The organism is Haloprofundus sp. MHR1 (assembly GCF_005155585.1).
In the GTDB taxonomy this organism is placed as follows: Archaea; Halobacteriota; Halobacteria; order Halobacteriales; family Haloferacaceae; genus Haloprofundus; species Haloprofundus halophilus.
Genome location: NZ_CP039833.1, coordinates 1,225,994 through 1,451,695, shown reverse-complemented (window position 1 = coordinate 1,451,695; position 225,702 = coordinate 1,225,994). Strand labels below are relative to the sequence as shown.

At 66.5% G+C, this 225,702-nt stretch carries 211 protein-coding genes, 2 tRNA genes, 3 rRNA genes and 7 pseudogenes (2 of these 223 only partly in view); 117 read left to right on the top strand and 106 right to left on the bottom strand.

Annotated elements, in window-relative coordinates; genetic code table 11:
* Together FCF25_RS07220 and FCF25_RS07215 are read left to right on the top strand one after the other, a co-directional pair.
* Positions 1-229 carry the 3' end of a tetratricopeptide repeat protein gene (locus tag FCF25_RS07220; RefSeq protein WP_117593623.1) on the top strand. The gene continues 512 nt to the left of window position 1, outside the view, so only the last 229 of its 741 coding nucleotides appear in the window; the start codon falls outside the window, past its left edge; its stop codon occupies positions 227-229.
* A complete protein-coding gene (locus tag FCF25_RS07215; protein WP_117593625.1) occupies positions 230-532 on the top strand; it encodes a DUF424 domain-containing protein in 303 nt (100 codons plus the stop codon). It abuts the gene before it with no gap.
* A gap of 30 nt (positions 533-562) precedes the next feature.
* On the opposite strand, the gene FCF25_RS07210 is transcribed toward FCF25_RS07215, so the two are convergent.
* Positions 563-964 (bottom strand): CBS domain-containing protein, encoded by a 402-nt coding sequence (locus FCF25_RS07210; RefSeq protein ID WP_117593626.1) that lies wholly within the window; start codon positions 962-964, stop codon positions 563-565.
* 178 nt (positions 965-1,142) lie between these two features.
* On the opposite strand from FCF25_RS07210, the gene FCF25_RS07205 reads away from it, so the two are divergent.
* From FCF25_RS07205 to FCF25_RS07190, 4 genes are all read left to right on the top strand, one after another.
* A complete protein-coding gene (locus FCF25_RS07205; RefSeq protein ID WP_117593628.1) occupies positions 1,143-2,420 on the top strand; it encodes an aminotransferase class V-fold PLP-dependent enzyme in 1,278 nt (425 codons plus the stop codon).
* A gap of 59 nt (positions 2,421-2,479) precedes the next feature.
* Positions 2,480-3,661 carry a threonine synthase gene (gene thrC / locus FCF25_RS07200; RefSeq protein WP_137047952.1) on the top strand — a complete coding sequence of 394 codons (1,182 nt, stop codon included), beginning with the start codon at positions 2,480-2,482 and terminating at the stop codon, positions 3,659-3,661.
* Positions 3,662-3,729: 68 nt separating this feature from the next.
* A complete protein-coding gene (locus tag FCF25_RS07195; RefSeq protein ID WP_137047950.1) occupies positions 3,730-4,152 on the top strand; it encodes an iron-sulfur cluster assembly scaffold protein in 423 nt (140 codons plus the stop codon).
* Between the two features lie 124 nt (positions 4,153-4,276).
* Positions 4,277-4,408 (top strand): rubrerythrin-like domain-containing protein, encoded by a 132-nt coding sequence (locus tag FCF25_RS07190; protein ID WP_117593633.1) that lies wholly within the window; start codon positions 4,277-4,279, stop codon positions 4,406-4,408.
* Positions 4,409-4,424: 16 nt separating this feature from the next.
* On the opposite strand, the gene radA is transcribed toward FCF25_RS07190, so the two are convergent.
* The 3 genes from radA to htpX all read right to left on the bottom strand — a co-directional run bounded on the left by radA (position 4,425) and on the right by htpX (position 7,292).
* On the bottom strand, positions 4,425-5,456 hold the full coding sequence (gene radA, locus FCF25_RS07185) for a DNA repair and recombination protein RadA (protein ID WP_117593635.1): 1,032 nt from the start codon (positions 5,454-5,456) through the stop codon (positions 4,425-4,427).
* A gap of 137 nt (positions 5,457-5,593) precedes the next feature.
* Positions 5,594-6,205 (bottom strand): hypothetical protein, encoded by a 612-nt coding sequence (locus FCF25_RS07180; protein ID WP_137047948.1) that lies wholly within the window; start codon positions 6,203-6,205, stop codon positions 5,594-5,596.
* A gap of 217 nt (positions 6,206-6,422) precedes the next feature.
* Entirely contained in the window at positions 6,423-7,292 is an 870-nt protein-coding gene (gene htpX, locus FCF25_RS07175; protein WP_117593637.1) for a zinc metalloprotease HtpX, read from the bottom strand.
* Between the two features lie 211 nt (positions 7,293-7,503).
* On the opposite strand from htpX, the gene FCF25_RS07170 reads away from it, so the two are divergent.
* The 3 genes from FCF25_RS07170 (at position 7,504) to FCF25_RS07160 (ending at position 10,305) form a co-directional block, all read left to right on the top strand.
* Entirely contained in the window at positions 7,504-8,421 is a 918-nt protein-coding gene (locus tag FCF25_RS07170) for an NAD(P)-dependent oxidoreductase (RefSeq protein ID WP_137047946.1), read from the top strand.
* A 44-nt stretch (positions 8,422-8,465) separates the two neighbouring features.
* Entirely contained in the window at positions 8,466-9,104 is a 639-nt protein-coding gene (locus tag FCF25_RS07165) for a phosphoribosyltransferase (RefSeq protein ID WP_137049373.1), read from the top strand.
* Between the two features lie 79 nt (positions 9,105-9,183).
* Entirely contained in the window at positions 9,184-10,305 is a 1,122-nt protein-coding gene (locus FCF25_RS07160; protein ID WP_117593641.1) for a 60S ribosomal export protein NMD3, read from the top strand.
* A gap of 70 nt (positions 10,306-10,375) precedes the next feature.
* Here the strand turns inward: FCF25_RS07160 and FCF25_RS07155 are convergent, their stop codons facing one another.
* Positions 10,376-10,564, bottom strand: a complete 189-nt coding sequence (locus FCF25_RS07155; protein ID WP_117593642.1) for a UPF0175 family protein — start codon at positions 10,562-10,564, stop codon at positions 10,376-10,378.
* Positions 10,565-10,710: 146 nt separating this feature from the next.
* Between FCF25_RS07155 and FCF25_RS15555 the strand changes: the two genes are divergently transcribed.
* Positions 10,711-10,872 carry a hypothetical protein gene (locus FCF25_RS15555; RefSeq protein WP_157972691.1) on the top strand — a complete coding sequence of 54 codons (162 nt, stop codon included), beginning with the start codon at positions 10,711-10,713 and terminating at the stop codon, positions 10,870-10,872.
* A 115-nt stretch (positions 10,873-10,987) separates the two neighbouring features.
* Here FCF25_RS15555 and FCF25_RS07150 read toward each other — a convergent pair whose 3' ends face one another.
* The 4 genes from FCF25_RS07150 to FCF25_RS07135 all read right to left on the bottom strand — a co-directional run bounded on the left by FCF25_RS07150 (position 10,988) and on the right by FCF25_RS07135 (position 15,548).
* The gene (locus FCF25_RS07150; RefSeq protein WP_137049372.1) at positions 10,988-12,817 is read right to left on the bottom strand and encodes a helicase C-terminal domain-containing protein; all 1,830 of its coding nucleotides are present in this window, start codon (positions 12,815-12,817) and stop codon (positions 10,988-10,990) included.
* 69 nt (positions 12,818-12,886) lie between these two features.
* Entirely contained in the window at positions 12,887-13,090 is a 204-nt protein-coding gene (locus FCF25_RS07145; protein ID WP_117593646.1) for a hypothetical protein, read from the bottom strand.
* Between the two features lie 52 nt (positions 13,091-13,142).
* Entirely contained in the window at positions 13,143-14,024 is an 882-nt protein-coding gene (locus tag FCF25_RS07140; RefSeq protein ID WP_137047945.1) for a hypothetical protein, read from the bottom strand.
* A 192-nt stretch (positions 14,025-14,216) separates the two neighbouring features.
* The gene (locus FCF25_RS07135) at positions 14,217-15,548 is read right to left on the bottom strand and encodes a TasA family protein (protein WP_137047943.1); all 1,332 of its coding nucleotides are present in this window, start codon (positions 15,546-15,548) and stop codon (positions 14,217-14,219) included.
* Positions 15,549-15,904: 356 nt separating this feature from the next.
* Between FCF25_RS07135 and FCF25_RS07130 the strand changes: the two genes are divergently transcribed.
* The 3 genes from FCF25_RS07130 to FCF25_RS07120 all read left to right on the top strand — a co-directional run bounded on the left by FCF25_RS07130 (position 15,905) and on the right by FCF25_RS07120 (position 18,600).
* Entirely contained in the window at positions 15,905-16,771 is an 867-nt protein-coding gene (locus FCF25_RS07130; RefSeq protein ID WP_137047941.1) for a YkgJ family cysteine cluster protein, read from the top strand.
* A gap of 61 nt (positions 16,772-16,832) precedes the next feature.
* Positions 16,833-17,819 (top strand): NAD(P)H-binding protein, encoded by a 987-nt coding sequence (locus FCF25_RS07125; protein ID WP_117593652.1) that lies wholly within the window; start codon positions 16,833-16,835, stop codon positions 17,817-17,819.
* Between the two features lie 28 nt (positions 17,820-17,847).
* The gene (locus tag FCF25_RS07120; RefSeq protein WP_137047940.1) at positions 17,848-18,600 is read left to right on the top strand and encodes a hypothetical protein; all 753 of its coding nucleotides are present in this window, start codon (positions 17,848-17,850) and stop codon (positions 18,598-18,600) included.
* Here FCF25_RS07120 and FCF25_RS15550 read toward each other — a convergent pair.
* Entirely contained in the window at positions 18,597-18,773 is a 177-nt protein-coding gene (locus FCF25_RS15550) for a DUF5786 family protein (RefSeq protein WP_168191217.1), read from the bottom strand. The two genes, FCF25_RS07120 and FCF25_RS15550, sit on opposite strands and share 4 nt — an antisense overlap.
* Positions 18,774-18,889: 116 nt before the next feature.
* Here FCF25_RS15550 and FCF25_RS07115 point away from each other — a divergent pair, with 116 nt between their 5' ends.
* Positions 18,890-19,894, top strand: a complete 1,005-nt coding sequence (locus FCF25_RS07115) for a DUF5784 family protein (RefSeq protein WP_117593655.1) — start codon at positions 18,890-18,892, stop codon at positions 19,892-19,894.
* Between the two features lie 77 nt (positions 19,895-19,971).
* On the opposite strand, the gene FCF25_RS07110 is transcribed toward FCF25_RS07115, so the two are convergent.
* On the bottom strand, positions 19,972-20,256 hold the full coding sequence (locus FCF25_RS07110) for a DUF2795 domain-containing protein (RefSeq protein WP_117593657.1): 285 nt from the start codon (positions 20,254-20,256) through the stop codon (positions 19,972-19,974).
* A 159-nt stretch (positions 20,257-20,415) separates the two neighbouring features.
* Between FCF25_RS07110 and FCF25_RS07105 the strand changes: the two genes are divergently transcribed.
* Complete coding sequence (locus FCF25_RS07105) at positions 20,416-21,246, top strand: PHP domain-containing protein (protein ID WP_137047938.1); 831 nt, start codon at positions 20,416-20,418, stop codon at positions 21,244-21,246.
* A 26-nt stretch (positions 21,247-21,272) separates the two neighbouring features.
* On the top strand, positions 21,273-21,437 hold the full coding sequence (locus FCF25_RS15545) for a DUF6757 family protein (protein ID WP_168191216.1): 165 nt from the start codon (positions 21,273-21,275) through the stop codon (positions 21,435-21,437).
* Positions 21,438-21,620: 183 nt separating this feature from the next.
* On the opposite strand, the gene FCF25_RS07100 is transcribed toward FCF25_RS15545, so the two are convergent.
* Positions 21,621-22,151: a GNAT family N-acetyltransferase gene (locus FCF25_RS07100; protein ID WP_137047936.1), complete on the bottom strand. Its 531-nt coding sequence runs from the start codon at positions 22,149-22,151 to the stop codon at positions 21,621-21,623.
* 66 nt (positions 22,152-22,217) lie between these two features.
* Positions 22,218-22,745, bottom strand: coding sequence for a DedA family protein (locus FCF25_RS07095; protein WP_117593662.1), 528 nt, complete (start codon positions 22,743-22,745; stop codon positions 22,218-22,220).
* Positions 22,746-22,850: 105 nt separating this feature from the next.
* Here FCF25_RS07095 and hemB point away from each other — a divergent pair, with 105 nt between their 5' ends.
* From hemB to FCF25_RS07070, 5 genes are all read left to right on the top strand, one after another.
* Positions 22,851-23,831, top strand: coding sequence for a porphobilinogen synthase (hemB, locus tag FCF25_RS07090; protein WP_137047934.1), 981 nt, complete (start codon positions 22,851-22,853; stop codon positions 23,829-23,831).
* A gap of 320 nt (positions 23,832-24,151) precedes the next feature.
* A complete protein-coding gene (locus FCF25_RS07085) occupies positions 24,152-25,483 on the top strand; it encodes an ammonium transporter (RefSeq protein ID WP_137047932.1) in 1,332 nt (443 codons plus the stop codon).
* A complete protein-coding gene (locus FCF25_RS07080; protein WP_137047930.1) occupies positions 25,480-25,848 on the top strand; it encodes a P-II family nitrogen regulator in 369 nt (122 codons plus the stop codon). The genes FCF25_RS07085 and FCF25_RS07080 overlap by 4 nt, the downstream gene beginning before the upstream one ends.
* 169 nt (positions 25,849-26,017) lie before the next feature.
* Positions 26,018-26,200: a hypothetical protein gene (locus tag FCF25_RS07075; RefSeq protein WP_117593669.1), complete on the top strand. Its 183-nt coding sequence runs from the start codon at positions 26,018-26,020 to the stop codon at positions 26,198-26,200.
* 169 nt (positions 26,201-26,369) lie between these two features.
* A complete protein-coding gene (locus FCF25_RS07070; RefSeq protein ID WP_137047929.1) occupies positions 26,370-27,707 on the top strand; it encodes a glutamate-1-semialdehyde 2,1-aminomutase in 1,338 nt (445 codons plus the stop codon).
* A 9-nt stretch (positions 27,708-27,716) separates the two neighbouring features.
* On the opposite strand, the gene FCF25_RS07065 is transcribed toward FCF25_RS07070, so the two are convergent.
* Complete coding sequence (locus FCF25_RS07065; protein WP_137047928.1) at positions 27,717-28,736, bottom strand: NAD-dependent epimerase/dehydratase family protein; 1,020 nt, start codon at positions 28,734-28,736, stop codon at positions 27,717-27,719.
* 131 nt (positions 28,737-28,867) lie between these two features.
* On the opposite strand from FCF25_RS07065, the gene FCF25_RS07060 reads away from it, so the two are divergent.
* From FCF25_RS07060 to FCF25_RS07010, 11 genes are all read left to right on the top strand, one after another.
* Complete coding sequence (locus FCF25_RS07060) at positions 28,868-29,404, top strand: hypothetical protein (RefSeq protein WP_137047926.1); 537 nt, start codon at positions 28,868-28,870, stop codon at positions 29,402-29,404.
* A 148-nt stretch (positions 29,405-29,552) separates the two neighbouring features.
* Entirely contained in the window at positions 29,553-30,758 is a 1,206-nt protein-coding gene (hemC, locus tag FCF25_RS07055) for a hydroxymethylbilane synthase (RefSeq protein WP_137047924.1), read from the top strand.
* Complete coding sequence (gene cobA / locus FCF25_RS07050) at positions 30,755-31,603, top strand: uroporphyrinogen-III C-methyltransferase (protein WP_137047921.1); 849 nt, start codon at positions 30,755-30,757, stop codon at positions 31,601-31,603. The genes hemC and cobA overlap by 4 nt, the downstream gene beginning before the upstream one ends.
* Positions 31,600-32,346: a uroporphyrinogen-III synthase gene (locus tag FCF25_RS07045; RefSeq protein WP_137047919.1), complete on the top strand. Its 747-nt coding sequence runs from the start codon at positions 31,600-31,602 to the stop codon at positions 32,344-32,346. The genes cobA and FCF25_RS07045 overlap by 4 nt, the downstream gene beginning before the upstream one ends.
* Before the next feature lie 117 nt (positions 32,347-32,463).
* Complete coding sequence (locus FCF25_RS07040; RefSeq protein WP_137047917.1) at positions 32,464-33,879, top strand: DHH family phosphoesterase; 1,416 nt, start codon at positions 32,464-32,466, stop codon at positions 33,877-33,879.
* Positions 33,880-34,762: 883 nt separating this feature from the next.
* Positions 34,763-35,002, top strand: coding sequence for a hypothetical protein (locus tag FCF25_RS07035; protein ID WP_137047915.1), 240 nt, complete (start codon positions 34,763-34,765; stop codon positions 35,000-35,002).
* A 157-nt stretch (positions 35,003-35,159) separates the two neighbouring features.
* A complete protein-coding gene (locus tag FCF25_RS07030; RefSeq protein WP_137049371.1) occupies positions 35,160-36,968 on the top strand; it encodes an SLC13 family permease in 1,809 nt (602 codons plus the stop codon).
* Positions 36,969-37,075: 107 nt separating this feature from the next.
* Positions 37,076-37,504: a hypothetical protein gene (locus FCF25_RS07025; RefSeq protein WP_137047914.1), complete on the top strand. Its 429-nt coding sequence runs from the start codon at positions 37,076-37,078 to the stop codon at positions 37,502-37,504.
* Positions 37,505-37,678: 174 nt separating this feature from the next.
* Positions 37,679-38,002, top strand: a complete 324-nt coding sequence (locus tag FCF25_RS07020; RefSeq protein WP_137047912.1) for a DUF5783 family protein — start codon at positions 37,679-37,681, stop codon at positions 38,000-38,002.
* A gap of 89 nt (positions 38,003-38,091) precedes the next feature.
* The gene (locus tag FCF25_RS07015) at positions 38,092-38,460 is read left to right on the top strand and encodes a NifU family protein (protein WP_117593687.1); all 369 of its coding nucleotides are present in this window, start codon (positions 38,092-38,094) and stop codon (positions 38,458-38,460) included.
* Between the two features lie 93 nt (positions 38,461-38,553).
* Positions 38,554-40,101 (top strand): sulfatase, encoded by a 1,548-nt coding sequence (locus FCF25_RS07010; RefSeq protein WP_137047910.1) that lies wholly within the window; start codon positions 38,554-38,556, stop codon positions 40,099-40,101.
* A gap of 27 nt (positions 40,102-40,128) precedes the next feature.
* Here the strand turns inward: FCF25_RS07010 and FCF25_RS07005 are convergent, their stop codons facing one another.
* From FCF25_RS07005 to FCF25_RS06985, 5 genes are all read right to left on the bottom strand, one after another.
* A complete protein-coding gene (locus FCF25_RS07005; protein ID WP_137047908.1) occupies positions 40,129-41,025 on the bottom strand; it encodes a ketopantoate reductase family protein in 897 nt (298 codons plus the stop codon).
* A gap of 166 nt (positions 41,026-41,191) precedes the next feature.
* Positions 41,192-41,521, bottom strand: coding sequence for a rubredoxin-like domain-containing protein (locus FCF25_RS07000; RefSeq protein WP_117593693.1), 330 nt, complete (start codon positions 41,519-41,521; stop codon positions 41,192-41,194).
* 81 nt (positions 41,522-41,602) lie between these two features.
* Positions 41,603-42,445, bottom strand: a complete 843-nt coding sequence (locus FCF25_RS06995; RefSeq protein WP_137047906.1) for an NAD(P)-dependent oxidoreductase — start codon at positions 42,443-42,445, stop codon at positions 41,603-41,605.
* Positions 42,446-42,659: 214 nt separating this feature from the next.
* A complete protein-coding gene (locus FCF25_RS06990; RefSeq protein ID WP_137047904.1) occupies positions 42,660-46,214 on the bottom strand; it encodes a DNA polymerase II large subunit in 3,555 nt (1,184 codons plus the stop codon).
* 1 nt (position 46,215) lies between these two features.
* Positions 46,216-46,635, bottom strand: coding sequence for a PPC domain-containing DNA-binding protein (locus FCF25_RS06985; RefSeq protein WP_117593703.1), 420 nt, complete (start codon positions 46,633-46,635; stop codon positions 46,216-46,218).
* 291 nt (positions 46,636-46,926) lie between these two features.
* On the opposite strand from FCF25_RS06985, the gene FCF25_RS06980 reads away from it, so the two are divergent.
* Positions 46,927-48,858, top strand: a complete 1,932-nt coding sequence (locus tag FCF25_RS06980) for a bifunctional UDP-sugar hydrolase/5'-nucleotidase (RefSeq protein WP_137047902.1) — start codon at positions 46,927-46,929, stop codon at positions 48,856-48,858.
* A 136-nt stretch (positions 48,859-48,994) separates the two neighbouring features.
* Here FCF25_RS06980 and FCF25_RS15540 read toward each other — a convergent pair whose 3' ends face one another.
* On the bottom strand, positions 48,995-49,165 hold the full coding sequence (locus FCF25_RS15540; protein WP_168191215.1) for a hypothetical protein: 171 nt from the start codon (positions 49,163-49,165) through the stop codon (positions 48,995-48,997).
* 261 nt (positions 49,166-49,426) lie between these two features.
* On the opposite strand from FCF25_RS15540, the gene FCF25_RS06975 reads away from it, so the two are divergent.
* The 5 genes from FCF25_RS06975 to FCF25_RS06955 all read left to right on the top strand — a co-directional run bounded on the left by FCF25_RS06975 (position 49,427) and on the right by FCF25_RS06955 (position 54,514).
* Positions 49,427-50,284: a CBS domain-containing protein gene (locus FCF25_RS06975; RefSeq protein WP_117593707.1), complete on the top strand. Its 858-nt coding sequence runs from the start codon at positions 49,427-49,429 to the stop codon at positions 50,282-50,284.
* Between the two features lies 1 nt (position 50,285).
* Positions 50,286-52,076: a glycine--tRNA ligase gene (gene glyS / locus FCF25_RS06970; protein ID WP_137047900.1), complete on the top strand. Its 1,791-nt coding sequence runs from the start codon at positions 50,286-50,288 to the stop codon at positions 52,074-52,076.
* Positions 52,073-52,663 carry a dolichol kinase gene (locus FCF25_RS06965; RefSeq protein ID WP_117593711.1) on the top strand — a complete coding sequence of 197 codons (591 nt, stop codon included), beginning with the start codon at positions 52,073-52,075 and terminating at the stop codon, positions 52,661-52,663. The genes glyS and FCF25_RS06965 overlap by 4 nt, the downstream gene beginning before the upstream one ends.
* An 85-nt stretch (positions 52,664-52,748) precedes the next feature.
* On the top strand, positions 52,749-53,249 hold the full coding sequence (locus FCF25_RS06960; RefSeq protein ID WP_117593713.1) for a cation:proton antiporter regulatory subunit: 501 nt from the start codon (positions 52,749-52,751) through the stop codon (positions 53,247-53,249).
* A gap of 65 nt (positions 53,250-53,314) precedes the next feature.
* The gene (locus FCF25_RS06955) at positions 53,315-54,514 is read left to right on the top strand and encodes a cation:proton antiporter (protein ID WP_137047899.1); all 1,200 of its coding nucleotides are present in this window, start codon (positions 53,315-53,317) and stop codon (positions 54,512-54,514) included.
* 22 nt (positions 54,515-54,536) lie between these two features.
* Here the strand turns inward: FCF25_RS06955 and argF are convergent, their stop codons facing one another.
* The 9 genes from argF to FCF25_RS06910 form a co-directional block, all read right to left on the bottom strand.
* A complete protein-coding gene (argF, locus tag FCF25_RS06950) occupies positions 54,537-55,445 on the bottom strand; it encodes an ornithine carbamoyltransferase (RefSeq protein ID WP_137047897.1) in 909 nt (302 codons plus the stop codon).
* Positions 55,445-56,539 (bottom strand): [LysW]-lysine hydrolase, encoded by a 1,095-nt coding sequence (locus FCF25_RS06945; RefSeq protein WP_137047895.1) that lies wholly within the window; start codon positions 56,537-56,539, stop codon positions 55,445-55,447. The genes argF and FCF25_RS06945 overlap by 1 nt, the downstream gene beginning before the upstream one ends.
* Positions 56,536-57,672, bottom strand: coding sequence for an aspartate aminotransferase family protein (locus tag FCF25_RS06940; RefSeq protein WP_137047894.1), 1,137 nt, complete (start codon positions 57,670-57,672; stop codon positions 56,536-56,538). Before FCF25_RS06940 ends, FCF25_RS06945 begins: the two co-directional genes overlap by 4 nt.
* Entirely contained in the window at positions 57,669-58,709 is a 1,041-nt protein-coding gene (locus tag FCF25_RS06935; RefSeq protein ID WP_137047892.1) for an acetylglutamate/acetylaminoadipate kinase, read from the bottom strand. Before FCF25_RS06935 ends, FCF25_RS06940 begins: the two co-directional genes overlap by 4 nt.
* Before the next feature lie 36 nt (positions 58,710-58,745).
* Positions 58,746-59,783: an N-acetyl-gamma-glutamyl-phosphate reductase gene (gene argC, locus FCF25_RS06930; RefSeq protein WP_137047890.1), complete on the bottom strand. Its 1,038-nt coding sequence runs from the start codon at positions 59,781-59,783 to the stop codon at positions 58,746-58,748.
* Positions 59,780-60,652 carry a lysine biosynthesis protein LysX gene (gene lysX / locus FCF25_RS06925; RefSeq protein WP_137049370.1) on the bottom strand — a complete coding sequence of 291 codons (873 nt, stop codon included), beginning with the start codon at positions 60,650-60,652 and terminating at the stop codon, positions 59,780-59,782. The genes argC and lysX overlap by 4 nt, the downstream gene beginning before the upstream one ends.
* Positions 60,653-60,654: 2 nt before the next feature.
* The gene (lysW, locus tag FCF25_RS06920; RefSeq protein ID WP_058583370.1) at positions 60,655-60,825 is read right to left on the bottom strand and encodes a lysine biosynthesis protein LysW; all 171 of its coding nucleotides are present in this window, start codon (positions 60,823-60,825) and stop codon (positions 60,655-60,657) included.
* A gap of 377 nt (positions 60,826-61,202) precedes the next feature.
* A complete protein-coding gene (gene argH, locus FCF25_RS06915; protein ID WP_137047888.1) occupies positions 61,203-62,675 on the bottom strand; it encodes an argininosuccinate lyase in 1,473 nt (490 codons plus the stop codon).
* Between the two features lie 3 nt (positions 62,676-62,678).
* The gene (locus tag FCF25_RS06910) at positions 62,679-63,932 is read right to left on the bottom strand and encodes an argininosuccinate synthase (RefSeq protein ID WP_137047886.1); all 1,254 of its coding nucleotides are present in this window, start codon (positions 63,930-63,932) and stop codon (positions 62,679-62,681) included.
* An 817-nt stretch (positions 63,933-64,749) separates the two neighbouring features.
* Between FCF25_RS06910 and FCF25_RS06905 the strand changes: the two genes are divergently transcribed.
* Both FCF25_RS06905 and FCF25_RS06900 read left to right on the top strand, forming a co-directional pair.
* Positions 64,750-66,918 carry an ATP-dependent DNA helicase gene (locus tag FCF25_RS06905; RefSeq protein WP_117594203.1) on the top strand — a complete coding sequence of 723 codons (2,169 nt, stop codon included), beginning with the start codon at positions 64,750-64,752 and terminating at the stop codon, positions 66,916-66,918.
* Between the two features lie 78 nt (positions 66,919-66,996).
* Positions 66,997-68,337, top strand: coding sequence for a cytochrome P450 (locus FCF25_RS06900; RefSeq protein ID WP_137047884.1), 1,341 nt, complete (start codon positions 66,997-66,999; stop codon positions 68,335-68,337).
* 3 nt (positions 68,338-68,340) lie between these two features.
* On the opposite strand, the gene FCF25_RS06895 is transcribed toward FCF25_RS06900, so the two are convergent.
* The 3 genes from FCF25_RS06895 to FCF25_RS06885 form a co-directional block, all read right to left on the bottom strand.
* Positions 68,341-68,841: a 2'-5' RNA ligase family protein gene (locus FCF25_RS06895; protein ID WP_137047882.1), complete on the bottom strand. Its 501-nt coding sequence runs from the start codon at positions 68,839-68,841 to the stop codon at positions 68,341-68,343.
* A gap of 1 nt (position 68,842) precedes the next feature.
* Positions 68,843-69,655 carry a hypothetical protein gene (locus tag FCF25_RS06890; protein ID WP_117593736.1) on the bottom strand — a complete coding sequence of 271 codons (813 nt, stop codon included), beginning with the start codon at positions 69,653-69,655 and terminating at the stop codon, positions 68,843-68,845.
* A gap of 107 nt (positions 69,656-69,762) precedes the next feature.
* Positions 69,763-69,957 carry a hypothetical protein gene (locus FCF25_RS06885; RefSeq protein ID WP_117593738.1) on the bottom strand — a complete coding sequence of 65 codons (195 nt, stop codon included), beginning with the start codon at positions 69,955-69,957 and terminating at the stop codon, positions 69,763-69,765.
* 165 nt (positions 69,958-70,122) lie between these two features.
* On the opposite strand from FCF25_RS06885, the gene FCF25_RS06880 reads away from it, so the two are divergent.
* Complete coding sequence (locus FCF25_RS06880; RefSeq protein WP_137047880.1) at positions 70,123-71,265, top strand: SPFH domain-containing protein; 1,143 nt, start codon at positions 70,123-70,125, stop codon at positions 71,263-71,265.
* Position 71,266: 1 nt separating this feature from the next.
* Here FCF25_RS06880 and FCF25_RS06875 read toward each other — a convergent pair whose 3' ends face one another.
* Together FCF25_RS06875 and FCF25_RS06870 are read right to left on the bottom strand one after the other, a co-directional pair.
* Positions 71,267-72,259, bottom strand: a complete 993-nt coding sequence (locus FCF25_RS06875) for a ribonucleotide-diphosphate reductase subunit beta (protein WP_137047878.1) — start codon at positions 72,257-72,259, stop codon at positions 71,267-71,269.
* 33 nt (positions 72,260-72,292) lie between these two features.
* Positions 72,293-74,752 carry a ribonucleoside-diphosphate reductase subunit alpha gene (locus FCF25_RS06870; RefSeq protein WP_137047876.1) on the bottom strand — a complete coding sequence of 820 codons (2,460 nt, stop codon included), beginning with the start codon at positions 74,750-74,752 and terminating at the stop codon, positions 72,293-72,295.
* 258 nt (positions 74,753-75,010) lie between these two features.
* On the opposite strand from FCF25_RS06870, the gene FCF25_RS06865 reads away from it, so the two are divergent.
* Positions 75,011-75,505: a GNAT family N-acetyltransferase gene (locus tag FCF25_RS06865; protein WP_137047874.1), complete on the top strand. Its 495-nt coding sequence runs from the start codon at positions 75,011-75,013 to the stop codon at positions 75,503-75,505.
* Positions 75,506-75,544: 39 nt separating this feature from the next.
* Here FCF25_RS06865 and uvrB read toward each other — a convergent pair whose 3' ends face one another.
* Entirely contained in the window at positions 75,545-77,605 is a 2,061-nt protein-coding gene (gene uvrB / locus FCF25_RS06860; RefSeq protein ID WP_137047872.1) for an excinuclease ABC subunit UvrB, read from the bottom strand.
* Positions 77,606-77,703: 98 nt separating this feature from the next.
* A complete protein-coding gene (locus FCF25_RS06855) occupies positions 77,704-79,035 on the bottom strand; it encodes a GNAT family N-acetyltransferase (RefSeq protein ID WP_137047870.1) in 1,332 nt (443 codons plus the stop codon).
* Between the two features lie 91 nt (positions 79,036-79,126).
* Here FCF25_RS06855 and FCF25_RS06850 point away from each other — a divergent pair, with 91 nt between their 5' ends.
* Complete coding sequence (locus FCF25_RS06850; RefSeq protein WP_137047868.1) at positions 79,127-79,396, top strand: hypothetical protein; 270 nt, start codon at positions 79,127-79,129, stop codon at positions 79,394-79,396.
* Positions 79,397-79,576: 180 nt separating this feature from the next.
* On the opposite strand, the gene FCF25_RS06845 is transcribed toward FCF25_RS06850, so the two are convergent.
* The gene (locus tag FCF25_RS06845; RefSeq protein ID WP_117593754.1) at positions 79,577-80,197 is read right to left on the bottom strand and encodes a transcription antitermination protein; all 621 of its coding nucleotides are present in this window, start codon (positions 80,195-80,197) and stop codon (positions 79,577-79,579) included.
* 134 nt (positions 80,198-80,331) lie between these two features.
* Here FCF25_RS06845 and FCF25_RS06840 point away from each other — a divergent pair, with 134 nt between their 5' ends.
* On the top strand, positions 80,332-81,837 hold the full coding sequence (locus FCF25_RS06840; RefSeq protein ID WP_137047866.1) for a stage II sporulation protein M: 1,506 nt from the start codon (positions 80,332-80,334) through the stop codon (positions 81,835-81,837).
* Between the two features lie 986 nt (positions 81,838-82,823).
* Here FCF25_RS06840 and FCF25_RS06835 read toward each other — a convergent pair.
* A complete protein-coding gene (locus tag FCF25_RS06835; protein ID WP_137047864.1) occupies positions 82,824-83,687 on the bottom strand; it encodes a sulfurtransferase in 864 nt (287 codons plus the stop codon).
* Positions 83,688-83,918: 231 nt separating this feature from the next.
* Between FCF25_RS06835 and FCF25_RS06830 the strand changes: the two genes are divergently transcribed.
* Complete coding sequence (locus tag FCF25_RS06830; RefSeq protein ID WP_137047862.1) at positions 83,919-84,803, top strand: sulfurtransferase; 885 nt, start codon at positions 83,919-83,921, stop codon at positions 84,801-84,803.
* A 21-nt stretch (positions 84,804-84,824) separates the two neighbouring features.
* Here FCF25_RS06830 and FCF25_RS06825 read toward each other — a convergent pair whose 3' ends face one another.
* From FCF25_RS06825 to FCF25_RS06815, 3 genes are all read right to left on the bottom strand, one after another.
* On the bottom strand, positions 84,825-85,118 hold the full coding sequence (locus FCF25_RS06825) for a HalOD1 output domain-containing protein (RefSeq protein ID WP_217353103.1): 294 nt from the start codon (positions 85,116-85,118) through the stop codon (positions 84,825-84,827).
* 73 nt (positions 85,119-85,191) lie between these two features.
* Positions 85,192-85,833 (bottom strand): helix-turn-helix domain-containing protein, encoded by a 642-nt coding sequence (locus FCF25_RS06820; RefSeq protein ID WP_137047860.1) that lies wholly within the window; start codon positions 85,831-85,833, stop codon positions 85,192-85,194.
* 52 nt (positions 85,834-85,885) lie between these two features.
* Positions 85,886-86,890: an AI-2E family transporter gene (locus tag FCF25_RS06815; RefSeq protein WP_137047858.1), complete on the bottom strand. Its 1,005-nt coding sequence runs from the start codon at positions 86,888-86,890 to the stop codon at positions 85,886-85,888.
* A 136-nt stretch (positions 86,891-87,026) separates the two neighbouring features.
* On the opposite strand from FCF25_RS06815, the gene FCF25_RS06810 reads away from it, so the two are divergent.
* The 4 genes from FCF25_RS06810 to FCF25_RS06795 all read left to right on the top strand — a co-directional run bounded on the left by FCF25_RS06810 (position 87,027) and on the right by FCF25_RS06795 (position 92,790).
* Positions 87,027-88,160 (top strand): thiamine ABC transporter substrate binding subunit, encoded by a 1,134-nt coding sequence (locus FCF25_RS06810; RefSeq protein ID WP_137047856.1) that lies wholly within the window; start codon positions 87,027-87,029, stop codon positions 88,158-88,160.
* A gap of 118 nt (positions 88,161-88,278) precedes the next feature.
* Positions 88,279-89,958, top strand: a complete 1,680-nt coding sequence (locus FCF25_RS06805) for an iron ABC transporter permease (protein WP_232819719.1) — start codon at positions 88,279-88,281, stop codon at positions 89,956-89,958.
* Positions 89,951-91,090: an ABC transporter ATP-binding protein gene (locus tag FCF25_RS06800; protein ID WP_217353102.1), complete on the top strand. Its 1,140-nt coding sequence runs from the start codon at positions 89,951-89,953 to the stop codon at positions 91,088-91,090. Before FCF25_RS06805 ends, FCF25_RS06800 begins: the two co-directional genes overlap by 8 nt.
* A gap of 128 nt (positions 91,091-91,218) precedes the next feature.
* Positions 91,219-92,790: an FAD-dependent oxidoreductase gene (locus FCF25_RS06795; RefSeq protein ID WP_137047850.1), complete on the top strand. Its 1,572-nt coding sequence runs from the start codon at positions 91,219-91,221 to the stop codon at positions 92,788-92,790.
* A gap of 216 nt (positions 92,791-93,006) precedes the next feature.
* Here the strand turns inward: FCF25_RS06795 and FCF25_RS06790 are convergent, their stop codons facing one another.
* Positions 93,007-93,687 carry a class I SAM-dependent methyltransferase gene (locus tag FCF25_RS06790; RefSeq protein ID WP_137047848.1) on the bottom strand — a complete coding sequence of 227 codons (681 nt, stop codon included), beginning with the start codon at positions 93,685-93,687 and terminating at the stop codon, positions 93,007-93,009.
* A gap of 111 nt (positions 93,688-93,798) precedes the next feature.
* Between FCF25_RS06790 and FCF25_RS06785 the strand changes: the two genes are divergently transcribed.
* The gene (locus FCF25_RS06785) at positions 93,799-94,248 is read left to right on the top strand and encodes a DUF2391 family protein (protein WP_117593772.1); all 450 of its coding nucleotides are present in this window, start codon (positions 93,799-93,801) and stop codon (positions 94,246-94,248) included.
* Between the two features lie 90 nt (positions 94,249-94,338).
* Entirely contained in the window at positions 94,339-94,920 is a 582-nt protein-coding gene (locus FCF25_RS06780; RefSeq protein ID WP_137047846.1) for a hypothetical protein, read from the top strand.
* A gap of 148 nt (positions 94,921-95,068) precedes the next feature.
* On the opposite strand, the gene FCF25_RS06775 is transcribed toward FCF25_RS06780, so the two are convergent.
* The 5 genes and pseudogenes from FCF25_RS06775 to FCF25_RS06760 form a co-directional block, all read right to left on the bottom strand.
* The gene (locus FCF25_RS06775; protein WP_137047844.1) at positions 95,069-95,851 is read right to left on the bottom strand and encodes a hypothetical protein; all 783 of its coding nucleotides are present in this window, start codon (positions 95,849-95,851) and stop codon (positions 95,069-95,071) included.
* Positions 95,852-96,273: 422 nt separating this feature from the next.
* Complete coding sequence (locus tag FCF25_RS16050; RefSeq protein WP_394338688.1) at positions 96,274-96,540, bottom strand: Zn-ribbon containing protein; 267 nt, start codon at positions 96,538-96,540, stop codon at positions 96,274-96,276.
* A gap of 423 nt (positions 96,541-96,963) precedes the next feature.
* Positions 96,964-97,056 (bottom strand): annotated as a pseudogene (locus FCF25_RS16045) (Zn-ribbon containing protein); the annotation flags it as partial.
* Positions 97,057-97,115: 59 nt separating this feature from the next.
* Positions 97,116-97,499 (bottom strand): DUF2073 domain-containing protein, encoded by a 384-nt coding sequence (locus FCF25_RS06765; RefSeq protein WP_117593780.1) that lies wholly within the window; start codon positions 97,497-97,499, stop codon positions 97,116-97,118.
* Positions 97,500-97,503: 4 nt separating this feature from the next.
* The gene (locus FCF25_RS06760) at positions 97,504-98,145 is read right to left on the bottom strand and encodes an Era-like GTP-binding protein (protein WP_117593782.1); all 642 of its coding nucleotides are present in this window, start codon (positions 98,143-98,145) and stop codon (positions 97,504-97,506) included.
* Between the two features lie 1,197 nt (positions 98,146-99,342).
* On the opposite strand from FCF25_RS06760, the gene FCF25_RS06755 reads away from it, so the two are divergent.
* Positions 99,343-101,016, top strand: a complete 1,674-nt coding sequence (locus FCF25_RS06755) for an ORC1-type DNA replication protein (RefSeq protein WP_137047840.1) — start codon at positions 99,343-99,345, stop codon at positions 101,014-101,016.
* Between the two features lie 125 nt (positions 101,017-101,141).
* Here FCF25_RS06755 and FCF25_RS06750 read toward each other — a convergent pair whose 3' ends face one another.
* Positions 101,142-101,831: a S26 family signal peptidase gene (locus FCF25_RS06750; RefSeq protein WP_174786370.1), complete on the bottom strand. Its 690-nt coding sequence runs from the start codon at positions 101,829-101,831 to the stop codon at positions 101,142-101,144.
* A 335-nt stretch (positions 101,832-102,166) separates the two neighbouring features.
* Here FCF25_RS06750 and FCF25_RS06745 point away from each other — a divergent pair, with 335 nt between their 5' ends.
* The 3 genes from FCF25_RS06745 (at position 102,167) to FCF25_RS06735 (ending at position 105,567) form a co-directional block, all read left to right on the top strand.
* A complete protein-coding gene (locus FCF25_RS06745; protein ID WP_137047838.1) occupies positions 102,167-103,825 on the top strand; it encodes a DNA-directed DNA polymerase II small subunit in 1,659 nt (552 codons plus the stop codon).
* A 57-nt stretch (positions 103,826-103,882) separates the two neighbouring features.
* Positions 103,883-104,338, top strand: coding sequence for a hypothetical protein (locus FCF25_RS06740; protein ID WP_137047836.1), 456 nt, complete (start codon positions 103,883-103,885; stop codon positions 104,336-104,338).
* 98 nt (positions 104,339-104,436) lie between these two features.
* Positions 104,437-105,567 carry an NADH:flavin oxidoreductase gene (locus tag FCF25_RS06735; RefSeq protein ID WP_137047835.1) on the top strand — a complete coding sequence of 377 codons (1,131 nt, stop codon included), beginning with the start codon at positions 104,437-104,439 and terminating at the stop codon, positions 105,565-105,567.
* A gap of 21 nt (positions 105,568-105,588) precedes the next feature.
* Here the strand turns inward: FCF25_RS06735 and FCF25_RS06730 are convergent, their stop codons facing one another.
* On the bottom strand, positions 105,589-106,050 hold the full coding sequence (locus FCF25_RS06730; RefSeq protein WP_117593790.1) for a hypothetical protein: 462 nt from the start codon (positions 106,048-106,050) through the stop codon (positions 105,589-105,591).
* Positions 106,051-106,248: 198 nt separating this feature from the next.
* Here FCF25_RS06730 and FCF25_RS06725 point away from each other — a divergent pair, with 198 nt between their 5' ends.
* On the top strand, positions 106,249-107,427 hold the full coding sequence (locus tag FCF25_RS06725) for an aspartate kinase (protein WP_117593792.1): 1,179 nt from the start codon (positions 106,249-106,251) through the stop codon (positions 107,425-107,427).
* Between the two features lie 215 nt (positions 107,428-107,642).
* The gene (locus FCF25_RS06720) at positions 107,643-108,989 is read left to right on the top strand and encodes a tryptophanase (RefSeq protein WP_137047833.1); all 1,347 of its coding nucleotides are present in this window, start codon (positions 107,643-107,645) and stop codon (positions 108,987-108,989) included.
* A gap of 4 nt (positions 108,990-108,993) precedes the next feature.
* Here the strand turns inward: FCF25_RS06720 and FCF25_RS06715 are convergent, their stop codons facing one another.
* The 4 genes from FCF25_RS06715 to FCF25_RS06700 form a co-directional block, all read right to left on the bottom strand.
* Positions 108,994-109,653, bottom strand: a complete 660-nt coding sequence (locus FCF25_RS06715; protein WP_137047831.1) for a metallophosphoesterase — start codon at positions 109,651-109,653, stop codon at positions 108,994-108,996.
* 96 nt (positions 109,654-109,749) lie between these two features.
* The gene (locus tag FCF25_RS06710; RefSeq protein WP_137047829.1) at positions 109,750-110,328 is read right to left on the bottom strand and encodes an IMP cyclohydrolase; all 579 of its coding nucleotides are present in this window, start codon (positions 110,326-110,328) and stop codon (positions 109,750-109,752) included.
* A 968-nt stretch (positions 110,329-111,296) separates the two neighbouring features.
* A complete protein-coding gene (locus tag FCF25_RS06705; RefSeq protein ID WP_137047827.1) occupies positions 111,297-111,545 on the bottom strand; it encodes a HalOD1 output domain-containing protein in 249 nt (82 codons plus the stop codon).
* Positions 111,532-111,927, bottom strand: a complete 396-nt coding sequence (locus FCF25_RS06700) for a hypothetical protein (RefSeq protein WP_137047826.1) — start codon at positions 111,925-111,927, stop codon at positions 111,532-111,534. The genes FCF25_RS06705 and FCF25_RS06700 overlap by 14 nt, the downstream gene beginning before the upstream one ends.
* 313 nt (positions 111,928-112,240) lie before the next feature.
* Between FCF25_RS06700 and FCF25_RS15765 the strand changes: the two genes are divergently transcribed.
* On the top strand, positions 112,241-113,074 hold the full coding sequence (locus FCF25_RS15765; RefSeq protein ID WP_174786369.1) for a homing endonuclease associated repeat-containing protein: 834 nt from the start codon (positions 112,241-112,243) through the stop codon (positions 113,072-113,074).
* 208 nt (positions 113,075-113,282) lie between these two features.
* A tRNA-Gln gene (locus tag FCF25_RS06690) sits at positions 113,283-113,355 on the top strand.
* A 120-nt stretch (positions 113,356-113,475) separates the two neighbouring features.
* On the opposite strand, the gene FCF25_RS06685 is transcribed toward FCF25_RS06690, so the two are convergent.
* From FCF25_RS06685 to FCF25_RS06670, 4 genes are all read right to left on the bottom strand, one after another.
* Complete coding sequence (locus FCF25_RS06685; protein ID WP_117593804.1) at positions 113,476-114,267, bottom strand: TrmB family transcriptional regulator; 792 nt, start codon at positions 114,265-114,267, stop codon at positions 113,476-113,478.
* Positions 114,268-114,337: 70 nt separating this feature from the next.
* Complete coding sequence (locus tag FCF25_RS06680; RefSeq protein WP_117593805.1) at positions 114,338-115,543, bottom strand: MFS transporter; 1,206 nt, start codon at positions 115,541-115,543, stop codon at positions 114,338-114,340.
* Between the two features lie 254 nt (positions 115,544-115,797).
* Complete coding sequence (gene cgi121, locus FCF25_RS06675) at positions 115,798-116,292, bottom strand: KEOPS complex subunit Cgi121 (RefSeq protein WP_137047824.1); 495 nt, start codon at positions 116,290-116,292, stop codon at positions 115,798-115,800.
* On the bottom strand, positions 116,289-118,700 hold the full coding sequence (locus FCF25_RS06670; RefSeq protein ID WP_137047822.1) for an ATP-dependent DNA helicase: 2,412 nt from the start codon (positions 118,698-118,700) through the stop codon (positions 116,289-116,291). The genes cgi121 and FCF25_RS06670 overlap by 4 nt, the downstream gene beginning before the upstream one ends.
* 123 nt (positions 118,701-118,823) lie before the next feature.
* Between FCF25_RS06670 and FCF25_RS06665 the strand changes: the two genes are divergently transcribed.
* From FCF25_RS06665 to FCF25_RS06655, 3 genes are all read left to right on the top strand, one after another.
* Positions 118,824-119,069 (top strand): ferredoxin, encoded by a 246-nt coding sequence (locus tag FCF25_RS06665; RefSeq protein WP_137047820.1) that lies wholly within the window; start codon positions 118,824-118,826, stop codon positions 119,067-119,069.
* A gap of 97 nt (positions 119,070-119,166) precedes the next feature.
* The gene (locus FCF25_RS06660; RefSeq protein WP_137047818.1) at positions 119,167-121,611 is read left to right on the top strand and encodes a DEAD/DEAH box helicase; all 2,445 of its coding nucleotides are present in this window, start codon (positions 119,167-119,169) and stop codon (positions 121,609-121,611) included.
* 309 nt (positions 121,612-121,920) lie between these two features.
* The gene (locus FCF25_RS06655) at positions 121,921-122,178 is read left to right on the top strand and encodes a hypothetical protein (protein ID WP_137047816.1); all 258 of its coding nucleotides are present in this window, start codon (positions 121,921-121,923) and stop codon (positions 122,176-122,178) included.
* 85 nt (positions 122,179-122,263) lie between these two features.
* Here the strand turns inward: FCF25_RS06655 and FCF25_RS06650 are convergent, their stop codons facing one another.
* The gene (locus tag FCF25_RS06650; protein WP_137047814.1) at positions 122,264-122,899 is read right to left on the bottom strand and encodes an Sjogren's syndrome/scleroderma autoantigen 1 family protein; all 636 of its coding nucleotides are present in this window, start codon (positions 122,897-122,899) and stop codon (positions 122,264-122,266) included.
* Positions 122,900-123,093: 194 nt separating this feature from the next.
* Here FCF25_RS06650 and mdh point away from each other — a divergent pair, with 194 nt between their 5' ends.
* Positions 123,094-124,008 carry a malate dehydrogenase gene (gene mdh, locus FCF25_RS06645; protein WP_117593818.1) on the top strand — a complete coding sequence of 305 codons (915 nt, stop codon included), beginning with the start codon at positions 123,094-123,096 and terminating at the stop codon, positions 124,006-124,008.
* Between the two features lie 83 nt (positions 124,009-124,091).
* Here the strand turns inward: mdh and FCF25_RS06640 are convergent, their stop codons facing one another.
* Positions 124,092-124,328 carry a hypothetical protein gene (locus FCF25_RS06640; RefSeq protein ID WP_137047812.1) on the bottom strand — a complete coding sequence of 79 codons (237 nt, stop codon included), beginning with the start codon at positions 124,326-124,328 and terminating at the stop codon, positions 124,092-124,094.
* A 231-nt stretch (positions 124,329-124,559) separates the two neighbouring features.
* On the bottom strand, positions 124,560-126,305 hold the full coding sequence (locus tag FCF25_RS06635; protein ID WP_137047810.1) for an excinuclease ABC subunit C: 1,746 nt from the start codon (positions 126,303-126,305) through the stop codon (positions 124,560-124,562).
* 150 nt (positions 126,306-126,455) lie between these two features.
* On the opposite strand from FCF25_RS06635, the gene FCF25_RS06630 reads away from it, so the two are divergent.
* The 3 genes from FCF25_RS06630 to FCF25_RS06620 all read left to right on the top strand — a co-directional run bounded on the left by FCF25_RS06630 (position 126,456) and on the right by FCF25_RS06620 (position 128,585).
* Positions 126,456-126,719, top strand: coding sequence for a hypothetical protein (locus FCF25_RS06630; RefSeq protein WP_117594211.1), 264 nt, complete (start codon positions 126,456-126,458; stop codon positions 126,717-126,719).
* Between the two features lie 127 nt (positions 126,720-126,846).
* Positions 126,847-127,773 (top strand): ABC transporter ATP-binding protein, encoded by a 927-nt coding sequence (locus tag FCF25_RS06625; protein WP_117593824.1) that lies wholly within the window; start codon positions 126,847-126,849, stop codon positions 127,771-127,773.
* Positions 127,770-128,585: an ABC transporter permease subunit gene (locus tag FCF25_RS06620; RefSeq protein ID WP_137047808.1), complete on the top strand. Its 816-nt coding sequence runs from the start codon at positions 127,770-127,772 to the stop codon at positions 128,583-128,585. The genes FCF25_RS06625 and FCF25_RS06620 overlap by 4 nt, the downstream gene beginning before the upstream one ends.
* Before the next feature lie 32 nt (positions 128,586-128,617).
* Here the strand turns inward: FCF25_RS06620 and FCF25_RS06615 are convergent, their stop codons facing one another.
* Positions 128,618-128,833, bottom strand: a complete 216-nt coding sequence (locus FCF25_RS06615) for a hypothetical protein (protein ID WP_117593828.1) — start codon at positions 128,831-128,833, stop codon at positions 128,618-128,620.
* Positions 128,834-128,891: 58 nt separating this feature from the next.
* The gene (gene ligA, locus FCF25_RS06610) at positions 128,892-130,955 is read right to left on the bottom strand and encodes an NAD-dependent DNA ligase LigA (protein WP_137047806.1); all 2,064 of its coding nucleotides are present in this window, start codon (positions 130,953-130,955) and stop codon (positions 128,892-128,894) included.
* A 94-nt stretch (positions 130,956-131,049) separates the two neighbouring features.
* Between ligA and FCF25_RS06605 the strand changes: the two genes are divergently transcribed.
* The 5 genes from FCF25_RS06605 to FCF25_RS06585 all read left to right on the top strand — a co-directional run bounded on the left by FCF25_RS06605 (position 131,050) and on the right by FCF25_RS06585 (position 137,324).
* On the top strand, positions 131,050-131,856 hold the full coding sequence (locus FCF25_RS06605) for a hypothetical protein (RefSeq protein ID WP_137047804.1): 807 nt from the start codon (positions 131,050-131,052) through the stop codon (positions 131,854-131,856).
* 73 nt (positions 131,857-131,929) lie between these two features.
* Positions 131,930-133,129: an alanine--glyoxylate aminotransferase family protein gene (locus FCF25_RS06600; RefSeq protein ID WP_137047802.1), complete on the top strand. Its 1,200-nt coding sequence runs from the start codon at positions 131,930-131,932 to the stop codon at positions 133,127-133,129.
* Positions 133,130-133,239: 110 nt separating this feature from the next.
* A complete protein-coding gene (locus tag FCF25_RS06595) occupies positions 133,240-134,532 on the top strand; it encodes an O-acetylhomoserine aminocarboxypropyltransferase/cysteine synthase family protein (protein WP_137047801.1) in 1,293 nt (430 codons plus the stop codon).
* A complete protein-coding gene (gene metX, locus FCF25_RS06590) occupies positions 134,529-135,809 on the top strand; it encodes a homoserine O-acetyltransferase (RefSeq protein ID WP_137047799.1) in 1,281 nt (426 codons plus the stop codon). Before FCF25_RS06595 ends, metX begins: the two co-directional genes overlap by 4 nt.
* A 195-nt stretch (positions 135,810-136,004) precedes the next feature.
* Positions 136,005-137,324 carry an O-acetylhomoserine aminocarboxypropyltransferase/cysteine synthase family protein gene (locus FCF25_RS06585; RefSeq protein ID WP_137047798.1) on the top strand — a complete coding sequence of 440 codons (1,320 nt, stop codon included), beginning with the start codon at positions 136,005-136,007 and terminating at the stop codon, positions 137,322-137,324.
* A gap of 2 nt (positions 137,325-137,326) precedes the next feature.
* On the opposite strand, the gene serB is transcribed toward FCF25_RS06585, so the two are convergent.
* Entirely contained in the window at positions 137,327-137,974 is a 648-nt protein-coding gene (gene serB / locus FCF25_RS06580) for a phosphoserine phosphatase SerB (RefSeq protein WP_137047796.1), read from the bottom strand.
* A 299-nt stretch (positions 137,975-138,273) separates the two neighbouring features.
* On the opposite strand from serB, the gene serA reads away from it, so the two are divergent.
* Positions 138,274-139,893, top strand: a complete 1,620-nt coding sequence (gene serA / locus FCF25_RS06575; RefSeq protein WP_137047794.1) for a phosphoglycerate dehydrogenase — start codon at positions 138,274-138,276, stop codon at positions 139,891-139,893.
* 85 nt (positions 139,894-139,978) lie between these two features.
* On the opposite strand, the gene FCF25_RS06570 is transcribed toward serA, so the two are convergent.
* The 7 genes from FCF25_RS06570 to FCF25_RS06540 form a co-directional block, all read right to left on the bottom strand.
* On the bottom strand, positions 139,979-140,365 hold the full coding sequence (locus FCF25_RS06570) for a hypothetical protein (protein ID WP_137047793.1): 387 nt from the start codon (positions 140,363-140,365) through the stop codon (positions 139,979-139,981).
* Positions 140,366-140,477: 112 nt separating this feature from the next.
* Entirely contained in the window at positions 140,478-141,092 is a 615-nt protein-coding gene (locus tag FCF25_RS06565; protein WP_137047791.1) for a hypothetical protein, read from the bottom strand.
* Positions 141,093-141,214: 122 nt separating this feature from the next.
* Positions 141,215-142,525: a threonine synthase gene (gene thrC / locus FCF25_RS06560; protein ID WP_137047789.1), complete on the bottom strand. Its 1,311-nt coding sequence runs from the start codon at positions 142,523-142,525 to the stop codon at positions 141,215-141,217.
* 124 nt (positions 142,526-142,649) lie between these two features.
* Positions 142,650-143,021 carry a helix-turn-helix domain-containing protein gene (locus FCF25_RS06555; protein WP_117593852.1) on the bottom strand — a complete coding sequence of 124 codons (372 nt, stop codon included), beginning with the start codon at positions 143,019-143,021 and terminating at the stop codon, positions 142,650-142,652.
* A 43-nt stretch (positions 143,022-143,064) separates the two neighbouring features.
* On the bottom strand, positions 143,065-143,310 hold the full coding sequence (locus FCF25_RS06550) for a hypothetical protein (RefSeq protein WP_117593854.1): 246 nt from the start codon (positions 143,308-143,310) through the stop codon (positions 143,065-143,067).
* 115 nt (positions 143,311-143,425) lie between these two features.
* The gene (locus tag FCF25_RS06545) at positions 143,426-144,109 is read right to left on the bottom strand and encodes a DUF5828 family protein (RefSeq protein ID WP_117593856.1); all 684 of its coding nucleotides are present in this window, start codon (positions 144,107-144,109) and stop codon (positions 143,426-143,428) included.
* Between the two features lie 83 nt (positions 144,110-144,192).
* Entirely contained in the window at positions 144,193-144,423 is a 231-nt protein-coding gene (locus FCF25_RS06540; protein WP_137047787.1) for a hypothetical protein, read from the bottom strand.
* A gap of 93 nt (positions 144,424-144,516) precedes the next feature.
* Between FCF25_RS06540 and FCF25_RS06535 the strand changes: the two genes are divergently transcribed.
* Positions 144,517-144,888: a cupin domain-containing protein gene (locus FCF25_RS06535; protein ID WP_137047785.1), complete on the top strand. Its 372-nt coding sequence runs from the start codon at positions 144,517-144,519 to the stop codon at positions 144,886-144,888.
* The gene (locus FCF25_RS06530; RefSeq protein WP_137047784.1) at positions 144,885-145,505 is read left to right on the top strand and encodes a hypothetical protein; all 621 of its coding nucleotides are present in this window, start codon (positions 144,885-144,887) and stop codon (positions 145,503-145,505) included. The genes FCF25_RS06535 and FCF25_RS06530 overlap by 4 nt, the downstream gene beginning before the upstream one ends.
* Before the next feature lie 83 nt (positions 145,506-145,588).
* On the opposite strand, the gene FCF25_RS06525 is transcribed toward FCF25_RS06530, so the two are convergent.
* The 3 genes from FCF25_RS06525 to FCF25_RS06515 form a co-directional block, all read right to left on the bottom strand.
* On the bottom strand, positions 145,589-147,391 hold the full coding sequence (locus FCF25_RS06525; RefSeq protein ID WP_117593864.1) for a carbon starvation protein A: 1,803 nt from the start codon (positions 147,389-147,391) through the stop codon (positions 145,589-145,591).
* A gap of 167 nt (positions 147,392-147,558) precedes the next feature.
* Positions 147,559-148,527: an ArsA family ATPase gene (locus tag FCF25_RS06520; protein ID WP_137047782.1), complete on the bottom strand. Its 969-nt coding sequence runs from the start codon at positions 148,525-148,527 to the stop codon at positions 147,559-147,561.
* A 2-nt stretch (positions 148,528-148,529) separates the two neighbouring features.
* Entirely contained in the window at positions 148,530-148,826 is a 297-nt protein-coding gene (locus tag FCF25_RS06515; RefSeq protein WP_117593868.1) for a hypothetical protein, read from the bottom strand.
* A gap of 163 nt (positions 148,827-148,989) precedes the next feature.
* Between FCF25_RS06515 and FCF25_RS06510 the strand changes: the two genes are divergently transcribed.
* A complete protein-coding gene (locus FCF25_RS06510; protein WP_137047780.1) occupies positions 148,990-150,231 on the top strand; it encodes a GTP-binding protein in 1,242 nt (413 codons plus the stop codon).
* Between the two features lie 42 nt (positions 150,232-150,273).
* Here the strand turns inward: FCF25_RS06510 and FCF25_RS06505 are convergent, their stop codons facing one another.
* Genes FCF25_RS06505 through FCF25_RS15935 form a run of 3 tightly spaced genes read right to left on the bottom strand, consistent with a single transcriptional unit; the run spans position 150,274 to position 151,054 of the window.
* Positions 150,274-150,684, bottom strand: coding sequence for an SRPBCC family protein (locus tag FCF25_RS06505; RefSeq protein ID WP_137047778.1), 411 nt, complete (start codon positions 150,682-150,684; stop codon positions 150,274-150,276).
* Between the two features lie 56 nt (positions 150,685-150,740).
* Entirely contained in the window at positions 150,741-150,932 is a 192-nt protein-coding gene (locus tag FCF25_RS15800; RefSeq protein WP_217353101.1) for a hypothetical protein, read from the bottom strand.
* Positions 150,929-151,054: a hypothetical protein gene (locus FCF25_RS15935; protein WP_256360031.1), complete on the bottom strand. Its 126-nt coding sequence runs from the start codon at positions 151,052-151,054 to the stop codon at positions 150,929-150,931. The genes FCF25_RS15800 and FCF25_RS15935 overlap by 4 nt, the downstream gene beginning before the upstream one ends.
* Before the next feature lie 59 nt (positions 151,055-151,113).
* Here FCF25_RS15935 and FCF25_RS15535 point away from each other — a divergent pair, with 59 nt between their 5' ends.
* Complete coding sequence (locus tag FCF25_RS15535) at positions 151,114-151,290, top strand: hypothetical protein (RefSeq protein ID WP_168191214.1); 177 nt, start codon at positions 151,114-151,116, stop codon at positions 151,288-151,290.
* Between the two features lie 42 nt (positions 151,291-151,332).
* On the opposite strand, the gene FCF25_RS06495 is transcribed toward FCF25_RS15535, so the two are convergent.
* Positions 151,333-152,232, bottom strand: coding sequence for a TylF/MycF/NovP-related O-methyltransferase (locus tag FCF25_RS06495; RefSeq protein WP_137047777.1), 900 nt, complete (start codon positions 152,230-152,232; stop codon positions 151,333-151,335).
* Between the two features lie 329 nt (positions 152,233-152,561).
* The gene (locus FCF25_RS06490) at positions 152,562-153,719 is read right to left on the bottom strand and encodes a GNAT family N-acetyltransferase (protein ID WP_117593879.1); all 1,158 of its coding nucleotides are present in this window, start codon (positions 153,717-153,719) and stop codon (positions 152,562-152,564) included.
* A gap of 184 nt (positions 153,720-153,903) precedes the next feature.
* Here FCF25_RS06490 and upp point away from each other — a divergent pair, with 184 nt between their 5' ends.
* Positions 153,904-154,581, top strand: coding sequence for a uracil phosphoribosyltransferase (gene upp, locus FCF25_RS06485; protein ID WP_117593881.1), 678 nt, complete (start codon positions 153,904-153,906; stop codon positions 154,579-154,581).
* Between the two features lie 161 nt (positions 154,582-154,742).
* On the opposite strand, the gene FCF25_RS06480 is transcribed toward upp, so the two are convergent.
* A complete protein-coding gene (locus FCF25_RS06480) occupies positions 154,743-156,806 on the bottom strand; it encodes a S9 family peptidase (RefSeq protein WP_137047775.1) in 2,064 nt (687 codons plus the stop codon).
* A gap of 172 nt (positions 156,807-156,978) precedes the next feature.
* On the opposite strand from FCF25_RS06480, the gene FCF25_RS06475 reads away from it, so the two are divergent.
* From FCF25_RS06475 to FCF25_RS06465, 3 genes are all read left to right on the top strand, one after another.
* On the top strand, positions 156,979-158,094 hold the full coding sequence (locus FCF25_RS06475; RefSeq protein WP_117593885.1) for a TAXI family TRAP transporter solute-binding subunit: 1,116 nt from the start codon (positions 156,979-156,981) through the stop codon (positions 158,092-158,094).
* A 102-nt stretch (positions 158,095-158,196) separates the two neighbouring features.
* A complete protein-coding gene (locus tag FCF25_RS06470; protein ID WP_137047773.1) occupies positions 158,197-158,700 on the top strand; it encodes a DUF1850 domain-containing protein in 504 nt (167 codons plus the stop codon).
* Complete coding sequence (locus FCF25_RS06465; protein WP_137047771.1) at positions 158,697-161,405, top strand: TRAP transporter permease; 2,709 nt, start codon at positions 158,697-158,699, stop codon at positions 161,403-161,405. Before FCF25_RS06470 ends, FCF25_RS06465 begins: the two co-directional genes overlap by 4 nt.
* 22 nt (positions 161,406-161,427) lie before the next feature.
* Here the strand turns inward: FCF25_RS06465 and FCF25_RS06460 are convergent, their stop codons facing one another.
* The 5 genes from FCF25_RS06460 to FCF25_RS06440 all read right to left on the bottom strand — a co-directional run bounded on the left by FCF25_RS06460 (position 161,428) and on the right by FCF25_RS06440 (position 164,796).
* Positions 161,428-161,781 carry a hypothetical protein gene (locus FCF25_RS06460; RefSeq protein ID WP_137047769.1) on the bottom strand — a complete coding sequence of 118 codons (354 nt, stop codon included), beginning with the start codon at positions 161,779-161,781 and terminating at the stop codon, positions 161,428-161,430.
* 68 nt (positions 161,782-161,849) lie between these two features.
* On the bottom strand, positions 161,850-163,004 hold the full coding sequence (locus tag FCF25_RS06455; protein ID WP_137047767.1) for an FAD-binding oxidoreductase: 1,155 nt from the start codon (positions 163,002-163,004) through the stop codon (positions 161,850-161,852).
* Positions 163,005-163,062: 58 nt separating this feature from the next.
* Positions 163,063-163,692 carry a YigZ family protein gene (locus tag FCF25_RS06450; RefSeq protein ID WP_137047765.1) on the bottom strand — a complete coding sequence of 210 codons (630 nt, stop codon included), beginning with the start codon at positions 163,690-163,692 and terminating at the stop codon, positions 163,063-163,065.
* A 58-nt stretch (positions 163,693-163,750) separates the two neighbouring features.
* Positions 163,751-164,224: a hypothetical protein gene (locus FCF25_RS06445; RefSeq protein ID WP_117593894.1), complete on the bottom strand. Its 474-nt coding sequence runs from the start codon at positions 164,222-164,224 to the stop codon at positions 163,751-163,753.
* A gap of 68 nt (positions 164,225-164,292) precedes the next feature.
* The gene (locus FCF25_RS06440; protein ID WP_117593896.1) at positions 164,293-164,796 is read right to left on the bottom strand and encodes an ACT domain-containing protein; all 504 of its coding nucleotides are present in this window, start codon (positions 164,794-164,796) and stop codon (positions 164,293-164,295) included.
* 96 nt (positions 164,797-164,892) lie between these two features.
* Between FCF25_RS06440 and FCF25_RS15530 the strand changes: the two genes are divergently transcribed.
* The gene (locus tag FCF25_RS15530) at positions 164,893-165,789 is read left to right on the top strand and encodes a hypothetical protein (RefSeq protein WP_168191213.1); all 897 of its coding nucleotides are present in this window, start codon (positions 164,893-164,895) and stop codon (positions 165,787-165,789) included.
* A gap of 63 nt (positions 165,790-165,852) precedes the next feature.
* Positions 165,853-166,407, top strand: coding sequence for a putative glycolipid-binding domain-containing protein (locus FCF25_RS06430; RefSeq protein WP_137047762.1), 555 nt, complete (start codon positions 165,853-165,855; stop codon positions 166,405-166,407).
* 22 nt (positions 166,408-166,429) lie between these two features.
* Here FCF25_RS06430 and hisB read toward each other — a convergent pair whose 3' ends face one another.
* Positions 166,430-167,023 carry an imidazoleglycerol-phosphate dehydratase HisB gene (gene hisB, locus FCF25_RS06425; RefSeq protein ID WP_117593903.1) on the bottom strand — a complete coding sequence of 198 codons (594 nt, stop codon included), beginning with the start codon at positions 167,021-167,023 and terminating at the stop codon, positions 166,430-166,432.
* 167 nt (positions 167,024-167,190) lie between these two features.
* Between hisB and FCF25_RS15525 the strand changes: the two genes are divergently transcribed.
* Positions 167,191-167,355, top strand: coding sequence for a hypothetical protein (locus FCF25_RS15525; protein WP_157972697.1), 165 nt, complete (start codon positions 167,191-167,193; stop codon positions 167,353-167,355).
* 108 nt (positions 167,356-167,463) lie between these two features.
* Here FCF25_RS15525 and hisA read toward each other — a convergent pair whose 3' ends face one another.
* Positions 167,464-168,186, bottom strand: a complete 723-nt coding sequence (hisA, locus tag FCF25_RS06420; RefSeq protein WP_117593905.1) for a 1-(5-phosphoribosyl)-5-[(5-phosphoribosylamino)methylideneamino]imidazole-4-carboxamide isomerase — start codon at positions 168,184-168,186, stop codon at positions 167,464-167,466.
* A gap of 155 nt (positions 168,187-168,341) precedes the next feature.
* On the opposite strand from hisA, the gene FCF25_RS06415 reads away from it, so the two are divergent.
* The 6 genes from FCF25_RS06415 to FCF25_RS06390 all read left to right on the top strand — a co-directional run bounded on the left by FCF25_RS06415 (position 168,342) and on the right by FCF25_RS06390 (position 174,016).
* Positions 168,342-169,532, top strand: coding sequence for an inorganic phosphate transporter (locus FCF25_RS06415; protein ID WP_137047760.1), 1,191 nt, complete (start codon positions 168,342-168,344; stop codon positions 169,530-169,532).
* A 67-nt stretch (positions 169,533-169,599) separates the two neighbouring features.
* Positions 169,600-170,739: an inorganic phosphate transporter gene (locus FCF25_RS06410; protein ID WP_117593909.1), complete on the top strand. Its 1,140-nt coding sequence runs from the start codon at positions 169,600-169,602 to the stop codon at positions 170,737-170,739.
* Positions 170,740-170,840: 101 nt separating this feature from the next.
* Positions 170,841-171,230: a ferredoxin Fer gene (gene fer / locus FCF25_RS06405; protein WP_117593911.1), complete on the top strand. Its 390-nt coding sequence runs from the start codon at positions 170,841-170,843 to the stop codon at positions 171,228-171,230.
* Between the two features lie 139 nt (positions 171,231-171,369).
* Positions 171,370-172,374, top strand: a complete 1,005-nt coding sequence (locus FCF25_RS06400) for an A24 family peptidase (RefSeq protein ID WP_137047758.1) — start codon at positions 171,370-171,372, stop codon at positions 172,372-172,374.
* A 49-nt stretch (positions 172,375-172,423) separates the two neighbouring features.
* Positions 172,424-172,783 (top strand): phosphoribosyl-AMP cyclohydrolase, encoded by a 360-nt coding sequence (hisI, locus tag FCF25_RS06395; protein WP_137047756.1) that lies wholly within the window; start codon positions 172,424-172,426, stop codon positions 172,781-172,783.
* 3 nt (positions 172,784-172,786) lie between these two features.
* The gene (locus FCF25_RS06390) at positions 172,787-174,016 is read left to right on the top strand and encodes a hypothetical protein (protein WP_137047755.1); all 1,230 of its coding nucleotides are present in this window, start codon (positions 172,787-172,789) and stop codon (positions 174,014-174,016) included.
* 58 nt (positions 174,017-174,074) lie between these two features.
* Here the strand turns inward: FCF25_RS06390 and glmM are convergent, their stop codons facing one another.
* From glmM to FCF25_RS06330, 12 genes are all read right to left on the bottom strand, one after another.
* Complete coding sequence (glmM, locus tag FCF25_RS06385; protein ID WP_117593921.1) at positions 174,075-175,439, bottom strand: phosphoglucosamine mutase; 1,365 nt, start codon at positions 175,437-175,439, stop codon at positions 174,075-174,077.
* Between the two features lie 94 nt (positions 175,440-175,533).
* Positions 175,534-175,827, bottom strand: a complete 294-nt coding sequence (locus tag FCF25_RS06380; RefSeq protein ID WP_117593923.1) for a hypothetical protein — start codon at positions 175,825-175,827, stop codon at positions 175,534-175,536.
* 43 nt (positions 175,828-175,870) lie between these two features.
* Positions 175,871-177,298: a dihydrolipoyl dehydrogenase gene (lpdA, locus tag FCF25_RS06375; protein WP_137047753.1), complete on the bottom strand. Its 1,428-nt coding sequence runs from the start codon at positions 177,296-177,298 to the stop codon at positions 175,871-175,873.
* Between the two features lie 4 nt (positions 177,299-177,302).
* Positions 177,303-178,910, bottom strand: coding sequence for a dihydrolipoamide acetyltransferase family protein (locus FCF25_RS06370; RefSeq protein ID WP_137047752.1), 1,608 nt, complete (start codon positions 178,908-178,910; stop codon positions 177,303-177,305).
* Between the two features lie 3 nt (positions 178,911-178,913).
* Complete coding sequence (locus FCF25_RS06365; RefSeq protein WP_137047750.1) at positions 178,914-179,906, bottom strand: alpha-ketoacid dehydrogenase subunit beta; 993 nt, start codon at positions 179,904-179,906, stop codon at positions 178,914-178,916.
* Positions 179,906-181,009 carry a pyruvate dehydrogenase (acetyl-transferring) E1 component subunit alpha gene (gene pdhA / locus FCF25_RS06360; RefSeq protein WP_137047748.1) on the bottom strand — a complete coding sequence of 368 codons (1,104 nt, stop codon included), beginning with the start codon at positions 181,007-181,009 and terminating at the stop codon, positions 179,906-179,908. Before pdhA ends, FCF25_RS06365 begins: the two co-directional genes overlap by 1 nt.
* Positions 181,010-181,387: 378 nt before the next feature.
* Entirely contained in the window at positions 181,388-182,755 is a 1,368-nt protein-coding gene (locus FCF25_RS06355; protein WP_137047746.1) for a M20/M25/M40 family metallo-hydrolase, read from the bottom strand.
* 68 nt (positions 182,756-182,823) lie between these two features.
* Positions 182,824-183,009 carry a hypothetical protein gene (locus FCF25_RS06350; protein ID WP_137047745.1) on the bottom strand — a complete coding sequence of 62 codons (186 nt, stop codon included), beginning with the start codon at positions 183,007-183,009 and terminating at the stop codon, positions 182,824-182,826.
* Positions 183,010-183,072: 63 nt separating this feature from the next.
* Positions 183,073-184,008: a lipoyl synthase gene (lipA, locus tag FCF25_RS06345; protein WP_137047743.1), complete on the bottom strand. Its 936-nt coding sequence runs from the start codon at positions 184,006-184,008 to the stop codon at positions 183,073-183,075.
* A 77-nt stretch (positions 184,009-184,085) separates the two neighbouring features.
* Positions 184,086-184,934: a trehalose-phosphatase gene (gene otsB / locus FCF25_RS06340; RefSeq protein ID WP_217353100.1), complete on the bottom strand. Its 849-nt coding sequence runs from the start codon at positions 184,932-184,934 to the stop codon at positions 184,086-184,088.
* A complete protein-coding gene (locus FCF25_RS06335; RefSeq protein ID WP_117593941.1) occupies positions 184,931-186,469 on the bottom strand; it encodes a trehalose-6-phosphate synthase in 1,539 nt (512 codons plus the stop codon). The genes otsB and FCF25_RS06335 overlap by 4 nt, the downstream gene beginning before the upstream one ends.
* Positions 186,466-186,897: a hypothetical protein gene (locus FCF25_RS06330; protein WP_137047741.1), complete on the bottom strand. Its 432-nt coding sequence runs from the start codon at positions 186,895-186,897 to the stop codon at positions 186,466-186,468. The genes FCF25_RS06335 and FCF25_RS06330 overlap by 4 nt, the downstream gene beginning before the upstream one ends.
* Before the next feature lie 178 nt (positions 186,898-187,075).
* On the opposite strand from FCF25_RS06330, the gene FCF25_RS06325 reads away from it, so the two are divergent.
* From FCF25_RS06325 to FCF25_RS06315, 3 genes are all read left to right on the top strand, one after another.
* Positions 187,076-187,747: a helix-turn-helix domain-containing protein gene (locus FCF25_RS06325; protein WP_137047739.1), complete on the top strand. Its 672-nt coding sequence runs from the start codon at positions 187,076-187,078 to the stop codon at positions 187,745-187,747.
* 110 nt (positions 187,748-187,857) lie between these two features.
* Positions 187,858-189,264 (top strand): MATE family efflux transporter, encoded by a 1,407-nt coding sequence (locus FCF25_RS06320; protein WP_117593947.1) that lies wholly within the window; start codon positions 187,858-187,860, stop codon positions 189,262-189,264.
* 119 nt (positions 189,265-189,383) lie between these two features.
* Positions 189,384-191,720, top strand: coding sequence for a DEAD/DEAH box helicase (locus tag FCF25_RS06315; RefSeq protein ID WP_137047737.1), 2,337 nt, complete (start codon positions 189,384-189,386; stop codon positions 191,718-191,720).
* A gap of 23 nt (positions 191,721-191,743) precedes the next feature.
* Here FCF25_RS06315 and FCF25_RS06310 read toward each other — a convergent pair whose 3' ends face one another.
* The gene (locus FCF25_RS06310) at positions 191,744-192,400 is read right to left on the bottom strand and encodes an HAD family phosphatase (protein ID WP_137047735.1); all 657 of its coding nucleotides are present in this window, start codon (positions 192,398-192,400) and stop codon (positions 191,744-191,746) included.
* Between the two features lie 262 nt (positions 192,401-192,662).
* Here FCF25_RS06310 and FCF25_RS15965 point away from each other — a divergent pair, with 262 nt between their 5' ends.
* Entirely contained in the window at positions 192,663-193,823 is a 1,161-nt protein-coding gene (locus FCF25_RS15965; RefSeq protein ID WP_305794153.1) for a PGF-CTERM sorting domain-containing protein, read from the top strand.
* 52 nt (positions 193,824-193,875) lie between these two features.
* Here the strand turns inward: FCF25_RS15965 and FCF25_RS06290 are convergent, their stop codons facing one another.
* From FCF25_RS06290 to FCF25_RS06280, 3 genes are all read right to left on the bottom strand, one after another.
* Positions 193,876-194,472, bottom strand: coding sequence for a TetR/AcrR family transcriptional regulator (locus tag FCF25_RS06290; RefSeq protein WP_137047734.1), 597 nt, complete (start codon positions 194,470-194,472; stop codon positions 193,876-193,878).
* Between the two features lie 73 nt (positions 194,473-194,545).
* The gene (locus tag FCF25_RS06285; RefSeq protein ID WP_137047732.1) at positions 194,546-195,409 is read right to left on the bottom strand and encodes an ABC transporter permease subunit; all 864 of its coding nucleotides are present in this window, start codon (positions 195,407-195,409) and stop codon (positions 194,546-194,548) included.
* On the bottom strand, positions 195,402-196,487 hold the full coding sequence (locus FCF25_RS06280) for an ABC transporter ATP-binding protein (RefSeq protein WP_217353099.1): 1,086 nt from the start codon (positions 196,485-196,487) through the stop codon (positions 195,402-195,404). Before FCF25_RS06280 ends, FCF25_RS06285 begins: the two co-directional genes overlap by 8 nt.
* A 146-nt stretch (positions 196,488-196,633) precedes the next feature.
* Here FCF25_RS06280 and FCF25_RS06275 point away from each other — a divergent pair, with 146 nt between their 5' ends.
* From FCF25_RS06275 to FCF25_RS06260, 4 genes are all read left to right on the top strand, one after another.
* The gene (locus FCF25_RS06275; protein ID WP_117593959.1) at positions 196,634-197,383 is read left to right on the top strand and encodes a topoisomerase DNA-binding C4 zinc finger domain-containing protein; all 750 of its coding nucleotides are present in this window, start codon (positions 196,634-196,636) and stop codon (positions 197,381-197,383) included.
* A gap of 66 nt (positions 197,384-197,449) precedes the next feature.
* Entirely contained in the window at positions 197,450-198,505 is a 1,056-nt protein-coding gene (endA, locus tag FCF25_RS06270; protein WP_117593960.1) for a tRNA-intron lyase, read from the top strand.
* Between the two features lie 62 nt (positions 198,506-198,567).
* Positions 198,568-200,229, top strand: coding sequence for a tryptophan--tRNA ligase (locus FCF25_RS06265; RefSeq protein ID WP_137047730.1), 1,662 nt, complete (start codon positions 198,568-198,570; stop codon positions 200,227-200,229).
* Between the two features lie 85 nt (positions 200,230-200,314).
* The gene (locus FCF25_RS06260; protein ID WP_117593965.1) at positions 200,315-200,680 is read left to right on the top strand and encodes a hypothetical protein; all 366 of its coding nucleotides are present in this window, start codon (positions 200,315-200,317) and stop codon (positions 200,678-200,680) included.
* A 27-nt stretch (positions 200,681-200,707) separates the two neighbouring features.
* Here FCF25_RS06260 and FCF25_RS06255 read toward each other — a convergent pair whose 3' ends face one another.
* On the bottom strand, positions 200,708-201,709 hold the full coding sequence (locus FCF25_RS06255; protein WP_137047728.1) for an ornithine cyclodeaminase family protein: 1,002 nt from the start codon (positions 201,707-201,709) through the stop codon (positions 200,708-200,710).
* 96 nt (positions 201,710-201,805) lie between these two features.
* Between FCF25_RS06255 and FCF25_RS06250 the strand changes: the two genes are divergently transcribed.
* The 12 genes and pseudogenes from FCF25_RS06250 (at position 201,806) to FCF25_RS16025 (ending at position 213,564) form a co-directional block, all read left to right on the top strand.
* Complete coding sequence (locus FCF25_RS06250; protein ID WP_137047727.1) at positions 201,806-202,984, top strand: FAD-binding oxidoreductase; 1,179 nt, start codon at positions 201,806-201,808, stop codon at positions 202,982-202,984.
* Between the two features lie 331 nt (positions 202,985-203,315).
* A complete protein-coding gene (locus tag FCF25_RS06245; protein WP_117593970.1) occupies positions 203,316-204,623 on the top strand; it encodes an ABC transporter substrate-binding protein in 1,308 nt (435 codons plus the stop codon).
* Positions 204,624-204,626: 3 nt separating this feature from the next.
* On the top strand, positions 204,627-205,541 hold the full coding sequence (locus FCF25_RS06240) for a branched-chain amino acid ABC transporter permease (protein WP_117593972.1): 915 nt from the start codon (positions 204,627-204,629) through the stop codon (positions 205,539-205,541).
* Positions 205,538-206,581, top strand: coding sequence for a branched-chain amino acid ABC transporter permease (locus FCF25_RS06235; RefSeq protein ID WP_137047725.1), 1,044 nt, complete (start codon positions 205,538-205,540; stop codon positions 206,579-206,581). Before FCF25_RS06240 ends, FCF25_RS06235 begins: the two co-directional genes overlap by 4 nt.
* Positions 206,578-207,333, top strand: a complete 756-nt coding sequence (locus tag FCF25_RS06230; protein WP_137047723.1) for an ABC transporter ATP-binding protein — start codon at positions 206,578-206,580, stop codon at positions 207,331-207,333. The genes FCF25_RS06235 and FCF25_RS06230 overlap by 4 nt, the downstream gene beginning before the upstream one ends.
* A 187-nt stretch (positions 207,334-207,520) precedes the next feature.
* Positions 207,521-208,225, top strand: coding sequence for an ABC transporter ATP-binding protein (locus FCF25_RS06225; RefSeq protein WP_137047721.1), 705 nt, complete (start codon positions 207,521-207,523; stop codon positions 208,223-208,225).
* 420 nt (positions 208,226-208,645) lie between these two features.
* A pseudogene (locus FCF25_RS06220) lies at positions 208,646-210,145 on the top strand (phenylalanine--tRNA ligase subunit alpha).
* Positions 210,145-211,938, top strand: a pseudogene (gene pheT / locus FCF25_RS06215) (phenylalanine--tRNA ligase subunit beta). The pseudogenes FCF25_RS06220 and pheT overlap by 1 nt, the downstream one beginning before the upstream one ends.
* 170 nt (positions 211,939-212,108) lie before the next feature.
* Positions 212,109-212,402, top strand: a pseudogene (locus FCF25_RS16040) (PLP-dependent transferase); the annotation flags it as partial.
* A 61-nt stretch (positions 212,403-212,463) separates the two neighbouring features.
* A pseudogene (locus FCF25_RS16035) lies at positions 212,464-212,742 on the top strand (PLP-dependent transferase); the annotation flags it as partial.
* 164 nt (positions 212,743-212,906) lie between these two features.
* Positions 212,907-213,200, top strand: a complete 294-nt coding sequence (locus FCF25_RS16030) for a PLP-dependent transferase (protein ID WP_394347885.1) — start codon at positions 212,907-212,909, stop codon at positions 213,198-213,200.
* Complete coding sequence (locus tag FCF25_RS16025; protein ID WP_394347884.1) at positions 213,085-213,564, top strand: PLP-dependent transferase; 480 nt, start codon at positions 213,085-213,087, stop codon at positions 213,562-213,564. The genes FCF25_RS16030 and FCF25_RS16025 overlap by 116 nt, the downstream gene beginning before the upstream one ends.
* On the opposite strand, the pseudogene FCF25_RS16020 reads toward FCF25_RS16025, so the two are convergent.
* Positions 213,551-213,980, bottom strand: a pseudogene (locus FCF25_RS16020) (pyridoxamine 5'-phosphate oxidase family protein); the annotation flags it as partial. The gene FCF25_RS16025 and the pseudogene FCF25_RS16020 sit on opposite strands and share 14 nt — an antisense overlap.
* Before the next feature lie 124 nt (positions 213,981-214,104).
* Between FCF25_RS16020 and FCF25_RS06200 the strand changes: the two are divergent.
* Positions 214,105-216,697 (top strand): annotated as a pseudogene (locus tag FCF25_RS06200) (valine--tRNA ligase).
* Positions 216,698-216,831: 134 nt separating this feature from the next.
* Complete coding sequence (locus FCF25_RS06195; RefSeq protein ID WP_137047719.1) at positions 216,832-217,611, top strand: formate/nitrite transporter family protein; 780 nt, start codon at positions 216,832-216,834, stop codon at positions 217,609-217,611.
* A gap of 26 nt (positions 217,612-217,637) precedes the next feature.
* Here the strand turns inward: FCF25_RS06195 and FCF25_RS06190 are convergent, their stop codons facing one another.
* Both FCF25_RS06190 and FCF25_RS06185 read right to left on the bottom strand, forming a co-directional pair.
* Positions 217,638-218,693: a quinone-dependent dihydroorotate dehydrogenase gene (locus tag FCF25_RS06190; protein ID WP_137047717.1), complete on the bottom strand. Its 1,056-nt coding sequence runs from the start codon at positions 218,691-218,693 to the stop codon at positions 217,638-217,640.
* A gap of 81 nt (positions 218,694-218,774) precedes the next feature.
* Positions 218,775-218,972 carry an AbrB/MazE/SpoVT family DNA-binding domain-containing protein gene (locus tag FCF25_RS06185; protein ID WP_117593990.1) on the bottom strand — a complete coding sequence of 66 codons (198 nt, stop codon included), beginning with the start codon at positions 218,970-218,972 and terminating at the stop codon, positions 218,775-218,777.
* Between the two features lie 241 nt (positions 218,973-219,213).
* On the opposite strand from FCF25_RS06185, the gene FCF25_RS06180 reads away from it, so the two are divergent.
* The 6 genes from FCF25_RS06180 to FCF25_RS06155 form a co-directional block, all read left to right on the top strand.
* Positions 219,214-219,522 (top strand): non-histone chromosomal MC1 family protein, encoded by a 309-nt coding sequence (locus tag FCF25_RS06180; protein ID WP_117593992.1) that lies wholly within the window; start codon positions 219,214-219,216, stop codon positions 219,520-219,522.
* Positions 219,523-220,296: 774 nt separating this feature from the next.
* Positions 220,297-221,769: ribosomal RNA gene (locus tag FCF25_RS06175) — 16S ribosomal RNA — on the top strand.
* Between the two features lie 154 nt (positions 221,770-221,923).
* Positions 221,924-221,995 (top strand) — tRNA-Ala (locus FCF25_RS06170).
* A 224-nt stretch (positions 221,996-222,219) separates the two neighbouring features.
* Positions 222,220-225,135: ribosomal RNA gene (locus tag FCF25_RS06165) — 23S ribosomal RNA — on the top strand.
* Positions 225,136-225,298: 163 nt separating this feature from the next.
* A 5S ribosomal RNA gene (rrf, locus tag FCF25_RS06160) occupies positions 225,299-225,420 on the top strand.
* Together the 16S, 23S and 5S rRNA genes with 1 tRNA gene alongside form the textbook arrangement of a ribosomal RNA operon.
* Before the next feature lie 159 nt (positions 225,421-225,579).
* Positions 225,580-225,702, top strand: partial view of a hypothetical protein gene (locus FCF25_RS06155; RefSeq protein ID WP_137047715.1) — the start only. 735 nt of this gene lie beyond the right edge of the window; the window shows 123 of its 858 coding nt (coding positions 1-123); its start codon is at positions 225,580-225,582; its stop codon lies beyond the right edge, outside the window.

The window sequence follows — 225,702 nt, the reverse complement described above, 5'->3', positions numbered from 1 at the left end:
GCAGGCGTGGTACAACCGCGGTTTCTTCCTCTCGGAGCGCGGCCTCCACGAGGAGGCCGTCAACGCCTACGACAACGCGCTCCGACTCGGCATGCGCAACGCCGACATCTTAGAGGAGAAAGCGAGGGCGCTCGAAGAACTCGGCGAGTTAGAGGAAGCCGAAGAGGTGCAGGCGGAGGCGGACGAACTCCGCGAGCAGGCCGAGCAGGAGATGGTCGAGGAGTTCTGAATGCTGGTTCGTGAACGCCAGACGCCGGAAGGACTGCTCGTCTCCGTCTGCGACCCCGACTGTATCGGCGAGACGTACGAGAACGGCACGGTCTCGCTGACCGTCACCGAGGAGTTCTACGGCGGCGACGACGCCGAGGAGACCGACGCCGAGGGCGTCGTCGACAGTCTCACCCGCGCGACGGTGGCGAACATCGTCGGCGAGGAAGCCGTCGGCGTCGCCGTCGACGCCGGGCTCATCGACGAGGAGACTGTGTTAGACGTCGGCGAGACGCGACACGCGCAGTTGCTCTGGATGCGGTAGCTGGGGACGGTCGCCGACCGCGCGGCTCGGTTACGTCGGGCTCGGCGTCCGAACCTGCGAGAGGTACGCCGCGAGGTCCGTCGTCGTCACGATACCGATGAGGTCGTCGCCGTCGACGACCGGCAGGTGGTGAAAGCCGTGTTCGATCATGCTGTCGGCGACGTCGCGGATGGGCGTCTGTGCGCTCGTCGTGATGGGGTCGGGCGACATGTACGCCGACACCGGCGTCTCGTCTTTCGGTCGTCGCTCGGCGACGATCTGGACGAAGTCGGTGGAGGTGAGGATGCCTTCGAGGCGGTTCTCCTCGTCGACGACGAGCACCGAGCCGATGTCGTTGTCCATCATCGTCTTGGCCGCCTCCTCGACGAGCGTGTCGGGCGCGACCGTGTGCAGCGACGTGGACATCAGCTGAGCGACGAAGATATCGTCCATGATTTTTCATCGAGTGTGCCGGTGATAAGAGTTGTCGTGGCGGAAGCGCCCGACCGCCAGCACGTCGACCGAGTCGCCGCGGCGGGGCCGCGGTACCGGGTCGGAACGTAACGTCGAACGGTTACGCCTCCCCGTCAGACCGAAGGGATGTTAGTGCTCGGTCCCCTGCAGTTCGACAATGAGCACGCAGGAGTCGTACCCCATCGACGTCGACGCCATCCGCGAGGAGTTCCCTATCCTCCAGCGGAACGTCGGCGGCGACGTGACCGTACCCGGCCCGGACGAGGGTGACGACACGCCGTTAGTCTACCTCGACAACGGCGCGACGAGTCAGAAACCCGACCGGGTCGTCGACGCCATCGCCGACTACTACCGCACCTACAACTCGAACGTCCACCGCGGCATCCACCACCTCAGCCAGGAAGCGTCGGTGGCGTACGAGGAGGCGCACGACCGCGTCGCGGAGTTCGTCGGCGCGGAGGGCCGCGAGGAGATCGTCTTCACGAAGAACACCACCGAAGCCGAGAACCTCGTCGCCTACGCGTGGGGACTGAACGAACTCGGCCCGGAGGACAGCGTCGTCCTCACGCAGATGGAACACCACGCCTCGCTCGTCACGTGGCAGCAGATCGGTAAGAAGACCGGCGCCGACGTCCGCTTCATCCGCGTCGACGACGAGGGCCGCCTCGACATGGACCACGCGCGCGAACTCGTCGACGACTCGACGGAGATGGTGAGCGTCGTCCACGTCTCGAACACCCTCGGGACCGTCAACCCGGTCTCTGAACTCGCCGACCTCGCCCACGACCACGGCGCGTACGTCTTCGTCGACGGCGCGCAGTCGGTGCCGAACCGCCCGGTCGACGTGCAGGCTATCGACGCCGACTTCTTCGCCTTCTCGGGACACAAGATGTGCGGCCCGACCGGCATCGGCGTCCTCTACGGCAAAGAGGAGATTCTCGAGGAGATGGAGCCGTATCTGTACGGCGGCGACATGATTCGACGCGTCAGCTACGACGACGCGACGTGGGAGGACCTCCCGTGGAAGTTCGAGGCGGGGACGCCGCCCATCGCGCAGGGAGTCGGCCTGCACGCCGCCATCGACTACCTCGACGACATCGGGATGGAGAACATCCGGGCCCACGAGGAGCAGCTCGTCGAGTACGCCTACGACGAACTGACCGCGTTCGACGACGTCGAAATCTACGGCCCGCCGGGCGACGACCGCGGCGGCCTCGTCGCGTTCAACCTCGACGGCGTCCACGCCCACGACCTCTCCAGCATCGTCAACGACTACGGCGTCGCCATCCGCGCGGGCGACCACTGTACGCAACCGCTGCACCAGACGCTCGGCATCGCGGCCTCGGCGCGCGCGTCGTTCTACCTGTACAACACGCGCGACGAAATCGACGTGCTCGTCGACGCGGTGGACGAAGCGCGGCAGCTGTTCGGATAACTCGTCCTCCTTTTCCGCCGACGCGTCGTTTATCCCACCTCGCCCGACACCCACAACCCATGACCGAGCGTACCTGCTACGCCTGCGGCGAAACGACCGCCGCCCCTGCGACGCGCTGTGACTGCGGCGAACCGCTGTGGCTTGACACCGGCCCTCTCGACTTCGACTGGAACGCCGTCGCCGACGAACCGGGGATGTGGCGCTACGCCGAGTTGCTCCCCTTCGAATCGCCCGGCGGCGTCGCCGACGCGGCCGGTGGGACATCACTACTTCGACTCCCCCGACTCGACGAGTTCGCCGGCGTGCGCCTCCACCTGAAAGACGAGGGGTCGAACCCGACGGGGAGTTTCAAGGATAGAGGAAGCGCGCTCGGCGTCGCCGCCGCGCTCGAATCGGGTGCCGATACCGTCGGCACCGTCTCGCACGGCAACATGGCGATGAGCACCGCCGCCAACGCCGCGAGCGCGGGCCTCGACTGCGTCGTGCTGGTCCCCGACGACATCCCCGAGTCGCGCATCGACCTCATCTCGCAGTACGGGCCGACGCTCCTCCGCGTGGTAGGCGACTACGCCGACCTCTACGACCGGTCGCTCGAACTCGGTGCGGAACTCGGGATTCCGTTTCTGAACTCCGACGTGCCGCTGCGCGTCGAGGGACAGAAGACGACGGCGCTGGAGATTTGCGAGGCGTTCGCGCCCGAGGTGCCGGACGCCATCGTCCTCCCGGTGAGCAGCGGCGGCCACGCCAGCAGCGTCTGGAAAGCGCTTCGAGAACTGGAGGCGGCGGATGTCGTCGACCGCGTTCCTCGCTTGTACTTCGCGCAAGCCGCCGCGTGCGCACCTATCGCCGATGCGTTCGCCGCGGGTGACGAATCGGTTTCGCCCGTCGAGGGCGGCGAGACCGTCGCCTACTCCATCGCCAACCGCGACCCGCCGAGCGGGACGCGCGCGCTCACGGCAGCGAGAGAAACCGACGGGGCCGTCGTCGCGGTTTCGGACGACGAGATACGCGCCGCGCGAGGGGCGATAGCCGAATCCGGGGGGCTGAGCGTCGAATCCGCGTCGGCGACGTCGCTCGCGGCGATTCGGCGACTCGCAGCCGACGGCGAACTCGACGCCGAGGACAACGTCGTCGCGGTGGCGACGGGGAGAGGCATCTCGGAGTCGCCGCCCGCCTCGGAGGAGGCGAGCGTCGGCCAGGTCGGCATCGGCGAACTCGGCGAGAGACTCGCGTCCCGCTGAGTCGCCGGAGACGCCCTGCGAGCGCCCCGGAACCCTTTTGCGTCGCACTGGCCTATCCAGAGGTAACTATGGGTATGGGCTCGGACATGTACCGGCAGCAGATTCTCGACCACTACAAGAACCCGCGCAACTACGGCGAGATGGAGAATCCGACGTTCTCGCACGTGGGCGAGAACCCCTCCTGCGGCGACACCATCAAGGTCGACGTGCGCCTCGAAGACGACGGCGAGACCATCGAGTACGTCTCCTTCACCGGCGACGGCTGCGCCATCTCGCAGGCCAGCGCGAGTCTGCTCTCGGAGAGGTTGCAGGGAACGACGCTCGACGAACTCGAAGCGATGGACACCGACGACGTGACCGAGATGCTCGGCGTCGACATCAGTCCGATGCGGATCAAATGCGCGGTGCTCGCGCGGCAGGTCGCTCAGGACGGCGCGAAGCTCCACGAAGGCGAACTCGACGACCTCGACCGAACCGTCACCGAGGAGTGAATCGAGAGGCGGTAGCGAACTCGGTTCCCGCGGATCGCCGTCAGAGCCGTTCTTCTTCCGTTTCCGTCCCTCGGGCTGGGACGACGATGCAAAGGGCTACGCTATCGCATCGCGTATCAGTATCATGTCACAGCACCCCACACAGACGTACGAGTGCGACAACTGCGGCCACCGCGCGCGAACGAACGCGCCGCCGGGACACTGCTCGGTCTGCGGCGGCGAGATGATAAATATCAGCGTCGCCCGAAACAGTTAGAAGAGATTTCCCGGAGTTATTCGGGCTTCAGCCCTTCGTTCTTGACGCGCATGACGGCTTCGCCGTCGGGGAGGTTCGGCGCGTCGACGAGGCGGACGATCCGCTTGTCACCCTTCGATTTGCGGAGGTACATCCGGAACGTCGACTTGTGGCCGAGGATGTTCCCACCGATAGGCTGTGTCGGGTCGCCGAAGAACGCGTCGGGGTTCGCGGACACCTGGTTCGTGACGATGATCACGCAGTTGTGGAGGTTGCCGACGCGGTCGATGTCGTGGAGGTGACGGTTGAGCTTCTGCTGGCGGTCGGCGAGGTTGCCGCGGCCGACGTACTCGGCGCGGAAGTGCGCCGTCAGCGAGTCCACGCAGAGGAGACGGACCGGCCACTCGGTGTCGGTGTGCTCGCTGGCGAGTTCCTCGGCCTTCTCGGCCAGGAGCATCTGGTGGTTGGAGTTGAACGCTTTGGCGACGTGAATCTTGTCGAGGAAGTCGTCGATGAGCTCGTCCATCGCGTCGTCGTCGCCGGGAGTGCCTTCGATCTCGCGGTCGTCCATCGTCGCCTGAATCACCTCGTCGTCGAGGCCGCGGACCATGTCGTCGATACGCTCGGGGCGGAACGTGTCCTCGGAGTCGACGAAGATGCAGGAACCGCGGAGACCGCCCACTTCTTTCGGGAGCTGGACGTTGACCGCCATCTGGTGGGTGATCTGGGACTTACCCGCGCCGAACTCACCGTACACTTCGGTGATGGACTGGGTTTCGAGGCCGCCGCCGAGCAGGTCGTCGGCCTCGGGAATCTGCCAGCTGAGCTTGCCGATCGTTTCGCGGCGTTCGAGCACCGTCGAACCGGTCTCGAAGCCGCCGATATCGGCGGCGTCGCGGGCGGCGAGAACTACGTCGTTGGCCGTGCTCTCGCCGATGTCCGCCTTCGAGCCGAGGTCGCTCGGGCTCGCGACGGCGATGCTCTCGTACGTTCGGTAACCGGCTTCCATGAGTTTGTCCGCGGTCGCGGGACCGACACCCGGGAGGTTTTCGAGGTCGTCATCTGCCATTGTACATCCGGCTTGCGCCCCACCGGACATAAAGCCTCGTTAACAGGGGAGTGAAAGTGAAACTGGACGCCTGCACGGGGGTGGGAAGTTCGAAGTCGCGAACGTTCAAAACAGAAGAGCGAACGACGAGAGCCGACTCAGTCCCAGGGGTGGCCGCCGCGCTGGTCGGGCCACAGCGGATACCAGTACCGCTCGTCGTCTTCGATGCCGAGTTCGCCGTTGAGGACGGACTGGAGTTTGAACTCGACGCGCTGGTTTCGCTCGTGGCCCGTCCGGGGGGCGAACGGGTAGTACGCGCCGCGGCGGAACGAGTACACCCAGTACGCGCGGACGTTCTCGTCGGATTTCTCGAAGCCGAAGACGGCGGCCAAGAGCCGGGAGCCGTAGCCGCGTTCGATGAACTCGTCGGCGGCGAAGTGGATGCTCGTCACGAGGTCCTCGGGGTCGCTGTCCTCCAGCACCACCCACTGGTAGCCGTGGCTGTCCTCGTGGCGGCGGAACGTCGTCCCCGTCTCCTCGCTGCCGGCGTGGAGGATGGCCTCGACTTCGTCGAGCGTCTCGGCGAAGTCGGTGCTGTCGACCGACGAGAAGCAGAGCGCCGCCGCGCCGACGTGGTCGTAGCCGAGGTCCGCCTGCATCGTGAGATACGCGGTCGACATCCCGAAGAGGTCCTCGGGGTCGGCTTTGCGAGTCGCGTCCGCCTCCGCGCGGAGACCCAGCACGGAGCGGATAGAGTCGAACAGTCCCATACCCGTCGTTGGATTCCCGGGGATTAGGTCGTTTCCACTCGGACGACCGAACGGTTCCCGTCGAAGGGAGAGCCGCTGCCACGGTTCCGAAAGCGTGAACCGGTCGAGGGAGGCGAGTCCGCCGATGTACGCCGCGAGATTCAGATTTCGCCGGGTGAGTACGACAAGTTCCACCGCTCGGACGAGAAAGTCGAACGCGCGGCGGGGTCGAAGCGTCTCAGCGTCCTTCCATCTCGCGCTCCAACTGGCGGAGACGCTCGACGCGGTTCTCGGTGGAGGGGTGGGTGCTGGCGATTTTACCGATGAAGCCGCTGCGGATGGGGATGATGAAGAACGCGTTCATCTCCGACTGCTCGCGCAGGTCCTCCTTCGGGACGTTGTCCATCCGGCCGTCGATGGTCAGCAGCGCGGAGGCGAGCGCCGAGGGGTTACCCGTGATGGTCGCCCCGCCGCGGTCGGCGGCGTACTCGCGGTAGCGCGAGAGCGCGCGGATGAGCAGGAACGAGACGACCCACACCACGAGCGAGACGAGGATGGCGACGATGACGGGTGCGCCGCCCTCGCGGCGGCTGCCGCCCCCGAACCAGAAGCCCCAGCGGACGATCATGAACGCGACCGTCGAGAGGAACGAGGCGATGGTCATCACCATCACGTCGCGGTTCTTCACGTGCGCGAGTTCGTGCGCCATCACGCCCTCTAACTCCTCCTGATCGAGTGTCTGTAAGAGGCCCGTAGTCACGGCGACGGTCGAACTCTTCTGACTCCGACCGGTCGCGAACGCGTTCGGGACGCGCGACTGCGCGACGGCGACGTCGGGTTTCGGGAGGTCAGCCTGCTGGGAGAGCCGGCCGACCATCGCGTGCAACTGCGGGTACTCGTCCTCGCTGACCTTCTTCGCGCCCATGCTGTACAGCGCGAGCTTGTCGCTGAAGAGGAACTGGGCGAGGAAGAAGATGCCCACGAATATCAGCATGTACGAGTAGCCGATTTGGGAGAGTACTCCCACGAATACGATGTAGAGGGCGAACAGGAGGAACATCGTGAGCGCCATGCGCCCGCGAAGCCCCCAGTCGGGTTTCCATTCCATGCCCAAACATACCGTCCGCGAAGCATAAACCCTGTCGGAAATCGCGGTCGGATAGTGCGATACTCGAAAATCGGGGGTCGAAATCCGACCGTTCGTCGGCCGTCGAAGCTCGGTGGCGAGAAGGGCGTCGACACGGCGAGCCCCCGAACCGACTCCGGCAACACGGACGGGACGGGCGAGGCTACTTGCGGCCGTCGTCCCTTCGAACGGTATGGACACTGTACTCGTCACCGGTGGCCTCGGCCGCTCGGGTCGTTGGATCGTCGACCGACTCGCCGACGACTACGACGTGATTTGCGCCGACCTCTCGCAACCGGGCTTCGAGGTACCGGAACGCCCGCGAATCGATTTCCGGGCAGTCGACCTCACCGACCGCGGCGAGGCGTTCGACCTCGTCTCCGAACTCGACCCCGACGCCGTCGTCCACTGGGCGGCGCTTCCGTCGCCGACGCGCCACGCCGGCGGTCGGGTGTTCGAGACGAACACGATGGCGACGTACAACGTGCTCGTCGCCGCCGCGCGCCGGAACGCGAAAGTCGTCTGGGCGTCGAGCGAGAGCGCCTACGGCTTCCCGTTCGCCCGCGAGACGCCGCTGCCGGACGAACTCCCGATTACCGAGAACCACCCGCTTCGCCCGGAGGACCCCTACGGCACCTCGAAAGTCGTCGGCGAGGAACTCGCGAAGATGGTCGTCCGACGGTACGACGTCCCGGTCGCCTCGATTCGGCCGTCGTGGATTCAGTACCCCGGCGAGTACGGCTGTCGCGACCGAGACGACCTCCGAGAGGGTCGACCGCTCTCGGAACTCGACCTCGACGCGGGCGTCGGTAACTTCTGGTCCTACGTCGACGTGCGCGACGTGGCGTCGCTCGTCGCGGCGACGCTCGACGCCGGGTTCCGGGGCCACGAGGCGTTCCACGCCGCCGCGGCGGAGAACTACCTCGACGTTGCGACGCTCGACGCGGTCGAAGAACAGTTCGGCGCGCTCCCCGACGACTGCGACCTCGACGGCGACGCGTCGGCGCTGTCGACGGCGAAAGCCGACCGCCTGCTCGACTGGCGACCCGCTCACTCCTGGCGCGAGGCGGCGGACGAATCGGTCACGGAACCGAACCTCCTCGCGGACTGACCCGCGGTGGCTTTTTGCGAGCGAGTAGCACACCATAGCGTATGGTGTTCGACGACAGAACCGACGCGGGCGAGCGGTTAGCCGACCTGCTCGAACGGCGGGGTGTCGAAGCCGACCTCGTGCTCGCGATTCCGCGCGGCGGGCTTCCGGTCGGCCGCGCCGTCGCCGACCGACTCGGCGTCCCGCTCGACGTCGTCGTCGCGGAGAAACTCGGCGCGCCGGGGAATCCGGAACTCGCCATCGGAGCCGTCGCGGGCGACGGGAGCGTCTGGGTGAACGACGAGTTGGTCGACCACCTCGGCGTCTCCTCGGCGTACGTCGAGCGGGTCCGCGAGAGCGAAGCCGAGAACGCCCGCGAGAAGGTCGCGTCGTACCGTGGCGGGGAGGCCGTCCCGGAACTGGCGGGCAGGCGAGTCGTCCTCGTCGACGACGGCATCGCGACGGGCGCGACGGCCATCGCCTGCCTCCGACAGATACGGAGCGCCGGAGCGGCGCACCTCACGCTCGCGGTTCCGGTCGCGCCCCGAGACGCCGAGTCGCGGCTCGGGGGCGAGTTCGACGCGTTCGTCTGCGTCGAGTCGCCGAGGTGGTTCGGCGCGGTCGGCCAGTACTACCGGTCGTTCGGGCAGGTGTCGAACGAGGAGGCGCGGGCGATACTGGAGTCGTACGAACCGAACGGGTGAGAGACCGCGACGGACGGTAACGGGCGCGACGGCGCGCACAGTCGTCGGTCTTAAACATCCGAGCGGCTTACCGGAGACAATGAGTCAAACGCGCGAGTTCTGTCCGCGCTGCGGGAATCCGGTCGAGGAGCGGTCCGAGCCGCTTCCGGGTGCGCCGCGCGAGCGCGACGAGGTACTCTGCAACGCGTGCTACTTCGAGGATTTCGACCTCGTGGACGCGCCCGACCGGGTGACGGTCCGCGTCTGTGCGAACTGCGGGGCGGTCCACCGCGGCAACCGCTGGGTCGACGTCGGCGCGCGCGACTACACCGACGTCGCCGTCGACGCCGTCAGCGAGTCGCTCGGCGTCCACCTCAAAGCCCGGGACGTGGCGTGGGCCGTCGAACCCGAGCAGGTCGACCAGAACACGATTCGGATGCACTGTCAGTTCTCCGGCGTCGTCCGGGGGACGTACGTCGAAGAGGAGGTCGTCGTCCCCGTCTACATCTCCCGAGAGACCTGTCAGCGCTGCGGGCGCATCGCCGGCGGTTACTACGCCAGCGAGATTCAGATTCGAGCCGAAGGTCGCGAACCGACGCCCGACGAGCAGGCGCGGGCGGTCGACATCGCCGAGGAGTTCGTCGCCGACCGCGAGGAGTCGGGCGACCGGAACGCGTTCATCACCGAGTCGAAGGAGGTCGCCGACGGCACCGACATCAAACTCTCGACGAACCAGCTCGGGCAGGCGGTCGCCACCCGCATCACCCGCGAACTCGGCGGCAGCGTCGAGAGCTACCCGACGCTCGTCACCGAGGACAGCGACGGCAACGAGGTGTACCGCGTCACCTACGCGGTTCGCCTCCCGCGTTACACGCCCGGGACGGTCATCGACCCCGACGACGGCGAGGGACCGGTGCTGGTCCGCAGCGTCAAGGGGAACTTGAAGGGGACGCGCCTGACGACGGGCGACCGCTACGAGGCGCGCTTCGAGGAGGGCGAGACGCCCGAGGCCCGCGAACTCGGGTCGGTCGACGACGCCGACGAGACCACCGTCGTCGCCGTCGAGGACGACCACGCGGTGCAGGTGCTCGACCCCGAGACGTACCAGTCGAAGACTATCGCCCGGCCGTCGTATTTCGACGTCGACGCCGAGACGGTTCCGGTACTGAAGAGTCGGGCGGGACTGCACATCCTCCCCGAAGACGCCGTCGACGAGGAGTGAGAGCGAGGCGGAGAGGTGGGGCGGACGCGTCGCTACGCGGTTTTGCAGACGAATCAGCGGTGAGAGAAACTCAGTCGGCGCGCGCGGGAGTCACCGACTCGGACGACGACGGCGCGGCATCGTGGAGCGCGATACCGTGAGCGGCGAGCACCTTCCGGAACTCCGCTTGCGACTTCCCGGCGCGGGAGGCGGCCTGCGCGAGCGTCAGGGTTCCGCTGCGATACAGCGTCAGCGCCGTCGTGAGGGAGTGAGTGTGCATCTGCGTTCGAGAACTGCTACAGAATACGTTCATGTAAAGCTATCGTGAGAATACGTGCCACTACTCGCGAGTAGGACGCACTTAGATTGTCTATTGTCCAAGTTCACGGAGTCAAACAGAACATAATGGTAATATTGTGAATAATCGTGTCGTACGTGTCCGGCGAACTCTGCCGGGCGACGAGGAACAGCTACAAATGGGGGTGCGCCGAAACGGGAGCCATGGACCGACAGCAGTGGATTGCGATCTTCTTCGTCGTGCTCATGATCGGGTCGTCCGTCGTCTACGCGGGCGCGAGTCTGTTCTGAGACGGCCACTCCGTTCTGAGACTTCTGAGACGGCCACTCCGGCGTCGCCACGGGAGACCGTGACGAGCGGTGACGGCGTCCGGACAGCCGCGTTCGTCCGACCGTCGTTCGTCTCTCAACCGTCGCCCCACACGTCCGACAGCGGGTGGTTCTTTCGCTCCTCCTCGCTGGAGCGGACGCCGCTGTTGCCGCGTCGGCGACGGCGTCCGAACCCGCGGTTCTCGCTGTCGGACTGTTCGTTCTGACCGTTCGCCGACGATCCGCCGAGCGTGCCGGTGCCGCCGCCGTCGAGGCCGGAGAGCGCCGCTCGCGGGTCGAACTCGGGCAGGTTCGGCGTCGTCATTCGGTCGACCTGCTCGGCGAACCAGTCGGGCGTGTCACTCCGTGCGCGGTCGAACAGGTCTAACAGACTGGAGTCGGCGAGATACGTCGCGCCGTGGTCGTCCGGCGCGCGGATGACGCGTCCGCACCCCTGAATCACGGTTCTGAGGGCGGCGCGGTGGTACCAACTCCACTGTCCCTCTTCGAGACGGCGGGCGACGCGCGAGTCGCTCGTGTTGAGGTACGGCGCTTTACACAGGACTTGCCACCGACAGAGGTCACCCTTGAGGTCGAGCGCCTCCTCCATCTTCACCGAGAGAAACAGTTCGGGGTCCGAACTCGCCTTCCAGGCGTCCAACTCGGCGTCGCGGTTTTCTCTACTATGAGTCCGAACGCGCTCGCCGACGCCGAAATTCACGAGATGTTCGGCGAGTCGCTCCTGAATACTGTACGAGTGCGCGTGAATCAGCCCCTTCTCGTCGGGGTGTCTCGCCATCAGACGGACGACGAGACGAGCGATTTTCGGGATGGTCTCGTCGCGATGTTCGAAGGTCATCCGCCCCTGCGTCACGTCGTACAGCGGGCGGTTCTCGACGGGGAACGTGTGCGGCACGTCGACGAGTGCGACGTCTTTCGGGTCGAGGCCGACCTGCCGGCAGAAAGCCTCTTTGTTGAGAATCGTCGCCGACAGCAGCGCAAACTTGTTGCCGCGGTCCCAGACGGTGTGGTGCAGATACTTCTCGGGGTTGAGCGGTTTGATGACGATCTGTGTACCTTCGCCGCCGGGTTGGTCGACGACCCACGTGGTCGCGCTCGTCGGGTCGCGGTAGTCCTTGACGAACCAGTCCAGTTCCGAGCGCAGTTCCTGGAGCCTGTCTCGTCGGGCGGCCTCCTCGGGCGTGAGCTCCGGTTTCGTCAGGAGTTCGTCCTTCGCGCGTTCGCAGACGCCCGAGAGCGTCTCCGCGAAGCGGGACGCGCGTTCGACCGGGTCGTCCGCCCCCGCGACGTCGGGAACGCCCACGTCGTCCCAGACGGGGACGCTGTGCGGGCTCAGTTCGATGGTAGCGTACATCTCGGCCCACTCGGCGAGGCCGTGGGCCTCGTCGACGACGACGACGTCGCGTTTGCGGAACACGTCGCTGCCGGCCGTCTGCATGAAGTACGCCAGCGTCATCGCCGCGATGGATTTCGAGGAGGCGATGGCGCGGTCCGAGAAGTACGGACAGCGATGGCGCACCGTGCAGTCGAACCCTTTCTGACGGACGCAGGGCGCGCGATTGACCGGCGTGTCGTGCTCGCCCGGGAGGATGCAGGTGTAGTTACGCTTGCCGCGGATGATGCTCAGGTCGTCGAGGAGCGCCTCGCTCTCGACGTCGTCGAGTTGTGAGACCTGCGGCGTCGTGTAGTAGGCGTCGGTGGCGTGTTTCGGTTCGGACTCTTCGACCGTGCGAGCGCAGCCGGCGATGGCACGCGCCAGGAGGGACTTACCGCTGCCGGTCGGCGCGCGCACGAGCACCACGTCGTTGCCAGCGGCGAACGCGTCGCGGATGTCCCGGAGCGCCTGTTCCTGATTGCCGCGGTAACTCGGCGCGGGGAAGGCGTCGAAGATGCGCTCGGGGTTCACGCGCAGAGCCACCGCGGGCAGCGGCCTAAAGCCACCGACTCCGCGCGGACTCCCGAACTCGCCGCCGCGTTACAGTGCTTTCACGTCGGCCGCCGTCACGTCGCGGTCCTCGGGCAACTGCTCGATGCAGTCGAAACAGAGCAGACAGTCGGTGCCGTCGGCGAGTTCGAGCGCCATCCCCCCGGAGGGCCCGTAGTCGAAACTCCAGAAGTCGCCGATACCGCCGCTGATGCGGATTTTGAGATCACAGCCGTCACAGCGTGCCTTCGCCATGTCCGGGCACTAGCGAGGACGACACAAGACCCCTTCGGGGCAGCGAGCGCCGCTAGCGTCGGAGCAGACGGTCCGGACACGCCTCGGCGGAGACGGTGACGCCGAACGACGCCGAATCCGACTGGACGACGTTGCCGACGGTGTCCGGGAGCGCCCACTCGACGCCGAGTCGGTGAGTACCGGGGCCGACGCAGCGCCCGCCCGCCAGCGCCGCGCCGTCGAGGTCCGAGAGACCGGCAAGCGACCCCTCGTAGACCACCGGGTCGCGGGAGGTTCGCTCGCCTCGACCGGCGGTGTCGTGCCAGAGCGTGACGCGGAGATACTCCTGTAACTCGCCCACGGAAGCGGTGTCGTCGCCGTCGGCCCGCTCGGATTCCGTCCGGTCGTTCTCGTCGGTGTCGGACACCTCGCCGTCGACGGTGAGCGTCGCTTCGCTCCCCCGTAGTTTGACGACGAAGGAGGCGGTGCCGCTGTCGCCGGGGAGGAGGTTGCCGACCCGGACCGGCTCCGAGGAGACGCGACGGAGCGAGAGGTGCGCTCTGTCGGTGGTCTCGTCGGTGCCGCCGTCGCCGGACGACTCCTCGGTTCGGCCGTCGCGGTCCCGGGAGGACCGGTCGGAGTCTCGACCGTCGGAGGAACGGTCGCCGTCGGACGGCTCGACGGTGTCGCTGCCCGCCTCGGCGTCGCCGTCTCCGGGGTCGTCCCCGTCGCTATCGGGGCCATCGGCACCATCGGCACCGCTCGGTGTCGGTGTCGGCGTCCGACCGCCGTCTCGGGTCTCGACGTCCAAATCGAGTCCGGTCCCCGAGTCGTCGGTGGGGTCGCCGAACAGCCGCTGTGCGCCGATACCGCCGCCGAGTCCGCCGAGGACGAGCGCGCCGACGCCCAGGAGCGTACGACGCCGCGACACCGACGACCTACTATCGTCCGTCATAAACGGCTCTCGGCGGGGTCGAACCGCCGGTCGCGCCGTCGCAGCGGGGTACGCTGCGGTCGCAGAGAGCCGACGGGTGCGACCGCGTCGCACCCGAGGCAGCCGGTCGCGGTCGGCTACGACCGCGACGGAAGGGAGCAGAACGGAAACCGCAGACGGAGGAGCCGTTTCCGCGTGCGGTCGCGGACCCGCTCAGTCGTCGTCCTCGTACTCGACGAACGCGTTGAGCCCGTAGTTACCGTCCGCGGGCACCGAGCCGCTGCCGCCGAAGAACGTCATCGTCCCGCTGACGGCGAACTCGTCGGCGGCGAGGTTTTCGAGCAGGAGACCAGATTTCGCGCCGTCCTCGGCGAGCGCGCTGGTCGGGCCGTCGATGCTGCGGCCGGCGACTTCGACGTCGGAGAGTTCGACGTCGAAGCTCCCGTCGCTCGACTTGCCGAGCAGTCCCACCGTCCCGGTGTGGTCGGTCGAGTCGAAGTCGTCGAAGGAGAGCGTCTCTCCGGCGACCTCGAACGTCGCACCGTCGTCGTCGAAGCTGAGCGTGAACTCGTACGGCGTATCGAACCGCCAGCCGGCGGTTCCGGTGTCGCCGTCGGCGGGTTCGTTGCCGAGGAACAGGTTCCAGGTGTCGCCGCTGTTGCCGACGACCGCCTGCGCGTTCCACTTGTTGCCGTCGTAGGCGAACTCGGGGAAGTCGGTGATGGCGGAGCTGTCGACGGGACACGGGTTGGTCGTGCCGTCGCTGTGGCGCGCCTGCAGCGCGTGGAACGCCACGTCGAACTCGATGGAGTCGCTCTGAATCTCGTTGCCGACCGCTTCGAAGTCGATGTGCCACTCGAGGCAGAGACACGGGCCGGTGACGTTGCCGGCTCTGTTCTCCATCGCGTACGGACGCTGCCGGCCGGCTTTCGCGTCGCCGTCCATCCCGGCGTCGAGCGGAACACCGGTGCTGAGCGTCCGGAGCACCTCGCCGAGCGTGCCGGTCACGATGACGTTCGAACCGTCGGTATCGTCGTCGTGGTCGTGCTCGCCACCCTGCGCCTCGACCTCGCCGGGAGCCTCGCAGTAGTACAGTTTCGCGTCGATAGCGTCGGCGAGTTCGCCGTTGCCCTTCTGTCCACCGGTGTCGTCGACGAGCGCCTCGGGGTCGTTGCGGCCGTTCTCGTCGTTGGCGAGGAGGTCACCGCAGGCCCACATGTACGCGGGGTTGTCCTCGATTTCGAAGCAGAACTCCAGGCAGCCGGAGTCGCCGGGCTTCACGTCGCCGAGCGCGTACGTCCCGACCGCGGGTGCGCCGTCGACGTGACCGCGGACGTTACCCGAGTCGTCGTTCTCCGCGCCGTCGTACTTGGTCTTGTAGTCGACCGTGAGGTCGAGCTTTCCGGCGGTGAACGTGTTTCCGGTGAGCGATTCTTCGTCGCTGAAGTACGCCGTCGTGCCGACACCGGCGCCCGCGGACGCGAGTCCGACGGTTCCGATTCCCAGCAGTACGTTGCGGCGCGAGAGTTCGAGTTTCTCTTTCATTGGTTTCCACGTCGTCCGGCGGAGCCCGACGACCTACCGCCGCCCACGAACTGTCGGGTGATAGGTACGAGCCGCGTGCCGGTTCGCTAATCGGTGGTGAGGCCCGTCTAAGGTCACCTGAGACGGGTGTAACGACGACATCGACGCGCCTAACCGACGGTTAGCTCCGTCCGTCAGAAAGATACGGATCTCGTACTCGATCTGAAGGGTTCGCTGCTCGTACTCGGTCGGAAAGGTGCGGTGCTCGTACTCGGTCGGGAGAGTACGGTGTCCGTACCCGGTCGGGAGGGCGACGCTCGGGACGACATCTCTGCAGCACACGACAGTTTATGCGCCGTCGAACCGACCGACGATATATGAAGGTGAACTGCGAGGGGTGCGCCGGTTGCTGTGTCGACTGGCGACCGGTGGCCCCCGAGGCGCTCGACCACGAGCGCCGGGGGCGGCGCGACCCGCTCGACGACACCTACAATCTCGTGCCGCTGACGCGCGACGAAGTGAAGGCGTTCCTCGATGAGGGGCTCGGCGACGTGACGACGCCGCGGCTGTTCCGCGCCGACGGGGGGACCAACTCGGTCACCGTCGACGGCTACGAACTCGCCGCCGTCGACGGCGGCCCCGTGTTCTACGTCGGCCTCCGCAAACCGCCGAAACCGGTCGGCCCGTTCGGTCTCGACCCGACGTGGCTCGACGCCTGCGTCTTTCTCGACCCCGAGACGCTCCGCTGTCGTATCCACGACTCGGAGCTGTACCCCGCGACCTGCGGCGACTACCCCGGACAGAATCTCAAGCTGGGCCAGGAGACCGAGTGCCAGCGCGTCGAGCGCAGCTACGGGGGCGAACGACTCCTCGACGACGACCCGCCGGAGAAGCTCCGGGGGCTCGCGCTCGGCCCGCAAGCGCTGGGGGCGAAACTGTTCGTCTACCCCGACCCCGAGGAACTGACGGGCGTCGTCGACCGTCTCGCGGACGGGGAGACGACGGCGGCGGACCGCGCGCTGTTCGTCGGTGCCGCCGCCGGGTCGCGGCCGGGGACGACGGCCGTCGACGACGAGAAGGCCGCGTCGGCCCGCGAGCGCGCACTGGAAGCGGACTCGTGGGCCGGCGCGGTCATCGAAACGTGGACGGCGCGAGCGGGGCGACCCGGCGACGACGCGAGCGAGGTTCCGGAGCGGTCGGCGCTCGAAGAGCGGCGCGGCGCGCCGCCGACCGCCGAGTGGTGACGGGCCGCCGCCGCACGGACAGCGAGAACAGTTAACCGACTCACGCCCGTTGGGAGACACGATGAAAGTCCTCGTGACGGGTGCGACGGGGTTCGTCGGTGGGCGACTCGTTCCGGCGCTCCGGAGCGCCGGACACGACGTGACGGCGCTGGTCCGCGACGCGCAGACGTTCGACGCGCCGGACGGCGTCGACGTCATCGAAGGCGACCTGCTCGAACCCGACGACTGCGAACTCGTCGTCGGTGAGGGGCCGACCGGCGAGCAGTCGCTGTCGACGCTTCTCGACTCGCAGGGGATAACGGCGGCGTACTATCTCGTCCACTCGATGCAGGCCGGAAAAGACTTCGAAGAACGCGACCGACGCATCGCCCGACGATTCGTCCGCGTCGTGAACCGGACGAACGTCGAGCGCGTGCTCTACCTCGGCGGCCTCGGCGAGGAGCGCGACCAACTGTCGAAACATCTCCGCTCGCGGCGAGAGGTCGAGTACATCCTCTCGCAGGGCGAGTTCCAACTGACGACGCTCCGGGCGGCCATCATCATCGGCGACGGCAGCGCGAGTTTCGACCTCGTCGAGCAACTGGCGCGTCGGTTGCCGGTGATGGTGACCCCCCAGTGGGTGCAGACGAGGTGCCAACCCATCGCCATCGACGACGTCGTCGCGTACCTCGTCGGCGTGCTCGACCACCCCGAGACGGCGGGCGAGATGTACGAAATCGGCGGCCCGGACGTGTTGACGTACGACGAAATCATCCGCGAGACGGCTCGGCAGTTGGGTCGACCCCTCCACATCGTCCCCGTGCCGGTGCTGACGCCGCGGCTGTCGGCGTACTGGGTCGGGTTGGTGACCGACGTGCCGGCGAGCATCGCTCGCCCGCTCATCGACGGGCTGAAAAACCCCGTCGTCGTCGACGACAACCGGATAGAGGAGATCGTCACCTTCGAGTTGACGCCGTTCGAGGCGGCCGTCGAGGCGGCGCTCGGGACCGGCGAGGGGAGCGAGACGACGGCGGTGACGGACGCGACGAGTGCGCCGAAGACCAACTGAGCGAGGACGGGACGGAGACGAAGACGGAATGCAGCAACAGCAGTGCGACGAGGCGGCGGGACCCGACCCCGTGTACGGCGAGACGTGGGTGTACGAGAGCATCGTCGGGGCGCTCCCCGGCATCGACCTGACCGACTGGCAGGCGGTACTCCTGCAGATAGCGATTTTCGAGGTCGCGCTGCTGTTTCTGGCGTGGGCGTACGACCTCTGGAACGCCGCGCTCGCCGGGACGGCGGCGGTGTTCGTCGCCGCCGTCGGAAGCCTCGCGATGGTCCGTCTCGGCGAGGAAACGCGCTCGCTGGCGCTGCCGGAGTCGTACCTGCGACTGCTGTTCGGGTCGAGCATCGAAGTCGTCCTCGCGGTGCTGGCGTTCATCGCGCTGGTCACCCACCTGTTCGTCTTCGACCCCGAACGGGCGGCGAACCCGCTGGTCGAGACGCTGTTCGGCGAGCAACCGGACGTGATTCCGGTGTATCTGATGCTTCTGGTCCTCTGGGACCTCTGTTACCGCATCGGTACCTCGTGGTGGGCGTCGGTCGTCGCGCTCTGGCGCTCCTACCGCTTTACGTTCGACGGGGAGACGGCCGCCGAACTGCGCCGCATCGACCTGACGAACGTGGCGTTCGGACTCGCGCAGTTGGTACTCGTCCCCTTTATCCTCGACCGGCCGGTGCTGCTGTTCGCCGTCGGCGGCCACGTCGTCGCCGTGACGGTCGTCTCGACGTTGGCGGTGCTGGCGCTCACCGTCGAGACGGGCGGCGAAAAACAGGTAGTCGACTAACGGTCGTCCTTCAGTTTGCGGAACTGGTCGAGCAGGTCCTCGGTGGAGTCACCGGAGTCGTACTCGAGACGCCCGCGGAACTCCGTGCGCGCCTCGTCGAAGTCCGCGTCGACCTGGCCCGTTTTCTGCGCACGACGCTCGTGTTCGTCTTCGTCATAGGCACCCATTGACATGCTATGTCAATACTTAACAATTCCTCCATAAATACATAACGGTTTTTCAGAGTTCCGACAGGGAAAGACCGACCACGCACGGAACACGTAAGGTGCCCCACGGGCAACTCCGCGTCGTGGCACGACCTCTGCGGTTCCGGCACGCGCCCGGTCGATGGACCGAACAGCGCGTCCGGCACGACGTATACTCTCATCTAGATTCGAATCTCGGCGCGGCGATGGAGCGACCGTGGTTCAAGCCGCCCTCCGGGTACGAGGCTCGGCGCTTCGAGATGGACAACGGCGACACGGCGCTGTTCTGCTGGAACGACGACGGCGCGTACTGGCTCGGCAACACCGAGACGCCGAGCACGCTCTGGCGTACGGACAAGTTCGGGTTCACGGAGGTTCCGTATCCGGTCCGTCGGTGGGCCGAACGCGAGCTGCTCGCGCAGCTGTACGAGGAGACGCCGTGGCTCGAACCGTTTCCGCACCTCTCGTGGTTCTTTCTCCCGGTGTTTCTCTCGAAAGACGGTCGGGAGACGACGCGACGGTTCTTCGACGAACACGCCGCCGGCTTCCCGGACGCGACGCGCGACGAAGCGCTCTCCTTCTACGAGTCGTTCCTGAAGACCGGCGTTCTCGACGAGTACCGCGAGCTGATGGCCGGCAAACTCGGCACCTCGAAACAGCTCGACCTGGTCCGGATGAGCGCCTCGATGGGCGAGTTCAACGCCGCCGCGCTGCTCACCGAAGCCGGGTACGACATCACGCCCGAGATCGAGGTGACGACCGGGCACTCGCTGGACTACCGCGCCGAACGCGACGGCGAGGGAACGCTCGTCGAGGTGACCCGTCCGCTGCCGACGGACCGCCGCAGCGCCGGGACGCCCGTCGCCGCCGTCCGCGACACGGCGGAGACCAAAACGTCGGGGCAGTTGGAGCGACACGGCGGCGGCGTCACGCTGTTCGTCGACTGCTCGTCGTTCCCCGACGACGACTGGAACGCCGTCCGCGGCGAGAAACCGGAGGTCAGACACCGTCCCGCCGTCGTCTTCCGGACGCGACCGTCCGGACGCGTCGAAGCCTACAAGAAGGGAAGCGTTCCGCTGGACCTCGACGACGCCGTCGAGTGGGTGTGAGTCGACTCGAAGAGAACGGTAGCGCGGGCGGGTCGGCGTACTGGCGGCCCGACGCGCCCGGAAGTCGGTTTACGGCGTCAGAAGGAGACCTGTCCGGAGTTCCCCTCCCCGAGCGTCGGCGCGTCCCGGTCGCTGTAGAATCGGCGTCCGATGGCTTCGTGGCCGACGCCGGTGAGCAGTGCCTCGTACACCTCTTCCGCGTCGGCGTACGTCTGCGTGCCGAGACGTTCGAGCACGGTCCCGATCGTTTCCGTGCCGTTCTGTAGGTGAATCGTCTCTGTGCCGTAGGCGCTGACGAGTTCGTCGGTGGTCGCGGGGTACTCGTGGTTGGCGACGAGGTCGCCGGTTCTGTTCAGGCGCATCGATTACGACGACGCCGCGATAGTTTATAACGATTTTCCATGTACATCATTAGTCGGCATGGGACACCAATAGTTCCTTAATGGTCCTTAATGACGCTGCGAGGGAACCGCGCCGACGGGCAGCGCGGCGCTTTTGGGAACGGACGGCGAGCGATAGGCATGGACATCGCCGCCGACCTCCACGTTCACACCGTCGCCTCCGACGGGCGACTGACGCTCGACGAGTTGCCGGCGGCCGCGCGGGCGGGCGACGTCGACGTCGTCGCCGTCACCGACCACGACACGTTCCATCCGCGGCTCGACGCGCCCGTGAGCGTTCGCGAGGGTCTCACGGTGATTCACGGCCTCGAACTCCGCGTCGACGTTTCGGAGCCGAATCTGGCAGACGACCGGACCGGCTCCGCCGCCGGGATGCAGGTCGACCTTCTGGGGTACGGCGTCCGCCGAACCACCGCGCTGACCGACGAACTCGACCGGCTCCAACGGAACCGCGTCGAGCGCGGTGCGGAGCTGATCGAACGGGTCGAGTCGTACCTGGGAATCGACCTCGATGTCGAGCCGCGACCCGGAATCGGTCGGCCGCACGTCGCCCGCGCCGTCGACGACAGCGAGGCCGACTACGACTACCAGGGCGCGTTCGACCACCTCATCGGCGACGACGGACCCTGTTTCGTCGCCCGCGAGGTTCCGACGTTCGAGACGGGAGTGGAGTTGCTCTCGGAGGCGTGTTCGGTCGTCTCGCTGGCGCACCCGTTCCGGTACGACGACCCCGAGGCGGCGCTGTCGTTGACGCGCCACCTCGACGCCGTCGAGCGCTACTACCCGTACGGGTTCGAAGTCGAGGAGGCGCTCGTCGACGAAGTCGTCGAACGTGAGGGACTGCTGACCACCGGCGGCAGCGACGCGCACGGGACGGAGCTCGGCGTCTGCGGCGTCCCCCCGAAAGCGTTTGCGGAGATTCGCAGCCGACTACCCGAAGCGGTGGCTTAAACCCGTTCGGGAACGAAGGGTCGTGTATGCAGTGCCACTACTGCGACCGCGATGCCGCCTTCGCCGCCGGGAAAGACGGCGTTCGAGTCGGCCTCTGCGAGGAGCATTTCCGCGAGCGAATGGAGGAACTCGCCGAGTCCGACGAGCTCGAAGCCCTCCGAGAGCGGATCGATGTGGACCGAGCGGAGTGAGTATTTTACGAGCGACTGACGGTTCGCATCGAGGAGTTGTGGACCGAGCGGAGTGAGTGTTTTACGAGCGACTGACGGTCCGCATCGAGGAGTTGTGGACCGAGCGGAGTGAGTTTCTGACGACCTCGAACTGTTTTTGCGGAGCGTACGCGAGCCGTCTTCGGCTCCGTCGTCGGCGACGGGTCATCGTTCGAGCTCCGACGCCAGGAGTCCGAACAGTCGCAAGTCGACGCGTCGTCCGTCCACGAACTCCTGTTCGCGGAGGACGCCCTCCTCGCGGAAGCCGAGTTTTTCGAGCACTCGGATCGACGCCTCGTTCGGTTCGCGCACGCGGGCGGTGAGTTTGACGAGGCGTCGCTCGTCGAACGCGTAGCGTGCGAGCGTCCGTGCGGCGTCGGTTGCGTAGCCGTTTCCCTGTGCTTCCGGCGTAATCCAGTAGCCGACCTCGGCGCTGCCGTTCGTCTCGTCGAGGTCGTAGAAGAAGCAGAGGCCGACCGCCCGGTCGTCGGCGCAGATCAGAAACGTCTCGCCGTCGTCACCGACGACGACCGACTCGAAGTAGTCGGTCGCCGCCGAGAGGTTCATCGGTCGAGCGTCGCCGAGGACGCGACGGAACGCGGGGTTGTTGCGGTGGCGAGCGATGAACTCGCGGTCCTCGCGTTCGACGGTCCGGAGCTCGACTCGGTCGCCGGTGAGGAAGACGGGGCCGGGCATACGCCTCACGTCCACGCGACGACAGAAAGTAACGTCGACCGTCCGAGGCGAGCGGTAGCGGCGTTCTCAGAGGTAGGGCAGGACGACGAAGTACAGCAGCGCCAGAAGCGTCTCGAACGAGAGCGTGCCGACCGCCGACAGCGCGACGAACTTCCGGGCGGGCATCTCCGAGAAACCCGCCGGAACGGTGAGCATCCCGCGCGTGAACGGCAGCGTGTTGCTCACCGGGACGACGATGGGACCCCAGCGGTCGAACCAGCCGTCGAACTTGTCGAGGCGTTCCTCGCTGATTCGGAACCAGCGCTTCTGGAGCAGGTACTCGCGGCCGCCGCGCTTGGCCACCATGAACAGCGCGAGCTGACCGACAGTCGCGCCGAGCACGGCGATACCGATGATGAGGATAGCCGTCTCAACGGTCGCGCCGAAGACGAATATCGCCCCGGGGACGACGAGTTCGCTCGGCATGAAGTACATCAGCATCGCTCCTTCGAGGACGAAGATACCCAGGAGTAGGAGGAACGCGAACTCGGAGTCGAGCAGGTCGCGCAACATCGAGGGAACCTCGAAGTTGGCCTGGAGCAGCAGGCTCAGCATACAGTGAACGTCCGTCGTTACGGCATTTAGCGTTTTGGCCCTGGCAGAGAGACGCACGCAAGGAGAGAGCGACGCGACTTTGCGTCCGCCCGTCGTAGGCAGGCCATGAACCTCACCGACCGCCCGCGTCGGCTCCGACGCGACGGCGTTCGCGGCCTCGTGAGCGAGAATCGAGTCGACGCCTCGGACCTCATCGCCCCGGTGTTCGTCGACGCGACGACCGACGAACGCATCCCCATCGAGTCGATGCCGGGTCACGAACGCGTCCCCGTCGACGACGCGGTCGACCGCGTCGAAGAGGTGCTCGAAACAGGCGTCGAAGCCGTGATGCTGTTCGGCATCCCCGAGTCGAAGGACGAGCGCGGCACGCGCGCGTGGGCCGAAGACGGCGTCGTCCAGCGGGCGACCCGCGATATCGTCGCCGAGACCGACGCGTACGTCATCACCGACGTCTGTCTCTGTGAGTACACCGACCACGGCCACTGCGGTGTTCTGGAGGACCGCGCCGCGGACGACCCGAACCTCACGGTGAAGAACGACGAAACGCTGGAGTTGCTCGGCAAAATCGCGGTCTCGCACGCCGATGCGGGCGCACAGATGGTCGCTCCCTCGTCGATGACCGACGGGATGGTCGGCGCGATTCGGGAGGCGCTCGACGCCGAGGGGTACGAAGGACTGCCCATCATGAGCTACGCCGCGAAGTACCAGAGTGCGTTTTACGGTCCGTTCCGCGACGCCGCGGACGGTGCGCCCGCGTTCGGCGACAGACGACACTACCAGATGGACCCCGCAAATGGCAGAGAAGCGTTGCGCGAAGTCCGACTCGACGTCGAGCAGGGCGCGGACGTGCTGATGGTCAAACCCGGACTCCCGTACTTGGACGTCGTCAGCGCGATTCGCCGCGAGTTCGACCACCCGGTCGCCGCCTACAACGTCTCCGGCGAGTACGCGATGCTGCACGCCGCCGCCGAGAAGGGGTGGCTGGAGTTGGACGAGGTAGCGATGGAGTCGCTCGTCTCGATGAAACGCGCCGGTGCGGACCTCATCCTCACGTACTTCGCAGAGCAGGTCGCCGACCGTCTGTAGCGTCATTCGACCGTCACCGACTCGGTGCGCGCGAGGGGTTTCGACCGAAACGCTCGATTTTCGACCGCACGATCGTCCACACCTGCGGCAACATTTGTCGAATTAGTGCGGAGAATACGACCTTATACAACATATATCCGATATTAAATCGACCGCCCGACCATTTAGGACCTTGAAAATTGGATTTCTTGACGCTAACGCTTATACCATAGCGTTCCGTGACCTTCTGACGTGATTGAGAGCACTAATCGACACGTAATCGGTATAATCGTGAACGAATGTCCACTCGAACCGGTGACGACGACGGAGGCGTGTGATTGATGAGCGCGTTGCTGCAGACCGACCTCTCGGCGGTCGTCGAGGGCGTCAACATGCTGTGGGTTCTCACCGTCACGTTCCTCATCTTCTTCATGCACGCCGGGTTCGCGATGCTGGAGGCCGGGCAGGTGCGCTCGAAGAACGTCGCCAACCAGCTGACGAAGAACCTGCTGACGTGGAGCGTCGGCGTCATCGTCTTCTTCCTCGTCGGTGCCGGGGTGTCGAGCGTCGTCGGTGGAACCGGCTTCGGCGAGTCGTTCGCCTACGTCAACGGCGGGTCGGCCGCGTGGGTCGACTGGCTGTTCGGCGCGGTGTTCGCGATGACCGCCGCGACCATCGTCTCGGGCGCGGTGGCGGGTCGTGCGAAACTCCGCGCGTACGTCACCTACACCGTTCTACTGGCGGGCGTCATCTACCCCGTCGTCGTCGGCTTCACGTGGGCGGGCGGCTTCCTCGACGCGATGGGCTTTCACGACTTCGCGGGCGGCATGATCGTCCACGGGATGGGCGGCGTCGCCGGCCTCACCGCGGCGTGGGTCATCGGCCCGCGTATGGACCGGTTCAACGACGACGGCACCGCCAACGTCATCCCCGGTCACTCGTTGCCGTTCGCCGTCCTCGGCACGCTCATCCTCGCGTTCGGCTGGTACGGTTTCAACGTCGGCACCGCCGCCGCGCCGCTTGCCGAGGGTGGCACCGAACTCGCCGACTTCGCCTACGTCGGTCGCGTCGCACTCGTCACGACGCTCGGCATGGCCGCCGGCGCGATCGGCGCTGCGGGCGTCGCGCTGCTGAAGACGGGCAAAGTCGACACGCTGTACGTCGCCAACGGCCTGCTCGCCGGTCTCGTCGGCATCACCGGCGTCGCCGATGCCATCGTCTGGCCCGGCGCGCTGGCGCTCGGTCTACTCGCCGGCGCGCAACTGCCGCTCGTCTTCGAGTTCGTCGAGAAGCGCCTCAGAATCGACGACGTCTGCGCGGTGTTCCCCGTTCACGGCTCCGCGGGCATCATGGGAATCGTGCTGTTCCCGTTCGTCGCCGTCGACGGCTTTTCGGTCGGCCAACTGGTGACTCAGGTCGTCGGTGCGGGCGTCATCACCGTCTGGACCGTCGCCGCGACGGTGCTGGTGTTCGGCGTGATTCGCGCGCTCGGTGAAGCGCGCGTCACACCCGAACACGAGCGCGAGGGCCTCGACACCTCCGAACACGGCGTCGATACCTACCCCGAGTTCGGAAAGCCCGACGGTGCCGTCGCCGACGGGTCGGGCGTTCGCACCGACGGCGGAGTTGTCGGTACGGGCGTCGTGAGCGACGTGGAAGGTGAGAACGAATGAGTTCGGAGCTCCCGAACGGCGGCGGAATCAAGATGGTCGTCGCTATCGTCCGCCCGGACAAGCTCGGCGAGGTGAAGAAAGGGCTCGCCGCCGCCGGCGCGCCCTCGCTGACGGTCACGAACGTCTCCGGTCGCGGGAGCCAACCCGCGAAGAAGGGACAGTGGCGCGGCGAGGAGTACACCGTCGACCTGCACCAGAAGGTGAAAGTCGAGTGCGTCGTCGCCGACACCCCCGCGGAGGACGTCGTCGCCGCGATTCGGGACGCGGCCAACACCGGCGAGCCCGGCGACGGGAAGATATTCGTCCTCCCGGTCGAGAACGCGGTACAGGTCCGGACCGGAAAAGAAGGTCCCGACGCGGTCTGAGCGGGCAGCGCTCAGCGTTTTCGGCCCTCCATTTCGACGCTCGACCACAGGACGCCGACGTCCGTCGTCCCGCAGCCGAGCGCTCGCCGTCGGTATCGGTTTTTGCGGGTTGTTTCGCGCAGAGAGAACTCCCGAAGGGCTCTTGCGTTCGGTACTCGTACACGCTGATATGCCTTCGAAAGTGAAGAAAGCCCTGTTCGGTCTGGTCGCACTGTTCGTCGTCGCCTCCGTCGTCCACTACGCGCTGTTCGGGTCGTTCCCGTTCGGCAAACCGCAGCTGATGGACGACGAGGAACTCGACGCCGAGGAAGACGAGAGCGAGGCGGACGCCGAAGCCGACGCCGCGCAGTAGTCGACGCGCCGACGCCGCACAGTAATCGACGCGCCGACTCCGACGACTCAGTAACTACTTTTTCGTCCGCGTCCGAACCGCGAGATATGACCACGTCGAGACGGACCAGTTCCGCTGCGTCGCCCGCCCGGCGGACGACCCGCTCTGTGTCTCGCGGAGGCGACTTCGCGTGAACCACGACCGCTCCCGCGACCTGTACGACCGAGCGCTGTCGGTGCTCTCGGGCGGCGTCAACTCCTCGGTGCGTGCCACTCGTCCCTACCCCTTCTTCGTCGAGCGCGGCGACGGCGGCCACGTCGTCGACGCCGACGGGAACCGCTACGTCGACTACGTGATGGGTTACGGCCCGCTCTTGTACGGCCACAACCCACCCGAACCGATACAGGCGGCGATTCAGAAGTACGCCAGCGCCGGGCCGATGTACGGCGCGCCCACCGAGATAGAGGTCGAACACGCCGAGTTCGTCGCCCGGCACGTCCCGTCGGTCGAGAAGATTCGGTTCGTCAATTCGGGAACCGAGGCGACCGTCTCGGCGGTCCGCCTCGCCCGCGGGACCACTGGGCGGGACAAAATCGTCGTCATGCAGGGCGGCTACCACGGTGCCCAGGAGTCGACGCTCGTCGAAGGCGGCCCCGACAACCCACGTCCCTCGACGAGCGGCATCCCCGAGTCGTTCGCCGAGCACACGCTTCCGGTGCCGTTCAACGACCCCGAAGCCGTCGCCGAGGTGTTCGAAGAGCACGGCGACGACATCTCGGCGGTACTCGTCGAGCCCATTCTGGCGAACATGGGCATCGTCGCGCCCGTCGACGGCTACCACGAAACCCTGCGAGACCTCTGCGACGAGCACGGGTCGCTGCTGATATTCGACGAGGTCATCACGGGCTTCCGCGTCGGCGGCCTCCAGTGCGCGCAGGGGAAGTTCGGCGTCACGCCCGACCTCACGACGTTCGGCAAGATCATCGGCGGCGGCTTCCCCGTCGGCGCTGTCGGCGGCCGCGCCGAGCTGGTCGAACAGTTCACCCCCGCCGGCGACGTGTTCCAGTCGGGGACGTTCTCGGGTCATCCCGTGACGATGGCCGCCGGCCACGAGTACCTGAAGTACGCCGCCGAGAACGACGTGTACGAACACGTGAACCGACTGGGCGAGAAACTCCGGCGCGGCATCACCGATATCTGCGCCGACCAGGCGCCCGAGTACACCGTCGTCGGTACCGACAGCATGTTCAAGACGGTGTTCACGCGCGACGCCCCGCAGACCCTCGACGGTCAGTGCGAGGCCGGCTGTCGGCAGCGCGTCGACTGCCCGCGGTTCGACTCCTGTCCGAAGACCGGCGCGGACGTCGCCGCCGCCGAGACCGAGCGCTGGGAGCGCATCTTCTGGCAGGAGATGAAAGACCGGGGCGTGTTCCTCACCGCCAACCAGTTCGAGTCGCAGTTCGTCTGCTACGCGCACACCGACGAGGACGTCGAAGAGACGCTGGAAGCGTACAAGGAAGCGCTGTAGCGGAACCCGCTACCGCTCGAAGTTCGAGACGAGCGACTCCCTCGCCTCGCGCCACGCGGCGACGATTCGGTCCGGCAAGGGGTCCGACTTCCACGGTTCTATCCCGTCGTTCTCGTCCAGCCAGTCGACGGTCCGCTTCACGCCTTCTTCCCACCCGACGGTCTGCTCGTGACCCAACTCGCGTTTCGCCTTCGAGTTGTCGAACACCGTGCTGTACTGGAAGTGGTCGCGTAGCCCCTCCGTGCGCTCGGGTGCGAGTTCGAAGAGCACGTCCGACGGAACGTGGACCAACTCGGGCGCGGGTGCGTCGAGGGCGGCGGCGACACCCCGATGGTACTCGTTCCACGTCAGGTGCTCTTCGGCGGTGACGTGGTACGCCTCACCGTCGACGACCGACCCCTTCGCTTCCACTGCAGCGACGAAACTCCGCGCCACGTCGTCGCGGTGACACGGTGCCCAGACGGAGGTGCCGTCGCCGTGGACGACGACGGGTTCGCCCGCGCGAACGCGGTCGACGTACGTCGTTTCCGATCCGAGCGAGTGGATGAGCGTTCCGCCCTCGCCGTAGGTGTGCCACGGGCGGAGGACGACCGCGGGGAATCCGGTCTCTTCGTAGGCGTCGAAGAACACGTCCTCGGCGGCGGCTTTTTCCTTCCCGTACTCGCTCGTCGGCGGGTGTCGCGGCGTCTCCTCGGTTAGTGGCATCCGAGAGACGGGGCGGGAGTAGACGTCGATAGTCGAACAGAAGACGTAGCGGTCGACCGACCCCGCGAAGGTGCGGACCGCGCTCTCGGCGTCTTCCGGCGTGAAACAGACCATGTCGACGACGGCGTCGAACTCGCGGCCGCCGAGTCGGTCCTCGAAGCGCTCGTACTCGGTTCGGTCGCCGCGGATCAGGGAGACTGAGTCGGGAATCTCGGCGTCGGTCTCGCCGCGGTTGTACAGCGTCACGTCGTGGCCGGCGGCGACGAGTTGGCGGGTGATTCCGGTGCTGATGAGCCCGGTTCCGCCGACGATGAGCACGTCCATAGACGGTCGTCTCCGCGCACGAGGAAGAGTCCGAGGGCGAAGGCAAACGGGATACGATGCACAGAGCTGTTCACCGATGTCCGGACGTGGTGGACGAGATTTATCTTCCGGGCCGCGCTATCTTCGCCTGTATGAGCCCTCCTACCGACGAACCGACGACGAACAGCGACACCCGAATCGACGGTCCGACGCCGACGAACGGTCGAACCGATTCGACCGGGTCCACCTCCGAGAGCGTCCGCCGCATCCTCGACGAGTACCTCCCGACCGCATCGGTCGAGTCGAACTGGTGGTACTGGATCGCCGCCGTCCCGGCTCTCTTGGTCGTCTCGCTCGGCTTCGGCGTGAGCGCGTTCTTCCTCGCGCTCCTGGGCGTCGGGTTGGACATCGCGGGGTTCATGGGCCTCGCGTCGGCGGGGTTCGGCCTGCTGTTCTTCGCCGTAGCCTCGCTGTTGGCGCTCGCGAGCTTCGTCGTCGCCGTGTTGTTCCCGGTGGCGATGTACGTCGACGCCCGCGCCGTCGAGGCGGCCGATTTGGGCTGGAACCCCGACCCCGTACTGTACTTCCTCGGCGCGGTGTTCGCCGTCGTCGCCACGAACTTCGTGTTGAGCGTGCCGCTGGCGGTGTACTACCTGTACAAGCGTCACGGGGCTATCGGGCGACCGTGACCTGACGACTCCGTTTCAGCGACCGTCCCGCAGTCAGTCGAACACGTCACGTCGATTAGAAGACTCGCACGCGATACGGCGAGACGACCACGAATCCGTCGAAGGCGGAACTGAAGCCCTTTTCAGGGTTCGACGCCCACCGACGCACATGAGTACTCACGGGACACTCCGCCTCGCGACGCGAGGGTCGGACCTCGCGCTTCGACAGGCCGCGAGCGTACAGGAGGCGCTCGCCGGGCGACGCCGCGACGTGGAACTGGTCGAAGTCGAGACCCGCGGCGACCAGATTCAGGACGAACTCATCCACCGCCTCGGCAAGACCGGGGCGTTCGTCCGCGCGCTCGACGAGAAGATTCTCGCCGGCGAAGTCGACGCCGCCGTCCACTCGATGAAGGACATGCCGACCGAACAGCCGAAGGAACTCCTCGTCGCCGGCATCCCCGAGCGCGCACCCGCCGGCGACGTGCTGGTGACGCCCGACGGCCGCGAACTCGACCAGTTGCCCGAGGGCGCGACGGTCGGCACCTCCTCGCTTCGCCGGCAGGCGCAGCTGCTCAACGCCCGCCCCGACCTGACGGTCGAACCGCTGCGCGGGAACGTCGACACCCGCGTCGAGAAACTGCTCGCCCCGTCGCTGCAGGAGGAACACGAAGACCGCGTCGAGGCCGACAAGGACCGGAAGGGCAACGTCGGCAGCGAGGCGCAGAGCGCCTCGGGCCGTTCGAGCGGGCGGAGCCCGCGAGAAGAAAACGACGACTACGAACCCGAGTACGACGAGCGACCCGAGGAGTGGTTCGAGGGCCTCAGCGAACTCCAGCGCAACGCGCTCGGCCGCGAGGTCGACACCGAGTACGACGCCATCGTGCTCGCCGAGGCGGGTCTCAAACGCAGCGGCCTCGACCACCACGTGAACTACGTCCGCCTCCCGCGCGACCGATTCGTCCCGTCGCCCGGCCAGGGCGCAATCGCCGTGACCAGCGTCGACGGCGAGGCCGCCGACGCCATCCACAAAGTCATCGACCACCCGCGGACGCGCGTCGAGACGACCGTCGAGCGGACGATTCTCTCGGAACTCGGTGGGGGTTGCGTCGCGCCCATCGGCGTCTTCGCGCTCGTGCAGGGTCGGCACGTCCACACGCGCGTGCAGGTGCTCGGCCGCGACGGCGAGGAGACGGTCGAAGCGACGCGCGACCTGCCGGTCGAGACCCACGCCGTCGCCGCCGCGGAGTTCGCCGCCGACCTCAGAGACCGCGGCGCGGCCACCCTTATCGAGGAGGCGAAACGCGACACCGACGAGGCGGCCGCGAGCGAGCGACGCGGTGCGCGAGAGGAACCGGAGGAAGCGGACGAATGAGCGAGACGGACGACGGCTCCGAGACGGCGTCGGAATCGGCCGTCGGTACGGTCTACCTCGTCGGTAGCGGGCCGGGCGACCCCGACCTCATGACCGTGAAAGCGAGCCGACTGCTCGACGAGGCGGACGTCGTGCTCCACGACAAACTCCCGGGGCCCGAGATTCTCGGCCGGATTCCCGAGGCGAAGCGCGAGGACGTGGGCAAGCGCGCCGGCGGCGAGTGGACGCCCCAGGAGTACACGAACAAGCGCCTCGTCGAACTCGCCCGCGAGGGCAAGAGCGTCGTGCGCCTGAAAGGTGGCGACCCGTTCGTCTTCGGCCGCGGCGGCGAGGAGGCGGAACATCTGGCGAACGAGGAGATTCCCTTCGAGGTCGTTCCGGGCGTCACGTCGGCCATCGGCGGCCCCGCCGTCGCCGGGATTCCGGTGACCCACCGCGACCACGCGTCCTCCGTCTCGTTCGTGACGGGTCACGAAGACCCCACGAAGGAGGAGTCGGCGGTGAACTGGGAGGCGCTCGCCGAGACCGGCGGCACCATCGTTGTCCTCATGGGCGTCGGCAAACTGCCCGACTACACGAAGGCGCTCCGCGACGCCGGAATGAACCCCGGAACGCCGGTTGCGCTCGTCGAGCGGGCGACGTGGCCCGACATGCGCGTCGCTACCGGAACGCTCGGCACCGTCGTCGACGTCCGCGACGAACACGAAATCGAACCGCCCGCGATCACCGTCGTCGGCGACGTGGCCGGGACCCGAGAACGGGTGCGGAAGTTCCTGCGGAGCGAATCGGGGGCAGGGACGGAAGCGAGGGGTGAAGCGAGCTCCGAGACGGGGGCGGGACGATGAGCCGGGAGGTCCGCGTCGCCGTCTTCCGGCCTGACGACGAGCGACTCCGAGACGCGGTCGAACTGCTCGACTCGCTCGGCGCGACGCCCGTTCCCGACCCGATGCTGGAGGTTGAACCGACCGGGAGGACTCCGAGAACGGACGCCGACTACGCCGTCCTGACGAGCAAAACCGGCGTCGAACTCGTCGCCGACGCGGGGTGGGACCCCGGCGAGGCGACGCTCTGCGCCATCGGCGACAGCACCGCCGCGGTGATGCGCGAACACGGGTACGCGGTCGACGTCGTACCCGACGAGTTCACCTCGACCGGACTGGTCGAGACGCTCCGCGGCCGGGTGCCGGGTGCGCGGGTCGAAGTCGCCCGCAGCGACCACGGTTCGCCCGTCCTGACCGACGGTCTCGAAGCCGCCGGCGGCTACGTGCACGAGACGGTTCTCTACGAACTCGTTCGGCCGCCGGGGTCCGGGGACTCCGCGGAGATGGCCGCCGCCGGGGAACTGGAGGCGGCGCTTTTCTCCTCGTCGCTGACGGTCGACCACTTCCTCGACGCGGCCGCCGAGCGCGGCCTCCGAGACGAGGCCGTCGCGGGACTCGACGACGCCGTCGTCGGCGCTATCGGCGAACCGACGCGCGAGACGGCCGAGAGCCGCGGCATCGACGTCGACGTGGTTCCCGACGCGGCCGATTTCGAGGAACTGGCGTGCGCCGCCGTCGAAGTCGCAGCGCCGACGTACCGCGAGTAGCGGGAGACGACGCGACGAAATCAGCGCCGGGCCATCGTCGAACGCGGCCGAACCGAAGGACGCTCGTCCCGCGGCGGAGGCGAGCGTTTAAACCCGAAGCCGACCCATCCTCCGTCGATGTCCACCGGTCCCGTCCCCGAACTCCGCGCGCGCGCCGAGGCCTGTGCAGAGCGACTCCGAAGCACCGACTCCGTGCTTCTCGCCTCCCACATCGACGCCGACGGGTTGACGAGCGCCGCCGTCGCCGCGAGCGCGCTCGAACGCGCGGAGATTCCGTTCGACACCGTCTTCTCGAAACAGCTCGACGCCGACGAGATCGCCGCCATCGCCGCGACGGACCACGAGACGGTGCTTTTCACCGACTTCGGGAGCGGCCAACTCGACATCATCGCCGACCACGAGGCGGCGGGCGAGTTCACGCCCGTCGTCGCCGACCACCACCAACCCGCCGATGCCGACACCGAGTACCACCTCAATCCGCTGTTGTTCGGCATCGACGGTGCGTCGGAGCTCTCCGGCGCGGGCGCGAGCTACGTGCTCGCCCGTGCGCTCGAAGGGAGCGAGAGCGACAACCGCGATCTGGCGGCGCTCGCCGTCGTCGGTGCGGTCGGTGACATGCAGGACTCCGACGGCGCGCTTCGCGGCGCGAACGAGGGAATCGTCGAAGAGGGCGTCGAGGCGGGCGTGCTGGAAGCCAACACCGACCTCACGCTGTACGGCAAGCAGACGCGACCGCTCCCCAAACTGCTCGAGTACGCCAGCGACGTACGAATCCCGGGCATCTCGAACGACCACGCCGGTTCTATCACCTTCCTCGACGGACTGGATCTGGACCTGAAAGCCGACGGCGAGTGGCGGCGCTGGGCCGACCTCTCGGCGGACGAGCGACAGACCGTCGCCAGTGCCCTCGTTCGCCGCGCCGTCGCCAGCGGCGTACCCGCGGACCGCATCAACTCGCTCGTCGGGACGGCGTACACGCTCGTCGACGAGGAGTCCGGGACCGAACTCCGCGACGTGAGCGAGTTCTCGACGCTCCTGAACGCGACGGCGCGCTACGACCGCGCCGACGTGGGTCTGGCGGTCTGTCTGGGCGACCGAGACGGCGCGCTCGACCGAGCGCAGAAACTGCTGCGGAACCACCGCCGGAACCTCTCGGAGGGGCTGCAGTGGGTGAAGAACGAGGGCGTGACCGTCGAAGAGCACGTCCAGTGGTTCGACGCCGGAACGCGAATCCGCGAAACCATCGTCGGCATCGTCGCCGGGATGGCCGTCGGCGCCAGCGGCATCAGCCGCAGTAAACCCATCGTCGCGTTCGCCGAGAAGAACGACGAGGAGGTGAAAGTCTCCGCACGCGGGTCGCACTTCCTCACGCGGAAGGGCCTCGACCTCTCGCTTGCGATGCGCGACGCCTCGCGCGCCGTCGGCGGCGACGGCGGCGGGCACAACGTCGCCGCGGGGGCGACGATTCCGACCGGCGAACGCGAGGCGTTCGTCGCCGAAGTCGACCGTATCGTCGGCGAACAGCTGGGGTAGACGCGTCGGCTCGAATCGAGGACGGTTCGGTGTTATCCGCTGTACTCGACTAGCTGAGAGTCTCGAACGGGGTGGTTCGTAGCTGTGAGATAGCTCACGGAGATCCGCAGTATTGGTATATCGATATAGGGTTTATCTTGGACTATTCGTAAAAACAGGGAGGTTCGAGAAACGAGCGCTGTCGGGAAGGGACGGGCCAGTTCGGCCCATTCTCGCTGTCCTGCCGGACGTGGGCACCGGAAACAGTGTAAACAGACGCCCGTCGTTCGGGGCCGTCGACTCGGCCCCTCGCTCTCGCGGGTGTCGCGTCGTCACTCGGACCCTCCGAAGGCAGTTCGAGTCGATTTACCGGATAGAGTCGACAAGATTCGGTCGTGTCGGCCGGAGTAGCGATGCGAACGATACGAGGCGTCCGAAGTCTGGGGACAGGAAGTGGCGGGGTAGCACAGAAGCGAACCGGGGAGGTAGCGCCCGCCCGATCTCGGACGGTCGATGTCAACTCTTCGCAGAGCGAGCAGTAGTTCGCTCGTCGAGCCGCCGGATTCCACTTGTCGCGAAAACGGCTCTCGAATAGACTCGCTGGTGGCTGCGAGCGGGAGCGAAATCGACGGTACGCCGACTGATTACGCACGGTATCACAACTTCCCCAGTCGACGAAGGGTAGCGGCGGTTTCGCGCCGTTCTGTGACCCGGTTTCCGAGTATTCGGTCGTATCAGGGCAAAAAAGGCCAGAAGTCGACAGAAAACAGTCCGAGACTGGCAGGCGGGAACTCGAAGCGACGGCCGTCATAAATCAAATACCGTGATACGAAATACACGCTCGCCTCCCAAACGGCGCTTCGGTGCAGGCGACTGTTAACACAGTGGGGAACAAACGACGGGTATGTCACGACACGAGGCCACCTTCGAGATAGAGTCGAAAACAGATTCGTACGCCGCTCGGCGCATCGTAGAGCGGGCGTACGACACGATTCGAGAAGAGTCGCGGAGCGTCCGCGAGGGGACGGACGACGCGCAGGCGCTCTTGAGGGAGTTCGAGACGCTTCGAGACGCGGCGAGGCGTCCGACGCCCGGGAAACTGACGATTATCTACGAACAGGACGACGACGAGTTCGAGGACTGAGAGTCCGGCGGTCGAGTCGAGAGACTGTGAGAGAGCGAGCGATGGTCGGCGTGCGGATACCAGTCCTTTTCCCTCGTAACCGTCTCGTTTCGGTATGTCCTTCTCCTCGGCCACCCCCTTAGTCCAGGGTGTGGCTTCGTCTCCGTTGACGGTCGACATGCTCGTCGTCTTCGCGCTCATCCTCCTCGCGTTCGTGTTGTTTGCGACCGAGCGGTTCCCCATCGACGTCACCGCCATCCTGCTGATGGTTCTGTTGATGGTGCTCGAACCGTGGACGCAGATAACCCCCCGGGAGGGAATCTCCGGGTTCGCTAACCCCGCCACCATCACCGTGTTGGCGATGCTCATCTTGAGCACCGGCATCAACCGAACGGGTATCGTCCAACTGTTCGGTCGGAAGATGGCAGCGTTCGCGGGCGACGACCGACGCAAACAGCTCGCCGCGACCATCGGCGTCACCGGACCGGTGTCGGGAATCATCAACAACACGCCGGTCGTCGCCATCCTGGTTCCTGTCATCGCCGACCTCGCCCACGAGGGGAAGACGTCTCCGTCGAAACTGCTCATGCCGCTGTCGTTCGCCTCGATGCTCGGCGGGACACTGACGCTCATCGGGACGTCGACGAACATCCTCGCCAGCGACATCGCGGCGCAAATCGGCGCGGAGTCGCCCGAACTCGGGCTACAGGCGTTCGGGATGTTCGAGTTCACGAAACTCGGTGTCGTCGTCTTCGCGGTCGGAGCCCTCTATCTCATGACGGTCGGCGTCAGGTTGCTCCCCGAACGCGTGCCGGTCGACGAGGACCTCGTCGAGGAGTACGCTCTCCAGGAGTATCTCGCGGACGTCGTCGTCCCGGCGAACTCCTCGTTGCTCGGTCAGACCGTCGAAGAGGCGCTCGGCGACGACGAACTCGACATCGACGTTCTCCAACTGATTCGGAACGGAGAGCGATTCTCCGAACCGCTCGCCCGCAAGGAGATTTACCGGAGCGACACGCTCCGCCTCAGGACGAACCGGGAGACGCTCGAACGCATCATGGACGCGGAAGGACTCGCGCTCGCCGGGCGTCCGCAGACCGAGGGCGAGTTGCATCCGGACGAGGAGGAGCCCGTCCTGGTCGAAGTGGTCATCCCGTCGGGGTCGTTTCTCGTCGGCGAGACGCTGTCGAGTTCGGCGTTCCGACAGCGTTACGACGCGAACGTGCTCGCCTTCCGGACCCGCGGCGACGTGGTCCGCGACCGGTTCGAGGAGATCAAGGTCCGGGTGGGGGACACGCTGCTCGTCCAGGCACCGCCCGACAGTCTCACCCGGCTCGTCCAGAACGAGGACTTCATCGTCGCCCACGAGTTCGACGAGGTGACCTACCGGAGCGAGAAGATACCGTTCGCGGTCCTCATCATCGCTGGCGTCGTCGCGCTGCCCGCGCTGAACGTGTTCCCGATAGTCGTCTCGGCGCTCGCGGGAGTCGTGGCAATGGTGTTCACCGGAGTGCTCAAGCCGAACGAACTGTACTCGTCCGTCGAGTGGAACGTCATCTTCCTGCTCGCCGGGGTCATCCCGCTCGGAATCGCCCTCCAACAGACCGGAGCCGCCGGCGTGCTCGGGAACGCTGTCGCCTCGACTGCGGCGTTCTTGCCCGCAATCGGCGTCCTCTGGGTGTTCTACCTCGCGACCGGGCTGTTGACGAGCGTCATCAGCAACAACGCGAGCGTCGTGCTGATGATTCCCGTGGCGGCCAGCGCCGCGCAGTCGATCGGCGCGAACGCGTTCGCGTTCGTGCTCGCCGTGACGTTCGCGGCGTCGACGGCGTTCATGACGCCCGTCGGCTACCAGACGAACCTCTTCGTCTACGGCCCCGGCGGCTACACGTTCTCGGATTACATCCGCGTCGGCGCGCCGCTGCAGTTGCTGCTGTCGGTCGTGACCGTGCTCGGAATCGCGTTCTTCTGGGGCGTCGGCGCGTGAACCCGAGAGTCGGACGAGCGGTCTGACTCGGGCCGTGCGACGCTATCGCGGCCTCACCAACCTTGCATCGTGCTAACGTTGATTGGACCAGGCGACGTCTTCACCGTATGGCCGAGTTTCCAGACGAACGTCAACTCGTAGTGGAGGTACGCTCCCAGTTGGGACAGTGGACGAACAGCGCTCGGAGGGAGGCGTACACCGAACTGTTCGAGGGCGACGACCCGCTTCTCACCGCCGAAGAGCTCCAGTCGCTCGACGCACTCGATTCCGCGATGGAACGGGCGGGCGGCGACGGTATCTGGGGGACCGACCAGTACGGAATCCACACGGCCGGTACCGGGAGTTCAGACGCCTCGCTCGGCGTCGTCTGCGTCTACCACCCGCAGATAACCGACGACTCCGTCCTCCGGGGGCGCGAGGGTCTCGACGACGAGACGGAGGAGCGGCTCAACGCGGCGCTCTGGACGTACAGTGAACGCGTCGCGGAACTCGTCGGCCGAGAGCTCGACGCGTACGTCGAGCGAAAGGGGAGATAGTGCCGTCTGAGATGGCGTCTGTTCGGGAGAAAGGAAAAGAGAGGCCAGACGGGATTCGGCCCGCCTACCGTCCGACTGCTCGAATACGGACTGCCCGACTGCTCGAACACGGACCGTCCAACTGCTCGAACACGGACCGTCCGACTTTTGCGCACCCCCGACCGACTCCCGTGTATGACCGACTTCGACCCCGAGAAGTTCGAAGAGAAGTACGTCCACTACTTCCCGCAACTGCAGCGCGCGTACAAGAGCGCGTTCGAGACGATGAACGAGAAGTACGACTCGACGCTCATCCACGGCATCGACCAGCAGATTCTCAACGAGTCCGAGCCGGTGTACGAGGACGGTCGCTTCCGAATCCGGTTGCCCGAGAACCCCCACGACCGCCTCACGAGCGTCGTCGTCGACGACGAGAAACTGGACGCGACGCTGGAGCGGTACGTCGAGGAGTTGGAGGCCGAACACCACCGCGTGTTCGGCGTCGAGCGGCCGGAATAGGCGAGCGCCGACGCCGACGTGCGCGGTTTCGACTACCGGGGGTCGTTCCGAACCAAAGGCATAAGACGCCACACCGCCAACCCGCGCACATGAGTACGGAGCCACAGGACGCCGACGACGACCTCAAAGAGCGCGTCACTAACTTCCTGCGCCGCAACTTCCCGCAGATTCAGATGCACGGCGGCAGCGCCGCCATCCAGCATCTCGACCGCGAGAACGGCGAGGTGAGCATCGCTCTCGGTGGGGCGTGTTCCGGGTGCGGTATCTCGCCGATGACCATCCAGGCCATCAAGAGCCGGATGGTCAAAGAGATCCCCGAGATCAACAAGGTCAACGCCGACACCGGTATGGGTGGCGGTGGGATGGGCGGCGACGGCGGCATGAGTCCGTCGTTCCCCGGCGAGACGACCAGCGACGACGACGGCGGCAGCGACGAAGGCCCGCAGGCCCCGTTCTAACTCCGTTTTAGGGGTCGTCTGTCCCGCAGTAGCGTCGGCTTAGCGGCCGGAACATACCCGTGTTTTATTCCCGTTACGGACGGAGAGGGAGGTATGAGCGACGAGTCTCCCGCGAACGTGTTGTTCGTGGTGATGGACACGGTTCGGAAGGACCACCTGACGCCGTACGGTTACGACAAACCCACGACGCCCGGCCTCGAATCGTTCGCCGAGGAGGCGATGGTGTTCGACCAGGCGGTCGCGCCCGCGCCGTGGACGCTTCCCGTCCACGCGTCGATGTTCACCGGGATGTACCCGAGTCGTCACGGTGCCGACCAGGAGACGCCGTACCTCGACAACGCGACGACGCTCGCAGAGACGCTGTCGGCGGCGGGCTACGACACGGCCTGCTACTCCTCGAACGCGTGGATTACGCCGTACACCCACCTCACCGACGGCTTCGACGACCAGAACAACTTCTTCGAGGTGATGCCCGGCGACCTGCTGTCGGGACCGCTGGCGAAGGCGTGGAAGACGCTCAACGACAACGAACGCCTGCGCACGGTCGCCGACAAACTCGTGAGTCTGGGTAACACCGCCCACGAGTATCTCGCCGACGGCGAGGGCGCGGACTCGAAGACGCCCGCCGTCATCGACCAGACGATGGAGTTCATCGAGGAGAGCGACCGGTCGTTCGCCTTCATCAACCTGATGGACGCCCACCTGCCGTACCACCCCCCGAAGGAGTACAGAGAGCGGTTCGCCCCCGGCGTCGATTCGACGGAGGTGTGCCAGAACTCCAAGGAGTACAACTCCGGCGCGCGCGACATCACCGACGGCGAGTGGGAAGACATTCGCGGCCTGTACGACGCCGAAATCGCCCACATCGACGACCAACTCACGCGCCTGTTCGACTGGCTGAAGGAGACCGACCGCTGGGACGACACGATGGTCGTCGTCTGCGCCGACCACGGCGAGCTCCACGGCGAGCACGACCTGTACGGTCACGAGTTCTGCCTGTACGACCCGCTCATCAACGTTCCGCTGATGGTCAAACACCCGGAGCTCGGCACCGGTCGCCGCGACGACCAGGTCGAGTTGGTCGACCTCTATCACACTGTCCTCGACGCCCTCGACGTCGAGGGCGGCACGCCGGCCTCGCCCGGCGAGGACGTGGTCGCGCTCGACAGAACTCGCTCGCTGCTCTCGGCGTCGTACCGCGAGTTCGCCGACGCCGACTCCCCGGACCCCGGCCAGCGGGGGTCGCCCGACGGCGAGTACGCGTTCGTCGAGTACTCCCGCCCTATCGTCGAACTCAAACAACTGGAGGAGAAGGCGAAAGCCGGCGGCGTCACGCTCCCGAAGGACTCCCGCTTCTACTCGCGGATGCGCGCCGTTCGGCGGCCCGACGCGAAGTACGTCCGCATCGACCGCATCCCCAACGAGGCGTACCGCCTCGACGAGGACCCCGGTGAGTTGACGAATCTCGCCGGCAAGGGCGACGAGAGAATCGAGGCCGCGGAGCAGGCGCTCGCCCGCTTCGAGGAGGCCGCCGGCGGCGCGTGGACCGGCGCGGACGACGTGGAAGTGACCGACGACGCGCTGGACGACATGGACGACACGACCCAAGAACGGCTCCGGGACCTCGGCTACATGGAGTAACCGCGTCTCGGCCCCGAGCGTCGGAAGTTACCGCAGCCCTCGACCCGCTTCCCACGCCCGCAACAGCGCCGCGAGCGTCCGGTTCGTCGGCACGTCGAGTCGGTGCCGCTCGGCGCGGGCGACGACCTCGCCCGAGATGGCGTCGACCTCGGTTCGCCGGTCGGCGTCGACGTCTTGGAGCATCGACGACCGGTTCTCGGCGGTCGCGTCGACGACTCTGCCGAGCGCCGCCAGCGCGCGGCGGTTCGGGACCGAGACACCTTCGGCGCGGGCGAGACGCGCTGTCTCGCGGGCGGCGGCGCGTGCCACGTCGGCCGCGTCGCCGTCGGCGAGCGCTCCGTTCTCGACTCGCGCGAGCGCCGTCACCGCGTTGATGCCCGCGTTGACCGCGAGTTTCGTCCAGCGACGCCGCGGCATATCCGTCGCGACGAGCGTCTCGATATCGGCGGCGCGAAACGCCCGCCCGACTCGTTCGGCCAGCGGGTCGGGCCCGCCGTCGAGCGACCCGAGGACGAGTCGGCCGACGCCGGTACACTCGACGTGGCCGGGTTCGCGCAGTCGCGCGCCGTAGGTCGCGGTTCCCGCGAGCACGGGCGCGTCGAGGCGCTTCCGGAGCGTCTCCTCCGTGAGGCCGTTCTGCAGCGAGAGCACGGCGTCGAACTTGCCGGTCGCGAGCGCCGCTGCCGCGTCGGCGGTGTCGAACGCCTTCACGGTCACGAGCGCGAGGTCGGCGGAGAGACCCGTGCCGTCGGTCGTCGCGTGAGGTTCGGTACGTGTCTCGACGGCACCGGAGATACGAAGTCCGGACTCGCGGACGCGACTCGCGTGCGGGTCGCGGGCGACGAGCGTCACGTCGTGAGCGCGCGCGAGCAACCCGCCGACGAGACTGCCGAGGCTCCCCGCACCGAAGACGACGACGTCCATACCACCCCTCTCGAAGCAGTCGATAAAAAGGCGTTCAGTTCGGGGGACGACCGCGGTTCGGCGCGGTTCGGGCACGATTCGGGCGCGATTCGGCGCGGTTCGGTCTTGATTCAGGCGCAGTTCGGTCGTGATTCGGCTGTTGTTCGACTGCGGGTCGTCGCCGAACTCAGTCCTCGGTCCAGTAGTAGAGGTCCTCTTTCGGCGACCCGCAGTTGGGACACTCGTCGGGGAGGCCGTCGTCGATCTCTCCCATCTCGCCGCACTCGGTGCAGCGCCACATGAGGTAGCCCTCGCCGAACTCCTGGCCGACGCGGGCGTGTTCGACGCTCAGCGCCTCCACTCCCTCGCGCATCGTCACGTAGAAGCCGCCCTCGTCGAAGCCGCGGATCGTCCCGAGTTCGTTGCCGTCGCCGTCGTAGACGGCCTCGCCCAGGTCGAGTCGTTCGAGTTCCGATTCGGACACGTCGTCGGGGGTCTCGCCACCATCTCCAACCATATTCGAACGTTCAGCGTCGACGGGGATAAAATTCTGTGACGGTACCAGCGAGAGTCCGCTCGGCGACGGGCCACCCCGCGTTCACTCCGGCGGCGCGTCCCACTCCTCGCCGTCGTCTCGTGGCTCGTAGCCGACCGTCTCGCGGGCGTGGTCGAGGTCGTCGAGCCACCGTCGTTCGTTGCCGCTCACGCCGTAGAAGTGGTCCCACTCGACGGAGTCGTCGCGGAGACAGCAGTCGACCAACTGCGCGAGGTCGCGGCGCGACTGCCACAACCCCTTGAGTCGGGCGACCTGCTCCTCGTAGGCGTCGCTGCCGCGTTCCCACCGGCCGTCCTCGACGCCGCGCTCGGCGTCGCCGTAGGGATGGTCGTACTCGGGTGCGCGGACGGAGCCGATCCGGAGCGCGTAGAACCGGATGCCGTGGGCCTCCGCGGCGAGGCGACCGAGGTCCTCGCCGTAGCTCTTGGTCAGCCCGTAGCGCGAGTCCGGGCGGTGCGGTTCGGTGTGGTCGGTCCTCACCCCTCGGTCGTGGTAAATCTCGGGCGCGTTCCGTACCTCGACCATCCCGACGGCGTGGTTCGAGGAGGCGAAGACGATGCTGTCGAGGTCGGCGTCGACGGCCGCCTCGTAGACGTTGTGGAGCGCTTCGAGGTTGTCGGCGAGCGGTTCCGACCAGCCGAGTTCGCGCGAACCGGGACCGCCCGTCCCCGGGACGAGCGCCAGGTGAACGACCGCGTCTCGGCCCTCGAAGTGGGGTCGGATCGCGTCGTAGTCGCGCACGTCGGCGACGACGCTGTCGTGCGGGCTCTCGTCGTCTCCGGGTTCGACGTCGAGCAGCGTGAACTCGTACTCGTCGCTGTCGCCGAGGTGGTCCGTTATCGCCGTCCCGACGACGCCGTGGCCGCCGGTGATGAGCACGTCCATGCGCTATCACTGACGCGGCCGGTGATAGTCTCTCGGGCGGCGGGGAGCGGGTCCGAGAGGAGTCGAGCAGGGTACCGCGCGCTCAGTCGTCGGTGACGCCGAGTTCGGTGGCGAGGCGAGCCGAGTGCGCCCTCCGTCGCAAAAATCTGTCTTTGCGAACGGAGCGAGCGAAGGCTCGTCAGAGCTTCGCTCTGACGGTGGACCAAAAAGAGACTCACATGAAGTCCGCGATACCGCTCTGCTTGTTCTTGTCATTTTCGAAGACGCTCTCCAGACTCTTCTTGAGCACTTCGAGGCGCTGTTTCGTGTAGTCGCGGCAGCCGAACTCCTCGGCTACCTCGATGGCAGTGTCCATGTACTTGTTCACCGAGCCCTGGTGGACCGTGAGGTTGACGCGCCCGCCGCACTCGCGGCAGTCGCCGGTGAGGGGCATCCGCCGATACTTCTCGCCGCAGTCGAGACAGCGCGTCTTCTGTCGGGAGAAGGCGCGGAGGTTGCCGATGAGGTCCGGCAGGAAGTGGTACTCGATGACCCGCTCGGCGACGTCCGTCTCGTCGACCGCCCGGAGTTTCCGCGCGAGATGTAGCTGCGCGTCCATCTTCTCGGTCATCGAGCCGAGCGTCTTGTACGCCGACAGCGCCGGGCCGAGGTGGATGTTCGACGTGTCGTGGGTGTGGTAGAACTCGGAGTATTCGAGGTCGGTGCCCAGGTTGTCCTCGGCGATGGTGATGAGCTCCTCCACCTCGCCGGGGTCGGCCATCTCGCGGGTCGCCTCGTAGAACTCCCTGGGGTACTGCCGGACGATATCCATGTTGTGCGCCTCGTCGTCGATCTCGGAGGGGTCGATGCGCGAGGACATGACCAACGGTGCGTCCATCTGCCCGCCGCGCTTGTCGGGGAGGAACTCCTTCGAGAAGTTCAGCAGGCCGTCCATGAGGAGCATGACGCAGTCCTCGTCGCCGTCGCAGTTCCGCCGCTTCGCTGCATGAAAGTACGGATGTGCGTACCCCACCGCCGCCGACGTGAATCCGACGACCCGTCCGACGACCGCCGCCGACGTGTGCGGTGCCATCCCGAACACGAGTTCGCCGATGAGGTCGTCGCGCTCGTTCACCTCGTAGAACGCCGGAAGCCCGTAGTAGCTCTCCAGGAGGTCGTCGACGAAGTTCGCCGTCTTCAGCATGTGCTCGGCCGCGCCGTCCGAGAGGACGATGTCCTGCACTCTGAGTTCGAGCAGTTGGTCGTCGTGGCGCAGCGGTTCGCCGTCGATGTCGCGCTCGTAGCCGAGTTCGCGGAAGTGCTCGGCCGTCACGTCCAGTTCTTCGGGCCTGACCGCGGTGACCGGTAAGTCGGTCATGTCGTAGCGGACCGTGCCGTCCTTGAACGCGGTGACGCCGTGTTTCGCGCGGAGAACTCCCTTCTCCATCGCCTCCGGCGTCTTGTGCGCCGAGGTGAGCCCCTTCACGCCTTTCAGAATCTTGTACGAGGCTTTGCGTTCCCCGACGGCGTCCAAGGCCTCGGTGAGTTCGCGACCGATATCGACGTCGTGCCAGTCGGGGCTCTCGACCTCGCGCTCGCAGCGCGGGCACTCGACGCGGCCCGCCTCGTCGGGTTCGACCTCGATCTCGCAGTCGGTACACTCGTAGTACGGTTCGGTGTGGCCGCCGCACGCGGGGCAGTTCGGCTTGTAGGTGTGCTCGCCGCAGGCGGCGCACTCGCGGCGGCCGACGCGCACGCCGACGACACCGCGGCGACCCCGGTCGTCCATCTTCCGGGCCGCCTCGCCGACGTCGCGCTGGCTCCCGCCGGCCTCACCGATGGGGAACAAGGTGTGGACTGCGGGAGAGAGGTCGCGGCTCATGGACTTCTCGGGGCGACCCATTCGGTTGCCGATTCGGGTCGGTGCGCGCTCCTGGACGGTGAACGGCGCGACCTCGTTCACGGCTTTCACCGCGTTGTCGCCGCCGTCCCAGTTCCGGGCTTCGGCCGAGAGCTCCTCGGCGTCCCACGTCTTCCGCAGGCCGTCGTCGACGCCGAGCGTCCGCGCGAGCAGCCGCCACTCCGGAATCCGGAGGGCGTCCTCGGTCTGGGAGTGTTCGACGAGCAGATGTTCGAGCGTTCTCCTCGTGGCCTCGGTGCGCTCGATAACGAGCAGGCCGTCGACGAGTTCGCCGTCGGAGACGGCGTCGGCGAGCGTCTCGAACGCCGAGACGGAGATATCGTGCCAGAGGTAGGTGAACTTCGGGTGCAGCGGGGCGTCGTACTCGGTCGCCCACTCCAGCGCCTGTTCGGCCGTCGGCGATTCGAGGTCGACGCGCGGCGAGTCGCGCAGCGCCTGCACGTCCGCACCGGCGTGGTCGAGGTCCTGTATCCACCACTCGGGCGTGTAGGAGGCGGGCGCGAGCGGGTGGTTGTTCTCGACGAACTCGCCGTAGTTGACGAGATACTCGCCGAGGTCGAGAATCTTCTCGACGCCGTTTCTGAGTTCGAGCGCCTCCTCGGGGTCGTCGATGCGCCGGACGTCGCCGTTGGCGAGGCGCACCGTCGGCCCCTCGATGGAGTCGACGGGGACGACGCCGCCCGCTTTCCCGGGGCGCTCGGTCTTTATCTGGGTCCCCGTGGCGACGAAGTCGTCGACGACGTGCATCGTCGCCGGGTGGACGCCGGCCGTGGCGAACCCGTGGTTTCGCGCGCGGCCGTATCGGAGTCGGAACCCCCCTTCTTCGGACGGGTGACCGAACACGGGGCGGCCCGCGATGAGGTCGCGCAGGAACTTGGTCGCCGGTTCGACGCGCGGCGGACCGTCGGGGTCGGCCGGGTCGGCCTCGGAGTCGTCGTCCCCGTCTTCGGCGGCTTCGTCCTCGGCGTCCGCCGCGTCGTCGCCGTCGGCGGCCTCCTCGTCTTTCGTCTCCGCCTCCCCGTCGTCTTCGCCGATGGTACCGTCGATGAGGTCCTGGAGCCACGGCCAGTCGACTTCGTCGAGTTGGCGGGTGTAGCGCTGAATCTTCGGCGCTTTCAGCGCGATACCCTCGGCCATGACGAGACACATCCCGCCGCGGGCGGAGTTGGTGTCGACGCGGTCGAGGTCCCGGTAGCCGGAGACCTCCTCGTCGCCGGTCGCCTCGCCGTCGAGCATGATGGGCATGTTCCGCGAGATGAAGCGCGTCTCCTTGTCCTTCGGCGAGTACTGCAGGCCGGTCTCCTTGTCGTAGAGGTCGACCTCCTCGACGTAGCGTTCGACCTCGTCGTCGCGGGCCTTGTACTCGTCGAGGCCGATGAGCGTCCGCGTGTAGTCGGCGACGAGCACCGAGAGCGCCTGCGCCGTGCCGCCCGCGGAGCGAATCGGCCCGGCGTAGTAGACGTTGACGAACTCGGTTCCGTCGTCGTTCGAGAGGATTTCGACGCGGTCGATACCCTCGATGGGCGCGGCGACGACGCCCTCGGTGAGGAGGGCGACGGCCGTCCGAACCGCGCCTTCGACCTTTCCGGCGCGGGTGTCGTAGTCGCCGACGCGACCCTCCGCGAAGTCCTCCGCGAGGGCGAGCGCCGCCTCCTCGCGGGACATCTGTTCTTCGAGTTCGCGGACGCGTTCGGCGACGCCCTCGATTTCGAGGATGTTCTCGACGCGGTCGGCCATGTCCTTGGCGACCGGAATCTCGACCTCGGTGCCGGGGTCCATGCCTTGCTCGCGGGCGGCGTCGGCGAGCTCGAAGGCCTCGTCGAGTCGGTTCTCGATGCGCGCGAAGTAGCGCTCGTCGTCCGGTCTCACGTTAGAGCCACAGGTCCAGGTCGGTCACGTCGTCGTGGTCGCGTTCGAGCGACTCGTCGAACGCGCGGAGGTACACCTCGCCGGCGAACACCGTCGCGGCGTTGAGGTGGCCCGCCAGCGCCTGCCCGCTGGGCCGCGAGAGCACGGCGTGGGTGTGCGCGAACGGTTCGCCGTCGAGCAGCGCGACGTTGCCGACGCAGGCGGCGACCTCCAGCGGTTCGTCGAACTGCACGGAGCGGTACTCCATCTCCTCCTGGTCGTAGAACCAGACGTCGGCGTCCTGCACCGCGCCCATCGCGTTGAACCACGCCGAGTCGATTCCCTCGCGCTCGGCGAACTCCTCTATCTCCTCGCGCCAGTCCGCACCGGTTTCGAGTCTCGCCAGAAACTCCCGACTCGCGTTGACCTCCCGGTAGTTCATGGACCACTGGTTGCGGGGGACCATCAAAAAAGTTCAGTGTTCGCGGGGCGACGCCGAGCGAAGCGACGCGCCGAACTCGGGGCGACGCCGAGCGAAGCGACGCGCCGAACTCGGGGCGACGCCGAGCGAGGAGCGACGCCGAGCGAGGAGCGAACACCGTAGAGAGGCGGACGAACGGGAACGACTCCGTATCGGAACGTACGAGAGTGGAGCGTTCGGGAGACGGAGTGATATTTACAGATAGATAATAGCATGTTTTTTCAACCACCTCGACAAGTTTCCGCCAGACACATGCCATCAAAACCCCGGTTCGAGCGACGTGAGTTCCTGAAAACGACCGGCGCGCTACTCGGCGGCGCAGCCCTGTCGACGGGCGTCGCCGCCGCGGAGACAGAGACGCTGACCATCCTCTCGTACAACGACGTCCAGAACGCGGCGGCGGAGGACACGACGCTGCCGCGGCTGGCGACGCTCGTCGAGCAGCGGCGAGCGGCGGCCGACGGGCCGGTCGTCGTCCTCGGCGCGGGCGACCAGATCGGTCCGCACGCGCTGACGCCGGTGTCGGAGTGGCGCGCGCCCGTCGACGCGCTCGCCGTCGTCGACCCGGACGCGGACACCGTCGGCAACCACGAGTTCGACTACGGCGTCGACGGGTTCACCGAGGCCGCCGAGGCCTCCTCGTTCCCGTGGGTCGCCACGAACCTCGTCTACGAGGGCACCGAGGAACCGATAGCGGGCGCCGAGCGGTACGTCGTCGTCGAGCGCGACGGCGTCCGCGTCGGCGTCCTCGGCACCATCTATCAGGGGCTCGACGGCTCGGTCAGCGACGACCTCGGCGCGGAAGGGCTGACCGTCCTCGACCCCGTCGAGACCGTCTCGGAGTACGAGACGAGGCTCCGCGAGGAGGAGGACGTCGACGTCGTCGTCGTCCTCAACCACATCGGCGTCAGGTCCGCCGAGGAACTCGCCGAGGCGACCGACGTGGACGTCGTACTCGCGGGTCACGACGAACAGGCGTACGAGCCGAGCGTCGTCTCCGGCACGGTCGTCAGCGAGGCCGAGGCGAACGCGAACTACCTCAGCGAGATCCGTCTCACGGTCGAGGAGGACGGCGTCACCGCCGCAGAGGGCGAACTGCTCGAAACTGCGGAAGTCCCGAAGAACGAGCGAGTGTCGGAGATCATCAACGAGTACCGCGCGGAGGTCAACCTCGACGAGGTGATCGCCACCACCGAGACGGAACTCGACGCGAGCGCGAACCTGAACTACCACGAGGAGACGGCGATAGGGAACCTCGTCACCGACGCGATGCGGGAGAAAGCCGACGCAGACGTCGCCATCACGAACGCCGGGGGTATCCGTTCGAACGCCTCGTACGGACCGGGCGAACTCACCGGCGGCGACGTGTTCAACGTGCTCCCGTTCGACAACACGCTCACGACGCTCGAACTCACGGGCGCGGACCTCGTCGAGACGCTCGCCAGCCAGGTCGTGACGCTGGAGAGCGAGACCGGACAGCAGTACGGCGCGGAGGTCAGCCAGCAGGTCAGCGGCGTCCGCTTCGAGTGGATCGGCCACGAGGGGAGCGAACTCGTCCGCGACGTGTACGTCGGCGGCAAACCGCTCGACCTCGAGGAGACGTACGCGGTCGCCGTCAACTCCTACATGGCCGGCGGCGGCAGCGGCTTCCCGCTCGAAGACAAGCCGGTGCTCGACGACACGGGCGAACTGCTCGCCACGACGACAATCGAGTATCTGGAGGAGCGGGGCACCGTCGCGCCGACCGTCGAGGGGCGGATGCAGCGCGTCGACTCGACGTTCGGAAACGAGCCCGAGATTACGGTCGACGGTCGCGGCCGAACCGTCGTCCGCCTCGACAAACCCGACGAGTTCGACGCGCTCGGCGACGACGTCGAACTGTGGACGAAGACGGGCGAGACCGTCGAGCCCGAGGCGGCCGTCGACGGCGACGACGAACTGGTCGTCCGCTTCGACGACGCGGCCGTGGTGGAAGCGGCCGACGGCGAGGGGGAGGGCGAGGTCCCGCTCGACCTCTACGTCGACTACGACACCGAGGAGTACGAGCGCGTCTACTTCGACGCCTCGCGGGCGAACGCCGACGTCACCGCGACGGTGAGCGAACGCGGCCGCGGCGACGGACGCGGTCGCAGCGACGGACGCGGACGCGGACGCGGTCGTCAGCGCAGCGCCCCGGCGCGGTAACCGCGCGCAGACGCCGTTTTTCGGCGGAGCTACGACGGATGTTTGGAGAGTTCGGGGACCCGAACCGAGAGCGGGACGCTCGGCTCACACGGCGGGAGTTACGCAAAAAAAGCGGTCGCGGTCGGCGTCGAGACGTTCAGCACCACTCGGCAAGTACCGGGGCGTCGGCCGCTCGCATCGAAAGCCACGCGTCGTCTCGCGTAATATCCGCGATGATAAGCTCCGAGCTGCGAGGAGAAGATGAATCCACCGAGGCCATGACCTCGGCGTCCGGGACATCGACGGCTGCCGTCGCTTCCGGTGTCATGTATGAGATGTTATCGCATGGGATAATAAACACACCGAAACGACAGGCCGGTTGTCCCGTTCCACGGGCGTACTGTTTACGGAGCCGTGTGCCGCCGAGACCGCCTGAGAACACCGATTACTGGAAATTAGTCGGTGGGCCCTAGAATGGAAAACGAGTTTACAGGAAGCGAAACGGTATTAACGGGGGTCTGACGGGCCGACCGGGAGCGACCACCACACCTTCGCAGAGTACAAGGTGTGCGAGGGAGTACGCCACGCTATGCAAGTCGCCGACGCTATGACGCCCCGCGAGGAGGTCGTGACGGTCGAACTCCCAGGCACGCGGGACGACGTACTCGAGTATCTCCAAGAGCGCGGTTTCTCCTCCGTTCCGGTCGTCAAGCAGACCGACGACGGCGAGGAGTACCGCGGTCTCGTCTCCCGCGACGACCTCATCGAACACCCCGACGAGGACCAGCTCGCCATCCTGATGCGGGAGGTCCCGACGACGACGCCGGACACCGACCTGACCGACGCCGCGCGACTGATGCTCCGCGAGGGCGCACGCCGCGTCCCCGTCGTCGAGGTCGACGGCGCGACGACGCTCGTCGGCATCGTCACCGTCACCGACGTGATTCGCGCCATCGCCCGCGGTGACGTCGACGGCGAGACCGAGGTCGGCGAACTCGCCGCGACGGACATCAACACGGCGTACCAAGGGACGCCGCTGACGGTCGCCGAGCGCGAAATCTACTACGCGAACGTCCCGTACGCCGTCGTCCTCGACGACGAGGGGAGCATGTCCGGCATCCTCACCGAGGTCGACATCATCGAAGTCGCCCGCGTCGTCGAAGGCGAGGACGAGACCGGCGACTCCGTCGCCAACCAGGACGACGAGTGGATGTGGGAGGGCATCAAAGCCGTCGGCAACCGCTACATTCCGACCCGAAACGTCGAGATTCCGACAGAGCCCGTCTCCGAGTTCATGACGAGCGACGTCGTCACCCTGCCGCGCCGGAAGACGGCGAAGAAAGCCGCCCAGCAGATGATTACGAACGACATCGAACAGATTCCGATGGTGAGCGGCGACGAACTCGTCGGCGTCGTCCGCGACGTGAACCTCCTGGAGGCGCTTTGAGATGCCCGACACGGAAGCCATCACGGAGCTCTCGAAACGCCGCGGGTTCTTCTTTCTCTCCAGCGCCGCGTACGGCGGCGTCGCCGGCTTCTACACGTTCGGCCCGCAGGGCGCGGCGCTGAAGGCGAACGTCGAGTCGGCGTGGCGCGACCGCTTCACCGTCAAGGAGGGCAACCGCGAGATCGAAGCGCCGACCATCATGCCCGAGCCCGTATTCGAGGCGTCGGGGCATCTCGACGGCTTCAACGACATGCTCGTCGAGTGCGCGTCCTGCGGCGAGAGCCACCGCGCCGACCACCTCGTCGAGGACGCCACCGGCATCGAGGACGCCGAGGCGCTCCCGAACTCGGAGGTCGCCGACCTCATCGCCGAGCACGACATCCACTGTCCGAACTGCGGCGAACCGCTGGCGGGCCAACCCGTCGAGAACTTCAACCTGATGTTCAAGACGGACATCGGTCCCGGCGGCGACCAGCCCGGCTACCTCCGCCCGGAGACCGCACAGGGTATCTTCGTCGAGTTCCCGCGGCTGAAGGAGTACGCGCGCAACCAACTGCCGTTCGGCGTCACGCAGATCGGCCGCGCGTACCGCAACGAGATCAGCCCCCGGAAGGGTCTCGTCCGGGTTCGGGAGTTCACGCAAGCGGAGTTGGAGCAGTTCATCGACCCCGAGGAGGACGAACCGAACCTCGACGCCGTCGCCGACGTGGAGGTCCGTCTCTACCCCGCGACCGAACAGGAGAAAGACGACGGTGACTACCTGGAGACGACCATCGGCGACGCCGTCGACGCGGGCATCATCGCCAACGACTGGGTGGCCTACTACCTCGGCATCTCCCAGGAGTGGTACGAGCGCATCGGCGTCGACATGGACCGCTTCCGCTTCCGCCAGCACCTCTCGGGCGAGCGCGCCCACTACGCCAGCGACTGCTGGGACGCCGAGTCCGAACTCGGCGGCGACTGGGTCGAGATCGCCGGTTTCGCCTACCGCGGCGACTACGACCTCTCGAAGCACGACGAGTACGGCGACGACGACTTCACCCTCTTCAAGCAGTACGACGAGCCGAAGACGGTCGAGCGCGCGGTCGTCGACCCCGACATGAGCACGCTCGGTCCGGAGTTCGGCGGCGCGGCCGCCGACATCGCCGACGCGCTGCGGGACCTCGCGGCGCGCGACCCCGACGCCTTCGACGGCGACGAGGTGACCGTCGAGGCCGACGGCGAGGAGTACACCGTCTCGACCGAGGTCGCCGACTTCCGCGTCGAAGAACAGACCGAGTCCGGCGAGCACATCACCCCGCACGTGGTCGAACCGTCGTTCGGCGTCGGCCGGACGGTGTACACGGTGCTCGAACACGCCTACCGCGAGGACGAGGTGGCGGGCGAGGAGCGCACCTACCTCGCGCTCGAACCCGAGGTCGCGCCGACGTACGTCGGTATCTTCCCGCTGGTCGGTAACGACGAGCGCCTGACGGAGTTGGCTCGGGAACTCGTCCGCGACGTGCGCGAGGCGGGCCTCTCGGCTGAGTACGACGACTCGGGCAACATCGGTCGTCGCTACCGCCGCAAGGACGAGATCGGCACGCCGTTCTGCGTCACCGTGGACCGCGACGGCGTCGAAGGCGACGGCGAGACGACGGTGACGGTGCGCGAACGCGACACGACCGCCCAGATTCGCCTGCCGGTCGACGCGCTCGTCGACGAGCTGACGGCGATGCGGTCGGGTCGCCGGACGTTCGACGAGTTGCTGGACGCGTACGAGCGCGTCGACGCCGACACCGCGGAGGCGTGAGCGAACTCGCGCGCCGGGGCGTCCACGCGAGCGGCACCGCCGTCCCGGGGCTCTACCTGGTCGGGGCGCTCACGTGGCAGGAGTTGGGTTACGTCCTGCTCGGCCTCTCGGCGCTCGTCTCGGTGCTCGAACTCGTCCGCCTCGGCGTGGGTCTCGACTGGTGGGTGTACCGAAACCTGACACGCGAGTACGAACAGGAGAACGTCGCGGGCTACGCGCTGTACATGTACAGCATGACCGCCGTCGCCTGGCTGTTCCCGTGGTTCGTCGCGGTGCCGGGGATGTTGATGCTCACGGTCGGCGACCCGATAAGCGGGATTCTCGGGAGCAACGAGGCCGGGCGTGCGAAGGAACTCGGCGTGCTCGGCGTCATGTTCCTCGTCTGCTTCGCGCTGGCGGTGCCCTTCACCACCGGGCCGGCGGGGGTTTCCCGAGCGGTCGGCGTCGCGGCGGCGGCGGCGGGTGCGGCGGGGGCGACGTTCGCCGACGGCGTCAAACCCGTCGTCGCGGGCTACGTCGTCGACGACAACCTCTCGATTCCGCCGACGGCCTGCGTCGGAATCGCGGCGGTGCTGGTGGCGGTCTGAGTCCCCACCGGGCGGCGGTCGGGGCCGGCGTTCGAGGGGAGCGACGACGGTAGAATCTTGGTGCCCGCGTCCAACTCTTCACGGTATGACCGTCTACGAGAGCGACCTTCCGGGCGTCGGCAAGAAGTTCGAGGTGGAGCTGAACGACGAGAGTCAGCTCGTCATCGTCATCCACAACACCGGTAAACGCGAGCTGTTTCTCCGTGAGTCCCCGGATGCGGACTCCGACAAGCTGTTCGAGCTCTCCGACCGCTTGGCCCGACAGGTCGGCACCATCATGGAAGGGGCGTACTTCCAGCCGATTCGCACCGAGACCATCGACACGGTGCTGTCGGACGAGACGCTCATCGAGTGGGTGAAACTCACGGCCGACTCGCCGCTCACCGGCAAGACGCTCGCGGAGTCGCAGGTCCGCCAGCGAATCGGCGTCTCCGTCGTCGCCGTCCAGCGAGGCGACGAGACCATCTCGAACCCCGGCGCGGAGTTCGCGGTCGAGGAGGGCGACACCCTCGTCGTCATCGGGGGGAAGGACGCCTGTCGGGAGTTCCAGGAGTACGCGACTGCCGGGTCGCCGGACGACGAATGAGCCGCGAACTACGAGGTAAACGGCCCGAGCAGGAAGCGGCGGCTCTCGGCGGAGGTGGCGGCTAGATGGCGGCGATGGAACTGTGGCAGGTCGGCGGGCTGTTCGTCGGCATCGCGGTGGCGGGCGCAGTAGCCACCCGCGTCGGCCTCTCGGTGATTCCGCTGTACGTCGTCGTCGGGATGCTCGTCGGCCCGAACGTGCTCGGGCGGTACGCCCCCGAGTTCGCCATCCCGAGCGGCGACATCGTGACGATACTCGCCGAGATCGGCATCGTCCTCCTCCTGTTTTTCCTCGGACTGGAGTTCAGCCTCGACCGCCTCATGGAGGCGAGGCGACGAATCACCGGTGCGGGACTGCTGGACCTCGCCATCAACTTCCCCGTCGGCGTCGGCCTCGGTCTGCTGTTCGGGTGGAACCTACTCGAATCGGTGCTTCTGGGCGGCGTCGTCTACATCTCCTCCAGCGCCGTCATCACGAAGTCGCTCATCGACCTCGGCTGGATCGCCAACCGCGAGAGCGAGCCGATGTTGGGGACGCTCGTGTTCGAGGACCTGTTCATCGCCGTCTACCTCGCCGTCGTCGCCGCGCTCGTCGGCGGCAGCGGCGGCCTCGAAACGGCCGCCGTCGACGTCGCCGTCGCCGTCGCGTTCCTCGGTGTCCTCCTCGCGGGCGTCTGGTTCGGCGGGCCGCTGTTCGAGCGCGTCTTCGACGCGGATTCGAGCGAGCTGTTCGTGCTCCGCGTGCTGGCGATGGCGGTGTTCGTCGCCGGCGTCGCGCTCGCAATCGGCGTGAGCGAAGCCGTGGCGGCGTTCTTCGTCGGGATGGGCTTCTCCAGCACCGACCACGTCGAGCGCATCGAACGGCTGTTGACGCCGGTCCGCGACATCTTCGCGGCCGTCTTCTTCTTCTACATCGGCCTCGGCACCGACCCGCTGCTCGTGGCGACGACGGTCGGACTGCTCGCCGTCGCCGTCGTCGCGACGACGCCGACGAAAGTCGTCTCGGGCTTCTACAGCGGCCGCATCTACGGCCTCGACGACCGGCGTTCGCTCCGCGTCGGGCTCGGGATGGTGACGCGCGGGGAGTTCTCGCTCATCATCGCCACCGTCGCCGCGACGGGGAGCGGGCCGGTGATGACGCAGGTGATTCCGGCGTTCGCCGTCGGCTACGTGCTGGTGATGAGCATCCTCGGAACGGTGCTGATGCAGTACTCGGGAGTGCTCGAGGGGGTACTGGCGCGTCGTCGGTCGGAGGCGGCGGGCTAAAAAACGAAGCGGAGGCGGAGCGCTACGACAGTAGTTCCGCCAGCAACCCGTTCTGGGCGTGGAGACGGTTTTCGGCCTGCTGCCAGACGAGCGAGCGCTCCGACTCCAGCACCTCGTCGGTGACTTCTTCGCCGCGGTGGGCCGGCAGACAGTGCATCACCTTCGCGTCGGTGTCCGCGAGCAGGGTAGCGCCGAGTTGGAACCCGTCGAACGCCGCCAGTTTCTCCTCGCGCTGGTCTTCCTGTCCCATGCTCACCCACACGTCCGTGTAGACGACGTCCGCGTCGGCGACGGCGGCTTCGGGGTCGGTCGTCGTCTCCGGTTCGCCGCCGAGTTCGGCCGCGCGCGAGAGCACCGAGTCGTCGATGCCGTAGCCCGCCGGCGTCGCCACCGTGAGGTCGACGCCCGCGAGCGCACAGCCGAGCACGAACGACTGCGCGACGTTGTTGCCGTCGCCGACCCAGGCGACGTCGACGTCGAAGCCGCCGAACGTCTCGCGGATGGTCAGCAGGTCCGCGAGCGTCTGGCAGGGGTGGGCGTCGTCGGTGAGGCCGTTGACGACCGGAACGGTGGCGTACTCCGCCAGCTCCTCGAGGTCCGCGTGGTCGAACAGCCGCGCCATGATGACGTCGACGTAGCCCGACAGCGCGCGGGCGGTGTCCTTGACGGGTTCGCCGTGGCCGAGGTGGACGTCGTCGGGACCGAGGAAGATGGCGTGGCCGCCGAGCTTCGTCATCCCCGTCTCGAACGACACCCTCGTTCTCGTGCTCGGCTTCTCGAACAGCATCGCCAGCGTCGCCTGCGGGAACTGCACGTCGTCGTCTCCCGCTTTGAGCGCCGCCGCCCGGTCGAGGACGGTCTCGACCTCCGCCGCCGAGAGGTCGTCGATGTCGAGGACGTTCGCCGTCTCCAGTTCGCTCGCGGCGGCCATCACGCGTCGCCTCCGAGTCTCTCGGCGACGGCCGTGAGAACCGACACCGAGTTGTCGAACTCCGAGAGCGAGAGGTGCTCGTTCGGGGCGTGGTCGAGGTCCGAGTCGCCGGGGCCGTAGGTGACCATCGGGCAGTTCCAGACGCCCGCGTAGAGGTTCATGTCGCTCGTCCCGGTCTTCCGGAGCAGACGGGGGTCGCCGCCGGCCTGTCGGATAGCGACGCGGAACGCCCGCGCCACGTCGGTGCGGGGGCTCTCCATCACGGGCGGGATGGGCTCCTGCCAGTGGACGCTCCCGTCGGTGAGCTCCCCCTCCGCGACTTCGCGCACGTCCTCGATGGTGAGCCTCGGGGGCACGCGGAACTGGACGTCGACGGTCGCCTCGACGGCGAAGCCGTCCGCCGTGGGGCCGCCGTCGAAGGCGATGGGTTTCGTCGTCACCGTGTCGAAGACGCCCTCCGAGTCCTCGGCCGCGAAGAACTCCGCGACCCGCGACCACCAGTCGACGGCCGACTGGATGGCGTTGTTCTCCGGGCGCGAGGAGTGGCCGAGTTCGCTCGTGGCGACGTACGTCCCCGCGAGGAAGCCGCGGTAGCCGAGGGTGATGCCGTCCCAGCCGCTGGGTTCGCCGTTGACGACGGCGTCGGGTTCCTCGCGCGTCTCGGCGAGGTGGCGCGCGCCGCGGGAGTCGGTCTCCTCGCAGACGACGCCGACGAAGCTCACGCCGGTCTCGACCGCTGCGACGGCCATCGCCGCCAGCGGTCCCGTCGCGTCGACGCTGCCGCGGCCCCACAGTTGGGGGCCGTCCTCGTCCCCGTCGCCCTCGCGTATCTCCACGGGCACCTCGCCGGGGACGGTGTCGACGTGCGACGTGAGGAGTACCGAGTCGTCGGCGGGCGCGCGGACGTTACCCACCTCGTCGACCCAGACTTCGCGGTCGTGCGCCTCGAAGAAGTCGACGAGCACCGCGGCCGCGTCGGCCTCGTCGCCCGAGACCGAGGGCGTCGAGACGAGGTCGTACAGCAGTCGCTTGCCCTCGGTGTCGAGCGCGTCGTGATACGCTCCGTCGCTCTCGGCGGCGCTGACGGTGTTCATCCGAGCACCTCCGCGAAGGCCTCGACGAAGCGGTCGGCGTGTTCCTGTTCGGCGACGAGCGGCGGCAGCAGGCGGACGACCGACCGGCCCGCGGGCAGCGCGAGTATCTGCTCGGAGAGCGCGAGGTCGCGAAGAATGCGGTTCGCGCCGCGTTTGACCTCGATACCGAGCAGCAGGCCCTGCCCGCGCACGTCGCGGACGGGCAGGTCGTGCTCCTCGGTCGCCGCTTCGAGCGACTCGGCGAGGTACGCGCCCACGTCGCCGGCGTGCGTCGGGAGGTCCTCCTCGACGACCACGTCGAGCGTGGCGTTGGCGGCGGCGCAGACGACCGGGCCGCCAGAGAACGTCGACCCGTGGTCGCCGCACGCCTCGGCTATCCAGTCGGCACAGAGCGTCGCCCCGAGCGGGAGGCCCGAGGCGATGCCTTTCGCCGTGGTGAGGACGTCGGGCGTGACGCCCGCGGCCTCGCAGGCCCACAGCGACCCGGTGCGACCGACGCCGGTCTGAATCTCGTCGAAGACGAGCGCCGACCCCGCGTCCTCGGTTATCTCGCGGGCCGACCGCAGGTACTCCGTGTCGGCGGGGTGGACGCCGCCCTCGCCCTGGACGGGTTCGAGGAAGACAGCGGCCGTCTCGTCGTCGACCGCTTCGGCCAGTTCCTCGGCGTCGCCGTAGGAGACGAACTCAACGCCGCCGGCGAGCGGTTCGAACGGCTTCTTGTACTTCTGCTTCCACGTCATCGCCAGCGCGCCGAGAGTGCGGCCGTGGAAGCCGCGCTTCGTGGCGACGATTTTCGAGCGCCCGGTCGCGCTGCGAGCGAACTTCATCGCCGCCTCGTTGGCTTCGGTACCGGAGTTGCAGAGCCAGACGTTCGAGATATCGCCGGGCGCGAGCGTCGCCAACTTGTCGTACAGTTCGGTGCGCGCGGCGACGGGGTACGACCCTTGGACGTAGAGCAACTCGCCGGCCTGTTTCTGGACCGCGTCGACGACGTTCGGGTGGCAGTGCCCCGTCGCGGCGACGGCGTAGCTCGCGCCGAAATCGAGGTACTCGGTGCCGTCGGCGGCGTACAGCGACATCCCCTCGCCCGATTCGATCCGGATGGGCTTCTCCGAGAAGACGAAGCCGCTCACGCGGAGTCACCTCCGAGCGCCGAGGCGTCGACAGAGTCGGCGGTGGTTTCGGGTGCGTCCTCGCCGAGTGCGCCGGGCGTGATGCGCGTTCCCGCGCCGTTGAGCGCCGCGACGATGGGGTCGTTGACGTTCGCGTCGGAAACGACAACGGCCGATGCGCCGCCGGTCAGCGCCTCCTTCGCCGCCATCACTTTCTTCGTCATGAACCCCTCGGCCGCCGAGTCGAGCGCCGCGAACTCCTCGGGCGTCTTCGCCGAGTCGATGCGCGTCGTCTCGTCGTCGGGGTCCTCGTACACGCCCGAAACGTCGGTCAGGACGACGAGTTCCGCACCGAGCGCGCCAGCGACAGCGGCCGCGGCGCGGTCGGCGTCGGCGTTGACGGGCGTGACGGAGCCATCCTTCTCCTTGCCGAGCATCGGCACCGTGACGACCGGCGTGTAACCGTCCGCGAGCAGCGTCTCCAGCAGTTGGGAGTTGACCGATTCGATTTTGCCGGAGTGGTCGCCGCGTTTGATCTTCTTTTTCCCGCCCTCGACGACGCGGACGGCGGATTTGCGCTTGCCCGTCAGGAGGCCGCCGTCGACGCCCGAGAGGCCGACCGCGTCGACGCCCGCGTCGCGGAGCGTCGCCGTCAGGTCGGTGTTGAGCTTACCGGGCATCACCATCGAGAACACCTCCATCGCGCGCTCGTCGGTGAAGCGGCCGACGACGCCCGACGGCGTCTCGACGTACGTCGGCTCCTCGCCGAGTTCTTCGAGCGTGTCGTCGACGGCCGTCGACCCGCCGTGGACGACGACGACGTCTCTCCCGTTTGCGACGAGGTGCGCCACGTCGCTCACCGTGCCCGCGGGGTCGACGGCTTTCGCGCCGCCGACTTTGACGACGACCGGCGGCTGTCGGTTTGCGGAGCCACCGTCGGTTCGGGTCGACGTGCCACCGTCGGTGTACAGTTGGTCGTCGTCTGTGCCGCAGTCGTTGTCGACGAGTTGCTCGTGGGCCGCGAGCAGTTCGTCGCGCGTGTAGGTGCTCTGTGTCATCGGCGTGTCTCTCGTAGTTCTGTTCCAATCCGGTTCTCAGGGCGAGCCGACGGGGTGCAGGCCGGTGAATTCGAGTCCGGCGGTCTCGTCGAGTCCGAGCGCGACGTTCGCCGCGTGGACCGCCTGCCCGGCGGAGCCTTTCATCATGTTGTCGATAGCCGAGAAGACGACGAGGCGCTCGTTCGCGGGGTCGACCTCGAAGCCGACCTCCCCGAAGTTCGTCCCGGCGACGGCTTTCGGCTCGGGGTAGCGGTAGACGCCCCCGCCGCCGGCGACCGTGCGCATGAACGGTTCGTCCTCGTAGCTCTCGCGGTACGCGCCCCAGAGGTCGCCCTTCGTGACGGGCGAGTCGGGGAAGACGTGACACGTCGCCGACGCCCCGCGCACCATGTCCACCGCGTGGACGGTGAACGACACCGAGAGACCGAGGAACTGCTCGATTTCGGCCTCGTGGCGGTGTCCAGTCGGCGCGTACGGGCGGACGACGCCCGAGCGCTCGGCGTGCGAGGAGGCTTTGCCAGCCGACGCGCCACCTTCCGACGAGCCGACTTTCACGTCGACGACGACCTGCTCGTCGCCGTCCAGAACGTCGGCGTCGAACAGCGGTTTGAGTCCGAGAATCGTCGCCGTCGCGTTGCAGCCACCGGCGGCGATGAGGTCCGCGCCGGGCAACTCGTCGCGCGTCAGTTCGGGCAGCGCGTAGACCGACTTGTCGAGGTACTCGGGCGCAACGTGGCCGTCGTACCACTCGTCGTACTGCTCTTCCGTCTGGAGACGGAAGTCAGCCGAGAGGTCGACGACGGTGTCGGCCGCGTCCCGAAAGGTGTCGATGTGCTCCATCGAGACGCCGTGGGGCGTCGCCGCGAACAGCACGTCGACCGATTCGAGGTCTTCCGGGGAACTGAAGCGGAGGTCGAGTTCGCGGAGGTTGGGATGGACCGAACCGACGGTCTTGCGGTCGTACTGGCGGCTCGTCGCCTGCGCGACCTCGAACTCGGGGTGGCCCGCGAGCAGGCGAAGGAGTTCGCCGCCCGTGAAACCGGAGCCGCCGACGACGGTCGCCGAGAGGCTCACGCGAGCGCCTCCGTGGCCGTCTTCTCGGCCGCTTTCGATTCGAGCCAGTCGACGACGGCGGCGGGAACGTCGACGTCGGTCGTCCCGTTCAGCGCCTTGAACTCGACGGTGTGGTTCACCTCGTGGACCGTGTAGCTGTCGCCCGTCTCCATCAGGTCGACGCCGAGCAGGCCGCCGCCGACGGCGTCGCTGGCCTTCTCGACGAGTTCGAGCGCCTCGTCGTCCAGCTCGAACTCCTTCGTTTCGCCGCCCTTCGCGGCGTTCGTGAGCCAGTGTTCGGAGGAGCGCGTCATCGCGGCGACGGGTTCGCCGTCGGTCGCCACGACGCGGATGTCGCGGCCGGGTTTCTCGACGAACTCCTGGACGTAGAACACCTTGTGCTCGTAGTGGCCCAGCGTCGCCTTGTGCTCCAGAATCGCTTCGGCGGCGCTCCTGGAATCGATCTTCGCCATCAGACGGCCCCACGAACCGACGACGGGTTTCAGGACGCACGGGTAGCCGAACGACTCGATGGCGTCCATCGCGCTCTCCTTCGTGAACGCCACCTTCGTCTCGGGCGTGGGCACGCCCGCCTCCGCGAGCGCGAGGCTGTTCTTCGCCTTGTCGGCGCAGATTTCGGCCGTTTCGGGGCTGTTGACGACGGGCACGCCGTAGCTCTCGATGAAGCGCGTCGCGTACAGCGAGCGCGACGTGGCGAGACAGCGGTCGACGACGATGTCGAGGTCGTCGACGGGCGCGGTCGTGTCGTGCAGCCCGAACTGGTGCTTGCGGACGTCGACCTTGGTGACGTCGTGGCCGCGCTCACGGAGCTCCGTGAGGAGGAGCTTCTCGTCCTTGCGGATGCGCGAGTAGAGGATACCTATCTGCAACTTCACTCCCCCCAGTCCTCTTCGAGCTCGGGGGCTCGGTCGAGGACCGGCGGGTTGACGTCGATGACTTCGAGTTCCGCACCGCAGGTGCCGCAGTCGATTATCTCTCCGGTTTCGAGGTCGTCGGCGAGGTCCAGCGTGGCCCCGCACTCGGCGCATTCTGCTTCGGTCATGGTGTACTCACCGCTTGTGGGTTAGCAACCTTAAATGCAGCGAATTTGTTTGTGAAAATTAATAACGGAGTCGCCGCTAAGCGAGTCGAGAGCGTTCGTAGCCGCCGTTTTGGAATTTGGTGTCGGAATTCCGAGTGATGTTGTCCCCCGAAGGGGACGGCGGCGGGAGCGGAACTCCCGCGAGCCCTCGGGTTCCGACCGCCTCACCCGAGGACGGCGGCGGGAGCGGCGCGCCGACGACCGTTCGGACCGGTTTTGGCAGCGGTCGCGGTTCCGGTCGCGGTCGTCGGCCCCCCGCTCGCGGTCGTCGCGGGAGGCGCCGGAGTCGCGGAGCCGAGGCTCGCGGTCGTCGGAGTCCTCGGGGTCGTCGCAGTCGCTCAGACATAGTTCGCTACCTCCGCCTGCAGTTTCTCGTCGGCTTCGGCCAGCGCGTCGCACCGTGCGGCGACCGAGTGAGCGTCCGCGTCGAAGCGCGTCCCCGCCTCGTCGAGTTGCGTCTCGACCGCCGACGCCGCGGGGCCGCCGAGCGAGTCGCGAGTGGCGACGCTCTCGGCGGGGTCGAGCGCGGCTTCGACGGTCTCGCGGTTCACGCGCGTCCAGAGGGACTCCCCTAAAACGTCATCTGCGGCCGCGTCAAGTTTTGCAGCAGTAGTTGCCGGGTCGTCCCCGTCGTCGATTCCTTCGGCCGCGGCGGCGACGATTTCGTGCGCCGTGCGGAACGGCATCCCCGTCGCCGCCAGCGCGTCGGCCACGCCCGTCGCCGTCGAGAAACCGTCGCCCGCGTCCGCGGCCAGTTCGTCGGCGTTCCACGCCGCAGTAGCGACCGCGCCCGCCGCGACGTCGGTCGCGTTGACGACGGCGTCGACGGCGCGGAACGCGTGCGGGTGCGCCAGTTGCAGGTCGCGGTTGTACGCGCGGGGGAGGCCTTTGAGATTCGTCAGGAGGCCCGTGAGGCCGCCGACGGCGTCGCCCGCGGTGCCGCGGACGAGTTCGAGCGTGTCGGGGTTCTTCTTCTGCGGCATGATGGAGGACGTCGAGGAGTAGTCGTCCGAGAGGTCGACGTACCCCTTGTTCGCGAAGATGACGAGGTCCTCCGCGAGCCCCGAGATGGTCGTCGCGTGCGTCGCGAGCGCGCCGAGCGTCTCCGCGAGGAAATCCCGAGAAGAGGAGGCGTCCATCGAGTTGCCGAGCACGGAATCGAAGCCGAGCAGGTCGGCGGTGCGCTCGCGGTCGATGTCGAACGGCGTGCCCGCGAACGCCGCACCGCCCAGGGGCGATTGGTTGATGCGTCCGTAGGCGTCCAGAAGACGGGCCGTGTCGCGGGCGACGGCCGCCTCGTACGACAGCAGGTAGTGGGCGACGGTGACGGGTTGGGCGGGTTGCAGGTGCGTGTAGCCGGGCATCACCGTCTCGGTGTGCTCGGCCGCGGTTTCGCGGAGCGCCTCGCGGAGCGCGAGCGTTCCTTCTATCGCGTCGAGGACGTCCTCGCGCAGGCGGTAGCGGATGCAGGTCGCCACCTCGTCGTTGCGACTGCGGGCGGTGTGCATCTTCCCGCCGTCTTCGCCGACGCGCTGGATGACCGCCGCTTCGATGGCCTCGTGGACGTCCTCGCCGTCGGGGAGTTCGGCGTGTCCCGCGTCCTCGACCGATTCGAGCGCGACGAGGATGTCGGCGGCGTCGCCGTCGTCGACGATTCCCTGCTCGGCGAGCATCACGACGTGCGCGCGGTCGACGGCGAGGTCGGCCTCGAAGATGCGTTCGTCGGCCGCGAGGCTGGAGAGGAAGTCGCGGGCGGGACCGCCGCTGAAACGGTCGCGGCGGATGACGTCGCCGGCGGACTCCTCCGTCATGGATTACTCGTCCTCTTCGCTCTCGGTGTTCGTCTCGTCGCCCGTCGCCCCGCCGTCGGCGGCGAGTTCGGGTTTCTCGACGTTGTTCGCCACCTCGTTGGCGAGACGCGACTGGAAGCCGTGGTACTTGGCGACGCCCGTCGCGTCGGCCTGCTCGATGCCGTCGACCGTCTCGGTGTTGAACGAGGCGGCCGACTCGGAGTAGACGGCGTATTCGCTCTCGCGGGCGACCGGGCGGGCCTGTCCGCCCTGTAGCTTGACCGTCACGGTGCCGGTCACCGTCTGCTGGCTGTCGTCGACGTAGGCGTTCAGCGAGTCCATCAGCGGCGCGTCGACGAGGCCCTCGTAGCCCTTCTGGGCCCACTCGTTGTCGACGGTCGTCTTGAAGTCGCGCTCCTCTTTCGTGAGGACGAGTCCTTCGAGCGCCTCGTGGGCGGTGAGGAGGACGGTGGCGGCCGGGTGCTCGTAGTTCTCGCGCACCTTCAGACCGAGCATGCGGTCCTCCATCATGTCGGTGCGGCCGACGCCGTACGCGCCCGCGAGGTCGTTGAGGTGCTCGATGAGCGCGAGCGGCTCCATCTCCTCGCCGTCGACGGCGACGGGGTAGCCGTTCTCGAACTCGATTTCGACGAGTTCCGTCTCGCTACCGGGCGCGTCGGTCCACTCGTAGATTTCTTCGGGAGGAACGTAGCCCGGGTCTTCCAGTTGACCGCCCTCGATGGAGCGACTCCAGAGGTTGGTGTCGATGGACCAGACGCCCTCGTTGCCGCCTTCGACGGGCAGTTCCTTCTCGGCGGCGTACTCCATCTCCCACTCGCGGGTGAGACCGAGTTCGCGCACGGGGGCGATGACTTCGAGGTCGGAGGCGCGCCAGACCGCCTCGAAGCGGAGCTGGTCGTTGCCTTTGCCGGTGCAGCCGTGGGCGATGCCCTCGCAGCCGTGTTCCGTCGCCACGTCGAGGATGGCCTCGGCGATGACCGGACGCGCGAGCGCCGTCCCGAGGGGATATCCCTGGTAGGTCGCGTTCGCGCGGACGGAGTCGAGGCACTGGTCGGCGAACTCGGCTCGCGCGTCGACGACGTAGTGTTCGAGGTCCAACGCCTCGGCCGTCTCTTCGGCCTCCTCGAACTCTTCCTCGGGTTGGCCGACGTCGACCGTGACGCCGATTACTTCGTCGTACCCGTACTCCTCCTCGAGGAGCGGGACGCAGACTGTCGTGTCGAGTCCGCCGCTAAACGCGAGTGCCACGCGTGTCATTACTCCATGGTGGAACACTCGGGGTATTAAATTCTGCGCTTTGGTGTTCGGAATAAAATTGAATACTGGAGGCTACGCGGCCGAAAAGGTGGAAATCTGCACTTGGCAGTTCGAGCAAAGTGCGACGACGATGGGGGTGAGATAGAGTAGGGCCTAGAGGCCCGGTCGCGGCGCTCGCACGGCTCGGACGGGGGCGGCCGGTCCGGCGCGGCGAGTGCGCGTCATTACTGGATTGGTAATATGGGGACGCTATTAAACGCTTTCGGGGCGGCAAGCGTTGCTGTTCGAATTCGGGGTCGTGAGGGGTTGCGAGTGAAACGGTCCTGTGATGGCTCCGTAGTCGACAAACGAGAGAGGGAACGGCGAGTCGAAGACCGCTGCCGGGCGCAGCGAGAGGCCGCACCCTCAGACCACCGGCGAGCTTTGCTCGCCGAGCTGCCAGAACGCAACGCGTTCCGGCAACTCCCCAGCCTCGCAGTCGACACGAGAGTCGACCGCTCCCTCGCGTATCTATCGGGCGGACGGAGCCGCCCTCCGGCGCGCGCCGGAGCGCCGTCTCGTCGGCGCGAGAAATGCGCGAGGGGCGACTGAGCGAGCGCGAAGCGCGAGCGAAGGAGTCGGCTGGGGAGGGTGAGGTATCTCGGTGCGCCCGGCAGTCGGAGTCGACCGCCGAACTCCGTATCGGGCGTCCCCCCGACTCAGTCTCTCCGCTCACCGTACCGACTCCCACGAAAACGACACCGAACGAACACACACGTCCGAGACTTTTAACCCCGTGACGCGCAAGCGGGGAGTAGTGGCTGAGACGAACGGACACATGCGGTTCTTCCCGTACGAGGAGCCCTACCCCAACCAGCGGGCGGCGATGGACGGCATCGCCAACGCGTTCGCGCGCGAGCAGGACGTGCTCATCGAGGGCGCACCCGGTACGGGCAAGACGCTCTCGGCGCTCGTCCCCGCGCTGGAGTTCGCCCGCGAGAACGACAAGACGGTCGTCATCACGACGAACGTCCACCAGCAGATGCGCCAGTTCGTCGAGGACGCCCGCGCCATCACGCGCACCGAGCCGATTCGGGCCGTGGTGTTCCGCGGGAAGGCGTCGATGTGCCACATCGACGTGGGGTACGAGGAGTGTCAGAGCCTCCGCGACACGACGCGCTCCGTGGCCGAGAAGGAAGAGGACAAACAACAGCTCGAACGCCGCCAGGAGCAACTGCTCGAACGGAGCCGCGACGGCGACTCGGGTGCCGCGGAAGCCCGCAGCGCCGTCATGGACGAACTCGACCAGCTAGACGACGAACTGGAGGACCTCCGCGAGACGAACGTCTGCGAGCACTACTACAACAACCTCGTCCGAGACAACACGGAGTTCTTCTCGTGGCTGTTCGAGGACGTGCGCACGCCCGACGACGTCTACGAGTACGCCGACGAGCACCACCTCTGCGGGTACGAACTCCTCAAGGAGGGGATGGAGGGCGTCGACCTCGTCGTCTGCAACTACCACCACCTGCTCGACCCGATGATCCGCGAGCAGTTCTTCCGGTGGCTGGACCGCGACCCCGGCGACGTCATCACCGTCTTCGACGAGGCGCACAACATCGAGGGCGCGGCCCGCGACCACGCCAGCCGAACGCTCACCGAGAACACCATCGAGAGCGCGCTCCACGAACTGGAGGAGGCCGACGACTCCCGAAGCGAACCGGCCGCAAACGTGCTCGAAGCGTTCCTCGGCGCGCTCCGTCGAACGTACGACGAGAGCTTCGGGTTCGGCGAACGCGAACAGGTCGGCGAGAACTGGTCCGACGTCGGCATCGCCAATCCGGACCGCCGCGACGACCTGACGCTCGAATTTCTGCAGAGCTACGAGGGCCGCGGCATCGACGCGGAGGTGGAGCTGGCGCTCCAACTCGGAAAGTCGCTCGACGAGCAGTACGAACAGGCGTACAAGGACGGCGAGACGACCAGTCGGAAGGAGTGCCAGACGCTACAGGCGGCGGCGTTTCTCTCGTCGTGGATGGAGGACGGCACCAAACTCGGCCAACATCCGATGGTCTCGGTCCGACGTGACAGCGGCACCGAGGAGATATACGGCCGCGCCGAACTGTACACCTGCATCCCGCGGCAGGTGACCGAGTCGCTGTTCGAGGAGGTCCACGCGAGCGTCCTCATGAGCGCGACGCTCCGCCCCTTCGACGTGACCGAGGACGTTCTCGGCATCGAGAACGCGGTCACCCTCGCCTACGGGATGGAGTACCCCGAGGAGAACCGGCGGACGTTCGCGGTGCAGACGCCCGCGCTGTTCGCCAAGGAGCGAAACGACGAGTCGACGCAGGAGACCATCGCGAGCGTGCTCTCGGACGCAATTCGGTTCACTCCCGGAAACACGCTCGTCTTCTTCCCCTCCTACGCGGAGGCGCAACGCTACTACGAGATGCTGGGCGGGAGCGGCCTCGGCGGCGCGTCCCTGGGTTCGCTCATGCTCGACGAGGCGGGTACGCGCACCGAGGACCTCCGCCAGCGGTTCGTGTCGAGCGAGAACGCGACACTCTTCACCTCGCTGTGGGGGACGCTCGCCGAGGGCGTGAGCTTCGACGGCGACGACGCCCGGACCGTCCTCGTCGTCGGCGTCCCCTACCCGCACCTCTCGGAGCGGATGGAGGCGGTACAGGACGCCTACGACCGGGCGTACGCCGACCGAGGCCGGGACCCCGGGTGGCGCTACGCCGTCGAGATTCCGACGATTCGAAAGACCCGGCAGGCGCTCGGACGGGTTATCCGCTCGCCCGAGGACTTCGGGGTTCGCGCGCTCGTCGACAAGCGCTACACCTCGGCGAGCGACACGATGGGCAAGTACGGCGTCCGCGACACGTTCCCGCCGGAGGAGCGGCGGGAACTCATCGACGTCGGCCCCGAGAAGCTGAAGTTCGCCATGCTCAACTTCTACGCCGGCCACGACGCGTACGACGGCGAGCCGCCCAGTCCCTAAGTCGCCGATTCCGCCGACAGAGCGTGTCAGAAGCCGTTTCGGGCGAACGCTTATCCGCACACCATCCTAAGCCGGGATATGCGAGCGCGACCCCCGGGTCCCCGCGGTGTGCCGCTGTTCGGGAGCAGCCGGCAGTACGCGAGGGACCCCTTCGGTTTCCTCACCGCCTGCGCCGACGCCTACGGCGACGTGGTCCACTTCGACCTCGGGCCGCTGGAGACGTACATGCTCACAAACCCCGAGGACATCGAGACGGTGCTGGTGAGCGAAGCCGAGAGATACCGAAAACCGCGGTTTCAGGACGACGCCATCGGCGACCTGCTCGGCGAGGGGTTGCTCCTGAGCGAGGGCGAAACGTGGCGCGAGCAGCGCGAGTTGGCGCAACCGGCGTTCAACATGCAGCGCATCGCCTCGCTCGACGGGACGATGACCGACTACACCGAGGCGATGCTCGACGAGTGGCGCGACGGCGGGACGCTGAACGTCCAGATCGAGATGGCGCGGCTGACGGTCAAAATCATCGTCGAGGCGATGTTCGGGTCGACGGCTGGCGACGACCGCGTCCAGCGGGTACAGGAACACCTCGAACCGCTCGGGGCGCGATTCGAACCGGACCCGCGGCGCTTCCTCGTCCCCGACTGGGCGCCGACGCGCGAGAACCGCGAGTACCGCGAGGCCATCGAAGTGCTCGAGGGAATCATCGACGAGATCGTCGACGAACGCAGGGGAACCGAGAACAACCCCCAGCGAATGGACCTCCTCTCGATTCTCATGCGTGCGCAGGCGCGCGGCGAACAGACCGACCAGCAACTGCGCGACGAGATGATGACGATGCTGTTGGCGGGCCACGACACCACCGCGCTGACGCTCACGTACACGTGGTATCTGCTCTCGCAGCATCCCGACGTAGAGCAGAAGGTTCACGCCGAACTCGACGAGGTGCTCGGCGACGACCCACCCACGGCGCGGGATACGCGAAAGATGCGGTACACAGAACAGGTGCTACAGGAGACGATGCGCCTGTACCCGCCGGTGTACACGCTGTTCCGCGAACCGCTCGTCGACGTGAAACTCGGCGGGTACCGGGTACCAGAGGGAGCGGCGGTGATGCTCCCGCAGTGGGCAGTCCACCGCTCTTCGAGATACTACGACGACCCTCTCGAATTCGACCCGGACCGCTGGACGCCCGCCGAGCGCTCGAAGCGTCCGCGGCTCTCGTACTTCCCGTTCGGGGCCGGCCCGCGCCACTGCATCGGCAAGCAGTTCTCGATGCTCGAAGCCAAGTTGATTCTCGGCACCGTCGCCCGGAAGTACTCGCTGGAGTACGTCGGTGAGGACGACCCGCTCACGCTTCGTGGGTCGCTGACGATGCATCCGCGGAATCCGATGGAGATGCGGCTGCACGCACGTGAACGATAGCCGCTACCCCCGAAGCGGAACCGTCCCGACGACTTCTCTGTACTCCGCGCTCCAGACGTCGAGTTCGGAGACGGTCCACGTCACCGGGTCGAATTCGGCGTTTCGGAGCGCGTCGACCGCGGACGGAGAACCGCCGCGGGCGAGCGTCACGTGCGGGACGTAGTCGTCGCCCTCCAGCCCCGCTATCGCGTCGAACCGGTCGACGAGTCTGTCGTGAAGCGCGAGGAGGCCGGGGCTGTCGACGACGAGGTAGACGACGGGGCCGTCGCCGCGGGTCGGTCGCTCGAACGCGTCGATGCCCGTAACTCGCGCCTCGAACGTCGGTTCGTTCGCCAGCGGCAGACGAAGCGTCTCGCGGAGACGGTCGTACGACTGGCTCTCGAAGCGTTTGACGACGAGCGTGTGGCGGTCCCGTATCGTCTCGAACGCGGTCAACCGCGGGTAGAGTTCGTCGGCCAACCGCTGGACTGACCCCGGCACGGGGACGTTGAGGCTGTAGCTCACGTCAGATCCACCCCGCCGCCGAGAGCGACGCGTGCCAGTCGGTGGCGTAGTCGGGTGAGGTCGCCGACTCGCCGACGAGACAGAGCCCGTTCACCGACTGGACGCCGTCGAACCGGCCGCGCCACCCGATTCGGTAGCTGTCGCGCCCGCCTTCGTCCGCGCCGTCGGCGACGCGGGGGCGGAGCCGACCGTCACGGAGTGGGAAGTCGACGCCGAACGTCGCGCCGCCACCGCCCTCGCCCGTCGCCGCGACCGATACCGCCCGCGGGCCGCTCACCCGCGCGGTCGGCGCGGAGTCGAGCAGTTCGGTGGCGGAATCGAGGTCGAGTCCCACCTCGAAGCTCGTGAGCGCGACACCGATGGAGCGGCCGACCGCGTCGAGCCACACCGAGTCGTTCAGCGGTCTGGCCGCACACCAGAGCCAGTAGGCGACGTGGCGGCGGCCGTCGGTGTCGAAGCGACGGAGCCCGTAGCGGGCGATGGCGGCGTCGGCGACGGCGTACGCGTCGCCGTCGAGGGTGGCCCGAAGCGAGAGCCGCGTCCCGTTCTCGAAGTCGACCTCCGTCGGTGCGGGGGCCTCGCCGGTTCCCCAGACGCCGCCGTCGCCGTACCGACGGTCCATCCGGGAGACGTAGCCGGCGAACGTGCGTTCGTCGAGTCGGTCCGAGTCGGCCGTGAGCGACATCGACTCGCTCGCAGTGGCGACGACGACCGGTGGCGCACGACCGAGACAGCCGACCGTCGCGACGCCGAGCGTACTCGCCGCGGCGACGCGGCGGAGAAACGTCCGGCGGGAACTGGTCGGTGTCGTCATCGGCACCGACTACGCACGGAAGTACAAAAATCCGTCAGGTGCGCGCATGGGAGAGACGGGACCACGCGCGCGGCGCGGGGCGACGGGTTCAGAGCCGGTCGACGAGTTCAGAGCCGGTCGAAGAACCAGAGCACGATGAGCGCCACGACGGCGAGACCCAGCAACGGCTGCAGCGGGCCGAGCAGTCCGCCGACGATGCCGAGTGCGGTCCCGACGATTTCGAGCACGAGCCAGACGACGACGAGAACCAACACGACCTTCAGGAGGTCCTCGACGTCGAGTTCCGCGCGACTTCGACTCATACACTGACGTGACTGTTCGGTACGCAAAAATGCTCCGGCTACCTCTCGACCCGTCGACAGTTGGATGGGAGTTCGTCACACTCTGCAGTGGAAGCGAAGGGGTCGGCGACGCGAAAGCGGTGAATCGCGAGTGACACTTATCTTCGGTCGGTCGCTAGGCACTGTATGGCAAGCCTCTTTCGCGAACTCGGGCGGACAACGGCGAGAGGCGTCCCCAAACAACTGTGGACTGCCCTCTTTCTCGTCGTCGCCGCGTCGGTCGCGCTCACGCTCGTCCCTATCACGCCGGCGAGTATCGTCGGCCTGCTGGTGCTCGGTCTCGTCGTCGCCACGTTGGTCAGCGCCGTCGAAATCGTCCAGGCGTACGAGAAGCGCGCGCTGACGGTGTTCGGCGAGTACCGCAAACTGCTCGAACCCGGCCTCAACCTCGTGCCGCCGTTCGTCTCACAGGCGCACCGCTTCGACATGCGAACGCGGACGCTCGACGTTCCCCGGCAGGAGGCCATCACGGAGGACAACTCGCCGGTGACCGCCGACGCCATCGTCTACATCCGCGTGGTGGACGCCAAGAAGGCGTTCCTCGAAGTGGAGGACTACGTCACCGCGACGTCGAACCTCGCGCAGACGACGCTCCGCGCCGTCCTCGGCGACATGCAACTCGACGAGACGCTGTCGCGGCGCGCCGAGATCAACGCGCGAATCCGCGAGGAACTCGACGAACCCACCGACGAGTGGGGCATCCGCGTCGAATCGGTCGAAGTCCGGGAGGTGAAACCCAGCAGGGACGTCGAGGCCGCGATGGAGCAGCAGACCTCCGCCGAGCGTCGCCGCCGCGCGATGATCCTCGAAGCCCAAGGCGAACGGCGCAGCGCCGTCGAGCGGGCGGAGGGCGAGAAGCAGTCGAACATCATCCGCGCGCAGGGTGAGAAGCAGAGCCAGATTCTCGAAGCGCAGGGTGACGCCATCTCGACGGTGTTGCGGGCCCGCGCCGCCGAATCGATGGGCGAACGCGCTATCATCGACAAAGGCATGGAGACGCTCGGCGAAATCGGCTCCAGCGAGTCGACGACGTTCATCCTCCCGCAGGAACTCACGTCGCTCGTCGGCCGCTACGGCAAGCAGCTATCGGGGAGCGACGTGAGCGAGTCGACGCCGAGACTCGACTCACAGTCGTTCGACGAGGAGACCCGCGAGATGCTCGGCCTCGACGACGTCGAAGAGATTCTCGACGGGATGGGTGACGGGGAACGAGAGCAGATAGTCGACGTCGTTCCGGAAGGTACCGAGCTCGAAACCGAGCGGAACTGAGCTACCAGTCGAGCGAGCCGCCGGACTGGTACTCGGTCACCTGCGTCTCGAAGAAGTTCTTCTCCTTGTTGAGGTCGACCTGCTCGGACATCCACGGGAACGGGTTCCCCGTCTCGAACTCCGCTTCCATCCGGAGTTGACCGAGGCGACGGTCGGCGACGTACTCGACGTACTCGGCGAACTGCTCGGCGCTCATGCCGAACAGGTCGGGCGGGCAGGCCTCCTCGGCGTAGATCTGTTCGAGTTCGACCGCCTCGACGACGAGCTCTCGAATCTCGGCGTCGAAGTCGTCGGTCCAGACGCCGGGGTTCTCGTCGCGGATGGTGTTGACGAGGTCGACGCCGAAGTTCAGGTGCAGCGATTCGTCGCGCATGATGTACTCGAACTGCTCGCCGACGCCGACCATCTTCCCCTGCCGCTTGAGCGCGAGCATCATCGCGAAGCCCGCGTAGAAGAAGATTCCCTCCATGATGACGTAGAAGCCGACGAGGTCCCGCAGGAACGCCCGGAGGTCGTCGTCGGTGTCGATAGTGAACGCCGGGTCGTCGACGGCGCGGGTCAGGTCGACGACGAACGCGTCCTTCTCCTCGATGCTCGGGACGCGGTCGTACATCCCGTAGAGGTACTCGGGGTCGAAGCCGAGGCTGTCGCAGCAGTAGATGAACGTGTCCGTGTGGATGGCCTCCTCGTAGGCCTGCCGCAGGAGGTACTGACGGCACTCGGGGGCCGTCACGTAGTCGTAGACGGCGAGGACGATGTTGTTCGCCGTCAGCGACTCCGCCGTCGAGAAGAAGCCGAGGTTCCACTCGACGAGTCGGCGCTCCGCGTCGGTGAGTTCGTCGCCGGACCACTGGGAGACGTCGTCCTGCATCGGCACCTCCTCGGGCACCCAGTTGTTGGCGACGCCCGTCTTGTAGTACTCGCGGGCCCAGTCGTACTCGATGGGCAGTATCTTGTTCGGGTCGTGCTGGCTGTCGTCGTTGAGTATGGGCATCGGTGGCTGGTGGTGAAGGATGGTCGGCGGGCGTTACTGGCAGGCGTCGCAGGTCGGGTCCTCGACGCTCGGGAGGTCGCAGGACTCGTCGGACTCCCACTCGTCGGCGGCGGTGCTGTCGGCGTCAGCTCCGTCGCCTTCGTCGCTGTTCTCGCCGTCGTCGCCGCGCAACTGCGTGTCGTCGTACTCGGCCATATCGAGCGTCGACTTCTCTATCTGGCTCGCGCCGAGCGTCCGCAGGTAGTAGGTCGTCTTCAGGCCGAGTTCCCACGCCGTCCGGTAGACATCGTCGAGCAGCGTCCCGTCCGTCGAGGGGAAGAACACGTTGTGCGACTGGCTCTGGTCGACCCAGACGGCGCGCTGCGCCGACAGCCGGAGCTGGTGTCGCGGGTCGATTTCGAAGGCGCTGCGGTGGAGTTCGCGCAGCGACTCCGGGATGGCGTCTATCTCTTGAATCGACCCGTCGTGGTACTTGACGCGGTCGAGCAGTTCGGGACCCCACAGGTCGCGCTCCTTCAACTGCTCGACGAGCGTCTCGTTGACGACGGTGAAATCGCCGGACATGTTCGACTTCACGTAGAGGTTCGAGTAGCGCGGTTCGATGGAGGGCGTCGTCCCGGCGATGGTGGAGATGGTCGCCGTCGGCGCGACGGCCATCGTGTTCGAGTTGCGCATCCCGTGCGCTTCGACGTGCTCTCTGACGCGTTCCCAGTCGAGCGTCTCCGTCACGTCGACGGGAATCTCGCGGCCCCGTTCTTCTTCGAGGAGTTCGACCGTGTCCTGCGGGAACAGTCCGCGGTCCCACTTCGAACCCTCATAGCTGTCGTACGCCCCGCGCTCGCGGGCGAGGCGCGAGGAGCCGAGGATGGCGTGGTACGAGACGAACTCCATCGCCTCGTCGGCGAACTCGATGGCGTCTTCGGAGGCCATCGGAACGCCGCAGTCGACGAGCGCCTCGTGGAAACCCATCACGCCGAGGCCGACGGGTCGGTGTCGCATGTTCGAGCGCTCGGCGGCGTCGGTCGGGTAGAAGTTCAGGTCGACGACGTTGTCGAGCATCCGCATCGCCGTGTCGACGGTGTCGGCGAGGCGCTCGCGGTCGATGCTCCCCGAATCGACGTGCCGCGCGAGATTCACGGAGCCGAGGTTACAGACGGCCGTCTCGTCGTCGGACGTGTTGAGCGTGATTTCGGTACAGAGGTTCGAGGAGTTGACGACGCCCGCGTGGTCCTGCGGCGACCGGACGTTACAGGGGTCCTTGAACGTCAGCCACGGGTGGCCCGTCTCGAAGAGGCGAGTGAGCATCGTTCGCCAGAGGTCGGCGGCGTCGACGCGCTCGTACTGGCGCAGTTCGCCCGCGTCGGCCTTCCTCTCGTACTCGCGGTACAACTCCTCGAACTCCTGGCCGTAGGTGCCGTGTAGTTCCGGCACCTCGTCGGGCGAAAAGAGCGTCCACTCCTCCTCCGCTTCGACGCGTTTCACGAACAGGTCCGGAATCCACGCCGCGGTGTTCATGTCGTGGGTGCGGCGACGCTCGTCGCCGGTGTTGCGCCGCAGGTCGACGAACGCGGGGAAGTCCATGTGCCAACACTCGAGGTAGGCGCAGGCCGCGCCGCGACGCTTCCCCGAGCGGTTGATGGCCGCGGTCACGTCGTTCGATATCTTGAGGAACGGGACGACGCCCGTCGACTCGACGCCCGTCGACTCGATGAGCGCGCCCGTCGCGCGGACGTCCGTCCAGTCGTTGCCGAGGCCGCCGGACCACTTCGAGAGCTTCGCGTGCTCGCCGTACGCGTCGAAGATGTCCTCCAAGTCGTCGTCGACCGTCGTGAGGTAGCACGACGAGAGCTGCGGGTGCGTGGTGCCCGCGTGAAACAGCGTCGGCGTCGAGTGGACGAACCGCAGCGTCGACAGCAGTTCGTAGAACTCCTTGGCGCGCTCGGTGCGCTCCTCGGGGAGTTCGCGGAGCGCGACGCCCATCGCGACGCGCATCCAGAACGACTGCGGCAGTTCGAGGCGCTCGCCGTCGTTCGTCCGGAGGAAGTAGCGCTTCTCGAGCGTCTCCATCGCCATGTAGCCGAACTGCTCGTCGCGGTCGAGCGAGAGCGTCTCCGCGAGCTCGTCGAGGTCGTAGGCGAGCATGCGCTCGTCGAGCAGGTCTTCGGCGACGCCGCGCTCGATGCCCTCGCGGAACGACTCGCGGTAGGCGGCGTCGAGGTCGTCGCCGCGCAGGTCGTCGCCGAGCAGGTTCCGGTAGTAGCGGCGGCGGAACGCGTCGGCGGCCGCGGCGTCGAACGCCGGGTCGCGCTCGACGCGCGCGGTGAGCACGTCGATGACGGCCTCGTACACCTCGTCGACTGACGCCCCGTCGTACAGTTTTCGCTCGGCGGCGTCGGCGAGACGGTCGGTGTCGCCGATGGCGTCGCGGCCGCGACAGGCGTCCGCGAGCACCGAACGAGCGGTCTCGATGTGGGTATCGGTGGTCTGGCTCATGTCTGAGGGTAGTGTGGGTTCGGCCCCGACGGCCGCGTCGCTGGACGGCGTCGTAACTCGCCGGAGAACGGCCGAGAGCGTCCATAGCGACGCGTCGGCGCGGTCGAACCGTGTATCGCGTGATGACCGACGGGAGCGCCATAAGTGTTTCCAACGTAGCTTTCAGTAGTACAATTTCGTTTGTTTTCGCCGAGCGCACGGCAGTCGTATCAACGACCCCGAATAACGGATTTCTGCACTGACGTGCTACAGTATCACATGCGAGTGAGACCGGCGAAGACGGACGATATTCCCGCGATACAGCGCGTCGCCCGGCGGTCCTGGGAGGCGACGTACGACGAGATACTCGGCAGAGAGACGGTGGAGGAGACGGTCTCGGAGTGGTACTCCGACGAGACGCTCGCCGAGGCGCTCGACAGGCCGGGGACGGCGTTTCTGGTCGCCGAGAGAGCGAACGAGGTAGTCGGGTTCTGTCACGGCGTGGTCGAAGCCGAGCAGGGCGACATCGTTCGCCTCTACGTCGACCCCGACCACTGGCGCGACGGCGTCGGCTCGGCGCTGTACGAGCGACTCCGCTCGGACCTCGAAGATTTCAACATGCACCGACTGGAGGCTATCGTCCTCGCGGACAACGAGATGGGAAACGAGTTCTACCGTACCCTCGGCTTCGAGAAGAGGGGCGAAGGAGAGGTGACGATGGGCGGCGAAAACTACAGAGAAACCGTCTATCGGAAGGAGCTCTCGGCGGCGTAGTCGCCGAACTCGAATCCGGGCCGCGAAACCGAGACCGGCTCAGAACTCGGGGTCGAGTTCGGGGGCGACGCCGTCGTCGGGGCTGTCGAGGTCGAACTCCCGGCGGAGTTCCCGAATCCGGTCGCGGATGTCCGCGGCGAGTTCGAACTCGAGGTTGCTCGCCGCCTCGTCCATCCGCTCTTCGAGCAGTTCGACCTTCCGGGCGGCGTCGTCGGCGTCCTCGACGTCGTCGACGGAGGTGTCCGAGGTATCGGTGTCGCTTCCGGGGAGGCTGGTCTCGCCGACCTCCTTCTGGATGGTCTCGGGCGTGTAGCCGTGTTCTTCGTTGAACTCGGTCTGAATCTCGCGGCGGCGCTGGGTCTCCTCTATCGCGGCTTCCATCGAGTTCGTCATCTCGTCGGCGTAGAGGACGACCTCGCCGTTGACGTTGCGGGCGGCGCGGCCCATCGTCTGGACGAGCGTCGTTTCGGAGCGGAGGAACCCCTCCTGGTCGGCGTCGAGGATGGCGACAAGTGAGACTTCAGGGATGTCCAGCCCCTCCCGGAGGAGGTTGATGCCGACGAGCACGTCGATGTTTCCGAGTCGCAGGTCGCGGATGAGTTCGTGGCGTTCGAGCGTGTCGGTCTCGTCGTGCATGTACGCCACCTCGACGCCCGCTTCTTCGAGGTACTCGGTGAGGTCCTCGGCCATCCGCTTGGTGAGCGTCGTGACCAGCACGCGCTCGTCGCGCTCGATGCGGTCGTCGATGCGGTCCATCAGGTCGTCGACCTGCCCCGTCGCCTCCGTCACTTCGACTTTCGGGTCGACGAGGTGGGTCGGGCGGACGATCTGTTCGACGATCCGCTCGGAGTGCTCGCGCTCGTAGTCGCCGGGCGTCGCCGAGACGAAGAGGAGGTTCGAGGTCTTCTCCTCGAACTCCTCGAACGTCAGCGGGCGGTTGTCGTAGGCGGTCGGGAGTCGGAAGCCGTTACCGACGAGCGAGTCCTTTCTGGATTTGTCGCCCGCGAACTGCCCCTTGATTTGGGGGAGGGTGACGTGGCTCTCGTCGACGACGCAGAGGAAGTCGTCGGGGAAGTAGTCGAGAAGGGTGTACGGCGCTTCACCCGACTCGCGGTCGGACATGTGGACCGAGTAGTTCTCGATGCCCGAGCAGTAGCCCGTCTCCCGGAGCATCTCCAGGTCGAACGTCGTGCGCTCTTCGATGCGCTGGGCGGCGACCAGATCGCCGTTTCGCTCGAAGTACCGAACCCGCTGTTCCATCAGTTCCTCTATCTCCTCGGTGGCGCGCCGGAGGCGCTCCTCGGGGATGGAGTAGTGCTCCGCCGGGTGGAAGAGGACGGCCGGTTCCTGGGAGACGACCTCGCCCTGCAAAGTGTCTATCTTCATCATCCGGTCGACCTCGTCGCCCCAGAACTCCACGCGGACGGCGTAGCGGCCGTACATCGGGAACACCTCGACGGTGTCGCCGCGCACGCGGAACGTGCCCTGCGAGAAGTCGACGTCGTTTCGCTCGTAGTTGAGGTCGACGAGTCGCTTCAGCAGTTCGTCGCGGTTTATCTCCTCGCCGACCTCCAGCTCCAAGGCCATGTCCTTGTAGTTACGCGGGTCACCGAGGCCGTAGATGGCCGAGACGGAGGCGACGACGATGACGTCGTCGCGGGTGAGAAGCGACCGCGTCGCGCTGTGGCGCAGGCGGTCTATCTCCTCGTTGATGGACATGTCCTTGTCGATGTACGTGTCGGTCTGTTCGAGGTACGCCTCCGGCTGATAGTAGTCGTAGTAGGAGACGAAGTACTCGACGGCGTTGTCGGGGAAGAGATTGCGGAACTCCTCGTACAACTGGGCGGCGAGCGTCTTGTTGTGTGCGAGGACGAGCGTCGGTTTCTGGACCTCCTCGATGGTCCACGAGACGGTGTTGGTCTTCCCGCTGCCGGTCACGCCGAGCAGCGTCTGGTTCTTCATGCCGCTGGCGTAGCCGTCCGCCAACCGCTCGATGGCCTCCGGTTGGTCGCCTGCGGGGTCGAACGGCGCGTCGACGCGGAACCGTCGGTCGGCCCCCGGCCGGTCGGGCGACAGCGGTCCGGAGTCGGTGTCACTCATCGACTGTCGTACGTGGTGGAGCTACTTTACGGGCACGACAGGCATCGGTTCGGGTCGCTCGTGGCCGAAAGAGGGGCCGAAAACGGAAGCCGGTTCGACTAGAACAGGTGGTCGGCCATCGTCGCCGACCAGACGGTTCCGTCGGTGAGCATCTCGCCGCCGCAGCGCCAGGAGTCGGCGTTGCTCACGTCGTCGACGTACGGGTACGCGACGAGCGTCGCCTGCGACGTCAGAGTCGACAACGGGTAGTCGCTGTCGCAGACGAATCCGGCCGCGCGCATCGCACCCTCGGGAAACGCCGACCCGAACGCCGTCAGGAGGTCCGCGTCGGCGTGCTGTTCGGCGACGGCGACGAGCAGCGTCCGTACCGCATCGCGGGCGGGAGACGGGGTCGAGTCGTCCGCCGCCTCGGTCGAGGAGGCCCGGTCGGTCGGGAGTACGTCGACTAAACTGACGCGCCCGTTCTCCTCGGTTCGGTCGGCGACGACGACAGCAGCGACCGCTTCGCCGTCGCGGGCGGCGAAGTACGTCCGGTACGTTCCGCCGTCGCCGAACCGCCAGCCGTAGAACTCGGCGTCGCGGACGGCGCGGGCGCCGTCGGCGTCGACCCGCTCGGCCAGCGCTGCGAGTCGGTCGGCGGGGACGCCGTCGACGCGGGAGACGGCGACGTCGCGGTCTACGCCGATTCGGCGACGTTTCGCACCGAGGTAGCCGCGAGCGACGACGACGCCGAGTCGACCGAGCGCACCGGCGGTGCGACCCCGCCGGGCTGCGAGCGCCGCCGGGTTCTGAATCCGATAGTACGTCGGCATCTCGTCGACGGCGCGGTAACCGAAGTCGAGCGCGTCGCCGACGGCGTCCTCGCCGGGGAAGTCGAACGCGAAAGCGACCGGTGAGTCGGCGTATCGCTCCTCGGCGGCCGTCGAGAGTCGCTCCGAGAGGTCCGTCTCCTCGTAGTCGGGGTGAACGAGGCGGTCGATAGTGTGGAGGGCGGTCACGACATCGGTACCGACCCGCACGCGGACGGCCGCCGACAGCTGTGCAGCGACGAGTTCGCCGTCGTCTTCGGCGACGTGTATCGGAATCGTACCGAGACCGAACGGGTTGTCGACGAACAGCCGGCGGAACCACGCCGGGTCCAGTGGCTCCCCGGTGGCCGTCTCGTACAACGAACCGAGTGCATCGCGGTCGTCGGACTCGAACGGTCGTAGCACGGGGGCGACGGCGTCGGCAGCTGTCTCGTTGTCTGGCGAGTCGTTGGCATCGCGGTCGTCGATGGTCGTCTCGGGAGATGGCGCTTCGGCGGTGGTCGTCTCGCTTCCGTCGGCGGGGCGGTCGGTCGCCCCGGACCGGGACTCGTCACGGTCGTTCGGGTCGTGACTCTCTTCGGTCGACGCGGTCATCGGTAGCCGTTTCGAGAGAATCGACATTGTTACTCACTCCATACCCGGCGGTAAGTGCGTCCAAACGGCGACAGCGCGTTTCCGAACCGCTTTGCCGGTTCCCGAGGTATGTAGCGGCATGGAACGAGAACCGCTCCGGCGAGCGAGCGACGAACTCCGTGAGGCGAGCGAACTGGCCGACGGCACGCTCGGAGAACGACTGCTGAAGCAGTCCGAAACGTTCGCCGACCTCGCGGGTCGGGACCGAGGACCCGACCACGGTCGCCTCGACAGACATCTGAACGCGCTGCGAGAGATCGCAGCACAGCTCGACGGGGAGGCGAAAGCGCACGTCGAGGCAGCGAGCGAGGCCATCACGGAGTATCGCTCCGGCGTCTCCGGCGTCTGAACGCGACCGGTCAGACGGGCGACGGGCTCGGCGGCTCTCGACGACGGGCTCGGCGGCTCTCGACGACAGGCTCGGCGGCTCTCGACGACAGGCTCGGCGGCTCTCGGCGACCGGTACGACCCCTTCGGTTCGCGTGGAGAATCGAGAGCGTCAACCGTAGAGAACGGTCAGTTTCGGCGGTCAGCAGACGTTTTTCGGCTCGACGCCCATCGATTCGAGCGTTTCGACGTAGTGGTCGTACGCGGCGTCGACGACGGCGTCGGCAGCGGCGCGGGCGCGTTCCCAGTCGGCGTCGTCCTCGCAGACGCCGTCGAGCGTTTCGGCGGCGCGGTCCAGTTGGTCGTCGTAGTCGTCGCGGATGCCGCGGAACGCGTCCGCCGAGGAGGTGTCGGCGCTGCCGACGAAGAACCCGACCATCTGCCCGGCGAGACGACCGGCGACTATCGAGCGCGCGAGGAGGCCGCCGACCCGTTCTTCGGTGGTTTCGAACCCGTCGAGCGTCTCGTACAGCCGACGGTCGGTGTCCGGGTCGGCCTCGTCGCTCTCGACGGCGTCGCGGTGGTCGACTTCCGCGTCGGCGACGGCCGAGAAGAGGTCGGCGGCGTCGCCGTCGCCTTCGCTCTCGGCCCACTCCTCGAAGATGCGGGCGGCCGTCTCTGCCTCGTCGCGGGCGGCCGCGCGCACCGCCGGTGCGTCCATCTCGCCGCCGGTGAGCGCGTACAGTGCCTTGGAGGAACCGAGCCGGGAGAGAGCGGTTTCGTGGTCGTCGCGCAGCGTCTCGATGAGTCGACTACCGTTCATGTGACGACGTACGCGAGTCGGGTGTTTGTAACCTCCGTCGTCGACCCGTTCGCTACAGCGACACACCGGGTGCTGACGGCGGCCGAACGCTCACCGAGAGGTACAGTTAGGGGGATGGATGTCAACCGTCGAACGTGCGAATCTCCACAGCCCTCCACACCGGATTCCGCCTTCCGGACCGCTACCCCGTCGCCGTCCTGCCGTTTTACCTCCTGACGGCGGGCGCCGGCGTCGTCGCTCGCGTACCGCTGTTCGTCGGTGTCGCCGTCGTCCTCGCCGTTCTCTCGTCGAGCGGCAGGCTCGATACCTTCGCCGAGCGCATCCAGCAAGTCGACTTCAGTGCGCTCAACGCCGCCGAACCGACCGAACCGACCGGGCTCGCCGAGGCGCTGGCCGTCGTCGTGACGCCGCTGACGGTCACCGTTTTCGCGCTCGCCGTGTTGGCGTCGGTCGCGGTCAGCCTCCTCGTCACGGCCGCCGTCCGTGCCGGCACGCTGTCGGCGGTGCTCGCCGCAATCGACGGTGGGGACCCGACGCTCGAAGGCGTCCGCGGCGCGAGTCGGCTCTGGCTGTCGTTCGTCGGCTTCTCCCTCCTCAGAGTGGTGCTGTTCGGGGGTCTCCTCTCCGTGACCGTCGCCCTCGCCGCCGTGCTGCTCACGCTCGGCCCCGCGGGTGCGCTCGCGGCCGCCCTCGTGTCGCTCGTCGGCGTAGCGCTCGCGCTCGTCGTCGGTCTGTTGTTAGCGTTCACCGAGCAGTCGCTCGTCGTCGACGACGACGGACTGGCCGGCGCCCTCGGTGCGAGCGCCCGGTTCCCGGTTCGGCGACCCGTCGACTTCCTGTTCTACGTGCTCGTCGCCGCGGCGGCGCTCGTCGGCAACAGCGTCGTCGTCGGAACGGCCGGCTTTTTGGGCGCGACACAGGCGGGAGCGCTGCTGTCGATACTGCTCGTCTCGCCGATTTTCGACGGATTCAAAACGTCGCTGTACGCCGAGCGCGGCATCGGTGAGCGCGACGGCGCGGGGAGCGGCGACCGACCCACGCGGCGGCGGCGCGTCGCCGCGAGTACGCGAGACGGTGTCGGCGCGCTCGGACGGTTCGTCGTCGACCACCCGGGGTGGAACCTCGTCTCGACGCTCGTGCTGGCCGGCAGCATCCTCGCGGGCTACGCCGCGACGTCGGGGTACGGCGTCCGGATCGGCGCGTCGGGCGACGTCGCCGGCGTCTTCGGCGTCTTCCCGGTGGGCACGTTCGTCAACATCGCCGCGAACAACTGGCTCGTCGCCGCCGGCAGCGCGTACGGCGGTCTCGCACTCGGCGTCCCGGCGGCGGTCAGTCTGGCGTTCAACGGCGTGCTCATCGGTGCGCTCGCCGGAATCTTCGAGCTAGTGCCGTTTCTGGCGCTCGTCGCCCCGCACGGCGTCGTCGAACTACCCGGGTTGGTCGTCGCGGGCGCACTCGGACTGCATCTCGGTGTCGTCGGTTGGCGCGCGTACCGGGGCCGCGACGGCGCGGCGACGGTGGCCGAGGCGCTCCGGTACGCGTTCCGCGTGCTCGTCGGACTGGCGGTCGTCTTCGTCGTCGCGTCGTTCGTCGAAGCGTTTCTGACCCCGCGAATCGCCGCGTTCGTGCTCGGAGGATGACGCGCTGACTGCGGCATCCGACCGCCGAACGACTAGCTCCGAAACACAGTTTGGCTGGTTTCCCATTCGTCGTCCAGTGGTTTTCGTTTTCTCCAGTACGATTGCCTAATTCGTTAGGGGAGAGAGTTTAATGGACAGAGATACTACCGAGAGACGCACGACGCGGACGCGCCGGACCTCACACAGTTCGCGTGCCAACGAACTAGCCAAGCCATGCAGTCCCGGTGCGCCGCGTTACGGGGCACTCGCCTCGTTCTTCTCTCGAACGTTCGTCTCCGAGCGACGCGTCTCGGTATCGGACGACGTCTGTCCTCCGCCGCGACCGCAGCGTCGGCCGCGAGGGTGTGGCTTCGGGAGCGCCGGCCGCGGGAGTGCCGGCAGCGAGAGCGCCGACCGTGAGAGTGTCGACTGCAACGACGTTACCCTCCGAAACGACCAATCGACCCGGAACCTCATTTGTATGGTACAGTCGTTTAGTGGACAGGGTCGCTACAGTAGTACGCGAACACGGACGCCCCGGACCCATCACAGTTCGCGTGCCAACGAACTTGCCAAAGCCATGCACTCCGGACGTACCGTGTTTTGACGGGGCAGCGGCCTCGTTCTCCCCCATCCTCGAACCAACGCCCGACGAGCGGTGCGTCTCGCGCCACCGCGACCGGCGGTCGCTCAACACCCGTGCCGTCGCGTCGTCGGTTCTCTCGAACCGCACCCGCCGCGGACGATGACCTAATATATTTGGCGTCGTCGTTTAGTGAGTGGAGAAACAAGTCGTAGATGCGAAACGCGGGCGCACCCGACCCACCACAGTTCGCGTGCCAACGAACTAGCCAAGCCATGCAGTCCCGGTGCGCCGCGTTCGACGAGGCACCTGCCTCGTATCCCCCCATCCTCACAGACGCCGACCGCCGAGCGCGTCGCTCGGCGGTCGAAGAAAGAAGAATCGCGACGAGTAGTCGCCGAGTCGGTGTCGAGTCGGCAGTCGTTCAATCGTCGTTGCTGCCGGTCTCGACGGGTGCGCCGACGAGGTTGCCCCACTCGGTCCACGACCCGTCGTAGTTGGTGACGTTGTCGTAGCCGAGCAGTTCGTGGAGCGCGAACCACGCGATGGAAGAGCGCTCGCCGATTCGGCAGTACGCGATGACGTCCTGGTTGTCGTCGACGCCCTCGGACTCGTAGAGTTCGCGGAGTTCGTCGGCGGACTTGAACGTGCCGTCGTCGTTGACGGTGGCCGCCCACGAGATGTTGCGCGCGCCGGGGACGTGGCCGCCGCGCTGTGCGGTCTCCTGCAGTCCCGGCGGGGCGAGAATCTCGCCGGAGAACTCCTCGGGCGAGCGAACGTCGACGAGTGGCAGACCGCGGCCGATGGCTTTCTCGACGTCGTCGCGGTAGGCGCGGATGGACTCGAACGGGCCGCGAGCGGCGTACTCCCGCTCGGGGAACTCCGGGACCTCGTCGGTCGTCGGGTAGTCGTTGTCGACCCAGTAGTCGCGGCCGCCGTTCATCAGGCGGACGTCCTCGTGGCCGTAGTACTTGAACTGCCAGTAGGTGTAGGCGGCGAACCAGTTCGAGTTGTCGCCGTAGAGCACGACCGTGGAGTCCTCGCTGATGCCGTGAGAGCCGAGGAGCTCCTCGAAGTCCTCCTTGTCGAGGATGTCGCGGGTCGTCTGGTCCTGCAACTGCGTCTCCCAGTTGAAGCCGATCGCGCCCGGAGCATGACTCTCGTCGTACGCCTCGGTGTCGACGTCGACTTCCACGAGTCGGTACTCGGGGTCGTCGCTCCCGAATTCGTCGAGATGGTCTTCGACCCAGTCCGCCGAAACGAGAACGTCTTTTGCGTAATCTGCCATCGCGTGCGTGGCTACGTACTCCGGGAGCATAACCCTCACACCCCCGGCATGTACGGCCGTTCGAGCGAAGTACCGGAGATTTTTGCAGAAATCACCCCGTCGAGCGATTTATTCCGATGTTGCGCGGCTGACGAATCGGCGAGTCCCAGCGTTTTTTGCTGGTAAATGGGACGAGGGTCAGTCGTGGCCGCGACGAGGGGAGCTAAATCCCGTCCGTTCGTAACCCGTTACATGTACGAGAACGCCGTCGTCGCTCCGACGTGGCTCGCCGACCGACTGGACGAGGTCCGCGTTGTTGACGTGCGCGACGGGTGGGAGTTCGACGGTATCGGTCACCTCCCGGGAGCGGTGAGCGTCCCGTTCGACGATTTCCGCAGCTCCGCAGGTGATGAAGGAATGTTACCTGGTGCGGAGACGTGGGAGGCGCTCTTGGGCGAGGCCGGCATCGCGACCGACGACCGCCTCGTCGCCTACGACGACACCCACGGCGTCTTCGCCGCCCGCTTTCTCGTGACCGCCGAACTGTACGGCCACGACACCGACCGCCTCCACCTGCTCGACGGCGACTACAGTTCGTGGAGCCGCGAGTACGAGACGACGACCGAGACGCCCGACCCGGAGCCGGCGACCTACGAGGTTCGACGCCCCGACTCGTCGCCGCTCGTCGACTACGAGACGGTGCTCGACAGCCTCGACGACGACGGCGTGGTCGTCGTGGACACGCGCGAATCGTGGGAGTACGACGAAGCACACGTCCCCGGCGCGGTGCAACTCGACTGGCGCGAGTTCGTCGACGACGAGACGCGAGGGTTGAAATCGACCGACGAACTGGAGTCGATTCTGGCCGACCACGGCGTCTCCGCGGACCGACGAGTGCTTCTGTACTGCAACACCGCCCGCCGCATCAGCCACACCTACCTCGTGCTCCGACACCTCGGCTACGAGGACATCGCGTTCTACGAGGGGAGTCTCACCGAGTGGAAAGAACGCGGTGGTCCGCTCGAAGGCGGCGGGGAGAGCAACGAAAGCGGCGGAGAGAGCGACGAAAGCGGCGGGGAGAACGACGAAGGCGACGGAGAGAGCAACGAAGGCGACGAGAGAGCGGAGGAAAGCTAAGGAGACAAGGGGGGTGGACAGTTAGTGCGATTGGACGAGCACCCGACCGTCGTCGAAGGCGGAGACGTGGACGCCCGCGTAGTGAAACTCGACGACGCGACTGCCGGTACTTCGAAACCCGCCGAGGGGGTCGCAGAGGAGGTCGTCCAGCGCGTCCGGGTCGACGGCGTGGAACAGCGGCGGTAACGAGAGCGGGTCCGTCCTCACGGCGTCGGCGACAGCCCTGATGACGGTATCGCTCGGACGTTCGCCGTCGTCGGAGTGGTAGGTTTTCGCGTGCGGCCCGGGGGTGACGAGTGGTGAGGTGATGGTCACGACCGGGTGTAGACGCGCAGCCTAGAGAACGTGTCCTGTGATTATGCAACGGCCTTTATTACGGCGTCGGAGATCACTGTTCGACGAGTGTCCGCCGCACGAGATTACGGCAGCCGCGACGGAGACGGTCGGCGACCGCCTGTCGGCTGATGTCGAACTCGTCGGCCAGCGAGTCGAGCGACGCGCGCCGCGGAATGTCGAAGTAACCGCGGTGGAACGCGAGCAGCAACGTCTCCCGCTGGGCTTCGGTGAGCCCCTCCGGACGCGGCTCCGTGCCGTCGAGTCGCCGGAGCTGGCGGAGAGTCAGCGGCACGTCGTGGTCTCCGCAGTACGCCTGAAACGCCGAGAGTCCCTCGCGCGTCGGCGCTCGGCATTTGAACGTCCACCCGTCGGGTGTGCCGGTCGCGCTGAGGAGCGCCACGTCGAGGCGAGCGAACCCGGTGAGTAGTTCGTCACCCGCCGCGGACCAACGACTCCGAAAGAGCGTCCCGTCGCCGTCGGGGCCGAGAACGTCGACGCCCTCGAAAGCGTCGTGCGTCGCGAGGACGTCGACGACGGCGTCTTCGTCGGCGCCGGTGACCCGAAAGTACGGGAACACGTCGGGTTTCGTCGGGATGACGCGGACGAGTTCGATTCGCACCTCCGGCGCCGCCGCGAGAACCGAACCGAAGGGGAGGATGTCGGGTGGAAGAGCGAACTCGGCGTAGAGAGTCATTCGGTGAACACGGCACAACTACCACTCGACCGCACAAAAGACCAGTGACGGGTTAGCTTAATTCATCTGTCTGATGGGATTTGAGCTCCGAGGAGAACAGCGCCGCGCTCTCCAGGACGAGTGCGACGGCGAGCGGTCCGACGATGACACCGAGAGCGCCGAGGCTCAACAGTCCGCCGACGAAGCCGACGAAGTAGACACTCCCGGGGAGGTTCGCCGTCCGTTGAGCCAGTCGCGGACGGATGACGACGTCCGGAAGAAACGCCACGAAGAACCCGCCGACGACGAGAACGAGGAGTGCAGCGACGGTCTGCCCGAGCGTGAGGTGGTACAGCGCGAGGAGTAACAGGAGGAGACTCGGACCCAAAACCGGGACGAACTGCAGCACCGCCGCGACGGTCGCGAGCGCGAACGGGAAGTCGTAGCCGAGGAGCGCGAAAACGACGACGCTGACGAGAAACGTCCCGACGGCCGTCGCCGCCTGCAGGACGTAGATAGCGAACAGCGTGTCGCGGGCGCGCCTGTCGAGCGCCGACGCCACGTCTCGGTACGCGGGGGGAACGACCGTCAGCACGGCCGCGCGCGTCGTCCCCGCCCGAAACAGCAACGCGAAAACCACGAGCGCGAACACCGAGAGTTTGACGAGCAGCACCGGCGCAGCGACGACGACGTCCTGTGCGAGCGACCGCAGAAGCGACAGCGCCACCGTCGTCGCCTGGTCGAGCGTCACCGTGTAGGCGTAGCCGGCGAGTTCGAGCGTCACCGCGTCGGGGACGATGGCGAGCAACCCGCGGAGCGCGTCGAACCGAAGGACGAGCACACCGACGAGCGGTGCCGCGACGGCGACGACGCCGAGGAACGCGGCCGCGGTGGCGACGGCGCTCGACATCCACGCCGATAGCCCGCGCCGAGTCAGTTCCCGACGCAACGGCGAGAGGAGATACGCCACCGTCAGGGCGAAAAACACCGTTCCCAACACGTCGACGAGTATCAGCGCCGTCAGCGCCGCTGTGGTGGCGAACAACGCCCCGAGAACGTACCGTCGGTCGAAAGTCACGTCTGAGGTTCCGAAGACACCGTAATAGCCGTTGGGTCTCGCTTCCGAACCGCCGACGCCGCCGGCGAGTGTCGATAGTCGCTCCGACGCGTCCAGACCACGACCGTTAAATATCACCCGGTGTAATCACCGCGTAATGAGACGGCGAAACTTCCTCAAAGCGGCGGGTGCTGCGGGCGTGTCGGCGCTCGTCGCCGGCTGTAGCGCCGAGCCCGTCGACGACGGAAGCGACGGCTCCGGGTCGAACGAGACAGGAAGCGGAGACTCGGCGGGCACGACCACCGGGACGCCCAAGGGTCCCGCGACGCTCCGCGTCGCGACGTACTCCGCGTTCGTCGACGCCCCGAGTTCGAGCCCCGGACCGTGGCTCAAAGAGCGGTTCGAGTCGGAGTTCGACGCCACGCTGGAGTGGCAGACCCCCGACGGCGAGATAAACTACTTCATCGAGCGCGCCGCGCAGGGCGTCGACGTCGACGCCGACGCCTACGTCGGCCTCGACACGAACATGCTCATCCGCGTCGACGAGAACCTCGACCGAGAGCTGTTCGTACCGGTCGACGGGGACGAAATCGAGGGCCGAGACGCCGTCAAGTCGGGACTGGAGTTCGACCCGCAGGAGCGGGCGATACCGTACGACACGGGGTACATCAGCCTCGTGTACGACGAGAACGAGGCGACCGCGCCGGAGACGTTCGACGGCCTGCTGGACCCCGAATTCGAAGGTGACCTCATCGCGCAGGACCCCCAGTCGAGCGCGACCGGCCAGGCGTTTCTGCTCCACACCATCCACGCGAAGGGCGAGGACGGCTACCTCGACTACTGGAAGCAGTTGCAGCAAAACGGCGTGCGCGTGCTCGGGACGTGGGAGGACTCCTACGCCGCGTACTCGAACGGCGAGGCGCCGATGGTCGTCTCCTACTCGACCGACCAGGTGTTCGCGAACGAGGAGGGAGAGGACCTCAGCGAGCACCAGATTCGGTTCCTGAACGGCGAGGCGTACGCCAACCCGGAGGGGATGGCCCGCTTCGCCGACACCGCGAACGTGGACCTCGCGAACCGGTTCCTCTCGTTCATGCTCCGCCCGGAGGTGCAGGCCGAAATCGCCGTCAGAAACGTCGCGTTCCCGGCGATTTCCGACGCACCGCTGCCGGAGGATTTCGCCCAGTACGCCAAGGAACCCGAGACGCCGGTCACCTTCACTTACGAGGAACTCCAAGGAAACCTCAGTGAGTGGACCGACGCGTGGGCCCGGCAGTTCGCCAGCAACTGACGTGAGCGACGCGACCAGCGGCGACGAGAGGAGCGCGAACGCGGGCGACGGTGGCGGGTCGGAGAGACGGACCGGTCGACGACACGACAGTGTCTCGGACTGGCTCGAAACCCGCGCGCTGACGCTCGTCGCGCTCGCCACCGGCGTTGTCCTGCTGGTCCTCTTTTACTACCCCGTCGCGACCGTGTTCGTCGAAGCCGTCGTCGACGACGGCGAGCTGACGTTCGCGCCGCTTTCGGGCGTCCTCACGTCGCGCTTCTACCTCGTCGAGATTATCGGCTTCACGGCGTACCAGGCCGCGCTGTCGACCGTCGCCAGCGTCGCGCTCGGGCTACCGGGCGCGTGGGTGCTGTCGCGCTTCGAGTTCCGCGGCCGCGAGACGCTTCGCTCGCTGACGATTCTACCGTTCGTGCTCCCCTCCATCATGGTCGCTATCGGGTTCGTCGCCACCTTCGGCGCGAACGGCACCCTCAACCGCTTGCTCTCCTCGCTCGGACTCGGTTCGGTGAATCTGTTGTACACTCTTCCCGCGATCATCGTCGCCCACGCGTTCTACAACGCGCCGCTCGTGACCCGAATGACGACGGCGGCGTGGGAGAGCGTCGACGCCCGAACGGTGGAAACGGCGCGGAGCCTCGGCGCGTCGCCGACGCGGGCGTTCCTCGACGTGGTCGCGCCGCAACTGCTGCCCGCGGTTCTCGTCTCCGCGACGCTGACGTTCGTCTTCACCTTCGCGTCGTTTCCCATCGTACTGGCGCTCGGCGGCCTCCAGTACGCGACCATCGAGGTGTTCGTCTACTACCGCGTCCAGCAGTTGGCGTACGCCGACGCCGCCGCCCTCGCGGTGGTCGAGACGGCCGTCTCGCTCGCTCTCACCTACGCGTACCTCCGCTACGAGGCCCGCCAGCAGACGGCCGCCTTCGGCGCGGGCGCGCGCCCGGCGCCTCGAAAGCAGTTGCTTCCACGTTCACTCGACGGGTTCTCGGCCCGCGAGGCGCTCTCGCGCGTCGCCGTCTTCGGCTACGGCGTCGTCGTCCTGCTCGTCTTCGTCGCGCCCATCGTCAGCATGCTGCTCTCGAGCGTCACCGCACCCGACGGGTCGCTGACGACGCGCTACTACGAGTTTCTCGTCCAGCGACAGGCGACGGCGGCCGAGTTCCAGGTGAAGCCGCTCCCCGCGGTCCTCAATTCGCTGCTGTTCGGCGTCGGAACGCTGCTTTTGGCGCTGCCGATGGGTGTCGTGATGGCGGTACTGACGACGCGTCGCTACCGCGGCCGGAAGGTCGTCGACGCGCTGGCGATGGCCCCGCTCGCGGTGAGCGGCATCGTCGTCGGCCTCGGCCTGCTCCGGGGGCTTGTGTTCGGCTTCGAGGCGTTCGGCTACCGGTTCACCGTCGCGGGCGCTATCGCCATCGTCGCGGCGCACGCGGTGAGCGCCTACCCGTTCGTCACGCGCAACGTCGCGCCGCTGCTCGGGAATCTGGACCCGCGGCTGATCGAGTCCGCGCGGAGCCTCGGCGCGTCGCGGGCGCGGACACTGTGGGATATCGAACTCCCGCTCGTCGCCGCGGGCGTCGTCGCCGGCGCGGCGTTCGCCTTCGCCATCAGCGTCGGCGAGTTCGACGCGACGGTGATTTTGGCCACCGGGTCGAACAGCTACACGATGCCGGTCGCCGTCGAACGCTATCTCGGTCGCCGCCTCGGACCAGCGACCGCGATGGGCTGTATCCTCCTCGTCGTCACGAGCCTCAGTTTCGTCGTCATCGAACGCTTCGGCGGGGGGTCCCGCGGTGTCTGAAATCTCCCTGGAGGGCGTCGGAAAGTCGTACGCCGGGACGACGGCGCTCGACGACGTGAGCCTCCGCGTCCGCGACGGCGAGTTCTTCACGCTCGTCGGCCCGTCCGGCTGCGGGAAGACGACGACACTGCGGCTGATTGCGGGGTTCGAGTCGCCGACAGAGGGTGAGATTCGGTTCGACGGTGACGACGTCTCGGGCGTGCCCCCCGAGGACCGGAACGTCGGCGTCGTTTTCCAGAACTACGCGCTGTTCCCCCACATGAGCGTCGCCGAGAACGTCGGCTACGGGCTTCGCTTCGCGGACGAGAAGCGACGCCGCGGGCGCGGCGAACGGGTCTCGGAGCTACTGGAACTCGTCGACCTCGCGGGGATGGGAGAACGCGACCCGACGGAGCTCTCCGGCGGCCAACAGCAGCGCGTCGCCCTCGCCCGCGCGCTCGCGCCGGGACCTCGCTTACTGTTGCTGGACGAACCGATGAGTGCGCTCGACGCCCGCCTGCGCGAACGCCTCCGGTTGCAGGTGAAGCGAATCCAGTCGGAGTTGGGCATCACGACGGTGTACGTCACTCACGACCAGGAGGAGGCGCTGGCCGTCTCGGACCGCGTCGCGGTGATGAACGAGGGGAACGTCGAGCAGGTCGGCCCGCCGCGCGAGGTGTACCAACGCCCGGCGACGCGGTTCGTCGCCTCGTTCGTCGGCGACAACAACCTGTTCGAGGGTGAACTGGTCGGCACACACGAAAAGTCGGGGATTGCACGCGAAACGAAGGGGTCGCGGCGGTTCCGCGTGCGCGTCGGCGAGACGGTGTTCGAGGTCGACGCGACCGCGGACAGTTCGACCGGTGAGAGCGGGTCGACGCCGGTCGGAACCGGGTCGTCTTCCGGGCGATCGCCGCGGTTCGACGGCGGGAGCGTCGGCTTCTGCGTCCGTCCCGAGAAACTGGAAGTCGGGGAACGCAAGAATCGGTTCGAGGCGACGGTCCGAGAGACGGAGTTCCTCGGCGAAGCGACGCGCGTCCACCTCGACTGGGACGGGCGCGAGGTGATCGTCCGCGCGCCGGAGTCGCCGCCGACGGGCGAGACGGTCGAACTGGGGTTCGACCCCGCGGACGTGTACGTGTTCGAGTGGTGAACAGTCCGGCAGCGGTGACGGCGGGTCCTGGCTTTATTCGGTCCGGCGTGGTTCGTTCGCAAGACCGGTTGGTGTCGGTTTCCGCGCTCGCACGGCGCTCGGCCGCACCCCGACGACGGAGTTCTCCGATGAAAGACAACGACCACGACGACACCGACGCCGCAGCATCGAGTACCGACCAGTTTGCGACGGGCGAGCGGACGTCCGTCTGGCTCGGCACCTCGCCGACGACGGAGTACGAACCGCTCGACGGCGGTATCGACGTCGACACCGCCGTCGTCGGCGGCGGTATCGTCGGAGTGACGACCGCGCTCCAGTTAGCCGAGGCGGGACAGGACGTCGCGCTCGTCGAGCGCGACCACATCCTCACCGGCGTCACCGGGAAGACGACGGCGAAGCTCACCTCCCAGCACGGGATTCTCTACGACACGCTCGCGTCGACCGTCGGCGAGCGGAAGACCCGGCAGTACGCCGAGGCCAACGAGGCTGCCATCGACCACGTCGAATCCCGCGTCGAGAGCCTCGGCGTCGACTGCGCCTTCCGGAGGCTACCGTCGTACGCTTACGTTCGGTCACCGGGGCGTCGCTCGGAGGTTCGACAGGAAGTGAACGCCGCTCGTCGGTTCGGCCTGCCGGCCGAGTACGAGGAGTCGGTCGCCGTCGACGACGGAGCGGTCGCCGCCGTCCGATTCGACGACCAGGCGATGTTCCACCCTCGGAGCTACCTGCTGGCGCTGGCGGAGGCGTTTCTCGACGAGGGCGGGCGCATCTACGAGGAGACGCGGGCGCTCGACGTCGACGGCGGCGCGCGTCCGATGGTCGACACCGACCGCGGCGAGATTCACGCCGACGACGTCGTGCTCGCGACGCACTTTCCGATTCGTGACACGGGCGCGTACTTCGCCCGGATGCACCCGAAACGGTCGTACGTCGTCGCCGCGCGCGTCGCCGACCCGCCGACCGAGGCGATGTACTACTACACCGGCGAGCAGTACTTCTCGGTTCGGACCCACGACACCGGCGACGAGGTGCTGACCCTCGTCGGCGGACAGAACCACAAGACCGGACAGGGCGGCGATACGCGCGAGCGCTACCGGAAGGTCGAGGAAGCCGCCCGCCGCCACTTCGACGTCGACTCTATCGAGTACCGTTGGTCGACGCAGGACTACGCCTCGGTCGACAAAGTACCGTACGTCGGCGAGTTACCGCTCTCGGAGCGCGTCTACATGGCCAGCGGCTTCGGCGGGTGGGGGATGACGAACGGGACGGCGGCGGGACTGTTGCTCGCGGACCTGGTGTGCGGCGAGGAGAACCCGTACACGGAGGTGTACGACCCGAGCCGGGTGACCGTCGACCGAACGTCGGCGACGGAGTTTGCCACGCAGAACGCGAACGTCGCGAAGGAGTTCGTGCGCGACTGGCTGTCGAAACCGCACCGCGACGACCTCGCGCGACTGCGGCCGGGCGAGGCGATAGTGCTCCGCGAGCGGACGAAACCGATAGCTGCGTACCGCGACGACGACGGGGAGCTACACACTCACTCGGCCGTCTGTCCGCACTTGGACTGCATCGTCCGCTGGAACGACGCCGAACGGTCGTGGGACTGCCCGTGTCACGGCTCGCGCTTCGAGTACGACGGTCACGTCGTCGACGGACCGGCCGTCTCCGACCTGTCGACGCGAAATCTGGACGTCGAGTGAGTAAACGAGTGAGTGAGAACGCGAGAGTGTAGGGGCGAACAGGCGACCGGGCGGATTCAGGAGCGTCGCACGGCGACTGGTCGCACAACCGCGAACCGCCGCGCGCCGAGGGTCAGATCACGAGGCGGGGTGGTCCCGTCTCCGTTTATAAAAATTCGCGGAGCGGCGTTTCGAGTCGTGGTCTCGGGTTCCAGTACGCCGGCGAGGAGCGACGGGCTACGGCACGACGCCGACCGTCAACAGCGTTCCGTAGGTTCGATAGCGCTCGACCATCGCCTCGCGCGTCTCCCAGCTATCGGTCGGGAACGCTTCGGCCGGGGGGATGTCGATGTCGAGGTCCGGGACGTTGTCCTGTTCGGCGACGTGGAATCCGGCATTCCGGAACGCTCGGCGGTACTCGCTGCGGTCCCAGCGAGTCATCTCGACGCCGATGTTCTCCTGCCACTCGTGGCTGTGGACGTTCTCTTCGTAGTAGTTGACTGCGCAGTAGAACGTCCCGCCGGGGCGGAGGACGCGCGCGAGCTCTTCGAGCGTGTGTTCGGGGTCGGCCGCGTAGTAGAACGCCTCCATCGAGAACGCGTGGTCGACCGAGTCGTCGGCGAACGGCAGTTCGTCGAAGTCGGCGACGACGAAACCGACGTTCGGGTCGTCGGTGTAGTTTCGGGCGTTCCGAGCCATCTCCGGGGAGCCGTCGATACCGTAGGCGCGGCCCGCGTGCTTCGTCTCGCGGAGCGCTCGGAGCGCGTAGCCGCTTCCAGTCCCCAGGTCGAGTACCGTGTCGCCCGCTTCGACGGGCATCCGCGCGAGCACGTGCTTTGCGGTGTGCCAGTGTCGCTCTTCCATTCCCTTGTCGCGGCCGTCGGCCGCCCACGCGTCGAACTCCTCGCGGACACTCATGGTGGTTTCTCGGTCTGGCGAGTCAAAATCGGTTCGGAGTGCGGACGCGAGCGGGAGTCGCCGGTCGGCCGAACGCGTGACGTTTACGTTCGGTCGCCGCAACGGGTCGCCATGGTTCGGGTCGGACGCCACCGGCGGTTCAAGCTAACGGACATCGCACAGCAGGTCGTCGGCGGATTCCTCCTCGCGGGGCCGTTCGTCGTCACCGACGAGGTGTGGGCCCTCGCGGTCGGGATGGAGTGGTACCAAGCGCTGTTGACCGTCGGTATGGTGTTCACCATCGGCTACGGGACGCTGTACAAAGCCGACGACGACCGAGACCCCGACCGCGAGGCGGAGGTGGGCGGAGTTCCGCTGCGGTTCGTCTCGCTCATCCTCGTCTCGTATCTGTCGGTGTTCATCCTCGCGCTCTCGTTCGACGCGCCCGCGACGCTCATTCCGAACCACATGGACGCCGCCGAAATCACGTTCCGAACGCAGGTGTTCGTCACGGCGAAAGCGACGAGCATCGGTGCGGTGTTCAGCGTCATCGGTGCGGCGACCGCCGACAGCGTGTTCTGAGCGGTCAGGCGTCTCGCCCACTGATGTCCGCGAATCGAGCGAGAGGCTGCCAGCCCGCATTGTTAAGTCAGTTCGGTTGGTCTCTCCGATATGGATTACAGCCTCGCCATCGAAAACGCTCCAGACACCATCCCTGCGGGGACTGGCCTGCTTCTTCTGCATCCGAGCATCGGCGAGACCGACCGAATCGACACCGACTTTCTGAAAACCGACACCGACTACTTCCTCGTCATCTCGACGCGGACGACCGCCCGCGAGGTCGAACAGAAGCTCGAACACTACGACGTCGACGAGTCCCGAGCGGTCATCCTCGACACCCTCTCGGTCGAGCGCGGCTACTCGCGACGGAAGTCCGAGCACGTCCACTACGTCTCCTCGCCCGACGACCTCGACGGCATCGTCGCCCAGACCCGCAAGTTCCTCGAATCGCATCCCGGAAAGCTCCGCGTCAGCGTCGACTCGCTCACCGAGATGGCGTACTACGCCGACGAAGAAGGCGTCTACGAGGCGACCGAGCGACTGCTCGACCTCCTGGTGGAGAACGACGCCGTCGGCATCTTCCACCTCTCGAAGGAGGTCCACGACGAGGACGTCATCGAACGCTTCAGCGGCCTTTTCACCGGAATCGTCGACCTCGCGGAGGACGGCGGCGTCACCTACGAAGAACGGTGAACCGCCCCGGAGTCGAGCGCTGAGCCGCGAGGGTGCGGCCTGCCCCACCTGTAGACCCGACCGTAGGCGTTCGAGATGTAGACCCGGCCGCAGACGTTCGAGACGGTCACCGTTCTCCGGTTACCGCTCATCGGTCACCGTTCTCCGGTCACTCGTGGAGCTTCTCGAACGTCTTCTCGGCCCACCGAACCGCGTAGGCCGCACCGTGGTCGTGGTACGCCGTCGTATCCAGCGCCGCGAACGGTGCGGGAGGCTCGATAGCGTGTTTCAGCCCCGAGCACGCCAGTTCCGTGGCGTCGACGAACGACGTCTCCCCGCGGGCGACTTCGCCGGGGAGTCCCTCGATTCGGCCTTCGAGTCGCGTTCCGGCGTCGAGCCACGCCTCGTACAGCCCCGGGTAGTCGTCGCTCCACTCCGCGAACACCTCGCGGCTCTGGACGCCGACCCAGGCCTCGAACAGCGCGGCCGCGAGCTGGTAGAGTTCCGCGGGCGACAGCGACACCGCCGCGTCGAGGTCACGGTATCGCTCGCCGAAGAACGGGAGGAAGTGCTCGGGGACGCCGAGGTGAATCTGGACGAGTGCCTCCGCGAAGAGAAAGTCGAGAAAGGCTTCCGGCGTTCCCTCGGCGCGCTTCTTGGCGACGACGGTCGGCGGGTTCGTCTGCCGCGTCCAGACGATGGTTCCGTCGCCCGGCATCCCGACGGTGAACGTGCCGCCCGCGTACCGCCGGAGCAGTGCCGGGGCGTCGTCGGGCAGCCACTCGTCGGGGTACGTCGCCGGGTCGAGCGAGTCGACGAGCAGTCCGAGGTCTTCGGCGGCCGCGGGCGGAATCGTTTCGAAGTCCGCGTCGGCGTCGACGACGACCGTCTCCGCGGCGTAGCTATCTCTAACCGCGCGAAGCTCACCGCTGAGCTGCCGTTTCTGGAACATCGTCGGGCGCCTCCGTCAGCCGAAGACGGTGACTGCGAGGATACTCACGCCGAGGATGACCGAGATGCCAACGGTACCGAGGACGATTTTCGTCGCCGTGCTCATGGCGATAGCGTGTCGCCGCGGGCGCTTAAAACGTGCTGAAAAGGCGCGGCTCGCCGGGGCGACGGACGCGCGACGGTTCGAGAGGGGAATCAGCCGTTAGGACAGGTCGCCAACGCGGACGAGTTCGTGCGGCGCCGGGTTCGAGACTGTCGAACGACAGATCCCCGCGTGGACGGAGAGTAGAGAGTTGAGAGACGAGTCGGAGAGTTGAGAGACGAGTCGGAGAGTTGAGAGACGAGTCGGAGAGCAGAGAGCTAGAAGATGGGTAGGAAGCAGAGAGAGCTAGAAGACGAGTCGGAGAGCAGAGAGAGCCGGGTTCAGTCGTCGTCTCGGTTCCACGTCTCGGGGACCTCGATGACGTAGTGGCCGTCTTCCTGCAGCGAGATGATGTAGGAGTCGCGGTCGTACAGTTCCATCAGGTTCAGTTCGTACTGCCCGGGACTGACGATTTTGATGCTCTCGAACTGCTCGTTGAGTTCTTCGCGGAGCGTCGAGAGATCCGGTTTGTCGTCGATCTCGGCACCGTCGTCCACGCCCTGTGACGCGTCGGCGGGTGCAGCGCGCGAGATTTCGTCCGGACTCACGGTGCCGCTTCGAGCGTCGGCCTGCGCGCGGTCCTCCCGCGTTTCGGCCGCAGATTCGTCGTCGCTCGGCGGTGTCCCCGTCGATTGGGACTGGCCGCGTCGAGTCGACGTCTCCGCGGAACGCTGCGGGTCGACCGTTACGTCCGACTCGGCGGCCGCGGTCGACCGACTGCGACTCGCCGGTTCGCGGGCCGTCGACGGCCACGGTTTCGGCGAACTCGACTCGGTGTCTTCGGACGCCTCCTGGCCGGGCCACGCTCGTTTCGAACCCGCGTCCGAACTCTCGGCCGAATCGGCCGACCGATTCCGACCGGCGGCGTCGGGAGAACCGTTACCGCCGGTGTCCGCGGACGCCGACGAGTTCGTTGAACTTGCCGGTTCCGCGGAGGTCGCCGACTTCGCGGATTTCGTGGACTTCGACGACGCCGAAGTCGTCGACTCCGAGGTGCCCGACGAGGACGACGCGGGGCGGAACTGGAACTTGTTGCCGCCGCAACTCGGACAGCCCGAGAGCATCTCCTTGGAGCCGTCTGCGAACGTCTCGCCGCAGTTCGTACACTCGTGCGGCATACGAACTACTTCCGGGAGATGAGCGCGCTGATGAGCGTCTCGTCCTTGTGGAGCGTCTCGATCTGGTTGGCCGGGCCGATGACGGTGAGCTTCTTCGTCGAGTCGCGTCCCATCAGTTTGCCGAGGAACCCGCTGTCGCTGCTCTTGTGCGGGTACGTCTCGATTTCGATGCCGCTGAAGTTGTCGGGGCTGATCTCGGTCATCGTCACCTCGATGAGTTTCGACTCCTCGTCGGGCGAGAGTCCGTCCTCGAGGATGACGATCTTCCCGTCACGGACGCTGTCGAGGATGAGGCGGATCTTCTCCATGCTCCGCATGTTCTCCATCCGCGCGCCGCTGATGAGGTCGATCTGGATGCCGTCGTGGTCGCCGCGTCTTACTTCGGGCATGGTGTCACCCGAAGTACTCCGCGATCTTGTCGTACACTTCGTCCATGTTCTCACCTTCGAGCGCCGACAGCGGCACCGTCTCGTGCTGCGGGAAGGCGTTGGCGATCTGTTTGACGTTCGAACCTTCGAGGTCCGTCTTGTTCGCGAAGATGAGCACCGGCAGTTCGCGGCTCTCGATGATGCCGATGAGCATGGTGTTCACCTGCGTGAACGGGTCTTCTGCGCTGTCGAGTACGTAGATGACGCCGTCGACGTCCTCACGGAGCCAGTGCATGGCCTCGGCGACACCTTCGGTCGCTTCCCGGGAGCGACGGACCGCGTCGTCTTTGTCGATGTCGTGGTCGAGGAACTCCTTGTAGTCGACTTTCGTCGTCACGCCGGGCGTGTCGACGATGTCGATGGTGACGGCGCGACCGTTGCGCTCTATTTCGACGTTCTCTTTCCGCCGAGCGCGACGCGTCTCGTGCGGGATGTGACTCTCCGGACCGATGGCGTCACCTGTCCAGTCGCGGGCGATGCGGTTTGCGAGGGTCGTCTTTCCGGCGTTCGGCGGTCCGTAGATACCGATTCGCTTCGGTTCGGAGGCCGAGAACAGCCGGTCGGTGACCCGTGATATGCTGTCTCTGAGTTCTGTGAGCAGTCCCATCCTAAACTCCTGCACCTCCCAATACCGCTCGTGGAGGGGCGTATGCCGGTAGAACATCCCCGGGGTAACTTAAGTACTGCGTCAGACAACGGTCACATTACCCGACAGATAGTTGTAAGCGACGTGCGAATCGAGTTCTGTAACGACGTGCGAGCCGGGTTCTGTATTGTGTGTTTCCCCGCGCAGGCGTGCGCGACTATAGGAAAAAGTGGAGGGGTGAAAATGAGAAGATGCGGAGAGACGAAGTTAGTCGGGTCACGAGACTGGCTTCGACTCTTTCCGTTCGTGCTCGGTCTCGTCGTTCCCCCTCCTCGTGTCTCCACCCCCCACCCCTTCGTTTCGGGTGGAGACGCTTCGTGGGAGACCCGGCCGGCGAGCCGAGAAAATACTGGGGCAGAGATCCATAACGCATCGACAAACCGGAGTAAATGAATTCCACTCAACAACAACAAATAACTTTTTGCCGAGGCTACGGACCAATAGAGTTTACTACAAAATAAAACCTCCCTTTCTAAGGTCCCTCGAAAACACCGTCCCACCCGAGAGCGGTTCCACCGGAAACGATGGGGTGGGGGGGTTCGTCTCTCACTGACCGTTCCTCTCCATCGGTTCGACTGCAGTCTTACGGGCCGAGAGCGGGAGAAAGACCACTCTTGTCCGACTCGTCGGGGGATGTCGATCGTTTCCAGTCGAAACGGAGGGGTCGTTCGCTGAACGAGTGGTGGCGGACGGAAGCGTGTCCGTGGCCCCATAGAGAGTTCGCACGTAGTTCGAGACCGAAGCCCGCGACTGAGTTCCTGGGTGACTGACAAGAGACTACTCCCGAATGTGGTGCGACTGGGACCGTGTCGACCCGGCTCCGTACGTACCTGCCGACGACTACCGACGTTGCTGGGACCGCCGAGGTTGCTGGGACTACCAGTGGTGTGATTTACTCCGCCACTTCACCCGAAACGTAGAGTTTCTGGTCGAATCGCTCGACTCGTTCGAATCGTCCGAATCGGTTAGTCCGAGTTTTCTAGACGCGAAACTCGTCACGAAGCGGTAACTTTTTTGTCCCTCCTCTTCATTCGTTTCTTCTGCATCACCTGGACGCGTCTCGGCGGCCGACGAGCTCGATATTGGCTTCTCGTCGGTTCTACACCCGAATTTACACCGTCGCCGGCGCGGTTCCAATCGAAACAGAGGGGCTCAACGATGACCGAAGACGACTCACACTCCGACGACGGCGAACCCGCGGATACGGCGTCGGAGCAACGAAGACAGGCTGGCGACGAAGAGACGAGCAGAGCGGGGACCGACACGTCGTCGGGTCGAACTCCGCCCGACCGGACCGCCGAGGAGAGACCGGCAGGCTCCGCGACCGACGGCTCCGCCGGCACCGAGGGGGACGACGCCGACGAATCCGAGGGCCCGACCGCCCAACGGTCCGGTGCACCGAACCCCTCGCGCGCGCTGAGCGACGTCGGCCTCGGCGACGACGGTGATAGTCGCGGTCTGTTCGACGACCTGCTCTCGGGCGAGCCGATCTTCGAGAACAAGGAGGTGCTTCGACCCTCCTACACCCCGCACGAACTCCCCCACAGAACCGACCAGATCAATCAGATGGCGACGATTCTCGTCTCCGCGCTTCGCGGCGAGACCCCCTCGAACATCCTCATATACGGAAAGACGGGAACCGGCAAGACCGCGAGTGCGAAGTTCGTCAGCCAGGAACTAGAACGTACCTCCCAGAAGTACGACGTTCCCTGCGAAGTCGAGTACATCAACTGCGAAGTGACCGACACCCAGTATCGCGTGCTCGCACAGCTCGCCAACAAGTTCATCGAGAAGAACCACACGGTCATCGACGACCGTCTCCGGTCGCTCGAAACGCTGGCCGGAGAGGCACGCGAAGACGAAACTGCCCTCGCCGACACCGAGTTCGACGCCGTCGCCGACGTCGACGCCCGCATCTCCGAACTCGAACGCGACCGCGAGGAGATGGAGGCGGTTCCGATGACGGGGTGGCCGACCGACCGGGTCTACTCGACCTTCTTCGACGCCGTCGACTACAACGAGCGCGTCGTCGTCATCATGCTCGACGAGATCGACAAACTCGTCGAGAAGTCCGGCGACGACACGCTATACAACCTCTCGCGGATGAACTCCGAGTTGGACAACTCGCGCATCTCTATCATGGGCATCTCTAACGACCTGAAGTTCACCGACTTCCTCGACCCCCGCGTCAAATCCTCGCTCGGCGAGGAGGAGATCGTCTTCCCGCCGTACGACGCCAACCAACTCCGCGATATCCTTCAGCACCGCGCGGACGTGGCGTTCAAAGGACACGCGCTCTCCGAACACGTCATCCCGCTCTGCGCTGCGTTCGCCGCGCAGGAACACGGTGACGCCCGTCGCGCGCTCGACCTCCTCCGGACCGCGGGCGAACTCGCCGAGCGGAGTCAGGCCGACGGCGTCGCCGAAACGCACGTCCGCCAAGCTCAGGACAAGATCGAACTCGACCGCGTCGTCGAGGTTGTTCGGACGCTCCCGACGCAGAGCAAGATCGTCCTGTTCTCCATCATCCTCCTCGAGAAGAACGGCGTCCACAACATCAACACCGGCGAGGTGTTCAACATCTACAAACGGCTCTGCGAGGAGATAGACGCCGACATCCTCACGCAGCGCCGCGTCACCGACCTCATCAGCGAGCTCGACATGCTCGGCATCGTCAACGCCGTCGTCGTCTCGAAGGGTCGCTACGGCCGCACGAAGGAGATCAGCCTCTCAGTTCCCATCGACGAAACCGAGGCTGTCCTGCTAACGGACTCGCGTCTCGGCGACATAGAGAACGCCCAACCCTTCGTCCAGGCGCGGTTCGACAACTGATTCGCAGACTCCTCCGCCCCCGATTCAACACCCCTCTGTTTCGACTCCAGACGTAGATTCCAGACGTAGAAACTGTTCTTTTGGACGTAACACTCCGCACCCGAAATAGTGGTGTTCTGGCCCGGCTACGGTGAACCGGACGCCGTCGTCGGAGGCAACTCGGCGGTCACGCTCGGTTTCGAGAGACGGTCGGCGGTCGTCGACTCCCCCACCGGTGAGAGGACGACCATCGGTCCGGCGTCGGTCGTCGCGGGTGCGGTGCTCGAAAAGGCGAGTCGGACCCATCCGAGGTACGGGATACGAACCCGCGCGACGCCGGTCACCCACTCCTCTTTGACGGGCGCGCTGATGGAACTCGTCTGGTCGTACGTCGGGTTGTTGTCGCCTTTCGTGATGTAGGCGTCGTACGGCGCGGGACAGAACTCCAGTTCCTCGCAGTTGTCCGCGGTGATGTACTCCTGGTTGGCCTTCTCGTACCAGTTTTCGCCCGCTTCGACCCGAAACATCGCCCGGTGGATGACCGGCGGTCCGGCGCTGTTGGGGTTGTCGTAGACGACGACGGAACCGTACGACCCGAGCGACCGGTAGTCCGCTCGCTGACCCTCGGCGTACGTGACGACTCCCGACCCGTCGCCGGCGTCCGGTGCGAACCGACCGGGTTCCGTGATGAATATGAGGTCGCCTCGCTCCATGTGTGGTTCCATGCTTCCGCTCTCGACGGCGACCATCGGCGGCCAAACACCGGCGACGGCGAACAGGAGCGCCCCGACAGCGAGAACGATGGCGGCGCTGCTGAGCACTTCCCGGAGAAACATGAACGGTCCGTCCTGGTCGTGAAGAAATCTGCCGACGGGACCGTCGGCCGGTTCGTCGGCGTCGGTTCCATCGGAAGAAGTAGAGGTTTCGCCCCCTCCCGGTGGTCCGGAACTATCGGAGGGCGGGCGGCTATCTCCTGCACTCATTGCACTTCGATTCGGACCGTCCGCGTTTCAACTTTCTGGACCGCCCACCGCCGACATCGGCCCCCGATCGTCTTCGGTGGTCCTCGGTCGTCTCCGGTAGTCATCGTCGTCCCCAGTCGTCTCCGGTAGTCATCGTCGTCCCCGGTCGTCTCCGGCACGCTTTTCTTTCGACCTGTGTATCTCTGCCTGTGCCGCTGGAGACGCCCTCACGCATCGTGAAAGCGCTCGCCAGCCGCGGCTACAACGCCGAGCGCGAGGCCGTGACCCTACTCGCCAGCGCAGCGAACCCGCCCGAGGCGTTGGAACGGGCCATCGAGACGGCTCCCGACGACGCGCTTCGACTCACCGTCGACCACGTCAGAGCGGTTCTCGACGGCGGAGCCAACGCGGCGGACGCGCCGACGAAGACGACTCCGGATTCGTCCGGTTCGCCCGACTCGCCTGACTCGACTAACTCGGTCGATTCGTCCTCCGCCGACCCGTCTGTTTCCACTGCACCCTCGACACAGAACCCGTCGACTCCGGCGGGTTCTCCAGTGGAAACGGGGGGGTCCGACTCGCCTTCTGCGGAGTCGATTACCGCATCGGCGGTCCGTTCGCCGGACGCGAACGCCGACTCTGAACACGTCCGCGACCCCGCAAAACGCTCGCTAGACATCGCCAACGACATGACCGGCGCGAGCACCGGAACCGGCGAGTACAAGCAGTTCGTCGCGACGTTCCGGGACCGGTACGACCGCCTGTCGAAACTCCTTCGCGGACGCGTCAACCACCGACCGGCGAAGGCCATCGGCGACATGGTCGGCGGCAGCGAAGTCGACCTCATCGGCCTCGTCAACGACGTCCGCTCGACGGCGAGCGGCCACTGGCTCGTCGAACTGGAGGACACCACGGGGACGTTTCCCTGTCTGGTGATGAAGGACAAGGCGATCGCCGAGAACGTCGCCGAACTCCTGATGGACGAGTGTATCGCCATCCAGGGGACGCTGTCGGACGACTCCGGTATCGTCTTCGTCGACACGCTTCACTTCCCCGACGTGCCGCGGACGTTCAAGCCGAAGACGGCCGACAGACACGTCCAAGCCGCACTGATATCGGACGTCCACGTCGGCAGTCAGGAGTTCATGGCCGACGCGTGGCACTCCTTCACCGACTGGCTCCACACGCCCGAGGCCGACCCCGTCGAGTACCTGCTCATCGCCGGCGACATGGTCGAGGGCGTCGGCGTCTACCCGAATCAGGACGAGGAACTCGACGTCGTCGACATCTACGACCAGTACGAGGAGTTCTCGGAGTATCTCAAGGAAGTACCGGGCGACACGGAGATCGTCATGATTCCGGGCAACCACGACGCGGTCCGTCTCGCCGAACCGCAGCCCGGATTCGACGAGGAACTCCGCGACATCATGACCGCCCACGACGCCCGCATCACCTCGAATCCCTCCACCGTCACTATCGAGAACGTCTCCGTTCTCATGTACCACGGCGTTTCGCTCGACGAGGTCATCGCCGAACTCCCATCGGAGAAAGCGAGCTACGACGAACCGCACAAGGCGATGTACCAACTCCTGAAGAAGCGCCACGTCGCCCCGCAGTACGGCGGTCACATGCGCCTCGCACCCGAGGAACGCGACTACCTCGTCATCGACGACGTTCCCGAGGTGTTCCACACCGGCCACGTCCACAAACTCGGCTGGGGGAAGTACCACAACGTCCTCGCCGTAAATTCGGGTTGCTGGCAGGAACAGACCGACTTCCAGAAGAGCGTCAATATCGATCCTGATTCCGGCTACGCGCCGATTCTCGACCTCGACACGCTGGACATGACGGTCCGGAAGTTCGCGTAACGAATTTCGTCTAATCTCTCCGATACGTATTTCGGTATTCGGTGATAGTCACCACCAGTGTCCTCCATCGCTACCGTCGTCGACGATGTCTCGACGTGGCCGCCGGAGTTCGTGGTGGCTGTCGTTGTCTTCTGCGGCCTCGCTATCGCTTCACAGCTCTGCTTCGCGTACGCGCTCTACCACGACGCGGTCGCTCGTGACCGAAGCGACCCGGATCGACAGGCCGTACTCGCGTTTCTCTCGCCGTTTCTCGGCCCCTTTGGACTTTTCTACTTCTTCCGCCTCTTGCGAATTCCCGGCCGTGACCCCTCCCCGACGAAGCGAGAACTCAGTGCAACTGCGATGCCGCTCGGCGTCGTCGCCGCGTTCGTCTTCGGGGCGTTCGTCGCTCCGCCGGACCCGATTACTCAGGTGATGTACGCCGTTCCGACGATGCTCGTCTCGATTCCGCTCGCGTATCTGCTCGTTTCCAAGCGAAGTGGAGAGGGTTCGCGGCCCGAGGCGACCTCCTGACTATCCGACGACTCAGTGCGCCCCGATACCACCCATCGCGTGTACTCCGCGTGCACCACCGCCGTCTCCCTTTCACCGAGGCGTCCCTCGGAACGAGTATGTCCGAATCTGACGCGCTGTTCGAGACGTTCGAGTTCGAGGGAGTGTCGCTCGACAACCGAGTCGGTCTCGCACCGATGACCCGAACCAGTGCGACCGACGACGGCCGCGCCACCGAACGGATGGCGCGGTACTACGCCAAGTTCGCCCGCGGCGGGTTCGGCTTCCTCGTCTCCGAGGGCGTCTACCCCGACACCGAGTACAGCCAGGGTTACTTGAACCAACCCGGCCTCGCCACCGAGGAGCAGACCGACGCGTGGGAGAAGGTGACCGAGGCGGTCCACGAGGAGGGCAAACCCATCTTCGCGCAGTTGATGCACGCGGGGGCGATTTCGCAGGGTAACCCGCACGCCGACGAGACGGTCGCTCCCTCCGCGATTCAGCCGGAGGGCGAGAAATCCGAGCTGTACGGCGGCAGCGGCGCGTTCGACACGCCGCGCGAACTGACCATCGAAGAACTCGGCGACATCGAAGCCTCGTTCGTCGAAGCCGCGAAAAATGCCAAGGAAGCCGGATTCGACGGTGTCGAACTCCACGCGGCGAACGGCTACCTGCTCAACGAGTTCCTCGCGCCCGACGCGAACCAGCGCGAGGACCGCTACGGCGGCGACGCCGAGAACCGCGCGCGCTTCCCCGCCGAAGTCGTCGAAGCCGTCTCCGAGGCGCTGCCCGACGAGTTCGTCGTCGGCATCCGCGTCTCCCAGACCAAGGTCAACGACGAGACGTACGAGTGGCCCGGCGAGGAGTACGCCGCGACGGTGTTCGAGGCGCTCTCGGATGCGGGCGCGGACTACATCCACACCACCGAGGGCGACGGCCTCGCCCCGGCGTTCGGCGACGACGGTCCGACACTCGCGGAGGTCGCCGTCGAACACGCCGACGCGCCGGTCGTCGCCAACGGCGGACTCGGCGACCCCGACTCGGCCCGCGCCGCGCTCGACGCCGGAGCCGACCTCCTGACGCTCGGAACGAGCGCGCTCGCCAACGCCGACTGGCCCGAACGCGTCCGAAACGACGAGGAACTCGCCGAGTTCGACCCCGGCGCGATTCTCGTCCCCGAGGCGACCATCGGCGACGAGGAACTGCCCGACGCTGACGCCGACGCAGTCGCTGAGACGGCCGACGACTGAGAGCGGAACTCGAAGCTCGCGTTACGGCTGAAGTCGATATCGCACGGTCTGCTGGCCGTCGAACTGCGGTCCCGACCCCTGTTTCTCGAAGCCGACCCGCTCTGCGGCCCCGCGGAGTTCGTCGTCGTCGGCCCCGACGAGCAGTTCGGCAGCCATCCGCTCGGCCCGAGCGAACCGAAGCGGTTCTTCGAGGAGTCGTTCGACTGCGTCGCCCTGTCCGCCGAACTGCGTGACGTGGACCGTCCGGTCTCTGGCGTCGTAGCTGACGAAGCCGACGATTGGCTCGTCGGTTCTCGCGTCGGGTCGGTCGGCGTCGGCCGTCTCTGCTCCGTCCGCGTCCTCGTTCGGACCGGTGACGGTGTTCGCTTCGGTGGCGACGTGGACGGTCCGGTCGTGGACGAGATTTCGCATCACGTCGGTCGGCGCGTCGGCGATACCGGCGATGGCCTCGGCGTCGGCTTCGACCGCATCGCGTATCTCCATACCGCAGGTTCCTCGGCGTCGCGCTTAAGCCCGTGGGTAACCGTCGCACACCGCGTCGTCGACCGCCGCCCCGCCTACGCCTTCGGGACCGGCAACCGTTGGGAGAGTGAACACAGTTATGGGTTCTCCACCGCTATCGCACCCCATGTCTGAGCACCACGGTCCCGTCCGGCGTCGAGAGGTAGAGGTGACGCTCGGATGCGCGTAGTCGCGAAGTTCGGTGGGACGAGTCTCGGTAGCGGCGACCGAATCAATCGCGCCGCCGACTCCGTCGCCGCGGCGGTCGAGGAGGGTCACGAGATCGCCGTCGTCGCCAGTGCGATGGGGAACACGACCGACGACCTGCTGGACGAGATTCAGTTCGAAGCCGACGACCGCGACCGCGCCGAAATCGTCAGCATGGGCGAACGGACGAGCGTCCGGATGCTGAAAGCCGCCCTCGCGGCCCGCGGGGTCGACGCGCTGTTCGTCGAACCCGGCAGCGAGGAGTGGCCCATCATCACGAACGACCTCGGCGAGGTCGACGTCGAGGAGACGCAGCGCCGCGCCGCCGCACTCGCGAAGCGACTCGACGGCGTCGTCCCGGTCATCACCGGTTTCCTCGCCCAGAACGCCGACGGCGAGATAACGACGCTCGGCCGCGGCGGCAGCGACACCAGCGCCGTCATGCTCGGCAAGTACATGAACGCCGACGAGGTCGTCATCGTCACCGACGTCGAGGGCGTCATGACCGGCGACCCCCGCGTCGTCGAGGGCGCGCGAAACGTCGGCCGCATCACCGTCGACGAACTCCGAAACCTCTCGTTCCGCGGCGCCGAGGTCGTCGCGCCGAGCGCGTTGAGTTACAAAGACGACCACCTCGCGGTCCGCGTCGTCCACTACCAGCACGGCGACCTGCTGACCGGCGGCACGCAGATAGAGGGGCAGTTCCGCAACCTCATCGACCTCCAGGAGACCGAACTGGCCTGTCTCACCGTCGCCGGACGTGCGATTCGAAATCGTCCGGGCATCCTCGCGGACCTCTCGGAGTCGCTTCGAGAGTCCAACATCAACATCGAAGCCGTCGCCAGCGGGATGGACTCGGTCACCTTCTACGTCGCCACCGAAGAGGCAGAGGAGGCCGAGAGCCTGCTGCACGACGCCGTCGTCGCCGACCAGTCGCTCTCCAGCGTCACCGTCGACGAATCCGTCGCTGTCATCCGAATCACGGGCGGCGAACTGCCGAATCAGCCGGGCATCATCCGCGGCATCGTCTCGCCGCTTGCGGAGGCGGGCATCAACATCCACGACCTCATCACCAGCGCGACCTCCGTCGCCATCTTCGTCGACTGGGCCGACCGCGAGAAGACGCTCGACATCGTCCAACAGCGGATGTAACACCGGCGGGGCCGATTTTCGCTCGTTTCGGAGCACGCTACACAGTGATCTGTCTCTCCTTCGCTCTCCTCGGCTGTCTGTCTCGTCACGCTCCCGCTGGCGATGCACAGATTCCGGTGTCGGCGACCAGAGTCGGAGCCTCCTCCGCACAGTTAGGCAGAAACGAACGGACGCTCTCGTGGCGGTATTAAGACATCCGAGCGACGACGCCGACCATGCGCTCCTACAAGGCGAAGATGGTCGAACCCATCTCGCTTCCCTCCCGCGAGAAGCGGGACGAAATCCTCGACGACGCGGGCTACAACGCGTTCAACATCCCCGCCGAGCACGTCTACGTCGACCTGCTGACCGACAGCGGCACCGGGACGATGAGCGACGAGCAGTGGGCCGCGCTGTTCCGCGGCGACGAGTCCTACGCCGGCAGCACGAGTTTCGCGAACCTCCGCGACGCCGTGGAAGACGTGATGGGCTTTCCGCACGTCGTCCCGACCCATCAGGGCCGCGGCGCGGAGAACGTCCTCTACGGCTGCCTCGTCGACGAGGGCGACGTCGTGCTCAACAACGCGCACTTCGACACGACCCGCGCGCACGTCGCCAACCAGGGTGCCGACCCGGTCGACTGTCCCGTCGAGGGCGCGAAGGACCCGAGCGTCGACGGTCCGTTCAAGGGGAACTTCTCGGTCGACCGCGCTCGCGACATCGTCGCCGACGTCGGGGCTGACGCGGTTCCGGTCGTCGTGCTCACCATCACGAACAACTCGACGGCGGGCCAGCCGGTCAGCGTCGAGAACACCCGCGAAGTGGCCGACTTTGCCGCCGAAATCGATGCGACGCTCGTCGTCGACGCCTGCCGCTTCGCCGAGAACGCCTACTTCGTCCAGCAGCGCGAGGCCGAGTTCGAGGGGAGTTCGGTCGCCGATATCGCCCGCGAACAGCTGTCGTACGCCGACGCGGTGACGATGAGCGGCAAGAAGGAGGCGCTCGTCAACATCGGCGGCTTCGCCGCGATGCGCGACCCCGGGATCTTCGAGGCCGCCAAACAGCGCGCCATCCTCTACGAGGGCTTTCCCACCTACGGCGGGATGGCCGGCCGCGACATCGAAGCGATGGCCGTCGGCCTCCGCGAGGCCGTCGAACCGCCGTACGTCGAAGAACGCGTCCGACAGGTACGGGTACTCGGCGAGCTGCTCGAAGCCGAGGGCGTCCCCGTCTACAAACCCGTGGGTGGACACGCGGTGTATCTCGACGCGGGTCGACTGTTCTCGCACCTCCCGAGCGACCAGTTCCCCGGACAGGCGCTCGTCTGCGAACTCTACCGCGAGGGCGGCGTCCGCGCCGTCGAACTCGGCAGTTTCGCGTTCCCCGGCGCGAACCGACTCGAACTCGTCCGCCTCGCGGTTCCGCGCCGCACCTACTCGCGCGAACACCTCGAACACGTCGCGGAGACGGCGGGTTCGGTCGCCGCGCGCCGCGAGAGCGTGAGCGGCCTCGAAATCACCGGCGAACCGCCGGTACCGGAACTGCGACACTTCTCGGCCACGCTCCGACCCGTCTCGGAGTAACGCCCTACTTCCCTTCGTACAGTCGCGTTCCGATGCGTTCGGGGAGGCACTCGGCCTCGACGGCGCGGACGACTTCGTCGATGTCGTAGGTGACGCGACGTTCCTCGACGGTCATCGCGTCCAGATCGACGATGGCGTACGCCGCCCGCGAGTCGCCGTCGCGGGGTTGGCCGACGCTGCCCGGGTTCATCACGATTCCCTCGTCGTACAGTTCGTGCGCTTGGACGTGGGTGTGGCCCATCACGAGCACGTCCTCGTCGTCGAGCAGTTCGGGCATGAACTCGTCGGGGTAGGTGTAGTGGTCCGGGTTGTCCGGATGACCGTGGACCAGACGGACGCGGCGGTCGGCGACGAGTCGCTGCTGCGGTAGACTCGCCAACCAGTCGAGCTGCTCGCCGTCGAGCCGTTCGCGGGCGAACTCCACGCCCGCGCGGGCCATCTCGTTGAACCGGAACGCGACATCCTCGGCGACGGCGCGGTCGTGGTTGCCCTGGACGGTCGGGACCCCGCGCTCGCGGAGTCGCTCGACGCACTCGGCGGGACACGGGTTGTAGCCGACGACGTCGCCCGCGCACACGATGCCGTCGACGGAGGGCATATCTGACAGAACCGCATCGAGCGCGACCAAATTACCGTGAATATCGGAGAGGACACCCAGCCGCATACACTTCGATACGACACGAGGGCATTAGTGTTCGACGGCCACGTTCACGCTCTCTGACCGGTCGTCACCGGCGCTCGATGCGAGGGCCTGCGGCGCTCAGTCGTTGACGACGGCCGTCTCGACGCCATCGCCGCCGGAGATGGCGATGCCTGCCGCGCAGACGGCGTGTTCGAAGTCGAGGTCGTACGCCTCGCGGGCGGCGTCCTCGGCCGTCGTCGACGCGAACTCGAACGCCCGTGGACTGTCTTCCTCGTAGGTGGCGACGAGCGTCGCCTCCTCGACGGCCTCCACGAGTACCGCGTCCCTGCGGACGATGCCGATAGTCGCCTCGTCGTCGCCGACGACGCCCGCGATTCGCGGCGTGTCGTAGTCGTCCTTCTCGTAGTCGAGCGCGAGTAAGCTCTCGACGAGCGCGTCGCGGGCGGGGTAGCCGAGGTCCAGTTTCTCCGTTATCGGGTCGACCTGCGAGCCGTTGCCGACGACGACTTCTCCGCTGCCGGTCTCGCGCACGCAGTTGTACGAGATGTAGGGGTTGTCCGTCTCCGGGGCGTCCGCCGTCGGCGCGACGGTGAGCGCGCCGTCGCGTTCGACTATCTGTCTGTCGGGGAACGACCGCGAGGAGACTCGGTAGGCACCGATGCCCGGTCCGACGACGATGAAGCGTCCGACGTACATGCACGAAAGTGGGCATCTAACGGTAAAATAGGTGGCGATGTATACACGGGTGTACGTAACATCGGCTCTCTCGACCGAACTGCCGTTCATGAGATGCACGTAGGTCACCACGAATCGGAAACGCCGCTGTCGACGTCTGCTCGTGGATTAATCGAAAGAAGGCCAGCGAGAGACGCGCATTTGTCTCAGACGGCACATAAGCAACGTTTGAGATACCTCCTATCCGTCTCTGTTCTACCATTTTTGTCAGATACGGGTTACCGACTCTCCCGACGCCGAGAGCACCCCTACGTCCGTGAGCATGCTCCATCCGATGTTCATAATCGGCTCGAACCTCCGCAAGAGCGGTTAGCAGCAGCGCTGACGGGTCGATACTGAAGAGCGAAACACCGCACAGAAATTTCGCGCTTTCGTGGCGATTGTGGACGACAGTCGACGAAAACCGCGAGAATAGCACGTAGAGAGATGATAGTCGACCCTAACCGATACTGGCGAGTCGAACCGGTGAACGCCAGCGCGACGTTAACACTGCCAGAATCCAAAGTCAAATCTTCATAATCGGTTCTCGTCGTGCGGTTTCACTCTGATGCTCTCAGTGCGAAGGAGGTGGGGACCGACGAAACGATAGCGATTCGTGCTCAAAAGCCAGCTGACGGGTGTTTCAGCGCGTTTCGTGGAATCGACCGTGGCCGTCACAGGCCGTTCATACTCGGTTCGATTTTGCCTAGAGACGTCTTCTTGCGGAGGTTTGAGCCGATTATGACTCGAAACGAACCAACGACAGGCGTCGAAACCCACTCACGCGCTCGTTGGACCGACAGCTACGAGTATGGAGTCGCAGACGACAGCCGACGGGGAGTCGCATATCTCTGACCTCTTCGCGTCGAAAACGTCGGTGGTTACGGTGTCGTCAACAGACTCCGTCGGAACCCTTTCAGGGCGGAGTTTTTCAACACTCTACGGACGGTCTACTCTCTGACCGCTACCTCCGATGACTGCAAGATGCCATCTACAAAGATTCGTTCGTCGTGGGTCACAGTAATCTGGTGATCAGAATATTGGAACGTAAAGCGCCACTCGCCTCTCTCTTGCGCATATAATTTGTTCAGTATTTCCGGGTCAATGTACTCGTAAAGCGAATCGAGTTTCGCCGGGTCCACCCTATCTACGGCGGCCACCGCTTTGACAACGCTGGTGACGATTTCAGGCCGGGTCATTGTCCACCATCTCTTGGATAACCCTACAGTTGGTGACCAAGGACTCGGGAATCTCGTCCGTCGACTCTAACACGTTCTCGATGATGAATGCCGGTTCCGCGAAGTTGGGGCCACGCTGGACACAGAACGTCTCGCGTTCCCAGCGAACGTACCCCCCTTCAGCCAGCTTGGGGAGGTGATGATGGCGCAATTCAATTACGAACGTCTCGGAGTCTATCGATTGGTTGGGGGACTCTGCAGCCTCTGGCAACCTGAGCCGTCGCTCTTGTGGCACATCCAGTAGCGACTTAATAATCTCTCGCCGCGGCTCGGCGGAGATCGCGTCGAACAACTGATCCCACCGCTCGGCCCATTCCAAGTCCTCAGACGGGCTGGTAGACATACTCTCGATGAATTGCCCATCTTACTTTACCATTGTCAAACTGTGTGATATACTACATCTATTCAAACAGTCATTTTCGGTAGCATACTTTCGATTCCAGCCAATCCAGTGTGAGGATGCAACGAACTGTACTGTGATCCTCCTACGACGTCGGCCTTCACGCGCATGGACCATCATATCGAGCTTCCTCGTCCGGACAGATATCTTTAAAACACCACCGTCTCCCTCCCTCGACCCTCCTATCGACCGACGCCCATTTTATCGGCCCCCACAGGGTGCGGGGCACCCACTGACGGCTGTCCCACGTGAGTGAATGAACGAACACCGAAACTCGAATCTACCCACTGAGACGACCGTATCGACCACTTCCGTGGTCACTGACTTACCCACCGACAGTAGGCAGACGAACGAAGTCAGTACGACGGACGAAACAAACACGACCACAGACGCCTGTCTCTCCGCGCTCCGTACTGCCGCACGCCAACTCGGTCACTCCCCCTCCAAAGCCGATTACGAAGCCCTCGGCCTCACTCCCGCATCTGCGACGATTATCCGTACGCTCGGCGGCTGGAACGCCGCTAAAGAAGAAGCGGGATTAAAGACGCATTCTTCGACTGGCTCACGCGTCACTCCCCCACCCGACGACATCGATATCGACGACTCCATTCGCGCTGAGTGGGCGACTCTCTCCGTCGACCAACGCTGGCACTACCGCAACCGTGAGCAGAACGCCACCCGCACACTACGTCGTCGCGACTACATCCGTGCGTGGGTCTTCGAATACAAAGCAGCCTCTGACGGCTGTTCGGACTGCTCTGAACACCATCCTGCCTGTCTCGACTTCCACCATCTCGATCCCGAGACGAAGGAGAAATCGATTAGTAAAATGATCACCTACGGCTACGGAAAGGCCCGTCTTCGCGAAGAAATCGAAAAATGCGAACTTCTCTGTGCGAACTGCCATCGGAAACTCCACCACCGTAACCGAACTGGTAACTGGAAACGAGGTCGAAGTAAGAACGAACTAACGGGTGACAGTGAGAACGAATCGCTCGATAAGTGTGAACCCGAAAACACCACTGGGTACGTAAGCCAACCTGGAACTCGAAGTCTGACTCCCACCCACGCTCCCGCTGACGACGATTAAGTCACACAGATTCGAGGCGGAAGCCCACAACTTCAGTCGTGGGTAGCTGACGACCTTTCTTCTGAGCTGACTTTCCAGGCTCCATTGGCCCGTGTGTGTCTGTCTCTATGCCCATTACGTGACTTCGCAACACTCATATGCGTCAGCGCGCAACGAAGGAATGCTGACTGAGTCACCGACGAACGTGTCGAGTTGACGAATGTCCAAAAGTCCCATGGGGTAGTGGCCAATCCTGTTGCCTTCTGGGGGCAACGACCGCGGTTCGAATCCGTGTGGGACTATTTTCCTTACTTTCGCAAATTCGAGTCGAGACTGTCTCAACTCTCTCAACGATACGATTTCTCAGGCGTAGACGCGTGTATGTGTCGACGCTCTGCTCACGGATTCACCCGGGGTGTATGTCAAGACGACTGGTTCCCGTCGAGTCGCCAAGTAAAAATCGCCCGTAGGACGACGACGAGACTGTTTCGATTGCCGGCCCCCCAAATAGCCGTCTCCTCGATATCTTCGGTTGTGGAGGCACCGTCCACGAGCGCGCTCACGAGCGCCGTCTCTTCATCCGTAATCAGTAGGCTCCCAGCGGGCGTCTCCCTCCATTCCCAGAGGGTCTCGAATAGCTCGGCCGCCGGCACCGTTTCCTGGATGCGTTTCTGGACCTCTTCGGAAATCCCCGCCAAGTAGATATCGACACCACGATCTGCGGCAGCCCGAAGCCTGTCGAGGTGTTCGTCAGTAAGCAGTTCGTCGATAGTCATGTAAACTATCTGCTCGTCAGCGTCGGCGATGAACTCACTAATGCGGGATGACACCGCCTCACGTCCGGTGACCGTCCAGACGCCGAACTGTTCGCGCTGTGGTTGAGCGGGGCCGATCTCTTCTAGACACTCCGCGAGTTCGGTAATCGTGTTCTCGCGTTTGACGTTGAGCATTCGGATGATCGTCTCCTCGGAGATTACGGTGAACTTTCGCGGCGTCGTGTGCTGGATGTCGATGAATCCCAATTCGTGGAGTCGCTCCGCGGATTCGTACACGCGAGTCCGCGGAACACCGTTGATTCGCGTGATATCTTGTGCGGTTCCCGTCCCGAGTCGGACGAGATTGATGAGAGTTTGAGATTCGTACTTGGACAGCCCAAGGTCTTGCAATCGGTCGAGCGCTTCGGCTACAGCCTGCTCCTCCTCGAAACTGACCATGGTAACAATTGACTTGGTAGGGGTAAAAAGGCCACACAGCGTCGAGAACACGGCCGCACCGGGTTGCCACTCACTCCGTCTGCGGATTCACGCTTCCCGTCTTCGCGTACACCCCGCCCAGAAGCACAAACCCGGCGAGGAGCGGAATCACCGCACAGGCCGCGTACACCGGCTCAAACCCGACCGTCTCGACCAGCGGCAGCGACACCATCGGCCCGATACCACCGCCCAGATCGCCCAACACGTTGTTCGTCCCCGTCGCTCGGCCCATCCGCTCGGTCGGCGTGAGGTCCGCCAGCAGCGCCATGAGCGGGCCGCTCGTCCCGCCCTGTCCCGCGCCGATGCAGACACAGGAGACGACGAGCGTCGGGAGCGAGGAGGCCCGCGAGAGGAGGAGAAAGCCGACGAAGGAGACGACGAGAAACACCATCAGCACGGGAACGCGAGCGCCGTAGTCGTCGCTGACTTTCCCCCCAGCGAGCATGAACACCGACGCGGAGACGACGGTCACCGCCATCAGCACCCCCGAGACACCTTGCGGCCCGTAACCGAGGAGGCTGATCTCGTTCGCTTCGATGAACAGTACGAGCGTCGCGAACAGCGCGCCGAGGTACGCGAAGAAGAGGCCGAAGTTGACGAAGCCGACGGTGAGTGCGGGGGTGCTCGTGTCGATCTCCCACGGCGCGCTCGCCGACGACCCGGTCGTGATGTGCGTCTCCGGCACCTGCCAGTAGGCGATGACGCCCGCGAACATGGCGAACGCGGCGGCGACGACGAACGCCGCGCCGACGCCGTACACATCGCTCACGATGCCGCCGAGGATGAGTCCGGCGGGGAACCCGAGCGTGATGCCGCCGCGGACGACACCCATGTTCGTCCCGCGGGAACTACCGTCGCTCACGTCGGCGGCGATAGTGTAGGCGGTGGCGAAGACGGCGGCGCTGCCGAGTCCCCAGAGAACTCGCGCAAGGAGGAACCAGAACTCCGGCAGCGACGACTCGACGGCGACGACGTAGCCGAGCGTGGCGAACCCCTCCACGAATAGGCCGGCGACGAAGGGTTTTCGGGTGCCGATACGGTCGACGAGCGCCCCTGCGGGGGCGTTGGCCACGATACGGGCGAAACGGTTGGCGCTCAGGATCAACCCGACCAGAAACGGCGAGATGCCGAGAACCGCCCCGAGATTCGGGAGGATGGGGAAGATGACGCCGCCGCCGAACCCGACGAAGAACGTGCTGGCGATGACCGCGAGAACGACTGTCTGCGGGCGCTTCACCGCGGACGCTGACCTCCGGGCGAAGACGGGTTCGTCGGATACATAACTGACTGTCCGGTCAGTACATCGGCGACGGAAATACGACTATCGCTTCTCGCGTCGGTCCCCGGTAGTTCACCGACGGTGCGCTCGAAGACGAGTTTCCGTGCAGTCGGCGCCCGTCGCCCCGTTTCACTTCCACGAGATTACCACGACGCAGTCTCTCGGTTTCCAGTCGAAACGAAGGGGTTGTTCGAAATCGAAATCCTTTACAATCACTTCTCGACGTCGAGCAACGCGACCCGCTCGCGGACGGCTTCCGAGACCGTTCCGTCGGTCGCTTCCAACTCCCGTTCCGTAATCTCGAAGAACTCGAAGAGGCGGTTTCTGTCGTACTCGCCGAGCGTCGTCGTCCCGTCGAGACGTAGTTCGTCGACGACCGAATCGACGGCCGCCGATTCCGCCCCGCCGTCGACCACGACCACGAGCGGCAGTCGGCCTTCTCGGAGCCCCATCTCGAACGCCCGATCTATCTGGCGTCGTCCAGCCGCGTAGAGCAGAATTTCGACGGCGCGGTCGTGCGCGACGTTCTCGCCGCGTTCGATTGCGCGGTCGGCGAGTTCGACCGCTCGTTCGAGGTGCGCGCGGTCGGCGACGTAGCGAGCGTCGAACGCCTGAACGGTCGTCCCGTACTCCTCGGCGATGTCGCCGAGTGCGGCGACGACGGCGTCGACGTCTCCGACGTCGGCGACGCCCTCGACGAGTCTCATCCGAAATCACCCAGACTCGACTGGTCGTCGTTACCGTCGCCGCCACTCGCACCGCTCGACGCGGAGGCAGTTCCGCCCGCGGACGTGAACTCGACGGGCGTTGCCGACTCGTCGGCTTCCACGCCGTCCATCGACGGGTCGCGTCGACCGACGTTCTCCAGTACTGTTTCGGCCGTCTTTCGACGCCCACGAAGTGCCGCGAGGACGACGGACTTGTCGGCCTCGCGGAGGTCGGCGCGACTCTCGACGCCCGCCTCGAACAGTCGACGGGCGCGTTTTCGACCGATACCGCGGACGCCCGCCAGGTCGAGTAGTTCCTCTCGAACGCCGTACTCGATGCGCTTTTTCGCCTCGCGGACGGCGACGTTCGAGCCCAAGTCCAGTTCGCCCGCGAGCTGTTCGGCCGCGCCCAGCAGCCACTCGGCGGTGTCGACCTTCCCTCTGATGTCGCCGGGACCGACGCCGTAACGCTCGGTGATGCGGTCCTCGTCGACTTCTTTGGACCAGTCTTCGAGTAGCTTCGCCGTCTTCAGCGCCGACAGCCAGTCCTCGAAGGCGACGTCGTCGTACTCCGAGGGGACGTTCCCGAGGAACTCGCTCTCGCGCTCGTAGCAGAGTTCGGTGTACGTCGACCGGTCGCCGGATTTGAGGTACAACTGGTACATATCCGGCGTTCGGGAGACGAGGTGGTAGAGACCGAGCGCGGTCGGTTGGGGGGCGTCGCCCGTCGACTCGGACGCCGCTTCGTCGGCCCGCAGGTCGCTCGCGGAGACGAATCCGGCGTCGGCCGCGTCGCCCGTCTCGGCCGCGTCGCCCGCCTCGCTCGCTTTCTTCCCGCCCTTGCGCTCCCACTCCCGCAGGCCGTCGATGATCTCGGCGGCGCTCATCGGGTCGAGGTAGAGCCGCGAGACGGTGTGGCCGACGCCGGTCGCCCGCAGCGTGTCGCCGTCGCGCTCGACGAACTCGTTGACCTCCAGATACCGGAGCACCGAATCGGTCACCGCTTCGAGTCGGCTCTCGTCGTCGGTCTGCGTCGCGTACAGCGTCCGGTCGAGGAATTCGAGCAGTCCCTCTCTGCTGTTGGCGAATCCGGAGGCGACGGTGGCGAGTACGTGGGTCCGCAGGGCGGGTTCGGCCGCGAGTTTCGAGCGCACGGGTTCGGGGTCGGCCCACAGGTAGCGCTCGAACAGTTCGTCCATCTCGTCGGCGTTCTTCGCCAAGAGGACGGCCTCGCCGTAGGGGTCGCGGCCGGGTCGGCCCGCGCGGCCCATCATCTGGTGGACTTCGAGGACGTTCAGCGGCTTCATGCCGCCGAACTCGCCGTCGTAGCGCCGCCAGTCGCGGACGACGACGCGGCGACTCGGCGTGTTGACGCCGGCGGCGAGCGTCGGCGTCGCGCTCACGACTTTGATGAGTCGGTCGCGGAACGCCGACTCGACGATGCTGCGGTGGTCGGGCGCGAGCCCGGCGTGGTGAAACGCCGCGCCCTTGGCGACGGTTCGGGCCAGGTCCGCGCTCGTCTCGGCGTCGGAGACGTCCCGAATCTCGGCGGCCAGCTCGGAGAGTTCGTCGCGTTCCTCGGGGGTGAGCGCGGCGTCCGAGACGTCGGCGAGGCGTTTCGCGGCGGCTTCGGCGTTGCGCCGCGAGTTGACGAACACGAGCGACGAACCGCCCTCCTCCAGGGTGTCTGCGACGAGCGCGGCCTCCTGCTTCTCGCTGCCCTCGACGCTCACCTCCCGTTGGCTGCCGTCGTCGAAGTTGATGGCGTTGCCGTAGTGGACGCCCGTCTTCAGGTCGATCGGCCGCCAGTCCGAGCGGACGAGCGTCGCGTCGAGCCAGTCGGCGACTTCTCCGGCGTTGCCGACGGTCGCCGAGAGCGCGACGACCTGTAGCCCGGGGTTGATCTTCTGGAGTTTCGCCAAGGTGACTTCGAGCGTCGGTCCGCGGTGGCGGTCGTCGACGAGGTGAACTTCGTCGGAGACCACGCAGGTCAGGTCCGAAATCCACGACGCGTTGTTGCGGACGAGCGAGTCGACTTTCTCGCTAGTCGCGACGATAATGTCCCGAGTCGCGAGCCACTCGCTCGTCGAGTCGTAGTTACCCGTGGAGACGCCGACGTCGACGCCGAACTGCTCGAATCGCTCGAACTCGGCCTTCTTCTCGGAGGCGAGCGCTCGAAGCGGGACGATGTAGAGGGCTTTCCCGCCGCGCTGGACGCTCGACAGCATCGCGAGCTCGGCGATGAACGTCTTCCCCGAGGCGGTGGGGATGGAGGCGACGAGGCTCTCGCCGTCGGTGACGCCCGCCTCGACGGCTTCGGCCTGCGGCGGATAGAGCTCCTCGATTCCTCCGTCGTGGAAGAACTCCGGAACGCCCGCCGGCAGACCCGTGAGGTCCGCGGTCTTCATTGGACGGAGTTGGCGCGTCCTCCGGTTTAAACTGTCGGGAGCGAGGCGAAAGTGGAGACCAACGTCGGTCTTCGAGCGTGGGCGCGTCGTCATTGCTATGTAACCGACTATCGAACTCTCCCTATGCGAATCGAGTTCGACCGCGACACCTGCATCGGGATGTACCAGTGCGTCGACGAGTGGGAGGCGTTCCAGAAGAACATGGACGAGGGGAAAGCCGACCTCGAAGACAGCGAGGAGGTCGACGACCAGCTGTTCGTCCGAGACGTGCCCGAAGACGCGGAGTTCGATGCGGAGTTCGCCGCCCGCGTCTGCCCCGTCGACGCCATCAGAGTGTACGACGACGACGGCGAGCAGCTCGTCCCGTAGACGCCGCAGACGGGGTCAGGCGGCGTCGCCACCCGCTCGCTCTACTTTCACCGCGGTTCACGAACGCTTATCCGAGAGAACGACGAAGCGGGCCCCGATGGCCGCCTCCGACGAGGTCGCGTACGTCGACCACCCGCTTCTCGCCCCCAGTTTCATCGAGCGCCGGCTCTACCAGATACAACTCGCCGGCACTGCACGCGACGCTCACACGCTCGTCTGCCTCCCCACGGGGCTCGGGAAGACGACGGTCAGCCTCCTCGTCACGGCCGAACGCCTCGCCGAAGTCGGCGGCAAATCGCTCCTCCTCGCGCCGACGAAACCGCTCGTCCAGCAGCACGCCGACTTCTACCGCGAAGCCCTGTCGATACCCGACGACGACATCGTCGTCTTCACCGGCGACGTCCGCCCCGACGACCGGGCGGCGCTGTGGGACGAGGCTCAAATCGTCATCGCTACCCCTCAGGTCGTCGAGAACGACCTCGTCGGCGGCAGAGTGAGCCTCGCCGACGTCACGCATCTCACCTTCGACGAGTGCCACCGCGGCACCGGCGACTACGCGTACGTCTACATCGCCGAGCGCTACCACCAAGATGCGGAGAACGCGCTCGTCACCGGCATGAGCGCGTCACCCGGCGGCGACAAGGAGGATATCCTCACCGTCTGTGAGAACCTCGGCCTCGTCGACGTGACGGTGATGACCGAAGACGACGCCGACGTGGCCGAGTACACCTACGACACGGAGGTGGAGTGGGAGCGAATCAGCCTCCCCGAGGAGATTCTGACTATCCGCGACGCGCTCAACGAGGTCATCAAAGACCGGTTGAGCAAACTCAAGTCGCTCGGCGTGACGCGGGCGACGAGCCCCGACATCTCCCAGAAGCAGCTGAACGGCATCCGCGCCGAGTTGCAGAAGATGATCAACGCCGACGACGGCGACGGCTACAAGGGGATGTCCGTCCACGCGGAGGTGATGAAACTCCGGCGGGCGGTCGAACTCGTCGAGACGCAGAGCGTCGAATCCGTCCGGAGATACTTCGAGCGCCAGCGAAACGCCGCTCGCTCGTCGGGCGCGTCGAAGGCGAGCCAGCGCCTCGTCGCCGAACCCAAGGTCCGAGAGGCGATGCGACTGGCCGAGTCGTTCGACGAACTCCATCCGAAGTTCTCGAAAACGCGCATCCTCCTCGCCGAGACGCTGGGTCTCGGCGGCGGCGAGCGCGTCATCGTCTTCACCGAGTCCCGGGACACCGCCGAAGCTCTGACCGACTTCCTCTCGGGGAGCTTCGACACGCGGCGCTTCGTCGGCCAGGGCGACAAGGAGGGCTCCGACGGGATGACCCAGAAGGAACAGCAGGAGACGCTCGACGCGTTCCGAGCCGGCGAGTTCGAGGTGCTCGTCTCGACCTCCGTCGCCGAGGAGGGTCTCGACGTGCCCGAGGTCGACCTCGTACTGTTCTACGAACCCGTCCCGACGGCGATTCGCTCCATCCAGCGGAAGGGCCGAACCGGTCGCCAGACCGAAGGTCGAGTCGTCGTCCTCATGGCCGAAGACACCCGCGACGAGGCGTACTTCTGGATCTCCCGACGCAAAGAGAGCCAGATGGAAGACGAGTTGAAGAAACTGAAGGGCGTCGCCGACGAGGTCGAAGACGAACTCGACGACTCCCAGCAGAGTCTCGACGCTTTCGAGGGAAGTGCGGGCGGAGAGAGCGGCTCGGCCGCCCGCGAGAAACGGTTGCAACCCGGCCTGACGGAGTTCTCCGCGTCCGACGGGGACGGCTCGACGGTCGACAGTGCGACGGTCGACGGCGCGGACGACGAGGGAGTGACCGCCGACGAGGACGACACCGACGACTCGGACGGCGTCGTCGCCACCGCCGACAGCGGCGACGACGAGGACGTCGTCGAGATCGTCGCCGACCAGCGCGAACTCGACTCGACCATCGCCCGCGACCTCTCGACGCGCGAGGGAGTCAGGACCCGACTGGAGACGCTCGCCGTCGGCGACTACGTGCTCTCGGACCGCGTCGCCGTCGAGCGCAAGTCGGTGTCGGACTTCCTCGACACGCTCACCGGCGGCGACCGCTCGCTGTTCGAGCAGGTCGCCGACATGTCGAGACACTACTCGCGGCCCATCGTCGTCATCGAGGGCGACCGCCTCTACGAGGAGCGAAACGTCCATCCGAACGCGATTCGCGGCGCGCTCTCCAGTCTCGCCGTCGACTTCGGGGTGAGCGTCCTCCGGACCGAGGACGAGAAGGACACCGCCGACCTGCTGGAGGTCGTCGCCACCCGCGAGCAGGTGAGCGCCGAGCGGTCGGTCAACGTCCACGGCGAGAAGAGCGCGAAGACGCTCGACGAACAGCAGGAGTACGTCGTCAGCTCCATCGCCGACATCGGTCCGGTGTCGGCGCGGGCGCTGTTGGAACACTTCGGCTCCGTCGAAGCCGTGATGATCGCCTCGAAAGACGAACTGCTGGAGGTCCACGGCGTCGGCGAGGTGACGGCCGACCGCATCCGCGAAGTCGTCGGAAGCGACTACTAGGCGTATTAGGTCCCCTAGGGGCTACACGGCGTTCCGGAGTAAGGCTCAAATAGCTCGGTCTGGGACTCAGTAGCATGGTGTGGTCGGACGACGCTTCGCGGTACGGACCTCCGCAACACGAACGCTACTGGTCGGAAGAGAGACTACTCTACGGCGGCAGCGAGCGGACACGTCCGACCGAACGGAGTCGATACACCTTCACGCCACACTATCGAGACGCGGAATCTCACCCCACCTGAACGCACCGTTTGTTCGAATACCAAGACTTGCAGCAGTTCACGGGCTGCAACTCGCCCACGACTCAGGAAGATGGCATCTCACGACTCGTTCGATTCGAGCGAAGAGATGGCGCTGTACGGTCCCGCACAGCACGAGACGGAATCGAACACCTCGGAACCGTTGTACGGGCCACCGCAACACGAGACGGTGACAGTCCCGAACCCCTGTTCCGGAAGCGAACTCGCGCGGCCGACCGTCGTCGCCGACTTCGACGGCGCCGACTTCGACGGAACCGACCCCGTCGACCGGCGGAATCGGTCGGCACGAAACGCGTCGACGACCGACTGAGGGCGTTTCGGCGCGATGTTCGCCCCGTGGTCCGTCGAGAGAGTAGGGTTTCGAAACCCGCCCTCGGCTCGGTTCGACCGTCGCGCTATCGGTTCAACGCCGAGAGCGTCTCCGCCGCCTCTCTGGCCGCCGACAACAGCTCTTTTGCCCGTCGTGGGTCCTCGGCGGACTCGGCGGCGGTGGCGTAGCGCGTCACCGTTCGGACCAGCGCGGCGCGTGCGTCGCTCAAGTCACCCGACGTCGACTGCGACGCCGGCTCCGTCGTCGTGGTTCGAGCGTCCACCGACGCGGCGGACGGCGAGAGAGACTGTCGGGTGGGTGAAGCGGCCTCACTCTCGTCGGCCGACGCGCGCCGAGTCGTCGACGGTTCTCCCGGCTGCGGCGGTTCCGGTGTGACTTCGACTTCGTCGCTTTCGTCGGTGTCGCCTCTGGCTTCCTGCTCCGGCTGCGTTCCGTCGGCGGTCGCTTCGGACTGTGCCGATTCGGTCGAACCGGCCGCCCCGCCCGACTCCGCGACTCGAGCGTTCTGACACGTCGGACAGAACTCCTGACCCTGATAGCGGAAGATGGGGTCGCCGCAGGTGTCGCAGTGTCTGTTCGTCATCGTCGCGCCCTTGAGGAGGAGTTCGCTCATCCGCTGGGTGGATTTGCGCTTCTCCTCGTCGCGGGCGAACTTCTCTCGGAGTTTCTCTCGCTCCGCTTCCTTGTCGAACTCGCTCATATCGCGGCACAAGGTCTCCTGTGCCGAAAAAGTCACCGGGGAACAGTCCCGCGGCGACGACGGGACCAGCGTCCGTCCCCCGCCGGCAACCGTCGTCGAATTTCGACGATCGACGAACCACGAATTCGGGTCAGTCGGGTTTTGTGGGGGGTTCCGAAGCGTTTAATCGCGTTCCGCGGTCAGATTTACGTGGTATGACGAAAGTGAGCGTGGTCGGTGCCGCCGGGACGGTGGGCGCCGCCGCTGGATACAACATCGCGCTGCGGGACATCGCCGACGAACTCGTCTTCGTCGACATCCCGGACATGGAGGACAAGACGGTCGGCCAGGCCGCCGACACGAACCACGGCGTCGCCTACGACTCGAACACCGTCGTCCGACAGGGCGGCTACGAGGACACCGAGGGCTCCGACGTCGTCGTCATCACGGCGGGCATCCCGCGCAAGGAGGGCCAGACTCGCATCGACCTCGCGGGCGACAACGCGCCCATCATGGAGGATATCGGCTCCTCGCTCGCGGAGTACAACGACGACTTCGTCTCTATCACCACCTCGAACCCGGTCGACCTGCTGAACCGCCACCTCTACGAGGCCGGCGACCGCGACCGCCACAAGGTCATCGGCTTCGGCGGCCGCCTCGACTCGGCGCGCTTCCGCTACGTGCTCTCGGAGCGGTTCGGTGCCCCCGTGAAGAACGTCGAGGCGACGATTCTCGGCGAACACGGCGACGCGCAGGTGCCCGTCTTCTCGAAAGTCCGCGTCGACGGCCGCGACCCCGAGTTCACCGACGACGAGAAGGAGGAGATTCTCTCCGACCTCCAGGAGTCGGCGATGGACGTCATCAGCCGAAAGGGCGCGACCCAGTGGGGTCCGGCGACGGGCGTCGCTCACATGGTCGAAGCGGTCCTCCGCGACACCGGCGAGGTTCTGCCGGCCAGTCTCGTCCTCAACGGCGAGTACGGCTACGAGGACACCGCCTTCGGCGTCCCGGTCAAACTCGGCTCGGAGGGAGTCGTCGAAGTCGTCGACTGGGACCTCGACGAGTACGAGCGGGATCTCATGGACGACGCCGCCGAGAAACTCCGCGACCAGTACGACAAAATCGCGTAACTGCGACTCGACGGCGGTCGATTCTCCCGCGTTTTTTGCGCCTCGCCGCTACCGACGCCGAGTGTCGGTCGAGTGGGCCGCTGCTACCGTATCAGTTGTTCCAACAGACGCGCCTGTCGACGCCGGGCGCGGACGTAGCCGACGGCGGTGTGACCGCACATCAGCAGACAGAAGACGAGAACGCCCGTCCCGACGGCCAACTCGAACCCGGTCTGGTTCAACTGGTCGAGGCCCGCGACGACTCCGGAGAGCGGGACGGTCGCTGCGGCGTGGAGCATCGGAATCACACCCGTCGCTACGCCGACCGGGTATAACGACATACGCCGACTACTCGACGGTAAGCAGACCCGACTCGCTCGAAACCAATGCCTATTCTCGCGTTCTCGGCGACTAAACGGCCGAAACGGCGGGAGAGTCACCGGCGGGGTGAGCGTCCGGAGCGAGTGGCGCCTCAGCGCCGTCGGAACCGACCGACTGGAAAACCGGTCCGTTCGCCCACTATCGGTCCGTTCGCCCACTATCGGTCCGTTCGTCCACTATCGGTCCGTTTGCTACTGCCCGCCCGAGAGCCGCCGTTTGAGCGCCGTCGCCGTCTTCTCGCCGACGCCCGGCACGTCGCGGAGGTCGTCCGCCGACGCCGTGCGAATGTTGTCGACACTCCCGAAACGTCTGAGCAGATTCCGTCGCGTCGCCGGTCCGACGCCGGGAACGTCGTCGAGGACGGTCTTCACGTCGTCGCGAAGCGTCTGGTGATAGGAGACGGCGAATCGGTGGGCTTCGTCGCGGACGCGCTGGAGCACGTGGAGGTGCGGGGCGTCGCTCGGCCAGTTGTACACCCCCGAGTCGGTGATGACCAACTCCTCGTCCTTCGCCAGCGCGATGGCGGGAACGTCCCAGCCGACCTCCCGAAGCGCGTCCCGCGCCGCGCCCAACTGGCCGTCGCCGCCGTCGACGAGCAGCAGGTCGGGGTCAGGTCTGTCGTCGCGGCCCTCGACGGCGCGTTCGGCCCGCCAGCGAATCAACTCCCGCATGTTCGCGTAGTCGTCGTTTCTGTCGGGGAGCTTCTTCCGCCGGTAGTCGGATTTCTCCGCACTACCTTCCACGAAACAGACGTCGCTGCCGACGACGGCTTTCCCTTGCGCGTGGCTCACGTCGAACCCCTCGATGCGCGTCGGCCGCGGAATGCCGAGCGCGTCCGCCAGTGCGCCGAGTTCGTCGCCGCGGGCGGGGCCGCGTCGGGCGTTCTTCAGCGCGAGTTCGACGAGTTTCGCCTCCCGGCCCGCGCCCGGGACGCGGACGCCGACGCCCTCGGCTTCGAGCCACGCCAGCAGTTCGCCGTCTTCGGGTCGCTCCGAGAGCAACAGCGCGTCGGGAAGCCGGCGCTCGGCGTAGTACTGGGGGATAAACGCCGAGAGAACCTCGGCGACTCTGTCCTCGCCCTCGGGCGCTTGCAGACGGTGCCGAGACCGGTCGACCAACTGTCCGCGTTCGCTGTGCAGGCGGGCGACGGTCGCCGTGTCGCCCTCGATGGCCGCGCCGAGAACGTCGACTTCGCGCTCACGACTCCGCCCGGAGACGGCCTCGCCGCCGCCGCCGTGGAACGACTCGACGGCGTCGAGTTTGTCGCGGAGGTTCGCGGCGCGCTCGAACTCCCGATTCTGCGCGGCTTCCTCCATCGCCCGCCGGAGCGGGTCGGCGAGTACGCCCGTCTCGCCCTCGAAGAACCGTACGACCGAGTCCGCGTCCTCCCGATACGCCTCCTCCGATATCTCGCCGGTACAGGGGGCCGTACAGAGACCCATCTCGTAGTCGAGACAGGGTCGGTCGCGTCCGCTGTACTTGTGGTCCGAACAGCCGCGGACGCCGTAGGTCTCGCGGAGCGCCTTCACGACCACGTCCACCCTCCCCTTGTCGGTGTACGGTCCGAACACCGTCGCTCCCTCCTCGGGGTCGCGCGTCACGTCGATCCGCGGGACGGGGTGGTCGGTCAACTGGACCAGCGGGTAGGACTTGTCGTCCTTGAGGCGGACGTTGTACTTGGGCTGGTGGCGCTTGATGAGGTTCGCCTCCAGCAGCAGCGCCTGCGTCTCGGTGTCGGTGACGGCGAAGTCGACTCCGTCGGCCCGCCGGACCATCCGCCGGATGCGGTCGCTTCGGGGGTCGGCGTACGACCGGACGCGGCTTCTCAGGTCGACGGCCTTCCCCACGTAGAGGACGGCGTCGTCGGCCAGAAACTGGTAGACGCCCGGCTCACTCGGTAACTCGGTTACGCGTTCGCGAACGCCGCTCGCGTCCATTCGTCTGCGGTTGGGCGCGAACGGGCTTGAGGGTGACGCGTTCGGTTCGACTCGACCGGGACCGTCGTCGCGGCGGGCCGGTTCGCGGGCCTGGGGACCGACTCGGTCCCTCCCGCCACCTACAAACCGTCGTCGCCCGAACGTGGCGTCATGGCCGACTCCGTCCGCTGCTGGTTCGTCGAGCGCGACTACACCGACCGCGACCTCATCGTCCTCACGTACGCGACGCTCGACGGCGAGCGAAGCTACCGAAAGGAGCTCGCGGTCACCGTCATCGACAAGTACGACGTGACCGCCGCCGTCGACGTCGACCCGGAGAACCTCGAACGAATAGACGACCCGGAACGTCGCGAGCGCTACGCGACGGAGGCCGAGCGGATGGCGGAGTCGCACGCTCCCGACGACGAGGTGTGACTCCCTCATCGGGGTTCTGCGGCGGTCGTACGGCCGCTGTGCCGTGAAACGGCCCCGCGAAATCATCACGAACCACGGTAACACGGAACCCAAAACACTTTATTTTGGACCGCGGCAAGCCCGCACCATGCCAGCTATCGAACTGTCGGACGTGACCAAGCGGTACGGCGACGTGACCGCCGTCCGCGACCTCGACCTCACGGTCTCGGAGGGCGAGGTGTTCGGCTTCCTCGGACCGAACGGCGCGGGGAAATCGACGACGATAAACATGTTGTTGGATTTCGTCCGCCCCACCTCGGGGACGGTCCGCGTGCTGGGCCACGACGCCCAGCGCGAGAGCGTCACCGTCCGGCAGCGAACCGGCGTGCTCCCGGAGGGATTCGACGTGTACGACCGCCTCACGGGGCGTAAACACATCGAGTTCGCGATCCGCTCGAAGGAAGTCGACGTCTCCCCCGACGAGATGCTCGCGCGCGTCGGTCTCTCCGACGCCGCCGACCGGAAGGCGGGCGGCTACTCGAAGGGGATGCGCCAGCGCCTCGCGCTCGGGATGGCGCTCGTCGGCGACCCGGACCTCCTCATCCTCGACGAACCCTCGTCGGGTCTGGACCCCGCCGGAGCCAAGGAGATGCGCGACATCGTGCGCAGCGAGGCCGACCGCGGCGCGACCGTGTTCTTCTCCAGTCACGTGTTGGGACAGGTCGAGTCCGTCTGCGACCGCGTCGGCATCATGCGCGAGGGCGAACTCATCGCCGAGGACAGCATCGAGAGCCTCCGCGAGGCGGCGGGCGGCGACGAGACGCTCGTACTCACCGTCGACAGCGCCAGTCAGGACGACCTCGACGCCGTCCGCGCGCTCGACGGCGTCTCGGGCGCGACGACCGACGGCGGCACCGTCACCGTCTCCTGTAACAGCGGCGCGAAGACGACAGTCATCGCCGCGCTCGAAGACCAGGGCGTGACGGTTCGAGACTTCGAGACGCAGTCGGCGTCGCTGGAGGACCTGTTCCTCGCGTACACCGAGAGCGAGGAGAAACGGGAGGTGTCGGCATGAGCTGGCAAGCGATCGCGCAGAAGGATTTCGAGGACGCCGTCCGCTCGCGGTGGGTGCTCGGTCTCACCGCGTTCTTCGTGCTGCTCATCGCGGCCGCGGCGTACTTCGTCCGCCCCGGTCCCGGTCAGACGTTCAGCTCCAACCAACTGCTCGGGATGGTCAGCGGGACGGTCGTAACGACGCTCATCCCGCTCATCGCGCTCGTGATGGCCTACGGTGCCGTCGTCGGCGAACGCGACTCGGGCTCTCTGAAGCTCCTGCTCTCGCTGCCGCACTCCCGCGCCGACGTGGTGTTCGGCAAAGTCGCCGGCCGCTCGCTGGCGTTGGCGGTGCCCATCGTCGTCGGGTTCATCGTCCCGGCGCTTCTGCTGGCGCTCGGCCCGCTGCAGTTCGACGCCGGTTCGTACGTCGGCTACACGCTCCTGACGGTGTTCCTCGGTGTGGTGTTCGTCGCCATCGCCGTCGGTTTCTCCGCGGCGATGTCCTCGCAGCGACTCGCCGTCGCCGGCGCTATCGCCCTGTACTTCCTGTTCGTCCCGCTGTGGGGGGCGGTTCGCTTCCCGCTGCAGCTGTACCTCGGGATGGGGGGTGGGCCGTCGTGGCTCCCGGTCTCCGGTCAGGACCTGTTCACCGCGTTCCAACTGCTGAACCCGAACGCGGCGTTCAAAATCATCTCCGAGGCGTTCCTCGGCGGACAGCTGTTCGCCGGACAGAGCGCGCGGCTGCAACTCGCCGCCGCCGGGATGCTCCTGGTGTGGCTCGCGGTGCCGCCGCTTCTCGGTTTCCTGCGGTTCGACGCGGCCGACCTCTGAGGCGACGACGGTCGCGCGTCTCTACGTGCCGTTCACTCTCGGCGGTCGTCCGAACCGAGACGCCGAAACAGGCGGAAACACGGCATCGAGACCACTACCCCGACGACCAGAAACAGCGGGACCGCCAGTGGCGGGGGTGCGAACGTCTGGAGCAGTACGGCGGCGACGAGCAACGCCGCGAAGTAGACGAACCCGACGGCTCGCAGCGTACTCGACTTCGCGGGTCTGGGATTCGTCACGTCGAGCATCGTCCGAGACACTGTTCAACATCACGATTAATATATCTATTTCTCGCTCTCGTCCGCGCTACGGCTCGTACTCGACGTCGTACTCCGCCAGCAACTCGGCGAACTCGTTCTCCTCTAGCACCGGCACGTCGTTCGCGTCGGCGTCGTCCAACTTCGACTGTCCGGGGCTGTCGCCGACGACGAGGTAGTCGGTGTTGCCCGAGACGCTTCCTGTTGCATTTGCGCCGTGCGCCTGCACGAGCGCCTCGGCTTCGTCGCGCGTCACCGACATCGCGCCCGTGAACACGAACGTCAATCCGCTGAGTTCGTCGCCGCCGTTCTCCGTTTCGTACTCCTGTGGTTCGACGCCGCGCGCACGTAGCGCCGCGATGGTCTCGCGGTTCTCCTCGCTCTCGAAGAACTCCCGAACTTTTCCGGCGACGGTCGACCCGATGCCGTCGACCGCCTCCAACTCCTCGGCGTCGGCGTCCATCACGGCGTCCAAGCTCCCGAACTCGTTGGCGAGGTCGCGCGCGGTCGCCAGTCCCACGTCGGGGATGCCGATGGCGGTCAGGAACTCCGGGAGAGCCGGCGCCTTCGCGGCTTCGAGTTCCGAGACGAGGTTGTCGGCGCTCGTCTCCCCCCAGCCGTCGAGTTCGGCGAGTTCCTCGCGCGTGAGGTCGTAGAGACCGGGGAGGCTTTCGACGAGGCCGGCGTCGAGCAACTGCTGGACCCGTTCGCCGCCGAGTCCCTCGATGTCGAGGGCGTCCCTGCTCGCGTAGTGTTCGATGGCGCGTTCGAGTTGGGCGTCGCACGCGAGTCCGCCGGTGCAGTAGGCGATGGGACCGTCTCGTTCGACGGCGCTCCCGCAGACCGGACAGTGCTCGGGGAACTCGAAGTGACCCTCCTCGCCGTTTTCGACGACTTCCTCGACGTAGGGAATCACGTCGCCCGCCCGCTTGATACGGACTCTGTCGCCGACGCTGACGCCGAGTTCGGCTATCTCGTCGGCGTTGTGCAGCGTCGCCCGCGAGACGGTGACGCCGCCGACGTCGACTGGGTCGAGGAGGGCGACCGGCGTGAGCCGTCCCGTGCGTCCGACCTGCACGACGATGTTCTGAACCGTCGTCACCTCGGTCCGCGCGGGGAACTTGTAGGCGAACGCCCAGCGGATGGAGCGGGCCGTCGCGCCCAACTCCTCGCACTTCTCGCGGTCGTTCACCTTGATGACGACGCCGTCGATCTCGTAGTTCAACTCGTCGCGGGCGCCCATCGTCCGGTCGCGGTACGCTATCACGTCTTCGATGTCGTCGATGACCTCGATTCGGTCGTTCGTCTTCAACCCGTAGTCGTCGAACGCCTCGTACTCGTCGGCGTTCGTCTCGAAGTCGATAGAGGCGCGCAGAACGTCGTAGAAGAAGCAGTCGAGCGGTCGCTCGGCGACGACGCTCGGGTCGAGCTGGCGGAGCGTCCCGGCGGCGGCGTTGCGCGGGTTGGCGAAGGGGTCCTTGCCGCGCTCGACGCGCGCTCTGTTGTGCTCCTGGAACGCGTCGCGGGGCATGAACACCTCGCCGCGGACGGCGAGGTCGTCGGGGTAGTCGCCGCGGAGACGCGACGGAATCGAGCGGATTCTGCGGACTTGCTCGGTCACGTCGTCGCCCTCGCGGCCGTTGCCGCGGGTCGCCGCCCGCCGGTACGCCCCGTCCTCGTAGATCACTTCCAGCGAGAGGCCGTCGAACTTCGGTTCGCAGACGAACTCGGTCTCACCGACCTCCGAGCGGACGCGGTCGGCCCACGCTCGAACGTCGTCGGCCTCGACGCTCTGGTCGATAGAGAGCATGGGGGCGACGTGTTCGACCGTCTCCAACCCGTCCATCGGTTCGCCGCCGACGCGACGCGTCGGGCTGTCGTCGGTCTGCAGGCCGAACTCGTCCTCCAGTTCCTGCAATCGCGCGAACAGCGCGTCGTACGTCCGGTCGGCGATGATCGGGTCGTTCTCGACGTAGTAGCGGTGGTCGTGCTCGCGGATGGCCTCGCGTAGCTGTTCGGCCTGTGTTTCGGCTTCGTCCTCCGAGAGGTCCTCGACGGGCTCGAACTCGGTCGATGGGTCGCGGAGATACGGATTCGACGACTCGTCGCTCATTACCTCTCCCTTGGTCGGCGTTCCGATAAAAAGCGTCAGACTTCGCTCGTTCGTCATCCCACTAGTTTTAGCCGCGCCTCATCTCACAGCAATCATGAATAAACGCGCGCTCGCCCTCTCGACCATCGTCCTCCTGGTGGTGGTCAACGCGACGATGGGCTCACTCGCCCTCTATCCGTTTTCGGAGAGAGACCACCGTCCGGTCGAGGACGCGTTCGTCGTCGACGAACCCGACGAGTACGCGGTCGATGCGCGTCTCGCCGTCGACGGTGAGACGGTCGTTTCGGTCGAGGCGACCATCTCGGACACCGAGGGACGGTACACGCGGCACGTGTCCGAGGAGGTGGTCACCGAGTCCTATCAGAACGCGACTTCCGACACGATACACACCCGTAGCGTATTCACCGGGGAGAGCGCCGAGAGACGAGTACGGCATCTCAGAGACAACCCCGACCGCACGGTCGTCAGCGAGGAGTGGGAGGGTGAGACGGTCACCGTCGTCTCGGTCGCGAGAGAACCGGGGGACGAACTGGACCCATCGGGAGCGGCGTCGGTGGTCACTCGAACCTTACTGCTGTCGACGTACGATCGCGTCTCGTCCGCCGACGAGCAGGGACTGCGGGTGCTCCGTCCACAGAACGGCTGGTACAACGGTAGTCGGTCGTACCGCCTCACGGACGTCTCCGGCGAAGTACGGTTCGACCCGACGACGGACGTGATACACTCCGCGGACGTGGAGTGGACGCTCGCGGACGGGACACCGACGTACGCCCACTACCTGCTCGTGCGGGACGACGCTGTCACACAGGAGATCTCGTACGAGTACAGAGACCACGGGATTCGCGTCGACACCCCCGACTGGGTTGACGACGCCGCGACAGCGACGCGTGGCGGTTCGTAACGAGTCGAATCGTCTACTGGCGACGTTTGCGAATCCCGCGAGGCTTATCCCGACGGACAGTCAACGCCGCCGTATGGACGAGGAGTTCCTCCTTTTGAACCCCGGCCCGGTCCCGGTCACCGACGAGGTGCTGGAGTCGATGGCCGAACCGATGGTCTCGCACCGATCCGCCGAGTTCGAAGCAGTGTACGAGCGCGCGCAGGACGGACTCGACTACGTTTTCACGCAGTCGACGCTCTCCGGCGAGTCGACCGCAGACGACGGAACGTCGCTGATTCTCAACGGCACCGCGACGATGGGGATGGAGGCTGCGGTCGCCAACCTCGTCGGTGATGGGGGAGAGGTCGTCTCGCTCGTCAACGGGAAGTTCGGCCGCCGCTTCGCCCGCATCGCCGACCGCTACGCGTCGGTGACGCGCGTCGAAGCCGACTGGGGCGACTCCATCCCGGTTGACGAAGTGGAGGAGGCCGTCACCGACGACACCGACGTGGTGACGATGGTCCACAACGAGACCAGTACTGGCCTCTTGAACCCCGCCGAAGCGGTCGGCGAAATCGCCGCCGACCACGACGCCATCTTCGTGATGGACGGCGTGACGAGCATCGGCGGCGACGAGATCCGACTCGACGACTGGAACGTCGATATCGCCATCACAGATGCACAGAAGGCGCTGGCCGCGCCGCCGGGCGTCAGCGCGATGTACGTCCGCGAGCGAGCGGTCGAGGCGTTCGACGGCGAGTCCGCGCCCTTCTACGAGGACCTCGACTGGCACCTCCGCAAAGCCGAGAGCCACCAGACGCCCTTCACGAGCGCCGTCCCGCTGTTCCGCGCGCTCGCGGTCGCCGTCGAGGAGATCGAAGCGGAGGGAATGGCCGAGCGCATCGCGCGACACCGCCGTCAGTCCGCGGCGTTCCGCGAGGGGTTCCGCGCGATGGGGCTGGAGTCGTTCCCCGACGCCGACGGCCCGACCGAGTTCTCGAACACGCTCACCGCCATCTCGCTGCCCGAGGAGATTCGCGGCGACGACTCCGAGGCATTCTTCGACGCGGTCAAGGACCGCAACGTCAGCATCTCCGGCGGCCAAGCGCACCTCGGCGGCGAAATCTTCCGCGTGAGCAACATGGGTCACCTGACGAGCGAGCAGATTCTCCGCGGGATTCGCACGGTGGGCGAGGCGATGGACGAGGTCGGCGTCGACGTGGATGTCGAGGCGGGACTGGAGACGGCCGAGGAACAGTTGGAGACCGCGACCGCGACGACCTCTGACGACTGAACGACGCCCTGTTTTCTCTCCGACCGTCGTCGAGCGAGCGGCAGCGACGAGCCTGCAGCATTTGCCGTAACTGACGGTTATATCCTTCTCAGAGAATATGCTTCTCGTACATGACTCGCGGCTTCAGAACCCGGAGCCTCCACGCCGGGCACGCGCCGGACCCCGTGACAGGCGCGCGAGCGCCGCCCATCTACCAGACCACGTCGTACGTCTTCGACGACGCCGACCGCGCGGCCGACCTGTACGCGCTCGACGCCGAGGGCGACGTCTACTCGCGCATCTCGAACCCGACCGTCCGAATCCTCGAAGATCGTCTCGCCGACCTCGAAGGCGGGACGGGCGCAGTCGCCACCGCCTCGGGGATGGCAGCGTTCGACAGCGCGACCAGCATTCTGGCCTCCGCGGGCGACAACGTCGTCGCCAGCGCCGACGCCTACGGCGGGACGAGCGCCTACCTCTCGAAGATGGCCAGCAGGCGGGGTATCGAGACCCGAACCGTCGAGACGCTCGACTACGACGCCTACGCCGACGCTATCGGCGAAGAGACTGCTTTCGTCCACGTCGAGACCATCGCCAACCCGTCGCTCGTTACACCGGACTTCGAGCGCGTCGCAGATATCGCCCACGAGCACGGCGCGCCGCTGGTCGTCGACAACACGTTCGCGACGCCGGCGCTGTGTCGCCCGCTCGAACACGGCGCGGACATCGTCTGGGAGTCGACGACGAAGTGGCTCCACGGCTCCGGGACGACTGTCGGCGGCATCCTCGTCGACGGCGGGTCGTTCCCGTGGGCCGACCACGAGGAGAAGTACCCGGAACTCGCGGGCGAGAACCCGGCGTTCGGCGTCGACTTCTCGGAGCGCTTCGGCGACGCGGCGTTCGCCACCGCGGCGCGACAGCGCGCCGTCCGTTCGCTCGGCAACCAGCAGTCGCCGTTCGACGCCTGGCAGACCTTGCAAGGGCTCGAAACCCTCCCCCTCAGGATGGACCGCCACTGCGAGAACGCCCGCATCGTCGCCGAGTACCTCGCTGACCACGACGAGGTAGCGTGGGTGACCCATCCCGGCCTCGACTCGCATCCGACGCACGACAACGCCGCCCGTTATCTCGCCGACTTCGGCGGGATGGTCACATTCGGTCTCGAAGGCGGCTACGAGGCGAGCAAGGCGTTCTGCGAGGAGACGGAACTCGCGTCCTTCCTCGCGAACATCGGCGACGCGAAGACGCTCGTCATCCACCCCGCCTCGACGACCCACGCCCAGTTGACGGAGGAGGAACAGCGCGCGGCGGGCGTCCGCCCGGACATGCTCCGCTTCTCGGTCGGCATCGAGAACCCGGAAGATATCTTGGCGGACGTAGAGCGCAGCATCGACCGAGCGACACGTTCCGGCGGAGAAACATGACGACAGTCGACCGCGACACCGTCTCGCTGGGCGAGTTCGAGTTCGAGTGCGGCGAGTCCGTCGACGACCTGCGAATCGCCTACGAGTCGTACGGCGAGTTCACCGGCGACAACGCCGTCTTGGTCTGCCACGCGCTCACCGGGAGCCAGCACGTTGCCGACGTGGACCGGTCGGCGTGGTCGCGCGACGACGCCGGCGTCGGCGAGGCGGACGAAGCAGAAGCCGAAGGCGACACCACCGCACAGACCGCCGGACAGGCTCGCGCGTGGTGGAACGACGTCGTCGGCCCCGGCAAAGCCATCGACACCTCCGAGTACTACGTCGTCTGCGCGAACGTCCCCGGGTCGTGTTACGGCAGCTCCGGCCCGTCGAGCGACGGTCCCGACGGCGAACCGTGGGGGACCGACTTCCCTCCCGTGACCGTCGGCGACTGGACGCGCGCGCAGCGCCGCCTGCTCGACGCGCTCGGCGTCGGCCGTCTCCACGCCGTCGTCGGCGGCAGCGTCGGCGGGATGAACGCGCTCGACTGGGCGCGGCGCTACCCCGACGACGTGACCCGACTGGTCGTCGTCGCTGCCGCCGCCCGCCTCGACCCGCAGTGCCTCGCGCTCGACGCCGTCGCCCGCCGCGCCATCACGACCGACCCCGACTGGAACGGCGGCGACTACTACGGAAAATCGGAGCCGGAGAACGGGCTGGCGCTCGCGCGGCAGTTGGGGCACGTGATGTACCTCTCGAAGTCGTCGATGGCCCAGAAGTTCGGCCGGCGCTCGGCGGGTCGCGACGCCCACCGCGAGGCGTTTCCGTCGGACCCCGCGGCCTCCTTCTTCCCGTACCGCGACGTGGAGTCGTATCTCGACTACAACGCCGACAACTTCGTCGACCGCTTCGACGCCAACTCCTACCTCTACCTGACGCGGGCGATGGACGACTTCGACCTCCGTGAGGGGTACGACTCGGACGCCGACGCGCTGGCGGCGTTCGCGGGGGAAGCCCTGCTGCTCTCCTTCACCGCCGACTGGCACTTCACCGTCGAGCAGTCCGAGTCGCTCGCGGAGGCGTTTCGGAGTTCGGACGTTCCAGTCGCCCACCACGTCGTCGACTCCGACCACGGCCACGACGCGTTCCTCGTCGAACCGGAGAACGTCGGCCCTCCCGTCGCGGACTTCCTCGAAGACGGCGTCGAGGGTCGCGCCATCACCGATACGGCCGTCGAGAGCGACGGGGGCACTGAAACCGAGTTCGCGCCCGTCCACTCCAGTCTGTTCTCGACCTGACTCGTCCGACCGCTTCGGTCCCACACGACCGACTCTGGTCACTTCGGTCCCACACGGCCGACTCTGGTCACTTCGGTCCCACACGGCCGACTCGTCGGTCGTTCGCGCCGTCGCTCCCGGTAGTGTCGCCGTAGCTCTCGGCAGTTCCTGTCTCGGTCACCCCGTTTTACCCTCGCCGACTGCTAACGAACCATCATGTCCGAGGAGAACGACGACACCCCCGACGCATCCGACAGCCCCGGCTTCCGAACGCGGAGCCTCCACGCCGGGCAGGACCCCGACCCGGCGACCGGCGCGCGCGCACCGCCGCTGTACCAAACGACCTCCTACGTCTTCGACGACGCCGACGACGCCGCCGCGCAGTTCGCCCTGGAGAAGCCGGGGCACATCTACTCGCGGCTGATGAACCCGACGAACGCGATGCTGCAGGAGCGCCTCGCGTCGCTCGAAGGCGGCGTCGGCGCGGTCGCCACCTCGTCGGGGATGGCGTCGTTCGACCTCGCGACGTTCCTGCTCGCCGAAGCCGGCGACAACGTCGTCTCGTCGTCGGCGCTGTACGGCGGGACGTACACCTACCTCACCCACACCGTCGAACGCCGCGGCATCTCGACGCGGTTCGTCGACGCGCTCGACTACGACGCCTACGCGGAGGCTATCGACGAAAACACAGCATACGTCCACCTCGAAACCATCGGCAATCCGGCGCTCGTGACGCCCGACATCGAGCGTATCGCCGACATCGCCCACGAGAACGGCGCACCGCTGTTCGTCGACAACACGTTTGCCACTCCCGCATTGTGCCGTCCGCTCGAACACGGTGCGGACCTCGTCTGGGAGTCGACGACGAAGTGGATTACCGGCGCGGGCACGACAGTCGGCGGCGCGCTCGTCGACGGCGGGTCGTTCCCGTGGACGGAGTACGCGGAGAAGTACGCCGAAATCGCCACCGACAATCCGGCGTACCACGGCGTCAACTTCGCCGAGCGCTTCGGCGACGCCGCGTTCACGTACGCCGCCATCGCCCGCGGTCTGCGGGATTTGGGCAACCAGCAGTCGCCGTTCGACGCCTGGCAGACGCTCGAGAAGTTGGAGACCTTACCCCTGAGGATGGACCGCCACTGCGAGAACGCCCAAATCGTCGCCGAGTACCTCGACGACCACGCGGCCGTCGAGTGGGTGAACTACCCCGGACTCGAATCGCACGAGACGCACGCGGAGGCCTCGGAGTACCTGGAGGGTGGCTACGGCGGGATGATCACGTTCGGCCTCTCGGCGGGGTACGACGCCGCCCGCGCGACGGTCGAGAGCGTCGAACTCGCCTCGTTGCTGGCGAACGTCGGCGACGCGAAGACGCTCGTCATCCACCCCGCGTCGACGACCCACCAGCAACTCACCGCGGAGGAGCAGGAGGCGGCGGGCGTCACCGACGACATGGTTCGGCTCTCCGTCGGCATCGAAGACCCCGAGGACATCCTCGCCGACTTGGACCAAGCCATCGAGGCGGCGACGAACTGAGCTTACTCCTCGGGCCGCAGCATGCTCCGTCCCTCGAACACCTTCCCCAGTCGATACATCGAGGCGACGATGGTGTCGCAGGCGGGCCGGACCGCGTTCTTCGGGAGGAATCCGACCGAGAACCCGGCGACTTCGAGCATCGGGAGGTCGTTCGCGCCGTCGCCGACGGCGACGGTCTGGTTCATCTCCACGTCGAGTTCGTCGGCGAGGCGTTCGAGTTCGCGGTCCTTCGTCCCCTCGATGAGTGGGCCTTCCGCCTCGCCGGTCAGTCGCCCGCCCTTCACGGGGAGGCGGTTGGCGACGATGGTGTCGACCTCGACCCCCTCCGCTTCCAGTGCAGTTTCGACACCGCGCTCGAACCCGCCGGTGAGGATAGCGGTGTGGTGGCCGTAGTCGTTGAGCCGTCTGATGAGTTTCGCCGCGCCGGGTCGGAGTTTCACCTCGTCGTACGCCTCCTGCGCGCGTTCCTCCTCCAGTCCTTCGAGGAGCGCCGCGCGGTCGTAGAGGCTCTCCGCGTAGCTGAGTTCGTCGTTCATCGCCCGCTCGGTGATGTCGGCCATCTCGTCGGCAACACCCTTCCGCTTGCCGAGCAGCACCGTCATCTCCGAGTCCGAGAGCGTTCCGTCGAAGTCGAACGCGACGAGTTTCATGCCGAGTGAGAGGGGGGCCGCGGGTTTGAAACCACCCGAAACGGCACGTTTCGCGCCCCTACCCCTCACCGGGTCGCTATCGAGGGAGACGAGCCGAACGCGGACGACTGGGTCGTTTCCCGATTATCGCCGACGCGCTCGCCGACCGGTCCCGCCGAAGCGATGCACGTCACCGAATCCTTCGTGCAATCCGACGCGCCAGATTGGACACGAACGTGCATATCGAGCGACTTGTATCACCCCTCGCCAAGCATGCCTGTGAAGAAACCCTTAACCGCTATCCGAAGAAGCGTAGAGCCATGAAGGTGCTGGTCACCGACCCTATCGCGGACGCCGGCTTGGAACGACTCCGCGAGGCGGGTCACGAAGTCGAAACCGCCTACGACGTAGCGGGCGAAGAACTGCTCTCGGCCGTCGCCGACGCCAACGCGCTCGTGGTTCGCTCCGGAACCGACGTCAGCCGTGAACTGTTCGACGCGGCCCCCGACCTCGTCATCGTCGGCCGCGCCGGCATCGGCGTCGACAACATCGACATCGACGCCGCCACCGACCACGGCGTCATCGTCGCCAACGCGCCGGAGGGGAACGTCCGCGCCGCCGCCGAGCACACCGTCGCCATGGCGTTCGCCGCCGCGCGCTCGATTCCGCAGGCGCACGTCCGCCTGAAGGCCGGCGAGTGGGCCAAGAGCGACTACCTCGGCACCGAGATCAACGGTAAGACCCTCGGAATCGTCGGCTTCGGTCGCGTCGGCCAGGAAGTCGCCAAACGCCTCGGCAACCTCGGTACGGACCTCGTCGTCTACGACCCCTACATCTCTGAAGAGCGCGCCGACCAGTTCGGCGCGGAGCTCGTCGACGAACTCGACGCCTGTCTCGCCCGCGCCGACTTCCTGACGATTCACACCCCGCTCCTGCCCGAGACGCGCGGGATGATAAGCGAGGACGAACTCGACACGTTCGGCCACGGCTACATCGTCAACTGCGCGCGCGGCGGCATCATCGACGAGGACGCGCTCGCGGCGGCCGTCGAAGACGGCACCGTCGCCGGCGCGGCGCTCGACGTGTTCGAGGAGGAACCGCTCGCGGAGGACTCGCCGCTGCTCGGCGTCGACGACATCATCGTCACGCCGCACCTCGGCGCGTCGACCGAAGCGGCCCAGGAGAGCGTCGCCGTCGACACCGCCGAACAGGTGCTCGCGGCATTCGCGGAGGAGCCCGTTCTCAACGCACTGAACGCGCCATCGGTCGACGAGAAGGCGTTCCCGCGCATCAAGCCGTACATCGGTCTCGCGGAGACGGCCGGCAAGATCGCCGCGCAGGTGTTCGGCGAGCGCGTCTCCGAGATCGAGGTCGCCTACGACGGCGACATCGCCGCCGAGGACGTCGAACTCGTCACCGCGAGCGGCCTGAAAGGCGTCTTCGAGCCGCTGGAGTGGCAGGTCAACGCGGTCAACGCGCCGCACCTCGCCGAGGAGCGCGGCATCGACGTCACCGAGAGCAAGAGCAGGCAGAGCGAGGACTTCCAGAGCCTCGTCACCGTCACCGTCGGCGACGGCGAGGAGACGCTCTCCGTGAGCGGAACCCTCTTCGCCGGCGAGGAACCGCGAATCGTCCGCATCGACGGCTACCGCGTCGACGCCGTCCCGCACGGTCACATGCTCGTCGCGCGCAACTACGACAAACCGGGCGTCATCGGCCTCATCGGCACCGTTCTCGGCGACCACGACGTGAACATCGCGGGGATGTTCAACGCCCGCGAGACTCGCGGTGGCGAGGCGCTCACCGTCTACAACCTCGACTCGGCGGTTCCCGAGGAAGCCGCCGAAGCGCTTCTGGCCGACGACCGTATCATCGGCGTCCGCACCATCGTCCTCAACGGCGACGCCGAGGCGCGACGACTCGACATCGCCGCCGAGTAATCGAGGTCCGAGCAGCCGGCGGTTAGAGTCGTGTAGTCGGCGGTTAGGGTCGTCCAGCCGGCGGTCAGAGCCGTGTAGGCGACGGTTACAGCCCGAGCAGCCGACGGATGGGATGTTCGTCCCGACGGCGGCGTCCCCGGTTCTCGTCGCTCCGAGTTCGCTGTTCTCGCAACAGCTCTTCGTAGTGGTCGATGACGGCCTGTCGCTCCGATTCGAGGTGCTCGACTTCCGCTTCTAGCTGTCGGATACGCGCTCGGAGCGCTTCGAGCTGCTGTCGGTCCGCCGTCGCTCCGGACGGCAGCCGGCCGTTCGAGCCGCTCGCGTCTCCGCGTGACGACTGCGGCGGCCGTCGGACGTCGAAGCCGCCGTCGGATCTCGGCAGTCGTCTCGGCCGCCGAGTCGACGCACGGTCTGGATACGTTCGGGAGGTCGGTTCGCTGACGGTGCCAGTTGGGAGGTCGGAGAGCGACACGCGTTCGGATATGTCATTGAGTACCAAAAGTCTGCGTCAGACCACTGTCACACTCCTTCACGAAAAAGAAACTCTTGGCTTCGTTGGAGTGTCAGCGGGGACCGCCGACCGTTCAGGGCCAGAACAGTTTCCGGAGGAGGTTGTCGTTCTTCTTCGGCAAGAGGCTCCCCTGCTGCTTCGGAAGCAGGTTCCTGTCGTCGTTCCGGTCTCGGAGCGGTTTTCGACTCCGTCGCTGCGTTCGGTTTCGCGCCCAGGTGTCGCGTTTCGAGCGGCCTCCGCGCCGGTTCTCGCGCGATTGGACGTCGACGAAACCTTGTTCGGAGCCGAGGCGGTCGAGTTCGGATTCGAGTCTCCGGATGCGCGTTTCGACCGCCCCGAGACGGTCCAGCAGGCTCGTCGACGAGTCGACGAGCGGTGTCGACGACTGGGGCGACGACTGCAGTGACGACTCCGACGACTGCGACGACTGCAGTGACGACTCCGACGATTGCGACGAGGCGAGCGACGACTCCGACGATTGCGGCGACTGCGGCGACGACGAGACTGCGACCGTCGAGCGCGCGTCCTCGCGGGAGTCGGCAGTGTCCGTCGGCGTACCCGAGTCGACGACGTCGACTGACCGCGCGGTTCGCTGTGGCAGACGACCCTGCTCCGTCTCGCGCCGCCGCTCGGCGGTTCGTTCCTGTCGTTCCCCGGCCGGATACGTCCGGCTGCTCGGTCTGCTCACGGTACCCGTCGGAAAGCCCGATAGCGGCATAGACGCTCGTAGGTAGTGCAGTTGGGAAAAACCCGTGTCAGACAATGGTCATACTCACACAGGAACGCAAGAGTGTTCGGTCTGCTGGGTCGTCAGCGACCGAGTCGACCCTTCAGTTTGGAGAGAACTCCGCCGTTTCGACCTTCGAGGTGACGGAGCACCGCGTCGGTGTCGTTGGGAACGGGTTCGGGGTCGTCGCCCGCCTCGAACGCGGCGTCGGGGTCTTTCAGGAGGTGGCCCGTTGTGAGGCAGACGACATCCTCGTCGGCGTCGACGACGCCCCGATTCCGGAGCTTCTGGAGGCCGGCGACGGAGGCCGCCGAGGCGGGTTCGACGCCGATGCCCTCCCGTGCGAGCGCGCGCTGTGCCGACGTGATGGCCTCGTCGGAGACCGACACCGCGGTACCGCCTGTCTCGCGGATGCCCGGCAGCGCCTTCGGCGCGTTGACCGGGTTGCCGATGCGAATCGCGGTGGCTTTGGTCTCCACCTCGTCCCACCGCCGGACCTCGTCGGCGTCGTTCTCGACGGCTTCGACCATCGGTGCCGCGCCCTCGGCCTGGACGCCGGTGAGCTTCGGCACGTCGCGCGGGTGCAGCGCGCCGCTGGCGACGAGTTCGCGGAACGCCTTGTACAGCGCGGCGGTGTTGCCCGCGTTGCCGACCGGGAGGACGATTCTGTCGGGGTATCGCCCCTCGTCGGCGTAGAATCGTTCCAGAATTTCGAGGCCGATAGTCTTCTGTCCCTCCAGTCGGAAGGGGTTCAGCGAGTTCAAGAGGTAGGCTTCCCCGCGGGCGGCGAGCTCCTGGACGATGTCGAGGCAGCTGTCGAAGTTGCCGTCGACTTCGAGGATTCGCGCGCCGTGGAGGCTCGCCTGTGCGATTTTGCCGGCGGCGACCTTCCCCGAGGGGAGCAGTACGAGCGTCTCCAGACCGGCGCGAGCGCCGTACGCGGCGAGCGCGGCGCTCGTGTTTCCGGTGGAGGCGCAGGCGAGGCGGTCGACGCCCAGTTCCTCGGCGACGCGGACGCCGACGGTCATCCCTCGGTCTTTGAAACTCCCGGTCGGGTTCATCCCCTCGTGTTTGATGCGGAGGCGGTGGACGCCGACCGACTCCTCCAGTCGGGGTACCTCGTGAAGCGGCGTATCGCCTTCGGGGAGGCTCACCCCCTCCTCGAACGGGAGCGCAGCGTTGTAGCGCCAGACGCCGCGCTGGTCGTCGTCGAACTCGTCCCACGTCGGCAGGTCGTCGTAGCGGACCTCCAGCAGGCCGTCGCAGTCGTCGCACGTGTAACGAACCGTCTCGAACGGCGCGAACGCCTCGCCGCACTCGATGCACTCCAGCCAGATTCCGTCGTCGGCCACCTCGGGGGCCGTCTGCGACTGTCGTGAGAGCTTCAGACTCATCGGTATGGCCTGAACGCCCGGGAGGGAAAAGTCCGCAGGTTCGGGGGAATGCTGCCGAGCGGGTCGGCGTCGGTCGTCGACGCCGGCCGTCTCGCGGGAGGTGCGGCCGCCGCGAGCGTCGGCGCTACTCGCCGCCGAACTCGTCGATGCGCTCGTGCACGAGTTCGGCCCACTCGTCGAGCGCGTCGTGCAGCATCGTCTTCGCTTCCGGCAGCGGCGTCGCGGTGTACTGGTAGACGTAGCCGCCGGGGTCGAGCAGCCGGCGCTGTCGCTCGGCGAGGCCCTTCTCCAGAAGCGTCATCAGGGAGCGGTTGACGTTGCTCCTGTCTCGGTCGAGCTCCTCGGCGAGTTCGGCGACGGTGCTTCCCGGATACTCCAACAAGACGAGATACGTTCGGCTCTCGTGTTCTTGAACCCCGAAGACGCACGCGAGAACCTGCCCGAAACCGGGGTCGTCGGTCCGGACGAGGTCTTCCATCTCGGGTGTGTCGGTCATACTCGATGTATGCGGCGTCGCTGATTAAAGCCCTCCGTTACTGTCACTCTGCGTCCACGCGCCCGTATCCCATCTTCTCGATGCACGCGAGCATCTCCGACTCCTCCTCGTGTTTGTGTAGCGTCGTCGGCGTGTCGCAGTAGTACGTCGCGCCGTCGTGCCGGAGCGTCACGTCGTGGTCGCTACCGAACATCTGCGTCGTGATGACGACACGACGACCGTCTCGCAGCGCGCTCAGAATCTCGTCTGTACTCAGTTCGCCCGCCTCTGCCCGGAGCGGTCCTGCCATCGTCCGTACGATAGAGAGCGACCGCTATGACTGTTTTCGCTCGGGGAAGAGTGCGATGGCGTCTTCGACGGTTCTCCTCGCGCCCGCCGACGATTCGGTGCGAGATGAACTCGCACTAGTTCGTCGTCGAGCGCGTCGTCCCCCTCGGCTCCGGCGGTTCGACGCCGTCGACGGCTTCGGCCGTCTCCGTCTCCTTTTCGGTGTCGACGTGCCAGCGGTCGATGCTGTCTTCGTACTCGCCGAGACGCTCGGACACCTGTCGTTTCAACTCGTCGTCGTTGACGTTCACCTCGAAGATGAACTGCTCGCTGTCGCCGCGGGTCGTCTTCTGGATGTTCGCGCTGACGAGTTCGTTGTCGAAGTAGTACGGCGCGAGCTGGGTCATCACCTTCTGGTAGACGGTGCTCTCGACGGCGCGAACCGCCTTCCTGCTGGCGGAGTCCGCCGCCCGCGCGACGTAGCCGATGGAGTCCTGCCAGCGCTCCATCGCGCCCTCGTTGTCGCCCTGCTCGACTCTCTCGTAGGACTCGGACAGTTTCTCGCCGGCCGTACGAAGGTCGTCGTCCGGATTCTTCCCGGCTTTCTCACCTTTGCCCTCGCCGACGCTCGCCTGTTCGGCCGTCTTCTCGTTTACGTCCTCGGCGAGTCGTTCGTGGACCTTCGGACGCCACTCGTCCCACTCCTCGAACGCGTCGCCCGACGCTCCCACATCGTGGAGGGCGCGAGTGATGCGTTCGCCGTGTTCGACGATTTCGCCCCACGAGCCGTGAAGCTTGAACCCTGATATACTCTCTTCCATCGCCTGCCAGTGGGTACGTCGCCCGACACTAATAAGCGTCTCCCGGTGAGCACCGTTCGCACTCACCGAGCGCCGGTTCGCCGCTACCGCTCGCCGTACGCGAGTCTCGTCGCGAGCTCGTCGAGGCGACGCCGCGTTCCCTCGAACCACGCCGACGGCGAGGCGCGACGGAGTTCGTCGTCGTCGAGTTCGATTCGCGCGCCCGAAAACGGGGTTCGACTCTCTCCGTCCGCTTCGTCACGTCCCTCCGTCGTCAGCGACACGACGGAGCTCATCGAGCAGCGGCCGCACGCCTCGGTTCGTTTTTCTCCCATGGGTCTCTCTCGCACGGTCGTTGGGCTCAACGCGGATTAAAGCTTCTCCCGCGCTCCCGACGCGTTTTTGTCGTCGTACTGTTTGTCTCCGGTATGAGTTACCGTCTCGTGGACTCGGACGCGGTCGACCCGACCCCCGACCGCCCCTGTGAACTCCGGCGACTCACCGCCGCCGCCGGACTCGAACAGATGGCCGTCAATCGGTTCCGCGCGGAACCGGGCGAGCAGATTCCGCTGATGTATCACTCCCACGAGAGACAGGAGGAGGCGTTTTTCGTCCTCTCGGGGACGCTGTTCGTCGAGACGCCCGAGGAGACGTTCGAGGTGGACGAGGGCTGTCTGTTCGCCGTCTCGCCGGGCGACCCGCAGCGTGCGCACAACCCCGAGGACGCCGACGCACCCGTCGACGTACTCGCCGTCGGTGCACCCAAGGTCAGCGGCGACGCGACTGCGTACGACCCATGAGCGACGCGAGTGAGGACGCCGGTCGAGACGCCGAGGAGCCGCTCTACCCGGACATCCCCGACTGGGAGGACGAGTACCTCGACCGGGTGAGCGACCGCATCATGTTCAACTACGACCTCGAGAGGGACCGAACCGTCCACGGGCGGGCGTTCGACCTGTTCGGGAGGATGCGCGTCGAGAGCCAGAAGCACTTCTTCCACCCGTCGCTCAACTACGCGAACCACGCCTCCGAGGAGTATCTGTTCGCCCAGCGTCGCTCTGGCGTCTCGGTCGCCGACCTCGAGGCGGTCGTCTCGCTGGGTCACGAACTCGCCGACGACCCGCAGTGGCTCGTCGCCGACGAGGAGCACTACGGCACCGACTTCACGTTCGTCCTCGTCGTCCCCGAGATACCCGACGACGTCCGCGAGTTCGTCGCCGGCCACAGTAGCCGGACGCTCATCAAGTACGGCTACTACGGCCACTACGAGACGAATCTGGTCGTCGTCGCCCCCGAGGACGAAGCGGTCGTCGCCAGCGAGAACGCCGACGTCGCCCGCGCGTTCGCGCTCTGGAGCGACGTCGACCCGACCGAGAGAGAGGGCCTGCTCTCCCGACTGTTCGGTCGGCTTCGCTGACGCGACGACCGCCCTCTTCTCGTCGAAACTCGGTACCGTCGCTGGCTGCGGTGAAAAACGGAAAGAAACCGGTCGCGTTCAGTTCAGTCGTCGCCGGGCGTGAACTCGCCGGAACCGGGCTCCTCGCGGACTCTCTGGATGTTCTCGTACCCCAACTTCACCAGCGAGAGCGCCAGGTAGATGAGGGTGAGTGCGATGGCGATCTGCGCCACCCCGGCGAGAATCTCGAAGATGCTCGCGGAGGCCATCCACTCCGAGTCGAGGAACTTCGCGTAGAGGTTGTCGTGGATCGCGATCCACGTCAGGCCGATCACCGTGATGGTGACCATGAGCACCATCGGGCCGCCGGTGCTCACGAGCTGTTTGGAGTCGCTCCAGTTCGCCAGCCAGACTGTCCCCGTCAGGAGCGCCAGCGCGGCGAGCAGCTGGTTCGCGCCGCCGAACAGCGCCCACAGCGTCTCCCACGACCCGCTCGCGATGAGGATGTACGCCGGAAGCGTCTGGACGAGCGCGTTGCCGTACCGGTCGGCTGCGAACGACTGCACCGACGTCTCGGGCGTGTCGACGATCTCCTCCATCATGTACCGACCGAGCCTGACGGCCGTGTCCGTCGACGTGAGCAGGAAGCTCACGAGCACGAGCGCCATGAACGGGCCGCCGAAGCTCGTCGGGATACCGAAGCTCGTGAGCATGATGCCGCCGCCAGTCGCGAACGTCGGGAGTGCGAGACCGATACCGCTGCCCACGTCGGGCGAGACGATTGCGACCGCCGACAGCGCGACGACGGCCAGCAGCCCTTCGCCGAGCATCCCGCCGTAGCCGATGAGGCGGGCGTCGGACTCCTTGTTCAGCTGCTTCGAGGTCGTCCCCGAGGAGACGAGCGAGTGGAAGCCGCTGATGGTCCCGCAGGCGATGGTGATGAACAGCAGCGGGAACAGCGGCAGGCCGCCGCGGCCGATGAAGCCGTAGTACGGTTCGAGGTTCGTCACGAGCGGTTCGCTCGCGCCGAAGAACGTGCCGACGATGATGGCGAGCAGCGCGCCGCCGACGCCGGTGTACAGCAGGAACGACGAGAGGTAGTCGCGCGGTTGCAGGAGCACCCACACCGGAAGCGCGCTGGCGATTGCGCCGTAGACGAGGACGACCGGAATCCACGCGGCGGTGTTCGCGCCGAACGCCTCCGCGGCCGGGAGCCACGCCCCCTCCATCGAGAGCAGGACGATGGTACCCGCGGGGTAATCGCCCGGGAGCAGCGCGATGGGGTACAGGATACCCACGTAGACGCCGACGAACATCGCGACGACGAACGCCGCGGTCCCGGCGAGGAACGGCAAGTTCAACTGGTACAGGTAGACGCCGAACAGCACCGCGAGCCCGATGTAGATCAGGCTCGCCGTCGCCGCCTGCGGGAAGGCGTTGAACACGATCGCCACGACGAGCGCGAACACCGCGACGACGAGGATTATCGTGAGGAACGCGAACCACAGCAGCATGTTCTTGCCCCGTTGGCCGACGTACTCGCCGACGATGTACCCGATGGACTTCCCGTCGTGTCGGAGACTCGCCGACAGCGAGACGAAGTCGTGGGTCGCGCCCATCAGGGGGTTGCCGATGGCAATCCACAGGAGCGCGGGCACCCAGCCCCACACCACGCCGGCCGTGATGGGGCCGACGATGGGTGCGCCGCCCGCGATACTCGAATAGTGATGCCCCAAGAGCACCGGCTTCTTCGCCGGGACGTACTCCTGTCCGTCTTCGTACTTGTGCGCCGGTGTCGTGTTGGCGTCGTCGAGTTCGACGAACCGCGCGAGATACCGCGAGTACCCGAAGTACCCCACGCTGAACAGTACGAGCACCGTCGCCACCAGCCAGATGATTTGCACCATGTTACGCTACCACATCGTGGATGTGTGTATACCACATATAAACGTTAGCTTCCAGTACGGACGCTGCCGTACGCGATAGACGTTGTATTCCGCGTTTTCTCTCTTTGAGTCCACAACCAGTCAGTGCGGATGTGTGAAATTTCTACTAATATTTACCGACTCTCCGGTCATTTAACAGGTTCTCGATGTACCTCGACGTCGATCTCGGCGGCCACCTCGGCCAGCAGGTCGCCTTTCACCTCCGCGACGCGCGTCACGATTTCGGCGACGACCGGTTTGTCGAACTCCTCGCGTAGCGTCTGCAGGCGCTCGCGCTCGGTCCGGACCCTGTCGCGCAGGAAGCGCGCCCCCCGCCCGTTCTCGTCGTCGTCGGGTTCCGGCGTGAGTTTGTTGACGACGAGGCCGCGCACGTCGAGCGTCGCGTCGTCGAGCGACCCGATCGCCCGCTTCGTCTCCCGAATCGACAGCTCGTCGGGGTTGACGACGAGGAAGAACGCCGCCTCCTCGCGGAGCAACTCCCCCGCGAGCGCAAAGCGGTCGCGGCGCTCCTCCAACTGCGCGATGACGGGGTCGCCCTCGCGCATCCGTCGCGGCTCTCTCCCGCCGATGGCCGCCCGCTCGAACAGACGGACGCTCTGTTTCCGCTTGGCGAGCAGGCGCTCGGCCCACCCCTCCAGAAACTCCGGTAGCGACAGCAACCGGAGCGTCCCCCCGGTCGGCGAGGTGTCGAAGACGACGCGGTCGTACTCGTCGCTCTCGCGCATCACGTCGACGAAGCGGTCGAACAGCGCCGCCTCGTACGCGCCGGGCGTCTGGTGGGCCATCTCGACCTGGCGGTCTATCTCGTTGACCATCGCCGGACTCACCTGCGTCGACAGCGACCGCTTGATACCCTGGAGGTGGCGACTCACCTCCTCCTCGGGGTCGAGTTCCATCGCGTCGAGGCCGGAGACGCCGTCGACCGGTTTCGGCGTGTCGTCGAACTGCTGGTCGAAGACGTCCGACGTCGAGTGCGCCGGGTCCGTCGAGACGACGAGCGTCCGAAGCCCCGCGTTCGCACACTTGTAGGCGTACGCGCTCGACACCGTCGTCTTGCCCACGCCGCCCTTGCCGCCGAAGAAGACGAACTTCCGCATCGTCAGAAGTGGTACTGCTGGCCTTTGCGTTCGAGCAGCGACCCGCGGTCCCACATCCGTCGCTCCCACGCCTCGAACTCGTCTTCGAGATAGGGGAGCAGTTCGGCGGTGTAGTAGGAGACGGGCGACGGGATGCCGAACGCGTCGGGGAAACAGGCGAGCATGAACGCATCCTCGACGTCTTCGGCCTCGTTCTCTATCTTCTCGTACGCCGGGTGGCTTATCATCCCGTGGTAGAGTCCTCGAAGCCACTCCTCGGCGATGTCGCGGAAGGCCGCGATGCGCTCTGCGAGTGTCATACGTTCACGTCCTTCTCGGAGCGGGCAAAAGCATGTCGCTCACGTCGTCCGTTTCCGGGACTCGCGCTCGGACCCCGACGCGTCCCCGCCTCTCCCCGGCGCGAACCGGCACGCGCCGCCGAACGCCGTAGCTTCATGGTCGTCGGGTGGCGAGTGTGTTTACATGACGCAGACGATTCCCGTCACTGTTCTCAGCGGGAGCCTCGGTGCCGGGAAGACGACGTTGTTGAACCATCTCCTCCGAAACGCGGGGGACCGAAACATCGCCGTTCTCGTCAACGACATGGGCGACCTCAACGTCGACGCCGAACTCGTGAGCGCGAACTCCGACCTCTCGGTCGGCGACGGCGTCGCCGAGCTGTCGAACGGCTGCATCTGCTGTGAACTGCAGGACGACCTCGAAACTGCGGTCACCCGACTCGCGCGAAACCGCGACTTCGACGTTCTCGTCGTCGAGTCCTCGGGCATCAGCGAACCCGAACCGGTCGCACGCCTCTTCACCACCGGGTCGCGCGCGGCGGCGCTGTACGAGGTGGACTCGCTCGTGACGGTGCTCGATTCCCGACTGTTCTACGACGCCTTCGGCGGTGCGGGCGTCGCCGAGCGCCGCGGCACCGACGAGGACGACAGCCGTCCGCTCTCCGACCTCCTCGTCGAACAGGTGGAGTTCGCTAACCTCGTGCTGCTGAACAAATCCGACCTCGTCTCCGAGGCGGAGATAGCCGCCGTCGAGGAGATGGTGCGGGCGCTCGTGCCCGACGCCGAGATTCTCCGGACGACGGAGTCGGCGGTCGACCCCGACCGGTTGTTCGGCCGGCAGTTGTACGACCCGGCGACCGCCGCCGAGATGGCGGGGTGGAAACAGGCGCTCGACGCCGCCGACGAGGGCGACGACGGAACGCACGACCACGCCCACAACGGCCACGCTCACGGGAGCGACGACCACGACCACCGCCACCCCGACGAGGTGTACGGCGTCTCCTCGTTCACCTACCGTCGTCGTCGGCCGTTTCACCCCGAGCGGTTCGCGGCGCTGCTCTCCGACCTTCCGACGAACGTCGTCCGCTCGAAGGGAACCTGCTGGGTCGCCGGGCGGGAATCGCCCGTCGTCGTCGGCCAGGCGGGGCCGTCGGTGCGCGCCGAGGCGGTCGGCCAGTGGATTGCGACTCTCCCCGAACTCGACCAGGACCTCTACCGGTCGAACCACAGTGAGTTGGCGTGGGACGACGAGTGGGGCGACCGACGCACCGCGTTCGTCGTCATCGGCACGGACCTCGACGAGGAAGCGACGACGGCGACGCTCGACGACTGTCTGCTCACCGACGAGGAGATGGACGCCGACTGGTCGACGTTCGAGAACCCGTTCCCGAGACAGGGCGAGGAGTTCGTCGTCACCGAACCCTGAGTCGGGTACCCGTTCGACTCACGCTACCCGTTCCGCGTCGCGTCACTCCACGTCCGCGGCCAAGGCGTCCAACGCGCGCTTCAGTTCCCCCTTCCGTTTCCAGGCGGCGATGCGGTCGGTGAGCCCCGCCAGCGGGAGACCGAGACTCACCGACGAACGGGCCGTCACCCGCGACCCCTCGTTCTCGGAGGCGACGCCGACCGTCGTCTCCATCGCGTCGAACGGTCCGGCTTCGCCCGCCTGCTCGTAGAACAGGCCGTCGTCGAGCGTCTCGAAGCGGAGCGCGAACTGGAAGCGATCCGTGCCGGTGACGACGACGGGGCCGTCCTCGGTCTCTTCGACGTCGCGGACCTCGAAGCTCCCTTCGTACCGGATCACCGCTTCGGGCGTGAGCGCGCGTCGGACGACCCGCGGGGGCGCGCGGACGAACCGAGAGACCGTCACCTCGTGCATGGGTCGTCCGTGACGCCGCGGTCTCATAAGTGTCCCCGACCGACGAACCCTCGAACTCAGAGCTGTAGCACCGAGAGGAACGACAGGAGAAGAAACACCGCGAATACGAAGTAGAGCAGTTTCAGCAGTCGCACATCCGCGGGAACCTCCCGTCGGATGTCGGGATTGACGGACCAGACGAGCCGATAGTACGCCGCCGCCGCGGCGACGGCGAAGACGGCTCCGGAGGCGGCGACGGCGACGCTCAACGGAGGCCGAGCGAGAGGCCGTAAGCGGGACCGAACGCGAACGTCAGCGCGAACGTGAGCGACGTCGTGACGAGAAACGGCACGGCGTCGACCGGCGTCCCCTCGCGGTTCCCGAGTCGCATACGTCGGTGACGGCCGCCCGCACAAAGAAGCTAAGTGCCACGCCGAACCAGGAGGCGCTATGCAGTCTCAAGGGGACCCGCGGGTCCTGTTCGTGATGAACTTGGTGTTGTCTCTCGCGTTCGCGTCGGTCGTCCTCTACGGCTTCGAGTTCGTCGGCCTCCTCTCGTTCACGTGGCAACGCCTCGCCATCGCGACGGGGGTACTGATGGCGCTGACGTTTCTCGTCGTCCGGTGAGCGGTCGGAGACGGGGACGCGCCGCGTCGACCGGACCCCCGCTCACTCGTCTCGCAGCAGTTCGTCGCCGTAGGCTCCCGCGCCCCGTTCTTCCACCCGCTCGAACTGGTCGAGTCGCGGGTCTTTGACGACGTAGCCCAGCAGGCTCCCGAACCCGTTTCGCTGCGGGTGGAGGCCGACCCCGCTGCCCGCACCGACGAGTCCGGGCGCGTCCCTGTCGAGGTGGTCGCGCCACCACGCCTGGTCGAAGAACAGCGACGAGATTTCCATGTGTTTCACGTCGTGAGTGAACAGGTAGCCCTCGCGTCGAAGCAGCGGCCAGAGCCCTTCGAGACACGTCTCGGCCGAACGTCGAAGACCCACGTCCAGGAAGGCGAGCGCGACCGGCCGGTCGAACGCCGGGAGCGTCTCCTCGAAGTAGCCCTCTACGAACTCGCAGGCGTCGACGTCGCCGTAGGCGGCGACGTTTCGACGGACGTCGTCGAGCGATCCGCGCCACGACCCGGCCTCGTACGTGTGGACCTGCTCGGACTGCACGAGGACGTGCGCCTCGTCCGTCTCGTCGGGTTCGGGCATCCCCTCGAAGGAGTCGAATACGACGAGCGTTCGGTTGCAGAGCCCCGCCACGAGCGAGAGGTTCGCCGTGCTCCCGCCGAGGTAACAGCCGCACTCGACGACGACGCCCTCCTCGTCGGGCGGTAGCTGCAGTATCTTCGTGGCGACGACGAGGTGTTCGACGAACGACGACCCCGTCGGGAGTCGGAGGTTGTTCCAGAACATCCGGGCGACGAGGCGACACTTCGTCCCGAGGTCGACGCCGTAGGCCGCACCGGTGTCGGCGTCGAAGTACTCGCCGAGAACGATGGGGACGCTGAGCACGAGCAGCCCGAGCCTGTACGCCCGCGTCAGCGTCGCTCTCACCCGCGTTCGTGTCTCTGTCATCGAGTTCGGGTCAGTTCTCTCGGGTATCGTTATCCGGTCGCTATCGTCGACCGTCTGACCGTTTCGGCCGCCGGCCGATGCGACTGCGTCGGTCGCCGCCGAACCGCCGTCCCGCCCCTCGAAACGGGATTTCGCGCGCCGCCTCCATCAGAAACCTTCGATTGACTCTCTCCGTTCGTTTCGTTTTCCCCGTCTCGTCGGTGGGTTTCGTCGCGGTATCTCCTTTCTGCGTTTCGTCGACGTAGCTCGTTACGCGTCTCTCGTCCCGTCGGCGCGCATCGACGACTCGTCTCCCGTCGCGCCCCTTCGGCGCGCATCGACGACCCGACTCACGTCGTGTCCCGTTCGAGAAAGGAGACGTACCAACTTTCGCGTTCGTCCAGCGGTAGGCCGCCGAACTCCCGCGGCCCGTCCTCGGTCACCGGTCGCGAGACGATGGTCACCCGACTCCGAGTCAAAAGCGACAGCGGCCGCTCGTCGTCGGCGAGAAAGCCCCGCTCGGTGAGGAACTCCCGCGGCACCCCGCTCCCGGAGACGGCGACGATGTCGGAGTCGGCGTGCTCTTCGAGCGCGGCGTCGAACAGGCGGGCGACACCGGCCAGCCACTCGTCGCCGCCGGTGAGCGGCGCGATCTCGACGAACTGCGTGACGGCGATACCGTCCTCCGTCGTCCGCGTCCGCGCGACGAGCGCGGCGAGCGGCCCCTCGTCGTTCTCGACGACGTACGTGAGTCGTCCCCAGAGCGGGCTCCCCAAGCGCCAGCGGTAGAACGCCGCGTCGCGGTGCGCGTGGAGGCGGTCGGGTATCGACCGCTCGTACAGCGCCGCGAGGCGGTCGACGGGCAGCGTCCGGTGTCTGTGGACGACGAACTGCCGGTCGGTTCGGGCGGCCCTGTCGCGGTTCCGGTAGTAGCGCCGGGCGACGGGCGTCGTCAACCGCGCGACCGACTCGCCGACTTCGCTGAAGCGAGTACCGACGAGTGTGCTCGGCTTCTGCACCCGATAGAACGTCGTCCGTCGGCCCGCGTCCCGCCAGCCGAGTTTCTCGTAGCCCGGCCGCGACGCCTCGTTCGGGAAGTTGAAGTAGAGGTCGGGCCCTCCGTCGGCGTCGGCGTAGTACGACAGCGCCGCCGTCGTCATGTTCGTGAACACGCCCTGCCGTCTGTGGTCGGGGTGGACCATCGTATCCGCCGGTTGGAAAGCGACCCCGCTCGCGTCGGGTCCGCGGAGCGGCAGGACGAGAAACGGTCGCGCGCCGACGATCTCGCCGTCGCGCTCGGCGACGAAAATCGGGACGTGGTCGACGTAGGGGTTCTCGACGTACTTCCACTCGAACCACTCGCGGCCGCGCTGGCGGCCCCACACGGTTCGGTCGAGCGCCAGCAACCCGTCTCTGTCGCCCGCCTCGTAGCCCCGTATTCGGTACTCGCCGTCGCGTTTCGTCTCCGCGCTCGGGCCGGCCCGGGCGGACCCTGTCGTCGGGGACATCGTGCTGTCGCTCCGCAACCGCACGTTTTGTTATTCGTCGCCGAACGCCGACCGTGCAGACCCTCCCGACGGTTTCGACGAGTAAACGTTCGCTTGTGGCCGAGCATCCGTCGCGTACGACACTCGTTCCCCCGCGGAGACGGCGATGAGGTCTTTTATGTCGTTCGGCGTTTCCGCTCTACACATGCCCATCGAAGACCGCGACGACGCGTACCTCATCACCCACGCGCTCGCAAAGGACACGCTGTCGAAGCTCCGCGACGTCGAGACCGAACAGGTCGCCTTCCGGAAAGGTCTCGTGAAACTCGGCCGCATCGCCGGCTACGAGATAATCGACGGCGCGATGGAGACCGAGTTCGTCTCCATCGAGACCCCGATGGCCCAGACGACCGGCGAGCGCGTGAAAGGCCTCGACGACGTCGTCATCGTCAACGTCCTCCGCGCCGCCACCCCGTTCGTCGAGGGACTGCTGAAGGCGTTCCCCCGCGCGAAGCAGGGCGTCATCAGCGCCGGACGCGACGAGGACGCCGGGATGAACGACGAGGGCGAGTTCCCCATCAAGATCGACTACGTGAAACTCCCCGAAATCACGGAGAAGGACACCGTCATCGTCGCCGACCCGATGCTCGCCACCGGTAGCACGATGTGCACCGTCCTGGACCACGTGTTGGAGGAAGCGGACGGCTTCGAGAACCTGTTTGTCCTCTCTGCGGTTTCGGCACCCGACGGCCTGCTCCGCGTCGGCGGCCAGTTCGACGAGGCGGACCTGCTCACCGTCGCCATCGACGACCACCTCGACGAGCACGGCTACATCATCCCCGGTCTCGGCGACGCCGGCGACCGCGCCTTCCGCACCAAGTAGCGACTCGCTCCTCGCTTTTCGACGGTTCGAGGGCTCGGCGGTCTCCGAACCCCCTCTCTTCGACTCGAAACCGCCCACGGTGAGCACGTCTGACGCGGGCGCGTTCCTGTCGAAACGGTCCCGTGGAGCGCCCGGGAAACGCTCTGTTCTCTCCGCCTCCGTTACTCGCCGTCTTCGCCGTCTCCGTCGCTTCCAGCCGAGAGGCCGTCGTCGCCGCGCTCCAACGCCGGCGGGACGTCGTGGTGGTCCGAGTAGCCGTCGAACCAGCGGGCGATGCGCTCGATTCGGTCGACGACGTGGCCCGGCTCGCCCGACCGCGAGAGTTCGTGACCCTCGCGCGGGTAGCGGACGAGGCGGGTGTCGATGCCGTTCTTCTTCAGGAAGAGGTAGAACATCTCGCCGTTGTTGACGGGGACGCGGAAGTCGTTGTCGGCGTGGACGACGAGCGTCGGCGTCGTCGCGTTCGCGGCGTGGGCGACCGGCGACTGCTCCCAGAGGAACTCCGGTTCGTCCCACGGCTTCGCGCCGAAATCCCACTCGACCAGTTTGAACGCGTCCGTCGACCCGTAGAACGACGAGAGGTCGTAGACGCCGCGCTGGGCGACCGCACCGCGGAAGAAGTCGGTGTGACCCACGATCCAGCCGGTCATGAAGCCGCCGAAGCTCCCGCCGGTGACGAAGGCGTTGTCGGCATCGACGTAGTCGCGCTCGGCGACGAGCTCCGCGCCCGCCATCACGTCGGTCATCGTCACGTCGCCCCAGTCGCGCTCGATGGCCATCTCGAACGCCTCGCCGTAGCCGGTCGACCCCCGCGGGTTCGACCAGAAGACGACGTAGCCCCGAGCGGCGAGGGTCTGGAACTCGTGCCACATCGTCCCCGCCGTCGACCACATCGCGTGCGGGCCGCCGTGGATTTCGACGGCCAGCGGGTACGTTTCGGATTCGTCCGCGGGACCGGACGGTTCTCCGCTACCGTCCGGGTCGAAGTCGGGCGGCGTCAGCACCCAGCCCTGCACCTCGACGCCGTCGTCGGACTCGAAGCGGAGCTCCTCGGGTTCGCCCACCTCGATGTCGGCGAGGTAGTCGGCGTTGAGTTCGGTGAGGCGCGTCTCGTCGCCGCCGACGGAGACGAAGACGTCGCCCGGGTGGTCCCACTCGCTCTTCGCGTAGACGACCGCCTCGTCGCCCGCGGAGACGTCGGTGATGTGACCGTCGCCCGCGACGACTTCGATCGCCGCGCCCGCGTCGTCGACGCGGCGACAGACGTAGTCGCCCTCGTCGGGCGTGACGAAGTAGACGAACTCCTCGTCGGGGTCCCACTGGAAGCCGACCGCGCCGACGGTGCGGTCGATGTCGGCGGTCAGCACCGTGGTCTCCTCCGACTCGGGGTCGAACAGTTCGAGATCCGTCTGTCGCATCGAGGTGCGGTCCTCGGGGGTCCGCGCGTAGACGACGCGGCCGTCTCCGGCGACGGCGAGACCCGTCCCCCACCCGGTCGTCTGGAGGACGTGCTCCTCCTCGTCCGCCTCGGTGTCGTAGGCGAACACGTCGACGTAGACGTTGTCGTCGGGGTCCTCGGTACGCTTCGACGTGTAGTACAGCGTCGTCTCGTCGCTCCAGGAGGGGCTGCCGTGGTCGTAGTCGCCGTCGGTGACTCGCCCCACGTCGCCCGATTCGACGTCGGCGACGTAGACGTGGCCGCGGGTGCCGTCGATGTAGCGGGCGAGTTGGCGGTAGACGAGGCGGTCGACGACCCGCGGGTCGGGCGTCTCGCGTTCGTACTCCTCCTCGTCGGCGATGCTCAGGTCGAGTTGCTCCTCGCGCTCCGCTTCGGTCGTCGCCTGTACGAACGCGATTCGACGGCCGTCGGGACTCCACTCGAGCGTGCTGACGCCGCCGGGGACGTCCGTCACCTGCTGGGCCTCGCCGCCGTCGGTGGGGACGACCCACAGTTGCGGGCGGTCGTCGCCGTCGCCGCGCGTCGAGACGAACGCGAGGCGGTCGCCGCTCGGGCTCCACCGCGGTTGGCTGTCGACGCCCTCGTCGACGGTGAATCTGCGGGGCTCGTCGCTGCCGTCGGCGGGGACGAGATAGATCGTCGCTTCGTACGATTCGTCGTCTGTCGGCACCTTCCGGACGAAGGCGACCTGCTCGCCGCCCGGAGACAGTCGAGGGCTCTCCGGTTTGGCGATGTCGTGGTAGTCGGCAGCGCTGACGCGTCGCATACCGCGCCTCTCGTACCCGCTCGGGAATAGCCTTCGGAAGCAGGAACGGTCCGCCGGTGGTGAGAACGGCTCTTGAAATCTTGTTAACAGTTCGAGACGTTCAGGTATGCATGAGATTAGTTGACATTGGACTACAGTTAGTGATATATATCTCTGGACGACATTCTGATGTATGGCTCGCTATCTCAATCGGCGGAAGTTCATCGCTGCGACCGGTGCGGCAGGCCTCGTCGGCCTCGCCGGCTGCTCCGACGGCGGAAACGGCGGAAACGGCGGCGACAACGACACCGGCGGCGACGACACCGGAAACGACACCGACGGCGAGGGGACGGACTCCGAGGGCGGAAACGGCGGCGACACCCAACTCACGTGGCACGCCGGCGGCACCGGCGGCACGTACTACCCGCTGTCGAACCAGTTCAAGAGCGTCGTCGAGGCGAACACCGATTACACCCTGCAGGTGCAGTCGACGGGTGCCAGCGTCGAGAACGCCGGCAGTCTCGGTAACGGCGACGCCGACTTCGCGCTCCTGCAGAACGACGTCGCGTACTTCGCGGTCAACGGCGAAGGTATCGAGGCGTTCGAGGGGAACGCCATCCCGAACATCCGCGGCGTGGCGACGCTCTACCCCGAGACCATCCACGTGGTGACGCCCGGCAACTCCGACATCCAGTCGGTGCAGGACCTCGAAGGCGCGACCATCAACACCGGCGACCTCGGCAGCGGCACGCAGGTCGACGCCCGACAGATTCTCGAAGCGGTCGGTATCCAGGACTACACCGAGCAGAACACCGACTTCTCGCAGGCCGCAGAGCAGATTCAGAACGGCGACGTCGACGCCGCGTTCGTCGTCGGCGGCTGGCCGGTCGGTGCCATCGAGGACCTCGCGAACAACAGCAACATCCGAATCGTCGAGATCTCCGGCGACGCGCGCGAGCAGGTCAAAGAGGCCGGTTCGTACTTCGCCGACGACGAGATTCCCGCCGGCACGTACAGCGGCATCGACGAACCCGTCCAGACCGTCGCCGTGCAGGCGATGATCGCGACCAACGAGGAGCAGTCCGAGGAGGTCGTCCAGTCGGTCACCGAAGCCATCTTCGAGAACACCGACGAGATCAACATCAAACAGGAGTTCATCACCGTCGACACCGCACAGGACGGGATGTCCATCGACCTGCACCCCGGCGCGCAGGCGTACTTCGACTCCGCCGGCACCGGTGGCAGCGGCAACGAAACCAGCGGTAACGAAACTAGCGGTAACGAAACCAGCGGCAACGAGTCGAACTAAGCGCACCCGGCCCGACCTCGCTCGGACGACCGCACACAACAGTGCGGTCTCTTGACCCGTACAGATGCACTTTCGACCGACTCTGCGTTCTTCGCACCGTCCATGAGCGACCGCTCCGGTCGTCGGTCGGTCGGGGTCGCACTCGCGTCGCTGGCCGTGCTCGCACTCGTTCTCGCCGGCGGCGCGGTGGCGACGCAACCCGACCGCGCGGTCGTCGTCGAAGACGCGGACACCGGCGAACGGCTGCTCACCGCGCCGGTCGAAAACGACACGACGGTGACGCTCGCGTACAACCACAGCGTCGAGGGCAGTCCCGTCCGCGACGTGTACGCGGTCCGCGGCGACGAACTCGTGATGACGCGCATGGAGTTCGCGTCGTACGGCTGGGGCTTCCCGGCACAGGCGAACGTCACCCGCGAGAACGGAACGTTCGTCCACAGACCCGACGACGTTCGACTGTCGGAACTACACGTCTCACCCGGTGACGTCGCCGGCCACCGGCTCCGCGTCGGCGACGAGACGTACGACCTCGTTTCGCGCTCGAACGGCGACACCGTACGGATTCACGTCGAACACCGCAGTATACTCCAACAGATGATACCATGACCGTCGACGACACCCCACCGGAAGAAGAGGAACTCTCCGAGGAGGAGAAGCAGGAACTCATCGACGAACTGGAGCGAAAACGCAACCTCCGCGGCGCCGCCGCCGTCGCCGTCGCGTTCATCGGCATCTGTTTCTCGGCGTTTCAGATGTGGCTCGCCGCGCGCGGGTTCATCTTCGAGCTGACGCTGCCCGTCGTCGGCTCGGTGCGCCTCGCCGCGCTCCAACAGCTACAGATCCGCGCGATTCACGTCGTGTTCGCGCTCGTCCTCGCGTTCATGCTCTACCCGGCGACGTCGAGCGGCGGGTTCTTCTCCCGGCGACTCTCCCGGGTCGTCCCCGGACTCGAACGCAGCTACGGGGCCGACCATCCGGCGACGCGGGCGGCGACGAGCGTCCGCTCGGGCGTCCGCTGGGCCATCGCCGACCCGTCCCGGCGGCGGGTGACGCCCGTCGACCTCGTGCTCGTCTTCCTGTCGGCGCTGACGGCGGCGTACATGATCACCGACTACGAGGAGATTCAGACGATGCGCGCGCTCGGACTCGGCTCCGGGCGTACCACCGGCGAAATGTACCCCTTTCTCGCGCCGCTCGTCGACGCCGTCGCTGCGCTCGGCGTCCCGATAGACGAGGTCTCGTACGCCTTCGTTCTCGGCGCCATCGGCGTCCTGCTCGTGCTCGAAGCCACGCGGCGGACGCTCGGGACGCTGCTCATGGTCATCGTCTCGACGTTCATCCTCTACGCGCGGTACGCGGGCAACATCCCGCAGGACCTACCGTATCTCGGCATCCTCTCGACGCCCTCGGCGTCGTGGGACTCGGTGATTCAGAACCTCTGGTACAACACCGCCAACGGCGTCTTCGGCGTCCCCGTCGAGGTGAGCGTCCGCTACATCTACATCTTCGTCCTCTTCGGAGCGTTCCTGGAGATGAGCGGCGCGGGACAGTGGTTCATCGACCTCGCGTACTCGATGACGGGGTCGCGCAAGGGCGGTCCCGCGAAGGCGAGCATCCTCTCCAGCGGGTTCATGGGGACCATCAGCGGCTCCTCAATCGCCAACACCGTCACGACGGGCGCGTTCACCATCCCGCTGATGAAGCGCTCGGGCTACCGACCGGAGTTCGCCGGCGGCGTCGAAGCCTCCGCCTCCTCCGGCGGGCAGATTCTCCCGCCCGTGATGGGCGCGGCGGCGTTCCTCATCGTCGAGTTCGTCGGCGTCTCCTACGACACCGTCATCGTCGCCGCGACGATACCCGCCATCGTCTTCTTCTTCGGCGTCTGGGTGATGGTCCACCTCGAAGCGTCGCGCGAGGGCATCGGCGGCGTCGACCCCTCCGAACTCGTCGCCGTCGGCAGCCACCTGCGGAGCGGCTGGTACTACCTCGCGCCCATCGCGCTGCTGCTCGTCTACCTCATCGGCATTCGCTACTCGGTGTCGCGGTCGGCGTGGTACACCATCGTCGCCATCATCGCGCTCATCGCGCTCGTCGCCACCTACAACGAACGGACGCGCGTCCCGCTTCTCGGGACCATCGCCGCGCTGTTCGCTGCCGAGGCGGTCGCGCGCCTGTTGACGGGCGCGGGCATCGTCGGCGCGCTGACCGGCGCGGGAACCGGCGGGATGGCGCCCCGCGCCGCGCTCGACGCCGCGGCCGGACAGCTCGGCACCATCATCGTGCTCGTCAGCGCGGCGTTCCTCGTCGCGCGACCGCGACTCCCGTCGCCGCTCCTGGAGTACGACCCCGCCGTCGACGACTCGGCGGAGAAGACGGCGGACGCGCTCGGCCGCCGCTCGCTCGCCGACAACAACGCCTACCGCTTCGGGACGTTCGTGCTCAAATCGATGGAGTCCGGTGCGAGAACCGCGACGGTCGTCGTCGTCGCCGTCGCCGCCGCGGGCGTCATCCCCGGCGTCATCAGCGTCTCCGGTCTCGGCCCGAACCTCGTCGCGCTCATCGAGGCCGTCTCCGGCGGGTCGCTCATCCTCCTCCTGGTCATCACGGCCATCTCCTCTATCATCCTCGGGATGGGGATGCCGACGACGGTGACGTACATCATCCTCGTCGCGCTGCTCGGCGGCGCCATCTCGGAACTGGCGAACATCCCGCTCTTGGCGGCGCACCTGTTCATCCTCTACTTCGGCGTCATCGCCGACATCACGCCGCCGGTCGCCGTCGCGGCCTACGCCGCCTCCGGCGTGGCGAAGTCCGACCCGTTCAAGACGGGTGTCGAGGCGTTCACGCTCTCGCTGAACAAGGCTATCGTCCCGTTCGCGTTCGTCTTCGCGCCGGGCATCCTGCTCATCCGCGGCGAGAGCACCGAACAGTACCACATAATCAACTTCGCGGACGTGGCCGACATCGGCTACTTCGTCCCGGAGGTGGTCGTCCCCATCGTCGGATTGTTCCTCGGCGTATTCGCGCTCGGTCCGACTATCATCGGCTATCTCTACTCGCCGCTCAGCAGCGCCGAGCGCTCGCTGTTCGCCGTCTCCTCGATTCTGCTCATGGCGCCGCAGATGCTCCTCGACCCGCTGTTCACGATTCTCTCGGGAGCCGGGATGAGCGTCGGCGTCGAGATACTGACGCTCGACCTGCTGCTCCGGGCGGTCGGCGGCGTGCTGTTGGGGGCGCTGACGCTTCTGAACCGGCGGCAGATGGAAGGCGAGCGCGCCGAACCGTCGTCGGCGTCGCCGACGACCGACTGAGAGCGGCTTTCTTTTCCCGATTCTACGACCGCTGTCCGCTCGTCAGCGACCGCTCGACGCGGTACGCGACGCCCGCGAACGCGGTGAGACCGGCGACGGCGAGAAGCGAGAACAGCGGTCCGAACGACCCGAACCCGACGACGCCGGTGGCTACGCCGAGTCCGACAAGAACCGAAAACGCGTTCGCGGCAGTCGTCCCGACCGCTCCGAGACGCGACCGTGCGTCGCGCACCGTCCATCGGACGAACGCCACGGAGAGCGTCCGAACGACGAGATACGTCGCCGCGAACGAGACCAACGCGAGCAGGACGACGAACGCCAGTTCCGGCGCGTATTCGGGAAGTGAGGCTTCGCTTCCCGCGAGTTGGAGGAGCATGCGTCCCGCTTTTCGGACAGTCGATATAAGTGTTCAGACGACGACCCCTTCTCACTTCCCGCTCGGCCTCAGAACCGGTCGACGCCGAACGGTTCGAGTTCCCCGGTCGCGTCCTCGCCGCGGACCGCGTCGGCGACGAGTTTGCCGCTGTACGGCCCCAGTTGGAGCCCGGTCGGTCCGTGGCCCGTCGCCACGAACGCGCCGTCGACGCCGGGCACCTCGCCCAGAACGGGTAATCCGTCCTCGGCGAGCGGTCGCAGTCCCACTCGGACCTCCCGAAGCGACGCGTCGGCGAGTCCCGGCGCGACCCGGAGAATCTCTCCGAACACGTCGTGCAGACCCTCGACGGTCGTCTTCGGTTCGAACCCCGCGCCCGTCTCGCGCGTCGCGCCGACAGCGACGCGGCCGTCGTCCCACGAGACGAGGTACTTGTGGCGGTAGGGGCTGACGATAGGCCAGCCCTCGGTGTCGGCGTCGAGGTCCAGGTGGACGATCTGGCCGCGCTGCGGTTCGACCGGTATCTCGACGCCCAACTGCGCGCCGAAGGCGTTCGACCACGCCCCGCCCGCGACGACGACGGCGTCGGCGGCGAGTTCCGTCTCACCGACGACGACGCCCGTCACCTCGTCGCCGTCGACGACGAGCGACTCGACGCTCGCCTCCAGCGTATCGAGGCCGTGGTTCTCGCCCGCGCGGCGGAGCGCCCCCTCGAACGTCTGTCCGTCGACGCGGGCGGCGTCGTCGTAGTAGAACGCCCGCTCCGTCTCGCCCAGCGGCGGGAAGCGCTCGCGCGCCTCCTCGGAGCTGAGTTCGTGAACCGTCCCCTCGGCGGGCGGTTCGCCGGCGGCCTGTCGCTCGCGGATGCGCGCGAGCACCTCGTCGTACTGTTCGGCCTCCTCGGCGTCGAACGCGACGTTCAGCAGCCCCCGTTTCGCGTAGCCGTGCGGTCCGTCCTGCTCCGCTTCCAGCGCCGCCACGAGTTCGCCGTAGTAGTCGACGGCCGTCGTCGCGAAGTCGAACCACGTGCTGTCGCCGCCGCGACTGCTCGTCGCCGCCGAGAGGATGCCCGCGCCGGCGTCGGTCGCTCTCCCCTCGTCGCGCCGGTCGACGAGCAGCGTCTCGCACCCCTCGCGGGCGAGATGGTAGGCAGTGGACGCGCCGACGATGCCGCCGCCGACGACGATAGCCTCGTACGCTCCGTCCGTCTCGTCTCGTTCGGTCATGTTTCGGGCGACGTAACCCGCCGCCGTGAGTGTGTCGTTGGCGGAACTGCGCGAGTGCTCACCCTCCGAGTTCGACCCGTCCGCTCGTGGCGTTCCGCAGTCGCTCCCTGAGGGCGTCGGCGTCGTCGACGGGCACCCGGACCTCGAATCGGACCGACTCCTCGTACTCGGCGTCGAACTCGACGCCCGCGCTCTCCAGGATACCGCGGACCGTCCCCGAGTCGTCGTACTCGACCTCCGCGGAGAACGTCTCGTGCGGCAGTTCCTCGACGACGCCCGCGGCCTCGACGGCCTCCTTGACGGCGCGGGAGTACGACCGCGCGAGACCGCCGACGCCGAGGTTCGTCCCGCCGTAGTAGCGCGTCACGACGGCGACGACGTTTCTGATGTCCTGCTGGACGAGCACGTTCAGCGCCGGCTTCCCCGACGACCCGGTCGGTTCCCCGTCGTCGCTCTGGTACTCCCGGAGCATCACGTCACCCGGGTTCGACGCCGAGGCGGGGCCCGCGGGGACGCGGTAGGCGGGAACGTTGTGGGTTGCGTCCGGGTGTTTCTCCTCGATTTCGGCGACGAACGCCTCCGCGGCGTCGACGCCGTCGGCGGGGGAGACGTAGCCGATGAACTCCGAGCCGCGGACCTCGAACTGCGCGCTCGCCCGCCCGGCGACGGTGCGATAGGCGTCGGTCATGGTCGTGTGCGCGGGGCGCGGGGAGAAAGGGTTGTCTCTGTCGTTCCACCGGCCCGGTTCAGCGGTCGAGGCCGACGAGCGCCGCGAACGCGCCGACACCGACCAGTTCGGCGAACATCGACACGAAGTCGCGCGGCTCTTCGAGGAGGTGTTCGAGGATGGTCGCGAGCGGTCCCTGGGCGTGTCCGCCGGGGACGAGGCCGCCGTGGTCGCCGAGGTGCCACCAGGCGTAGCCGAGGACGTACGCGGCGAGCACCGCCGCCGCGAGGGCGTACAGCGCGCGGTCGCGGCGGCCGAGCAGCATCGCGCCGACGACGCCGAGAAGCAGCAGTCCGGAGGGGACGAACAGGTACGGTCGGGGGTCGGCGAACGACCCCGCCTGCAGGTAGGCGAGCAGTCGCGGGAACCCCCACCAGAGGTGGATGGTCGCCGCGACGAACGCCGCCTGCCCGGCGACGAGGCGCGTGACGGTGACGCCCGCGCTCTCGGTGGTCGTCGGCTCGCTCGACCGCACCGCCGTCGGCTTGTCCATGCGCGTTTTTGGCCCCTCGGGGTAGATTACGCTGTTCATCGCCGGTCGGCGTTCGAGCCCCGAACCACTCAGGCGAGACTGATGCGGCGGACGAACGGGAGCGCCGAGATCTCGTTGAGCAGGTCGCCGGGGATGGGGTCGTCGGTGACGATGTACAGTTTCGGCTCGTCGGTGAACTCGGGGTCTTCGCTTATCGTCTGGCGGATGCTGATGCCCTCGTCGGCCAACAGCGTCGTGATCGTCGAGACGATACCCGGTTCGTCGGCGTCGCCGACCTCGACGGTCAGCGCGGCCAAGTCGAGCACGGGCGCGAGGCTCAACAGACTCGGGATGGCGCTGATGTTCTGGAAGATGGGCCGCAGGTCGTCGTCGGCGAGAACCGCCTCCGTCGTCGAGTCGATGACGCGGCGGTCGACGCCGATCTCGCGGGCGATCTGGGTGTTCGGAATCTCGATACTGCCGGAGACGACGCGTCCCTCGTCGTTGACCGAAAAGCCGCGTTCGAGGAGCAGACGGATGACCGCCTGTTGGCTCGGACTCCCCTCGAACTTCTCCATGATTTCGTCGAACATTCGCTTGCGAGTGCCTGCGCGCCTCGCGGTCTTAGTTGTGGCCGTCTCCGCCGGCCGCGCCGTTGGTTTTTAGCCGCCGGCCCGCGCGTCTGGCGTATGGCCGACCTCGACTCGTGTTACTTCTGCGGGACGTTCGGCGACGGCCTCACCGAACTCGCCGTCGTCCCGCCGCGGTTCGACCCGACCGACGACCAGCAGCGGACGGTCGTGCTCTGTACGGCCTGCCGGCAGAAACTCGGCACCGTCCTCGAACCGCTCGTCGACGTGCTCGGCGGCGCTGAACCGGAGAGCGGCTCTTCGACCCCCGACGCGTCGTCCCCGTCGCCGGAACCTGTCGAAACCACCGGCGCCACCGACGACGAGTACGACGCCGCCGACACCGCCGACGCTGACGACGCTGCCGAAACCACCGACGCCGACGACGCTGCCGAAACCACCGACGCTGACGACGCTGCCGAAACCACCGACGCTAACGACGCCCGACCCGACGAGGGGATACAGACGGAGTCGAACCCGGACCCGGAACAGACGCCTACGGTACCGTCGCCGGGCGACGCCATCGACACGACCGGGTTCGACGACCCGCTCGCGCTCGACGCCGAGGGCGTTACTATCGGGACGCCGGTCGGCGAGGGGACGAACGACGACGACGATGGCGACGACGCCACGTCCGCTCCCGACAGCGACGGGAGCGATGCGAGCGTCGACCCCGACGAAGGCAGTGAAGGAGACGACCGCGACGACGCTGGCCACGACCGCGACGACGCCGGCCACGACGAGAACGACGCGGCCGCACGCGCCGAGGAACCCGCCGAGTTCAGAACCGTGATGCGGCTGCTCTCCAATCGGGAGTTCCCCGTCGACCGCGCGGAGATCGAGTCGCTCGCCTCGGGCGCGTACGAGCTCGACGACTCGCAGGTCCGCGACATTCTCGACCACGCCGTCGACCGCGGCGTGCTCGCCGAGCGGAACGGACAGTTACACCGCGACTGAGCCCCGAGTCCCCCTCCCGCGACGGACCGAACGCGTTTTCGCGCTCGTCCGCGCGATTCGAGTATGAACGACGTGTTGTGGGAACCCGCCGACGGCGCTGGACTCGAACATCTGCGGTACGAAACCGGGCCGCTGTCGGCCGACTCGGTCGTCCTCGGCGTCGACGAGGGAGACCGCTTCCGGATTCGGTACGCGCTCGACTGCGACGCCGACGGACGCGTCCGCTCGGTGTCGGTCGAGTCGTTCGACGGTGAGGCGGGTCTCGAACTCGCCGCGGACGGCGAGGGTCGGTGGACCGACGGCGACGGCGCGCCGATTCCCGAACTCGACGGCTGTTTGGACGCGGACATCTCGGCGACGCCGTTTACGAACGCGCTTCCGATTCGCCGGCTGAACCTCGCTTCCGGCGAGTCGGCGACGCTCTCGATGGTGTACGTCTCGGTTCCGGCGTTCGAGGTTTCGGCGGTCCAGCAGCGGTACACCTGTCTGGACCCGGTCGACGCCGACGGCGGTCGTTTCCGGTACGAGAGCCTGACGAGCGGTTTTTCGGCCGAGATTCCGGTCGACTCCGAGGGGGTCGTCCGCGACTACCCGGACCTGTTCCGACGGACCGACTGAGGAGGACGTTCCGGTTCCGCGCTCACAGTTCGCCTTTCGTGCTCGGCGTGTCGTCGGCGCGGCGCTCGTCGATGCGGGTCGCGTCGTCGAGCGCCCGCGTGAGCGCCTTGAACAGCGCCTCGACCTCGTGGTGGGCGTTGACGCCGCGCTCGACGTCGACGTGGAGCGTCAGGCCGGCGTTCATCGCCAGCGAGTACGCGAAGTGCCGCGCCATGTCGCTCGAAAAGTCGCCGATCCGGTCCTGCGAGAACTCGCCCTCGAAGTCGAAGTGTGGCCGGCCGCTCACGTCGACGACGACGCCGACGACGGCCTCGTCCAGCGGCACCTTCCGGTCGGCGTAGCGGACGATGCCGCGTTTGTCGCCGAGGGCGTCCTCGAACGCCTCGCCGAGCACGATGGCGACGTCCTCGACGGTGTGGTGGTCGTCGACGTGCAGGTCGCCGTCGCACTCCACGTCGAGGTCGAAGAGGCCGTGTTTGGCGAACGCGGTCAGCATGTGGTCGAAGAAGCCGATGCCGGTGTCGACGTCGGCCTCGCCGGTGCCGTCGACGTCGAGCGTGAGGTCGATGGTGGTCTCCGCCGTCTCGCGGAACACGGCGGCCGTGCGGTCGCTCATGCTCGCACCTCGGACGCCGCGCGTATCACCGTTGCGCTCTCACACACCCGCGACGCGTCACCGCGGCCACGCTCACAACCCGACACCGAGATTACACTCGTCTGACGCGAGGCAGACGGCCGTCTGCTACCTTTTGATATGTCTGAAGTGTTTCTCGGCGAGCACCGATGAAGCGCGAACTGACGATAGCGCTCACACTCGTCGTGGGGGTGCTGTTCGTCTCCTCGATGACGTTCACCGGCGTCGTGCTCGGTGTCGTCCTCGTCCTGCTCGCGGCCGTCGGCACCGTCGACGCGCTCGAACGCGGCGTCGGCTGCCGGTTCCGTCACTGACGGTGCCATCGCTGGCAGCGCCGGCTCCGTTACGAACACTGTCGATTCCGTCGCTGACACTGCCAGTTCCGTCACGGACGCTGTCGGTTCCGCCGCTGACGGACAACGTTACGCCGACATCGCCTCGCGGAGCGTGAACTGTCCTTCGTACAGCGCCGTCCCCACGACGACTGCCGCCGCACCCGCCTCGCGGAGCGCCCGCACGTCGTCGACGGTGGCGACGCCGCCGCTGGCGACGACCGGAATGTCGACCGCGTCGGCGAGACGGCGGACTCGGTCCGCCTGCACGCCTTCTAACCGCCCCTCGACGTCGACGTCGGTGAACAGGACGGCTCCGGCGCCGAGCGCTTCGTAGCGGCCCGCCGCCTCCACCGGGTCCAATCCGGTCCCCTCGGTCCACCCCGAGACGACGACTTCGCCGTCTTTCGCGTCGAGGCTCACCATCACCGAGTCGGGATACTCGTCGCTTATCTCGCCGACGACGTCGGGATTTTCGACGGCCGCCGTGCCGAGGATGACCCGGTCGACGCCGCCGTCGAGCAGCGAGAGCGCGTCCGCCGCGGTTCGGATGCCGCCGCCGACCTGCACGTCGACGTCCGTCGCCTCCACGATGGCTTCGATGGCCGCGGCGTTCTCGCGCTGCCCCTCGAACGCGCCGTCCAAGTCCACGAGGTGGAGCGTCTCCGCGCCCTCGTCGACCCATCGGCGGGCCGCCTCGACGGGGTCGCCGTATCGCTTCTCCGTGCCGCGCTCGCCCTGGACCAGCTGGACGACTTCGCCGTCCTGCACGTCGACGGCCGGCACGACCTCGAACTCGGGGAACTGTCTCATAGCCGACGCTGCGGGCCACGGCGAGTAAAACACCTCGGTCGACGACACTCGGCCGACGACACTCGGCCGACCGAGTCGGACACCTGTTCGCGCCCGAACACGACGAGCGCGCCGGAACCGGACGCTTATGTGGGTTTCACGCGAACCATCGTAGCGTGTCGACCCTCCTCTTGGCCGCCGGGATTCTCGTCGCCGTCTTCGTCGGCTTCAACATCGGCGGCTCCAACACCGGCGTCGCGTTCGGACCCGCCGTCGGCAGCGGTGCGGTGTCGAAACTCGCCGCCGGTGGCCTGATGACGGTGTTCGCGCTGCTCGGCGGCTGGACCGTCGGCCGTCGCGTCGTCGATACGCTCGGCAGCGACATCGTCACCGGCGACCCGTTCACGCTGTCGGTGAGCATCGCCATGCTGTTCTTCGTCGGGCTCGCGCTGTTCGCCTCGAACGTCTTCGGCGTTCCCGCCTCCACGTCGATGACGGCCGTCGGCGCCATCGCCGGCTTCGGCCTCGCGTCCAACCGTCTGAACACGGGCGTCGTCCTCGAGATCGTCTCGTGGTGGTTCGTCGCACCCATCGTCGGCTTCTGGGTGAGCGCCGTCGTCGGCCGCTACGCCTACGACGAAATCGCCGCTCGAATCGCCGTCAGACAGTCCGAAGGGCCGCTGTTGGAGTTCGCCCCCCGACCGAAGTTAGGACCGAACACGACGATGCGCGAACTCGGCGGAACGGCGCTCGTCGTCGCCATCGCCTGCTACATGGCGTTCTCAGCGGGCGCGTCGAACGTCGCGAACGCCGTCGCCCCGCTGGTCGGCAACGGGTCGCTGACGATGAACCAGGGCATCCTGCTCGCGGCGGGGTCCATCGGACTCGGGGCGTTCACCATCGCGCGGCGGACGCTCGACACCGTCGGCAACGACCTCACCGACCTCCCGTTGGCGGCGGCGCTGGTCGTCGCCACGGTCAGCGCGAGTCTCGTCACCGTCCTCTCGGGGCTCGGAATCCCGGCGAGTTTCGTCGTCATCGCCACGATGAGCATCGTCGGACTCGGCTGGGGGCGAGCGACCCGCGCCGAAGGGACGACGCTCCCGGGTACGCCCCCCACCGGCGTCGGAACACCTGGGGCGACCAGGTCGACGGAGGCGTCCGCGCAGTCGGCGGCGGCCGCGACCGGGTTCGGAACGGCCGGCGAACTGACCGAGGAACCGCCGCTCGCGCCCACGGAGACGGCGGCGACGGCCGAACTGTACCGACCGGCGACGACGGCTCGAATCGTCTTGCTACAGAATCTCGTCCCGGCGCTCGCGACCGCCGCGGCCTACATCGTCTTCCGGTTCGTGCCCTTCGTGTAACTCGGCTCTCACGTCGTTCACTCGAATGCGGACGGCTTAACAGTCGAACGGGAGTATGCCCCCTACCGTGGTAGAAGCGCTTCTCGTCGTCGGCGTTCTGGTCGCCGTCTTCGTCGGCTTCAACATCGGTGGCTCCTCCACCGGCGTCGCGTTCGGTCCCGCCGTCGGCAGCGGCGTGGTGAACAAACTCGTCGCCGCCGCGTTGATGGCGGTGTTCGCGCTGCTCGGCGGCTGGACCGTCGGGCGGGAAGTCGTCGAGACGATGGGCGGCGAAATCGTCCCGCAGAGCCAGTTCACCCTCGCCGCCAGCGTCGCCGTCTTGCTGTTCGTCGGACTCGCGCTGCTCGTCTCGAACACCTTCGGCGTTCCCGCCTCCACGTCGATGACGGCCGTCGGTGCCATCGCCGGACTCGGACTGGCGACCGACACGCTGAACCAGCCCAAGATGCTCGAAATCGTCTCGTGGTGGATCGTCGCGCCGATTCTGGCCTTCTGGGTCTGCGCCGTCATCGGCCGCTACGTCTACCCGCACCTCGACGCCCGGTTCGTCATCGACAGCAGCGACGGGCCGCTCGTCGAGTACACGCCGCTGCCTCGCCTCGGCCCGGGGACGACGCTGCGCGAACTCGTCGGAGCGGTGCTCGTCGTCGTTATCGCCTGTTACATGGCGTTCTCGGCGGGCGCGTCGAACGTCGCGAACGCCGTCGCCCCGCTGGTCGGCAACGGCGCGGTCCCCATCGACCAGGGCGTGTTACTGGCGAGCGGCGCGATAGCACTCGGGGCGTTCACCATCGCGCGGCGGACGCTCGACACCGTCGGCAACGACCTCACCGACCTCCCCATCCTGGCGGCGCTCATCGTCGAAGTCGTCAGCGCCACGCTCATCACCGTGTTGTCGGCTCTGGGCATCCCGGCGAGTCTCGCGGTGAGCGCGACGATGAGCATCGTCGGACTCGGGTGGGGACGGGCGACCCGCACGGTGACGCTCGGGCAGGCGGTTCGCGGCGAGGGCCCGAAGGTGTCGGTGAACGCGCTGGCGGCCGAACGGCAGGAGGAGGTCCCGCGCGTCGGCGACGAGAGCGACGACCTCACCGCCAACGACCTGTTCGACCCCGGGACGACCGGACGGGTCATCTTCTTCTGGATTCTCACCCCGTCGCTGTCAGCGGTGGCGTCGTTTCTGCTCTTTACGTTCGCCCCGCTGTAACCGCCGGTCGACTCCGAGTTTCGGTTCCTGTGGCCCGAACCACCACACGACTCTGGGCTGAACAGCAAAGTCTAATGGTATGGGTGTCGAACCTGTGCCTGATGCCCACGGTAGAATACCTTAACTACGAAGTACTGGACGACCAGGGTTGGGAGATGGACGACGACGACCTCTTCGACAACGCCGCAGACGCCGGCCTCGACGAAGAGGACTACGGTTCGCTCGACGTCAACGAGGGCGAGTACATCCTCGAAGCCGCCGAGGCGCAGGGCTACGACTGGCCGTTCTCCTGCCGTGCAGGCGCCTGTGCGAACTGCGCCGCCATCCTGTACGAGGGCGAGATCGAGATGGACATGCAGCAGATTCTCTCCGACGAAGAGGTCGAGGAGAAGAACGTCCGTCTCACCTGCATCGGTTCGCCGCAGGCCGAAGAGGTCCGCATCGTGTACAACGCGAAGCACCTCGACTACCTGCAGAACCGCGTCATCTGAGCGGTCGACCGTTCTCACCCAGCATATTTTATCCGAATCAGCCGTCGTAGCCGCCGCTCTCCGCCGGGGAGCGGTCCTATTTCTCGCGCCCACCCGACACGACCACAACACCTATTTTCCCTACCCGCAAGGGCGAATCATGCTCGGTACGATGCCGGATCTGCTGCGTCTGCTCGTCGTTCCCGTCTTCGCGTGGGCGGCGTGGCGGGACGTAGAGACGCGCCGCCTCCCGAACCGCATGTGGCCCCCGCTGGCGGCGCTCGGCATCGTCCTGCTCGGGTGGGACCTGTTGGCGGCGTACCCCTTCGGCCCGCTCGACTCGCTGTTCCTCCTCCAGGTCGCGATCAGCGTCTTCTTCGTCGCGCCTCTCGGCTACGCGTTCTGGTACGTCGGCGGCTTCGGCGCGGCGGACGCGAAGGCGCTCATCGTCCTCGCGCTCCTGTTCCCGACGTTCCCCTCGTATCTCGTCTCGGGCGTCGAACTCCCCCTCGTGGAGACGACGCTCGGCGTCTTCTCGTTCACCATCCTCACGAACGCCGTGCTCGTCGCCGTCGCGTATCCGGTCGCGCTCGCTCTGCGAAACCTCGCGGCGCGGCGGTTCTCGTCGGTGATGTTCGTCGGCCAGGAGGTCACCGTCTCCTCGCTGCCGACCCGTCACGGGAGTCTGTTCGAGACGCCGCGCGGCTACACCCGCGACGGCCTCGACCTCGACGCGCTCCGGATGTACCTACGCTGGCGCGGGACGACGCTCTCGGAACTCCGCGCCGATCCCGACGCACACCGCGACCCGGCGAGCGTCGGCGAGACGCACCCCGTCGGCGACGGGTCGGTCGGCGACGGTCCCGCCGTCGCCGACGGCGGAACGACGCTCGCGGAACACCACGACGGGAGCGTCGACCGCGATTCTCCGGCGGCGTACGACGACCCGTGGGCCGCCGAGGCGTTTCTCGACTCGCTCGACTGGAGCGCCTACGGAACGACGCCCGAGAAACTCCGCGACGGCCTCGACCTCGTGGCGACCCGCGAGCGAGTGTGGGTGATGCCCGGCCTCCCGTTCGTCGTCCCCACGTTCGTCGGCCTGCTCGTCGCGCTCCTCTACGGCGACATCCTGTTCGGAGTGCTGGGCGCAGTCGGACTGGTCTGACCGTCGAAAACGCACAAGACATATCGGCCGGACCCGCTTCTGTGCGAGTATGACCGTCGACGTGGACTTCGGCGAGGACGGCCTCGTCCCCGCCGTCGCCCAGGACGCCGACTCCGGCGAGGTGTTGATGCTGGCGTACGTCTCGCCCGAAGCGCTCGACCGAACCCGGGAGACGGGGCGCGCACACTACTACTCGCGAAGCCGCGACGAACTCTGGGAGAAGGGCGCGACGAGCGGCCACACCCAGGACGTGAGAGAGATTCGCGTCGACTGCGACGCCGACACTCTGCTGTACCTCGTCGACCAGTCCGGCGGCGCGTGCCACACCGGCCACCGCTCCTGTTTCTACCGGACTATCGACGACGAGAACGTCGGCGAGCGGGTGTTCGACCCCGACAACGTCTACTGACCCATGACCGACGCACACCACTCCGCGGCCGACTCCGAGAGCGGTGAGAGCGTCGAACCGACCGTCGACCCCTCGGACCCCTCGAACGCGGGGGCGGTCGCCGACGAACTGGAGGCCGCCTTCGAGGACCGCCGACGCGCCGAGGCGGCCGTCGTCGACGAAGGTGCGGAAACCGTCGAACTCGTCGCCGACGCCTACGACCGAGCGCTGACGCTCCTGGACCGCTACGAGGGCCGCGCCACCGGAACCGGCGACTTCGGCGCGTTCGTCGAGTTCGAACGGAAGTTCGCCGAACTCGTCGAGGACGTCGAGGACGACGCGCCCGCCGCCGACGCGTTCGACGCGGCCAACGACCTCCTCGACCGTCGCCGCTTGAGCGAGAAGCACTTCGACGCCGCCCGCGACGCGCTCGCTCCCGCCGCCGACGTCGCCGCGCTCCTGGCGGAACGAGACGCCGCCCGCGAGCGGCACCGAAACGCCACGAGGGACGCCGAACAGTGCCTCTCGAACGTCGACGACCGCCTCTCGGAGCTCCGACGCCTCGAACGGCTCGGCGAGGCCGACCTCGACGCGCCCGTCGACCGACTCCGCGACCCGGTTCGGGCGTACAGCGACGCGGTCGAAGCGGCGTTCGAGACGTACAAGCGCGACGCGAGCGCCCGGGAGGTGCTCTCGTTCGTCGAAACGGCCGCCGGCTATCCGTTAGTGGACTACGACACGCCGCCCGCCGACGTCCGCGAGTACGTCGACTCGGCCGACGTGGGCGGAGAGCCGATTCCGGACCTGCTGGAGTACGCGGACTACTCGAACTCGAAGCTCTCGCACTTCGTCTCCGACCCGGCGGAACTGAAGGCGCGCGTCGCGGTGAACCGAACCTATCTGAGTCGCCTCGACGGCGGGCCGCTGACGGTGTCGTGGCCGCCGCCGTCGGCCGACGCGCTCCGGTGTCTGGTTCCCGAACTCGTCTCCGTCGTCTCGCGGTTCGCCCCCGAGGACGTCGTCGCTCGGTGCCGAGAGCTCCGCTATCTCCCCGAGAGCGACGACTACGAACGTCTCCGGACGGCGGCGGAGGCCCGCGAGTCGCTCACCGATGCGGAGCGGTCGAGAATCCAGCGCGGCGAGGTGTCGGCGTCGCTCGACGCGTTCAGTACAGTTCGTGACCGCCTGCGTACCACGCTGGACCGGTGCGGGTACGACTCAGAAGCGCCGCTCGACGTCCCTCCGTCTGCGTGACCCGGTCGGCACCGTTCTCTTCGTCTCTCCTCGGCGTCCCTCGCGGCCGTCGCTCGACTCAGGGGTCCGGGAGCGCGGCCGTCAGCGTCGCGCGGGCGTCCTCGGCCAACCGTTCGGCGCGGGCGGCGTCGCGGGCCTCCGCGTAGATCCGGACTTTCGGCTCGGTCCCCGAGGGGCGGACGAGCACCCACGCGTCGCCGTAGTCGAGGCGGTAGCCGTCGATAGTGTTCGGCTGCGCGTCTGCCTCCTCGGCGTACGTCTCGGCGGCGGCGAGCATCGCGTTCAGCTCCGCCTCCGAGTCGTACACGAGGTTGACGCGGACGTTGTGGTAGTCGGTGTACGGTTCGACGATTTCGGAGGGCGGCCGTTCGGCGACGAGTTCGAGGAACTTCGCGCCGATGAACGCGCCGTCGCGGACGAGGCGGTAGTCGGGGAAGAAGACGCCGCCGTTGCCCTCGCCGGCGACGGGGACGGTCTCGCCCTCGGCCCACAGCTCTCGAATCCGGGTGATGAGGTTCGTGCTGCCGATGGGCGTCAGTTCCAGCGTCGCGCCCACCTCGTCGCAGACGTCGACGAGGCGCTGGGAGACGTTGACCGCGGCGACGGTCGTGTCGCCCGCCGAGAGGCCGGCGGCCGAAAGCGCCGCCAGCGAGGCGTCGCCCTCGATGTACTCGCCGCGTTCGTCGAAGAAGATGGCCCGGTCGGCGTCGCCGTCGTGGGCGATTCCCACGTCGGCGTCGGTCGCGCGGACCAGTCGCCCGAGGTCGCCGAGGTTCTTCTCGACGGGTTCGGGATTCCGTCCCGGGAAGTGGCCGTCGGCCTGCCCGTTGACGGTGACGACCTCGCAGCCGAGTTCGCGGTAGAATCCGGGGCTCGTGAGTGCGCCTGCGCCGTGGCCGGGGTCGAGTGCGACCTTGAGGTTCCCGGCGGCGATCTTCTCGCGGTCGACGGTGGCGAGCATCTCCTCGACGTAGTCGCGGTTCGCCGACTCGACGCGGCGCGTCTCGCCGACCTCGTCCCACGCGACGGTGTCGAACTCCTCGGCGAGGATGTGGCCCTCGATGCGTTCGAGGCGCTCGACGACGAGTTCGACGCCGTCGGGGCCGACCAGTTTCACGCCGTTGTACTCCGGCGGGTTGTGCGAGGCGGTGATGACGATTCCCGGAATCCCCTCGACTTCGCAGTAGCGCGTCGCGGCGGGCGTCGGCGTCACGCCGATGCGGTCGACGTCGACGCCCACACTCGCCAGCCCGCTGGCGGCGGCGTTCGAGAACAGCTCGCCCGTCGTCCGGGTGTCGCGTGCGATGGCGGCACGGTCGACGTTCCACACCGTCCCGGCGGCTTTCGCCACCCGGAGCACGAACTCGGGGGTTAGCTGTTCGTTCGCCACCCCGCGCGTTCCACTCGACCCGAACAACTTCATTGGCGGTTGCTCTTGCGGGCAGAAAGAAAGCCGTTCCGGAGACGACTCACCAGACTGTCCAGTCACCGGCCCTCGCTGCGTGCCGTGCCGCGAGTTACCGTGATTCGTTGCCGGACTCCTCGTCGCCGCCGATGTCGAGTTCCGTCTGTGAGAGCGGAACCGCCGTGACGCCGCCCGCGTTGCCGTTGGTGTACGCGTAGATGACGACGCCCGCGTCCTCGTCGACGACGCGTTTGAGCGTGCCGTTGAACTGGTCGTCGCGCGGGTTCGCCGACACCCACCACTGGGGCTGGCGCTCGTCTGTCTCGTCCGTCTCTTCCTCTTCGACCGGTCGAAACTGACCGCTCACGTCTTCGTCCGCTTCGGAGGGGGAACCAAACAGGCCCATGCGCGATACGCGCACCGACCCGTCAAAAAAACTGCGTGTTCGCTCAGCGGTTCAGCGTGTGAATCGCCTGGTCTTCGGCGTTCTCGGCGGCCTCCTGCACCACTTCGGCGAGCGTCGGGTGGGTGTGGATGGTCGCGGCGACGTCTTCGAGCGTCGCGCCCATCTCGACGGCGAGCGCGACCTCGGCGATGAGCTCCGACGCCTCGGGACCGACGATCTGGCCGCCGAGGACGAACCCGGAGTCCTCGTCGGCGACGAGGCGACAGAACCCTTCGGTGTGACCCGTCGTCATCGCGCGGCCGCTGGCGTTGAACGGCATCTGGCCGACGACCGGTTCGAAGCCCGCTTCCTCGGCCTCCGCTTTCGTCATGCCGACCGTCGCGATTTCGGGGTCTGTGAACACCGCGGCCGGGACTGCCTGATAGTCCAGCGCCGCGGGTTCGCCCGCGATGACCTCGGCGGCGACGATGCCCTCCTTGAACGCTTTGTGCGCGAGCATCGGTTCGCCGGCGACGTCGCCGACGGCGAAGACGTGGTCGATGTCGGTCCGCGCGTAGTCGTCGGTTTCGAGGAACCCTCGCTCGTTCGGTTCGAGGTCGATGGCGTCGAGACCCAAGGTGTCCGTCACGGGCGAGCGGCCGACGGCGACGAGCACCTTGTCGGCGGGGTACGTCGACTCCTCGCCGTCTTCGGTCTCGGTGACGACGGTGATGCCGCCGTCGCTGGAGTCGCGCCACTCCGACGCGCCCTCGCCGAAGTGAAACTCGATGCCGAGTTCCTTCGCGCGGCGCTTGACGACGTTCGCCACGTCGTCCTCGTAGCCCGGCAGCGCGTCGTCGAGCATCTCGACGACCGTCACGTCGGTACCGAGTTTGGCGTAGACGGTCGAGAGCTCCATGCCGATGTAGCCCGCGCCGACGACGACGAGACGCTCCGGAATCGTGTCCATGTCGAGCGCCTCGCGCGACCCGATGACGGGGTCGTCCGCGTAGCTGAAGTTCGGAATCTCGATTGGGCGACTCCCCGTCGCGACGATGCAGGAGTCGAACTCGATGCTCTCGCTCCCCTGACCCTCGCCGCCGTGGGCGACGCGGACGCTGTTCTCGTCTTTGAACCTCGCCGTCCCCTTCACGAGGTTGACGCCGTTCGCCTTACACAGCTTCTCGACGCCGCCCGTCAGGCGGTCGACGATGCCGTCCTTCCAGCCGACCATCTGCGCCATGTCGACGGCGGGGTCGGCGTGGATGCCCATCTCCTCGGCGTTGCCCGCCTCGTGGGCGAGGTCCGCGCCGGTGATGAGCGCCTTCGAGGGGATGCAGCCGCGGTTGAGGCAGACGCCGCCGTAGTCGTCCTTCTCGACCAGCGTCGTGTCGAGTCCGCGTTGTGCGGCGCGGATGGCGGCCACGTAGCCGCCCGGTCCGCCGCCGATGACCAGTACGTCCGTTCCGGTTGAGATATCTCCGACGACCATTGTGTTATTCGAGTAGCAGGAGTTTGGGGTTACGGAGGTTCTCCATCACCGTGTTCGTGAACGCTGCGGCGTCCGCGCCGTCGATGACGCGGTGGTCGATGGAGAGCGACAGCGGGAGCGTCTCCTTCGCGACGACGTCGTCGCCGTCCTCGCTCTCTTCGACGACCGGCCGTTTTTCGATGCCACCGAGTCCCAAGATAGCCGTCTCGGGGTAGTTGATTATCGGCGTGGCGTACTCGCCGCCGATGGCCCCGAAGTTCGTGATGGTGAACGTGCCGCCCTGCATCTCCTCGCGGGTCACCTTCCGCTCGCGGGCGCGCGAGGCGAGGTCGTTGACCTCGCGGGAGAGCTGCAGGATGGACTTCTCGTCGACGTTCTTCACGACGGGTACCATCAGTCCGGCGTCGGTCGCCACCGCGATGCCGATGTTGTACTCGTCTCTGACGAGAATCTCGGCGTCGTCGGGGTCGGACTCGTCGAGCGTCGAGTTCAGTATCGGATGCTCGCGCAGCCCGGCGACGATGGCCTTCATCACGAACGGCATGTACGTGAGCTTCACGTCGCGTTCGGCGGCGAGTTCCTTGTACTCCGCGCGCACGTCGACGAGTTCGTCGACGACCGTCGTGTCGTGGTGGGTGACGTGCGGCGCGGTGTACAGCGACTTCTCCATCTGCTGGCCGATGGTGCGGCGGACGCCCCGGTAGGGGATTCGCTCGGCGACACCGTCTTCGGCCGCCTCAGTCGCGGACTCGGCCCCGCCCGCTTCCGCCGCCTCGGCGTCGGCCTGCACCTCGGCCTCGCGGGCCTCGCGCTGGGCCTGCGCGTACTGCGTGATGGCCTCGGGCGTGACGAACGCCTGCCCGTCGCGGGTTTCGTCGGTCGGCACGTCGTCGATATCGATGCCCTCCTCCTCGGCCATCCGGCGCGTCGCGGGCGCGGCGAGCGTCCGGTCGCGTCCGGCGGCTTCGGCGCTCGCGGCCGCTCCGTTCGCGGCCGACTGACCGTCGTCGCGTCGGCTCACGGCGGATTTCTTCTCGTCGGTCGAGACCTCGCGCGGTCCGTCGTCACTTTCCTCCTCACCGTCTTCGACGTCGCTGTCCATGCGGCCGTTGGCGGCGGCCTGCACGTCGGCGTCGGTGACGCGGCCACCGGGGCCGCTGCCGTCGACTGATTGGATGTCGACATTCAGTTCGCGCGCGAGGCGTCGGGCGCTCGGCGCGGCGAAGACGCGACCTTTCGGCGTCTCGGCCCGCTGGTCGGCTCCCTTCTCGGCGGACTCGCCGGCGACGGCTTCGCTCTCGTCGTCGCCGGACTCGTCGGCTTCCGTCTCGGGTTCCGGGGCTTTCTCCGCCGACGCGTCGTCGCCCTCGCCTTCGACCTCGAAGGTGATGATGACGTCGCCGACGGGGACGATTTCGCCCTCCTCGGCGAGCAGTTCCTTCACGGTACCGTTGTACGGCGACGGCACTTCGACGAGCGCCTTGTCCGTCTCCACCTCGGCAACAGCCTGGTCCTCGGTGACGGTGTCGCCGGCCTCGACGAGCCACGAGACGAGTTCGCCTTCGGCGACGCCCTCGCCCACGTCGGGCAGCTTGAACTCCTTGACTCCCATCGGTTAGAACTCCACCGCGTTGCGGATACCTTCTTCGACGCGCGCGGCGTTCGGGAGGTAGTAGTCCTCCAGCGCGTACAGCGGGTACGGCACGTCGTAGCCGGTGACGCGTTCGACCGGCGCTTCCTGGTACATGAGCGCCTCCTCCTGGATGATGGAGGTGATTTCGCCGCCGAGGCCACCCGACTTGGGGGCCTCGTGGACGACGACGGCGCGGCCGGTCTTCTTGAACGACTCCACGATGGCCTCGCGGTCGAGCGGCGAGACGGTTCGGAGGTCGACGACCTCCACGTCCACTTCTCCTTCGAGATTCTCGGCGGCCTCCATCGTCGCGCGAGTCATCGCGCCGTAGGTGAACACGGAGACGTCGGTGCCTTCGCGGCGGACCGCCGCCTCGCCGATGGGGACGGTGTAGTCGTCCTCGGGCACCTCGCCGCGGAACGCGCGGTAGATGAGTTTCGGTTCGAGGAAGATTACGGGGTCGGGGTCGCGAATCGCGGAGATGAGGAGGCCCTTGGTGTCGTACGGCGTCGACGGCATGACGACCTTCAAGCCCGCCTCGTGCGCGTAGAACGCTTCTTTGGACTCGGAGTGGTGCTCCGGGGCGCGGATGCCGCCGCCGTACGGGGCGCGAAGCACCATCGGTAGCGTGTAGCGGCCGCGCGAGCGGGTTCGGAGCCGCGACATGTGGCTCACTATCTGGTCGAATCCGGGGTACATGAACCCCGAGAACTGGATTTCGGGGACCGGCTTCAGGCCGTAGGCGGCCATGCCGACCGCGGTGCCGATGATGCCGGACTCCGCGAGCGGCGTGTCGATGACGCGGTCGTCGCCGAACTCGTCCCAGAGTCCTTCGGTGGCGCGGAAGACGCCGCCGTTCTTGCCGACGTCCTCGCCCATGACGATTACGTCGTCGTCCGCCTGCATTTCGGTGTAGAGACCGTCCCGTACCGCCTGAACGAGCGTGAGATTCTGCGATTGTGTTGCTTGTGCCATCAGTCTTCGAGGAAAGCTTCGTCGCCGTACTGTTCACGAATCGATTCGAAGTCGGCCATCTGCTCGCGGAGGTCCGCGGGCATCTCGGCGTAGACGTGTTCGAACATCTCGGTCGGCTCCGGACGTTCGACGGACTCGGCGGCCTCGATGGCCTCCGCGACTTCCGCCTCGACCTCCTCGCGGATGGCGTCGACGGACTCGTCGTCGAGTCGCCCCGTCTCGCGGAGGAACGCCTCCAGTCGCGGGATGGGGTCTTTCGCTTTCCACTTCTCGACTTCGTCGTCGTCGCGGTACACCGTCGGGTCGTCCGCCGTCGTGTGCGCGCCGAAACGGTACTGCACCGCCTCGATGAGCGTCGGGCGAAGTTGGCCCTCCTCGGGATTTTTCGCCTTCTCGACGGCCGCGTTCGTCACCTGGTACACCGCGAGCGGGTCCATGCCGTCGACCTGTACGCCGTCGATACCGTAGGCGACGGCCTTCTGAGCGATGGTCTCGCTGGCGGTCTGGCGTTCGCGGGGCACCGAAATCGCCCACTGGTTGTTGTTACAGAAGAAGATGTTCGGCGTGTCGAACACGCCCGCGAAGTTGACGCCCTCGTGGAAGTCGCCCTCGCTCGTCGCGCCGTCGCCGAAGTAGCAGATGAACGCGTTGTTCTCTCCTTTGAGTTTCGAGGCCCACGCCGCGCCCGTCGCGTGCGGAATCTGGCTCGCGATGGGGACGGCGACGGGGAAGATGTTGACGCCCTCGCCCATCTCGTTGCCGGCCTCGTGGCCCATCCAGTAGAGGAGCGTCTGCTTCAACGGCAGGCCGCGGACGACCGCCGCGCCGTGTTCGCGGTAACTCGGGAACATCCAGTCGTCCTCGGCGAGCGCGAACGAACTGCCGATCTGCGCGCCCTCCTGTCCCGACAGCGGCGGATACGTCCCCATCCGCCCCTGCCGTTGGAGGCTCACCGCGCGCTGGTCGAAGTGCCGCGCCAACCGCATCTGCCGGTATATCTCGACGAACTCCTCGTCTTCGAGGTCGGGCACCTCGCCGACGACGGAACCGTCTTCGTCCAGTACCCGAACCATCTCGTCGGGGTCACGCTGAAGCGTGCTCACGGGAGTACCCACCTGCACATGGTCGAACAGTCTCCCGCCCGAGTTATAGGGTTTTCGTAAATAATTTACTATAGTCAGAAATTCTGCCGACCACGCCGAATCTGTCCACGACGACGCAGTAAAATTTCCCTTTCAAAATATTCTCGGGGGTAACTAGCCGCTTCGCGTGATTATCTCACCACATTCCGGAGTATAATGGACAAATGGGAAAGATTGATTCGCATCTGCGAGGTGCTACGACAGTAGTTCCCGCGTGACTCCCTCTCACGGCCCTTACCGGCCGAAGACGGTTACTCGGTCTTCGCCCTTGACGCCCCGACTCGCGGCGGCCGATTCGGCGCGTCAGGCGCCGTTGGTACGCGACTTTCGCTCCGGTCGCTACTCCGCAACTCCGTCGTACCGGCGAACGACGTCGTAGACGGCGTCGGTGCCGAACTCGACGGATTCCACGGGGATGCGCTCGTCGGCGGCGTGGACCAGCGACTGGAAGTCGAAGTCGGACGGCAAACTCATCGGCGTGAAGCCGTAGCTCTGGACGCCGATTCGCGCCAAGATGCGCCCGTCCGTCGCCGCCGGGAGGACGTACGGCACCGGGACCGCGTCCTCGTCGGCGTCGCGGAGCACGTCGTCCAAGAGACCGAAGAGTCCCAAATCCGTCTCCTCGGGGCCCTCCTCGAAACGTTCCACCTTAACGTCGACGCCGTCGCCCAGCAGGTCGCGGAGTTCGGCGGCCACGTCCTCGCCGGTCTGGCCGGGCAACAGGCGACTGTCGACGGTGAACTCCGCTCTCGCGGGGACGACGTTCATCTTGTCGCCGCCGCTGAGGATCGTCGCGTTCGCGGTGTTGTGCAGCAGCGCCTCGAACGTCCCCGCCTCGTCGCCGAGCGCCGCCAAGGAGTCGTCCACGGTTTCCGGCTCTTTCAGCCCGCGAAGGACCGCGGCCGTCTCGTCGTCGACCGCTTCGGCCATCCGGTCGAGCATCTCCTCGACCGGCGGCGTCAGATGGTAGGGGAGGCGTTCGCGGTCGAGTGTCACGAGCGCCTCGCCGATACGGCCGACGGCGTCGCCGCGACTCGGCCGCGAGGCGTGACCCGCCTGCCCCGTCGCGCTCACGCGGACCCAACACACCTGCTTCTCGTTGACCTGCACCGGGTAGAGGCGCGCGCCCGCCAACTCCATCGGGTAACCGCCGAACTCGCCGAGGGCGTATTCGACGTCCTCGAACAGTTCGGGGTGCTCTTCGACGAGAAACGCCGCGCCCTCGTCGCCGCCGGCCTCCTCGTCGGCGAGCAGGCAGAGCACGAGGTCGCCCGCGAGGTCGACGTCGTCGCGGGCCGCGCGGAGGAATGCCGCGACGAACATCGCCACGCCCGACTTCATGTCGAGTGCGCCGCGGCCCCAGACGTAGCCGTCCTCTTCCACTCCCGCAAACGGCGGGTGCGTCCACGACTGGTCGCTGGTCGGCACCACGTCGACGTGGCCGTACAGCATCAGCGCGGGCGCGTCGCCGCCGGGGAGGCGAGCGACGAGACTCGGCCGGTCCGGAGTCTGCGCGTAGAGTTCGGAGTCGATGCCGGCGTCGGCCAACAGGTCGGCGGCCCACTCGATGCACGTGCGCTCCGCGCCGGGCGGGTTCGTCGTGTCGAAGCGAATCAGTTCCTGGAGGAGTTCGGCCGGGCGGTCACAGAGGCTGGCGTCGACGGTCGGCTCGCCGTCGCCGACGTACTCGCCGGGTTCGTTCGTCATCTGTCGCTACGCTCGCACCGGGGTGTGATAAGCGCTCACGCGGCGGCGATTCGGTCCGCTTCTCGGTTCTAAATGCTCGACCCGCCGCGACCCCACAGCAGCCAGTAGCCGCCGTAGAGCAGCGCACCGAGGACGACGAGCGTCAGGACGGCTTCGACGATGGTCGCGACGAGGCCGACGAGAAAGCCCAGTGCGCTCACGGCGACGAACAGCAGGAGCAACACGAGCGCGACGCGGAGGAGGGAACTCACCATAGTGTAGCATGGGTGCCGCGGGTACATGACTGTTTACCGCTCCGTAGCAGTTATCCAGACGCCTCAGTTCCCGGCCGCCGCACGCGCTTCCGCTCTCGCTCGCTCGACGCTCTTGCCGTCGCGCAGGAGGGCGTCGACGAACAGCTCGCCCGCCTTGTACGACGACCGGACCATCGGTCCGGAGGCGCAGTAGAGGAAGCCGAACTCGTCCTCGGCGACGCGCCGCCACGTCTCGAAGGCGTCGGGGTGGACGTAGTCGAACACGTCGAGGTGCGAGCGCGAGGGCTGGAGGTACTGTCCGAAGGTGACGATGTCGACGTCGGCCTCGCGGAGGTCCGACAGCGTCTGGTAAATCTCGTGGTGGTACTCGCCGAGGCCGAGCATCAGACTCGTCTTCGTGTAGCTGTCGGACTCGCGCTCGACCTGTTCGAGCACCGACAGCGACTGCTCGTAGTTCGCCCGGCGGTCACGAATCGGCCACTGGAGGCGTTCGACCGTCTCGATGTTGTGCGCGATGACGTCCGGTTCGGCGTCGATTATCTTCCGGACGAGTCGCTCCTCGCCCTGGAAGTCCGGAATCAGCACCTCGACGAGCACTTCGGGGTCGCGTCGCTTGATCTCTCGAATCGTCCGCGCGAAGTGACCCGCGCCCTGGTCCGGGAGGTCGTCGCGGTCGACGGAGGTGAGGACCACGTAGTCGAGGCCGATTTCGGCGACGGCCTCGGCGACGTTCGCGGGTTCGTCGGGGTCGAGCGACTCCATTCCTCCCGTCTGCACGTCGCAGAAGTTACAGCCGCGAGAGCAGCGGTCGCCCATCAGCATGAACGTCGCCGTCCCCGGGCCGTCTCGGCCGCTCCAGCACTCGCCGAGGTTCGGGCAGTTCGCCTCCTCGCAGACCGTGTGGAGGTCGCGGTCCCGAAGCGTCTGCTTGATCTCGGTGAACCGGCGACCGGACGGCGGGCGCATCTTCAGCCAGTCCGGTTTCCGCCTGTAAGCCATACGTACCCCTACGGGTGGGCGTGCAAAAACGTGATGATACTCGGGGTGTCGTCGGTACGTCGAGCGTCGTTCGGAACCTACTGCGGTCGGTCCGAGTCGTTCCCGCCGATGTAGGAGACGCCGTCGTCGGCGAGCCACCGGAGCAGCGCCGCGACCTCCTCGGGGCTCTCGACGGTCGCCGTCGCGCCGATGTCCTCGTCGCCGACGTAGACGCTCACGCCGCCCGCGGACGCGATAGCCTCGAACGCCGACCGGTCGCCGACGTCGTCGCCGACGTACATCGGGAGGTAGCCGTCGGCCGCGGCGGCGAACGCGTCGACGACCTCGCCCTTGTTCGTCTCGACGTCGGGCTTTATCTCGACGATGGCGCGTCCAGACGCCGTCACCAACTGGTCGTCGCCGTGTTCGTCGACGACCGCCTCGACTCGCTCCGTGACCGCCTCGGCGCGGTCGGGAGCGCGTCGGAAGTGGACCGTCGTCGTCCAGCGCTTGTCTTCGACGGCGACGCCGTCCTCGTCGGCCAGTTCGTCTTCGAGCCGCGTCCGCACCTCCTCGACGACCGGTTCGGCCGCCTCGGCCTCGGGGTGGACCTCGATGTCGCCGTCGCCGTGGTCGGTCTCGATGCCGTAGTTACCGGCGTAGGTGACGTCGCTCACGTCGACGCGGTCGCGCACGTCTTCGAGCCCGCGGCCGCTGACGACGGCGAGCTTTATCCCCGGAGCCCCGCGGAGCCGCTCGACTAACTCCGCGTTCGTCGGCGTTATCGTCGCCTCCTCGGGGTCGTCGACGATGGGCGCGAGCGTCCCGTCGAAGTCCAGACAGAGCAGGAGCCCCTCGTGGTCGGGCAACCGCGTCTGGAGCACGCCTATCGTCTCCGTCACGCCGTCCTCGGGTCGGAACCGTTCCGTACCGTTCGGGTCGCTCACGATTTCGTCTCCTGTCGGTTTCGGTCGTCGGTCTGCTCGGTGTTCATCCGTCGAAGCCCCTGGACGGTGCCCAGAAGCGACGCCAGCCACGTGTCGAGGTCGTTTTCGAACACGGACTCCCTGAGCGCGTCCATCCGCCGCTCCCGCTCGTGGTCCGGCATCGTCAGCGCCTCCTCTATCCTGTCGGCCAGCATCGCTTCGTCGTACGGCTCGATCGTCACCGCCGTGTCGCCGAGTTCGCCGTGCGCGCCCGTCATCCGGCTCAGCACCAGCACCCCGTCGTCGGTGTCGCCGTCGGCTTGCGCGGCGACGTACTCCTTGGCGACGAGGTTCATCCCGTCGCGCACCGGCGTGACGAGCGCGAGGTCGCTGTGGGCGTACAGGCCGTACAGTTCCGGATTCGTCAGGTGCTCGTCGATGCGGACGACCGGCCGCCAGGAGTCGGTGGCGAACCGCTCGTTGAGGCGGTCGATTCGCTCGTCGACTTCCGACTGGAGGCGCTGGTACTCGGGGATGTCGGAGCGGCTCTCGGTCGCCTTCTGGACGTACGTCAGCCGCTCGCGCCACTCGGGACGCGTCTCGAACAGGTGATAGAGCGCGTCGAGGCGCTCGGGAATCCCTTTCGTGTAGTCGAGTCGGTCGACGCCGACAGCGACGCGGGAGTCGTCCGGAATCCCGTACTCGGTTTTGAACTCCGACCAGAACGACTCGTCTCGCTCGCCGGCCAACCGGCCGATGCGCTCGGCGTCGACACCGAGCGGGAAGGCGCGGACGAGCGTCGTCTCGCCGTCGTACTCGACCTCACCGCTGTCGGTATCGACGCGGGCGTCGTCGAAGCACGCGTCCACGCAGGCGAGGAAGTTCTCGACGTAGCGCTCGGTGTGAAAGCCGATGAGGTCGTTTGCGAGCAGACCGTCGAGCAGTTCGCGGCGGTTCGGACAGACGCGGAACGTGTCCCACGTCGGCCACGGGATGTGCCAGAACTGAAACAGCGTCGTCTCCGGCAGCGCCTTCCGCGCGTGCGAAGGCGCGAGCGCGAGGTGATAATCTTGGAACCAGACGACCGACTCCTCGTCGGCCTGCTCGACGACGGCCTCGGCGAACTGCTCGTTGACCTCCTGGTAGCGCGACCAGAAGCGGTCCTCGAAGTTCGTTTTACCGACGAGGTCGTGACAGAGCGGCCACAGCACCTGGTTGCTGTAGCCGTAGTAGTACTCGTCGACGGCGTCGTCGGAGAGCCACACCCGACGGAGCGTGTAGCTGGGGTCGTCCGGCGGAACGCGGACGCAGTCGTTCTCGTCGGTCACTTCGGCGTCGGCGTCGCCGTCTCCCCAGGCGATCCAGGTGCCGTCTATCTGCTGCATCACCGGGTCTAAACCGGCCGTGAGGCCGCCGACCGGGCGGTCGACGACGATTTCGCCGTCCTCGTGGCGGTGGCTGTACGGCTGGCGGTTCGAGACTAACACCAGAGAGGACTCGAAGGCGTCGATGGGCGTGTCGGCGACGCCCGCCGACTCGGATTCGTCGGGGCTCATCCTCGTTCCACCCGCGGCGACGCGTTCGTGGTGTTCGCGGTGTTCGCGGTGTTTGCGGCGTTCGCGGTGCTTGCGACGTTCGCGGTGCTTGTGGCGGTTCGAGCGTCCGACTTCGCTGTCGTCGTGCTCGCGACGCTTCTGTCGGAGAGGACACCGACGGGCGTTCCGTCCTCCGGTCGACGCATGCAGTCGTACACCGCGTCGAGCGCTCCCTCCCAGGAGGAGGCGTATCGGACCGTCCGCTGGCCGACCGCCTCCCCGGCGGACTCGCGACACCGAATCTCCCACCGCCGCCTGAAGCGCTGCGGCGTCGCGACCCGTTCGATTTCCACCCGGAGACCGTCTCGTTCGAACGCTACCGCCTCGCCCGGCACACGTACCCACTCGTTCGGCACTCGTCCCTCGATAAACTCTCTGAGCGCGTCCATTACGGTACTTTATAACACACCGACGAAGGGGATGCTGATTGTGCCTGTATATACGCGCCCTTTCAACCACATAGAACAATCGTGAATATATGTCTTCGTGACTGTCCGGCCGGGCGATACTCGTCGGTTGCAGGAGTCCGCCAGTAAGTTCAATTCCGTCCACGCCGACCGACCCTACATGAGCACTATCGCGGAGGTCGAATTCCCCGCAGACGAGTTCGCGCTTCGTCACGCACTCTCCTCGGTTCCGGAGGCGGAGTTCGAGGTCGTCCGACTCGCCGCCCACGACGCCGACCACGTGATGCCGTACGTCCGCGTCTCCGGAACCGACGCCGACACGATGACCGAGGCGCTGGAAGCGGACCCGAGCATCGAGAACGCCGAACTGCTCGACGACCTCGACGACGAACTGCTCTACCGGATGAACTGGGTCGACAACATCCGCGTCATCATGCACGTCCTCCTCGACGAGGGCGGGACGGTCATGGAGATGTACGGACAGGGAACCCGGTGGCACCTCCGCATCCTCTTCCCGACCCGGGACGCGCTCTCTGCGACCCACGAGTTCTGCACCGACAAGGGACTGACGTTCTCCATCAAGAACATCTACGACCTGAGGCAGTCGACGGGTCGCGGCGAGTTCGGACTCACGGAGAACCAGTACACCGCGCTCGTGACGGCGGCCGAGCGGGGCTACTTCGACGTCCCGCGCGACGTGACGATGAGCGAACTCGCCGCCGACTTGGGCGTCTCCCAGCAGGCGCTCTCCGAACGGCTCCGCCGCGGTCACAAGACGCTCGTCGAGAGCGCACTCCGCGTCGGCGACTCGTCGTTCGGTGACGACTCCTGAGTCGGGAATCGTCTTCTTTTCGACACAGTGTTTTATTCCACAATTCGAGACGGTTACTCACGGACCGGCAGAGATTTATTATGCATGAAGAATGAGAGAACGATAATACGATGTTCGACCTCACGACAGAGGACATCACGGAGGGGTCGATATCCCGTGCATTGGTCGTCCTCGCTGCCCCGCTCGTCATCCAGAGCTTCACGCAGGTCGTCCAGCAACTGGTCGACGTGTTCTGGCTCGGCCGCTACGGCGAGAACGCCGTCGCCGCCGTCGGACTGAACTACCCGATAATCAGCATCGTCGTCATCCTCGTTACCCTCGCGCCGTTCGTCGGCACGCAGGTCATCGTCTCCCAGCGCGTCGGCGGCGACGACGCCGCCGGCGCGAGACGCGTCGCCTTCCACGGGACGACGATGGCGCTCGCCTTCGCCTTCGTCGTCGGCGCGGTCACGTACGTCGCCGCACCCTCCATCGTGCGACTCGTCGGTGCCGACCCCGCCTTCGCCGGGATGGCGGCGGTGTACCTCGCCACGTACGCGCTCGGGATGCCGTTCGTCGCCGTCAGCGACACGCTCGAAGGCGCGTTCACCGGGTGGGGAGACTCCCGCGCCGCCCTCTACGTCACCCTCGTCACCGTCGTGACGAACCTCGTTCTCGACCCGTTTCTCATCCTCGGCCTCTGGGTGTTCCCGGAGCTGGGCGTCGAAGGAGCGGCGCTGGCGACGGTCGCGGGGTTCGCCGCCGGGATGACGCTCGCCGTCGCGCTGGCGGTCGGCCCGCGAGACACGTTCTCGCTGTCGCTGGCCGACGTCGGCTTCGACCCCGCCGAGTACCGCGAGATTCTCGACGTCGGCGGACCGCTGGTCGGTCAGCGCATCGCACAGGACGCCGTCCGCGTCTTCGTCGTCGGCATCGTCGCCGTCGCCGGCGGCGCGGCCGGACTCGTCGCCTACACCGTCGGCGCTCGAATCGCCAGTGTCGCGTTCATCCCCGCGGGCGGCCTCCAGCAGGCCTCTCAGAGCATCATCGGCCAGAATCTCGGCGCGGAGAACCCCGAACGCGCCAATCGGACGACGTGGACCGGCGTCGCCATCGCCGCGGTCGGTCTGGGTCTCGTCGGCGCCGTCCAGTGGGTCGTCCCCGAGCCGCTGACGACGCTGTTCGTCCCCGACGTCTCGGAGGCCGCGCTCACGCTGAGCGTGCAGTACCTCCAGATTCTCGCGCTCGGCTACTGGGCGCTCGGCGCGACGTACATCTTTCTCGGCGGCTTCAACGGCGCGCGGAAGACGAAGACGAGTCTCGTCGTCTCGCTCGTCCAGTACTGGGGGGTTCGACTGCCCGTCGCCGCACTCGGCGTCTACGTGTTCGACGTGGGCGTCTCCGCCGTCTTCTGGGCGGTGACGCTCTCGAACGTCGCCGCCGCCGTCGGCGCGGGTGCGTACTACTACTACACGACGAGCGACGGGATGTTCGAGCGTGCGGCCTCGGCCGCCGCCGGCTCCGGCGGTGCCGACTGAGTGGACGATTCGAGTAAGGAAACGCCTTTGTCGCCGCGGCGCCGGATTCCGGCTATGACCCGCTCGTCGCGTCCCTCGGCACAGTCGGCCCGCCGCCCGAACTCGTTGGTGAGCGCCGAATGAAGGTCGCCGAGGCGATACCGGAGTTCGCCGACGCGTTCGGGTTCGAGGAGTTCAACCGGATGCAGCGGGAGGCGCTGCCCGCCATCATGGAGCGCGACGAGAACCTCGTCGCGAGCGCGCCCACCGCCAGCGGCAAGACCGCCCTCGCCGAACTCGCCATCTGCAAGTGCCTGCGCGACGGCGGGACGGCGCTGTTCGTCGCCCCGCTTCGCGCGCTGACGAACGAGAAGGAAGCCGAGTGGGACCGCTTCGAGTCGATGGGCTACTCGGTGTACGTCGTCACCGGCGAGCGCGACCTGAACCCGCGCCGCGCCGAGCGCGCCGACATCCTCGTGATGACGCCCGAGAAGACCGACTCGGCGACGCGGAAACACGACTCCGCGCGCTACTCGTTCATCTCCGACGTCTCCTGCTGCGTCATCGACGAGGTCCACCTGCTCGACTCCGAGTCCCGCGGCGGCGTCCTCGAAGTGACCATCTCCCGGCTGCGCCGCATCTGCGACCCGCGCGTCGTCGCGCTCTCGGCGACGATGCCGAACGTCGGCGACGTGGCGGCGTGGCTCGACGCCGTCCCCGAGACGACGTTCGAGTTCGGCGACGACTACCGCCCGGTCGACCTGCACGCGAACGTCCAGACGTACAGCCCCGGCGACAACCCGTTTCAGGACAAGTACCGCCGTCTCTACCGCGCGCTCGACTTGGCCGAACCGCACATCCGCGACGGGGGCCAGTCGCTCGTCTTCGTCGCCTCCAGACAGGACGCCGTGATGGCCGCCGCCAAGGCGCGCGACGAAATCGGACAGCGAGACGTCCCTATCGGCTCCCGCGGCGACTACGACTTCCACACCGACGCGAAGGAACTGAAGAACGACAGCCTCCGGAAGGCGGTGCTCGACGGCGTGGGCTTCCACCACGCCGGCCTCGCCAAAGAGGACCGCAACAGAGTCGAGAAGTGGTTCAAAGAGGGGAAGATTCAGCTCCTCTTCTCGACGTCGACGCTGGCGTGGGGCGTCAACCTCCCCGCCCGCTGCGTCGTCATCCGCGACACCAAACACCACGACCCGCTGGAGGGCGACGTGGATATCAGTCCGCTCGACGTGCTCCAGATGCTCGGCCGCGCGGGGCGGCCCGGGTACGACGACGTCGGCTACGGCTGGGTCGTCTGCGACCGCGGGGACGCCGACAAGTACCGACGGCTCCTGGAGGAGGGCAAGGAGATAGAGTCGCGGCTCGCCTCGGACCTCGACTCGCATCTCAACGCCGAGATAGCGATGGGCACCATCGCGGACTTGGACGACGTGATGTCGTGGCTGGAGACGACCTTCTACTACGTCCGTGCGGGGTCGAAACCGGCGGACTACGACTTCGAGGGGCTCCGCGACCGCGTCCGCGACACGCTGGAGACGCTCGTCGACCGCGGCTTCGTCGAGACCGACGAGAGTCTCGCCGTGAACCCGACGACGCTCGGCCGCCTCGCCTCCAAGTACTACCTCCGGTTGGAGACCTCGCGGCGGTTCGCGGACCTCGCCGAGCGCGACCGGATCGCCGTCGACGACGTGCTGGAGGCCGTTGCGGGCGCGTCTGAGTTCGACAGCGTGTCGGCGCGACAGGCCGAGCAGGACGCCGTCGACTCCGTGCTCGCCGGCGTCGACACGACTCTCGAGGACGGCAACCGGAAAGTGCTCGCCATCCTCCACGCGGGGATGGCCGGGTCGACGCCAGCCGACCTCAGAAGCGACGCGTGGGTCATCAGACAGAACGCGCTGCGACTGCTCGCGGCGCTGCGGGAGTTCCTCGACGAGTTCGCCGGGCCGCGCGCGGCGAATCTCGCCCGGCGCATCGAAGCCAGAGTCGAGCACGGCGTCAGCCGCGACGCGGCGGCGCTGACGGCCGTCGACGGCATCGGGCCGACCCGCGCGAGCAAGTTGGCGACCGGGGGGTTGGCGTCGCCGGCGGACGTGGTCGACGCCGGCGTCGAGGAACTGACCCGCGCGGGGCTCTCCGACGGCGTCGCCGAACGCGTCGTCGAGCGAGCGAAGTCGCTCCCGCGACTCGAAATAGAGTGGGGGGCGTTCCCCGAGTCCATCGCGAGAGGGGAAAGCGAGATGCGCGAGGTGACAGTGAAAAACGTCGGCGGCGCGGCGCGGACGGGGCTCCGCGTCACGGTCAACGGCGTCGAGATGAGCCAGAAGACGACGTATCTTTCGGACCAGACGACGGTTCCGGTCGCCGTCTTCGGCGCGCAGGACGAACTGGAGTTCCGCGTCGAAGCGGCGTTTCCCGAACTGCCGCTCGCGCCCGTCGTCGACTCGCGGACCGTCGTCGTCGAGTAGCTCCGTCCCGTCCTCTTCGCCGCTCAGCGCCCGGAGTCGGTCCGCGCGAGCAGTTCCTTTCTGAGTTCGGTCGGCCCTTCGACCACCGTGTCGGCCGGCGAGAGGTCGGCGTCGGCGTTCGTCTCCGTCCGGTAGCCAACGACGTACGTTCCGGCGCGCCGAGCCGACCGCGCGCCGTTGGTCGAGTCCTCGACGACGGCGCAGTTTTCGGGCTCGAGACGCAGTCTCTCGGCGGCGGTCTCGTAGATAGCCGGCTCGGGCTTGCCGGGGCCGTCGATGTCCTCGGCGCTCAGCACGAGGTCCAGCGGCTCGATGCCGAAGCGCTCGCGGACCATGGCTATCCACGACTGCGGCGACGAGGAGACGATAGCGACGGCGACGCCGCGGTCCCGCAGCGTGTCCAGCAGCGCGTCGAACCGCGGCATCACGGAGACGTTCTCGGTGTAAATCTCCTCGGCGGCGTCCTGGTAGATGGCGACGAACTCGTCTTTGTCGACGGTCACCTCGTACTCGGCGGCGAGGTAGTCGTAGATCTCGCGGTAGTTCATCCCCGTAATCTCGTCGCGGGGTGGCGGCGCGCCGGCGACGACGTCGGCGAAGATGACCTCGTCTTCGATCTCGTGCCAGAACTCCTCGGAGTCGACGATGACTCCGTCCATGTCGAACAGAACCGCATCCATACCGCTCAGGACACGGCCCGAAGTGATAGCTCTGGGGGCCGTGATAAGCCGCCCTTACTCGTTCGTTCGTCCGAGACAGTGTTCCCCAACAATATTTCTCTATCGAAAAAGCCGAGACAGAGGACGAGACGCACTCTCGAAGCGATTCTGGGGACCGTTCGACGGTGTGGGGTTGCCCATAACAAAGCCCGTGCCAACGGTCGTTCCGACAGTTGACTGCCGGTCGGTACGGCGACCCGTGCCGAACAACCGCTCCCTATCAATGACACGAACACGTCTCGTAACGGTCTGTCTCGTCGTGCTGCTCTGCTTGACCGTCTCGCTCTCGCCCGCAGTGTCGTCGGCGGCGCTCGGCCCCGGGATGGACGGCGACTCCGTGGCACAGCAAGTCGAGGGTGACGACGAGGATGAAGAGGACGAGGAGGACGAAGACGACGATGAGGAGGACGATGGTGACGACGATGACGAGGGCGGTGACGGCGACGACGATGGTGACGACGAGGATGATGACGACGACGGCGACGACGAGGACGACGAAAGCGAGGGTCCGGGGAACGCAGCGTCCAACGGAAACGGTAACGGCCCGCCGGACCACGCCAACAACCCCGACGACGAGGACGACAGAGCCGCCGCGGCAGACGAGGGGGATGACGAGTCGACCGCCGTCGGAGCGCCCATAGAAGCCGAGACGGAGTCGCAGGCGAACTCGTTACAGTCGACGCCGGAACAGCAGGAAACGCCGACGTCGACGCCGACTTCCACTCCGACGAGTACGCCGACGTCGACGCCGACGAGCACACCGACCTCCACTCCGACGAGTACGCCGACGTCGACGCCGACATCCACTCCGACGAGCACACCTACGTCGACGCCGACGTCCACTCCGACGAGTACGCCTACGTCGACGCCGACTTCCACCCCGACGAGTACCGCCACGTCGACTCCCACGAACACACCGACGTCGACGAGTACCGCGACGGCCACCGAGTCGCCCTCTCCCACCACGACCGCCGACCCGAATCAGAGCTCCTCGGACGCCGTCAGGGTCGTCAACCTCTCGGTGAGCCGATCGCCGGTCCCCTCGGGCGAGCCGGTGACGTTCGTCGCGACGCTCGAGAATCCGACTCCGCAGCCGGCGAACCACACCGTCCGCCTCCGGCTGTTCGGTGAGATCGCGGACGTGAAGACGGTCACCGTTCCCGCGGGCGAGACGGTGACGGTTCAGTTCACCCGGACCATCCTCGCGACGGGCGAGCACACCGCTCGCGTCGGCGATCAGACCGCCACCGTCTCCGTCACCGAGTCCCAGGTCGCCACCGACGAACCCGAGACGACGAGTTCGACGGGCGTCCCCGGATTCGGGGTCGGCGTCGCGCTCGCGGCGCTGCTGGCGGTTGCAGCGCTCGCGCTCCGGCGTGAGTGAGCCCGGTGACGATAACGAGGTCGGCTCGCGGAGGTCGACACACCCGGTCGACCTACCGGCGGTCGGCGGTCACTCCGACGGCGACGACGTCGACGAGCGCGTCGCGGACCCGGTCGTAGTCGTCGAACTCCTCGCGGTACAGCGTCACGAACGTCGCCGCGCGGAGGACATCGGCGACGACGTCCGGGTCCTCCTCGGCCAGCAGTCCCGTCTGCTCCCACTGCTCGATAAACGACCGTAGCAACGCCGTCTTCTGCGCGCGGGCGTCGGCAGCGGCCTCGTCGGTGAACTGCGCCCGGAGTCGACCTAGTTCCTCCTCGCTGACGAGTGCGCGAACCAGCGGGTTCGTCTCCAGTTCCCCCATGAGTACGTCCAACAGCGTCCGAACCCCGGACTCGGCGTCGTCGACGTCCGAGAGCGACTCGTGGAGCGTCCCGACGAGTCGCTCTCCCTCGCCTTCGAGGATGCGAAGGTAGAGCGCCCCCTTCGAGTCGAAGAACTGGTAGAACGTGCTCGGGGCGATGCCCACCGAATCGGTCAGTTCGGCGATGGTCGTCTTCCCGAGACCGTACTGTGCGAACAGTTCGCGTCCGGCGACGACGAGTTCGCGCTCGATTCGCTCGCGCTCGGGGTCGGTGAAGCCTCTCACTCCTCGGCCTCCGCCGCTCCGCGTCCTCCGCGTCGTCTCTCACCCGGATTCGCCCGAGGGCGCTCGGAGCAGTTCACGCGAGGTCCCTCCGTCGGAACCACGCCCGCGCCACGGCCACGAGGACGGCGGTGGCCCCGAGCAGCACCGCCGCGCCGACGACGCCGTACTCGCCGTCGACGAGAATCGCCGTCGGGTCGTAGTACCGCGTCGGCGCGAGCGCGCCGACCCACTGGAAGTCGGTGTTGGCGGTGACGGTCTCCAACAGGAACAGCCCGAAAACGACGCCGATAGCACCGCGCTGGGCCGTGCTCGCCCGGTCGAGCGTCACCGACAGCAGGAGGCCGATGGCCGAACAGGCGAGCAGGTACGGCACCGACAGCGCGTGCGCGGCCAGCAGGTCCATCACGGCGATGGGCTCGTCGACGAGCGCCGTTCCGACGAACACGGCCGCGAACACGACGGCGTTGACGACGAGAATCGGCACGAGCATCGAGAGGAACTTGCCGACGACGACGGTTCCGCGCGGCGTCGGCGTCGACAAGAGGAGGTCCATCCGGTCGTGTTCGACGTCGTCGGCGACGAGCGACGCCGCGCTGTAGGCGAAGTAGACGCCCAACAGCAGCACCCACGCGAACTGGTACAGTTCGACGGCGAGGAACCCCTCGATGGTGGTGAGCGTCGAGACGCCGAACGCCTCCTGGAACGCCGGCGGCAACGACTGGATGTAGGCGTCCAGGTCGACGCCCGAGGACGTGATAGAGGGGTAGAGACCGACGTACATCGCGGTCACGAGCGCGAGGAGCGCCGAGAGCGCGACGCTCCCGCGAACCTTCCGACCGGCCTCGTATCGCGCGACGGCGAGGAGACGGTTCCCGCTCGCCGTTCGACCGCCCCCGAGTTCGGACTCCGCAGAGACCCCCGTCTCGGCGTCAGTCATCGAACTCACCTCCGGCCGTCGCCGTTTGCGGCCGTGGGCTCTCGCCTTCGCCCTCGCCCCCGTTCTCACCCGCGTCTACCTCGCCGTAGAAGCGCATGAACACGTCTTCGAGCGGCGCTTCGCGGACGTCGAGGTCGACGACCGAATGACGCGTCAGCTCGGTCAGGAGGGCGTCGTACTCGCCCGTGAAGGTGAACGCCAGTTCCCGTTCGTCGTACCGCTCGCGGTCGTGGACGCCGTCGAGGGCGAACGCGTCCGCGTCGAGCGTGTCGGCGGTTCGGACCCGGACGCGTTTGCCGCTGCGGTCCAGCAGCGTCTCGACGTCTTCGAGCGCGACGAGTCGCCCGTCACGGAGGATGCCGACCCGGTCGCAGACGCGGCGGACCTCCGCGAGCACGTGCGAGGAGAAGAACACGGTGACACCGCGGGCCTTCTCGTCGGCGAGAAAGTCGTAGAAGCGCTCCTGCATCAGCGGGTCTAACCCCGCGGTTGGCTCGTCCATCACGACGAGTTCGGGGTCGTGCATGAACGCCAGCACCAGTCCGAGTTTGCGCTTGTTACCGGTTGAGTACTCCTCGACGCGGCGTTCGACGGGTGCGTCGAACAGTTCGAGCAACGCCTCGCTCCGTACATCCCCTTTCAACGCCGCGTGGTAGTCGATGATCTCGCGCCCCGTCGCATCGGGGTCGTACTCGACTTCGCTCGGGAGGTAGCCGACGCGCCGCTTCACCTCCAGCAGCGCCGACTCGTCGGTCACGTCCGCGCCCAACACCGACGCCGACCCGGAGGTGGGCGACAGAAAGCCCAACAGCGTCCTGATGGTCGTCGTCTTCCCGGCCCCGTTCGGCCCGAGGTACCCGAACACCTCGCCCGACTCGACGCTGAAGGAGAGGTCGTCGACGGCGAGCGTTCCGCTCGTCTCCTCGCCGTCGCGCTGGCCACGCCGTCCTCGTTGTCCGCGCCGTCCACGCTGCCCGCGCTGCCCGCGCCGTCCTCGCTGCCCGCGTCGCCCCCGTTGCAGGAGGCGGCTTCCGCCTCCGTAGCGTTTCGTCAGGCCGCGGAGTTCGATTGCTGGCATAGCTATCCGTGACAGTACAACCCACGAACGTATGAACCGCTCGTTTTTACGGCTTTGAGGCGTCTATTCCGCCGAAAACCGGCGGAACTGACTCGGAGCGGCGGCCGGGCGAGCGTTCAAATCCGATGACGGGACCAACCCGGCGTATGTCCGAGGAGACGCGACTCTTCGCCGGCGACTGTACCACGACGTTCGAAGGCGCACGCGAGCAAACCCAGCGGGGGCACGTCGTCGTCCTCGTCAAATCCGACGGGACCGTTCTCGTGCACGACGCCGACGGCTACCAACCGGTCGCGTGGCTCACCCGCGCCGACGCCGTCACCGTCGAAGCCGACGACGCCGGGTTCGCTGTCACCGCCCGAACCGACGACCAGACGCTCCGCGTCGTCTCGAACGAGGCGACCGGTCGCGCGAGCTACCCCACTACTTCGGCCGGGATTCCGGTCGGCGACTGCCCCGCCTGCGGCGGCGCGCTCGTCAGAGCCGGCGGCGACGTTCGCTGTCTCGGCTGCGAAGCGTCGTACTCGCTGCCGGCCGGAGCGGCGGTGCTCGACGAGACGTGCGACGACTGCGGTCTCCCGCTGATGCGCGTCGAACGCGGAACCACCTTCGAGTGTTGTATCGACTACTCGTGCGAGTCGCTGGACGACCTCGTCCGCGACGAGTTCGACCGCGAGTGGACCTGTCCGGACTGCGGGTCGGACCTCCGGGTGCGGCGCGCGGGCGGCGGTCCCCTGCTCGCCGGCTGCGACGACTATCCCGCCTGTGACACCGCGTTCACGATTCCGGCGGGCGTCGTCGTCGCCGACTGCGACTGCGGACTCCCGGTGTTCGAGACGGCGCGCGGCCGGCGTTGTCTCGACGGCACGTGCGAGCGATTCCGAGCCGAGACCTGACCCGGTGTCGGGAGGCGACGCTGTCCGACCGCAGGCCCTATGTCGTCGCCGCGCCGCCCGTAGGGTATGCACGGCCACGTACGCGACGACGCCGTCCGCGTCGGCGGGAACGCTCGCCAGCAGTTCCACGACGCGCGCGGCTACGGCACTCCGGTCGGGGGCAACGAGATTGACCTCGCGCCGGTCGAAGCCGCTCACCTCCTCTATCGGGGCGACCTCGACAGCGTCGACGACGGCGGTTTCCGGGAGTTCTTCGTCTCGACGGCCGATGAAAGGCCGCGGTTTGCGCTCCAGTTTCTCGTCTACGCGGACCTCCGCGAGCGGGGGTTCTATCTCTCGCCCGCTCGCGACCCCTGGGTCGAGACCGACGCCGCGGCCGACTCCGCCTGCGACTTCGTCGTCTTCCCCCGCGGGAAGGACGCCGACGACGGCGTCGTCGAACACCGCGTCCGCGTCGTCGGCGAACGCGCCGCCGTCGCCGCCGCCGAGATGGCCGGCTACGTGTTCGCCGTCGTCGACGAGGAGAGCGAACTGACGTATCTGGAGGCGACCGAGCACACCTACGACGGCGGAACGGCGTTCGACCCGCCGACGAATCTGAAGGGAGACCTCCTCGACGACCGAGCGGTCTGCTGGAACGCGCCCGAAGAGCTCTTCGAGTCGGGGTTCTACGGCCAACCGCTGACGGGTCGCGACGCGGCCATCGAGGACGCGATTCAGCTCTCGCTGCTCGAAGCGGCGTCGCTGGCCGCCGACGGCGCGCTCTCGCTCGGCACCGACGACGACTACGCCGCCGTCGTCGAGCGCGGTCGAACGGTCGAGGGCGAGCGCTTCGACCGTCGACTGCGCGTGTACGAGGCGCTGCGCGAGCGAAACGTCGTCCCGAAGACGGGGTTCAAGTTCGGCGCGGACTTCCGGACGTACGCGACCGTCGACTCCGTCGACGACCTCGGTCACTCGGAGACGCTCGTTCGCGTGGTACAGCCGGACCACGTCTTCGCGCCGCGCGACCTCTCGCTGGACGTTCGCCTCGCGGGCGGGGTCCGGAAGCGAATGGTTTTTGCGCTGACCGACGCCAACGAAGGCATAGAGTGGCTGTCGGTCGCTCGCCTGACGCCGTGATCTTCGGCGACCGACCTCACCGGGTTCACTGACGGACACCGACGTTCACGAGTTCGATTTCCATGACACGCGACACCGACCCCGAGACGCACGAGACGCCCGAACTGTCCGAGACGAGGGCGCGATCCGACGACGAACGCGCACGAACAGACGGAGGCGAGACAGAGACGGACACTGCCGGAGCCGACGATGTCGCGCTCGACCCGTGGGGCTCCTCCACCGTCTCCGACTACCGCAAACTGTTCGAGGAGTTCGGCATCGAGGAGTTCGACGAACTGCTCGACGAGGTGCCGAACCCCCACTACCTGATGCGCCGCGGCGTCATCTTCGGCCACCGCGACTACCGCCCCGTCGCGGAAGCGATGCGCGAGGGCGACGAGTTCGCCGTCCTGTCGGGGTTCATGCCGACGGGCGACCCCCACATCGGGCACAAACTCGTCTTCGACGAGATAATCTGGCACCAGCGGCAGGGCGGCGACGCCTACGGCCTCATCGCCGACCTCGAAGCCCACTCCGCGCGCGGCCTCTCGTGGGGCGAGATCGACGAACACGCCCGCGACTACCTGCTGTCGCTCATCGCGCTCGGCTTCGACGCCGAGGCGGGCGACCTGTACCGGCAGTCTGACAACCGCGAACTGCAGGACCTCGCCTTCGAACTCGGCTCGAAAGCGAACTTCTCGGAGTTCGAGGCCATCTACGGCTTCGGCGGCGAGACGAGCGTCTCCCACATGCAGTCGGTCGTCACGCAGATGGCCGACATCCTCTACCCCCAGTTGGACGAGCCGAAGCCGACGGTCATCCCCGTCGGCCCCGACCAGGACCCCCACGTCCGCCTCGCGCGCGACCTCGCCTCCCGGATGCGTTTCTTCGGCGTCACCGAAGCCTACGCGAGCTTCGAACTCGACGAGCAGGAGAAGACGCTGGTCGCCGCCTGTTACGACGCTCTGGACCCCGCCGAATTCGACGACCACGACCTGCGCTGCGTCCACGTCGCCGAGTTCCTCGAGGACGCGACGCCCGAGACGCTCGACGAACTCGGCGTCGTCGTCGACTCGGCCACCGTCGACTCGGCGAGGGCGAAACTCGACGAGGCTGGGATGGAACCCCTCCGTCCGCGCGTCCGGTTCCTCGACCGCAACGCCACCGAAGAAGCGTTCGACGCGCTCGTCGAGGCCATCGACGGCGAGAAGCGCGTCTTCGACGAGCACGTCGACACGTTCGAACTCTCCGCCGAGGAGGCCGAGGAACTCGCCCGGCAGGTCGAAATCGAGAACGGTGGCTACGGCTTCCTGCCGCCCTCGTCCATCTACCACCGGTTCATGACCGGCCTCACCGGCGGGAAGATGTCCTCGTCGATTCCGGCGAGCCACATCAGCCTGCTCGACGACCCGCAGGAGGGGTACGACAAGGTCCGGTCGGCGACGACCGGCGGCCGCGAGACGGCCGAACTCCAGCGCGAACTCGGCGGCGAGGCCGACAAATGTCCCGTCTACGAACTGTACGCCTACCTCCTCTCCGGCGACGACGACGAGTTCGCCAAGAAGGTGTACGACGAGTGCGTCGGCGGCGAACGTCTCTGCGGCGGTTGCAAGGAGCAGGCGGCCGAACTGATGTACGAGTTCCTCGAAGACCACCAGGAGAAGCGCGAGGAGGCCGAGGAACTGCTCGACTCGCTGGATATCGACCTCGACTCGAAGCGAAGGGGTCCCGGCGGCGAGCACTGAGCGGGTCGACGCCCGACGCTCGAACTTCCCAATACACTTTATTTACAGCTAAAATTATATTTATTCGCGTTCTAGCGCTTTTCGAATGAACCGTCGACACGTCCTCCGGCTGGGTGTCGCCGTCGTTTCGACTGCACTCGGCGGCTGCGCGGCCGACCCGCCGCCACAGCTTCGGATTCGAAACTTCTCCGGCTACGACCGAACCGTACGCGTCCGAGTCACTCGGGGAGAGGACGAACTGTTCTCCCGCCGGTTCACCGTCCCGTCGAACCACGACGAGCGTCAGCAGACGGTCGACGAGGTGTACCCCGGGACGGGCGTCTACACCGTCGAAGCCGCCGTCGAGAACGGTCCCGAACTGAGCGAATCCGTCGAATTTCGTTCCGAGCCGCTGATGTCGCACGTGACCGTCGACCGCAACGACCTCACCATCGGCCGCATCGCCCCCTGAGCGTCGACCGCCAGCGACTCCAGTCAGCTACAATCCGACTTCTCTTCCCGCGCCCTCCTCTTCCGCCGCCTCGTACACGTGCGCCGCCGTCGCCGCGTCCAGAACCGCGGTCCCGACGCTCGCGACCACCAGTATCTCCTCGTTGCTCTCGCGCCCCGATTTCCCCTCGAACACGTCCGACAGCGGCGTGAGCTCCGACGCCGACAGCCCAGCACCGGAAACGTCGCCCGTCTCCGCCGCCTCCTCGGGCACGTCCGCGAACACCCGCGCCGCGCGCTCCATCGTCTCCGAGTCGAGTTCTCGCATCTCTGCGGTGTAGGCTCCGACGGCGACGACGAGCGTCCCCGAATCGAGCGCCGACCCCGGAAACACCGGTTCCTCGCTCGTCGTCGCGGTGACGACGACGTTCGCCTCCGCGACGGCCGCTTCGGGCGTCTCCACCGCTTGCACGTCGACGCCGCCGAGTTCGTTCGCGTCCCGTAGGTCCGCCGCGCACGCTTCGCGAGACTCGCTCGGCGAGTAGATGCGTACCGAGTCGAGGTTTGTCGCCGCCGCGACGGCGCGGGTCTGCCACCGCGCCTGGGTTCCCGCCCCGACGACGCCGAGCCGAATCGGTTCGTCGCCTGCCGCGAGATACTTCGCCGAGAGACCGCCGATACAGCCAGTTCGGGCGTTCGTGATGCGCGTCCCGGCCATGTACGACAGCGGGAGTCCCGTCTCCGCGTCCGTGAGCGCGATCTGCGCGTTGACGGTCGGCAGGTCGCGTTCGGCGTTGCCGCCGTGGACCGCCGCGAGTTTCGTCGCGTAGGTGTCCGAACCGTGGAGGTACGCGGGCATCGTCAGCGCCGTTCCCGCGGGGTTTTCACCCGTTTCGCCGGTTCCGACGGGGAAGTGCGGTCGCGGCGGGCGCTCGACCTCGCCGCGGCCCTGTTTGACGAACGCCGCTTCGACGACCGGGAGGAGCGCCGAGAGCGAGAGTAACTGGGAGACGTTGTCGTCCGAGAGCACGCGAACCGGGCTGGGAGTCATGGCGGCAGTTCTCCCGGCGGCGTGGTGAACGTTTCGCGGACAGAGTGCGCCGCCGAAGGCGAAACACGCTTGTGTTACGACACCGATGCGCACGCCATGCACGTAGTCGTCGTCGGCGGCGGAATCGTCGGTCTCTCCTGTGCGTACGCGCTCGCAGACCGCGGCGCGGCGGTCACCGTCTGCGAGTCGGGGACGCTCGGCGGCGGCAGCACCGCCCGCTCCGCCGGGGGAATTCGGACGCAGTTCTCGACGCGGGTGAACGTCGAACTCTCGCTTTCGAGCCTCCCGGTCTGGGAGTCGTTCGAGGAGCGGTTCGGCGTCGATATCGCCTACAACCGGACGGGCTACCTGTTTCTCGCCCGCGAGAGCGACACTGCCGACGCGTTCGGCGAGCAGGTGGCGATGCAGAACGACTGCGGCGCGGAGAGCGAACTCCTCTCGCCGGCGGAGGTGGCCGAGCGGTGGCCCCACGTCCGCCACGAGCGGTTCGTCGCCGCCACCTACTCGCCGCTCGACGGCTTCGCGGACCCGTACCTCGCGCTGCAGGGGTACGCCACCGCGGCCCGGGAGGCGGGCGTCGATATCCAGACGAAGACGCCGGTGGAGTCGGTCGAGCGCGTCGGTTCCGGCTCCGGAGGCCGCTTCCGCGTCGAGACGGGCGGTGAGTCGGACGAGGGGGGAGCCGAGACGCTTGACGCCGATTACGTCGTGAACGCGGCGGGCGCGTGGGCCGGTGAGGTGGCCGCGATGGTCGGACTCGACCTCCCCATCTCGCCGCGGCGGCGACAGATCGCCGTCGTCGAACCCGAAACCCCCGTCGCGGACGCCGAGCCGCTCACCATCGACCTCGACACGGGGTCGTACTTCCGTCCCGAACGCGAGGGCCGGGCGCTCGTCGGCGGGCAGTTCGACGAGGACGACCCCGACGCCGACCCCGACCGGTTCTCGGAGTCGATGGACCTCGACTGGGCGGTGACGGCCGTCGAGCGCGCCGGCGACTGCGCGGACTACTTCGGCCCCGAGACGCGCATCGTCCGGGGGTGGGCCGGTCTCTACGCCGTGACGCCCGACCACCATCCCATCGTCGAGGAGAGCGCGCCGGGCGTCATCACCGCCGCCGGCTTCTCGGGCCACGGCTTTCAGCACGCGCCCGCGACGGGCCGCGTCGTCGCCGAACTCTGTCTCGACGGCGAAGCGTCGCACGTCGACGTGTCGGCGCTCGAAAGCGACCGTTTCGAACGCGGCGGCGGTCTCGCGGAACGAAACGTGGCGTGACAGCGGCCCGCTTCGGACGACGCCTCCCCGTCCGAGGAGACCTGAACGACGCCCGCTTCCGAAACGGTGCTCGACCTCGTCGTCGCCTCTCCTCGATTCGACCGCGTTCCGTCGGGGCTGGGATATCCCGGGAGGCGAGTGCCCGAGCCGAGCCTTTTCGACGGGTCGGCGGAGTCGACGAGCCGGACGTTCTCGACGGCTCAGCGGAGTCGACGAGCCGGACGTTCTCGACGAATCGGCGGAGTTGCCGAAGCTGAACTCGTGCCGACACGATGCCCAGACTGCGGACGGTTAGATATATAACCTGATGTGGTAAAGAGTAGCCACTCCCATGGTATCTAATAACACGAACCGCGTAAATCGGAGGGCATTTCTCAAAGTCACCGGGACGAGCGGACTCGTCGCTACGGCGGGCTGTGTCGGATTCGGGGGCAACAGCAGCGGCGGCGGCGGCGGGTCGGGCCCCATCGTGTTCGGACAGCCGGCGGCGCTGACCGGGCAGTGGGACTTCCTCCAGCCGGGCGTCTCGCAGGCGACCGACGTCGCCCTCCAGCAGATCAACGACGCCGGGGGACCCTTGGACAGGGAGCTCGAGGTGTCCCGCCGCGACACCGCCGTCAACCCCCAAGAGGCGCGGTCGGTGGTGACGCAGTTGATCGAAAACGACGACGCCGCGGCGATACTGGGGCTGTTCTCCAGCGAGATCAACCCGCTGTTCGACTTCCTGCAGGAGCAGGCGACGCCGATCGTAACGCCGTGGCCCGGGTCGAGCTTCCTCGACACGCAAGGCGGCGACAAGGGAACTCCGGAGAACCTCGACGACGACGGCTGGGTCTGGCGGACCGTCATCGGCGACACGGTCCACACCGGCGGCGGCGCCCGGCGCGCGCTCGACCAGGACCACGACACCGTCGGCGTCATCAACGGCAACACCGAGGGGGCGCGAAGCTGGGCGGACGGCTTCATCAGCGCCTACGAGGAGGGCGGCGGCACCGTCGCAGAGCAGGTCGAGGTCAGCCTGGGCGAGTCAAACTACCAGTCCGCGCTCGACCGCCTGTTCCAGTCCGATTTCAGCGCGTTCGCGGTGAGCATCCCGCTCGAGGACGCGATTACGCTGTTGAGCGACTGGGCCGACGGCGGCTACGGCCGCCAACCGATTCTCTCGGACCCACTCGCCCAGAACGACCTCGCCGAACAGGTCGGCAGCGACCTCGACGGCGCGTGGGCGGCCAGTCCCGGCATGGGTGGACCGTCCTACGACGCGTTCCTCGACGCGTACGAGGAGGGCGGCGACGCCGAGATCAACGGGTGGACGCCGCCGGCGTGGGACGCCATACAGCTGACCGCGCTGGCCGTCGAGCGGGCCGGCGAGGCGACCCCCGAGGCCATCGAACGGAATCTGGGTCCGGTCAGCCGCGACGGCGGAACCGAGGTCGCCACGTTCGCGGAGGGGAAGGAGGCGCTGGCCAACGGCGACGAGATCAGCTACCAGGGCGCTGCGACGCCGGCGAGCTTCACTAACTTCGGAAACGTGTTCGGCCCGGTGGTGATAAGCGCCGCACGCGGCGGTGAGTTCTCCGAGGAGGCGACCATCTCCGCCGAGGACGTGCGCGAACTCGTCCCCGAGGACGAATACTGATCTATGGGGCTCGCACAGAACCTCGTCTTCGGCCTGGTTACGGGCTCGTACATCGCCATCGCCGCCATCGGATTCACGCTGATATACGGTATCGTGAACATGATCAACTTCGCCTACGGCGAGTACCTCACCGTCGGCGCGTTCATCGCCATCCTCACCGTCGGTGTGCTCCCGCTGCCGCTGCCGGTCGCGGCGGTCGTGGCGATGGCGGGCGGCGGTCTCGTCAGCCTCGTCCTCGCTCGCGCGTTCTTCACGCCGATCAACGACACCGGCCCGGTGCCGATGCTGCTGACGTCTATCGGTCTCGGACTGGCGCTTCGAAACGCCATCCGCCTCTCGGCCGGCCGGAGCGCTCGCTACTTCGACACCGAGACCACGACCTACCGGTTCGACGGCCTGCCGGAGCTTCCGGTCGGCCCAGTGAACCTCCTAGGCGACGTGTTCGTCACCTCCCAGCAACTCGTCGTCGTCGTGAGCGCGCTCGTCGTCTTCCTCGCGCTCCACGCGCTGTTGACACGAACCGACGTCGGCATCGCCATGCGCGCGATGGGGGACAACGAGAGCCTCGCGCGGGTCCGCGGCATCGACACCCAACGGATTCGAGACAGCGTCTGGATACTGGCCGGGGTGCTCGCGGCGCTTGCGGGCGTGCTCGTCGGCATCCAGACCAACGTCAACGCCGACACGGGCTTCAGTTACATTCTGCAGATCCTGTCGGCAGCCATCCTCGGCGGCGCCGGGAGCGTTTACGGCGCGATCGCCGGTTCCTACATCATCGGACTGGTTCTGGCGCTCTCCGTCGCGTTTCTCCCCACGGGGATGACCGGTATCTCCTCGGCGGTGGCGTTCCTCATTCTCATAGTCGTCCTGCTCGTCAAGCCGAGCGGCATCGCGGGCCAGGAGGTGCGGGAGGCGTGAGCCTCGCCGACCGCCTCCCCGAGGACGACTCCGGGCGGGCGTTCCTGTTCGGCGCCGGCTGCGTTCTGCTGGCCGCGCTGTTCGCGCTGACGCCGCTGGTGGCGTCGGTACCCGGCGCGTTGTACGTCTTCTTCGAGGTCGGCATCCTCTTCGTCGTGTACGGGATGTTGGTGCTGGGACTCGACCTCCAGTACGGCCACACCGGGCTGGTCAACTTCGGCCACGTGGTGTTCTTCGCCGTCGGCGCGTACACCGTCGCGATGCTGTCCGCGCAGGACTCCTTCGCCGGCCTCAGTTTGGGCTACCCGTGGCCGCTGGCGCTGGTGGCCGGCGTCCTCGTCGCGGCGCTCCTCGGCGCGACCGTCGGGGCCACTTCACTCCGACTGCGCGACGACTTTCTGGCCATCGTCACGCTCGCGACTGCGGAGATCTTCCACACGCTGTTCGCCAACTTCCGGGGAATCTTCGGGGGCGACACGGGCATTCTCGGCGTTCCGCAGCCGATTGCGGACCTCGCCGGCGACGGCGACACCACGCTCGTGGCCACGCTGCTGCTGTTCGGCGGCATCACCGCGTTCGCGTTCGCTCTGGTGACTCGGTTGACCGAGGCGCCGTACGGCCGGGTGTTGCGGGCGATCCGCGCCGACGAACTCGTCACCCGCTCGGTCGGGAAGTCCGTGTTCACCTACAAGATGCAGGCGTTCGTCTACGGCGCCGCGCTCGCGGGGTTCGCCGGCGGTCTGTTCGCGCTCTACACCGGCGCGATCTCGCCCGGCTTCTTCACTATCAACGTGACGGTGACGGTGTGGATCGGGATGCTGCTCGGCGGCGCGTCGAACCACCGCGCGGTGTTGGCGGGGCTCGCGGTCATCATGGGTCTCCGTCTGGTGTCGCGCTTCGCTCTCGACGTCGCGCCCCTCTCCGCCGACGCGTTCGCTTCCGTTCGCCTCGTCGTAATCGGACTGATTCTGGTGGCGATCATCCGCTACCGGCCGGCCGGCATCTGGGGCGACGCCAGAGAGCTGGGGGTGGACTCGTGAGCCTACTCCGCGCCGACGGTCTCGTCAAGGAGTTCGGCGGCCTTCGCGCGCTCGACGAACTGTCACTGTCGGTCGACCGAGGGGAACTCGTCGGGGTGATGGGACCGAACGGCGCCGGCAAGTCGACGTTCTTCAACTGCGTGAGCGGCGTCGTAGCGCCCGACAGCGGTCGCGTCACTCTGAACGGCGAGGACGTGACCGGCGACTCGCCGGAGCTCCTGGCCCGAGCCGGCATGGTCCGCACCTTCCAGCTCACGCGGGAACTGGAGACGATGACCGTCCGGGACAACGTACGCCTCGCTGCGCCCGACCAACCGGGCGAACGCACCGTCCCCGCCCTCCTGCACACCGACTCGATGCGGGAGCGCGAGCGTCAGGTCCGCGAGCGCGCGGACGAACTCATCGAGGCGTTCGAACTCGGCCACCTGGCCGACGAGTACAGCAGCAACCTCTCCGGCGGCCAGCGAAAACTGCTGGAGCTGGCTCGGGTGTTGATGCTCGAACCGGAGCTGCTCCTGCTGGACGAACCGTTCGCGGGGGTCAACCCCACGCTGACCCGCGAGATTGCGGACCGAATCCGCGACCTCAACGACGAGGGGATGACCGTCGTCGTCATCGAACACGAACTCGAGACGCTGACCGAACTCGTCGACCGCCTCGTCGTCCTACAGCAGGGGAGCCTCCTCGTCGAGGGGGAGCCCGAGGCGGTGCTGTCCGACGAGCGCGTCATCGACGCCTACCTTGGAGAGTGAGCATGCAGGAACACGATACAGACGACAGTACGACGATTCGTCCGTGCCGGCGCTGCGTCACCGGTCGCTGGACGAACAGCCGAACTGGCGGCCGCCGGTCGGTCACCGACCGGCAGCCGGGAAACGACCGCCGGACGGGTAACGACCGACGGCCGAACACCGACCGACGGCCGACGGGGGTGGCGGCGTGAGCCTGCTCGACGTCTCGAATCTCGACGCCGGCTACGGCGACCTGCAGGTGTTGTCGGGTGTCGACCTCCGGGTCGACTCCGGCGAGTACGTCGCCGTCGTCGGTCCGAACGGCGCCGGTAAGTCCACGGCGATGAAGGCTATCTTCGGCATCGCCGACCGGATGGGCGGCTCAATCACGTTCGACGGCGCCGACATCGCGGAACTCCCGCCCGAAACCGTCATCCGTCAGGGGTTGAGCTACGTCCCGCAGACCGCGAACGTCTTCCCCTCGCTCACCGTCGCGGAGAACCTCCGAATCGGCGCGTACATCCTCGACGGCACGCCGGAGGAGCGCCGCGAGGCCGTGTTCGACCGGTTTCCGGTTCTCGCCGACCGCCTCGACGAGACCGCGGGCGCGCTCTCCGGCGGACAGCAGCAGATGCTCGCGATGGGCTGTGCGCTGATGCTCGACCCGGATCTCCTCCTGTTGGACGAGCCCTCCGCCGGTCTCGCGCCGGACCTCGTCGACGAGATGTTCGACCGCATCGACGCGGTCAACGAGGCGGGGACGGCCGTGCTGATGGTCGAGCAGAACGCGAAGGAGGCGCTACGGCGCTGTGACCGCGGTTACGTGCTCGCGAGCGGCGAGAACCGCTACGAGGACGCCGGCGACGCGCTGCTGAACGACGAGGAGGTCCGCCGCCAGTTCCTCGGCGGCTGATTCGACTCGTCGCTCGCGGATACGTTCGCGCCGCTCGCGGGCACTCTCCCGTCGCTCTCACGTCGACCACGCTGCTCTCCTGTCGACCACACCGCTCACCCGTCGACCTCGCAACGCTTTTACTCGGTGTCACAACCTCTCGCACATGGTATCCGAACCCGACTCGGACAGAGGAGACGCCCAGCGCAGTCGCTTCGCGGGTTCGGTTTCTTCTTTACGGCCGCCTGAGAGCGGCGGACTCCCCGCCGGCGCGAGGGGCGTCGGCGGCGACGAAACCGCTCGCGTCGGCCGGTCGTTCGTCGGCGGTCCGCCGACCACCCGCCGGCTTTCCGCCGACCGGCGGTGGACCGCCGACGGACGAAGCGCGTTCGGAACTGCTAACAGGCGGGCAAACGGTGTCCACGACAATCAGCACTCAGTATGCGACTCCCGGAATCACAGGTCGCGGTGTTGGAAGCCGCGAGTACGGACGAAAAGCCCGTCGGCGAACTCGCCGACGAGACAGGACTCAAGCCGGAGGCGGTGACGCGCGCCGCCTTCGACCTGCGCGACGACGGCCTCGTCGCCATCGACGAGCGGACGGAGACGACGACGACGCTCACCGACGAAGGAGAACAGTACATCGAGGCGGGCCTCCCCGAGGTTCGTCTCTACCGCGCCGCCGTCGACGCGGGCGGTGCCGACGGCGCGGTGCCGATGGGACAGGTCGTCGGCGCGTCGGGCCTCGAAGGCCCCGAGGTCGACATCGCGCTGTCGAACTTCGCGCGGAAGGGTTACGGCCGCATCGACAGCGGCGAGTTGGTCGTCGACGCCGACGCGGACCCGACGCCGACGCTGAAGCGAACGCGCTGGCCGCCCTCGCCGCCGGCGAGACGGTCGACGACGAGTCGACGCTCGACGAACTCGACCGCCGCGGCCTCGTCGACAGAGACGAGTCGACGGTTCGCTCCGTCTCGCTCACCGACGACGGCGTCACCGCGATGATGGAAGGCGTGGAGGTCGCCGAGACGGTCGACCGCCTGACTCCCGAACTGCTCACGTCGGGCGAGTGGCGCGACGTGGAGTTCACCGAGTACAACGTCGAAGCCGACGCGCCCGAGGAGCGCGGCGGGAAAGTCCACGTCCTCCGCCAGACCGCCGAACGCGTCAAAGACACGCTCGTCGGCATGGGCTTTCAGGAGATGGAGGGGCCGCACGCCGACGCGGAGTTCTGGATCAACGACTGCCTGTTCATGCCGCAGGACCACCCGGCGCGCACCCACTGGGACCAGTTCGCCCTCGACGTGCCGCCGATGAAGGAGATTCCCGAAGACCTCCTCGACCGCGTCGAGTCGGCGCACCGCGAGGGCGTCGGCGACGACGGCGACGGCTACCACTCGCCGTGGACCGAGGACGTCGCGCGCGAAATCGACCTCCGGGACACACCACGTCGCTGTCGATGCGCTACCTCTCGGGCTACGCCGAGGGCGACCTCGAACCGCCGCAGCGCTACTTCTCCGTCGAGAAGGTGTACCGCAACGACACCTTGGACGCGACCCCTTGCTCGAATTCTTCCAGATAGAGGGCTGGGTGATGGCCGAAGACCTCTCGGTGCGCGACCTGATGGGGACGTTCGAGGAGTTCTACCGCCAGTTCGGCATCACGGACGTCCAGTTCAAGCCGCACTACAACCCCTACACGGAGCCGAGCTTCGAGCTGTTCGGCCGCCACCCGACGACGGGCGAACTCATCGAAATCGGCAACTCGGGCGTGTTCCGTCCCGAAGTGCTCGAACCGCTCGGCGTCGACTGCGACGTGATGGCGTGGGGGCTCGCGCTCGAACGTCTCGCCATGCTCGTCACGGGCGCCGAAGACATCCGAGACCTGCACGGAACGCTCGCCGACCTCGACTTCCTGCGGAACGCGGAGGTGATTCGCTAATGCCAGTTGTAGACGTAGACACCGACGAACTTCGCCGGTTGACCGGCCACGAGGAGAAATCCGACGACGAGTTCAAAGAGGACCTGTTCGCGCTCGGACTCGAGTACGAGGGCGAGACCGAGGACGGCCTGCTCCAGTTCGAGTTCGGCCCGGACCGCCTCGACCGCCTCTCGGTCGAGGGCGTCGCCCGGTCGCTCCGCTACCAGTACGGCGACGACCGCGGCGTGTACGTCCCGCAGACGAACTCGCCCGATTGGACTATCGAGGTCGACGAGTCGGTGCCCGAGCAGCGGCCGTACGTGACGGGCGCGGTCGTCCGCGGCGTCGACCTCGACGGGGACGCCCTCGACTCGCTCATCCAACTGCAGGAGAAGCTCCACGCGACGATGGGCCGAAAGCGCGTCAAGGGCGCTATCGGTATCCACGATCTGGTGATGCTGAAGGGGGCGAACCTCGGCGAGCGCGACGTCGGAACCGACAGCGGCCGGAGGAGGTGAACGAGCGGCGCGAGTCGAGTCCGTCGACGAGGGGGAACTCCATCACCTACCGCGGGGTCGACCCCGACGGCGAACGGTTCGTCCCGCTCGATTCGGACGCCGAACTGACGCCCGCCGAGGTGCTCGAACGGCACCCGACCGGCGAGAAGTACGCCGACATCGTCGCCGACTACGAGCGCTACCCGGCCATCTACGACGAACTCGGTCTCTTCTCGTTCCCGCCGGTCATCAACGGCCGCCGCACCGAGGTCGACGAGGACTCGACCGACCTGCTGGTCGAACTCACCGGCACCGACCAGTGGACCATCGACAAGATGTGCAACATCATCTGCTACGCGCTGTCGCGCGCGCGGCGGGACCGTCGAGCAGGTGGAAGTCGAGACGCCGGACGGAACGCTCGTCCGCCCCGACTTCGACGTCGACACCAAGACCGTGAAGCACGACCGCATCGAGACGCTTCTCGGCACGGAACTGGAGTTCGAGGCGGTCGTCGACCTGTTCGAGCGTTCGGGTCTCGACGCCACCACGAATCTCGGCGAGGAGATGAGCTACGACGTCGAGATTCCCCCGTACCGCGTCGACGTGCTTCACCCGGTGGACCTCGTCGTCGACGACGTGGGCCGCGCCTACGGGTTCAACACGCTCGAACCGCGCTACCCCGACGTGGGGACCGTCGGCGGCCGCCACGACCGTTCGGACCTCGAACGCGCGGTACGCGAGCGACTCGTCGGCCTCGGCTTCGAGGACATGCTCAACTTCCACATGACCGACGAGGCGACGAACTACGACCGGATGAGCGTCGAATCCGACTCGGAGAGCGACGCCGAGACCCCACTCGGCGCGACGCCGCCGGTCCGTATCGTCGAACCCTACAGCGAGGACTACACGATGCTGCGGGACGTGGGCGCTGCCGTCGCTGATGACGGTGTTGGAGAACAACACGCACCGCGCGTACCCGCAGGACCTCTCGGAAGTCGGCTTTCGTCGCCCACGAGGACGGTAGCGAGAACACCGGCGTCGCCGAGAGCCACCGCGTCGCGGGCGTGCTCGCTCGCCACGACGCGACGTACGAGGACGCGAAAGCCAAACTGCAGGCGCTCTGCCGCGACTTCGGCGTCGAACTGGCGACGCCCGCGGCCGAACACCCGTCGTTCATCGACGGGCGGACCGCCGCCGTCGTCCGTCGACGGCGAGGAAGTCGGTGTCGTCGGCGAAGTGCACCCCGAGGTGCTCGTCGGACACGACCTCGAACTGCCCGTCGTCGCGTTCGAGTTCGAGTTGGCGGCGCTGGAGTAAGCCGTTCACATCTCCGTTTCCTCTCTTCGTTCTCCCTTCGTTGCTCTCTCTCTCCGCTCTCTCCGCTCTCTTCGCTCTCGCAGCGTCTGCCGTATATCCGACCTCGATTCTCTTCGGCTGAACACAAATAACTCGAAAGAATATCTATTTTTGCGTTATTCTTCTTGGGAATGTCAGGCTCCGAAGGGTATATGTGGCTGATTGTCGCACATCGAGTCGTCATGAACCCTCACGAAAAACAGTTCGAGACGTTGTCGGGTGACCCCACGGCGAACGCGACCAGCAGCCCCCGCCGAGGGCGTCGAGGACGTCGTCGTCCCCTCCACCTGAGTTCGACGTACGAGATTTCCGACATCGACCCCGACGTGGGGCTCGAAGATCTGGACCCCGACGAGGGGCAGTTCCTCTACTCGCGGCTCTCGAACCCCACGCGGAACGCGCTCGAACACCGGTTGGCGGCGCTCGAAGGCGGCGAACACGGGTTCGCCTTCGCCTCCGGTACCGCAGCCATCGTCGCCACGGTGGATGGCCGCCGTCGAACCCGGCGACCACGTCGTCGCCTTCGACGACCTCTACGGCGGGACGCGCACGATGCTGACTCGACTGTTCGAGGAACGCCTCCACGTCGACGTGTCGTTCGTCGACGCCCGCGAGGTCGACGCCGTCGCAGACGCGATGCGCGAGGAAAACCACGTTGGTCTGGATGGAGACGCCGACGAATCCCCTCCTGCGCCTCTGCGACATCGAAGCCATCGCCGGGGGTTGCGCGCGAACACGGCGCGCTTGCTCGGCGTCGACAACACCTTCCTCAGTCCGGCGTGTCAGAACCCGCTGGAACTCGGCGCCGACGTGGTCGTCCACAGCTACGACCAAGTACCTCAACGGTCACAGCGACTCGCTGGGCGGGGCGGCCGTCACCGACTGTCCGGACACTCTCGGAGGAGATCGCGTTCCTCCAGCGCGTCGGCATGGGGAACATGCTCTCGCCGTTCGACTCGTATCTCGTGTTGCGGGGGACGAAGACGCTCCCGCTGCGGATGCGCCAGCACAACGAGAACGCGATGGAAGTCGCGCGGTTCCTGGAGGACCAGCGACCGCGTGCGGGCGGTGCACTACCCCGGCCTGGAGAGCCACCCACAGCACGAACTGGCGAATCGGCAGATGTCGGGCTACGGCGGCGTGCTCTCGGTGGAACTGGACGCGGACCTCAACGGCACCGCCGAGTTCCTCGGCCACCTCTCGGAGTTTCTCGCTCGCGGTGAGCCCTCGGCGGCGTTGGAGTCGCTCATTGAACACCCGGCGACGATGACTCACTCGCCGCTGTCGCAGGCCGAACGCGACGAACTCAGGCATCTCGAACTCGCTGATTCGAATCTCGGTCGGCGTCGAGCACGTCGACGACCTCCTCTCGGGACTTGGAGGCCGGCTTCGCGGCGCTGGCGTCGCACTCGACGGCGGGAAGCGACGCGGCGGCGACGTTGGACGACGACTGATTCGGTTCGCTTCGCCGTTTCGCTCTCTCGCTTCGTTCTCCCGTCTCGCTTTCCCGTTTCGTTCTCCCGTCTCGATTTCCCGCTTCGCTTTCCACGTGGTCACTCGTCGGTTCCGACCTCTTTTCGCCCGTGAGCGTTTTCGGGTCGAGGCGGTACTCCCTGAAGGTGATCTCCTCCGGCGGCCGCTCGAAGATGTCCACTTCCGGAATCTCGACCGCCCACAAACCCTGGACGGCGCTCGACTCGTAGGACGCCTCGGTCACGTCTTCGAGCGTGCCGGTCGCCACGGCGCTTCGCCAGCCCATCGTCGGTCCGGGCGTGCGCGACGAACGTGACGGGCCTGTCGACGACCTCCTCCTTTGTGCTCTCCGGTCGGAACGAGAGCCGAAAGTAGAAGCTCCGCGTCTCCGCGTCGTACCCGTACGACACCGGAACGGTGAACGGCGACTCGTCGACTCCCTCGCCGAAGGAGATGACGCCTGTACCCCCGGACCCGAGGAACTCGTTCAGTTCGTCGGCGCTCAGTTGCACCCAGCGGATTCCCTGCATACCGTGCGTACGTCGTGGCAACACAAAACAATCCGGTCGCGTCCGTCTCGGCCCCGCGCGGCCGGGATTTCCGTCTGCCAACCGAGGCGTTTAACAGCGGTCCGGGGAGTAGACTCCGACGAGAATGCCCAGTGGAGCATACGACCCGGAGGCCACGGAACGAAAGTGGCAGGAGCGGTGGCTCGACGAGGAGACGTACGACTACGACGACGCCGCGGTAGACGGGGATACGGTCTTCTCCATCGACTCGCCGCCGCCGACGGTGTCGGGGAGTCTCCACTGGGGCCACGTGTACGGTTTCACGCTACAGGATTTCGTCGCCCGCTTCGAGCGGATGCGCGGCGAGAACATCTTCTTCCCGTTCGGCTACGACGACAACGGCATCGCCTCCGAGCGACTAACCGAGGACGAACTCGGTATCCGGCACCAGGATTACGAGCGCCGCGAGTTCCAACAGCTCTGCCGCGAGGTCTGCGCTGAGTACGAGTCGGAGTTCACCGAGAAGATGCAGGCGCTCGGCATCTCCATCGACTGGGACCGGACCTACCGGACCATCGAGCCGCGCGTCCAGCGCGCCTCGCAGCTCTCCTTCATCGAACTGTACGAACAGGGCCGCGAGTACCGCCAGCGCGCCCCCGCCATCTGGTGTCCCGAGTGCGAAACCGCGATTTCGCAGGTCGAAACGGAGGACGACGAACAGCCGGAGTCACTTCCACGACATCGAGTTCGAGGTGACCGACTCCGACGAGTCGTTCGTCATCTCGACGACGCGGCCGGAACTCCTCCCGGCCTGTGTCGCCGTCTTCGTCCACCCGGACGACGACGACAACCAGCACCTCGTCGGCGAGGAGGCGACGATTCCGCTGTTCGGTCAGTCCGTCCCGATCATCGCCGACGACCGCGTCGACATGGAGACGGGGTCCGGTATCGTCATGTGCTGTACGTTCGGCGACCAGAACGACATCGAGTGGTACCAGGCGCACGACCTCGACCTCCGCATCGCCATCGACGAGTCCGGCACGCTGACCGAGGTGGCCGACGAGTACGCCGGCCTCGACCGCGACGAGGCCCGCGAGGCCATCGTCTCGGACCTCGACGACGCGGGCGTCCTTCTGGACCGCCGCAGCATCACCCACGTCGTGAACGTCCACGAGCGCTGCGGGACGAGCGTCGAGTTCCTCGTCACCGAGCAGTGGTACATCAAACTGCTCGACAAGACCGACGAGTATCTGGAGGCGGGCCGCCAGATGGAGTGGTTCCCCGAGAAGATGTTTACTCGATATAAGAACTGGATAGAGGGACTGCAGTGGGACTGGTCCATCTCCCGACAGCGCTCCTCGGGGATTCCGTTCCCCGTCTGGTACTGCGCGGAGTGCGACCACGAGGTCATCGCCCGCAAGGAGGACCTGCCGGTCGACCCGCTGTCGGACGACCCCCCGGTCGACGCTTGTTCGGAGTGCGGCCACGACGGGTTCGTCGCCGAGGACGACGTGTTCGACACGTGGGCCACCTCCTCGCTGACGCCGCTCATCAACGCCGGCTGGGACTGGGACGCCGAGAGCGAGGAGTACGCGATGGAGCGCCCCGAGATATACCCGTTCGACGTGCGCCCGCAGGGCCACGACATCATCTCCTTCTGGCTGTTCCACACCGTCGTCAAGTGTTACGAGCACACCGGCGAGGTGCCATTCGACTCGGTGATGATCAACGGGATGGTGCTCGACGAGAACCGCGTGAAGATGTCCAAGTCGCTGGGCAACATCGTCTCGCCCGACGAGGTGCTCGACGAGTACCCCGTCGACGCCGCGCGCTACTGGGCCGCCGGCAGCGCCGTCGGCGACGACCTACCGTACAACGAGAAGGGCATCGTCGCGGGCGAGAAGCTCCTGCGGAAGCTGTGGAACGCCTCGAAGCTCGTCGACAGCCTCACCCCCGACGGGCGACTCGACGAGCCCGACGACCTGCGGGCCATCGACCGCTGGCTGCTCGCGGAGATGGACGACACCGTCCGATTCGTCACCGAGAAGCTCGAAGCCCGGGAGTTCTCGAAGGCCCGAGACCACCTCCGGAGCTTCTTCTGGCACACGTTCTGCGACGACTACCTCGAAATCGCCAAAGAGCGCGACGACGAGTCGGCGGCGTACGCGCTCCAGACGGCGCACCGACGCTTCCTGAAGCTGTTCGCGCCGTTTCTCGCGCACATCGCCGAGGAACTGTGGCGCGAGATGTACGACGACCGCAGCGTCCACAACACCGAGTGGCCCGAACCGCTCGGCCTCGACGCCGACCACGAGGCCGGCGAGACGGCGATGGCCGTCGTCGGCGCGCTCCGCAAGTACAAGAGCGACGCACAGTTGTCGCTGAACGCGTCCATCGACACCGTCGACGTGTACGGTAACGTCGCCGGCTTCGAGGAGGAGATACAGCGGGTGATGCACGTCGAGTCGCTGTCGACGCTCGAAGAAGAACCCGAAATCGAGTCCGTCGTGACGGGCATCGACCTCGACTACTCCGTCGTCGGCCCCGAGTACGGCAGTCAGGTTCCGGATATCGAAGCCGGACTGGAAACCGGCGAGTACGAACTCGGCGAGAACTCGCTCTCGGTCGCGGGGCTCGAACTCGACTCGGAGATGTTCGAGGTCGACCGCGAGCGCCGGTACACCGGTGAGGGCGAGATGCTCGAAGCGGGCGACGCAATCGTCATCGTGCGGAACTGAGTCGGGCGCGTCTCACTCTTGCATCCGGTTTCGCTCCCGTTTCGCTCCCGTTTCTCTTCCCGCCTCTTCTTTCGGTGTCGGAGCGCGCAGAACCTCACCTCACTTTTTTCCTGCCGTCCGACGACTGTGAACGTGTGACCGTCGCTCCCGCTCCCGACGAGATTTTCGACCGGGCGGCCGAAGAGGGCGCCCGACGCCTCGACCAGTCGCTGCTCGAACTCGTCTCGACGAGTTTCATCGCCGGGTTCACCATCGTCTTCGGCCTGGCCGCGCTCGGCATCGTCCGCGCGGCGGTCGGACCGGGGCTCGGCCACCTCGCCGGCGCGCTCGCCTTCGGCGTCGGCCTCGTGTTCCTCATCGTCGGCCGGGCAGAACTGTTCAACGAGAACTTCTTCGACCCCGCGGCGAAGGCGGCCCTCGACCCCGACTCGTGGCTTATCGGGCCGCTCCTTCGGCTGTGGGTCGTCACGTTCACGTTCAACCTCGTCGGCGGTGCCCCGTTCGTGTTCCTCCTCTCCGTCGACGGCGCGCTGCCGGCGGGCTCGGCGGAGGCGCTGAGCACAGTCGCCGAGGAGATAATCCACCGCGGGACGGCCGCCGAGTTCGTGAAAGCGTTCACCGGCGGCGCGCTCGTGACCCTGCTGTCGTTTCTCCTACAGGGCGTCAACAGCGTCGGAAGCCGTATCTCCCTGGCCTACATCGTCGGCGTCCTGTTGGCTTTGGGCCCCTTCGACCACGTCATCGTCACCGTGCTGCACGTGCTGTTCGGCATGTTCTTCGGCGTCGATATCGGCCTCGGTGCGCTGGCGGCGACCACGGCCGTGGTCACGGCGGGTAACCTCGTGGGCGGACTCGGACTCGTCACCCTCACCCACGTCGCGCAGGTGAGAGGCGCGCGCGAGGCCGGCGACTGAATCGGACGCCGCGCGGCGCTGCTCCTTCAGCGGTCGACGCCGACGGCCGCTTCGACGCTGTCGAAACCGTCGCGTTCCAGCAACTCCAGCAGCCCCGCGTTGATGTCGCGGGCGACGCTCGGCCCCTCGTAGACGAGCGCCGTGTACAACTGGACGAGACTCGCGCCAGCGCGTATCTTCTCGTAGGCCCCCTCCGCATCGGAGACGCCGCCGACGCCGATTATTGGAACACTGGTTCGGCGAGCGACGAACCGTATCATCTTCGTCGCGCGGTTCTCGATGGGTTTCCCGGAGAGGCCGCCGCGTTCGGCCCGGTTCGGGTTCCGCAGCGAGGCGGGTCGCTCCGTCGTCGTGTTGGTGGCGACGACACCGTCGAGGGACAGGTCGTCGACGACGGCGAGCGCCTCTTCGATAGCCGGTTCCGGCAGGTCCGGGGAGAGTTTGACGAGCAGCGGCGACGCGCCGGCGTCCGCGAGTCCGCCGAGGATACGCTCCAGGGACTCGCGGTTCTGGAGGTCGCGGAGTCCGGGCGTGTTCGGACTGGAGACGTTGACGACGAAGTAGTCGCCCGCGTCGGCGACGCGTTCGTAGGTGTACAGATAGTCGTCGGCCGCCTCGGTGAGCGGCGTCGACTTCGACTTCCCGATGTTGATGCCGACGGGTACGTCCGGGAGCTCTCCCGATTCGAGTCGCTCGCCCACCGCGTCGGCCCCGTGGTTGTTGAAACCCATCCGGTTGACGATGGCCCGGTCCTCGGGGAGACGAAACATCCGCGGACGGGGGTTTCCGGGTTGGCGCTCGGCGGTGACGCCGCCGACTTCGACGTGGCCGAAGCCGAGGGCGGCGAGAACCGAGGGAATCTCGGCGTTCTTGTCGAAGCCGGCGGCGACGCCGACGGGGTTGGGGAACGACTCGTCGAACAGGTCCACGCGCAGACGGTCGTCGTCGACGGTGTACCGACGCGCGAGAGCGTCCTCCACTCGGGTGTGTTGTACGGCGCGGAGCAAACGGTGGGTGGTTCGGTGGGCCGTCTCGGGCGGCAGCGCGAACAGCGCCGGTTTCGTCGCGTCGTACAGTCGCATCGTGCGTACCCTGTCGACGCTGGCGCATTAATCCGCCGGACGCGTCGCTCGACGGGTGGGCTCATCGAGAATTGGACGCTCTCAGAAGTCGTGTTCTACTTCGTCCGGGTCGGCTTTCTGGATGATGATCTTGTTGTCGCGGACGCGGACGAACACTTCGTCACCGATCTCGAGACCAGCGACCGCGAGTTCGTCTTCGTGGAGGTTCACGTGTACGTTGTGGTATTCGCCGTTTTCGTCTTTGGCACCACTCGGGCTGAGCTTCTTTTTCCGAACCATCGCGGTTGTCTACTCGAACTTCGCCGTAGGATATACATAAGTGTTGTCTCACCGCGCCTCGCGTGCGCGCGAGCGAAAAACACGACACAGAGGCGGAGTATTCGGCGACGACGATGGTCGACCCGCCACTAATCGCCAGCACGCTCGGGGATAATATTTAACAGTTTCGTCGGATAGTGCTCATTTAGCCGATATATTTATATCGGACCGTGCGTTCGGTTGCCATGGAGAACAGAAAACCATGGTACGTGAAGACGGTAAACGCAATTTTGCCCTTCGAGATACGAGTGGAACAGAGTCGAGCGTGTTCTCGGGTAACACCCCCCGACAAGCGGCGTTGAAGGCCGCGAGGCGGCTCGAACCGGGGAGTTCCGAGGAGGACGCCGACCGGACCGAGCTCCGGCTCCGAGAGAAGGGGACGGACAAGGTCCACATCTACGACGGGTGGGCGTGGAACGAGACCGCACCCGACAACAAACCCGACTGGATGCCCGACGACATCACCGAGGCGAACGTCTCGAAGAAGGGCATCGAACACATCGAAGAGTAGGAGATTCGCCGTCCGGACATCTTTTGAAGCCGCTGCTCTCCGACAGGATTTTTTATCGCGTGCTCAGAGGCACAACTGCGCGGCTACCACTCGACCAGACCGCACGTACGATGCGTGGGATGACCGGTCGACCTCCTGCCGTGCGACACTCCTTTCGGAGTCACGTCGCCGTTCGACACTCTCGCGTGTCTCTGACTCTCTCGCGGTGTGAAACCGCATGACGGGGAGCACTCGGTTCGACGGTCTTTTATGTGACCCTGCCGTTGCCGGTAATGCGAAGGTCGCCCCCGACAGGGCGGCCGGGGTTGCCCCGAAGTCGTGCTCTGCACGAACCCTGTGGCAGTCCCGAGACGACGCCCTTATATGCTAAGGGCGTTCACGTCGAAGTACGCTCAGGTCGTCGCCGGATATCGATTTGGTGACGACCGGCATCCGATGCCCTTAAGTGTATCAGGGCATTCGGAGGTAATGCGGAAAGACAAGACACGATGCGATTGCGAGGCCGTTCAACTCGGCCATCAATCGTGGACTGGTCGAAGCGAATCCGACGGGTTTATACCCGCGAATCGCTTTGACTCAGGTCCGAAGGAAATGAGGATTCCGCCCCTGCGGTCCGCCGTACAGACGGAATCTGATGTGAGCCAACGTAGTTCGGTGACACCCGACCGACCGACGGTCCCGTCGCCGAACTCGGACCATGCAATACCTATAACGGTGATTCGCTCTCGTCAGAGAGCAAATCCCGCCACCCCCTGACCCATTCGGGTCAGGAACATTCCGGTTGATCCTGCCGGAGGTCATTGCTATCGGGGTCCGATTTAGCCATGCTAGTTGTACGAGTTCAGACTCGTAGCGGATAGCTCCGTAACACGTGGCCAAACTACCCTACAGAGAACGATAACCTCGGGAAACTGAGGCTAATAGTTCATACCGTACCCACGCTGGAATGCCGAGTACCAGAAACGCTCCGGCGCTGTAGGATGTGGCTGCGGCCGATTAGGTAGACGGTGGGGTAACGGCCCACCGTGCCGATAATCGGTACGGGTTGTGAGAGCAAGAACCCGGAGACGGAATCTGAGACAAGATTCCGGGCCCTACGGGGCGCAGCAGGCGCGAAACCTTTACACTGCACGACAGTGCGACAAGGGGACCCCGAGTGCGAGGGCATACAGTCCTCGCTTTTGTGAACCGTAAGGAGGTTCACGAATAAGAGCTGGGCAAGACCGGTGCCAGCCGCCGCGGTAATACCGGCAGCTCGAGTGATGACCGATTTTATTGGGCCTAAAGCGTCCGTAGCTGGCCGCGTAAGTTCATCGGGAAATCCATCCGCTCAACGGATGGACGTCCGGTGAAAACTACACGGCTTGGAGCCGGAAGACCCAAGGGGTACGTCCGGGGTAGGAGTGAAATCCCGTAATCCTGGACGGACCGCCGATGGCGAAAGCACCTTGGGAAGACGGACTCGACAGTGAGGGACGAAAGCTAGGGTCTCGAACCGGATTAGATACCCGGGTAGTCCTAGCCGTAAACGATGCCTGTTAGGTGTGGCACCCACTACGAGTGGGTGCTGTGCCGTAGGGAAGCCGCTAAACAGGCCGCCTGGGAAGTACGTCCGCAAGGATGAAACTTAAAGGAATTGGCGGGGGAGCACTACAACCGGAGGAGCCTGCGGTTTAATTGGACTCAACGCCGGACATCTCACCAGCATCGACAGTAGCGATGATCATCAGGTTGATGACCTCTATGTTGAGCTACTGAGAGGAGGTGCATGGCCGCCGTCAGCTCGTACCGTGAGGCGTCCTGTTAAGTCAGGCAACGAGCGAGACCCGCATCCTTAATTGCCAGCAACACCCCCGGGTGGTTGGGTACATTAAGGAGACTGCCGTGGCTAACACGGAGGAAGGAACGGGCAACGGTAGGTCAGTATGCCCCGAATGTGCTGGGCAACACGCGGGCTACAATGGCCGGGACAAAGGGTTCCAACCTCGAAAGAGGACGGTAATCTCAGAAACCCGGTCGTAGTTCGGATTGTGGGCTGAAACTCGCCCACATGAAGCTGGATTCGGTAGTAATCGCATTTCAGAAGAGTGCGGTGAATACGTCCCTGCTCCTTGCACACACCGCCCGTCAAAGCACCCGAGTGAGGTCCGGATGAGGCTTTCACACGAAAGTCGAATCTGGGCTTCGCAAGGGGGCTTAAGTCGTAACAAGGTAGCCGTAGGGGAATCTGCGGCTGGATCACCTCCTACTGACCCGTGACCAGGCCGACGCGCCTGGCACACCTTTCATTGCACGCGTCCGAGATCGCCGACGACCATCGCTCGGTCGGGCACCTCAGAACTACGTTGGCTCCACAAAGACGCTCCCAGCTCTCGACTCAATTCGGTCGACGACTGGGAGTGGGCCCATAGCTCAGTGGTAGAGTGCCTCCTTTGCAAGGAGGATGCCCAGGGTTCGAATCCCTGTGGGTCCATCACTCGGAGTGAATCGAAGACCGTGTCCCTTAAGTGGGAGACGCCACTCGATTCAACTCCGAAGCAAGACCGATGCACCACCCCGTGCAAGCGCGGGTGGGAAGGGTTGAACACGTGACCATTCACTCCGGCACGTGTCATGAAACCGTGTGTACGTGCAATCCAGACGTCCACTGGACCCGTTCGATTGACTCGAACGGATTACAGTGTCCATCACTATACCATCGTATGGCTACTTTGCCATCTGGTGGATAGCTCGGCTCGAGAACCGAAGAAGGACGCGCCAAGCTGCGATAAGCCTCAGGGAGCTGCATGGAAGCCAAGAACTGAGGATCTCCTAATGGGAATCCCTTCACAATTGCCTTTGCGCAATGGGGAACGTCGGGAACTGAAACATCTTAGTACCGACAGGAAAAGAAAGCAAACCGCGATGTCGTTAGTAACGGCGAGTGAAGACGACACAGTCCAAACCGAAGCCCTCACGGGCAATGTGGTGTTCGGACTGACCACCATCGACCAATCATCGACGAGAAGTCTTCTGGAACGAAGCGTGATACAGGGTGACAACCCCGTATCGTCGACGAGCGGTCGTGGGTCAACTCCAGAGTAGCGGGGGTCGGATATCCCTCGTCAACATGGCTGGCATCCTCAGCCAAGACTAAACATTCCTCGAGACCGATAGCGAACAAGTAGCGTGAGCGAACGCTGAAAAGCACTCCGAGAAGGACCGTGCAATAGAGCTTGAAATCAGGTGGCGATGGAACGACGGGGCATGAAAGGCCCCTCAACAAACGACCCGGAAGCGATTCCGCAGTAGGACTTGAGGGGAGCCGATGTCGCGTCGTGCGTTTTGAAAAACGAACCAGAGAGTGTACCTATTCGGCGAGTCTAACTCGATTATCGAGGAAGGCACAGGGAAACCGATACGACCGCAGCCTCACGGCCAGGGTCACCGTCTTCAAGGGCGGGGAGCCGAGTGGGTACGACCCGAAACCGAGTGATCTACACGGGGGCAAGGTGAAGCGTGGCGAAAGCCACGTGGAGGCCTGTTAGAGTTGGTGTCCTACAATACCCTCTCGTGACCCATGTGTAGGGGTGAAAGGCCCATCGAACTCGGCAACAGCTGGTTCCGACCGAAACATGTCGAAGCATGACCTCAGCAGAGATAGTTCGTGAGGTAGAGCGACCGATTGGGAGACCCGCCTCCGAGAGGAGTCGGCCTCCCTGTCAAACTCCGAACTTACGAACGTCGTAGAAGCTGGGAGTCCGGTTTGCGGGGTAAGCCTGTGAACCGTAAGGGAGACAACCCAGAGCTGGGTTAAGGACCCAAAATGTGGACTAAGTGCAATCGAAGATAGTCTCGAGCCCTAAACAGCCGGGAGGTGAGCTTAGAAGCAGCAACCCTCTAAGAAAAGCGTAACAGCTTACCGGCCGAGGTTTGAGGCGTCGAAAATGATCGGGGCTCAAGTCCACTTCCGAGACCCGGCGGTACTCTTACAGAGTAATCCAGTAGGTCGGCACTCTGAGCGGGTGGAAGCACGGGTGAGAACTCGTCGTGGACCGCTCAGTGACGAAAATTCTGGTCACAGTAGCAGCGAGAGTCGGGTGAAAACCCCGACGGCCTAATGAGCAAGGGTTCCTCGGCACTGCCAATCAGCCGAGGGTTAGCCGATCCTAAGTCCCACCGTAACTCGAATGGGACAAAAGGGTAACTGGTTAATATTCCAGTGCTATCACCACTCAAAGTCGACGCCTGGGGGTAGATCGAGCCGGACAGTCGTCCGGTCGAATCACTAAACTCCGTGGAAGCCGTCATGGCACGAAGCGGACGAACAGTGAGACAGCGAAAGTCGATCCAACCTCGGGCCCGTGAAAAGACGAGCGTGATACTCGTACCGAGATCCGACACAGGTGCTCAGGCGGAGAAAGCCAAGGCCTGTCGGGATAACCGACGTTAGGGAATTCGGCAAGTTAGTCCCGTACCTTCGGAAGAAGGGATGCCTGCCCCTCACAGGGCAGGTCGCAGTGACTCGGACGCTCCAACTGTCTAGTAACAACACAGGTGACCGCAAATCCGCAAGGACTCGTACGGTCACTGAATCCTGCCCAGTGCAGGTATCTGAACACCTCGTACAAGAGGACGAAGGACCTGTCAACGGCGGGGGTAACTATGACCCTCTTAAGGTAGCGTAGTACCTTGCCGCTTCAGTAGCGGCTTGCATGAATGGATCAATGAGAGCGTCACTGTCCCAACGTTGGACCCGGTGAACTGTACATTCCAGTGCGGAGTCTGGAGACCCCCAAGGGGAAGCGAAGACCCTATAGAGCTTTACTGCAGGCTGTCGCTGAGACGTGGTCGCTGATGTGCAGCATAGATAGGAGCCGCTACACAGGTACCCGCGCTAGCGGGCCACCGAGGCGCCATTGAAATACTATCCGTCAGTGACTGCGACTCTCACTCCGGGAGGAGAACACCGGTAGCCGGGCAGTTTGACTGGGGCGGTACGCGCTCGAAAAGATATCGAGCGCGCCCGAAGGTTCTCTCATTCGGGTCGGAAACCCGAAGAAGAGCGCAAGAGCAAACGAGAGCCTGACAGTGACATTCCCAACGAGTGTCGCTGACACGAAAGTGTGGTCTAGCGAACCGACGAGGCCCATAGATGGGGCCCGTCGATGACAGAAAAGCTACCTTAGGGATAACAGAGTCGTCACCGGCAAGAGCACATATCGACCCGGTGGCTTGCTACCTCGATGTCGGTTCCCTCCATCCTGCCTGTGCAGAAGCAGGCAAGGGTGAGGTTGTTCGCCTATTAAAGGAGGTCGTGAGCTGGGTTTAGACCGTCGTGAGACAGGTCGGCTGCTATCTATTGGGGGTGCGAGGTATCTGACGTGAACGATCGTATAGTACGAGAGGAACTACGATTGGTTGCCACTGGTGTACCAGTTGTCCGACAGGGCAGTTGCTGGGCAGCCACGCAACACGGGGTAAGAGCTGAACGCATCTAAGCTCGAAACCCACATGGAAAAGAGATACCACCAAGGTCACTCGTAGAAGACGAGTTCGATAGACTCGGGGTGTACGCAACGAGGCAACGAGTTGTTCAGCCCGCGAGCACTAACAGACCAGCCATCACTCATACCGCATGGGTATAGAGGTTTTCAGACGCTGCATTCGTTCGACCGTCGAACGGGTCCAGGCGTTTACTGGATTGCACGTACAACACGGTTCGAGTAAGCCCAAGACATTCGTCTTGCAAGACCGACTTTGGAAGCGAGAACGGTTCGACTCCGTTCGTCGGCGTTAAGGCGGCCACAGCGGTGAGGTAACACCCGTACCCATCCCGAACACGGAAGTTAAGCTCACCAGCGTGAACGCAACTACTGGAGTGCGCGAGCCTCTGGAAACACGTTCTCGCCGCCTACCACTCATACTTCATCCACCACCCGCAGAGCGATAGCACCGCTCCGCGGGCGTTTCTATTTCGAACAGTTGTGGTTATATTCCGCCGCGGCTGAATACAATCATCAGACCACCGGCACACTTATCTTTCTATCCCGCATGACATGTATTAGTAACATCTCTATGAGTGACTCGTCGACACCGTCGGCCGTCCGTTCGGGACTCCACCTTCGAAGAGCCGAGGACGAAGCGCCGCTACCGTCGACGCTGACCCGAACGCCGTCGGTCGACGTCGTCGCCGTACTG

Excerpts from the sequence above, each read along its gene's own strand:
- FCF25_RS07215 (WP_117593625.1), top strand. The coding sequence starts at position 230 with ATGCTGGTTCGTGAACGCCAGACGCCGGAAGGACTGCTCGTCTCCGTC.
- FCF25_RS07210 (WP_117593626.1), bottom strand. The coding sequence starts at position 964 with ATGGACGATATCTTCGTCGCTCAGCTGATGTCCACGTCGCTGCACACG.
- FCF25_RS07205 (WP_117593628.1), top strand. The coding sequence starts at position 1,143 with ATGAGCACGCAGGAGTCGTACCCCATCGACGTCGACGCCATCCGCGAG.
- thrC (WP_137047952.1), top strand. The coding sequence starts at position 2,480 with ATGACCGAGCGTACCTGCTACGCCTGCGGCGAAACGACCGCCGCCCCT.
- FCF25_RS07195 (WP_137047950.1), top strand. The coding sequence starts at position 3,730 with ATGGGTATGGGCTCGGACATGTACCGGCAGCAGATTCTCGACCACTAC.
- FCF25_RS07190 (WP_117593633.1), top strand. The coding sequence starts at position 4,277 with ATGTCACAGCACCCCACACAGACGTACGAGTGCGACAACTGCGGCCAC.
- radA (WP_117593635.1), bottom strand. The coding sequence starts at position 5,456 with ATGGCAGATGACGACCTCGAAAACCTCCCGGGTGTCGGTCCCGCGACC.
- FCF25_RS07180 (WP_137047948.1), bottom strand. The coding sequence starts at position 6,205 with ATGGGACTGTTCGACTCTATCCGCTCCGTGCTGGGTCTCCGCGCGGAG.
- htpX (WP_117593637.1), bottom strand. The coding sequence starts at position 7,292 with ATGGAATGGAAACCCGACTGGGGGCTTCGCGGGCGCATGGCGCTCACG.
- FCF25_RS07170 (WP_137047946.1), top strand. The coding sequence starts at position 7,504 with ATGGACACTGTACTCGTCACCGGTGGCCTCGGCCGCTCGGGTCGTTGG.
- FCF25_RS07160 (WP_117593641.1), top strand. The coding sequence starts at position 9,184 with ATGAGTCAAACGCGCGAGTTCTGTCCGCGCTGCGGGAATCCGGTCGAG.
- FCF25_RS07155 (WP_117593642.1), bottom strand. The coding sequence starts at position 10,564 with ATGCACACTCACTCCCTCACGACGGCGCTGACGCTGTATCGCAGCGGA.
- FCF25_RS07145 (WP_117593646.1), bottom strand. The coding sequence starts at position 13,090 with ATGGCGAAGGCACGCTGTGACGGCTGTGATCTCAAAATCCGCATCAGC.
- FCF25_RS07140 (WP_137047945.1), bottom strand. The coding sequence starts at position 14,024 with ATGACGGACGATAGTAGGTCGTCGGTGTCGCGGCGTCGTACGCTCCTG.
- FCF25_RS07135 (WP_137047943.1), bottom strand. The coding sequence starts at position 15,548 with ATGAAAGAGAAACTCGAACTCTCGCGCCGCAACGTACTGCTGGGAATC.
- FCF25_RS07130 (WP_137047941.1), top strand. The coding sequence starts at position 15,905 with ATGAAGGTGAACTGCGAGGGGTGCGCCGGTTGCTGTGTCGACTGGCGA.
- FCF25_RS07125 (WP_117593652.1), top strand. The coding sequence starts at position 16,833 with ATGAAAGTCCTCGTGACGGGTGCGACGGGGTTCGTCGGTGGGCGACTC.
- FCF25_RS07120 (WP_137047940.1), top strand. The coding sequence starts at position 17,848 with ATGCAGCAACAGCAGTGCGACGAGGCGGCGGGACCCGACCCCGTGTAC.
- FCF25_RS15550 (WP_168191217.1), bottom strand. The coding sequence starts at position 18,773 with ATGTCAATGGGTGCCTATGACGAAGACGAACACGAGCGTCGTGCGCAG.
- FCF25_RS07110 (WP_117593657.1), bottom strand. The coding sequence starts at position 20,256 with ATGCGCCTGAACAGAACCGGCGACCTCGTCGCCAACCACGAGTACCCC.
- FCF25_RS07105 (WP_137047938.1), top strand. The coding sequence starts at position 20,416 with ATGGACATCGCCGCCGACCTCCACGTTCACACCGTCGCCTCCGACGGG.
- FCF25_RS15545 (WP_168191216.1), top strand. The coding sequence starts at position 21,273 with ATGCAGTGCCACTACTGCGACCGCGATGCCGCCTTCGCCGCCGGGAAA.
- FCF25_RS07100 (WP_137047936.1), bottom strand. The coding sequence starts at position 22,151 with ATGCCCGGCCCCGTCTTCCTCACCGGCGACCGAGTCGAGCTCCGGACC.
- FCF25_RS07095 (WP_117593662.1), bottom strand. The coding sequence starts at position 22,745 with ATGCTGAGCCTGCTGCTCCAGGCCAACTTCGAGGTTCCCTCGATGTTG.
- hemB (WP_137047934.1), top strand. The coding sequence starts at position 22,851 with ATGAACCTCACCGACCGCCCGCGTCGGCTCCGACGCGACGGCGTTCGC.
- FCF25_RS07085 (WP_137047932.1), top strand. The coding sequence starts at position 24,152 with ATGAGCGCGTTGCTGCAGACCGACCTCTCGGCGGTCGTCGAGGGCGTC.
- FCF25_RS07080 (WP_137047930.1), top strand. The coding sequence starts at position 25,480 with ATGAGTTCGGAGCTCCCGAACGGCGGCGGAATCAAGATGGTCGTCGCT.
- FCF25_RS07075 (WP_117593669.1), top strand. The coding sequence starts at position 26,018 with ATGCCTTCGAAAGTGAAGAAAGCCCTGTTCGGTCTGGTCGCACTGTTC.
- FCF25_RS07065 (WP_137047928.1), bottom strand. The coding sequence starts at position 28,736 with ATGGACGTGCTCATCGTCGGCGGAACCGGGCTCATCAGCACCGGAATC.
- FCF25_RS07060 (WP_137047926.1), top strand. The coding sequence starts at position 28,868 with ATGAGCCCTCCTACCGACGAACCGACGACGAACAGCGACACCCGAATC.
- hemC (WP_137047924.1), top strand. The coding sequence starts at position 29,553 with ATGAGTACTCACGGGACACTCCGCCTCGCGACGCGAGGGTCGGACCTC.
- cobA (WP_137047921.1), top strand. The coding sequence starts at position 30,755 with ATGAGCGAGACGGACGACGGCTCCGAGACGGCGTCGGAATCGGCCGTC.
- FCF25_RS07045 (WP_137047919.1), top strand. The coding sequence starts at position 31,600 with ATGAGCCGGGAGGTCCGCGTCGCCGTCTTCCGGCCTGACGACGAGCGA.
- FCF25_RS07040 (WP_137047917.1), top strand. The coding sequence starts at position 32,464 with ATGTCCACCGGTCCCGTCCCCGAACTCCGCGCGCGCGCCGAGGCCTGT.
- FCF25_RS07035 (WP_137047915.1), top strand. The coding sequence starts at position 34,763 with ATGTCACGACACGAGGCCACCTTCGAGATAGAGTCGAAAACAGATTCG.
- FCF25_RS07030 (WP_137049371.1), top strand. The coding sequence starts at position 35,160 with ATGCTCGTCGTCTTCGCGCTCATCCTCCTCGCGTTCGTGTTGTTTGCG.
- FCF25_RS07025 (WP_137047914.1), top strand. The coding sequence starts at position 37,076 with ATGGCCGAGTTTCCAGACGAACGTCAACTCGTAGTGGAGGTACGCTCC.
- FCF25_RS07020 (WP_137047912.1), top strand. The coding sequence starts at position 37,679 with ATGACCGACTTCGACCCCGAGAAGTTCGAAGAGAAGTACGTCCACTAC.
- FCF25_RS07015 (WP_117593687.1), top strand. The coding sequence starts at position 38,092 with ATGAGTACGGAGCCACAGGACGCCGACGACGACCTCAAAGAGCGCGTC.
- FCF25_RS07010 (WP_137047910.1), top strand. The coding sequence starts at position 38,554 with ATGAGCGACGAGTCTCCCGCGAACGTGTTGTTCGTGGTGATGGACACG.
- FCF25_RS07005 (WP_137047908.1), bottom strand. The coding sequence starts at position 41,025 with ATGGACGTCGTCGTCTTCGGTGCGGGGAGCCTCGGCAGTCTCGTCGGC.
- FCF25_RS07000 (WP_117593693.1), bottom strand. The coding sequence starts at position 41,521 with ATGGTTGGAGATGGTGGCGAGACCCCCGACGACGTGTCCGAATCGGAA.
- FCF25_RS06995 (WP_137047906.1), bottom strand. The coding sequence starts at position 42,445 with ATGGACGTGCTCATCACCGGCGGCCACGGCGTCGTCGGGACGGCGATA.
- FCF25_RS06985 (WP_117593703.1), bottom strand. The coding sequence starts at position 46,635 with ATGAACTACCGGGAGGTCAACGCGAGTCGGGAGTTTCTGGCGAGACTC.
- FCF25_RS06980 (WP_137047902.1), top strand. The coding sequence starts at position 46,927 with ATGCCATCAAAACCCCGGTTCGAGCGACGTGAGTTCCTGAAAACGACC.
- FCF25_RS15540 (WP_168191215.1), bottom strand. The coding sequence starts at position 49,165 with ATGACACCGGAAGCGACGGCAGCCGTCGATGTCCCGGACGCCGAGGTC.
- FCF25_RS06975 (WP_117593707.1), top strand. The coding sequence starts at position 49,427 with ATGCAAGTCGCCGACGCTATGACGCCCCGCGAGGAGGTCGTGACGGTC.
- glyS (WP_137047900.1), top strand. The coding sequence starts at position 50,286 with ATGCCCGACACGGAAGCCATCACGGAGCTCTCGAAACGCCGCGGGTTC.
- FCF25_RS06960 (WP_117593713.1), top strand. The coding sequence starts at position 52,749 with ATGACCGTCTACGAGAGCGACCTTCCGGGCGTCGGCAAGAAGTTCGAG.
- FCF25_RS06955 (WP_137047899.1), top strand. The coding sequence starts at position 53,315 with ATGGCGGCGATGGAACTGTGGCAGGTCGGCGGGCTGTTCGTCGGCATC.
- argF (WP_137047897.1), bottom strand. The coding sequence starts at position 55,445 with ATGGCCGCCGCGAGCGAACTGGAGACGGCGAACGTCCTCGACATCGAC.
- FCF25_RS06945 (WP_137047895.1), bottom strand. The coding sequence starts at position 56,539 with ATGAACACCGTCAGCGCCGCCGAGAGCGACGGAGCGTATCACGACGCG.
- FCF25_RS06935 (WP_137047892.1), bottom strand. The coding sequence starts at position 58,709 with ATGACACAGAGCACCTACACGCGCGACGAACTGCTCGCGGCCCACGAG.
- lysW (WP_058583370.1), bottom strand. The coding sequence starts at position 60,825 with ATGACCGAAGCAGAATGCGCCGAGTGCGGGGCCACGCTGGACCTCGCC.
- argH (WP_137047888.1), bottom strand. The coding sequence starts at position 62,675 with ATGACGGAGGAGTCCGCCGGCGACGTCATCCGCCGCGACCGTTTCAGC.
- FCF25_RS06910 (WP_137047886.1), bottom strand. The coding sequence starts at position 63,932 with ATGACACGCGTGGCACTCGCGTTTAGCGGCGGACTCGACACGACAGTC.
- FCF25_RS06905 (WP_117594203.1), top strand. The coding sequence starts at position 64,750 with ATGCGGTTCTTCCCGTACGAGGAGCCCTACCCCAACCAGCGGGCGGCG.
- FCF25_RS06900 (WP_137047884.1), top strand. The coding sequence starts at position 66,997 with ATGCGAGCGCGACCCCCGGGTCCCCGCGGTGTGCCGCTGTTCGGGAGC.
- FCF25_RS06890 (WP_117593736.1), bottom strand. The coding sequence starts at position 69,655 with ATGACGACACCGACCAGTTCCCGCCGGACGTTTCTCCGCCGCGTCGCC.
- FCF25_RS06885 (WP_117593738.1), bottom strand. The coding sequence starts at position 69,957 with ATGAGTCGAAGTCGCGCGGAACTCGACGTCGAGGACCTCCTGAAGGTC.
- FCF25_RS06880 (WP_137047880.1), top strand. The coding sequence starts at position 70,123 with ATGGCAAGCCTCTTTCGCGAACTCGGGCGGACAACGGCGAGAGGCGTC.
- FCF25_RS06875 (WP_137047878.1), bottom strand. The coding sequence starts at position 72,259 with ATGCCCATACTCAACGACGACAGCCAGCACGACCCGAACAAGATACTG.
- FCF25_RS06870 (WP_137047876.1), bottom strand. The coding sequence starts at position 74,752 with ATGAGCCAGACCACCGATACCCACATCGAGACCGCTCGTTCGGTGCTC.
- FCF25_RS06865 (WP_137047874.1), top strand. The coding sequence starts at position 75,011 with ATGCGAGTGAGACCGGCGAAGACGGACGATATTCCCGCGATACAGCGC.
- uvrB (WP_137047872.1), bottom strand. The coding sequence starts at position 77,605 with ATGAGTGACACCGACTCCGGACCGCTGTCGCCCGACCGGCCGGGGGCC.
- FCF25_RS06855 (WP_137047870.1), bottom strand. The coding sequence starts at position 79,035 with ATGTCGATTCTCTCGAAACGGCTACCGATGACCGCGTCGACCGAAGAG.
- FCF25_RS06850 (WP_137047868.1), top strand. The coding sequence starts at position 79,127 with ATGGAACGAGAACCGCTCCGGCGAGCGAGCGACGAACTCCGTGAGGCG.
- FCF25_RS06845 (WP_117593754.1), bottom strand. The coding sequence starts at position 80,197 with ATGAACGGTAGTCGACTCATCGAGACGCTGCGCGACGACCACGAAACC.
- FCF25_RS06835 (WP_137047864.1), bottom strand. The coding sequence starts at position 83,687 with ATGGCAGATTACGCAAAAGACGTTCTCGTTTCGGCGGACTGGGTCGAA.
- FCF25_RS06830 (WP_137047862.1), top strand. The coding sequence starts at position 83,919 with ATGTACGAGAACGCCGTCGTCGCTCCGACGTGGCTCGCCGACCGACTG.
- FCF25_RS06820 (WP_137047860.1), bottom strand. The coding sequence starts at position 85,833 with ATGACTCTCTACGCCGAGTTCGCTCTTCCACCCGACATCCTCCCCTTC.
- FCF25_RS06810 (WP_137047856.1), top strand. The coding sequence starts at position 87,027 with ATGAGACGGCGAAACTTCCTCAAAGCGGCGGGTGCTGCGGGCGTGTCG.
- FCF25_RS06795 (WP_137047850.1), top strand. The coding sequence starts at position 91,219 with ATGAAAGACAACGACCACGACGACACCGACGCCGCAGCATCGAGTACC.
- FCF25_RS06790 (WP_137047848.1), bottom strand. The coding sequence starts at position 93,687 with ATGAGTGTCCGCGAGGAGTTCGACGCGTGGGCGGCCGACGGCCGCGAC.
- FCF25_RS06785 (WP_117593772.1), top strand. The coding sequence starts at position 93,799 with ATGGTTCGGGTCGGACGCCACCGGCGGTTCAAGCTAACGGACATCGCA.
- FCF25_RS06780 (WP_137047846.1), top strand. The coding sequence starts at position 94,339 with ATGGATTACAGCCTCGCCATCGAAAACGCTCCAGACACCATCCCTGCG.
- FCF25_RS06775 (WP_137047844.1), bottom strand. The coding sequence starts at position 95,851 with ATGTTCCAGAAACGGCAGCTCAGCGGTGAGCTTCGCGCGGTTAGAGAT.
- FCF25_RS06765 (WP_117593780.1), bottom strand. The coding sequence starts at position 97,499 with ATGCCCGAAGTAAGACGCGGCGACCACGACGGCATCCAGATCGACCTC.
- FCF25_RS06760 (WP_117593782.1), bottom strand. The coding sequence starts at position 98,145 with ATGGGACTGCTCACAGAACTCAGAGACAGCATATCACGGGTCACCGAC.
- FCF25_RS06755 (WP_137047840.1), top strand. The coding sequence starts at position 99,343 with ATGACCGAAGACGACTCACACTCCGACGACGGCGAACCCGCGGATACG.
- FCF25_RS06750 (WP_174786370.1), bottom strand. The coding sequence starts at position 101,831 with ATGTTTCTCCGGGAAGTGCTCAGCAGCGCCGCCATCGTTCTCGCTGTC.
- FCF25_RS06735 (WP_137047835.1), top strand. The coding sequence starts at position 104,437 with ATGTCCGAATCTGACGCGCTGTTCGAGACGTTCGAGTTCGAGGGAGTG.
- FCF25_RS06730 (WP_117593790.1), bottom strand. The coding sequence starts at position 106,050 with ATGGAGATACGCGATGCGGTCGAAGCCGACGCCGAGGCCATCGCCGGT.
- FCF25_RS06725 (WP_117593792.1), top strand. The coding sequence starts at position 106,249 with ATGCGCGTAGTCGCGAAGTTCGGTGGGACGAGTCTCGGTAGCGGCGAC.
- FCF25_RS06720 (WP_137047833.1), top strand. The coding sequence starts at position 107,643 with ATGCGCTCCTACAAGGCGAAGATGGTCGAACCCATCTCGCTTCCCTCC.
- FCF25_RS06715 (WP_137047831.1), bottom strand. The coding sequence starts at position 109,653 with ATGCGGCTGGGTGTCCTCTCCGATATTCACGGTAATTTGGTCGCGCTC.
- FCF25_RS06710 (WP_137047829.1), bottom strand. The coding sequence starts at position 110,328 with ATGTACGTCGGACGCTTCATCGTCGTCGGACCGGGCATCGGTGCCTAC.
- FCF25_RS06705 (WP_137047827.1), bottom strand. The coding sequence starts at position 111,545 with ATGACCCGGCCTGAAATCGTCACCAGCGTTGTCAAAGCGGTGGCCGCC.
- FCF25_RS06700 (WP_137047826.1), bottom strand. The coding sequence starts at position 111,927 with ATGTCTACCAGCCCGTCTGAGGACTTGGAATGGGCCGAGCGGTGGGAT.
- FCF25_RS15765 (WP_174786369.1), top strand. The coding sequence starts at position 112,241 with ATGAACGAACACCGAAACTCGAATCTACCCACTGAGACGACCGTATCG.
- FCF25_RS06685 (WP_117593804.1), bottom strand. The coding sequence starts at position 114,267 with ATGGTCAGTTTCGAGGAGGAGCAGGCTGTAGCCGAAGCGCTCGACCGA.
- cgi121 (WP_137047824.1), bottom strand. The coding sequence starts at position 116,292 with ATGAGACTCGTCGAGGGCGTCGCCGACGTCGGAGACGTCGACGCCGTC.
- FCF25_RS06670 (WP_137047822.1), bottom strand. The coding sequence starts at position 118,700 with ATGAAGACCGCGGACCTCACGGGTCTGCCGGCGGGCGTTCCGGAGTTC.
- FCF25_RS06665 (WP_137047820.1), top strand. The coding sequence starts at position 118,824 with ATGCGAATCGAGTTCGACCGCGACACCTGCATCGGGATGTACCAGTGC.
- FCF25_RS06660 (WP_137047818.1), top strand. The coding sequence starts at position 119,167 with ATGGCCGCCTCCGACGAGGTCGCGTACGTCGACCACCCGCTTCTCGCC.
- FCF25_RS06655 (WP_137047816.1), top strand. The coding sequence starts at position 121,921 with ATGGCATCTCACGACTCGTTCGATTCGAGCGAAGAGATGGCGCTGTAC.
- FCF25_RS06650 (WP_137047814.1), bottom strand. The coding sequence starts at position 122,899 with ATGAGCGAGTTCGACAAGGAAGCGGAGCGAGAGAAACTCCGAGAGAAG.
- mdh (WP_117593818.1), top strand. The coding sequence starts at position 123,094 with ATGACGAAAGTGAGCGTGGTCGGTGCCGCCGGGACGGTGGGCGCCGCC.
- FCF25_RS06640 (WP_137047812.1), bottom strand. The coding sequence starts at position 124,328 with ATGTCGTTATACCCGGTCGGCGTAGCGACGGGTGTGATTCCGATGCTC.
- FCF25_RS06635 (WP_137047810.1), bottom strand. The coding sequence starts at position 126,305 with ATGGACGCGAGCGGCGTTCGCGAACGCGTAACCGAGTTACCGAGTGAG.
- FCF25_RS06630 (WP_117594211.1), top strand. The coding sequence starts at position 126,456 with ATGGCCGACTCCGTCCGCTGCTGGTTCGTCGAGCGCGACTACACCGAC.
- FCF25_RS06625 (WP_117593824.1), top strand. The coding sequence starts at position 126,847 with ATGCCAGCTATCGAACTGTCGGACGTGACCAAGCGGTACGGCGACGTG.
- FCF25_RS06620 (WP_137047808.1), top strand. The coding sequence starts at position 127,770 with ATGAGCTGGCAAGCGATCGCGCAGAAGGATTTCGAGGACGCCGTCCGC.
- FCF25_RS06615 (WP_117593828.1), bottom strand. The coding sequence starts at position 128,833 with ATGCTCGACGTGACGAATCCCAGACCCGCGAAGTCGAGTACGCTGCGA.
- ligA (WP_137047806.1), bottom strand. The coding sequence starts at position 130,955 with ATGAGCGACGAGTCGTCGAATCCGTATCTCCGCGACCCATCGACCGAG.
- FCF25_RS06605 (WP_137047804.1), top strand. The coding sequence starts at position 131,050 with ATGAATAAACGCGCGCTCGCCCTCTCGACCATCGTCCTCCTGGTGGTG.
- FCF25_RS06600 (WP_137047802.1), top strand. The coding sequence starts at position 131,930 with ATGGACGAGGAGTTCCTCCTTTTGAACCCCGGCCCGGTCCCGGTCACC.
- FCF25_RS06595 (WP_137047801.1), top strand. The coding sequence starts at position 133,240 with ATGACTCGCGGCTTCAGAACCCGGAGCCTCCACGCCGGGCACGCGCCG.
- metX (WP_137047799.1), top strand. The coding sequence starts at position 134,529 with ATGACGACAGTCGACCGCGACACCGTCTCGCTGGGCGAGTTCGAGTTC.
- FCF25_RS06585 (WP_137047798.1), top strand. The coding sequence starts at position 136,005 with ATGTCCGAGGAGAACGACGACACCCCCGACGCATCCGACAGCCCCGGC.
- serB (WP_137047796.1), bottom strand. The coding sequence starts at position 137,974 with ATGAAACTCGTCGCGTTCGACTTCGACGGAACGCTCTCGGACTCGGAG.
- serA (WP_137047794.1), top strand. The coding sequence starts at position 138,274 with ATGAAGGTGCTGGTCACCGACCCTATCGCGGACGCCGGCTTGGAACGA.
- thrC (WP_137047789.1), bottom strand. The coding sequence starts at position 142,525 with ATGAGTCTGAAGCTCTCACGACAGTCGCAGACGGCCCCCGAGGTGGCC.
- FCF25_RS06555 (WP_117593852.1), bottom strand. The coding sequence starts at position 143,021 with ATGACCGACACACCCGAGATGGAAGACCTCGTCCGGACCGACGACCCC.
- FCF25_RS06550 (WP_117593854.1), bottom strand. The coding sequence starts at position 143,310 with ATGGCAGGACCGCTCCGGGCAGAGGCGGGCGAACTGAGTACAGACGAG.
- FCF25_RS06545 (WP_117593856.1), bottom strand. The coding sequence starts at position 144,109 with ATGGAAGAGAGTATATCAGGGTTCAAGCTTCACGGCTCGTGGGGCGAA.
- FCF25_RS06540 (WP_137047787.1), bottom strand. The coding sequence starts at position 144,423 with ATGGGAGAAAAACGAACCGAGGCGTGCGGCCGCTGCTCGATGAGCTCC.
- FCF25_RS06535 (WP_137047785.1), top strand. The coding sequence starts at position 144,517 with ATGAGTTACCGTCTCGTGGACTCGGACGCGGTCGACCCGACCCCCGAC.
- FCF25_RS06530 (WP_137047784.1), top strand. The coding sequence starts at position 144,885 with ATGAGCGACGCGAGTGAGGACGCCGGTCGAGACGCCGAGGAGCCGCTC.
- FCF25_RS06525 (WP_117593864.1), bottom strand. The coding sequence starts at position 147,391 with ATGGTGCAAATCATCTGGCTGGTGGCGACGGTGCTCGTACTGTTCAGC.
- FCF25_RS06520 (WP_137047782.1), bottom strand. The coding sequence starts at position 148,527 with ATGCGGAAGTTCGTCTTCTTCGGCGGCAAGGGCGGCGTGGGCAAGACG.
- FCF25_RS06515 (WP_117593868.1), bottom strand. The coding sequence starts at position 148,826 with ATGACACTCGCAGAGCGCATCGCGGCCTTCCGCGACATCGCCGAGGAG.
- FCF25_RS06510 (WP_137047780.1), top strand. The coding sequence starts at position 148,990 with ATGACGCAGACGATTCCCGTCACTGTTCTCAGCGGGAGCCTCGGTGCC.
- FCF25_RS06505 (WP_137047778.1), bottom strand. The coding sequence starts at position 150,684 with ATGCACGAGGTGACGGTCTCTCGGTTCGTCCGCGCGCCCCCGCGGGTC.
- FCF25_RS15935 (WP_256360031.1), bottom strand. The coding sequence starts at position 151,054 with ATGCGACTCGGGAACCGCGAGGGGACGCCGGTCGACGCCGTGCCGTTT.
- FCF25_RS15535 (WP_168191214.1), top strand. The coding sequence starts at position 151,114 with ATGCAGTCTCAAGGGGACCCGCGGGTCCTGTTCGTGATGAACTTGGTG.
- FCF25_RS06495 (WP_137047777.1), bottom strand. The coding sequence starts at position 152,232 with ATGACAGAGACACGAACGCGGGTGAGAGCGACGCTGACGCGGGCGTAC.
- FCF25_RS06490 (WP_117593879.1), bottom strand. The coding sequence starts at position 153,719 with ATGTCCCCGACGACAGGGTCCGCCCGGGCCGGCCCGAGCGCGGAGACG.
- upp (WP_117593881.1), top strand. The coding sequence starts at position 153,904 with ATGCCCATCGAAGACCGCGACGACGCGTACCTCATCACCCACGCGCTC.
- FCF25_RS06480 (WP_137047775.1), bottom strand. The coding sequence starts at position 156,806 with ATGCGACGCGTCAGCGCTGCCGACTACCACGACATCGCCAAACCGGAG.
- FCF25_RS06475 (WP_117593885.1), top strand. The coding sequence starts at position 156,979 with ATGGCTCGCTATCTCAATCGGCGGAAGTTCATCGCTGCGACCGGTGCG.
- FCF25_RS06470 (WP_137047773.1), top strand. The coding sequence starts at position 158,197 with ATGAGCGACCGCTCCGGTCGTCGGTCGGTCGGGGTCGCACTCGCGTCG.
- FCF25_RS06465 (WP_137047771.1), top strand. The coding sequence starts at position 158,697 with ATGACCGTCGACGACACCCCACCGGAAGAAGAGGAACTCTCCGAGGAG.
- FCF25_RS06460 (WP_137047769.1), bottom strand. The coding sequence starts at position 161,781 with ATGCTCCTCCAACTCGCGGGAAGCGAAGCCTCACTTCCCGAATACGCG.
- FCF25_RS06455 (WP_137047767.1), bottom strand. The coding sequence starts at position 163,004 with ATGACCGAACGAGACGAGACGGACGGAGCGTACGAGGCTATCGTCGTC.
- FCF25_RS06450 (WP_137047765.1), bottom strand. The coding sequence starts at position 163,692 with ATGACCGACGCCTATCGCACCGTCGCCGGGCGGGCGAGCGCGCAGTTC.
- FCF25_RS06445 (WP_117593894.1), bottom strand. The coding sequence starts at position 164,224 with ATGGACAAGCCGACGGCGGTGCGGTCGAGCGAGCCGACGACCACCGAG.
- FCF25_RS06440 (WP_117593896.1), bottom strand. The coding sequence starts at position 164,796 with ATGTTCGACGAAATCATGGAGAAGTTCGAGGGGAGTCCGAGCCAACAG.
- FCF25_RS15530 (WP_168191213.1), top strand. The coding sequence starts at position 164,893 with ATGGCCGACCTCGACTCGTGTTACTTCTGCGGGACGTTCGGCGACGGC.
- FCF25_RS06430 (WP_137047762.1), top strand. The coding sequence starts at position 165,853 with ATGAACGACGTGTTGTGGGAACCCGCCGACGGCGCTGGACTCGAACAT.
- hisB (WP_117593903.1), bottom strand. The coding sequence starts at position 167,023 with ATGAGCGACCGCACGGCCGCCGTGTTCCGCGAGACGGCGGAGACCACC.
- FCF25_RS15525 (WP_157972697.1), top strand. The coding sequence starts at position 167,191 with ATGAAGCGCGAACTGACGATAGCGCTCACACTCGTCGTGGGGGTGCTG.
- hisA (WP_117593905.1), bottom strand. The coding sequence starts at position 168,186 with ATGAGACAGTTCCCCGAGTTCGAGGTCGTGCCGGCCGTCGACGTGCAG.
- fer (WP_117593911.1), top strand. The coding sequence starts at position 170,841 with ATGCCCACGGTAGAATACCTTAACTACGAAGTACTGGACGACCAGGGT.
- FCF25_RS06400 (WP_137047758.1), top strand. The coding sequence starts at position 171,370 with ATGCTCGGTACGATGCCGGATCTGCTGCGTCTGCTCGTCGTTCCCGTC.
- hisI (WP_137047756.1), top strand. The coding sequence starts at position 172,424 with ATGACCGTCGACGTGGACTTCGGCGAGGACGGCCTCGTCCCCGCCGTC.
- FCF25_RS06390 (WP_137047755.1), top strand. The coding sequence starts at position 172,787 with ATGACCGACGCACACCACTCCGCGGCCGACTCCGAGAGCGGTGAGAGC.
- glmM (WP_117593921.1), bottom strand. The coding sequence starts at position 175,439 with ATGAAGTTGTTCGGGTCGAGTGGAACGCGCGGGGTGGCGAACGAACAG.
- FCF25_RS06380 (WP_117593923.1), bottom strand. The coding sequence starts at position 175,827 with ATGGGCCTGTTTGGTTCCCCCTCCGAAGCGGACGAAGACGTGAGCGGT.
- lpdA (WP_137047753.1), bottom strand. The coding sequence starts at position 177,298 with ATGGTCGTCGGAGATATCTCAACCGGAACGGACGTACTGGTCATCGGC.
- FCF25_RS06370 (WP_137047752.1), bottom strand. The coding sequence starts at position 178,910 with ATGGGAGTCAAGGAGTTCAAGCTGCCCGACGTGGGCGAGGGCGTCGCC.
- FCF25_RS06365 (WP_137047750.1), bottom strand. The coding sequence starts at position 179,906 with ATGGCACAAGCAACACAATCGCAGAATCTCACGCTCGTTCAGGCGGTA.
- FCF25_RS06355 (WP_137047746.1), bottom strand. The coding sequence starts at position 182,755 with ATGACGAACGAACCCGGCGAGTACGTCGGCGACGGCGAGCCGACCGTC.
- FCF25_RS06350 (WP_137047745.1), bottom strand. The coding sequence starts at position 183,009 with ATGGTGAGTTCCCTCCTCCGCGTCGCGCTCGTGTTGCTCCTGCTGTTC.
- lipA (WP_137047743.1), bottom strand. The coding sequence starts at position 184,008 with ATGGCTTACAGGCGGAAACCGGACTGGCTGAAGATGCGCCCGCCGTCC.
- FCF25_RS06335 (WP_117593941.1), bottom strand. The coding sequence starts at position 186,469 with ATGAGCCCCGACGAATCCGAGTCGGCGGGCGTCGCCGACACGCCCATC.
- FCF25_RS06330 (WP_137047741.1), bottom strand. The coding sequence starts at position 186,897 with ATGGACGCGCTCAGAGAGTTTATCGAGGGACGAGTGCCGAACGAGTGG.
- FCF25_RS06325 (WP_137047739.1), top strand. The coding sequence starts at position 187,076 with ATGAGCACTATCGCGGAGGTCGAATTCCCCGCAGACGAGTTCGCGCTT.
- FCF25_RS06320 (WP_117593947.1), top strand. The coding sequence starts at position 187,858 with ATGTTCGACCTCACGACAGAGGACATCACGGAGGGGTCGATATCCCGT.
- FCF25_RS06315 (WP_137047737.1), top strand. The coding sequence starts at position 189,384 with ATGAAGGTCGCCGAGGCGATACCGGAGTTCGCCGACGCGTTCGGGTTC.
- FCF25_RS06310 (WP_137047735.1), bottom strand. The coding sequence starts at position 192,400 with ATGGATGCGGTTCTGTTCGACATGGACGGAGTCATCGTCGACTCCGAG.
- FCF25_RS15965 (WP_305794153.1), top strand. The coding sequence starts at position 192,663 with ATGACACGAACACGTCTCGTAACGGTCTGTCTCGTCGTGCTGCTCTGC.
- FCF25_RS06285 (WP_137047732.1), bottom strand. The coding sequence starts at position 195,409 with ATGACTGACGCCGAGACGGGGGTCTCTGCGGAGTCCGAACTCGGGGGC.
- FCF25_RS06280 (WP_217353099.1), bottom strand. The coding sequence starts at position 196,487 with ATGCCAGCAATCGAACTCCGCGGCCTGACGAAACGCTACGGAGGCGGA.
- FCF25_RS06275 (WP_117593959.1), top strand. The coding sequence starts at position 196,634 with ATGTCCGAGGAGACGCGACTCTTCGCCGGCGACTGTACCACGACGTTC.
- endA (WP_117593960.1), top strand. The coding sequence starts at position 197,450 with ATGCACGGCCACGTACGCGACGACGCCGTCCGCGTCGGCGGGAACGCT.
- FCF25_RS06265 (WP_137047730.1), top strand. The coding sequence starts at position 198,568 with ATGACACGCGACACCGACCCCGAGACGCACGAGACGCCCGAACTGTCC.
- FCF25_RS06260 (WP_117593965.1), top strand. The coding sequence starts at position 200,315 with ATGAACCGTCGACACGTCCTCCGGCTGGGTGTCGCCGTCGTTTCGACT.
- FCF25_RS06255 (WP_137047728.1), bottom strand. The coding sequence starts at position 201,709 with ATGACTCCCAGCCCGGTTCGCGTGCTCTCGGACGACAACGTCTCCCAG.
- FCF25_RS06250 (WP_137047727.1), top strand. The coding sequence starts at position 201,806 with ATGCACGTAGTCGTCGTCGGCGGCGGAATCGTCGGTCTCTCCTGTGCG.
- FCF25_RS06245 (WP_117593970.1), top strand. The coding sequence starts at position 203,316 with ATGGTATCTAATAACACGAACCGCGTAAATCGGAGGGCATTTCTCAAA.
- FCF25_RS06240 (WP_117593972.1), top strand. The coding sequence starts at position 204,627 with ATGGGGCTCGCACAGAACCTCGTCTTCGGCCTGGTTACGGGCTCGTAC.
- FCF25_RS16030 (WP_394347885.1), top strand. The coding sequence starts at position 212,907 with ATGGGGAACATGCTCTCGCCGTTCGACTCGTATCTCGTGTTGCGGGGG.
- FCF25_RS06190 (WP_137047717.1), bottom strand. The coding sequence starts at position 218,693 with ATGCGACTGTACGACGCGACGAAACCGGCGCTGTTCGCGCTGCCGCCC.
- FCF25_RS06185 (WP_117593990.1), bottom strand. The coding sequence starts at position 218,972 with ATGGTTCGGAAAAAGAAGCTCAGCCCGAGTGGTGCCAAAGACGAAAAC.
- FCF25_RS06180 (WP_117593992.1), top strand. The coding sequence starts at position 219,214 with ATGGTACGTGAAGACGGTAAACGCAATTTTGCCCTTCGAGATACGAGT.